At 49.6% G+C, this 230,686-nt stretch carries 164 protein-coding genes, 3 tRNA genes and 2 pseudogenes (2 of these 169 cut by a window edge); 90 read left to right on the top strand and 79 right to left on the bottom strand.

The features are described from left to right. Positions 1-826 carry the 5' portion of a CHRD domain-containing protein gene (locus EL628_RS17335; RefSeq protein WP_126581173.1) on the bottom strand. Its footprint begins 26 nt before the window's first position, so 826 of the gene's 852 nt are visible here — the first part of the coding sequence; its start codon is at positions 824-826; its stop codon lies beyond the left edge, outside the window. Between the two features lie 374 nt (positions 827-1,200). Here EL628_RS17335 and recQ point away from each other — a divergent pair, with 374 nt between their 5' ends. Beyond that, complete coding sequence (recQ, locus tag EL628_RS17330; protein ID WP_245994132.1) at positions 1,201-3,438, top strand: DNA helicase RecQ; 2,238 nt, start codon at positions 1,201-1,203, stop codon at positions 3,436-3,438. A gap of 376 nt (positions 3,439-3,814) precedes the next feature. On the opposite strand, the gene xylA is transcribed toward recQ, so the two are convergent. From xylA to EL628_RS17315, 3 genes are all read right to left on the bottom strand, one after another. Beyond that, on the bottom strand, positions 3,815-5,029 hold the full coding sequence (gene xylA, locus EL628_RS17325; protein WP_126581172.1) for a xylose isomerase: 1,215 nt from the start codon (positions 5,027-5,029) through the stop codon (positions 3,815-3,817). Between the two features lie 112 nt (positions 5,030-5,141). After that, on the bottom strand, positions 5,142-5,375 hold the full coding sequence (locus EL628_RS17320) for a hypothetical protein (RefSeq protein ID WP_126581171.1): 234 nt from the start codon (positions 5,373-5,375) through the stop codon (positions 5,142-5,144). Between the two features lie 325 nt (positions 5,376-5,700). Then, positions 5,701-5,901 carry a hypothetical protein gene (locus tag EL628_RS17315; RefSeq protein WP_126581170.1) on the bottom strand — a complete coding sequence of 67 codons (201 nt, stop codon included), beginning with the start codon at positions 5,899-5,901 and terminating at the stop codon, positions 5,701-5,703. Positions 5,902-6,224: 323 nt separating this feature from the next. Here EL628_RS17315 and EL628_RS17310 point away from each other — a divergent pair, with 323 nt between their 5' ends. The 3 genes from EL628_RS17310 (at position 6,225) to EL628_RS17300 (ending at position 10,496) form a co-directional block, all read left to right on the top strand. After that, positions 6,225-7,193, top strand: a complete 969-nt coding sequence (locus tag EL628_RS17310; RefSeq protein ID WP_161975569.1) for a DUF3558 family protein — start codon at positions 6,225-6,227, stop codon at positions 7,191-7,193. A 195-nt stretch (positions 7,194-7,388) separates the two neighbouring features. Continuing rightward, a complete protein-coding gene (locus EL628_RS17305) occupies positions 7,389-9,620 on the top strand; it encodes an Ig-like domain-containing protein (RefSeq protein ID WP_161975568.1) in 2,232 nt (743 codons plus the stop codon). Between the two features lie 162 nt (positions 9,621-9,782). Further along, positions 9,783-10,496: a DUF4870 domain-containing protein gene (locus EL628_RS17300; RefSeq protein ID WP_126581167.1), complete on the top strand. Its 714-nt coding sequence runs from the start codon at positions 9,783-9,785 to the stop codon at positions 10,494-10,496. Positions 10,497-10,587: 91 nt separating this feature from the next. Here EL628_RS17300 and EL628_RS17295 read toward each other — a convergent pair whose 3' ends face one another. Beyond that, positions 10,588-11,775, bottom strand: coding sequence for a helix-turn-helix domain-containing protein (locus EL628_RS17295; RefSeq protein ID WP_126581166.1), 1,188 nt, complete (start codon positions 11,773-11,775; stop codon positions 10,588-10,590). Positions 11,776-12,358: 583 nt separating this feature from the next. Between EL628_RS17295 and EL628_RS17290 the strand changes: the two genes are divergently transcribed. From EL628_RS17290 to EL628_RS17265, 6 genes are all read left to right on the top strand, one after another. Further along, positions 12,359-12,583, top strand: a complete 225-nt coding sequence (locus EL628_RS17290; protein WP_126581165.1) for a hypothetical protein — start codon at positions 12,359-12,361, stop codon at positions 12,581-12,583. Between the two features lie 414 nt (positions 12,584-12,997). Beyond that, the gene (gene pdhA, locus EL628_RS17285; protein ID WP_126581164.1) at positions 12,998-14,062 is read left to right on the top strand and encodes a pyruvate dehydrogenase (acetyl-transferring) E1 component subunit alpha; all 1,065 of its coding nucleotides are present in this window, start codon (positions 12,998-13,000) and stop codon (positions 14,060-14,062) included. A gap of 2 nt (positions 14,063-14,064) precedes the next feature. Beyond that, the gene (locus EL628_RS17280; protein ID WP_126581163.1) at positions 14,065-15,054 is read left to right on the top strand and encodes an alpha-ketoacid dehydrogenase subunit beta; all 990 of its coding nucleotides are present in this window, start codon (positions 14,065-14,067) and stop codon (positions 15,052-15,054) included. 7 nt (positions 15,055-15,061) lie between these two features. Beyond that, positions 15,062-16,345, top strand: a complete 1,284-nt coding sequence (locus tag EL628_RS17275) for a dihydrolipoamide acetyltransferase family protein (protein ID WP_126581162.1) — start codon at positions 15,062-15,064, stop codon at positions 16,343-16,345. 318 nt (positions 16,346-16,663) lie between these two features. Continuing rightward, on the top strand, positions 16,664-17,908 hold the full coding sequence (locus tag EL628_RS17270) for a hypothetical protein (protein ID WP_126581161.1): 1,245 nt from the start codon (positions 16,664-16,666) through the stop codon (positions 17,906-17,908). A 75-nt stretch (positions 17,909-17,983) separates the two neighbouring features. Continuing rightward, entirely contained in the window at positions 17,984-18,535 is a 552-nt protein-coding gene (locus EL628_RS17265; RefSeq protein WP_126581160.1) for a hypothetical protein, read from the top strand. An 80-nt stretch (positions 18,536-18,615) separates the two neighbouring features. Here the strand turns inward: EL628_RS17265 and EL628_RS17260 are convergent, their stop codons facing one another. Both EL628_RS17260 and EL628_RS17255 read right to left on the bottom strand, forming a co-directional pair. After that, complete coding sequence (locus EL628_RS17260; protein WP_126581159.1) at positions 18,616-20,073, bottom strand: outer membrane protein assembly factor BamB family protein; 1,458 nt, start codon at positions 20,071-20,073, stop codon at positions 18,616-18,618. Between the two features lie 295 nt (positions 20,074-20,368). Continuing rightward, on the bottom strand, positions 20,369-20,716 hold the full coding sequence (locus EL628_RS17255) for a peptide chain release factor family protein (protein WP_126581158.1): 348 nt from the start codon (positions 20,714-20,716) through the stop codon (positions 20,369-20,371). 442 nt (positions 20,717-21,158) lie between these two features. On the opposite strand from EL628_RS17255, the gene EL628_RS29855 reads away from it, so the two are divergent. The 4 genes from EL628_RS29855 to EL628_RS30140 all read left to right on the top strand — a co-directional run bounded on the left by EL628_RS29855 (position 21,159) and on the right by EL628_RS30140 (position 25,464). Further along, complete coding sequence (locus tag EL628_RS29855) at positions 21,159-21,482, top strand: hypothetical protein (protein ID WP_161975567.1); 324 nt, start codon at positions 21,159-21,161, stop codon at positions 21,480-21,482. Positions 21,483-21,764: 282 nt separating this feature from the next. Next, positions 21,765-22,358: a hypothetical protein gene (locus tag EL628_RS17245; protein WP_126581157.1), complete on the top strand. Its 594-nt coding sequence runs from the start codon at positions 21,765-21,767 to the stop codon at positions 22,356-22,358. A 168-nt stretch (positions 22,359-22,526) separates the two neighbouring features. Further along, the gene (locus EL628_RS17240) at positions 22,527-24,674 is read left to right on the top strand and encodes a peptidase domain-containing ABC transporter (RefSeq protein WP_218028941.1); all 2,148 of its coding nucleotides are present in this window, start codon (positions 22,527-22,529) and stop codon (positions 24,672-24,674) included. Between the two features lie 457 nt (positions 24,675-25,131). Continuing rightward, positions 25,132-25,464 carry a hypothetical protein gene (locus EL628_RS30140; RefSeq protein ID WP_126581155.1) on the top strand — a complete coding sequence of 111 codons (333 nt, stop codon included), beginning with the start codon at positions 25,132-25,134 and terminating at the stop codon, positions 25,462-25,464. A 145-nt stretch (positions 25,465-25,609) separates the two neighbouring features. Here EL628_RS30140 and EL628_RS17230 read toward each other — a convergent pair whose 3' ends face one another. Then, positions 25,610-25,906 (bottom strand): GlsB/YeaQ/YmgE family stress response membrane protein, encoded by a 297-nt coding sequence (locus tag EL628_RS17230; RefSeq protein WP_126581154.1) that lies wholly within the window; start codon positions 25,904-25,906, stop codon positions 25,610-25,612. Between the two features lie 306 nt (positions 25,907-26,212). Here EL628_RS17230 and EL628_RS17225 point away from each other — a divergent pair, with 306 nt between their 5' ends. Next, on the top strand, positions 26,213-28,000 hold the full coding sequence (locus tag EL628_RS17225) for a WD40 repeat domain-containing serine/threonine protein kinase (RefSeq protein ID WP_161975566.1): 1,788 nt from the start codon (positions 26,213-26,215) through the stop codon (positions 27,998-28,000). A gap of 9 nt (positions 28,001-28,009) precedes the next feature. Here the strand turns inward: EL628_RS17225 and EL628_RS17220 are convergent, their stop codons facing one another. The 6 genes from EL628_RS17220 to EL628_RS17195 form a co-directional block, all read right to left on the bottom strand. Beyond that, positions 28,010-29,857: a DUF5696 domain-containing protein gene (locus EL628_RS17220; RefSeq protein WP_126581152.1), complete on the bottom strand. Its 1,848-nt coding sequence runs from the start codon at positions 29,855-29,857 to the stop codon at positions 28,010-28,012. Between the two features lie 476 nt (positions 29,858-30,333). After that, positions 30,334-31,707, bottom strand: coding sequence for a S53 family peptidase (locus tag EL628_RS17215; protein ID WP_126581151.1), 1,374 nt, complete (start codon positions 31,705-31,707; stop codon positions 30,334-30,336). A 249-nt stretch (positions 31,708-31,956) separates the two neighbouring features. Next, positions 31,957-32,505, bottom strand: a complete 549-nt coding sequence (locus EL628_RS17210; protein ID WP_126581150.1) for a DUF4870 domain-containing protein — start codon at positions 32,503-32,505, stop codon at positions 31,957-31,959. A gap of 144 nt (positions 32,506-32,649) precedes the next feature. Continuing rightward, positions 32,650-35,919 (bottom strand): S41 family peptidase, encoded by a 3,270-nt coding sequence (locus tag EL628_RS17205; protein ID WP_126581149.1) that lies wholly within the window; start codon positions 35,917-35,919, stop codon positions 32,650-32,652. A gap of 448 nt (positions 35,920-36,367) precedes the next feature. After that, a complete protein-coding gene (locus EL628_RS17200; RefSeq protein ID WP_161975565.1) occupies positions 36,368-36,937 on the bottom strand; it encodes a general stress protein in 570 nt (189 codons plus the stop codon). A gap of 118 nt (positions 36,938-37,055) precedes the next feature. Then, positions 37,056-37,808, bottom strand: coding sequence for a J domain-containing protein (locus tag EL628_RS17195; RefSeq protein ID WP_126581147.1), 753 nt, complete (start codon positions 37,806-37,808; stop codon positions 37,056-37,058). A 250-nt stretch (positions 37,809-38,058) separates the two neighbouring features. On the opposite strand from EL628_RS17195, the gene EL628_RS17190 reads away from it, so the two are divergent. Beyond that, entirely contained in the window at positions 38,059-39,180 is a 1,122-nt protein-coding gene (locus EL628_RS17190; protein WP_126581146.1) for an NADH:flavin oxidoreductase/NADH oxidase, read from the top strand. An 81-nt stretch (positions 39,181-39,261) separates the two neighbouring features. Here the strand turns inward: EL628_RS17190 and EL628_RS17185 are convergent, their stop codons facing one another. The 4 genes from EL628_RS17185 to dhaK form a co-directional block, all read right to left on the bottom strand. Then, the gene (locus tag EL628_RS17185) at positions 39,262-39,561 is read right to left on the bottom strand and encodes a hypothetical protein (RefSeq protein WP_126581145.1); all 300 of its coding nucleotides are present in this window, start codon (positions 39,559-39,561) and stop codon (positions 39,262-39,264) included. Between the two features lie 138 nt (positions 39,562-39,699). Further along, a complete protein-coding gene (locus EL628_RS17180) occupies positions 39,700-40,593 on the bottom strand; it encodes a hypothetical protein (protein WP_126581144.1) in 894 nt (297 codons plus the stop codon). Positions 40,594-40,611: 18 nt separating this feature from the next. Beyond that, positions 40,612-43,104, bottom strand: coding sequence for a BACON domain-containing protein (locus tag EL628_RS17175; protein WP_126581143.1), 2,493 nt, complete (start codon positions 43,102-43,104; stop codon positions 40,612-40,614). A gap of 338 nt (positions 43,105-43,442) precedes the next feature. After that, positions 43,443-44,444 carry a dihydroxyacetone kinase subunit DhaK gene (dhaK, locus tag EL628_RS17170; RefSeq protein WP_126581142.1) on the bottom strand — a complete coding sequence of 334 codons (1,002 nt, stop codon included), beginning with the start codon at positions 44,442-44,444 and terminating at the stop codon, positions 43,443-43,445. A gap of 261 nt (positions 44,445-44,705) precedes the next feature. Here dhaK and EL628_RS17165 point away from each other — a divergent pair, with 261 nt between their 5' ends. Further along, positions 44,706-45,872, top strand: a complete 1,167-nt coding sequence (locus EL628_RS17165) for an aminotransferase class I/II-fold pyridoxal phosphate-dependent enzyme (RefSeq protein ID WP_126581141.1) — start codon at positions 44,706-44,708, stop codon at positions 45,870-45,872. 149 nt (positions 45,873-46,021) lie between these two features. Here the strand turns inward: EL628_RS17165 and EL628_RS17160 are convergent, their stop codons facing one another. Both EL628_RS17160 and EL628_RS17155 read right to left on the bottom strand, forming a co-directional pair. Next, positions 46,022-46,216 (bottom strand): helix-turn-helix domain-containing protein, encoded by a 195-nt coding sequence (locus EL628_RS17160; protein WP_126581140.1) that lies wholly within the window; start codon positions 46,214-46,216, stop codon positions 46,022-46,024. A 413-nt stretch (positions 46,217-46,629) separates the two neighbouring features. After that, positions 46,630-47,991 (bottom strand): HlyD family secretion protein, encoded by a 1,362-nt coding sequence (locus EL628_RS17155; RefSeq protein ID WP_161975564.1) that lies wholly within the window; start codon positions 47,989-47,991, stop codon positions 46,630-46,632. Between the two features lie 454 nt (positions 47,992-48,445). On the opposite strand from EL628_RS17155, the gene EL628_RS17150 reads away from it, so the two are divergent. From EL628_RS17150 to EL628_RS17115, 9 genes are all read left to right on the top strand, one after another. Beyond that, the gene (locus tag EL628_RS17150; protein WP_161975563.1) at positions 48,446-50,650 is read left to right on the top strand and encodes a protein kinase domain-containing protein; all 2,205 of its coding nucleotides are present in this window, start codon (positions 48,446-48,448) and stop codon (positions 50,648-50,650) included. A gap of 35 nt (positions 50,651-50,685) precedes the next feature. Then, complete coding sequence (locus tag EL628_RS17145; RefSeq protein WP_126581137.1) at positions 50,686-51,948, top strand: vWA domain-containing protein; 1,263 nt, start codon at positions 50,686-50,688, stop codon at positions 51,946-51,948. A 73-nt stretch (positions 51,949-52,021) separates the two neighbouring features. Beyond that, entirely contained in the window at positions 52,022-53,704 is a 1,683-nt protein-coding gene (locus EL628_RS17140) for a tetratricopeptide repeat protein (RefSeq protein ID WP_245994129.1), read from the top strand. Positions 53,705-54,783: 1,079 nt separating this feature from the next. Beyond that, positions 54,784-56,661, top strand: a complete 1,878-nt coding sequence (htpG, locus tag EL628_RS17135; protein ID WP_126581136.1) for a molecular chaperone HtpG — start codon at positions 54,784-54,786, stop codon at positions 56,659-56,661. 483 nt (positions 56,662-57,144) lie between these two features. After that, the gene (locus EL628_RS17130) at positions 57,145-58,515 is read left to right on the top strand and encodes an ABC transporter substrate-binding protein (RefSeq protein WP_161975562.1); all 1,371 of its coding nucleotides are present in this window, start codon (positions 57,145-57,147) and stop codon (positions 58,513-58,515) included. A gap of 43 nt (positions 58,516-58,558) precedes the next feature. Next, entirely contained in the window at positions 58,559-58,681 is a 123-nt protein-coding gene (locus EL628_RS30825) for a hypothetical protein (protein WP_281276547.1), read from the top strand. A 15-nt stretch (positions 58,682-58,696) separates the two neighbouring features. Further along, positions 58,697-59,617, top strand: coding sequence for a carbohydrate ABC transporter permease (locus EL628_RS17125; RefSeq protein ID WP_218028940.1), 921 nt, complete (start codon positions 58,697-58,699; stop codon positions 59,615-59,617). Continuing rightward, a complete protein-coding gene (locus EL628_RS17120) occupies positions 59,614-60,540 on the top strand; it encodes a carbohydrate ABC transporter permease (RefSeq protein WP_126581134.1) in 927 nt (308 codons plus the stop codon). The genes EL628_RS17125 and EL628_RS17120 overlap by 4 nt, the downstream gene beginning before the upstream one ends. Positions 60,541-60,586: 46 nt before the next feature. Then, positions 60,587-61,852, top strand: a complete 1,266-nt coding sequence (locus EL628_RS17115) for a Gfo/Idh/MocA family protein (protein WP_126581133.1) — start codon at positions 60,587-60,589, stop codon at positions 61,850-61,852. Positions 61,853-61,905: 53 nt separating this feature from the next. Here EL628_RS17115 and EL628_RS17110 read toward each other — a convergent pair whose 3' ends face one another. From EL628_RS17110 to EL628_RS17100, 3 genes are all read right to left on the bottom strand, one after another. Continuing rightward, on the bottom strand, positions 61,906-62,802 hold the full coding sequence (locus tag EL628_RS17110; protein ID WP_126581132.1) for a DUF2705 family protein: 897 nt from the start codon (positions 62,800-62,802) through the stop codon (positions 61,906-61,908). Beyond that, positions 62,802-63,773, bottom strand: coding sequence for an ABC transporter ATP-binding protein (locus EL628_RS17105; RefSeq protein WP_126581131.1), 972 nt, complete (start codon positions 63,771-63,773; stop codon positions 62,802-62,804). The genes EL628_RS17110 and EL628_RS17105 overlap by 1 nt, the downstream gene beginning before the upstream one ends. Before the next feature lie 86 nt (positions 63,774-63,859). Next, complete coding sequence (locus tag EL628_RS17100) at positions 63,860-64,771, bottom strand: ABC transporter permease (RefSeq protein WP_126581130.1); 912 nt, start codon at positions 64,769-64,771, stop codon at positions 63,860-63,862. A gap of 703 nt (positions 64,772-65,474) precedes the next feature. On the opposite strand from EL628_RS17100, the gene EL628_RS17095 reads away from it, so the two are divergent. After that, positions 65,475-65,726: a hypothetical protein gene (locus EL628_RS17095; RefSeq protein ID WP_126581129.1), complete on the top strand. Its 252-nt coding sequence runs from the start codon at positions 65,475-65,477 to the stop codon at positions 65,724-65,726. A 284-nt stretch (positions 65,727-66,010) separates the two neighbouring features. Next, positions 66,011-67,156 carry a M20/M25/M40 family metallo-hydrolase gene (locus tag EL628_RS17090; RefSeq protein ID WP_126581128.1) on the top strand — a complete coding sequence of 382 codons (1,146 nt, stop codon included), beginning with the start codon at positions 66,011-66,013 and terminating at the stop codon, positions 67,154-67,156. Positions 67,157-67,250: 94 nt separating this feature from the next. Here the strand turns inward: EL628_RS17090 and EL628_RS17085 are convergent, their stop codons facing one another. Next, positions 67,251-68,369, bottom strand: a complete 1,119-nt coding sequence (locus EL628_RS17085) for an ABC transporter ATP-binding protein (RefSeq protein ID WP_126581127.1) — start codon at positions 68,367-68,369, stop codon at positions 67,251-67,253. A gap of 448 nt (positions 68,370-68,817) precedes the next feature. Here EL628_RS17085 and EL628_RS17080 point away from each other — a divergent pair, with 448 nt between their 5' ends. From EL628_RS17080 to EL628_RS17065, 4 genes are all read left to right on the top strand, one after another. After that, entirely contained in the window at positions 68,818-69,189 is a 372-nt protein-coding gene (locus tag EL628_RS17080; protein WP_126581126.1) for a hypothetical protein, read from the top strand. A 155-nt stretch (positions 69,190-69,344) separates the two neighbouring features. Beyond that, positions 69,345-70,556 carry an acyl-CoA dehydrogenase family protein gene (locus EL628_RS17075; protein WP_126581125.1) on the top strand — a complete coding sequence of 404 codons (1,212 nt, stop codon included), beginning with the start codon at positions 69,345-69,347 and terminating at the stop codon, positions 70,554-70,556. Between the two features lie 59 nt (positions 70,557-70,615). Continuing rightward, positions 70,616-71,518 carry a helix-turn-helix transcriptional regulator gene (locus EL628_RS17070; RefSeq protein ID WP_126581124.1) on the top strand — a complete coding sequence of 301 codons (903 nt, stop codon included), beginning with the start codon at positions 70,616-70,618 and terminating at the stop codon, positions 71,516-71,518. A gap of 99 nt (positions 71,519-71,617) precedes the next feature. After that, positions 71,618-72,019: an ankyrin repeat domain-containing protein gene (locus EL628_RS17065; protein ID WP_126581123.1), complete on the top strand. Its 402-nt coding sequence runs from the start codon at positions 71,618-71,620 to the stop codon at positions 72,017-72,019. A gap of 157 nt (positions 72,020-72,176) precedes the next feature. On the opposite strand, the gene ureG is transcribed toward EL628_RS17065, so the two are convergent. The 8 genes from ureG to EL628_RS17025 form a co-directional block, all read right to left on the bottom strand. Further along, complete coding sequence (ureG, locus tag EL628_RS17060) at positions 72,177-72,899, bottom strand: urease accessory protein UreG (RefSeq protein WP_126581122.1); 723 nt, start codon at positions 72,897-72,899, stop codon at positions 72,177-72,179. Between the two features lie 206 nt (positions 72,900-73,105). After that, on the bottom strand, positions 73,106-74,815 hold the full coding sequence (gene ureC, locus EL628_RS17055; RefSeq protein WP_126581121.1) for an urease subunit alpha: 1,710 nt from the start codon (positions 74,813-74,815) through the stop codon (positions 73,106-73,108). A gap of 294 nt (positions 74,816-75,109) precedes the next feature. After that, a complete protein-coding gene (locus tag EL628_RS17050; protein ID WP_161975561.1) occupies positions 75,110-75,655 on the bottom strand; it encodes a GNAT family N-acetyltransferase in 546 nt (181 codons plus the stop codon). A 167-nt stretch (positions 75,656-75,822) separates the two neighbouring features. Further along, complete coding sequence (locus EL628_RS17045; protein ID WP_126581119.1) at positions 75,823-76,137, bottom strand: urease subunit beta; 315 nt, start codon at positions 76,135-76,137, stop codon at positions 75,823-75,825. A 17-nt stretch (positions 76,138-76,154) separates the two neighbouring features. Then, positions 76,155-76,457: an urease subunit gamma gene (locus EL628_RS17040; RefSeq protein WP_126581118.1), complete on the bottom strand. Its 303-nt coding sequence runs from the start codon at positions 76,455-76,457 to the stop codon at positions 76,155-76,157. A 34-nt stretch (positions 76,458-76,491) separates the two neighbouring features. After that, the gene (locus EL628_RS17035; protein WP_126581117.1) at positions 76,492-77,391 is read right to left on the bottom strand and encodes an urease accessory protein UreD; all 900 of its coding nucleotides are present in this window, start codon (positions 77,389-77,391) and stop codon (positions 76,492-76,494) included. Positions 77,392-77,461: 70 nt separating this feature from the next. After that, entirely contained in the window at positions 77,462-78,172 is a 711-nt protein-coding gene (locus EL628_RS17030; RefSeq protein ID WP_126581116.1) for an urease accessory protein UreF, read from the bottom strand. A 180-nt stretch (positions 78,173-78,352) separates the two neighbouring features. Beyond that, entirely contained in the window at positions 78,353-79,366 is a 1,014-nt protein-coding gene (locus EL628_RS17025) for a hypothetical protein (RefSeq protein WP_126581115.1), read from the bottom strand. 482 nt (positions 79,367-79,848) lie between these two features. Here EL628_RS17025 and EL628_RS17020 point away from each other — a divergent pair, with 482 nt between their 5' ends. Next, positions 79,849-82,383, top strand: a complete 2,535-nt coding sequence (locus EL628_RS17020; RefSeq protein WP_126581114.1) for a virginiamycin B lyase family protein — start codon at positions 79,849-79,851, stop codon at positions 82,381-82,383. 124 nt (positions 82,384-82,507) lie between these two features. On the opposite strand, the gene EL628_RS17015 is transcribed toward EL628_RS17020, so the two are convergent. Further along, the gene (locus EL628_RS17015) at positions 82,508-84,607 is read right to left on the bottom strand and encodes a beta-galactosidase (RefSeq protein WP_126581113.1); all 2,100 of its coding nucleotides are present in this window, start codon (positions 84,605-84,607) and stop codon (positions 82,508-82,510) included. A 219-nt stretch (positions 84,608-84,826) separates the two neighbouring features. After that, entirely contained in the window at positions 84,827-87,973 is a 3,147-nt protein-coding gene (locus tag EL628_RS17010; protein ID WP_126581112.1) for an ABC transporter permease, read from the bottom strand. A 240-nt stretch (positions 87,974-88,213) separates the two neighbouring features. On the opposite strand from EL628_RS17010, the gene EL628_RS17005 reads away from it, so the two are divergent. Further along, positions 88,214-88,402 (top strand): hypothetical protein, encoded by a 189-nt coding sequence (locus EL628_RS17005; RefSeq protein ID WP_126581111.1) that lies wholly within the window; start codon positions 88,214-88,216, stop codon positions 88,400-88,402. Between the two features lie 125 nt (positions 88,403-88,527). Further along, positions 88,528-89,442 carry a prephenate dehydratase gene (gene pheA, locus EL628_RS17000; RefSeq protein ID WP_126581110.1) on the top strand — a complete coding sequence of 305 codons (915 nt, stop codon included), beginning with the start codon at positions 88,528-88,530 and terminating at the stop codon, positions 89,440-89,442. Positions 89,443-89,554: 112 nt separating this feature from the next. Here the strand turns inward: pheA and EL628_RS16995 are convergent, their stop codons facing one another. After that, entirely contained in the window at positions 89,555-90,589 is a 1,035-nt protein-coding gene (locus EL628_RS16995) for a P-loop NTPase (RefSeq protein WP_161975560.1), read from the bottom strand. Positions 90,590-90,975: 386 nt separating this feature from the next. Between EL628_RS16995 and EL628_RS16990 the strand changes: the two genes are divergently transcribed. The 4 genes from EL628_RS16990 (at position 90,976) to EL628_RS16975 (ending at position 94,709) form a co-directional block, all read left to right on the top strand. Further along, positions 90,976-91,665 (top strand): Crp/Fnr family transcriptional regulator, encoded by a 690-nt coding sequence (locus tag EL628_RS16990; protein ID WP_161975559.1) that lies wholly within the window; start codon positions 90,976-90,978, stop codon positions 91,663-91,665. A gap of 204 nt (positions 91,666-91,869) precedes the next feature. Then, complete coding sequence (locus EL628_RS16985; RefSeq protein ID WP_126581107.1) at positions 91,870-92,808, top strand: decaprenyl-phosphate phosphoribosyltransferase; 939 nt, start codon at positions 91,870-91,872, stop codon at positions 92,806-92,808. Positions 92,809-92,823: 15 nt separating this feature from the next. Continuing rightward, a complete protein-coding gene (locus EL628_RS16980) occupies positions 92,824-93,855 on the top strand; it encodes a lysylphosphatidylglycerol synthase transmembrane domain-containing protein (RefSeq protein WP_161975558.1) in 1,032 nt (343 codons plus the stop codon). A gap of 80 nt (positions 93,856-93,935) precedes the next feature. Beyond that, positions 93,936-94,709 (top strand): polyprenol monophosphomannose synthase, encoded by a 774-nt coding sequence (locus tag EL628_RS16975; protein WP_126581105.1) that lies wholly within the window; start codon positions 93,936-93,938, stop codon positions 94,707-94,709. A gap of 42 nt (positions 94,710-94,751) precedes the next feature. Here the strand turns inward: EL628_RS16975 and EL628_RS16970 are convergent, their stop codons facing one another. Both EL628_RS16970 and EL628_RS16965 read right to left on the bottom strand, forming a co-directional pair. Beyond that, complete coding sequence (locus tag EL628_RS16970; RefSeq protein WP_126581104.1) at positions 94,752-95,294, bottom strand: NYN domain-containing protein; 543 nt, start codon at positions 95,292-95,294, stop codon at positions 94,752-94,754. Positions 95,295-95,525: 231 nt separating this feature from the next. Continuing rightward, a complete protein-coding gene (locus EL628_RS16965) occupies positions 95,526-96,545 on the bottom strand; it encodes a hypothetical protein (protein WP_126581103.1) in 1,020 nt (339 codons plus the stop codon). A gap of 298 nt (positions 96,546-96,843) precedes the next feature. Between EL628_RS16965 and EL628_RS16960 the strand changes: the two genes are divergently transcribed. After that, positions 96,844-96,916, top strand: a tRNA-Asp gene (locus EL628_RS16960). A 580-nt stretch (positions 96,917-97,496) separates the two neighbouring features. Further along, a tRNA-Asp gene (locus EL628_RS16955) sits at positions 97,497-97,569 on the top strand. Positions 97,570-97,721: 152 nt separating this feature from the next. Here the strand turns inward: EL628_RS16955 and EL628_RS16950 are convergent. The 11 genes from EL628_RS16950 to EL628_RS16900 all read right to left on the bottom strand — a co-directional run bounded on the left by EL628_RS16950 (position 97,722) and on the right by EL628_RS16900 (position 111,448). After that, on the bottom strand, positions 97,722-97,991 hold the full coding sequence (locus EL628_RS16950) for a zinc ribbon domain-containing protein (RefSeq protein WP_126581102.1): 270 nt from the start codon (positions 97,989-97,991) through the stop codon (positions 97,722-97,724). A 65-nt stretch (positions 97,992-98,056) separates the two neighbouring features. Beyond that, a complete protein-coding gene (locus EL628_RS16945; protein ID WP_126581101.1) occupies positions 98,057-98,722 on the bottom strand; it encodes a response regulator in 666 nt (221 codons plus the stop codon). 674 nt (positions 98,723-99,396) lie between these two features. Further along, positions 99,397-100,548 (bottom strand): lysylphosphatidylglycerol synthase transmembrane domain-containing protein, encoded by a 1,152-nt coding sequence (locus EL628_RS16940; protein ID WP_126581100.1) that lies wholly within the window; start codon positions 100,546-100,548, stop codon positions 99,397-99,399. Between the two features lie 123 nt (positions 100,549-100,671). Then, positions 100,672-101,661, bottom strand: coding sequence for an NAD-dependent epimerase/dehydratase family protein (locus tag EL628_RS16935; RefSeq protein ID WP_126581099.1), 990 nt, complete (start codon positions 101,659-101,661; stop codon positions 100,672-100,674). Between the two features lie 86 nt (positions 101,662-101,747). After that, entirely contained in the window at positions 101,748-103,133 is a 1,386-nt protein-coding gene (locus EL628_RS16930; protein ID WP_126581098.1) for a glycosyltransferase family 2 protein, read from the bottom strand. A gap of 38 nt (positions 103,134-103,171) precedes the next feature. Then, positions 103,172-104,356 (bottom strand): radical SAM protein, encoded by a 1,185-nt coding sequence (locus EL628_RS16925; protein ID WP_126581097.1) that lies wholly within the window; start codon positions 104,354-104,356, stop codon positions 103,172-103,174. A 383-nt stretch (positions 104,357-104,739) separates the two neighbouring features. After that, positions 104,740-105,741, bottom strand: a complete 1,002-nt coding sequence (locus EL628_RS16920; protein WP_161975557.1) for an NAD-dependent epimerase/dehydratase family protein — start codon at positions 105,739-105,741, stop codon at positions 104,740-104,742. A gap of 73 nt (positions 105,742-105,814) precedes the next feature. Continuing rightward, complete coding sequence (locus EL628_RS16915) at positions 105,815-106,852, bottom strand: NAD-dependent epimerase/dehydratase family protein (protein WP_126581095.1); 1,038 nt, start codon at positions 106,850-106,852, stop codon at positions 105,815-105,817. 117 nt (positions 106,853-106,969) lie between these two features. Continuing rightward, positions 106,970-108,136, bottom strand: a complete 1,167-nt coding sequence (locus EL628_RS16910) for a DUF362 domain-containing protein (protein WP_126581094.1) — start codon at positions 108,134-108,136, stop codon at positions 106,970-106,972. 229 nt (positions 108,137-108,365) lie between these two features. Beyond that, complete coding sequence (locus EL628_RS16905) at positions 108,366-108,953, bottom strand: DUF4352 domain-containing protein (protein WP_126581093.1); 588 nt, start codon at positions 108,951-108,953, stop codon at positions 108,366-108,368. Positions 108,954-108,976: 23 nt separating this feature from the next. Then, positions 108,977-111,448 (bottom strand): virginiamycin B lyase family protein, encoded by a 2,472-nt coding sequence (locus EL628_RS16900; RefSeq protein WP_126581092.1) that lies wholly within the window; start codon positions 111,446-111,448, stop codon positions 108,977-108,979. Positions 111,449-111,948: 500 nt separating this feature from the next. Between EL628_RS16900 and EL628_RS16895 the strand changes: the two genes are divergently transcribed. From EL628_RS16895 to EL628_RS16840, 12 genes are all read left to right on the top strand, one after another. Next, entirely contained in the window at positions 111,949-116,598 is a 4,650-nt protein-coding gene (locus EL628_RS16895; RefSeq protein ID WP_126581091.1) for a glycosyltransferase, read from the top strand. Between the two features lie 26 nt (positions 116,599-116,624). Further along, positions 116,625-118,214 carry an ArnT family glycosyltransferase gene (locus EL628_RS16890; protein ID WP_126581090.1) on the top strand — a complete coding sequence of 530 codons (1,590 nt, stop codon included), beginning with the start codon at positions 116,625-116,627 and terminating at the stop codon, positions 118,212-118,214. Between the two features lie 541 nt (positions 118,215-118,755). Continuing rightward, a complete protein-coding gene (locus EL628_RS16885; RefSeq protein ID WP_161975556.1) occupies positions 118,756-126,471 on the top strand; it encodes an RHS repeat-associated core domain-containing protein in 7,716 nt (2,571 codons plus the stop codon). 329 nt (positions 126,472-126,800) lie between these two features. Next, a complete protein-coding gene (locus EL628_RS16880; RefSeq protein ID WP_126581088.1) occupies positions 126,801-127,277 on the top strand; it encodes a WapI family immunity protein in 477 nt (158 codons plus the stop codon). Between the two features lie 302 nt (positions 127,278-127,579). Next, the gene (locus EL628_RS16875) at positions 127,580-128,668 is read left to right on the top strand and encodes a WD40 repeat domain-containing protein (RefSeq protein ID WP_126581087.1); all 1,089 of its coding nucleotides are present in this window, start codon (positions 127,580-127,582) and stop codon (positions 128,666-128,668) included. A 94-nt stretch (positions 128,669-128,762) separates the two neighbouring features. After that, positions 128,763-129,527: a hypothetical protein gene (locus EL628_RS16870; protein WP_126581086.1), complete on the top strand. Its 765-nt coding sequence runs from the start codon at positions 128,763-128,765 to the stop codon at positions 129,525-129,527. A 353-nt stretch (positions 129,528-129,880) separates the two neighbouring features. Then, on the top strand, positions 129,881-130,303 hold the full coding sequence (locus EL628_RS16865; protein ID WP_126581085.1) for a DUF6547 family protein: 423 nt from the start codon (positions 129,881-129,883) through the stop codon (positions 130,301-130,303). 621 nt (positions 130,304-130,924) lie between these two features. Next, complete coding sequence (locus tag EL628_RS16860) at positions 130,925-131,830, top strand: SUMF1/EgtB/PvdO family nonheme iron enzyme (RefSeq protein ID WP_126581084.1); 906 nt, start codon at positions 130,925-130,927, stop codon at positions 131,828-131,830. Positions 131,831-131,850: 20 nt separating this feature from the next. Then, complete coding sequence (locus tag EL628_RS16855; RefSeq protein WP_126581083.1) at positions 131,851-132,900, top strand: WD40 repeat domain-containing protein; 1,050 nt, start codon at positions 131,851-131,853, stop codon at positions 132,898-132,900. Positions 132,901-133,123: 223 nt separating this feature from the next. Continuing rightward, entirely contained in the window at positions 133,124-133,621 is a 498-nt protein-coding gene (locus tag EL628_RS16850) for a hypothetical protein (protein ID WP_126581082.1), read from the top strand. A gap of 242 nt (positions 133,622-133,863) precedes the next feature. Next, on the top strand, positions 133,864-134,322 hold the full coding sequence (locus tag EL628_RS16845) for a hypothetical protein (RefSeq protein ID WP_126581081.1): 459 nt from the start codon (positions 133,864-133,866) through the stop codon (positions 134,320-134,322). A gap of 167 nt (positions 134,323-134,489) precedes the next feature. After that, entirely contained in the window at positions 134,490-135,677 is a 1,188-nt protein-coding gene (locus EL628_RS16840) for a DUF3267 domain-containing protein (protein ID WP_161975555.1), read from the top strand. Between the two features lie 153 nt (positions 135,678-135,830). On the opposite strand, the gene EL628_RS16835 is transcribed toward EL628_RS16840, so the two are convergent. Beyond that, a complete protein-coding gene (locus tag EL628_RS16835; protein WP_126581079.1) occupies positions 135,831-136,658 on the bottom strand; it encodes an alpha/beta fold hydrolase in 828 nt (275 codons plus the stop codon). Between the two features lie 480 nt (positions 136,659-137,138). Between EL628_RS16835 and EL628_RS16830 the strand changes: the two genes are divergently transcribed. The 6 genes from EL628_RS16830 to ptsP all read left to right on the top strand — a co-directional run bounded on the left by EL628_RS16830 (position 137,139) and on the right by ptsP (position 142,959). Further along, complete coding sequence (locus tag EL628_RS16830; protein WP_126581078.1) at positions 137,139-138,044, top strand: MerR family transcriptional regulator; 906 nt, start codon at positions 137,139-137,141, stop codon at positions 138,042-138,044. Between the two features lie 273 nt (positions 138,045-138,317). Continuing rightward, on the top strand, positions 138,318-139,793 hold the full coding sequence (locus EL628_RS16825; protein ID WP_371859673.1) for a PTS transporter subunit EIIC: 1,476 nt from the start codon (positions 138,318-138,320) through the stop codon (positions 139,791-139,793). A 32-nt stretch (positions 139,794-139,825) separates the two neighbouring features. Further along, positions 139,826-140,278, top strand: a complete 453-nt coding sequence (locus EL628_RS16820; RefSeq protein ID WP_126581076.1) for a PTS sugar transporter subunit IIA — start codon at positions 139,826-139,828, stop codon at positions 140,276-140,278. 166 nt (positions 140,279-140,444) lie between these two features. Beyond that, positions 140,445-140,843: a PTS sugar transporter subunit IIA gene (locus tag EL628_RS16815; RefSeq protein WP_126581075.1), complete on the top strand. Its 399-nt coding sequence runs from the start codon at positions 140,445-140,447 to the stop codon at positions 140,841-140,843. A 92-nt stretch (positions 140,844-140,935) separates the two neighbouring features. Beyond that, positions 140,936-141,217, top strand: a complete 282-nt coding sequence (locus tag EL628_RS16810) for an HPr family phosphocarrier protein (protein WP_126581074.1) — start codon at positions 140,936-140,938, stop codon at positions 141,215-141,217. Between the two features lie 5 nt (positions 141,218-141,222). Further along, a complete protein-coding gene (ptsP, locus tag EL628_RS16805; protein ID WP_126581073.1) occupies positions 141,223-142,959 on the top strand; it encodes a phosphoenolpyruvate--protein phosphotransferase in 1,737 nt (578 codons plus the stop codon). A 110-nt stretch (positions 142,960-143,069) separates the two neighbouring features. Here the strand turns inward: ptsP and EL628_RS16800 are convergent, their stop codons facing one another. Further along, entirely contained in the window at positions 143,070-143,891 is an 822-nt protein-coding gene (locus EL628_RS16800) for an alpha/beta fold hydrolase (RefSeq protein ID WP_126581072.1), read from the bottom strand. 433 nt (positions 143,892-144,324) lie between these two features. Between EL628_RS16800 and EL628_RS16795 the strand changes: the two genes are divergently transcribed. Beyond that, positions 144,325-145,203 carry a hypothetical protein gene (locus EL628_RS16795; RefSeq protein ID WP_126581071.1) on the top strand — a complete coding sequence of 293 codons (879 nt, stop codon included), beginning with the start codon at positions 144,325-144,327 and terminating at the stop codon, positions 145,201-145,203. Positions 145,204-145,285: 82 nt separating this feature from the next. Here EL628_RS16795 and EL628_RS16790 read toward each other — a convergent pair whose 3' ends face one another. The 6 genes from EL628_RS16790 to EL628_RS16765 all read right to left on the bottom strand — a co-directional run bounded on the left by EL628_RS16790 (position 145,286) and on the right by EL628_RS16765 (position 152,190). Continuing rightward, positions 145,286-145,582, bottom strand: coding sequence for a hypothetical protein (locus tag EL628_RS16790; RefSeq protein WP_126581070.1), 297 nt, complete (start codon positions 145,580-145,582; stop codon positions 145,286-145,288). A 59-nt stretch (positions 145,583-145,641) separates the two neighbouring features. Further along, the gene (locus tag EL628_RS16785; RefSeq protein WP_126581069.1) at positions 145,642-146,502 is read right to left on the bottom strand and encodes an MBL fold metallo-hydrolase; all 861 of its coding nucleotides are present in this window, start codon (positions 146,500-146,502) and stop codon (positions 145,642-145,644) included. Between the two features lie 178 nt (positions 146,503-146,680). Continuing rightward, the gene (locus tag EL628_RS16780; RefSeq protein ID WP_126581068.1) at positions 146,681-146,881 is read right to left on the bottom strand and encodes a hypothetical protein; all 201 of its coding nucleotides are present in this window, start codon (positions 146,879-146,881) and stop codon (positions 146,681-146,683) included. Between the two features lie 117 nt (positions 146,882-146,998). Then, entirely contained in the window at positions 146,999-147,499 is a 501-nt protein-coding gene (locus EL628_RS16775; RefSeq protein WP_126581067.1) for a protein-tyrosine phosphatase family protein, read from the bottom strand. 666 nt (positions 147,500-148,165) lie between these two features. Then, entirely contained in the window at positions 148,166-151,420 is a 3,255-nt protein-coding gene (locus EL628_RS16770; RefSeq protein ID WP_126581066.1) for a bifunctional cytochrome P450/NADPH--P450 reductase, read from the bottom strand. A 176-nt stretch (positions 151,421-151,596) separates the two neighbouring features. Further along, complete coding sequence (locus EL628_RS16765) at positions 151,597-152,190, bottom strand: TetR/AcrR family transcriptional regulator (protein WP_161975554.1); 594 nt, start codon at positions 152,188-152,190, stop codon at positions 151,597-151,599. Positions 152,191-152,393: 203 nt separating this feature from the next. On the opposite strand from EL628_RS16765, the pseudogene EL628_RS31010 reads away from it, so the two are divergent. The 3 genes and pseudogenes from EL628_RS31010 to EL628_RS16755 form a co-directional block, all read left to right on the top strand. Then, a pseudogene (locus EL628_RS31010) lies at positions 152,394-152,804 on the top strand (DUF1634 domain-containing protein); the annotation flags it as partial. A 72-nt stretch (positions 152,805-152,876) separates the two neighbouring features. Then, entirely contained in the window at positions 152,877-153,716 is an 840-nt protein-coding gene (locus EL628_RS31005) for a sulfite exporter TauE/SafE family protein (RefSeq protein WP_371859672.1), read from the top strand. A gap of 642 nt (positions 153,717-154,358) precedes the next feature. Beyond that, positions 154,359-155,372, top strand: a complete 1,014-nt coding sequence (locus EL628_RS16755; protein ID WP_126581063.1) for an alpha/beta hydrolase — start codon at positions 154,359-154,361, stop codon at positions 155,370-155,372. On the opposite strand, the gene EL628_RS16750 is transcribed toward EL628_RS16755, so the two are convergent. Further along, positions 155,369-156,274 carry a ribonuclease Z gene (locus EL628_RS16750; protein WP_126581062.1) on the bottom strand — a complete coding sequence of 302 codons (906 nt, stop codon included), beginning with the start codon at positions 156,272-156,274 and terminating at the stop codon, positions 155,369-155,371. The genes EL628_RS16755 and EL628_RS16750 overlap by 4 nt on opposite strands. Before the next feature lie 235 nt (positions 156,275-156,509). Between EL628_RS16750 and EL628_RS16745 the strand changes: the two genes are divergently transcribed. Further along, the gene (locus EL628_RS16745; protein WP_161975553.1) at positions 156,510-157,484 is read left to right on the top strand and encodes a helix-turn-helix domain-containing protein; all 975 of its coding nucleotides are present in this window, start codon (positions 156,510-156,512) and stop codon (positions 157,482-157,484) included. 125 nt (positions 157,485-157,609) lie between these two features. Here EL628_RS16745 and EL628_RS16740 read toward each other — a convergent pair whose 3' ends face one another. Beyond that, positions 157,610-157,795, bottom strand: coding sequence for a hypothetical protein (locus EL628_RS16740; RefSeq protein ID WP_126581060.1), 186 nt, complete (start codon positions 157,793-157,795; stop codon positions 157,610-157,612). A gap of 361 nt (positions 157,796-158,156) precedes the next feature. On the opposite strand from EL628_RS16740, the gene iscB reads away from it, so the two are divergent. From iscB to mutM, 3 genes are all read left to right on the top strand, one after another. Further along, positions 158,157-159,449, top strand: coding sequence for an RNA-guided endonuclease IscB (iscB, locus tag EL628_RS16735; protein ID WP_126581059.1), 1,293 nt, complete (start codon positions 158,157-158,159; stop codon positions 159,447-159,449). 109 nt (positions 159,450-159,558) lie between these two features. Continuing rightward, positions 159,559-160,194 carry a DUF3267 domain-containing protein gene (locus tag EL628_RS16730; RefSeq protein ID WP_126581058.1) on the top strand — a complete coding sequence of 212 codons (636 nt, stop codon included), beginning with the start codon at positions 159,559-159,561 and terminating at the stop codon, positions 160,192-160,194. Positions 160,195-160,400: 206 nt separating this feature from the next. Then, a complete protein-coding gene (mutM, locus tag EL628_RS16725) occupies positions 160,401-161,348 on the top strand; it encodes a bifunctional DNA-formamidopyrimidine glycosylase/DNA-(apurinic or apyrimidinic site) lyase (protein WP_126581057.1) in 948 nt (315 codons plus the stop codon). 60 nt (positions 161,349-161,408) lie between these two features. On the opposite strand, the gene EL628_RS16720 is transcribed toward mutM, so the two are convergent. Further along, a complete protein-coding gene (locus EL628_RS16720) occupies positions 161,409-161,885 on the bottom strand; it encodes a hypothetical protein (protein ID WP_126581056.1) in 477 nt (158 codons plus the stop codon). A gap of 392 nt (positions 161,886-162,277) precedes the next feature. Between EL628_RS16720 and larB the strand changes: the two genes are divergently transcribed. Beyond that, positions 162,278-163,129 carry a nickel pincer cofactor biosynthesis protein LarB gene (larB, locus tag EL628_RS16715; RefSeq protein ID WP_126581055.1) on the top strand — a complete coding sequence of 284 codons (852 nt, stop codon included), beginning with the start codon at positions 162,278-162,280 and terminating at the stop codon, positions 163,127-163,129. Positions 163,130-163,219: 90 nt separating this feature from the next. Beyond that, positions 163,220-163,498, top strand: coding sequence for a KGG domain-containing protein (locus EL628_RS16710; RefSeq protein WP_126581054.1), 279 nt, complete (start codon positions 163,220-163,222; stop codon positions 163,496-163,498). Positions 163,499-163,694: 196 nt separating this feature from the next. Here the strand turns inward: EL628_RS16710 and ftsZ are convergent, their stop codons facing one another. Next, positions 163,695-165,137 carry a cell division protein FtsZ gene (gene ftsZ, locus EL628_RS16705; protein WP_218028938.1) on the bottom strand — a complete coding sequence of 481 codons (1,443 nt, stop codon included), beginning with the start codon at positions 165,135-165,137 and terminating at the stop codon, positions 163,695-163,697. A 640-nt stretch (positions 165,138-165,777) separates the two neighbouring features. On the opposite strand from ftsZ, the gene EL628_RS16700 reads away from it, so the two are divergent. After that, positions 165,778-167,007 (top strand): ISAs1 family transposase, encoded by a 1,230-nt coding sequence (locus EL628_RS16700; protein ID WP_126581053.1) that lies wholly within the window; start codon positions 165,778-165,780, stop codon positions 167,005-167,007. 131 nt (positions 167,008-167,138) lie between these two features. Here the strand turns inward: EL628_RS16700 and EL628_RS16695 are convergent, their stop codons facing one another. After that, the gene (locus EL628_RS16695; RefSeq protein ID WP_126581052.1) at positions 167,139-167,576 is read right to left on the bottom strand and encodes a response regulator; all 438 of its coding nucleotides are present in this window, start codon (positions 167,574-167,576) and stop codon (positions 167,139-167,141) included. 847 nt (positions 167,577-168,423) lie between these two features. Between EL628_RS16695 and EL628_RS16690 the strand changes: the two genes are divergently transcribed. Both EL628_RS16690 and EL628_RS16685 read left to right on the top strand, forming a co-directional pair. Further along, positions 168,424-169,107 (top strand): HAD family hydrolase, encoded by a 684-nt coding sequence (locus EL628_RS16690; RefSeq protein ID WP_218028937.1) that lies wholly within the window; start codon positions 168,424-168,426, stop codon positions 169,105-169,107. Positions 169,108-169,573: 466 nt separating this feature from the next. Then, positions 169,574-170,371 (top strand): PhzF family phenazine biosynthesis protein, encoded by a 798-nt coding sequence (locus EL628_RS16685; protein ID WP_126581051.1) that lies wholly within the window; start codon positions 169,574-169,576, stop codon positions 170,369-170,371. A 143-nt stretch (positions 170,372-170,514) separates the two neighbouring features. On the opposite strand, the gene EL628_RS16680 is transcribed toward EL628_RS16685, so the two are convergent. Beyond that, on the bottom strand, positions 170,515-172,125 hold the full coding sequence (locus EL628_RS16680; protein WP_126581050.1) for an FAD-binding oxidoreductase: 1,611 nt from the start codon (positions 172,123-172,125) through the stop codon (positions 170,515-170,517). Positions 172,126-172,636: 511 nt separating this feature from the next. Here EL628_RS16680 and EL628_RS16675 point away from each other — a divergent pair. Further along, entirely contained in the window at positions 172,637-173,725 is a 1,089-nt protein-coding gene (locus EL628_RS16675; protein ID WP_126581049.1) for a cellulase family glycosylhydrolase, read from the top strand. A 166-nt stretch (positions 173,726-173,891) separates the two neighbouring features. Here the strand turns inward: EL628_RS16675 and EL628_RS16670 are convergent, their stop codons facing one another. Further along, positions 173,892-174,947 (bottom strand): hypothetical protein, encoded by a 1,056-nt coding sequence (locus EL628_RS16670; protein WP_126581048.1) that lies wholly within the window; start codon positions 174,945-174,947, stop codon positions 173,892-173,894. Between the two features lie 213 nt (positions 174,948-175,160). Between EL628_RS16670 and EL628_RS16665 the strand changes: the two genes are divergently transcribed. The 3 genes from EL628_RS16665 to EL628_RS16655 all read left to right on the top strand — a co-directional run bounded on the left by EL628_RS16665 (position 175,161) and on the right by EL628_RS16655 (position 178,327). After that, positions 175,161-176,513 carry a bifunctional folylpolyglutamate synthase/dihydrofolate synthase gene (locus EL628_RS16665; protein WP_161975552.1) on the top strand — a complete coding sequence of 451 codons (1,353 nt, stop codon included), beginning with the start codon at positions 175,161-175,163 and terminating at the stop codon, positions 176,511-176,513. A gap of 119 nt (positions 176,514-176,632) precedes the next feature. Next, positions 176,633-177,454, top strand: a complete 822-nt coding sequence (locus EL628_RS16660) for a methyltransferase domain-containing protein (RefSeq protein WP_126581046.1) — start codon at positions 176,633-176,635, stop codon at positions 177,452-177,454. A gap of 27 nt (positions 177,455-177,481) precedes the next feature. Next, positions 177,482-178,327 (top strand): MerR family transcriptional regulator, encoded by an 846-nt coding sequence (locus EL628_RS16655; protein ID WP_126581045.1) that lies wholly within the window; start codon positions 177,482-177,484, stop codon positions 178,325-178,327. A gap of 127 nt (positions 178,328-178,454) precedes the next feature. Here the strand turns inward: EL628_RS16655 and EL628_RS16650 are convergent, their stop codons facing one another. Then, positions 178,455-179,279: a hypothetical protein gene (locus EL628_RS16650; protein ID WP_126581044.1), complete on the bottom strand. Its 825-nt coding sequence runs from the start codon at positions 179,277-179,279 to the stop codon at positions 178,455-178,457. A 284-nt stretch (positions 179,280-179,563) separates the two neighbouring features. Here EL628_RS16650 and EL628_RS16645 point away from each other — a divergent pair, with 284 nt between their 5' ends. Then, the gene (locus tag EL628_RS16645) at positions 179,564-180,076 is read left to right on the top strand and encodes a DUF6398 domain-containing protein (RefSeq protein WP_126581043.1); all 513 of its coding nucleotides are present in this window, start codon (positions 179,564-179,566) and stop codon (positions 180,074-180,076) included. A gap of 49 nt (positions 180,077-180,125) precedes the next feature. Here EL628_RS16645 and EL628_RS16640 read toward each other — a convergent pair whose 3' ends face one another. Beyond that, positions 180,126-181,001 carry a class I SAM-dependent methyltransferase gene (locus tag EL628_RS16640; protein ID WP_126581042.1) on the bottom strand — a complete coding sequence of 292 codons (876 nt, stop codon included), beginning with the start codon at positions 180,999-181,001 and terminating at the stop codon, positions 180,126-180,128. A 495-nt stretch (positions 181,002-181,496) separates the two neighbouring features. Here EL628_RS16640 and EL628_RS16635 point away from each other — a divergent pair. Continuing rightward, a pseudogene (locus EL628_RS16635) lies at positions 181,497-181,667 on the top strand (helix-turn-helix domain-containing protein); the annotation flags it as partial. Positions 181,668-181,811: 144 nt separating this feature from the next. Further along, positions 181,812-182,993, top strand: a complete 1,182-nt coding sequence (locus tag EL628_RS16630) for an RNA-guided endonuclease TnpB family protein (protein ID WP_126580503.1) — start codon at positions 181,812-181,814, stop codon at positions 182,991-182,993. Between the two features lie 36 nt (positions 182,994-183,029). On the opposite strand, the gene EL628_RS16625 is transcribed toward EL628_RS16630, so the two are convergent. The 4 genes from EL628_RS16625 to EL628_RS16610 all read right to left on the bottom strand — a co-directional run bounded on the left by EL628_RS16625 (position 183,030) and on the right by EL628_RS16610 (position 195,589). Continuing rightward, entirely contained in the window at positions 183,030-185,534 is a 2,505-nt protein-coding gene (locus tag EL628_RS16625; protein ID WP_126581041.1) for a GH116 family glycosyl hydrolase, read from the bottom strand. A gap of 790 nt (positions 185,535-186,324) precedes the next feature. Then, entirely contained in the window at positions 186,325-187,722 is a 1,398-nt protein-coding gene (locus EL628_RS16620) for an FAD-dependent oxidoreductase (RefSeq protein WP_126581040.1), read from the bottom strand. 210 nt (positions 187,723-187,932) lie between these two features. After that, complete coding sequence (locus tag EL628_RS16615; RefSeq protein ID WP_126581039.1) at positions 187,933-192,096, bottom strand: non-ribosomal peptide synthetase; 4,164 nt, start codon at positions 192,094-192,096, stop codon at positions 187,933-187,935. 4 nt (positions 192,097-192,100) lie between these two features. Beyond that, positions 192,101-195,589 carry a non-ribosomal peptide synthetase gene (locus EL628_RS16610; protein ID WP_126581038.1) on the bottom strand — a complete coding sequence of 1,163 codons (3,489 nt, stop codon included), beginning with the start codon at positions 195,587-195,589 and terminating at the stop codon, positions 192,101-192,103. A gap of 782 nt (positions 195,590-196,371) precedes the next feature. On the opposite strand from EL628_RS16610, the gene EL628_RS16605 reads away from it, so the two are divergent. The 7 genes from EL628_RS16605 (at position 196,372) to EL628_RS16575 (ending at position 210,860) form a co-directional block, all read left to right on the top strand. Continuing rightward, on the top strand, positions 196,372-198,138 hold the full coding sequence (locus EL628_RS16605; RefSeq protein ID WP_126581037.1) for an amino acid adenylation domain-containing protein: 1,767 nt from the start codon (positions 196,372-196,374) through the stop codon (positions 198,136-198,138). A 142-nt stretch (positions 198,139-198,280) separates the two neighbouring features. Next, positions 198,281-199,612: an MFS transporter gene (locus tag EL628_RS16600; protein ID WP_126581036.1), complete on the top strand. Its 1,332-nt coding sequence runs from the start codon at positions 198,281-198,283 to the stop codon at positions 199,610-199,612. 66 nt (positions 199,613-199,678) lie between these two features. After that, entirely contained in the window at positions 199,679-202,069 is a 2,391-nt protein-coding gene (locus EL628_RS16595) for a lantibiotic dehydratase (RefSeq protein WP_126581035.1), read from the top strand. An 18-nt stretch (positions 202,070-202,087) separates the two neighbouring features. Next, positions 202,088-205,369 carry a non-ribosomal peptide synthetase gene (locus tag EL628_RS16590; protein ID WP_126581034.1) on the top strand — a complete coding sequence of 1,094 codons (3,282 nt, stop codon included), beginning with the start codon at positions 202,088-202,090 and terminating at the stop codon, positions 205,367-205,369. Next, complete coding sequence (locus EL628_RS16585) at positions 205,369-207,114, top strand: condensation domain-containing protein (RefSeq protein WP_126581033.1); 1,746 nt, start codon at positions 205,369-205,371, stop codon at positions 207,112-207,114. Before EL628_RS16590 ends, EL628_RS16585 begins: the two co-directional genes overlap by 1 nt. Further along, on the top strand, positions 207,111-210,125 hold the full coding sequence (locus EL628_RS16580; protein ID WP_126581032.1) for a type I polyketide synthase: 3,015 nt from the start codon (positions 207,111-207,113) through the stop codon (positions 210,123-210,125). The genes EL628_RS16585 and EL628_RS16580 overlap by 4 nt, the downstream gene beginning before the upstream one ends. A 48-nt stretch (positions 210,126-210,173) precedes the next feature. After that, the gene (locus EL628_RS16575) at positions 210,174-210,860 is read left to right on the top strand and encodes an MFS transporter (RefSeq protein WP_126581031.1); all 687 of its coding nucleotides are present in this window, start codon (positions 210,174-210,176) and stop codon (positions 210,858-210,860) included. Between the two features lie 167 nt (positions 210,861-211,027). Here the strand turns inward: EL628_RS16575 and EL628_RS16570 are convergent, their stop codons facing one another. The 3 genes from EL628_RS16570 to EL628_RS16560 form a co-directional block, all read right to left on the bottom strand. Next, a complete protein-coding gene (locus tag EL628_RS16570) occupies positions 211,028-211,681 on the bottom strand; it encodes an RNA polymerase sigma factor (RefSeq protein WP_161975551.1) in 654 nt (217 codons plus the stop codon). Between the two features lie 208 nt (positions 211,682-211,889). Further along, positions 211,890-212,732, bottom strand: a complete 843-nt coding sequence (locus EL628_RS16565; protein ID WP_126581029.1) for an alpha/beta hydrolase — start codon at positions 212,730-212,732, stop codon at positions 211,890-211,892. A gap of 258 nt (positions 212,733-212,990) precedes the next feature. Further along, positions 212,991-213,812, bottom strand: coding sequence for an alpha/beta fold hydrolase (locus EL628_RS16560; protein WP_126581028.1), 822 nt, complete (start codon positions 213,810-213,812; stop codon positions 212,991-212,993). A gap of 532 nt (positions 213,813-214,344) precedes the next feature. Between EL628_RS16560 and EL628_RS16555 the strand changes: the two genes are divergently transcribed. The 4 genes from EL628_RS16555 (at position 214,345) to EL628_RS16540 (ending at position 218,393) form a co-directional block, all read left to right on the top strand. Next, positions 214,345-215,283: an ABC transporter ATP-binding protein gene (locus tag EL628_RS16555; protein ID WP_126581027.1), complete on the top strand. Its 939-nt coding sequence runs from the start codon at positions 214,345-214,347 to the stop codon at positions 215,281-215,283. Then, positions 215,276-216,106: an ABC transporter permease gene (locus tag EL628_RS16550; protein ID WP_161975550.1), complete on the top strand. Its 831-nt coding sequence runs from the start codon at positions 215,276-215,278 to the stop codon at positions 216,104-216,106. The genes EL628_RS16555 and EL628_RS16550 overlap by 8 nt, the downstream gene beginning before the upstream one ends. A 96-nt stretch (positions 216,107-216,202) precedes the next feature. Then, positions 216,203-217,333 (top strand): RNA polymerase sigma factor, encoded by a 1,131-nt coding sequence (locus EL628_RS16545; protein ID WP_161975549.1) that lies wholly within the window; start codon positions 216,203-216,205, stop codon positions 217,331-217,333. 127 nt (positions 217,334-217,460) lie between these two features. Next, entirely contained in the window at positions 217,461-218,393 is a 933-nt protein-coding gene (locus EL628_RS16540) for an ornithine carbamoyltransferase (protein WP_126581024.1), read from the top strand. A 156-nt stretch (positions 218,394-218,549) separates the two neighbouring features. On the opposite strand, the gene EL628_RS16535 is transcribed toward EL628_RS16540, so the two are convergent. The 7 genes from EL628_RS16535 to EL628_RS30355 form a co-directional block, all read right to left on the bottom strand. Continuing rightward, a complete protein-coding gene (locus EL628_RS16535) occupies positions 218,550-219,332 on the bottom strand; it encodes a nucleotidyltransferase domain-containing protein (RefSeq protein WP_126581023.1) in 783 nt (260 codons plus the stop codon). 174 nt (positions 219,333-219,506) lie between these two features. Next, a tRNA-Arg gene (locus EL628_RS16530) sits at positions 219,507-219,580 on the bottom strand. A gap of 378 nt (positions 219,581-219,958) precedes the next feature. Then, a complete protein-coding gene (locus EL628_RS16525; RefSeq protein WP_161975548.1) occupies positions 219,959-221,350 on the bottom strand; it encodes a S53 family peptidase in 1,392 nt (463 codons plus the stop codon). 483 nt (positions 221,351-221,833) lie between these two features. After that, positions 221,834-224,398 carry a polynucleotide kinase-phosphatase gene (locus EL628_RS16520; RefSeq protein ID WP_126581021.1) on the bottom strand — a complete coding sequence of 855 codons (2,565 nt, stop codon included), beginning with the start codon at positions 224,396-224,398 and terminating at the stop codon, positions 221,834-221,836. Continuing rightward, positions 224,395-225,882, bottom strand: coding sequence for a 3' terminal RNA ribose 2'-O-methyltransferase Hen1 (locus tag EL628_RS16515; protein WP_126581020.1), 1,488 nt, complete (start codon positions 225,880-225,882; stop codon positions 224,395-224,397). Before EL628_RS16515 ends, EL628_RS16520 begins: the two co-directional genes overlap by 4 nt. Before the next feature lie 782 nt (positions 225,883-226,664). Beyond that, positions 226,665-229,991: a sugar-binding protein gene (locus tag EL628_RS16510; RefSeq protein ID WP_126581019.1), complete on the bottom strand. Its 3,327-nt coding sequence runs from the start codon at positions 229,989-229,991 to the stop codon at positions 226,665-226,667. Between the two features lie 93 nt (positions 229,992-230,084). Further along, positions 230,085-230,686 carry the final stretch of a discoidin domain-containing protein gene (locus tag EL628_RS30355; protein WP_218028936.1) on the bottom strand. Its footprint extends 2,413 nt past the window's final position, so 602 of the gene's 3,015 nt are visible here — the last part of the coding sequence; its start codon lies beyond the right edge, outside the window; its stop codon occupies positions 230,085-230,087.

The raw sequence follows: 230,686 nt of genomic DNA, 5'->3' as shown, positions 1-230,686 counted from the left end.
CGATGACATCATAGCCTGGTTGAGTAGCGAGGTTTGTGCTAAAGTGAAGATTGATGTACCAACCTGTTGCAGGAATCGTTGTTACATTCTGAATCGTTGTCGTTGACGTGGCCGTACCATCGGGGCCAGCTACCAGATTATTAAGCTTATAAAGAATAGTACCTGGTAGCTGGCTTTCGCAACTGCCTGCATGAATATGAAAGGCATGGGCCGTCCCCGGAACCAGATTAGCAACCATTGTGCGAACCGTTAAGGTTGTACCGGTCAATGTCAGGTACGTAGCACCCATCACATTCTGATTGGCTGCTGTAGCAACAGATCCTAACGCTGTTGTGACCGCCTGGGGTTGAGTCGTCAGAGTTTGAGTATTCTTCACGTTGCCGCACGCCACCGGGAGAGCCTCAGCAGGTGTATTCAGAGTGGGGCCGCTATGAACATTGATATGCCAGGCTGTGGCCGGAATCCCATTCGTAACGTTAGTAATCATAGTCTGAGAAGTACCATTGCCAGCAGCATCCGCAACAACATCGTTGAGCTTATAAACGATTGGACCATCCGTAGGACACAGCCCGGAATGGATATGAGCAGGATGATGCGTATTGGCCTGCAATCCCTCAACCTTGATCGTCACAATCAGACCTTTTGTTGTGGGGTTCCAGCGTAAATTGGCTACCCCGGCTGGTGCATGGCGGAGAAGCGCAAGCGCACCAGTGAGAGTTGGGAGCGCTGATCGAGCCTGCACCGATGCGTTTGTCAACGCTGTACTGGTAAGCAAGAGCAGGCTGAGAAAGCCTGTCCAGAGCAGCGTTTTGATGGTATGGGACATGTGTAACTCCTCTAAAGTGGACTGATTGATGAAAAACACCACTACGATGAGAACCTACATGTGTAATTCGAAGTTCAATTTTCTACATTCAACGGCGAATATGCATGATACAATGCTACTCTTGCCTAAACGCGATCATCTGAGATTTGGTTTCTCAAGTATTTGTCGAAGTAGAGATTAAAAATATGGTGCTTTATATCTGGTATCCTATAGAAGATTCGTCTGGAGTAGAGTGTTCCAATATGGCGTAATCTGAAGAGAGCAACTTGTTCTGAAGCCACGCTTCTGATATGCTTAGAAAAGAGCATTCTATGCGTATATATATTAGTGCCTGTTTCTTTGGCGTATAGATCAAAAAGAGGAGATTACCTTAGTTGATTGATGCAGCAGAGATTGATTTAGCAGAGAAACTTAAACAATATTTTGGTTTTACTACGTTTTTGCCGGGGCAACAACAGATAATTGAGCTTGTTTTAGAGGGACGGGATACGCTGGTGTTGATGCCTACTGGCGGTGGTAAATCTCTCACCTATCAGTTTCCGGCGTTATTATTGCCCGGGGTGACGATTGTCGTCTCACCACTGATTGCGTTAATGCAAGATCAGGTCGAACGTCTACAGGCCAATGGGATTGCCGCTACTTTTATTAATAGCAGCCTGAGCCAGTATGAGCGTAATCAGCGGGAGCGTGAGGTGCTCAATGGTCAGATTAAGCTGTTATATGTGGCACCAGAACGTTTATTGGGCGAAAACTTTTTAGCGCTTCTTGATCAGGTAGAGGAGCGCTTTGGCCTTTCATTACTGGCCATAGATGAGGCCCATTGTGTGAGCGAATGGGGACATGATTTTCGTCCCGAGTATCGACAGATTGGACGCCTGCGCCAGCGTTATCCGCAGACGCCACTTCTGGCCTTGACGGCAACGGCGACCGAAGTTGTGCGCCAGGATATCCTCCAGCAGCTTCGCCTTCATTCTCCTCATGTGCATATAGCCAGTTTTAATCGCCCTAATCTCTATTATGAGGTACGCCAGAAGCAGCGTACTTCCTATCAAGAGCTTGTCCGTCTGTTGCGTAAGGCTCAGGGAGAGGCAACGATTATCTACTGTCTCAGTCGAGCCAATGTTGAGAGCCTGAGCAGCGATCTTGTGGCCGATGGCATCCAGGCTCTTCCCTATCATGCGGGTATGGCGGCAGAGGAGCGCAGTGAGAATCAGAGCCGTTTTATTCGTGATGACGTTTCGGTTTTAGTGGCGACCATTGCTTTTGGGATGGGGATTGGGAAGCCAGATGTACGCAATGTCATCCATTATGATCTGCCCAAAAATTTAGAGGGGTATTATCAGGAGTCTGGTCGTGCGGGTCGCGATGGTCTGCCTGCTCAGTGTCTGCTCTTCTTTAATGGTGGGGATCGCTTTAAGATCGAGTTTATGATTGCTCAGAATGGAGACGAGCAGCGTCAGGCCATTGCCTTGCAGCAATTGCAGCAGGTTCAGTCCTACAGCGATAGTCATCTGTGTCGTCGCCAACTGCTCCTCAATTATTTTGGCGAAGTGTGGAACGGCGAACATTGTGGGAATTGCGATAATTGTCTGCGCCCACAGGTTTTAGAGGACCGTAGCATCGATGCGCAAAAATTTCTTTCGTGTGTTGGACGGACTCAGCAGCGTTTTGGTATGCGCCATATTGTTGATGTGCTACGGGGAGCCAATACGCAGAAGATTCGCGACTATCGACATGATCAGCTCTCTACCTATGGCATTGGGAAGGATGTCAGTGTAGATGAGTGGATGCGGTTGGGTCGTACATTATTGCAGCAGGGCTGGGTTGGCGAAAGTGCTGATGGGCACCATGTCTTACGTTTAAATGAACGTTCCCGTGAGATCTTAAAGGGCTATCAGCGCTTTGAGCTCTCAGTTCTCCAGGGCACGCCCAGGTCAGTCGAGACGAAAAAGACCAGTCCAGTGGTTGCTCAGAGTGATCATAGCGAGTTGAGTGAAGGCGAACAGGGATTATTGCAGGCTTTACGCAACCTGCGCAAAGAGCTGGCCAATGAAAAAGGGGTTCCGCCGTATGTGGTCTTTGCTGATACCACCTTGCAGGCGATGGCCCAACGCCGACCACGAAACCAGGCACAATTCGCAGATCTCCCAGGGGTAGGGAGCGTGAAATTACAGACCTATGGTCCTCAGTTCCTCCAGGTTGTGCTGGCCTACTGCCTTGAACATGGCCTTGAGCTGGATCAATCCATACCATCCGAAGAACAGGCTCCTCCAGTCACGAGAAGAGCATCAGGGATTACTGCAACCTATCAGACGACCCTTGCGCTCTATCAAGAAGGATTCACATTACAGGAGATCTGTACGCGCCGACAGTTAAGCCCTGCGACTATCAGTACCCATCTGGCAACATTGGTTGAAGCTGGCGAGATTACTGAGATCGAGAGGCTTGTCCCCCCTGAGAAGTATGGCATTATTCAGGAAGCCATCAATCAGATCGGTGATAGTATCTTGACACCAATTAAAGAGGCTCTTGGTGAGGGATACTCTTATGAGGAGATACGTTTTGTTCGCTCTCACCAGCGTTATCAAAGGAGCCAGGGCGATCATGAATGATGGGGTGCGATAGGGTGTATGAGGGTGGAATGGGTTGCTACGGTCATCATGAAGGTGGAACAGGGAGGAGTGGGCTACGACGGCCATCATGAATGATGGGCCCGACATGCTTATGCGTAAATCGATTTTGGGGTGTATGAGGGTGGAACTGGGGCGGAGTGGGCTACGACGGCCATCATGAATGATGGGCCTTACACGCTTATGCGATACATCGCTGATGGGGTGTATGAGGGTGGAACTGGGGAAGAGTGGGTCATGACGGCCATTATGAATGATGGGCCTTACACGCTTATGCGATACATCGCTTTTGGGGTGTGATGTATCGCATAAGGGGAGGTATTCATGATGGCCTCTTCAGGGCATGTTACATCATTGTTTAGCGTGTGCCAAGGATATGTTCAACGGCAAGTTGATCCAATTTTTCATATTGGTAGCCGCGTTTGCCGAGCGTCTCAACATCGAAATTGGTCTCGCTTAATTGTCTGGCAAGATCTTTGCTGTAGCCCTGGCGGACTTGATCGACAAGTGACTGGTGGGCGCTATCGCCAGTATTGATAGTGTGTAGGAGAGCCTGTACTTCAGGATCGGCGTCAAAACGCTGCGCTTTCGCCTTCAGGATATTATAGGTGCGCATACAGCCAAGCGCAAAATCCCAGACTCCTTGCTCATCTTCTGTGCGGTAGGCATGGGCATCAAAGTGCAGGGGGCCAGTATAACCAGCATTCTCTAGCAGGCGGACAAGGAAGAACATACTTTTGATATTTTCGCTTCCAAAGCGGAGATCCTGGTCATAGCGTGGTCCCTTCTGGTCGTTGAGATCGATGTGGAAGAGCTTCCCAGCCTCCAGTGCCTGACCGATGCCATGAACAAAATTTAGACCAGCCATATGTTCGTGGGCCACCTCAGGATTGAGGCCAACCATCTCTGGATGATCCAATGTATAAATAAAGGCCAGAGCATGACCAATTGTGGGGAAATAGGTATCCGAGCGAGGCTCATTGGGTTTTGGCTCGAGTGCAAAACGCAGATCGTAGCCATTATCAAGCACATACTCGCTCAAGAAATTGATGGCATCGCGCATACGTTTGACGGCTTCCATAGGATTCTTGCTGGCCTCGCTATCGACGCCCTCACGTCCACCCCAGAAGACATAGGTCTTCGCGCCCAGTTCCACACCAAGATCGATGGCACGCATGGTCTTCTGTAAGGCGTAAGCCCGTACACTGGGATCGACGGCAGTAAATGCACCGTCTTTAAAGATAGGGTGGAAGAAGAGATTTGTCGTTGCCATTGGGACAACCATGCCATAATCGTTCAGGGCCTGTTTGAAATCGCGCACAATGCGGTCTTTCTCGGCAGGGCTTGAGCCAAATGGAACGAGATCGTTATCGTGAAAATTAACGCCCCAGGCACCTAATTCTGAGAGTTTTTGGACGCTTCGAACAGGATTGAGAGGTGGACGAACCACATCTCCAAATGGATCGCGACCCTGGTTGGCAACGGTCCAGAGTCCAAATGTAAAGCGATCTTCCTTCTTTGGAGCATATTGATCGCTGGCAAGTTCATTGGCTAACTGAGGTGGGACGGTCATCGGAATCCTCCTGAGTTTTTGTACATAATCAGACATTGATTATGAAGATCCTTGTCAGGGTTTGTATAGCACCTGGTGCGAAAAACCTTGTGCTTACAATGCACCTGTTTCTCTATGTATTCTCGTTTAACTTACACCATTCTTGTTCGCTTTGTCCAGTGCCACCTCTGGTATCGTTGGGCTTTCCTCCGAAAATGTCTTTCCTCTGGTCCATCTCCGCTCTGGTCACCCCTCCATAGCTCAATGAGAAACGGGACATGATGCTATGGGGGGGCTGGCATGGCGGAGCTTGACGATCAGGAAGGAGACGAGCGACCTTCCCTACTGCTTTTTCTGTCTCGCGCATGTATCACCTATCATGTAATGTAAAGTAGGGAAAGCCGCTTGTCTCTTTCCACTGTTCCCACTCCGCTCTGGTCACCTCTCCATAGCTCAATGAGAAATGATGTTTATTGCAACCTGATTATGCTCGTGAAGCCTGGGAGGTTGTGCGCGAACCTCGGGCTGAGATGTCCAGTGCTTCCGGTTCGCGCAAAGGTCTCGTGGCTGGCCTGAAGGGTAAAAGAACGCTGTTCTGCCGTTGTAGGCATGGATGTACAAGAAAAATATCGTATTGGTGCTACCGTGCATAGCAATCAGAGGAAAACCTACAGGAGGAGACTACAGAAGTCTTACGCAACGTAATCAGAGAGTTTACCGCGTTGAAAGAGCCAGCGAATAAATTCGAGATGTCTTTGATCAACAGGAATCTGATCCATCTCTCCAACAAGAAAACGCCTGCGATAACGCGTTAAGCGGTCGATCTGGGCATGAGTGAAACCCGCACGACGTAGCATCTCGTTGGCTTCTTTGTAATCCAGATAATGGTACATATGTGCTCCTCCCAGGTACTCAGAAACGATGGTTGAACGAACAGACTCTCAATGAAATCTCTCTATTCAATACGTTGAAAATTGTCTCCCGGATGTGGCACAGATCCCCTTGTAAGCTCATCCAGGAAGGAGACAAGCTGCTTTTATGGCGTAACTGTAGGCTGCATCTCGCTTCTCATCTGTTTGTCTCTCAATACAGGAAAAGATTTTTTTCATGGCTATAATGTAAATAGGGCCATAGAAAAGAAGAGATGCTTTTCTGTTGTCACGTCGTTTCAATAACATGACGGTTAAGTTGATGATGTATTAAAAAGGAGCTACTGTTGAAGAGTCTGTTCCCAAAAACGAGAAAGTTGCGTTGTGCATCCTGGGGAAGTCTGGTCTGCCTCGCAGGATGTTTAGCATTGAGCGCTTGTAGTGGCAGTGGCGACCAGTCTGCCACCAATAGCCAGCCTACAAAGGCACCTGTACAGACCAGCTCACTGAAAAGCCTCTATGATCCCTGTGTTCTCTTTTCCAAAGATGATGCCAGCCAGTTACTGGGTGGGGCTGCAAAGGTCTTGCCTTCTTTTAGTGGGCCGCTTTGTACGTATCGTAATGCTACCCCCACCGATACTAAAGCTCTCTTTGTCTCCGTTGGTAGCAGCGACGATGCCAGAGGATATTTTGCTATGGATCGTGCTCAGGGAAAGAAAGACGGCTCTGGCCAGGATCTGTCAGGGATTGGGGATGCCGCCTTTACCGTAAAGTTAGAGACCGGCCATTCTATCATTGTCCTAAAGGATCAGACCGTCTATAGCATTACGCTAATTGGCTCTCCGCTGGCTGCTGACGCCCAGCAGAGCGCCTTAACAAAACTGGCGAACACGGCTGCAAAGACTCTTGCCACTACGACACCAACCCTTCCTGTTACGCAGTCTGGAGCCTGCAAGCTGGTGACGGTGCAAGAGGCCAATCAGACCTTCCAGGATACCACCACAAAATGGTTGCAGATGGCAAATAGCGCGGGAGTACAGGAGTGTGATTACGGGACTGGTGCAAGCTCACCCCAGCGCCTTCAACTCTTTCTTACAACCAATGGAGATCTCACCACACAGTATTTCTCCGCGACTAAGAAAAATCTGGAAAAACCGGTGGATCTCAAAGGCATTGGAGATGAAGCCTATAGCGATGGCGGCCAGAATATCTGGGTCCGCAAAGGACAGAGCTACTTCCATCTCAGCGTCCTTGATCCCGATGTTGATGAGAGCCAACTTGAGCAACTGGCCCGTACCGCTGTGACACGTCTCTAAATCCTGTCCCATTTCATCCAGAGGAGAACAACGGAACATATCGTTTCTTCGATTATTTATACTTTTTTTAGAGGCGCTTCATTTGTTAATACTAAAATATGGTAAATAATAGAAGGATGTATGATGGGAATGGATGTGTGGCGGTTGTATATCTCTTGCTGGCACAGCCGATCTCTCTCTCAGAAGAGAGCGGCTGTGTCTCTTTTTGTGCGTATAAGTGCGATTCTGCTTCTGGTACTGTTGCCTCTAACGGCGTTAGAGATGGCGTTTGATGTGCTATCAGCGAAGGCAGATGTGATTACCCAGTCGCATGACGATCTTCGTACAGGCTGGTACTCCTCAACCTCAAAACTAACGCCAGTGGCTATTCAAAGTGGAAAGTTTGGTCAGACCTTCGCTACCTCTGTGGTCGGACAGGTATATGCTCAGCCGTTGGTTGCTGATGGCGTCTTGCTGGTTGTCACTGAAGCCAATAATGTCTATGGCCTTGATCCGAAGAGTGGCAAACAACTATGGATGCGCAACGTTGGTATTCCGTTTGATCCGCAACAGATTAACTGTACAAACATTGTGCCCTCGATTGGCATTACGGGGACCCCGGTGATTGATCCTGTTGCGAGAAGCGCCTATTTTGTTGCCAAGACCTATGTCCATGGCAATTCTGGTCCGGCACAATTGTTTATGCATTCTATTGATATCAAATCAGGAATTGAGCGCAAAGGTTTTCCCGTTCTGATTCAAGGGAAGGCGGCAAACGATCCTTCTCATACGTTTGGTGCAACCCTTGAGCTGCAAAGACCGGGGCTTGTTCTGACCAGAGGCGTTGTCTATGCGGCATTTGGTGGTCACTGTGATGAGGCACCTTATGAGGGCTGGGTTGCGGGAGTCTCCACTTCAGGTCAGTTAAAGACGCTGTGGACCGATGAGGCGGGTCAGCCACAGAGCGATCCTGAGGGGCCTGGAGCGGGAATCTGGACTTCAGGAGTAGGACTGCTCTCCGATGGCCCTGGACAGATCCTTTTTTCAACGGGAAATGGCAAATTTCCTGCACTCAATACCCCTGGCAAAGCCACTACTCCAAAGGCGTTGGGCCAGAGCGTCGTCCGTCTTACGGCCCAGAACGATGGAAGCCTGAAGGCCACGGACTTTTTTGCTCCCTATGATGCCGATCTGCTGGATGATTATGGCTCTGACGTGGGCTCAGGAGCTCCGATGGAGCTGCCGCCTGCTGACTTTGGAACCCATCAATATCCACGTATCGCCATCGAGGTTACCAAACAGGGCTACATTTATCTGCTCGATGCCAATAACCTTGGTGGTCGTGGTGAAGGCATTGGTGGTGGTGATGCTGCGATTCAGCGCTTGAACCTGAGTGGTGGAATGTGGGGACGGCCAGGCGTATGGCCAGGTGATGGCGGCTATGTCTATATGGTCTCGGCCCATCGTGGAGAAGGGAATGGAGTCCTTCAAGCCTATCGTTATCTCCTCAGCAATGGCCGTCCTACTCTGCTTGCCGCTGGAACTGCCCCGGGCCTCTTTGGTTTTGGCTCGACCTCTCCCATCGTGACCTCAGCGGGCGATCGATCTGGCTCTGCGCTGGTCTGGGTGATCTGGACTTCCGGACCGGATGGCAAGGACGCTCAGCTCCGCGCGTACGATCCAGTACCGGTCGATGGCACATTAAAGCTCCGTTATAGTTTCCCAATTGGTACAGCCAGCAAGTTTAACTCTCCCATCGTTTATCGTGATCATGTCTATCTGGGAACGCGCGATGGTCAGGTAATGGGTTTTGGACTTTTTGCGAAGACACCGCAATTTCTGACCGGGGATAACCTTGATCTGGGGAATGTCGCCTACGGGAAAGAAGCAAGTGGTATCCTGACAATTACAGCCGTAAAGAAGCAGACGATTACCAATGTAACGCTGGACAATGATCTGTTCCATGCTGGAAGAACAAGTCCAGCTCTTCCAGCCCGGCTTCTGCCTGGTCAGCAGTTCCAGATTCCCATTACCCTCCGGCCCGGCGCTTCTGCTAACCTGATTGGAATGACAGTAAGCGTCGAGAGCACATCAGGGACAGCTCAATTTGGCGTGGTTGGGTTTGGGCAGCCTGCCGCAGGTCGTCTAACATTCTCATCTGAGATCCTCAGCCTGGGAGGAGCCCCATTGCAAGGGCAACCTCTATCTGCGCAAGCCACTCTGACAAATACCACAGCCACACCTGTCAACATCTTGCAGGAGACATTGCCTGTTGCGCCATTTCACGTAGATGGGCTTATTGGAAGCAACGGAACATTGGCACCGGGCGAAAGCTCTACCTTTACCGTCCGATTTACTCCTGATCAGGCAGGCTACTTTAAAGATAAAATCCTGCTTCAGACGAGCGCTGGACAGGTCACACTTCCCATCTCGGCCAGCGCCGGGTAGAAGTGTTCGCGCCAACGAGAATCTGTGCGTGAAAAGGCCTGGATTGACTTGTAGAATAGCTCAAGGTTCTATTCTGCAAGTCAAATTATATTCAGTAGTGTCTAACCTTTCGAGACTTGCGGCGTACTACATCGTAGATGTCTGTTTCTTAAGGAGGCATAGATGGGCAACAATCCTAATCCAGGTTCACAACCAGATTCTTCAAATACGTATGGCGGTTATACAGGTTCTAGTTATACGCCAAAAAGTCCAGCGGAAGACCCTTATGGGGCTTATAATCCCCAAGCTCAGAGCCAGCGTCCTGGTAATGATCCTAACTATGTGTATGGATCGGGTCAGGCGCAGCAGCAACAGTATCGTCCAGGCGCGGGTCAACAGCAACAGCAGTATAGTAGTGCGGGGAGTTCAGCGGGCAATACCTATGTACCTCCACAGAGTGTTGGGGGACGAGGGCGAAGTAGCGGTCAGAGTAATTCCGGCCCCTATGACTCCACAACCTTTAAATTAAAGGCCACGACGGAGGCCGTCTTAAGCTATCTTTTCATCTGTTTTGGGGGCATTTTCTTTTACTTGTTTGAGCGAAAAAATCGTTTTGTTCGTTATCATGCGGCCCAATCGATAGTCACCTTTGGACCAGCTTTTCTTGTCTACCTTATTCTGCAACTGGCAATTAATTTCTTTGCAGGAGTCTTTTTGCTCGGACCTGTGGTGCATCTGGCCTTTGGGTGCGTCTCAACCGCAATCCTTGTCGTTTTTGGTCTCCTGTGGGTCTTTCTCATCTTTCAGGCCTATCGAGGCGTGAATACGCGGCTACCTTTTGTCAGCAAATATGCGGACCAGCTTGTTAATGGCTTTTCCCGTAAAAAGAGCATCTAACGACAAAGAGTTTTACCTGGTAAGCGAGGGGAGATCATACCATGCTCCCCCTCCCTTCAATCCTCACATCCACGATTGACAGATAGACGAGCTAGTGGGGAGCAACGATTGGCCTGCTCCCAATTGTCTGTGTGATGGCCTTCCCCAGACGATTGACCTCTTTTGACGAGCCGAACGAAGAGTTTTTGAGCCGTTTATACAGCGTCGTAATATATGCGAGATTGGGGGCCGAATTGATCGCAGAAGCCAGCGTAAGAGCCAGAGAGGCATATTGAGTGGCATCTGAGTAGTGGCCCTGACTGGCGAGAACCTGAGCTTGAAGGACTTGAATTGCACATTTGCGGCGGACCAGCGTTGGAGCCGTCTGTTCTTCGGCCATATCTAAAGCCTCAAGTGCATTCTCATACTCCTGAGCCTCATAGAACGCCTTTGCACTGCGCAGATAGCAGAAGCCGGGAGTCAACTTCACAAAGCCCTCATCGGCCTCATTACTATTCTTGCGTGCAATCGCCGTTGCTTTATCGAGAAACTTCATCGTTGTCTTGGGATCATTACGGGCATAGATGCGGCTGGCCTCCAGCAGCACCCCTCCATAGAGTTGTGGAGAGAGATGAGGCTGGCTTAAGGCCTCATCGGCATACTGGCGAGCCCTGGCCAGATCTCCTTTCTCATACATAGCAGCGGCATAGCGTAGCAGAGTAGAGCTGAGAAGTGTGGGATCATTTAAGCGTCGAGCGATAGAAGAAGACCAATTACCAAAGCGCTCCACCGCCTTATAATTCTGTTCTTCTCGTCCGATATCGATCCCCAACTGACCATAATGGCAGAGAATCTCCAGAACCTCTTTATTTTTATGATCGAGCGATTTTGAGATCCCAAAGACTTGTTGGACCGTCGCATCGACCTCATTAAGTCCACCGATCGAGCTACCAGAAAAATAAACCTCGCGATGGAGAACCAGTCCCTTACGCAGCAGAGTTGTATTATAAAGCATCGTAGGCTGAACCTTAGCCAGATCTTCGCGTGAGATCAGGCCCAGCATCATAGGCGCAATGCCCAGGATTTTTGACAGCTGACGACGAGTAGTAATATCATTCAAACCTAAATTTTCATTTTCCATTCTTGCCACCATTGTGCGGGAACAGCCCAGTTCAAGCGCAAGCTGTTCCTGAGACAGCCCCTTTTTAGTCCTTGTCTGTTTAATAAGTTCCCCAGGGGTAGGGAAGCCGTCCTCGCCACAGGAACCAGAATAGCCGATGGTGAACCAAAAATCTTCCATAAGCACCCCTATCGTGTATCGCAGGTTTTCTGAGAACCTTCGTACATTTTGTAAGAGTGTGTCTTAAGAGCCGCCAATGCTGATCGAGATACCCTCGATACTTCATTATTGAAGAGATATTGTCTGACGTCCTATACATGACAAGTGTCTATTTCATTCATCTTTGACAAAAAACCGTCCGTTTCTTCAAGCTGGAAGGGACATCAAACGTGTCCCCAGGCTCTTAAGACATACTCTAACATTATACGGTGTAATATAGAACATTGCAACAGACTATGTGTTACTGATGTTAACAATGTTACTAAAAGTAACAGAAAAATGACAGGAATGGAGCTATAATAGATGATGTGCCGTTGGAGATGGGGATGTAGGTTGAAGACGTGTAGCCTGGAATGACCTGACATCCAGGTTTATTGAGCATCTCTTGTAACCAGTGGGAAGAGGTTCGATCTGGTGCTGAGGAGAGCAGCTATCTTCAACGGACCGACAGGGGTTAAGCCAGGTTGAGTAGGATTGACCTACCAGCCATTGGGAGCGTCCATCCCATGCTTGAGGGCGGGGGTATCCACAATTGGAGATGAGGATGAGTGGTAATCTAAGTGAAGTTGCTCATATTCGGCAACAAATAGACAGCATTTGTCGATCGATGAATCAGGCCCTGACTGGCTATTCTATCACTGCTAAACACACCATTATCAGTAATAAATATAAAACCCTGGACATGTACCACGAGCAACTGAAGGGCATTGTGGGCGAACACGAAGCCATTGAAATTATCTGCACCAGCTACAATCAAGAGGTCCGCTAAAGGCGGGCCTTTTGGTCACCTCAGGTTTCTCTAGAGTGATCTTCATGCCAGATTGCCGATGTCTCCTCACAAAAGTATGCACCATTCGGGCCAGAAAGAGAGTAAATCTCTCCAAATGGGCATCTCTTCATAGAGAGATAGTATTTTATGGCACTATTGATATTGACAACAGTACCCTATCAGGCTGTAGAATGCTAAATGGACAAGCCAACAGCAAATACAATGCTAGGACTAGGTACTTCTAGCTAATGGGATAGGCGTTGGAACGGCCTCAGACGGATAAACTTTCTCACACGTGTTACAATTATGTGGGATATGTCTGCTGAGGCACCGGAAAAATACACTAAAGCCCCAGACGCGTAAGAGTTATCCTAGACAACCATTCTCCCACTAGTAAAAAAATCAGGAGACATCATGAGTACTGAGCAGCAAAAGCGACCGGATGGACGCGATGCCACCTCTACCAATAAGCCTCGTGTCGTCACGCTGCCTGAGGACGAAGATCGAGAGACGTTAGTCCACTACTATCATCAGATGTTACATATTCGTCGCTTTGAAGAGAAAGCAGGCGAAATGTACAACCGCGCGCGTATTGGTGGCTATTGTCATCTTAACCTCGGCGAAGAAGCGACTGTGGTCGGCTTCTGTGCGGGCTTAGAGCCTAAAGATTATGTGTATACCAACTATCGCGAACACGGGTATGCGATTGGTCGTGGTATCCCCAGTTCCGTAGTCATGGCCGAACTATTTGGGAAAGAGACAGGATGTTCCCATGGTCGTGGCGGATCAATGCACATGTTTGATAAAGAGCGCCGGTTTATGGGGGGCTATGGTATTGTTGGTGGTCAGGCTCCACTTGCGACTGGTGCGGCCTTTGCCATCTCGTATCGCGGCGGCGATGAGATTGTCGTCTGCCAGATGGGAGATGGAGCAACGAATGGTGGGCCTTTTTACGAGTCGCTGAATCTGGCTAAGATCTATAATCTTCCCATTGTTTTCTTCATCGTCAACAATGGCTATGGTATGGGCCTTCCTGCTGAGAAAGGGTCTGCTATGGCCGAGCTTTATCGCAAGGCCTACGCCTTTAATATGTATGGCGAGCGGGTTGATGGTAATGATGTCCTGGCTGTTCGCGATGCGATGCGCCGGGCGGCAAAGAAGGCTCGCGAAGAGCATGAGCCCGTTCTCTTAGAGGCCGTAAGCTATCGGTTTCGTGGCCATTCGGTGGTGGACCCAGATCGCTATCGCGATGAAGAGATGGTGAAGAGTTTCCGCTCCAAAGATCCGATCGCCGCTTTTGCTACACGTCTGCTCGATGCCAAGCTGATCAATAAGCAAGGCTTGCAAGCTATTGAAGAACAGGTTGAGCGTGAGATTGAAGAAGCGGTTCGCTTTGCAGAGGAGAGCCCTTTCCCCGCAGTTGAGACCCTCTTTGATCATATCTATGCAACCGAAGATAGTGTGCAGGAGAGTAGATAAGAATGGCTGAGATAACAATGCGACAGGCGCTCAACGAGACGTTGCGCGAGGAGCTGTTGCGCGATGAAGATGTCTTTTTATTAGGCGAAGAGATCGGCGTGTTTGAGGGGTCCTATAAGATTACCGCCGGGCTCTTGAAGGAGTTTGGCCCCAAGCGCGTTGTCGATACGCCAATTGCTGAAAATGGTTTTGTCGGGATGGCAACTGGCGCTGCAATGCTAGGTCTACGGCCTGTGGTTGAGATTATGACCATTAATTTTATTGCTCTTGCAATCGATGAGATTCTCAATCATGCCGCTAAGATCTACTATATGTTTGGTGGGCAGACTCCTGTTCCGCTGGTTATTCGCACTCCAGGTGGTGGCGGACAACAATTATCTGCAACTCATTCTCAGAACCTGGAAGTCTGGTTTGCCCATATTCCGGGCCTGGAGGTTGTTGCGCCCTCTACTCCCGCTGACGCTAAGGGCCTGTTGCGTACGGCGATTCGCAATAATAATCCTGTTATTTTTCTGGAAAATCTGGCCCTCTACAATGTGAAAGGCGAAGTGCCGGAAGGCGAGTATACGATCCCCTTTGGCAAGGCAAAGGTGACAAAAGAAGGAACGGATCTTACGGTCATTAGCTATTCACGTATGGCTTCCGTGGCTCTTGATGTCGCCAATCGGATTGAGCAGGAGAGTGGCCTCAGCGTCGAAGTGGTGGATCTGCGGTCGCTGCGCCCATTAGATACTGAGACGGTTCTCACATCTGTGAAGAAGACGAATCGCGCAATCATTTTTGAAGAGGATTGGCGTACATATGGCATTGGGGCTGAGGTTGCAGCAGTTATACAAGAAGAAGCATTTGACGACCTGGATGCTCCCATTAAGCGTGTCGCCAGTGTTGAGGTTCCGCTGCCATATTCCAAGCCCCTGGAGTTGGCGGCATTGACTGGTGCCAAACAACTAATAGATGCAATCCATGAACTGGCCCCGCGCCGGAGGAGATAGACGAGCCATGGCAGAAGTAAATATGCCCAGACTCAGCGATACCATGCAGGAGGGGACGATCACCCGCTGGCTAAAGAAACCAGGTGATCAGGTGAAGAAGGGGGATGTGGTTGCTGAAGTTGAGACCGATAAGGCCAATATGGAAGTTGAAGCGTACGATAATGGGATTTTAGAGCAGATTCTGGTTCAAGAGGGTGAGACAGTGCCGATTGGCCAGGTGATTGCTCTGATTGGTGATGGCTCGGGTGCTAAGAAAGCTACAGCACCTGCTGCTGCCAGCGCACCTGCTGCCCAGGCTCCTGTGAAGCAGACAACGGCTGCCAGCAATAGTGCTGCGGCCAGTCCTCCTCAGGTGAGTAGTGTGGCAGCAGAACGCAATGGAGCTGGAGCTGGAGCTGTAAAGTCGTCCCCTCTCGCCCGACGTATGGCCGAGGAGCATGGAATCGATCTCTCACAGGTCAAAGGGAGTGGCCCTGGCGGACGTATTGTTCGTGATGATATTGAGGATCTCCTCGATCAGCGCACAACTGCTCCTGCCCCGGTTGCTCAGGCCACAGCAATTCCTGCTCCCGTCGCAGCGGCCCCTGTTGCAGTCGAGTCTGATGATGAGGTGATTAATCTCTCGTCGATGCAGAAGACGATTGCTCGCCGACTGACCGAATCAAAGCAGAGTGTCCCGCATTTCTATATCAGCAATGAGATTGATATGACTGAGGCCCTGGCTATGCGCATTAAGCTAAATGCGGGCCTGGCTGATGAGGGTGTCAAAATCAGTGTGAATGATCTGGTGATTAAGGCCTGTGCTAAAGCACTGGAGAAGTTTCCAGAGGTGAACGGTGCCTATCGAGATGGGCAGTTCATCCTTCACAAACGCGTCAATATTGGCGTTGCTGTAGATGTACCTGCTGGCCTGCTTGTGCCGGTGCTTCGTGATGTGAATACGAAGAGCCTGAGCACTATTGCACGCGAAGCCAAAGCAATCATTGCTAAAGCTCAGTCGGGGAAGATTGCACCCGCTGACCTGGATGGCGGCACCTTCTCGATCTCTAATCTGGGGATGATGGATGTGACACAGTTCGTGGCCGTGATTAATCCTCCTCAGGCTGCTATCCTGGCGGTTGCAGCTACGAAGAAGACGTTTGTCCCCGACAGCAATGGTCAGCCAGTCCTGCGCGATATTATGCATGTTACGCTCTCTGCTGACCATCGCATCCTGTATGGGGCCACGGTTGCTCGCTTTTTGAAAGAGGTTAAGCGACAGTTGGAGAACGTTTATCTACTGATCTCTTAAACGCGATCGCTGCTCTATCCCAGAAATGGGCCGCCCCTGTCTATCCCCTCTCTATCCATATAGAGAGGGGTGGCTCTGTTTGATTGCGCTCCTCTCGCTTCTACTCTACAGGTATTTCCTCTTTTTTCGTGTCCTCGCCAATAAAATCGCAAAAAACATAGCTTAACGCAACACATAAATGTTATTATACAGTCAAGGAAGCCAGAGCAGGCAGTAAATGAATGCTTTTTGGGCCAGGGCATGCCCGGCGTATCATCCGCGAAGCTGGTTTTCTCGCCTAATTTGATAAAAATCATGTTGTTAAGAGGAGAATCCTGTATGGCTCATATAGATGTCCATTCAGTTGCAGTTACAACGTCCCATTCTATACAATCAGCTTCGTCAGCACGTGGTGAGAGGCGGCTCCGTCGTATTAGTGCCTGGCTCTTGCTCTTTTTTCTGATTCAGGGAGAGCTGGGTGCTGTCTGGGATCGTGAGTGGCATGCATTTGTTGGTCGTGATCAGTTTTGGACCCCACCTCATACGATGATCTATTCTTGTGTGGCCGGTGCGGGTCTGATTGCACTTGCAATTGTCTTATGGGAGACACTGCGCTATTTTCGACAGACACCGGGTGTAGATGATGATTCAACGATTCGTATTCTACGCGTGTTTCATGCTCCACTAGGTTTTAGCGTTCTTGGTTTTGGTGCTTTATTGGCTCTGGCTGCGGCTCCATTGGATAATTATTGGCATGAACTTTATGGAATTGATGTGGCACTCTGGGCTCCTTTCCATATGATGGGTGTGACTGGTGGTATGATTGGTATTCTGGGTATGGTCTACATCTTTGCATCGGAAGCTTCAATTGAACGGCAAAGCAAAGCTGCACCACGTCGTATTCTGGGCTTCTCCTGGTTGGAAGTAGGTACAATTCTGGCTCTAGCCAGTTTTATGAATTTTGTCTTTACTGGTTTTTTGCAATTTCCCCTGATAACTATTGGTACCCTGCACATCTCAACCTACCCATTGCCTCTTGTGGCAGGTGGAATGTTGTGTCTCATTGGGGCGACCCGCTTTACCCGCAAAACTGGTTCCGCTTTGCTTTTTCTTTTCTTTCTATTCTTGCATACATGGATTGTTGAAGTATTTGTGCCCTGGGCGATTCGGGTCGCCGTAGAGCAGCAGGATCTTCCTTATCGTGTTGCTGGTTCTATGCCGTATTTTCGTTGGGATTATGCTTTGCTCCCCATTGTCTTTCTGCTGCCAGCTCTGGCGGCTGATCTGCTCATCTGGCGTGCCGGGAAGACTTCACAGTCCACTATGGAGCGGCGGTATCCTACCCTTTATGGAGCGGCCGTGGGAGCCTTGCTCTCTATCCCTGCGTTCCTTCTGGCTCCAATCGTTTTACAAAGCTATTCTGAATTTGCTCCAGTCTTTTTGCCCGAACCCGGGCTTGCTGTTTCGCCAATACTTTTTATTGCTGCGGTGTGTCTATCCAGCCTTGTAGGCCTGCTGGCGGGGGCACTGGGTGGTTTTCTGGGTGCTGATCTGGGCGATATCTGGCGTTGGAATACCCGTTAAGCCTTTATTAGGAGAAAAGTATTCTGGCCTGTTCTATAGATTGAAGTTGAGGTTACTATGGTTAGGGTTCTCAGATTGGGAACACATACTTTGTTCTTGTTCTTTCTTTTTTTCTTTCTGGTTACTGGCTCAACTTTCGCAAGCGGCGGGGCTGCTCGTACTGATACAGTGGCGGCAGGGGCTTATATTATTGCTGTCCAATTTTCACAGGATCCACCGTATGTTGATGCTCCTTTAACGCTGACTATTGTTCCGCGCCAGAGCCAGCAGATCTCTTCCGGTACGCTGATTGCTCAACCTGGTGCTGGTACTGATGCTACGCCTTTGCATGTCGCTCTTGCTCCTGTTGGCGATAATTTGCAGGGGACACTTCATCTTCCCGTGAGAGGAGCATGGCGGATTCAGATTCAATTAGATGGAGTGCAAGGCTCTGGGGCGGCCCATGTTGATGTGGTTGTTGGTGCTCCAGGTGCAATGCCCTCATGGCTTGCCTGGTTGATTGGATCGGCTCCGCTTGTGCTGGTCTCTATCTGGCTGGTGAGCCAGCATCGGTATCGTCGCCAGCTGGTGGAACAGGGTGGTCCGACGGCCATCATAAATGATGGGCCCCACGCGCTTATGCAATAAATTGCAATTTTTATTGCAATTTATTGCAAGAGTGAAAATAGTATTTGTGAGGGGCATGTTGCTTTCAATAATGCCCTTTGTTATAGATTAACGGCGATTACTCCTGTATACGTTGGTATAAAGATGTGTGTTCCGTAGAGTGTAAGTGTGGTAAAGTGAGGTAATGAGAAGGATGATGTGGTGCCAAGAGCGAGTCTGGCTTCAATTTTGCCACTATCCTTTGCCAGAGCATAGAGAGTGCCACCGGGGTCCAGGCTATAGACTGTATCTCCGCCGATAACAGGGGACATAATTGGTGTGGCCTTCCAATTGATTGTCATGTGTTGATGAGCATCGATTGTGATACTACGTAGCCCATCATTACATGGGACAAAGATCTGCGAACCAGCGCTGGCCGTTCCACCCATGGCAACTCCATTGCAGATCTGCAGGCTTGAGAGCTCACCGCCAATTCCTCCAAGCGTCTGAGCATTCAATAGATAGCCTCGACCACTTTTGCCAGCAATAAAAAGGCCACCATTCGCCAGGAGCGTTGGCCCCATCGAGCCCAGATCTGTATCATGACTATTCTCATCCTGCCATCCAGATGGCGCAAAGGCATCCTCTAACTGGAGCGTCGGTGAGAGACGGAGAACTGAATCGCTATGATCCCAGGGATCGCTGGTTGCTTCACCATTTCCTACAGCCAGATAGATCTTGCCACTGGCATCAGTTGAGGGGCCCGAGGGAGCCCAGATACCCCCTTCACGTGTGACAGGAACTTGATAGGAGAGCAATGGGCCCTGCCCATCCGTCTGTACGGCCACGATTGTACCGTGGTAGTCCCCACAATCCCCTGCCAATCCGCCATAAGCGATATAGACTCTCTTTTGCGACAACAAAAGTGCAGCTCTTTGTTGATAAACGCGAGCGTTCATTCCCGGCGTATCAACCGAACGCTGAAAACGGATCTGTCCTGTCTGTATATCTACTGCCACAAGAATATGTTTAGGCCCGTTGACCTCAGCGACAGCGAAAAGCAGCCCGGTTGCATCATCATAGACTGGCGTCCCTGTGATGCCGAGCGGATCAATATCCCCACAGGGGAGTGTGGATTGAGCAACGGGCGCCCCCACAGTAGTTTTCCAGAGCACAGTACCTGTCGTCGAATCAAGAGCATAAAGGCTATTAGATTCTGTTGCGACGAGGAGTTTCCCACTCACTGCTAACGGTTCAGCATAAACGGCTCCATCTAATGTGGCCATCCAATCCTTTGTGAGCCGTTGAGGAGCTGATACACCAGTGACGTAGCCAGTTCGGGTTGGATTTTGATGGTACGTAGGCCAGTCAGAATGAATATCCGTTGCCATCACCGTTCTCATGGGGAGAAGCGTTGGTACCGGCGTTTTCTGTGCAGATGGCTCTCCTGCTCGTCCGCTACAACTACTTATCAGAAGCGCCAGACCCCAGAAGAGGAGCCATTGAATATGGGTATGTGTTCCAAACAGAGAAGAGCGCGTGCCCTGCATATCTCTTCCAACACGGCGTAAATTTTTCATATATTCTCCTAAGTGAGTTAAAAATATGGCGTTTTTATCTACCACTAGATTACTTGAAATACGAGAAAAGTTCTTGTCTGGTTTTTGGTAAAAAATATACAAGGCACTATTGTGTTTGGTTCGGCGAAGGATAGCTGGAGCTGGAGCAAAAAGGGAGTCAGAGGAATAGGCGAGAAGCAGCTACGAGAGAGAAAAAGGTGGGAGCGTTGTCGCTCGGAAGAGGGCGATCAACGCTCCTGATAAGGGTAAAGGCAGATGGTAAAAGCAGGGACGATAGCTACTCATTTGTTCCTCCTTACTCATGAACAGGCGATTGGCGCATCTTTTTTACGTTTGCAGTGCGCTGTTTAGCTACGCGATGACGTTCGCGACTTGCCAGAGTCGGTCGCGTGTTTGTGCGTGGCGTTGGTACATATTGACGAGCGATCAGACGCGTAGCCATACGCTCATAAGCGGCTTCGCGATTGGCATGTTGTGAGCGACGTTCGGTTGCTGTAATCACCTGACCACTGGGGCGGTGGGTCAGACGAACGCCTGTCTCTACTTTATTGCGATGCTGACCGCCCGGGCCGCCCGCAATAAAAAATTCAAGTGTGCAGTCACGCTCTAAAGACTCTCGATCGACTGCATAGAGATCCGTCATACAGTATATCTCCAGCTTGAGGGATAGTGGACAGAAGGAAGCCAACCTTCCTCATCCTCATCATACCTGGAAAACGCTGACGAAACAAGTCTCTAGAAAAAGATGCAAGAGAGGCAACTGATAGGCCAGAGCAGAACCATACCAACCATTTTAGCGATCAATGGAAAGTGGTGAGAAAACCTCCAATGGTGTTCTTTTCTCCATGCATTAGCCGTTTACAGAAGCGCCAGGAGTCCAAGAAAGAAAAAAAGCAGATATTATCACCTACAAAAATAGTGAAAATATTCCATTATTTATAAATGTTGTGCTTGACCGGCGTAAGGTTATTCAGTAAATTATCACTAGCGAGAACGATTCTCGATCTCGTAGCTCGCTGTTTCGGAACAACCGAAACATCAGATGAAAAAAGAACCGTGTGTTATCAAGAAAGGACACTTATCCCATGAGTTTACATACTTTCGAGCTCGCAGAGCTGGCCAGTGTCATTGAGTTAACCGATGACGAACTGATGATCGTTGTTGGTGGTAATTGTAACAACGGAAATAACTACGATAACTTCAATAACTACGATAATTCCGGATATTACGATTACTTCAATAACGGTGGTAACGGCAACGACAATAATAATAATGGTGGTAATGGACATCATCATGGTGGTCATGGTGGACATCATCATGGTGGTCATGGTGGACATCACCACGGTGGTCATGGTGGACATCATCATGGCGGTCATGGCGGTCATGGTGGCCACGGACACGGTCACTAGTGAGTGTACTGTTAGAGCCTCTTGTGCTCTAACAGTAACTGTGCTTGCTTCACCTGTTGTGCTCCTAAAAGAGAGAAGGGTGGAGCAGGCACAGAATCAAGTCTCTTATCGAGAAAACCATTATCCAGATCTTGAGGGCACTTACCACGGGAAAGAACGTAGTTGTTTACTACCTTCATTCTCAGATGAAAGCAGGGAAGCTTTTTCTCTATGTCTCTCCTTCCTTTGAAGGGGTGAGGATGACAAGAGAAAGCCAGCCTCCGTTAGAGAGAGGTGTCAAAGATGCCAGCACAACGTCAGCTTTTTCGTGAACAAGCCTTGAAATACTACATGCAGAAGAAAGAGAGGGATGTATTACCGCGTCTGATTACCCCACCCTTTTTCATCTGCACATGGATCTTATTTGGACTGTGCGTACTGGCCCTTGTGATTGCATGGGAAAGTAAGGTTCCTCAGTATGTGGCTGCAACAGGTCTGATTGAACAATCAACAACGTCAGTGACAGGGGCATCTGAAACATCCAGGGCATCCGAAACAGCAAAATTCCGGCTTTTTGTGCCATCGGCCTATGCTTCGCGTTTGCATCCTGGCGAGCGTGTAGAGATTCAGATTGGAGCAGACAACACTCATATGTTGGCAACAGTGAGAGAGGTGACATCTGAGGTCCTGGGTCCGGTCGAAGCCCAGAAACGCTATCATCTCTCCTCCAATGAGGCTCAGAGCCTCCAACAACCTGTTGTCACGCTTCTAGTGCAGCCGCAGAAGCCTCTTTCAACTCATGCGTATGTGGGGAGCCAGGTCAAGGCGCAGGTCCAGGTTGGTGAACAGAACGTCCTTTCGTTACTCCCTGAAATCAATCAGTTGATTGGAAGATAGACAATGGAAGATTTACAAAAACAATCCAGGCCTACTCCTTCAGATTCCTGCTCAGATTCCTGTGAATCTCCACCGGGGGGTGCGTCGTCAGTCACTCCGCCATCAAGCGGTCATCGTTCAAAGCTCTGGTCTCGATTTTCTCATTGGCCCGGAGGATTTCATCGTCGTGTGCCCCAGGTTTTGCAGATGACGGCCGTTGAATGTGGTGCTGCCTGTCTGGCAATGATTTTGTGCTATTATGGTCGAAAAACGGATATTACTGAGATTCGTAATCATCATACAATTGGGCGTGATGGTCTGACAGCTCGTGCGATTGTGCAAACGGCGCGTCATTACGGACTGCGTGTGCGAGCACTCTCGGTGCAAAATACTGACCTTCGTTTTGCGCCTCTTCCTGCGATTGCGCATTGGGAGTTTAATCACTTTCTTGTTATTGAGCATTGGACTCCGCAGTATGTGGATGTCGTTGATCCAGCTCTTGGTCGGAGACGGTTAAGTCCAGAAGAGTTTAACCAGGGCTTTACTGGCGTGATGCTGCTGTTAGAACCAGGTGAGCACTTTTCCCAGAAAGGGCGACCGCGTGTTCTGACACTTCGATCGTATATCATACAGTACGTCAAGCAAGCTCCCTGGATGTTAGTCCAGATTCTCCTCGCCTCGTTACTCCTACAAGTGCTTGGGTTGACGTTTCCACTCTTTACTAAGATTATTGTTGATCAGATTATCCCTCATCAGATGTATTCGGTTCTCACATTGTTGGGGCTTGGTATGCTGATCGTCCTGGCTGGGGAGACCGTTATTCTCTTTCTACGCTCAACACTCTTAATCTCCTTACAGACGCGGATTGACCTCTCAATGAGCGCAAATTTTTTTGATCATCTGTTAATGTTGCCTCAGCGGTATTTTCAACAGCGTTCCAGTGGAGATATTCTTGCGCGTGTGTCGAGCAATACAGTGATCAGAAATGTTGTCAGTAATCAGTTAGTCTCAACCATTCTGGATGGGAGCCTTGTTGTTTTGTACCTGTTTATCCTGCTCTCGCAGTCCTGGATGTTTGGTACAGCGGTAGTGATTATTGGTTGTTTGCAGGTTATCCTTCTGGTTGTGACAAATGCTCCTATTCGCCATCTGATTAGCCGGGAACTGGAGGCAGGGGGGAAGACGCAGGGGAATGTAGCAGAGATGCTGGCAGGGATAGAGACGCTGAAAGCGGCGGGGGCTGAGCAGCGAGCTTTTCAGCAATGGTCGAATCTCTATGTCGAGCAGTTGAATGTCTCTGTGCGTTTGAGTTTTTTCTCTTCTTCGATTGGAATTATTATCTCAACCCTTCAGGCTCTTGCGCCGCTGGTCTTTTTGTGGATTGGAACGATACAGGTTTTGAATGGGAGTATCGAGCTTGGCACAATGCTCGCCTTAAATGCTCTCGCGGGCTCTTTTCTGGCGCCTCTCAGTTCACTTGTGAGTAGTGGGCAACAGCTTCAGACGGTGCGTTCCCACCTGATCCGTCTTGCTGATGTGATGGAGACTGAGACAGAACAAGATCTTCATGAGGTGGCCGCACCACCTCAATTGAGTGGTCAGATTCAATTGCAAGATGTCGATTTTACCTATGATTCACAGCTTCCTAATGTCCTCTCTAAGATTACATTGACTATTCAGCCTGGTCAGAGGATCGCCCTGGTGGGGCGTACTGGCTCTGGCAAGACAACTCTTGGGAGTTTACTCTTGGGCATTAATTTACCGACAGCAGGTACGATTTTGTATGATGGTATCCCTCTTGCGGGGATGGATTATCAAGCAGTACGCAACCAATTTGGGACGGTGACCCAGAATGCGCACATTTTTAGTGGCTCAGTGCGCCATAATATCGCCTTCAGCAATCCCGATCTCCCTATGGAGGAGGTTATGCACGCAGCCCAATTGGCCGAGCTTCATGAAGATATTCTTCAGATGCCGATGGGCTATGAGACCTATGTCTCCGAGAATGGGAATGCCCTCTCAGGTGGGCAGCGTCAACGGCTGGCAATTGCACGAGCCATTGCCCATAAACCCCGTATCCTCTTGTTGGATGAAGCAACCAGCGCCCTGGATGTCTTAACTGAAAAGACAGTGGAGCAGAACCTTAAACAGCTCCCCTGCACCCAGATTCTCATCGCCCATCGTCTGAGTACGGTTCGCTATGCAGATCATATCATTGTGTTGGATCAAGGTTCTATCATAGAGCAAGGGAGCCATGAAGAACTGCTGGCGATGAATGGGTATTATGCTCAATTGATTTACAGCCAGTTAGAAGAAGGTGAAGCTCGACGGGTGTAATGCTGGTCCATCCTGGACAGTAGCCCTGAAGGCCAGAAATTACCCGCTCAATTGAGCGGGTAATTTTTTGTCTGCGAAAGTTTGCTGGAAAGTGGTGATTCCTCCACTCCAGAGGCTAGAGCTTTGCAGTAGCAGCCTGTTTCAAGTGGCTTCCCGTCTGTCCGGAGCCCTCCGCAAGCTCTTCACTACGCTTAAACACTTTCCAAGACCTTCCTCTGCCGTTTCTCTTCCTGCAAGGTACTCATTTCTCCATGTAGAAGTTGTATAGAAAGTATTTATATTTTGAAAGGTCTTATATGGCGATTATTTTAGCACAATTTATTGTAAATATGTAACATCTTTCAAAAAGAGGAGTTTGACCATAAATTGATATGCGAATATAATCATGCCTATCAGATAGAGTTCTCTATCGATGCGTGTTGTGTTTCGTACACAAAGAAAGGACCGAGATCAACTTATGAGCATTCTTTTTGCCAACATCATCAAAAAAGCGCTCGCTCATAATACTCCCAGTGTCGCATCAGAGACCCTGAAAGACGAATTGGGTCTGATGGAGATTGCGGAGGAGGATCTGGACAAGGTGACGGGAGCCAATGGCGGCTGTGGCTATGGTAATAATTACAGCGATTATTATAATAGTTATAGCAATTACCATCATCATGGTGGACATCACCACGGTGGACATGGCGGCCATCACCATGGTGGACATCATCACGGTGGACATGGTGGACATCACCACGGCGGACATGGTGGGCACCACCACGGTGGACACGGCGGACATCACCATTAAATTATCGCTGATGCACGATTGAATCTCTTATGACAGTCGGAGATTCTCATCCGTCCATCGGGAGTAGACCAACAAAGCACCAGGGACATCTCACATGGGATGTCCCTGGTGCTTTTTGTTTATTTTTTATGGATGCGCAGACGGCTTAGATGCGGCGGCGAGCACTACCAGAGACCATGCGCAGGATAGCAATCAAGACACAGGCACCAATGAATGCAACCACAATCTCAGTCCAGAAACCAGTTGCGCCGAGGCCAATCAGGCTAACCAGGAAACCACCAATCAGTGCACCAATCAGGCCAACCACAATGTCCCCAAGGATACCATAACCACCACCACGCATAACCAGGCTTGCCAGTGCGCCAGCGATCAGGCCTACGAGCAGCCACCAGATGACACCAGTCAGATTAATGTCAGCAAGAATAAAATTTGCAACAGCCATGTCTTTGCTCCTTCTTTTTTCAGTTCTATGTAAGCAAGAAACGTTAATTCCGAAAATGTGATTTATGAATGGAGAACTGTACTTCGTCTCCGTTATATTTACTATACGGATGCCTTTTAAATAAAGGATACACTTTTTGGAGGATCTAAAAATAGACTAAGCATTCTTTAAAGCTCCCTTAAGCTTTCTTATCTTGCGACGAAAAGGCGCTTATCCTATTGACAGTTTTATTGCTACTCACCTACAATCTTTTATAAATGAATGCCCAGGAAAAGAGCCGTTAAGAAGACGCTAGAAAGATACACTATGCCCGACCGCGTTGGCCAACAACTAGGTCATTATCATCTTACCCGTGTCCTGGGACGCGGTGGCTTTGCTGATGTTTATCTAGGCGAGCATATTCACCTGGGAACATTGGCGGCCATCAAGGTTCTTGACACACGCCTTGCACCCGAAGAGGTCGAACAGTTTCGTAATGAGGCCCGCACGATTGCACGTTTAGAGCATCCCCATATCGTCCGTGTTCTGGATTTTGGGGTAAGTGATCATGTTCCATTTTTGGTGATGAGCTACGCTTTACATGGCTCTTTACGTCAACGCTATCCTCGAGGAACGCGCCTGCATCTTCCCATGATTGTCTCGTATGTAAAACAGATCGCATCTGCGCTTCAGTATGCCCACGATGAGCACTATATTCATCGTGATATTAAGCCAGAGAATATGTTGTTGGGAACCCATGAGGAGATTCTGCTGAGCGATTTTGGGCTGGCCGTTATCGCGCAAAGTTCGGCACCCAGTGGGGCTCACGATGTGTCTGGCACTATTATGTATATGGCCCCTGAACAGGCCAGGGGGCGACCTCTGCCCGCCAGCGATCAATATGCTCTAGGTGTGATTGTGTATGAGTGGCTGTGTGGCAAACGACCTTTCCAGGGGACCTTTGAGGAGGTGGCTGTCCAACATGCTCTGACCGAGCCACCACCGCTGCACGATCAGATTCCAACCATTTCGCCCGCTCTGGAAGCGATTGTCTTGCGAGCATTGCAGAAAGATCCTCAGCAGCGTTTTGCGCAGATTCAAGACTTTGCGCGTCTGTTCGAACAGGCATATCTGGCGGATCAGAGACAATCCGAGGCTCCATCTTCGACAACAATTGCCCTCCTTTCACCTTCAGCTCCTGAACAGAGCTTTGTGGCCGAACGGCAGAGTGCAGAGATGATCTATGCGGTCGCGTGGTCTCCTGATCGACGCCGGATTGCTTATGGAGGTCATGATAAGACGGTACAGGTGCGCGGGGCCACTACAGGGGCTAGCACGCTTATATATCGAGGTCATTCAGGCGGTGTGACTATGCTGGCCTGGTCGCCATCTGGTCAACAGATTGCATCGGCAAGCCTCGATCGAACACTTCAGATCTGGAATTCACTGACTGGAGAGCGACTTGCCAGCTATGATCTGCATACAGGGATGGTCTCGGCAGTTGCATGGTCACCGGATGGAAAATTGCTGGCGTCGACCAGTAGTGGCACAAATAACACGATTCATCTCTGGGATGCTACCAGTGGTCGGGAAGAGTTTGTTTATCGTGGACACACCTCCTGGGTCCGCGCTCTTGCGTGGTCTCCTCAGGGGAAATATATCGCCTCAGGCTCGAAAAATGAGGTTCAGGTCTGGGAGGCGCTGACAGGTCGGAAGCTCTTTACCCATCGCCAGCACAATAGCTGGGTACGTGCTTTAGCCTGGTCGCCCGACGGTTCGAAGTTAGCTACTGCTGGTGAAGATCATACTATTCATGTGTGGGAGCCAGGTAATAAAGGGCATCAGGTGATGGTACATCGTGGCCATACTGATTGGATCATGGCTCTGGCCTGGTCGCCAGATGGGAACTGGTTGGCGTCTGGAAGTAAAGACCATATTGTGCATGCCTGGAGAGTCGAGGGATCACCTTCGACCTTGCTCTCTCATCCAGCAGGTGTCAGTAGATCATATCAGGTTCATACTGCCTCAACCTATGCCATTACCTGGCTTTCCGATAATAAGCATATCGTTTCTGCCAATGGTAACGGCATGGTTCAGGTCTGGCAGGTGGATTAGTAGAGGTTCCTAGTGACGTAGCCGATAGCTATGCGCTGGGAGATACTCGCCTTCAATCTCTCGATCGTAGTCTGAGAAATTAACGATGATTGAGTCTCCCGAAGCAAAGGTTGTCTCTTCAACTTCTCCATCAGCGCTTACATAGCGGTGCGAGAGCATTTCCTGGGTCCCTATGCGTTCGAGCCATTGATCAACGTGGCTCATATCCGCAATCTCTGACAGACGCTCATTGCCCTGTTGGGCCTTGGAGAAACCCCAGATCAGGGGATAACCCCAGAGCATATCGGTCAACCAGCGTGGAGCGGAGCTTTGTGCCGATTCTGAATGCTGTGGGGGCGGACCATAGCGTGTACTGAAAGCGGCATCGTGAAAGACCAGTGGCCAGAGTGGAATCGAGACGCCTGCAATACGTCCATGGCGATTCTCAATCCAGTCGACAAATGGGACTCCAAAGTCTGCTCCCTCTTCACTCCCCAGAACCTGTCCTTGATCTTTATAGAATTGCAATAGTTCTTGTTTGAGTGCTTCATCCTGAGCCCGTGTTAGTTCATTGCCCTGTTCATAGGACTCATAGAATTGGACGGCGATGGTTGTATCAATAAACATCGCTCGTGGACGGAGTGTCTTGATCTGTTCCCAGTTGCGTTGTGCATAAGCCAGTCCATCACGGGCATTGAGAATATATGCCTGCCCTCCACTCCATAATCCTCCGGGCATAGGGTCACCAGATCTCGTGCGAATAACGCCCTGAGGCCAGCTTGCCGATTGTTGATAGATATCCTGATAATTATCATGTAGTGCGACTGTAAAGGAATCGTGCAGTTCGAGCGTCTCTTGAAGCTCTTCCTGTGTGCCTACGGCTGGATCTGGTGGCCAGATGTCGGGATGCGTCTCATCGTACCCCCCTTTAATCCAACCACGAAGCACGACCAGGCCCTTCTTCAGGCCTTGCTCAACTGCCGCTGTTATTAATTGTGTCGCCTGTTTATGGGTGATGCCTACCTGGGGGTTCTGTTTCTCCAGTCTGGCTGCCTCTTCTGATGGCTGTAAACTATCCTCTTCGCGCTCTGCCGTAACGGAATTAGCCTGCATAAAGGAAAGGAGACGACCGCCGAGGAAGTTGTTCAAGGCAGGGGTCTGCTGGATCTTCTCTGTCAGAGAGCGATGCAGTCCATGTGCAAGCGCATAAGCTCGATAGGTTTTAGCCAGTGTGACGTAGTCTCCACTCACAAACTGATAAGAGATCGTTCGTTTTCCACGCCATTGGCCCAGTGATTTAAGCCACCCTGGTGTGGCGCGTAATGTATGGGCATGGACTCCTCCATTGACATAGCCATCCTCAACAATCGCAATCCAGCCAGCCTGCCCTCTGAGTCCACCAAACCAGCGCATATTGAGATGGCTGGGATAGAGCCAGAAGCGGCGTTCAGCTAGAGGATTGCGTAGCCATTTGCCAACGCCCATTGGCAGCACAAGGCTCTCTGATTCAATGGCCGGAGGGAACATCAGGCTGGGAATGCTTTCTGCAATCTCCACAATGCTTACGATAAATTTTGGGCCCTGTAATTGGAACTGACAGCTAAACTGTCCAACTTCGCGCCTCTCCCGCCCAAGTAAGGTGAAGCGGATCTCATCACCGCTACGTTCGCCCTGAAATCGTCCTGGATATTCCTCGCACATTGAACGCTCGGTACGAAGCCAGACATGCCCCACATCGATTGGATTATCCTCTTGTAAGACCACATGGCCCATGTGCCAGCGCGTCTGGGTGCCTTTATCCAGGATATCGGCTGAGGCATCTTGATAGAAGGTTACGTCGATGTATTCATTCTCAGCGTGCCAGATAATTTCACTCATAGAATGTTTTCCTTTTCATAGAAGATTGCTGATTGAGTTTGGAAATGTCCTCATTAGCTAAAACACTGGAAAGCTCTTTTTTGTAGTAAATACATTCAGGTTTTTGGTAGAGTCTTAGACTTAGTGGATATATCAGTACTGGCGTGTGCGTAAAAGAAGAAGAACCAGCCAGGACCAGAGGCATTGAGAGCTCCGTAGAGATCATAAGGAGACAAGAGAGCGGAGTGAGTCACCACGGTTATCACAGATAACAGTTTACGAACAAATTACGATATATATCAAGAAAAAGAGCGATTTATCGCCTGAGAAGGTAGGGACCGTTATTTATGATGGCCTCGGACCCCGAGCGAATTAAAATACACATCGAGCAAAAGAGCGATTTATCGCCTGAGAAGGTAGGGCCCATCATTCATGATGGCCTCGGACCCCATAGATGGTTTCTACTTTCTCAGACAATTTTATCGCCAAAAAAGGGATTATGAACGCCAGGCCTTCAGCAGGGCAGAGGCAATGGGTGATCCCAGACCAGTGACGGGGTCCCAACCTATCTCCGCATTATAGCCAGGGATATCGCTCTGGCTGTTATTGCCGTGAATGATATCGTGAAAGGCCAGTCCAGCCTTTCCTGGATGAGACTCGATTTGATAGAGCCGGGTATTAAGAAAACCGAGTGGATGTCCCAGCGCTTGATTTGCATCGGCGACTAATCCCGCCCATAGTGGCGTACTGAGGCTGGTACCACCAAAGATCCAATAGCCTGCATAAGCTTCAGAGAGGAAACTGAAGTAGACTGGTACTCCCGTTGCAGGATCGGCAACACTTGCCACATCAGGGACACCGCGAAAACCATGAAGGAGATTCAATGCTGAAGGGGTCAGATAATGCTTCTGATAGTCAGGTAATAAGAAATGTTGGCTTATGCCACCGCCAGTACTGCCTCCCCCGCTATTCCAGGTCGTTTCGCTTTGATAGGTCCCGTCATTGGCCGCCTCTAGCGTAGTACCACCAACTGCAGTCACCCAGGGGGATGAGGCAGGAAAATTGACGGTTGGGGTGCTATAAAGATTTCCGTTTACATCGACATTTGCAGCCCCTGAATCGCCGGAGGCTGCCAGCACCGTGATCTGCTGCTGTGCGGCCATTTTGTATAGACCATTGAATGCAGTGAGCACACCATATCCAGTAGAGGTAAGCAACGTATTTTCGGTTGTTCCCCAGCTTTGTGAGATGATCTGTCCCAGATGATGTTGGATTGCGTAGTTCTCCAGGGAAAGGAACTGAGGCATCCCCTGAACACCCTGGGTCTCTGAGACTGGACTGGTCAGAAGTGCAATACTAGCTCCAGGAGCCATTGCATGAGCCCATTCTACATCCAGAGAGGTCTCTTCTGCCCAACTTACTTGATCCGCATTATTGGCATCAAAAGGTACAGACCCCAGAGGTGCCAGAATCTGAAAAGAAGGAGGATCCGGCAGGCCATAGTCAGCATCAAATTGTTGTAGATCCTGTTTAATTGTTGGACTGCCAAACGAATTGACAATGACAATGGTCTGTCCACTCCCATTGTTTCCGGCATGGAGAAGCGGCGTTAAGGCATAGGCCTGCTGCAACTGTTGAGGTGTATAACAATTTGTTCCTAATGTTTGTTGACAATCTGCTCCTGTTGGGGCCTGCGTCTGCCTCCAGCGCAGCCCTTTCTGACCATGAGCAATTATAGACATCGCTCCATAAGGTCTACTCGTCATCTGTACAGAGCTGGCAACTACTGAAGTACTACTCCAGACAAATCCCCAGCAGCACAGGCAGAACAATAGATAGTGACGTACTAAGAGACGGAGAGCATAGCGCATGAATGACTTCCCTTTCTACCACACAATCCCAACTCTGTTTTCTGGAGAATAATCAGGCCAGACAAAAACTAGCTGAGAAGAGACCCATTGCAACAGGTTGTGCTTTTTTCTTGTGTCTTTAATCATTGTACCTGTCCTCAGGAAGAGGTCTGGGGATCGTTCTTTTCTCGCTATGCTCACGAAACTGGTCCCATGCGCTGTTTTGGGTATTGAAAACCTATTCGGGCTTACTTTTTGTAGAGGCATGAGCTATTTAACAGTCGCCATGGGGTTCTGCGCCATACGTTGAGCCCGATCGCCAACAAAGGGCAACTTACTCTGTTTCCCTGCAAGTGCACCAATAAAGCCGACAAACCAGCCAATGACGCCAACAATATTGATCAGAACAAACACCAGTCCTGCAGGGAAGCCAATCAAAAACGGTACGTGATTATGGAGCAGAAAAGCAAACACAATATAGTAGATATTGATCGCCCCAAAAAAGAGGGTGGATTGAAGCGCATGGAAACGTACAAATGTGTTCTCACGAACAAACAGTAGCAGCACGAGACCGGTTAACCAGAAGCCTAGATAACTGACCCCGGCCAATAATTTGCTTTCAGCACCAGGACCGCTATTGGGGGATGCGTAAGGATAAGGGATTGCAACGTAGTATGGTTGTTGCGGGGCTGGACCCTGCTGTGAGGCTGCCCCAACGGGCCCGTAGCCTTGCTGCTGTGCATACCACTGTTGCTCGTAAGCTTGATGGTGTTCCCGTGTCTGGTGCTGGCTATGATCATTGCTCTGAAAAGATTGCATGGTGGTTGCTCCTTTTATACACTGTAGAGTTTCTCTAAGAGAGAGTATAAAAGGAGGATGTTGCAAACATATCATGAAAGTGTCACAAAAGTGTCGCGGACTTCATTCTGTATCTGCTATACAGAGGGCGACAACAAGGTCTTTTCACTCTTTGTCTGCTATCGTTCGTTTGCGTCCCAGGTAGGGGCGTTCGCCTGGATTAGGCTCGAGGGCTGGCAGGATCTCGATCTGATGCAGGGCTTCAGCAATGGCTCGATCCAATTGAGGATCGGCCAGATGAGCATAGTCTTGTGGAGCAATATCTACCTCGATATCTGGATCAGTTCCATAGTTTTCGATATTCCAGCCGACATCTTTAAACCAGGAAGAATATTCGGGCTGAGTTGTCACAGTACCATCGACAAGCTGATGACGATAGGTATAGCCAATCACGCCGCCCCATGTGCGCATACCAATCAATGGCCCCAGACCCATAAGCTTAAAGCTATGACAGAAGATGTCCCCATCGGAACCTGCATGCTCATTTGTAAGAGCAACCATTGGACCTCGTGGTGATTGGACAGGGTAGGGTTTTGGATCGTACCAGCGTGGAAAATCATAGCCAATCCGCTTGCGTGCGAGTTTTTCCAGGAGCAGGCTGGAGACATTGCCACCACCATTCCAGCGCACATCAATCAGAAGCGCTGGATAATCATATTCAGAGAGAAAACCGCGATGGAACTCAGCGTAGCCCCGGCTCCCCATATCGGGGATATGAATATACCCCACCTGATGCCCGGAGATCTCATGAACCCTGCGCCGATTACTCTCGACCCATTCGCGATAGCGTGCAGTCATATCATTGCGCAGGGCTTCGACGACAATCACGCGTTTCTCTCCGGTCTGTCCATCTTCAATAGTGAGCTGAACCTCCTGTCCGGCCTGATTCACCAGCAGCTCCTGAGGGGTCCGGCCAGCTACCAGGCGTTGTCCATTGATGGCGAGCACTGCATCTCCGACTTTGACATGAAGACCTGGCATCGTAAAGGGCGATGTTGCGCGGCGATCGGATGGGTCTCCTTTGATAATTCGTGCAATACGATAGCGATTATGCTCGGCATCATAGCTCCAATCTACGCCAAGCGAGCCTTGATAGTAGTATGGACCCCGGCGTAGATCGCCACCATTTTCGTAGGCATGGGATGTGCCAAGTTCGCCCTGGAGCTCACCCAGGAGATCTGATAGCTCTGAGCGAGAGGAGACGCGTTCAACTAATGGTGCATACTGTGCATAGATCCCATCCCAGTCAATCCCGAGCATATCCTCATCCCAGAAATGTTCGCGTTGTAAGCGCCAGGCCTCGGCGAACATCTGTTTCCATTCGAGAGCTGGATGAACGGCAACTTTGACGCGTTGGAGATCGATCCAGCCACTCTCGCGGCCAGGGCGATCGCCATGATCGGAACGGGGCGGCTTCTCACCTGCTTTTAGAACCCTTAACCGCGAATGAGCACGATAGAGCAATGTTTTGGTATCACGAGAGAGCTCGATGGTTGAGACATTCTCTAGAATGTGTTCAACCTTATAATTTTCAAAATCGTAGAGATCAAGATAACCACGAGTATTTGAAGAATATTCAGGAAGCAGGCCACTCACAGGGAAGCCCAGGAAGAGGACCTTCCCTTTGATACCCAGGATTCCATAATACCGCCCTTCAGGGACAGGGAAGGGGAGAATACGCTCTGTAATCCCTTCCAGATCAATTCTCATGGCAGGGCCTCGTGGATCATTCTCTTCAGGTGGCGTTTCTGCGTCTGTTTGAGCGTTCTCGGTTGCCTCTGCTTTGCTCCCTGAGCGGCGCTCCTCTTTGTCTCCGGGGACCTTCATCTCTGGAATAAATGGCGAGCGGAGATCATCTTGAAGCAGAATGAGGTAGGGTTTTTCACCACGTGGGAAGCTCATATCGAAGTGAAGATGATCGCGTACAGGATTATAGACGCGTTTGCCTAAGAAGTAGAGGTATTTTCCTTCAGGATCAAAGGACGGGCTGGTGTCTTGTAGGACAGGATTCGTGATTTGATGGGTCTGGCCACTGTCCAGGTGTGCAAGTTTGATGGCAGTCTTCTGTGGGCTAATGGCAAAGCCATAGGCCAGCCAGCGTCCATCAGGTGACCAGGCTACGCCATCGATGAGTGAGGCCCGGCTCCGATCGATAATGGTCAGGGTTCGTTTCTCAAGATCCACGACCAGGAGCTCGTTGCGATGATTGGTAATCGCGACCTTGTCTTCCAATGGTGAGATGACCAGGCTGACGGCTCGACCAAAGGCCAGCTCTGGATATGTTTTTGCCCCCTCCGCAGTCTGAGGGTGGAACACAATAAGTTCTTCCTGCCCAGGCGCATCATGGACGGCCAGAAGTCTCTTCCCATCATTGAGCCATTCCAGGAAGCGATAACGTACCCCATCAGCCTCGCCATGTTGCAGGACTGGCCCTTCCCAATTGCCCATGGTAAAGGCTTTGCCTCGCGTCGTAAGGGCCAATGCATAGCCCTGTGGATGAAGAGCATAGGTATCTAGATAGCTTGCTGCATGCACAAACTTGCGGCTACGCTGAGTTCGCAGACTTGGCAATTGCAGTGGGAGCTGGCGAGGAGGATCAGCACTCTGTGGGTCATAGAGGTAGAGATCCGCACCAGAGGCATAGACCAGCCGTTTGCCATCGGTAGAGAGGTGGCGGGCATAGAATTCTGTTTGCGAGCTGTGCTGGCGCAGGTCTTCTCCCTCTGCCGTACAGGAATACAGATTGCCGATGCCATCGTGATCTGAGATAAAGTAGATACGTTCATCAATCCAGCAGGGATCAGCGATATTCCCGCTGAGTTGTAAGAGGCGTTTAAATTCCCCATTTCCCTGTGTATCGCACCAGAGATGGCCGGCTGTCCCGCCACGATATCGTTTCCAGTAGGAGATATCGCTTGTATTGCGCCCAATAACTACTTTCCCTTGCTGGCTGTATGAGATGGCATTGGCCATGCCAAAGGGCAGTTGTTGAGGCAAGCCTCCCTGGGCGTTAATGGCATAAATGACCTCAAGGCGGGAAAAGAATTGTCCTGCATTACTTGCATAAAGAATCTCCTCTCCATTCAGCGACCAGCCCAGAACTTGACAATGCCCACCAGCCTGAAAGGTGAGCCGTCTGGCAGGGCCTCCTTGAGAGGGCATACAATAGACCTCTCGCGGGCCCTCTTCAGAGCTCACAAATGCAACTTGTGATCCATCGGGTGAGAATCGTGGAGATGAGACCTCGCCAACGCCTGCCGTCAGACGCTCTGCACGACCCCCTTGACTGGAGACTAACCAGAGATCGTCTTCGGAGACAAAGACGATACGATCTTGCGAGAGAGTGGGAAAACGCACATACCCTTGCGATGCCATAGTTACTCCTTCACCAGCGTACTAGAAGGAAGTGTACGCAGTTCAGTACTGATTGCGCATGGCCGTAGCACCTGATCTTTACGGCGATAAGTTGAAATGTATTGTATCACAGCATTACTCAAAAGCTCCAGGTGCCCTAAACGCACTCCATATCTTACTTGAACCGGAGTGGAGGAAAGGGGGAGATTCTTCTTCTCTACGGCTTCAGGAGAACACAACTACCACATGTTAACAGCCATCTTTTCCAAAAGTATAGCACATTTCCCTGTATGCCTGATGCCTGAGCCTGTATGGTTGGGGCGTTCCTGCTCTCGTAGAAGAGGAAATGAGTTGAGGTGCAAGAGGGCGGAGAGGTCGCCGTGGCCACCGTAAACGAGCGTAGAAAGCATCGGCCCGCTTGATGTTCTATTTCCATAGCCACTATGACGACCACGACCGTAGTGCGATATTATTTCTGAGTATCGGTGGTATTCTGAGCCTTCAGTTTAATGGTTGACTCCGGATCTTCCTCTTCTGCCAACGGTCTAACAGAGCTTGCTTGATTTTGTTCAAAAATGTGATAGATCTCCAGAGGCTGCTTCTCTGCCTGTGCGATAACGACGATATGACCGGCTTTCAGTTCATGTTCATAATATGGAGCATCCTCTTCAGGTACTCCAGCTTTGAGCAATTTACCAAGCAGGCCACCTGCGGTTGCGCCTAATGCAGCCCCACCGGCGGCACTGGTTAAGGCTTTGCCAACCGCCATAGCGGTACTACTGCCACCAGGGATAAGCAATGAAAAGGTTGCGCCGAGGACGCCACCAACGAGCCCGCCTGCTACAGCGCCTGTTTTTGACTTATCGTCCTTTAGCACTGTCTTCTGTGCATCCCCCTGAACCTGTTTGAGATCCTCTTCATTATGGACAAGTACCCCAATCTGATCTTCTTGTAGTCCGAGTATACGCAGTTCCTGGATGACTTTCTCAACCTGGCTGTTATCTGCAAAAACGCCCACAACCACTCTCTTTTCTGACATGATAGGCTCCTTTCGCCTTCGCTGTTCACACGCTCGCTCCCTGCTGTAACACATCTTCTTGTGTCACTCTCCATAGAACCAAATAGTTGCAGGGGGCAGGCCAGCTAGAGCAAAGAGATCATACGAGCCCAAAACGCCGTCGCCATTTAGCGATACGTTCTGCTCGATCACGAATATGCCAGAGGCGTGTCTCTTCAGCTGGACACCACTGGGATTTGCCGCACTGGGGACAGAGTGGAAAGAGCTCATAAGGTGGACAGAGTGCGCCATCTCCGTATTGGAGAGAGCCGATCTCATAGCGAATCTGCTCACTTTCAAAGACGGCATGGCAGTGCTGGCAACGCAGAAGAAGATACTCATTCCAGTCGCGGGCCTGACAATGGGGGCAGAGAGCAGGCTTTGTGGCGCTTTGCCACTGGTGATGACAGCGATGGCAGTAATAGAGATCGGTTGCCGATGGAACTTTAGCGCCACGTAGCATGCCATCCTCTTTGAGACGACGAGCTTCATGGGCAGATAGAAGATACGTAAGCGAACCTAGATCGAGCTGCGCGGGCTGATGGTCTGGTAGGGGCGGGAAGGCATATGGGCGTTCGGGCGCGTGGGAGCCCTGGTCTGTTGCCGTTGATCCATGACTGGTCGTAGTCTGACCCAGACTGCGATCATAGCTGCGTCGTCTCTCAGGATCGCTCAACGTCTGGTATGCAAGCAGGAGCAGACGGGTCTTCTCTTCAGCATCACTCCCTTTATAAACATCGGGATGATATCGTAAGGCCAGGCGTTTAAAGGCCTTTTTAATGACTTCTGTAGAGGCATCTGTCGGAATACCAAGCAAGGTATAATAGTCCTCAATCTCCTTTTTTTTGGGCATGGCGTACTCCTCTCACCAACTCTGTGTTTTGCGATTGCGATAGCGGCCCGCTTTTCCAGGCTTTTTCTTTTTATCACTCTCCACTATACGCGATAGGTGCAAATGTGCAGGTGTCTTAAGGTGGTTGGAATAAATCTTTTCAGGAGAATGTTTGTGTAGATGGTAGCAATGCAGCGAGCTAGATCAGAAATGCACAGGAGCCTTTGTAAAATGCTTAAGCGCACTCGAAAAAATTCAGGAGACTTTTCTAATGCAAACGCATATCGAAACGTATAGTGACCAGAATAAAGTTGCTCAGGAAGAGCAGACAGTAGCGTTATTTCGACCATTGACTTTACGAGGGTTAACGCTGCGCAATCGCATTGCAGTTGCTCCTATGTGTCAGTATTCCTCTGAAGATGGTTTCGCTACTGATTGGCATCTGGTCCATCTGGGGAGCCGGGCAGTGGGGGGGGCCGGGATTGTGATGACTGAGGCCGCAGCAGTCGAGGCTCGTGGACGGATCTCGCCTCAGGATCTTGGTATTTATCATGATGAACATATCGAGGCACTCTCGCGTATTACAGCCTTCATTCGCGCCAATGGAGCTAGTCCGGCGATCCAGCTTGCGCATGCAGGCAGAAAAGCTTCTACGTACAGGCCATGGAGTGGAAGCGGTGAAGTGCCAGCTTCAGAGGGTGGATGGATCACCATTGGACCCAGTGCAGAGCGTTTTGCTCCTCATTATCCTCTGCCAACAGAACTCACCCCAGAAGAGATTGCTGAGGTCGTCCAGAGCTTTAAGCGTGCCACTGAGCGCTCTTTAGCAGCCGGTTTTGAGATTGTCGAGATCCATGCTGCCCACGGCTATCTGCTCCATCAATTCCTCTCACCACTGTCGAATCACCGTCAGGATAGCTATGGAGGTTCTCTCTCAAACCGTATGCGCTTCCTGCTCGAGGTCACAGATGCAGTACGAGCTGCCTGGCCACAAGAGTTGCCAGTGTTTGTTCGGCTCTCAGCGAGCGATTGGACCGAAGGAGGTCTGACGATTGCTGATACAGTAGAGATCTCGCGTGCACTGAAAGAGCATGGGGCTGATCTGGTTGATACCTCATCGGGTGGAAATGTGGCTACCGCGACCATTCCTCTCGCCCCGAACTATCAGGTTCCGTTTGCAGATGCTATTCGTGAGGAATCGCAGATTGCTACTGGCGCTGTTGGCCTGATTACAGAGCCTGAACAGGCCAACGCAATCCTGGAGCGCGGCGAGGCAGATCTGATCTTCCTGGCCCGCGAGTTGTTGCGCGATCCTTACTGGCCACTCCATGCAGCCAGAGCCCTCAACTATAATTTTGCCTGGCCTCGTCAGTACGAACGCGCCAAGCGTTAGGCCACCATCGCTCATCAGCCCGAGCGCAAAAAAGTGCTCCTGTCTCTCAGAGGCAGGGGCACTTTTCTCTGTAGTCCTACATTACTGTCTGGCTTCTCTCAAGAGTGCCAGAGGTTTGATCAGGAAACCAACACAGGCTCCATATTCATGGAGGATCGTGACCGTCTCATGTGTCATGAAATATTTTCCGTTCCCCACCACACATTCATTCATGACCAGTAGCACACTAAAACTGGTCTCAGCAGGCATCATATTCAGGACCTCAATCAACTCTTGTTGGTTCGCGACATCGATCCTTTGTGGCGAAACAATGGTATCGTGGGATGAGACTTTCTCTGGATAAATATAGAGCTCAGCATGGCCAATAGACAGTGTATTCATAATTTCCCTCTCTTTTTAGCAGTGGATGCGTTTGCTCCTCTCTGTATAATAAGCTTCAGCCCTCGATCTGGTTTCACCTTCGCAGTTTCATATAGCACTTCTTTGTGTGATAAATTGGTCGTATGGATAGAAAAAAGACTAGGTATAGAACAGAGTGGATGAGGCCTTTTCATAGTCTGCCAGGATAATTGAGAGATCGTAGAGAAGACGTTTCATGGTATGAAGGCGGTGGATAACTTCCTCCCTGGTTGATGTTTTCTTCTCTAGCTGTTCTTTAAGAAATTCTATAAAGACGGTTGCATCGCTGATACGTGCGGCCATGTGGCCGCGCTGTTCATTGATTAATTGATGTGCACGATAGGCTCCGAAGAGTGGCATGAGCTCTTTTTTCTCTTGTTTAGGGGATGGCGCTTGCTGCTTTTGTGTTTCATCAGAAAAGAACGCGAGTTTTTCTGTTTCAAGCTGAACATGATGGTGTTGGAGGACATCGGAGAGACCACGAAGAAACTCCATAAAGATATAGTAGAGGTCAGCCACAAAGACGCTCACCATCTTTAACTGCTCATCGATTGGTTCATGTGCGGAATGGGCTGAATAGCCACGGTAGTGTTGTTCCATGGTATATTGAACGTTGGTAATAGTTGACATAATACCATTAAAGCGCTCTATAAAGGTATTGATATTTGTCGACTGGTTCGTATCGAGAAAAATGTAATACATACGATAGAGCGACTGTAGTGTGTGATGTGCTTGCATCGATTCGTCTATCTGGTCGTCAGGAACTCTCATAGCCGCATTGACTGATGTTGCGGCATGAGCCGTTTTTTTGCTGGTGGCAGGTTTGCTACCTGCCTCGGGAATGATATGTGTGCGCAGGATATCGAGAGAAATATCGATCTCATCCAAAAGTTCTTTTTTCTGGTCTTCGCTCAAGCTCAAATTATATTTGACCACGCTGCGGCAAGTGAAAACGGTGCTGACAATCTGTTCGTATTGCTGCATAGCGTGCTGCTGCTCAGTATCTTTGGGCATCGGGCCTTCCCTTTCTTTCTAGCCAATAACGGTTAAGGTTACGGTAACGATCTGACTACTTGCTTGGCCATTCCTATCTGTCGCTGTGAGAGTCATCTGCCCCTTATAAGTACCCAATACCATGCCAGAGGTCTTGACATGGACTGTCAGACTGGCCCCCATCCCTGTATCGCTACCAGTAGTGGCAGAAGGAACCAGCCAGGCCTGACTGGCACTATCCTGACTAAGACTCCATGTAATTGGCCGTCCACAATCACCCGTCTCTGTCAGCGTTAGCTTCTTGTCTGCTGGATTGGGTTGCAAGAGAGAGGCATTAAAGGCGAGACTTGTTGGCGTTACCTGCAGACTACAGGGAGTAAGAAGCTGAAGCGTCACTGTAATTGTCTGGTTGGTGATAGTGGCACCAGTTTCGTCCAGGGCAGCAAATGTAATCTGTCCTGTATAGCTTCCAGTCTCCAGCCCGGACGCCGTAATTCCAACCGAGAGTGTCTGTGATGTTTGAAGATCCCCCGTATTCGTAGCCAGGGTTATCCAGGAGGCACGAGTGGACGCCTGCCAATGGATGCTCCCACCACCATCATTGTTCAGGAGAAGCAATTGAGGCTCAGGATTGGATTGGCCCTGATCCATATGAAACGACAGAGCGGTTGGTGCTATCTCGAAGACTGCCTGGTTAGTCGTCGCCGTATTGTTGACTGTTGGCTGAGCTGTACCGTCAGGCGGTCCTCCTCCATCTGGCTGCTCTCTAGCGACTGGTGTAGGCTGACGAGCAGATGTGTCTGGTGTTCCAGAACCTGTCAAAGGTGGAGTGATAGTGAGTTGCACCTCGAGCGTCTGTGAGCGATGATTGGTTAAGAAGACGATGGAGGCATGATATACCCCGGTTGCTAGCGTTCCACTATTGATATTGACAAAGGTCTGCACGTTTTGAGTAGGGGTGAGGATGCCATCTGCTGGTGCCAGAGAGAGCCAGTCTACCGGGACAAAGGCCTGCCATGCACTGGCGCTCTGACAGGCCAGACCTGGTTGAAGGGTTATTGACTTGCTGGCGGGTTGCTTTTGTCCTGCATTCATCACAAATGAGAGCGTACCTGTCTCAGGGGTAAGCCCACAGCGTGGCTGAAGATTGAGCGAGATTGCAACGGCCTCTGGCTTCAGCGTTAGCTTCTGGTCTCCGCTGAAGATGATAGTTCCACTGTAGAGAGCCGGGAGGAGAAGGTGGCTGTGTACCTGTATATGAATAGCCACACTGGCTCCTGGTGCAAGCGTGCCTGAGTCTGGCTGGAGATCGAGCCAATGAGTTGAAGCAAAAATATTGAATTGAAGATCCGTCGTCACAGTAGGAGCACTGCTGCTGGCGGACCAGTGTAAGGATTGCAAACCAGGATTTTTTATAGTCACCGTCTGAGATAGGGGATCGGCCTCGCCATCGTTGGCCGTAAAAGCCCTGACCGGAGGAGTTACGGCGAGAAAGCCATTGAGAGGCTGGCTATGCGGCTGTACCTGCATGATCACCTGTATACCTAGCTTCACCCCGGTACTCGCAATAAGCGTAATTTGACCATGGTAGCTGCCAGCGACAAGACCAGTTCGACTGGTAGCAATAGTTATCTCCTGCTGTTGGCTAAATAGCCCCTGTTGAGGCGTACATTGAAGCCAGCTCTGATCGCTTACGGAGCTCCAACTGATGGTTCCACCACCGCTATTTTGTAAGGTGAGCGCTTGAAAAGAGTTGCTATCCACTTCATCAGAGCCCATATTGATGCTATTTTTGCTGACCTGAAGCTGCGGTGGAAGTGCGGGCCCCGATCCGATAATCTGCACCGCCGCGCTGGCAGTATAATGTGTCTGGAGATCTTCTGCCTGGAGAAAGTGCATACCAGCTCCCCAATCATCTCCGATTAAGACATGAACATCGGCTGCTCCATCCTTCCCAACGCTCACCACTGGCGTTACCTGATCGAGCCGTACCTGCTGCTCAATATCGCGATTGACGAAGACATGCGAGGAAGGCTGAAAATGACTGAAGTGGATGAGTGCTAATTGCCCTGCCACTGCCTGTGCTGGCTGAAGGCTAAGTACTGGTTGATCGGCTGGTAGAACCCTTGTGCTCTGATGATGAGTAAACCCCAGGAGTATCAAGAGACCATCTATGCCAAGACCCAGAATAGCCAGCAGTACCAGAGCGCCAAAATACCAGCGCCAGCGCCGTTTTGATAGTTTAAAGCGCCAACCTCTCTGGTATGCTGACTGTGTTGTTGCTTCAACACCATCCTGCTTCGCGGATCTGTGGCGAGGCTGCATCACTGATGAAGGAGCCTCTATACCCTCTGATAGCTCTTCCAGGCGCTCCTGTAAGGCCGATAGTGCTGTTCCAGAAGAGTTGGTGACAGCGGGCAGGGTATCATATGTATTTTTTTGTTGTAAAGAAGATTGATATAATTCAACCTGGCACATATCACAAAAGACAGTATCGCTTGTCTCCTCACCACAACGTAGACATATTCTCATGCTGCTCAAATCTCCACCCCAATGTAAAAGAACCAGTAGTATCCTCCAGGCCTACCTCTTCTTTTCTGTTTCTGTTGCTAGAGACTACTACAACATAGATCAAATATGCTAGTCAATTAAAATAGTATTAAATATTATGATGGATTTTTTTACGTAGTATGTGGGATTATTGAGAATAATCTTTCTTGAAGTGTAGCTACTATAGATTTGTTATACAGCAAAAAGAAATAGACGGTATTGTCTATTTCTTGTGTTAACCGATAAATCTCTTTAAGAGGAGTACGGGCAAGTTCAATCAACTCAACAGGTTCTGTGAATGAACTGCCCGTACGGGTGGATTAGATGCCCCAGCGTAGCCCCGGGGTCAGAACTGGCGCATCCCAATAGCGCAGCATCTCATCATCCATGCGAAGAAGTGTAATTGAGCAGCCGGCCATTTCAAGCGATGTGATATAGTTTCCCACCAGAGAGCGTACAATCTTGATCTGTTTGCCAGTGAGGATTCTGTTAAGCTCGTTGGCGACGATATAGAGCTCGATCAGTGGCGTTCCACCCATACCATTGACAAAGGCCAGCACCTGTTCTCCAGCCTTAAGGTGGAGATCCTCAATAATCGGATTGGCGAGGAGCTCAGTAATCTGAGCAGCCGGAGCAAGTTTCATGCGTTTGCGACCGGGCTCGCCATGGATGCCGATACCGATCTCCATCTCATCATCCCCTAACACAAAGGTCGGTTTTCCGGCTGTAGGGACCGTACAGGAGGTTAAAGCCATCCCCATGCTGCGTCCCTGGGCATTGACCTTGCGAGCGAGTGCAGCTACAGCTGAGAGCGGGGCTTTGCTGTCAGCCAGGCCGCCAACGATCTTTTCAAGCAGAACGGTGACACCAACGCCACGTCGTCCAGCGGTATAGAGGCTATCCTGGACTGCGACATCATCGTTGGTGGTGACGCTTTCAACCTGTATACCTTCGGTTGCTGCTAGCTCTGCGGCCATCTCAAAGTTCAGTATATCGCCAGTATAATTTTTAATGATATAGAGGACCCCTGTGCCTCCATTGATGGCATGGGTTGCTGTTAACATCTGATAAGGTGCAGGGGAAGCAAAAATTGCCCCCGCACAGGCCGCATCCAGCATTCCGCGTCCAACAAAGCTGCCATGCATTGGTTCGTGTCCACTTCCTCCACCTGAGAGGATTCCTACTTTTCCCTGAATGGGCGCATCAGCGCGTACAATAATCTGATTTTCGAGATCTACTTTAAGGAGATCGGAGTGGAGCGCCTGTACCCCGCGTAAGGAGTCGAGAACGACATCATCTGGTTGATTGATAAGCTTCTTCATATCTCTACCCTTCTGCCAGGAGAATCCCTACTAGCATTGGTCGAATCACTTGTTTACACCAGCTATAATCTAGCAAATGGCGCTATGACAATAGCTCTTCAGCTACGAATAAAGCTGCTTACTGTACAGAAACGTTCTTTTCCAGCGCGAATGGTATGCTATGATTATTAGCATAGCACATGGGGCGTTCGCCCTGTTCGCAGCCCAGAAAAGAAGATCGCCTGCGAGTGGCGATGACCAACGGAATGGAGAAGTTGCGCGATGTCACGATCTGCTCACCGTGTCGAGACGTTTGGGACGACTATTTTTACCGAGATTAATGCTCTGGCTCAGGAGCATCAGGCGCTCAATCTGGGTCAGGGGAAGCCTGATTTTGATACTCCACCAGCGATCCTGGCCGTCTTTGCACAGGCATTACAGGCTGGTAACCTCAATCAATATGCCCCGGGGCCTGGAACCGTCTCACTTCGCCAGGCAGTGGCAGACCATGCCGCCCGTTTTTATCAGCTTTCAATCGACCCTGCCCGAGGCGTGATTGTGACCTCAGGAGCTACCGAAGGGATTTTTGCTGCGATTCTGGGCCTTGTTGATCCGGGCGATGAAGTTATTGTCATTGAGCCATTCTACGATTCCTATGTTCCCAATATTTTGATGGCCAATGCCACTCCTGTCTTTGTGCCACTCCATCCTCCCACCTGGACCTTCGATCCTGCTGAACTGCGAGCGGCTTTTAGCTCCAGGACCAGGCTCTTGATCCTCAATACTCCCCACAATCCAACTGGTCGCGTCTTTTCGCCGCAGGAGTTGAGCCTGATTGCCGATCTCTGTCAAGAACACGATGTGATCGTCCTCGCCGATGAAGTCTATGAGCACCTGACGTTTGGTCAGACCCGATATACACCGATTGCCACCTTGCCAGGGATGTTTGAGCGAACGATTACGGTTAGCAGTGCAGGGAAGGTCTTTAGCGCTACGGGCTGGAAGATCGGTTGGGTGTATGGTCCGCCTGATCTCGTTGATGCAGCTGGACGGGCACATCAGTTTATTACCTTTGCAGTGCACCACCCAACACAAGAGGCTGTTGCGTATGCGCTGAATCAGCCAGATAGCTTTTATCAGGAATTTAAGGCCATGTATGAGCGCAAATTGGATCTTTTAAGCGCTGCCCTGGAGGGGACGGGGTTACAGTATCAGCGGCCAGAGGGAACATATTTTATTATGGCTGATTTTTCGGCGCTCTCCAATCAAACGCCGATGGAATTTACACGCCATCTCATCAGTAAGATTGGAGTGGCTTGTATCCCTCCTGAGACCTTTTATAGTGCACAGCACGCCCATATTGGAGCGAAATATGTGCGTTTCTCGTTCTGTAAACACGATGAGACACTGTTGCAGGTCAAAGAACGCCTGAGCCAGTTACAACGCTAGCACTAAAAAAGGAGCTCCCCACTGGCTATTATCCAGTTGAATACCGCTTTCAACTGAACGCATGCCAGTGGGGAGCTCCTTCAATCCCGGGTGTTTCGCTTCATGTTTCTCGCCACTATATTGAAATTTTTCGATATAGTGGCGAATGATTAAGCTTTGGTCGGGTTGATAGAATCGCTAAGGACACGATTAAGGGTCTCGCGTTTGATGCGATACGCTTGTCGCTCATTGACATGGGGGAGGATGACCGCATCTAATGCTCCCTGTTTGACCCAACGACGAACAGTGGTATCATCGACACGCAAAATTTCGGCAACTTCTGCCACGGTTAAAAGTTCACTCACGACTAGACTCCTTTTTTTTTATGTCTTTTACTGGCGAACAGCTTCGATCGAACCGCGTATGTATGATAGAAGCTATGCCCGCCCCTCTTACAGAAAAAGTGTAAGAAAACATTGTGGTAGCATTGTACTACAATGTCTAATGCGAGTAAAGTAGTAGTTATTTTTTACTACGTTAACTCTGTCAGAGTATGCAGAATGCAACACTTATATTACGCAGATGAAAGCTTTCTGACATTTCCTAGCAGTACACAAAGAAGCAAGGCACATAGAGGGAGTTGTGAATTGAATAATTCTGTTTAGCTAGCTTCAAACTTGAAAATGCAAAAAAAGTGGAAAGTTTTGTAAATACAAGCTGAAGAATATTGTATGCTGAGAAAAGTTGTAAAACGGGCAAGGAAATATGAGCTTTCTTGTTATGGTTCAACAATGATTGTTGCCGTGACGCTCATATCTGGTAACAAAGTTATCCTTTGTGTACTATGTGGATCAATACTGATGATTACTGGATAGGTAATTGCAGGAGGATTGGTCTCATTGTCATATAGGGCTTTAGGAGAGATAGCGGCAACTGTTCCATGAAATAGATGTGCTCCATAGGTTTTCAGGGTAAACTGAACTGCCTGTCCAATCTTCACTTTCGTGATATCCGTCTCATTCACATGGAGCTGGAGCTGGTGGATCGTGGTGAGATCAACAAGCTGAATAAAGACCCCCAGAGTGGCGGTACTGCCAGTAATAAGGTTCGTCTGGACGCCTGGAGGACCGCCAACTGTTCCATTGATGGCCGTCACAGTGCCGTTATGGGGCGCAATGAGCGTCGCATGTGCAAGATTTTCTCTGGCGATCTCAAGTTCAGTTAAAGCGATCTCTACCTGCCCCTGAGCAGCCACTACCTGAGCAAACACGCCGCTACGATCGGTATTGGTGGCAGCAACGACCTGGATATACTCGGCATTTTTAAGCTGTTCTTCAACTCCTGTATTATTCGCATTCCCGTTCGCAATAGTTGCATTGAGAAATTGCTGATCTTTTTGTACCTGAGCCTGTGCTGTCGTTAAGGTGGCCCGAGTGACCGCGATTGCATGTTGATAGGTTGCTCTGGCCAGTTGTAGACATGTGGCCAGTCCAGGCGATGGCGGGGATGAAGCGGTTGCTGTTGAGGTGGGTTGGACGGTCACATGAATGCTTGCTGCTGACGTTGTCTGACAGACCTGAATGTCGCGTTGAAGTTGAGCTGTGGCACGTGCTATCTCTGTCTCTGTACTTTTTTTGACTGCCTGAAGAATCATCTGGTCGCTATCAAGAATTACTCTGGCGGTGAGAATGTTGGCCTCCGAAGATGTAAAGGTGGCGTTGACATGTTTCTGGGTAGCTCGAACGAGCGCCTGAGCTGCTGCTACACGAGCCTGGATGGCCGCTATCGTATCGCTCTGATGAAGCAGATTGGCTGAGAGAGTCGCCTGTGCTGCGTCAGCAGTTGTCTGTGCGATAGCGACGGCCTGCTCGAGCGAGACAGGGTCGATACGTGCCAGCACCTGCCCTTTGTGGACTGTTTCACCCTGTGTAACATCAATCTCCTGAATATTCCCCGTCACGTTTTCAAAGGCAAGGTTATAGATATCGCTCTGAACCCAGCCTATGGCCTGAACTGTATTCGCTGGTTTGTTAGGGTGATTGGCCCATGCTAATGGGTGCAGAAGCCAGATGCCCCCTGTGATGAAGAGGCAGGGAAGGATGATAAGGATGATAAGAACCCGGCGGTGCGCTGTCAGCAAGATAGGCGCGTGTTTCTCTTTTCTGTTCCATCCATCGCTCAATGATCCTGAAAAGTTCTTCAATAGAAGCCAGGGCATGGTGTAAATACTTTCTTTTAGATACATAGAGAAGCGGCACATTACATACATGCCTGGATCTATAAAAGGGCATATCGTTAGTAGGGCGTCTATTCTAAGTATAAATAAGGAGGTAAGAAGGTTCGAGGTAGGGACTGGAGAGGCTCTGGATTGAGGATGATTAATCAATGGATAGGTGAGAATGTCGCCGGATTTGATAGTAGTTCAACTTTTGCGTTTAATGAGAGTGTTTCGTCCATTGCCCGCAAACAAAAACGGGCTTCTCATCATTCATTGAGAAAATATTGAGCAAAACCTATTGCATCTTTATCAGCTTAACAGTAGTGTTAGGTTGATCGAAACAAATTGTTTCATGTGTCCTGGATGGAGAAAACACATGTCTAAGTGCCCAAATTGTCAGCAGCCGGTTGGGCCCGCTGACGATATCTGTGAAAATTGCGGTGCTGTTCTGTCAACTGTGAGCACGCCAACCTTTGTGGCGGCCTCATCCTCGTTATCTTTCCCGCCTCTGACGCTACCAACGGCCTCTTCAGGTTCTCGACCGGGCCATTGTCCCAACTGCCAACATCCGCTGACACCAGATGAAGATATCTGTGAGCAATGTGGAATGGTCGTTGATGCCGTCTCTGCTGCCTCATCGGTTCCATTGGTAGCTTCTGCCAATGTTACTCAGGCAGGTCTGGACCAATGTCCTCAATGTAAGGGACCGCGCGTAGCTGGCGTCAAGTTCTGTGGACGGTGTGGCTTTAGCTATGTTGGCATAACTGGACCCACCTCCGGCGGGTCCGCTGGAGCAGCTGCATCCGATCCACCTGCTATCAAACTTAAGCCAGGAAATATCCTTCATAATAAGTATCGCGTCTTGAAAGAGATTGGGGCTGGTGGGATGGGAGCAGTCTATCTGGCCGAGGATCAGGTCTTAAAGCGCCAGGTAGTCATTAAAGCGCTCTTAAGCGACGACGATCCTGATATGGTCGAGCAGAGCGTCAAAGAGCGCGAGTTTCTAGCCGCGATCAAGCATGCGAATATTGTCTCAATCTATGATTTTGTGACGATAGGCGTGCAGGGCTATATTGTGATGGAATATGTCCATGGCAAAACACTTGATCAGTTGCTGGAAGAGCGCGGTCGACCGTTTGAGGTTGTCGAAGCCATTAACTATATCCTGGGTATTCTTCCAGCGTTTACCTATCTTGCCAAATTAGAGCTTGTCTACTGCGATTTTAAGCCCCAGAACGTCATGGTTGAAACTCTGAAGGATGGCACTCAGGTTGTCAAGCTTATTGATCTGGGAACCGTCATTAAGTACACACCGCATCCAGGGGCCGTCTATGGAACACATGGCTTCTATGCTCCTGAAGCAGTCAAAAACCCTTCGCCCGAGACCGATCTATATACCATCTGTCGTACGCTGGCCTATCTGGTCACGCAGATGGATCTGGCCAGCCCGATCTTTGGCATGCCCTCCTCGGAATATTACAAGGCATTTCGCGATTATCCAGCGCTATACCGTTTGTTGACCAAAGGGACGAGCAGCCGACCATCGCAGCGATTTCACAGTGCTGAAGAGCTCAGTGATCAGCTAGCGGGCGTGCTTCGTCAGATCGTTGGTGGTTCGCTCAGTGTGCCCATCGCCTCACGCCTGTTTGTGCCGGGTATTTTGACCACTACTGGCAAGCTTGGACTGCGCGGAGAGGCCGTTCTTGATGAAAAAGACAAGGCCATTGACACCCTGCGCTTTGGTGATCAGGCGCTCCGTGGTGGCAATTATGTGAATGCCGAAAATTTCTACAAACAAGCTCTGAAGATAAACCCCAGGAGCCTGGATGCTCACTTACGACTGGCAGAGGTCTATATTGATCAGGGCGAGTATACGCAGGCTCTGGCCGAGGTGACAACGGTGCAGCGAATGGCACCGGGCAACTGGAAGATCGCCTGGTACACGGGTCGTCTGCTTGAGGCGCAGGGAAAGGCCGCTGCGGCAGCTGACCAGTATCGTGAGCTGATGGCCGATCTGCCGGGCGAACTGCCGCCGCAGCAGGCCCTGGCCCGTGTGAGCGCGCGTCTGGGTGATGATGGAACTGCGGTAGAACTCTATGTCAAAGTTTTGAAGGCTGATCCTGGCAACACAGAAGCGATTCTGGGCGTCACCATGTCTCTGCTCAATCTCCAGCGCTGGGATGAGGCGGCCCGTGTGCTGAGCAGTGTGAACGAGGCGGCAGCCAAGTATATTGATGCTCGTCTGCTCCTCTGTGAGCTCTATCTCAGCCGCATGACCCCATTGACGCCCCAGAATGTAGAGAGTGCAGCGCAGGCAGTGCATGGGTTGGAGGGACGGACAGAAGATCCACGCTATTATCTGGCGCGAGCCGATGTCTATCAAGCTGCCTGGAAGCTGGCTCGACGCCAGCAACTACCAGCGGCTGTACAGATTGCAGGGGTTGCGAATAATCAGGTGCGCACATTAGGAATAGCAGCCGAGGAGAGCTATCAAGAATATCTGCGACGCGCGAAACAACCAAAAGATCGTGAGAGCGTCGTGCGGCGGAAGAATCGGGTTGCTCCCTGGCGCTGGCTGTAAGAATCCGTTCAGCAATAGAGAAAGAAGAAGAAGCGATGTTTACCGTAAAAGCGTACCATAATCCATACCTGCGCCTGGGGCAGACGACTATGCAGGCGGTCCTCTCGATGAAAGTAGATGAGACCGTGGCTGTTGCCCCCGCACCTCTCTCTTTAGCCATTGCGCTCGATCGATCCGGTTCGATGGATGGAACGAAGATGCGTGCGGCTCGCGATGGAGCCATCAAGGTTGTCCAGGCGCTTGATGATAGTATGATCTTTCTCGTCGTTACCTTTAACGACAATGCTCGCGTGCTCTTCGGACCAGCTGTAGGGAATGCAGAGAATAAGAAGCGGGCCATTGCGGCGCTTCAGAGTGTATCTGCCTCTAGTGGAACACGAATGAGTACCGCCTTGAATACGATTGTCGATAAACTGAGTGCGGATAGCTCGCGGGCCGTGAAGATCCTCTTTCTGACGGATGGTAAGAACGAAGGAGAGCAGAGACAGGCGCTGGATCGGGCTGTCGCTCGCTGTAGTACAGCCAATATGAGTATCAACGCCTGGGGAGTTGGAACCGACTGGGATGCAGCCGAACTGCTGCATATGGCCGGTGCGACGCGTGGGTCCGCTGATATAATTCCCACACCAAATCAGATTGAGTCTGCCTTTAGTACCTCATTTAGCGAGATGCGTAAGACCGCCATCGCCAATACACGGCTCTCACTCTGGACGCCTGTTGGTGTGCGTATAGCAGCTATTCAGCAGGTCTATCCAAGCATCGTGCCATTGGGGATAGAGCCTGACCCTGCCAGTCCTCGCCAGCAGGTCCTGGCCCTTGGCTCGTTTGCACCCGGAGACCAGCGTGATTATCTGCTGGATCTGGATCTGACGGCCAATGCTCCGGGGCAGCAGTTTATGGTGGTGCGACCGAGCTTCAAATACACGGTTAGTGGAAACAAGGAATTAGAAGAGAAGAGCGATCGCACTGGCTGGGTCTTTGTTCAATGGACAGAAGATATGGCGCTGGCAGCTCAGATTGAAGAGCATATTGCTCACTATACCAATCAAGAAGAGCTCTCTCGTCATATCAAAGAGGGTCAGGATGCTCTGGCAGCAGGCGATAAAGAGAAGGCCACACGTTTGTTAGGACGTGCCCTGGAGATAAGTGAGCGGACCGGCAATGCTCGTGTCACAAAGCTCCTGACCGATATCGTCTCGCGGGACGCCAAAGGAACTATTCGCCTGAATACTCAGGCTGATGCCGTCGCTCGTAAAACCCTGGCGATCAATATGAGCAAAACATCAAAATTAAAATAAGGTATATCAGAACGTTTTTTATACAACATGACAGCGATAGCAGCCGCTGCTATGATGAAAGAAGATAAAAGCTATGGCTGGACGACAGGGGTCAGTGGCAACCCCAACTCCAAAGCAAGCGCCGAATAGTACTCCTACGATCCATACCACGTCATACTATACTCCTTCCAGTGCAGCTCCATCCGGGAGTGGCGTACAGAAGCAGCAGAGCCCGTCTGCCACGCAGAATGGGGCGCTAAAGGCTGCTGCCTCTCGTGTCTGGCTGGCAGCTCGTAAGACGCTCAGGGGGCAATTTATCAGCCTGGCCGCGTTGACCCTTCTTCTGTCGCTCTTGTTGGCTCTCTATAGCTGGCAGTCGCTTACCCGCGCCTCTAACGATCTGGAGACCATTGCCAGTGGTAGTGTGCCCAGCGTTGATGCCGCTCAGACTATGGGCCAGTATATCAATGATATTGATGCGAAAGTTGCTGATTTCCTGGCAACCGGTTCTTTAACCACGCAGGAGCCATGCTCGCTTGTTACGGCGCATGGAAGTACTGTGATTGGGCAACTGACGGTCCATGATTGTGATCAACACAATATCGATGCAGAGATTGTTATGACCAATCAGCAACTATTTAATGCGATCCATAATGCCTCGTATCCGGGCGAGCGTACTGCGACAGAAAGAATTACCGTCGGCCTGGAAGAATATGTAGGCGATTGGACGGTTATACAGCAGGAGTATGCGGCGGCGGCGAGTAAGAATGATCCAAACGATCCACATCTGAGCAAGGCATACGCGACCTATCTGCATGCCAATGCTATTCTCCAGACAAAGATTCATCATACGCCACAGTTTGTCGAAGACTTTGCGAGCCTTCCGTCCTGCTCAATCGGTGCCGATCAGCATCTGGCTGATCCCAAAGAATGGGCTTTTGGGGGTATTGAAAGTAATGTTGAATGTTTAAGCTCGATCAATAATGAGCATCTTCAGCAGGCCTATGGGGATAGCCAGAATTTTTTAACGATGACCTTCTGGGTAAGCCTCCTCTTCTGTCTGACCTTTGGGACATTGCTCTTGTTCGTGGTTCTGCGTCTGATGTTTATGAATCATCGGGTGCTGAATCCCGGGCTAACGCCTGCCCTGCTTATCTGTGTAGTGATCAGTCTCCTGCTCCTGGCCACCATGGGAAATTTGATGGGCCAGCCAGCTTCAGCCGATGCACTGCAACATGGGGCCTATCAGCAGCTTGTTCAGGATGATTATGCCAGCGTGTATGCTGCTACTCGCCTGAAGCGAATCGGCACCCAGGCCAATGCCGATGAGTCTCGCTGGCTTATTGCTCTGGCATTTAAGGATCAGGAGCAGATCAATAAGTGGGATGCTGATTGGCAGGCAAACGTCAAGCAGATAGAGACATTGAAGCAAGCTGCACACAATAATCGAACCTGGAACGAGGAGGATCAGCCTTTAAGCGCGATGGATCAGCAGTGGCAGGCGTATAAAAGCATTGATGTCAGGATACGTGCGGTCGCTGGTGGTGGAGATTTGAATGGTGCAGAAACCTTAAGTACAGGTGAGTCAAATACCGATTTTTCTGGCTTCTCAGACGCAGTCTCGGCCTTAAGTAAGGCCAATTATGATCATTATAATCAGACGCTCGCTGATACCCGTAGCGCGATCAACCTCTACCTGTGGTTAACTGTCCTGCTCTTTCCTTTGACCGGTCTGTTGACGGTCTGGGGCGTGTTACAGCGACTGAAGGATTTTTAAACGGCCATTTACTTTCGGCTTGAATGAAAGCCCTCGATTTGAATTGTGGGGGGTCATGACCTGTTCAATGCTTCAGCATTCCAATGTTGCAGATAGTTATCATGCATCCAGGGGACTGTATCAGAGACATTAAGTTGAGCTGCATAACTTGTATTATGATCTTCCGCAACAAAAACACATTCTGCATATATAGTAGGGAAAGTAGCTTGTCTCTTTCCACGGTTCCCATTCCGCTGTGTGAGCCCCACTATGGCTTACGTGGGGAGTGGGAAATGAGGTTATGGAGGGGCTGGCATGGTGGAGCTTCACGTTGCGGAAGGAGACAAGCGACCTTCCCTACTTGTATTGTGATCTTCCACAGCAAAAACGTATCATGCACTGTAAAGTAGGGAAAGTTGCTTGTCTCTTTCCACGGTTCCCATTCCGCTGTGTGAGCCCCACCATGGCTTCATTGGAAACGGGAAATGATGCTATGGTGGGGCGACCATGGTGGAGCTTCACGTTGTGGAAGGAGACAAGCGACCTTCCCTACTTGTATTGTGATATTTCACAGCAAAAACGTATCATGCACTGTAAAGTAGGGAAAGTTGCTTGTCTCTTTCCGCGGTTCCCATTCCGCTGTGTGAGCCCCACCATGGCTTCATTGGAAACGGGAAATGATGCTATGGAGGGGCGACCATGGTGGAGCTTCACGTTGTGGAAGGAGACAAGCGACCTTTCCTACTTTTTTTCTTGTCTCGTACATGATAAATAATATCATACAATGTAAAGTAGGGAAAGTAGCTTGTCTCTTTCCACTGGTCCCATTCCGCTGTGTGAGCCCCACCATGGCTTCATTGGAAACGGAAACGATGTTATAGAGGGGCTGGCTGGTATGGTGAAAGAGTAGGCAAAGGAAGGGGGCAGGTGACTATAATAGGTGAGATGGCTGTAGACCTAGAAAGCTCTAGCATTGCACAGAGCAAGAGTTGAAAAAAAGTGTTATTTTTGGTACAGTACAGGGTGGTGCCACGTACATGGTCCAAAATATTTACTGTCGATACTTCTATCGATAAAGTGTTGTAAGAGAGGTATAAGTTATGGCGACAGATACTCATAAGGAGACATTAGGTTTTCAGGCTGAAGTAAAACAGCTTTTGGATCTGATGATTCACTCGCTGTACAGCAATAAGGAGATCTTTTTACGCGAGCTTATCTCCAATGCTTCTGATGCGATCGACCGTTTGCGGTTTGATGCACTGTCCAACTCGGCCCTATATGAACATGATTCAAATTTTAAGATTCGCGTCACCTATGATAAGGATGCTCGAACAATTACTGTATCTGATAATGGTATTGGTATGACGCGAGAGGACGTGATCCAGCATCTTGGCACCATTGCCAAATCTGGAACGCGTGAGTTCTTCCAATCTTTGACGGGTGATCAACAGAAGGATGCCAATATCATTGGTCAGTTTGGTGTTGGTTTCTACTCATCTTTTGTTGTGGCCGATAAAGTCACTGTGCTGACCCGTCGCGCTGGCGCTGCTGTCGAAGAGGGCGTGCAGTGGGAATCCAATGGCCAGGGTGAATATACGCTGGAGACCATCGAGAAAGAGGGTCGAGGAACCGATGTCATCCTCCATCTGCGCGAGGATGAGGACGAGTTCCTTAGCGGCTATCAACTCCGCACCATCGTCCGCAAATACTCTGACCATATTATGCTGCCAATCGAGATGAAGGTCGAGGCTGAGGATAAGGACGAATACGAGGTCGTCAATAGTGCCTCCGCCCTCTGGACTCGATCGAAGAGCGAGATCACTGAAGAGGAATACAACGAATTCTACAAGCATGTGGCGCATGACTTCAATACCCCTCTGGCGTATGTTCATAGCCGGATGGAAGGTGTACAGGAATACACGATCCTGCTGTATGTCCCTGGTCAGGCTCCATTTGACCTCTTCTCACGCGAATATCACCATGGCGTCAAGCTGTATGTGCGCCGTGTCTTCATCATGGACGATGCTGAGAAGCTTATGCCCCGCTATCTCCGTTTCATTCGTGGTGTCATCGACTCGAATGACCTGCCATTGAACGTCTCACGTGAGCTCTTACAGCAGAATAAGATGATCGACGCCATTCGCTCGAACTCGGTCAAGAAAGTTCTGGGACTCTTCTCTGATATTGCTAACAACGATAAAGAGAAGTATGCCACTTTCTGGCGTGAGTTTGGTCGCGTCCTTAAAGAAGGTCTTCTGGAAGATTTCGCCAATCGTGAGACCCTGGGCAAACTGCTGCGCTTCTCCACAACTGCCTCATCTGGAGAGACACAGGATGTCTCCCTGGAAGAGTATGTAGGACGCATGAAAGAGGGCCAGGACAAGATCTACTATATTGTTGCAGATAGCCATGCGGCTGCCAATGATAGTCCCTTGCTGGAGATCTTCAAGAAGAAAGGGCTCGAAGTTCTCTTGCTCTCCGATCCTGTTGATCATATTGCGATTCCTGAGCTCCGCGAATTCCAGGGCACGCAGCTCCAATCCGTCTCCAAAGGCGAGGTTGACCTCTCGAAATTTGAGGACGAACAGGAGAAAGAGGAGCAGCAGAAGAGCGCCGATGAGGCCAAAGACCTGCTGGATCGACTCAAAGTGGTGCTGGGCGACAAAGTCAAAGATGTTCGCACGACCACGCGCCTGATCTCCTCTCCGGCCTGTCTGGTGGTTGATGAGTATGGACTTGATCCAAGCCTGAAGCGGCTTTTACAATCTGCCGGCCAGAACGTCCCTGAGGATAAACCCATTCTAGAGATTAATCCGCAGCATCCAATTGTGCTAAAGATCAAACAGGAGCACAATGAAGGGCGTTTTAGCGATTGGGCAAACGTGCTCTTCGACCAGTCTGTCTTGAGCAGCGGCGAGCAGTTAGAGAATCCCGTGACCTTTGTCAATCGTCTCAACAGCCTGTTAACCTTGCTGTAAGATTTATATCCGAGCCACATCCAGAGCAGGCTCTCCTTCTTTCTTTCTAAAGACAAGAAGGAGAGCCTGCCTTTTTTCTCACTATGAAGGAATGAAGAAAAGTTGAGAAATAGTGAGGAAAGATTGAATGCTTAAAAATAAGTATAAAAGATATTCTAATGATAGAACTGCCAATGGCAAGCGCTTATGAATCTATTCCCCTTAAACTTGAGTATAGATAAGAGTAGCTTGTGCCTCTGAGAGCGAAGGCAAACATTGCTTGTCAGATAGTGCACCTATTTGCAGTCTTTGTAGAGAGGATAGTGAGAAGGTTATCTTATTGCGAATAGGGAAGTGGGCCCAATGATGTGATTACGAGTTTTCAACAAAGAAGATGGTTTGAGCGTAAAGATTGACGGCTTTCAAAACGTTTTCTCTTTGTCAATCATTTTTTGATCTGTTTGATCTGATTATACATGTGTAGAATGCATGAGGAGGAATTCAATGCAGATTTTTGACCGCCGCAAACGCCAGAAGTTAGATCAACTCGTTGATGAGTATGCGGCCAGTCCAAGTATGCCGCGCCGTGAATTTTTACAGCGTGCTGCTGCGACTGGTCTGAGCCTGAGTGCAGCCTCAGCTCTATTGGCTGCCTGTGGTGGGAGTGCCAATGTAGATAAGGTTGGCGTTTTAACGCAGTGGAGTGGAGAGGAGCTTGCATCGTTTCGAGCCATCTGTGATGCCTTCAAAGCCAAGAACAATATTAGCATTGATATTGAGTCGACGCGAGACGTGAATGCTGTTCTTTCTACCCGTGTCAAAGGCAATAACGCGCCTGATATCAGCGGTATGCCTGGCATCCCGGCCTTCCAGGATTTTGCCGCGAAGGGAAAACTGGTCCAGCTGGACAAATTCTTTGATATGAACAAGATCAAGCAGAACTATACGGCTGACTGGATCAAACTGGCCTCGCATAATGGCAATCTCTATGGAGTTCTCCCAAAATCGAATACAAAAGCAACAATCTGGTACAATCCGACACAATTCCAGGCAGTTGGTGGAACGGTGCCGCAGACCTGGGATGAGCTGATTGCCGTCTCTGATAAGATTGCAGGACAGGGAAAATACCCCTGGTCAATGGGTGTTGAGAGCTCAGCCTCCAGTGGCTGGCCTGCGACCGACTGGATTGCTGAGATCTATATCAATAAAAACGGACCCGATATGTATGACAAATGGGTGGCCCATAAGATACCCTGGACCGATAGTAGCATCAAAGAGTCGTTCAAGTTGTTTGGACAGATCGTCACTGGAAATCACTATATCAACGGTGCGCCACAATCAATCCTGGCGACCAACTTCCAGGATGCTTCGTATCAGCCCTTTACCAACCCGGCGCAGTCGTATATGTACTATCTAGGTGACTTTACAGCGGGCTTTATCACCAGTCAGTACAAAGACCTCAAGCCAGGCAGCGACTTTAACTTCTTCCCTTTCCCATCGATCAATCCAGCCTATAAAGGTGCAGTTACGGGTGGGGCAGACATTATGGCCGCCTTTAAAGACAACGATGCCACGCGTAAATTTATGGAATACCTGTCCTCGGCTGAGGCCCAGACCATCTGGGTAAAGCGCGGTGGTGCGACCTCAGTCAACAAAGAGGTGAAGCTAGACGATTATCCTAACGATGTCCTGCGCCAGTCGGCTCAGCAGATGGTGAATGCCTCTTCGGTTCGTGTAGGTGCAGGAGACCTTGTGCCAGCCTCTTTGCAGACGGCTTATTGGAAAGCCATGCTCGCCTATATCGGCGACACGAAGCAACTGGATAGCATCCTGGCCTCCCTGGAGACCACAGCTGGGCAGGCTTACGAGTCCTAGTACCAGTGTCGTCGACTGAGAGGGCGCTGAGGTGCTTGTGCGTTTGAGCATTTCGGAGCAGATGAGCGGGCTCCATTGGAAAGGGCCTGACGTTCCTTCCAATGGAGCCCGCTTCCTTCAAACCAGCCTGGTAGGTCGATGGCATCTAGCAGCGATTGTGATGTGAAACAGGGAGGCAGTGATGATTGAAACGGCGAAAGAACCCCCAACGCTTCCGGCTCCTATCAGGAGAAAGCCGCATACCTATGCCTGGCAAGCCTGGATCTGGCTCATGCCAGCCCTGATCCTGGTCTTAACATTTTTCATCTATCCATTGTTGAACACCATCTGGATCAGCTTTTATAATAAAGACTCGACAACCTTTGTTGGGCTACGCAATTATCAGCGCATCTTCACCAATCCAGAACTTCTGGAGATTTTGCGCAACAACGTGCTCTGGTTAGTCCTGGCGACCCTGCTGACCGTTGGATTGGGACTGGTCCTGGCCGTGTTAGTGGATCGCATTAAAGTTGAGAGTATTGTGAAGTCGGCCTTATTTGTGCCGATGGCCATCTCGTTTGTGGCGGCAGGTGTCATCTGGCGTTTTGTCTATGCCTATGCGCCCCCGAATCGAACTCAGATTGGCCTCTTGAATGGGATTCTGGCGGTGTTTCATATTCCGCCTCAGGTCTGGCTGATCAATACCACTATTAACAATTTTGCCTTGATCGCCGTGTATACCTGGATGTGGACAGGCTTCTGTGTGGTGATTCTCTCAGCGGCCTTAAAAGGCATTCCAGATGATATTCTCGAGGCTGCTCGGATCGATGGTGCGGGCCGTTTTAGCCTGTTCTGGCGTATTATGGTCCCGATGATTCAGCCTACCATCGCCGTCGTCCTTACGACCATGGTTATCAGCATTCTTAAGATCTTTGACGTAGTCTATGTGATGACAGGTGGGGATTACCACACCAATGTCATTGCCCTTGATTTCTATCAAGAGCTGTTTAACAATAATAATTATGGCCTGGCCAGTGCACTGGCAGTCGTTCTCTTAGTCACCATTATTCCAGTGATGTACATTAATGTTCGGCGGGCTCGTGCAGAGGAGGCATTGCAATGACTATAACAGATCAAGCATCTCAGGAGCAGCAATCTGAACAGAGTGCGGTGCGAAAGCCTCAGACAATGCGGAAGGGCCGTTTTATTATCCGGACATTGAGCAATAGTGTGGTGACCGGACTCGCCCTGTTTATTGGACTGCTCTGGTCTGTGCCCACGCTGGGGTTGTTTATCAGTTCATTCCGACCGGCCTCGTTGATCTCCAGTACTGGCTGGTGGACAGGCCTGGTGCCACCCTGGAACTTTACGTTGGAGAACTATCAGCAGGTGCTTCAAGCGCAGGGGTTTGGACAGGTTTTTATCAATAGCATTATCATCTCTGTCCCTGGAACGTTTTTCCCGATGATCGTGGGGGCACTGGCAGCCTATGCCTTTGCCTGGATGAAATTTCCGGGGCGTGACCTGTTCTTTCTAGGGATCGTAGCTCTCATGATCATCCCTTTACAGATCGCGATGGTGCCCATTCTGAGCCTGTTTACCGCGATTGGTCTGACAGGGCAGTATGCTGCTGTCTGGCTGGCGCATACTGCCTTTGGACTGCCCTTCTCCATCTACCTGTTGCGTAACTTCTTTGCGTCATTGCCCAGCGACCTGATGGAATCGGCACATATCGATGGTGCCTCGCACGTGCGAATCTTCTGGAGTATCATTCTCCCACTGTCGGTGCCAGCCCTGGCTTCACTGGGCATCTTTCAATTTATGTGGGTCTGGAATGATCTCTTGATTGCCCTCATCTTTCTGGGGGGGAATCCACAGAGTGCGCCTTTGACGCTCACTATTGCCAATCTCGTCAACACCTACGGTTCAAATTATCAGGTCCTGACGGCAGCGGCCTTCATCTCGATGGCCCTGCCTCTGGTCGTTTTTTTCTCGCTTCAACGGTACTTTGTACGCGGTATTCTAGCAGGTTCCGTGAAGGGCTAACAGGTCATACCCTCACGGTAGCCTGCACCATGGAGAAAGGCTCACAATGCAGAAAGTCAAGTTAGCTTTGATTGGAGCAGGTCAGCGTGGTCAGGGGTATGCCAATTATGCCTTAAAGCATCCTTATGAAGCACAGATAGTCGCCGTCGCGGAGCCAGATCCGCGGCGGCGTGCTAAATTCCAGGCTCAGCACGCCTTACCCGATGACGTTTGTTATCCAGATTGGCAAGAGCTCTTACAGCAGCCGCATCTGGCCGATGCAGTATTGATCTGTACGCAGGATCGGCAGCATTTTGCACCCGCGATGGCGGCCCTGGATGCGGGTTATCACGTCCTTTTGGAGAAACCAATGTCGCCCGATCCCCTCGAGTGCCTCCAGATGGGCCAGCGAGCCAGCCAGGTAGGACGTATGTTTACTATCTGTCATGTGCTTAGATATACGCCCTTCTTCTCCGAACTCAAAACAATGCTTGACGATGGGGCCATTGGCCGTCTCATCTCCATCCAACATAATGAGAACGTCGCCTATTGGCACTATGCGCATAGCTTTGTGCGTGGGAACTGGCGCAATGCACGTGAATCGAGCCCGATGATTCTGGCTAAATCATGCCATGATATGGATATTTTACTCTGGTTGGCAGGGGCGGATTGTACGGCTGTCTCATCCTTTGGCTCACTATCTTATTTTAAGGCTGAAAATGCCCCTGCGGGAGCACCACAGCGCTGTCTGGATGGCTGTCCTGTAGCGCAGAGCTGCCCCTATTACGCACCCCGTTTTTATGTCAATCGAGGCGACGGCTGGCCTACCTCTGTCATTAGTGTTGAGACTGGCCAGGAGGCAGTGCTGAAAGCCCTGGAAGAGGGGCCCTATGGGCGCTGCGTCTATCATTGTGACAATGATGTGGTGGATCATCAGGTCGTTAATCTCGAGTTTGCGAATGAGGTTACGGCTGTCTTTACCATGTGTGCATTTACCAATGATATCAGCCGAACCATTAAATTGATGGGGACAAAAGGCGAGCTCTGGGGGACCGTTGATCACGAACAGAAGCGCATTGAGCTCAGCGAGTTTGCCACTGGAACACGGAAGATCATCCATGTGCAGAGTGAGGATGGTGCACAGGGACATGGGGGAGGAGATGACGGCCTGATGCGTGATTTTCTCAGCCTGATCCGCGAGGATCGGCACGAGAGCCGCACTTCTGCCAGCCTGTCGGTCCAGAGCCATCTCATGGCCTTTGCAGCCGAAGAGGCACGTATCAGCCGACGAGTTGTGGAGCTCTCTTCATTTGTCGAACAGTTGCAACGGTAGGAGCACTGAGTTCAGGGCGATGATCCTCTCCCTGAACTCAGTTGTAAGATCAGCTACTCTTTGACGTCGCGTTTCCAGGTTAAGAGAATTGCCAGAGTGGCAAAGATCAGAGCATAGACGAGAGCCACGAGAAGCGTATGCGTGCCATCGACAGGTACAGCTGGATTAAAGCCATTTGACTCAAGGCTGTTCACTATCGCATGTGGCATGACATTAAGATTTGGCCCCAGGAAGTAGGCAGTCGCATTATTCCAGAAATCATTGTGCGTCAGACGAAAGCCGAGCGACATAAAGATCGTTCCGATGTTATCAGCCGGGAAGAACGCCAGCGATGCACTTAGACCAAAGGCCAGCGAACGACCGAGAGAGGTCATGGCCACCGTCAGCAGAATAGTGACCCCCATGCTGATCAGAATAGTTAAGAGATAGATCTGAGTCGTGTGCCAGAATGTGCCATCCAGCTTCTGAAAGCTATCGGCATTGCCTGCCAGCGCCAGGACCTGGATATATTGCAGAACCGCATCGAGGAGTAGCCCCAGAACGAAGACTGCCAGGGCAATCAGCACAACTGTAAGCAATTTTGCGAATAAGAGCTGGACACGACCAATCCCTCTTGCGAGCAGAATACGAATCGTTCCTAATTGATACTCACGACCAAACACATTCGCGGTCAGGACAATCAGAAAAAAGCCAATGAACACACGCAAGACAAACAGATTTAATGGGATTGAGTCATTAAAGAAAATGAGCGGCGCATGTTTTAGCTCGGTCCCACGACTGGGTGTGGAGGCCGTAATTAAGTAGGGCAGACAGATCACGCCGATCAGCATCACGAGTGTCAACCAGGTTGACCACATGCGGCTGACGCGAAAGAGTTCACTGCGGATCATGCCACCAAAGCTTGGTCTGTCGGCTGGAATAGTTGCATGAGCAACGGTAACACTACTCATTATCTGACATCTCCTGCTTGCGAACCGGTGAGCTGGAGGAAGACCTGCTCAAGATCAAGGGTGGCAGGTGCAAGGCTCTCTGGCACAAAGCCAGCGTTCACAAGGAACAGATTGAGATCCCGGCCACGTTGCAGAGGGGCCTGCGTTAAGATCGTCCCCTTCTCGCTGATCTTCGCCTGCTGTCCCCAGGGCTGTTGGCGCAGAAGAGCCAGTGCCTGTTCAGGCTGTTCGAGCCGGATCTCAAATTCTCCCTGACCTCTGGTAAGATCACTGACCGTTGTCTCAGTGACGAGCTTACCACGATTGATAATCGCAACACGAGAGCAGATCTGTTGAACTTCGCTCAGTAAGTGGCTGGAGATCAGAACAGTCTTGCCAGCCTCTGAGAGACGATGCATCAGATCGCGCATCTCCACGATACCAGCCGGGTCCAGACCATTGGCAGGTTCGTCCAGAATTAAGACTTCCGGGTCTTGCAGCAGAGCAATGGCCAGACCCAGGCGCTGCTTCATGCCCAGCGAATAGGTGCGCACGCGATCCTTTTCGCGACCAGTCAGGCCCACCAGTTCCAGAACTGTCTGATAGCGCTCTTTGGGAACGCCACCGAGCGTGGCAGCTACAGCGCGGAGATTGTCAATGCCAGACATATAGAGGTAGAGGGCAGGTGTCTCAATCAGCGCACCAACACGAGGCAGAACATGCGAACGATGATGAGCCAGATCCTGTCCCAACATCTCAATCTTGCCAGAGGTTGGCGTAATCAGGCCAAAGATCATACGGATCGTCGTCGTTTTGCCTGCTCCATTGGGTCCTAAAAAACCAAAGATATCGCCGCGATGAACATCTAAGCTCAGATCATTGACGGCCAGACGCTGGCCATATTGCTTTGTGAGATGTTGGATGCTTAAGACCACCTCGTCAGAGCGGATCTTCTGACCAGGAGATTGGAGCGTCGTAAGTGTATCAGCCATGGAATAGGTATCCTTTCATGTGAGAAAATGTTTTATACGTCGTATATGTTTGTAGGTGCTGCTTCTAGATTGAATGGACATAAGATCTATTCTTTGACATCGCGTTTCCAGGTGAGAATAATGGACACCACTGCAAAAACCACGGCATACCCCAGTGCCACGAGGAGCGTATGAGTGCCATCTACCGTTACAAGGGGGCCTGAAGCGGGATTTGAAAAGTACTGGGGCGCGATTGAGGCGGCCATGGCATTGAGATTGGGCCCCAGGAAGTAGGCAGTCGCATTATTCCAGAAATCATTATGCGTCAGACGAAAGCCCAGCCGCATAAAGACGATCCCGATGTTATCAGCCGGGAAGAATGCCAGAGCAGCGCTTAAGCCAAAGCTCAAAGAGCGGCCAATTGCGCTGGTTGCCACCGTCAGCAGAACAGTGATGGCCATACTGATAAGAACTGTTCCCAGATACATCCAGATGTTATTCCAGAAGGTACCATCCAGCTTACTGAGCCCATCTGTATTGCCAGCTAAGACCAGCATCTGAATAAACTGAAGCAGAACGTTGAGGATGAGCATCCCTACAAAGACCAGTAGCGCTAAGATAACCACAGCCAGCAGTTTGGCAAAGAAGAGCTGCAAGCGGCCAATGCCACGTCCAAGCAGAATACGGATCGTTCCCGCTTGATACTCACGTCCAAAGACATTGGCTGTAAGCATAATCAAAAAGAAGCCGATGAAGACGCGCAAGACAAACAGATTGGTCTCAGCTGAGTTGTAGAAGAAGTGAAGCGGAGTATTTTTTAGTGCAGTCGCCTGCGAAGAGAGCGACATAATAATAATATATGGAAAACAGGCTATGCCGATTAAGAGGACCAATGCGATCCAGAAGACCCACATGCGGCTGACCTTAAAGATCTCGCCACGTATAATTCCCAGAAAACTGGGCGAACTGACTGCGATAGAGCTGGCTGGTGTAACAGCCCTTGCGATAGTATTCTCCAATGTTACCCCCTTTGATAGTCCTGTTTAGCATTCATCTTTTGTTGCATGCTAGAGTAATCTTCCATTAAATGGCCGGAATTGTTACAGAGAGTAGTGAAAAAGGACCATTGTCTTTCTTGTCCCCGTCAGTAACAGGGTCGTTCATGTTTTCAAGCATAAGCATACCTGTTTGATGTCTAAGATATGTTATAAAGCTGTCGCAAAACTGTCGCAGTCTGAAGGATCTTTCTGTTATTGCCCGGTGCCATGCTAGAAAGGCAATTTTGGAAAGAAGCAGCTAAACCATGGATCAAAGATCAGTCATGGGCCCGTTTGCCTTCTCAATAAAAGAGCACACTTTGGTAAGCACACTTTGTCAAAAAGAACATTCTGACAAAATGTACAAAATTATGTAGAGATTTCTTTGTGCAATATGCACAAAGAAATCTCTAAAAACGACGTCCCGGCAAACATCGCTAGAGATAACTGATCCATTAAATGGAGAGAAAATGCAGGGTGCCTAAAGATTTATGAGAAGAGGTAAGGTGGGGCTGAAAAGGGTATCATTCTCTAAAAAACTAGTGTAGTATATCAATTGTAAGGAATAGCGAACACGAGTAAAAAAACTGCGTAGCATATTTAGTCTACGCTGACGGTACGCTACCAGTAGTATAGAATAGAATGTCAAGATAGGTATTAATAGTTACCTCAAAGGGGAGTAAACATGAACACACCACAAAACACACACAAGCAAGATCATATGAAGATTGGCCGTTACCAGTCCTGGATGGAAGATGGTAAATTGAAGCTCTACTACCATGAGTTTGGCAACCCCAATGGCATCTATTGCACCATGAACGCACAAGAGGCAAAGGGCCTGTTAGAGATGCTCAGCAACCATAGTGATGATATCAACCAGGCGCTCTATACTGATGAGAAAGAAAAGGCCAATTACCAGCGTATTGGTCGCGCCTAATCCTCCTTCGCTTCACTAGTTTTACTTGAGCGTAGAGGATGCGCGTAGACAAGAACGTCTGGGGTAACAAAAAATAATTCCTGCGACCGTCAAGAATTACGACGGTCGCAGGAATTATTTTTGTTATGTGGCCTCAATGTGTTACATTGTGAGAGCAGAGAGGCTTCAGTCAGTCCGATATGGGAAACGATAAAGAACTATCAAGAGCAATGAGTGAAGAAAATCTGTAACCTGAGATCAACCATTGTCAAGCAGAGATAGCACAGGCGAGGATATGAGGTCATATGTCAGCAGTAGATTTAGAGCGATTAAAGACCCTGGCGAAGGAACGGATTGAGGATGCGGTTGAACTGGCCCAAAGAATCTGTCTGGTACCAGCTCCAACAGGAGATGAGGCTGCACGCGCAGAATTTGTCGCATCGTTATGGCGAGAACGAGGCTATACTCCTGAGATTGATGCCATCCATAATGTGTATGTACGACGTAAACGGCGCGATCAGGCGAAGAAAGGGAAAACGGTAATGTTATTGGCTCATATCGACACCGTTTTCCCCGCTACCACACCGCTCCAGATCAAGCGTGTGGGCGATATACTTAGCGGCCCTGGCATTGGAGATAACAGCTTAAGTGTGGCCTCATTACTTATCTTGTTTGATATGCTCGACGAGTTGCACGTGGAGACAGAGACCGACCTGTTAGCTGTAGCAGATGTGGGTGAAGAAGGACTGGGAAATCTCCGAGGCGCAAGAGCCGCCGTTGAACGGTATCATGATCAATTGGGGGCAGTCCTGGTTGTCGATGGAGATCTGGGGAGTATCGTGAACGAAGCAGTTGGTTCGCAACGCTGGCGTATTATTGTCAGGGGAGATGGCGGACATTCCTTTGGCTCTTTTGGGACTCCCAGCGCTATCCATGGGCTGGGTCGCATTATTGCAGCATTATCTACCATGAGCGTGCCCATCATGCCCAAAACAACCTTTAATGTGGGAGTAATCGAAGGGGGCACTTCAGTCAACACTATTGCTGCTCAGGCCAGTGCCTTACTGGATCTGCGTTCAACCAACGCCCAATCCCTTCAGAGGCTAGCTGAGCAGGCACGTGAACATATCCTTAACAGCGCTGGCCCGGGTCTGAAAGTTGAGATTGAGCTGCTTGGTGAGAGGCCAGCAGGCCAGAGGAGCCGACAAGATGCTCTTGTGCAACTTGCAGCCCAGACGCTTCATTGGATTGATCTGGAGCCAGGATATAGCGCCTCCAGTACTGATGCAAACATCCCTATGAGCCTGAACCTTCCCACCGTCTGCATTGGTATTACCAGAGGTGAGAAAGCACACACCATCGATGAGTTTATCCATATTGCGCCGATTGGCAAAGGACTGGCTCAACTACTTCGGCTTAGCATTGAATCCAGCGCTTTCGTGAGCCAGTAGGATGCGAACCTCCCATGAATACAGTACGTACTAGAATGACGACCTTTCCAACCTACGTGATCTTCTCCTGTTCAGATAGACAATCTGGCACCGATTAATTTAAGAGCTCCCCAGATGTGGGGTGAAAGAGCAAAAACTCTTCCATTTTGATCCCAATGATAAGCATGGCTCCAATGTAAAGTGCCTGTGGATGATCGTCGTCAAACTCAGCAGTCAGGAGTGTATGGAACCCTAGTTTAAGCTGAACCAGAACACGACCAATCATCGGTTCAACCGCCATGACCTGAGTCTGCGCACGTACATGAGGGACCCCTTCAAGCGTTGGAAGGTCCCATTGTGGAATCAGGCCGGTTGGGCGGAGCCCAAGCGATATTTTAGACTGTGGTCCTAAACGTGCCAGGCCATTCGTCCAGCGTGTGGGCAGGATCAATTGAAGGCCATCAGTCGTCATGTGATAACGGACATCATGATATTGAAGATAGCTTTCAAGAAGATTAATTGGAGGATCGGAGAGAAATTTGGCGACAAAGAGAGTTTTTGGTCGATTGCGTACCTCTTCAGGTGTCCCAATCTGTTGGATTTTTCCATCAGAGATGACGGCTATGCGATCCGCCATCGCAAAGGCTTCATTCTGGTCATGAGTAATATAGAGCGTCGGTTTTCGTTTTAAATGATGGATCATCATAATCTCTTGCCGAATGCGGTAACGTGCCTTCTGATCCAATTGGGAGAGTGGTTCATCAAAGAGATAGAGATCGGCATCTTTCACCAGCACCTTTGCCAGCGCAACGCGTTGGACCTCGCCTCCAGATAGATCAGTAAGGGCCCGTTTTAGCAGAGATTTAAGCTCTAATACCTCAGAGGCCATCAGAATGCGCATTTCAATCTCTTTGCGCGGCATATGCTGATTCTGTAAACTATAGGCAATATTATCAAAGACGTTCATTGATTCAAAGAGCCCGTAGTCTTGAAAGACGACAGCCAGATTGCGGTGATGATTAAGCTGATTTGTAATCTCCTGTCCATTAAGAATGATCTGCCCCGCATCGGGAGTCTCAAAACCACAGAGCAAGCGAATAAGCGTAGATTTACCGCTCCCCGAGGGCCCCAGGAGAACAAAAAATTCACCATCGGCAATATGGAAACTGACATGATCGATGATCAACTGTTCCTGGCTCTGTTTGACTAAGTTGAGCACTTCTAATTCACTCATTATGGTAGATTCTCCGTTGAATTATGCGATCTCCAACTAAATGATTGGTCTGGGCATTGGCCGCGATGATAGATCAATCAACGCTGCAAATGCCTGCTAAAATACGTCATAGTAGATAAAAACCGTTCTCTAACGAGAAAAATACGTGCAACCCTGCACTGGTAAGAGGGGTTATAGGTGCTTCTAAAGAAAGAATCGGGTATGGCGAGAGAGGGTAATGCGTTACAGGAATGATCCTCTGTTTGTATAACGGTTGAGTTGTATAAAAAATATCATCATTTTTTTATTGATTTACGAATGCGATTTGACTTGCACGCTAAATAGAAATGCTGGAGAATTGGGAGTGGATGAGTATCTATTGCTGATCGTCGGACGTACCGGTTAGAAGTGGAGAATGCTGTCATCTCTACAGACAGAGGCAGTTTCATTGATGAGAGGAGCGATGCAGATGTCAGAACAATTTGATAGCTTCAACGAGCCAGAGCGTGATCAGCGGGATCAATATAACCAATCTGCCGGCTTTGGAGATGAAGTTGAGGATGACGAGCAGTGGGATACAGGCTTCCATGTTGATCAAGATGGTAATGTTATGAGTCCGGAGCAGTATCAAGGTCAGCAGCAGGGGCCAGTGAAGCAGAATCCTGTGCCACCTAATCAGAGCGAGAGTGAGCAATATGAGACCTCTGTAGACCCGAAGCAGCAACAGAGTAGACAAGGTCAAACGCAGCAGCAAGGAAAGCGTCAACCGCAACAGAATTGGGACCCTTATGATGATGTGGGCCCAACCGATCCATATAATGAAGGTGGATTAGAGCTTTAACGCTTCTCTGCCTCCCCATATCGACAGGGTTGGTATAGGGAGGCATTTTTGTGAGGAGTTGATTGGTATGACCGGGTGGATTTTTTTTGCCTGCCTTGTTCTCAAAAATGGTGATATGATAGAGGGAAAGGTAAACAATAATCGAAGGAGTTGGCATGAGTTTTCTCTCGTATCCTGAAACTGAGCAGCAAAAAAAATGGATTGCGATTGCAGGTGAGCTGGCCGATCTATTTGCTGAGCGCGCCGCTAAATATGATTGGGAAGGACGGTTCCCGCTGGAGAATTTTGAGGACCTGCGCCGTTCAGGGTATACGACCCTGACCGTTCCTCAGAGCCTGGGTGGTCAGGGGGCCTCACTATTGGATGTCCTTCTGGCTCATTTTCGGCTGTCACAAGGCGATGGTTCAACTGGTCTGGTGACATGTATGCATCTTATTCATGTGGCGCGTCTTTTTGAAGCTCGGACCGAATATCCCCCCTTATTGAGGAAGATTGCTCAGGATGTTGTAGAGAATGGTGCTCTGATCAACAGCGCGGTGAGTGAGCCTGCAACGGGGAGTCCAAGCCGTGGAGGGAAGCCCCAGACGACGGCATATCGGCAGCCGGATGGTTCCTGGCGTGTCCAGGGACGTAAATCCTTTACAACCGGGAGCCATGCTCTCCAATATTTTATCGTTGGATGTAGCATTGAGGATCAAGCAGATGGTGCCTCAGGCCTGGAGCCGCTCAAAGCCGACAAAGGCAATTTCTTGATTGCCCATGATGCGCCAGGGGTGAGCATTGAAGATACGTGGGACACGCTGGGGATGCGCGGTACAGGCAGCAATGACCTGATTCTAGATAATGTCTGCCTGGAGGCCGATGCATATGTTGATGAGCAGATTCCACCCATGGCTGATGCTCAGGGACGGTTGCCTGCCTGGACCCTTCTGATATCGGTCGTCTATCTTGGGATTGCCCAGGCTGCCCGCGATGAGGCGATCCGCTTTGCGACACAGCGCAGACCGAACTCACTGAAAGCACCAATCTCCAGTGTGCCTCATATTCAAGAGAAAGTAGCCAGGATGGATCTGGCCCTCTTACAGAGCAAAGCCTTTCTTTTCAGCCTGGCAGAACAATTTCAGGCTGATCCCGATAGCGTCCAACCAGCACTGTATGGTGCTGCCAAATATCTTGTAACCAATCATGCAGTTGAGATTGTTGATCTTGCCATGCGTGTTGTGGGTGCAGCGAGCCTGGCCCTTAAATCTCCACTTCAGCGGTATTATCGCGATGTACGAGCAGGCCTGCATAACCCGCCGATGGATGATGCTGCGTTGTCTCAACTGGCTAAATTAGCGCTGGAGGCTCCTCAGACCAGGTCATAAGGAGAGAGGGATGGCTTTTTCCTCTTGAGCGGAACCCTGGGGGAAAGATTTTTTTTAAAATGATTATTCGGCCTCGTCCACAATCCTTACCACAGATGAGTGTGTTATCTAAACAGAGCTCTCATTCTACCTATATTTTGCATGAGAAAGCCCCTTTTTATTATTGGGAGGGGCAGTCATCCCTCTCGATCAAGACCTTTTTTTCGGGTCGGGCACTGTATACTCTGGGCAAAGGATATTATGCGGTCGATGATTGTTCTTATCTTATTCTCAATCATCAGCAGCCCTATACCATTGCCATCGAGGCACTTGAGCCAATTGAATCCTTCTGTATCTTTTTTGAGCCGGGCTTTGCCGAAGAGATCTATCGGAGCCATATACTGTCAGCTGCTTCGTTGCTGGATCGGCCCGGTGCTGACGCGAGTTCTCTGCTGCACTTCTTTGAACGGACCTATCCTCACGATCATCTTGTCTCACCGGTTCTTTTTCAATTACGGGCGGCTGTTCAGAGCGAAACTTTCACTTCATTGTGGCTCTCTGAGCAGCTTCATCGCCTGATGCAGGGGCTTCTACACGTTCATTTATCCCTCTATCGGGAGCTTGAGCAGCTTCCAGCTATCCGAATTGCCACGCGAGAAGAGCTCTACCGTCGGCTCTATCGAGCGCATGATTTTATTGAAGCTCTGTATACAACGTCCATTACCCTTGATGAAATAGCAGCCGTTGCCGAGCTCTCTCCCAACCATTTTTTGCGGATGTTTAAACAGCTCTTTCATGTGACTCCCCATCAATATATCTTGCGCAAGCGACTGGAGTGTGCGCAGCAGCTCTTGCGAGACACAGAGCAATCCGTGACTGAGATCTGCTTTAGCCTGGGGTTCGAGAGCCTGAGCTCATTTAGCTGGTATTTTCAACAGAAGACGGGCGCTTCTCCCAGGATGTATCGAACACAAAAAAAGTGATTTTTGAGAAGTCTGTGCTCTGGTTTCTCGCTATACTGGTGCCAATGGCAGATAATGGCCGTTTTGGTAAGAAGATCAAGAATGTGAAGGAGCCAGTGAATGGAGAATAAAATTGCCCTCTCTCCAGAATTAGTGCATGAATTTGTTGGTAATGCCCATGGTGGCCTTGAGCGTGTCCTCGAGCTACTCGATCAAGAGCCAGCCCTCATTAACGCAGCCTGGGATTGGGGCGGAGGTGATTGGGAGACGGCCCTTGGAGCTGCTTCACATATGGGTCGGAAAGATATTGCGCATGAACTGCTCATAAGAGGGGCTCGCCTGGATATTTTTGCGGCTGCAATGCTGGGAAAATTAGCGATTGTCCAATCCATTATCCAGACATTTCCAGAAGCTCGCGCTTGGCGTGGTCCACATGGAATCTCTCTCTTGAGCCATGCCCAGGCCGGAGGCGATGAAGCCATTCATGTGGTTGAATGGTTGCAGGGGCAGAGCCAGCTTTAATCGTTTGCATCCCTCGAAGAGCTCAAGCAAGATCCTCACCCTGGTGAGCCGTCCAAAGGGCTGAGGCAAGACAGCATATCTGTCTTGCCTTTTTTTTGCTTTTTTGGCGACATCGACCAGCAGGGCAGTATGTTGTGACGGGGAGATTTCGAGTGATCTAATGGTGATGATGCCCTGTCTGGCTATGTTCGTGGCTATGAGGGTGTCCTACATAGGGAGCATGTGCATCGATCAGCGTGCGGCGTTTCGTTTCGGGGGCCTGGAGATAGCCCTCTAACCAGCTAATAACCTGATCGAGGCCGGACTCATTTTTCAGATTCGTAAAGAGAAAGGGCCGTTCACCACGCTGTGAGCGGGCATCGCGCTCCATTACCTCTAACGAGGCTCCCACATAAGGGGCCAGATCGATTTTATTAATCAGAAGCAGATCGGAGCGAATAATGCCAGGCCCGCCTTTGCGAGGAATCTTATCTCCCCCTGAGACATCAATTACATAGATCGAGACATCCACCAGTTCAGGGCTAAAGGCCGCCGCTAAATTATCCCCACCACTCTCCACAAAGATTAACTGCAGATCGGGCAGACTGTCCTCTAGATCTGCAATTGCTTCAAGATTCATAGAGGCATCTTCACGAATCGCGGCATGTGGACAGCCACCAGTCTCCACTCCCCGTACACGTTCCTGGGGAAGCGTTCCCTGCCGCAAAAGAAACTCAGCATCTTCAGTGGTATAGATATCATTGGTCACCACCGCCAGATTATAGCGGGGATAAAGCCGTTTGCTGAGACGATCAACCAGAGCCGTCTTGCCACTCCCTACGGGGCCAGCGATCCCAACGCGGAAAGCCCGCGTTACCGTATTCACCGTATTTTCAACCATACATCAATCCCTTCCAATAAAGTGTTGAACGTAGATACAATCCTTGAGCACGCTTCAATCCATCGAACATCAGACACATGGTTATAGTATATCTTTCTTCACTGCGAAAGGGCAGGATCTTTTCGATAGGATCTGACGTTTTTCATGTCTCCAGAGGGAGAACAGAAGCGTAGCTCTTGTCCTCCCAGGTTTTCCTGTGCATCTCTTTAAAAGAGAAAATATTTCTGAGCCATGGGGAGGACCGTTGCAGGTTCGCAGGTCAAGAGCTCACCATCTGCACGCACCTCATAGGTCTCGGGATCGACCTCAATGTTGGGGGTAGCAGAATTGTGGATCATCTGAGCCTTGCCAATCGAACGACAGGCCTGTACAGCGACCGCCTGCTTCTGGAGTCCCAACTGAGCAGGCACCTCAGCCTCGAGCGAGGCCTGAGAGACAAAGGTCACGCTGGTAGCAGCGGTTGCACGACCAAAGGAGCCAAACATCGGACGATAAAGGATTGGTTGAGGAGTTGGAATGGAGGCATTGGCATCGCCCATCGCGCTCCAGGAGATCAAGCCTCCCTTGACAATCATCTCTGGTTTGGTGCCAAAGAAAGCGGGCCGCCAGAGCACGAGATCCGCCAGTTTGCCGGGCTCGATGGAGCCGACATGTTCTGCGATCCCATGGGTAATGGCAGGATTGATCGTATATTTGGCTATATAGCGTCTGGCACGAAGATTATCATTGCGGGTTGAATCCTCGGCGAGAGGACCGCGCTGGACCTTCATCTTATGGGCCGTCTGCCACGTTCGCGTGACGACCTCGCCAACGCGTCCCATCGCCTGGGAATCACTAGAGATCATGCTAAAGACGCCAAGATCGTGCAAAATATCCTCGGCTGCAATCGTCTCTGGTCGGATTCGGCTCTCTGCAAAAGCGACATCTTCAGGTACCTGGGAATTCAGATGGTGGCAGACCATCAACATATCCAGGTGCTCCGCAATGGTATTCACGGTATAGGGGCGTGTTGGATTTGTCGAAGACGGAAGAATATTGGGGAACGAGGCGATCCTGATGATATCGGGCGCATGGCCACCACCAGCCCCTTCGGTATGATAGGTATGGATGGTGCGACCAGCGATCGCCGCGATCGTATCTTCCACAAAGCCTGCTTCATTGATTGTATCGGTATGGATGGCAACCTGCACATCATACTCATCTGCGGCCTTGAGGCAGATATCGATTGCGGCGGGTGTGGTTCCCCAGTCCTCGTGTAATTTGAGGCCACAGGCACCAGCGCGAATCTGCTCGGCCAGCGGCTCACGAGTAGAGGCATTTCCTTTGCCCAGGAAGCCAAAGTTCACTGGCCATGCCTCGGCGGATTGTAGCATGCGCGCCATATTCCAGACTCCTGGCGTACAGGTCGTCGCATTGGTGCCCGTCGCTGGCCCCGTCCCACCTCCGATCATCGTCGTGATTCCATTTGACATCGCCTCATAGATCTGTTGTGGTGCAATAAAGTGAATATGGCTATCAATGCCGCCAGCGGTCACAATGAGATTTTCGCCAGCAATAACCTCAGTGCTTGCCCCCACAATCAGAGCGGGATCGACCCCTTCCATCGTATCGGGATTGCCAGCTTTGCCAACCTTGACAATGCGACCATGTTTGATCCCAATATCGCCTTTGACAATCCCCCAATGATCCAGGATCAGAGCGTTGGTAATCACCAGATCGAGCGCAGAAGTAGAGCGGCTACTCTGTCCCATACCATCACGGATCACCTTGCCGCCACCAAAAGTAATCTCATCGCCGTAAATAGTAAAGTCCTTCTCAACCTCAATAATTAATTCGGTATCGGCCAGACGGACGCGATCACCTGTTGTCGGTCCATAGAGATCGGCATACGTCTGGCGGGGGATAGATAAACTCATACGTGTTGCCCTCTTTAGTGATAATGGTAGGATTGACAGAGCCTTGCGATCATCAGAAACGCATTGTCAGACAGAGGATGTCCAATCTCACCGCTATTTCGTTTTGTGGTGGGAATCTCTCTCTAGTATACTGTGAAACGAGCCTGCCCTGTAGGAGTCGGCGAGATCACATGGTTGTTTTGACTATGAAAACAGATATCTGGCCAGACCAAGGAAAGGGCTGACACATTGCCCCCCCGGAGATACTATCAGTTCAGCTGGTAGTATCTCCGGGGGGCTGTTTCTCATCGAGGGTCAGAGTGTTTCAATTCTGAGCCTCCATTCCTGTTCCAGGATGGAATAGTAGAGGCTATCTTTCCATGCTCCTTTGTTCCATTTATGCTCGCGAAAGTGTCCCTCCTTCTGCATTCCCAGCTTTTGTAAGACATGCTCTGATCCCTGGTTGCGCGGATCGCAGGTAGCAAAGATGCGATGCATGTTGAGCGTTGTAAACCCCTCAGCGATCATCGCCTGTGCAGCCTCGGTTGCATACCCATGTTGCCAGAAAGAAGGATGGATACCATAGCCGAGCTCAGCCTCTCGAGCATCTTGCTGCATAATTTTTAGCCCACACCAACCAATGAGCCGCTCCGATAAGACAATGGCCAGATGATAAAATATCCGTCCCGGCTCGTGTTGATGGGTCACATGAAAAGCGAGATCTTCATGGCATTCCTCCAGCGTCCAGGGCCCATAGCTGAGGTAACGGGCAAACTCCGGCTGCGATTCATAGTGATAGATAGCGGATAGATCGGCCATCGTAAACTCGCGTACGATAAGACGCCTGGTTTGTAGATGCAAGCGAGAGCCTCCTTTTAGCATGAGCTGGCTAAGGCAAGCGCTGTATGATCCAGCGATTGAACATGATGTATGGAATCATTCTATGGAATCATTCTATGGAATCATTCAATATAGGCTTCTCCAGGAGAGGTGTCTTAAACCTCAGCCTGTCAAAGGGTTGAGACCAGCTATTTGAGCTCTCCATTGACCTTTCCCTGATGTCCATAGATGATGCGCGCGCCAGCAAAGGGAACCAGCGTCACTTCTTTTTCTTCACCTGGCTCAAAGCGGACTGCTGTACCCGCAGCAATATTTAGACGTTTTCCATATGCTTGCTGCCGTTCGAAGCTCAAGGCAGTATTGACCTCAAAGAAGTGATAGTGGCTCCCGACCTGAACCGGGCGGTCGCCGGTATGTTTTACTAAGAGCGTCGTTGTTGGGCGTCCAGCATTAGCGATAATTGGGCCAGCCGCAGCATCAAGGAGATATTCGCCTGGTTTCATAAGCAGTGCCCTCCTTCTTATTGAATGGGATCATGAACGGTAACCAGTTTTGTTCCATCGGGAAAAGTCGCTTCGACTTGCACCTCGTGAATCATCTCCGCAATCCCTTCCATTACATCAGCTCGTGTCAGAATCGTCGTGCCGAAGCTCATGATATCGGCGACACTTTTGCCATCGCGAGCCGCCTCCATGATCTCGGCGGTTAAAATAGCGATGGCTTCGGGGTAATTGAGCTGAAGTCCACGAGCCTGTCGCTTACGAGCCAGTTCGGCAGCGACAAAGATCAGCAATTTTTCTTGTTCGCGTGCTGTCAAATACATAGGGAAACCTCCTGCATCGTAGCTAAATAGTGTACTAATAAACCTTGCGGGGCAGAATCGCCTCCTCTCCATAGAGCTCTAATTTTGCTTCTTGCCAGAAACGTAAAAGGCCAGGAGCCAGATCACGGCCTTTATTGCTCAGGCCTCGCACAACCAGCCCGTGAGACACAAGCGTGCTGACACCCCAGAGACTTTCTGCTGGTTGGCTCAGTTCTTGAGCAAGCCTCCCCAGTGAGCGCTCTAAGGCAAGCCAGCGCTGAGGCTCAAGTCCAACGCGGCAGAGGTAGAAGCTACAACTGTAGGTATAGGGGCCAAGTCTGGCGGAAGAGCCCATACGTTGTCTGGCTGGTTGTAGCTGAAAATGTTCGCTGGCGATGGGTCGATTGAGGGCAGAGATGGTAAAGTGATTGGTCAGCTCCTCATAGGCGAAGAGCTCGCCATGAGCGGTCCGACCAGGAGCAATAATCTCCCACCAGAAGAGGCCAGCATTCTGCTCTAACTGAATCGTTGTATATTGCTGATAGCGCGATCCCGCAAAAGGAATCAGCATATCGGGCAGATACTCTAGCCGGCCACCCTCCCGAACCACTATCTGAGTGCGTTGAATAGCCGGAGGCATGGCGGGCCGGCTGCGATAGATGCGTGTCGCGCTCGTCGTCGTCACTTGAACGTCAGCTCGAGGCTGTACTTCAAGCGAGAGCTCCAGGAGATCACCTCCTAAGACTCCACCTGAAAGATTATGGAGATGGAGGAGCACACCTCCCAACGGGAGGGGAAAGGCACGTACGACTTTGAGTGGTGGCTGCTGTTCGGTGCGTATGAGCTGTGTTCGTTGTGTATCAGGCTCCTGGCGGAAGCTAAGAACTAAGCGCCCGAGCACCTGTGGTTGAGACGCCTCTGCGAGAGCCGGAATTGTCGTGATGGTCTGCTTCAATACTCGCTACCTTTACGGGTTATCGTACGGGTTATCGTTGTGGATTTCCTGCCTGCGGTAAGGGCAGAGTCTAACTGATAAAGAGTCGCGTGGTCAGTTGGGGATGGCGCATACTGGCTGTATCAATGAGCGGAGTGAATACAACGCTCTTTTCAGCATACTGCTCACTTCTTTCGCTTACCTCAAGAAGAACGGGTTTGAGACGCCAGAGTATGGCACTGGCCTGGCTTTGTCCCAGAGGAAGCAGCCGTTGGCAGGCTGATACCTGAGCGAGTAGAGATTGATGGAGGAAAGCGAGCACAGTTGTTGCGGCATCTACTCCCAGTATACCACCAACAAGCCCAAAAACGATACTATAATGGAGCTCAGCTCTTTGTTCTTTTGCGGCCTGCTGTGCCATCGCTAAAAGTGGATCATCTTCCAGCGTGCGCACCAGTTGAAGGAAGCGCCGGCCCAGCGTTGCGCTGGCGGTTCGGCTCTCGCGAGCTGTCTTGAGGGCACTCATGCGATCATTCAGGACAACCCACTGTGTGCTAAAGTTTGCTGACTGCTCGTGGTCGCTCAAATGATGGGACTGGCGACAGAAGCAGCTTTCAAGCAGGCCAGCCTCTAAGAGCGATTCTTGTAGAAATGCCTCGAGCGTCTCTACAGTGAGATAGCCTTCAGCCACCAGCGATTCCAGGCCAAAGGAGTGCGCCGTTGAGCCAATGGGAAGGGCGCTATCCGCCAACTGAGCAAGGCGCAGGAAGGCGAGATAATCAAGCTGGAGAGAACCTTGCATGAGCTTTGTTCCTTCTTCTCGGGCAATAATTGATGGCGTACATGCAGCTTACCATAAGCCGAGAAAAAAGACAAATAGAGGATGGCCGTCATGCTCTCGGCCATCATCATTTGGTCTGACGGTCTCAACTGTTTGTAGGATTGTCTTCGCGGAGACAGGACAGCTTCTTCTTCTGTCTGGTTAGAGAAGAAGATCCGCATGAATGCCCAGCCGGGCCAGAGGATTTAATTGAATATTATCTGCTGGAGGCAAAGGATAGAGTTGCAATTCTGAACGCTGTTGATCATAGCAGAGGATCTGATCACCCTGATTACTGGTAAAGCCTCCGGCCAGAATCGTTCGCCAATCGTGATGTAAGCCGGTCACATTTGCAAGTAGAGTGAGCCTGCCATTATGTTCAACTGCATAATGCCTGAGCTCGCCAGCCTTCTGACTATAACAGAGCAGGCTCTGTTTTGTACTTGCCCCAAATGCACCGCTGAGCAGGAGATCCCATTGTGTATCGAAGGGGTAGTCGTGCTTCAATGAGAGATAGCCGCTCTCATCCATACTGTAGAAGCGAGCCAGACTTTGAGCGCGGCTATAAAAGAGAAGTCCCGCTGAATCAGTCTCCATTGCTAGAATCTGATCCCATCCCGTTCCTAGCTGATAGCCTTTTTGAAGCTTTACCTGAAGATCGCTCGTAATCTGATGGAGTTCAGCATAGCCATAACTGCGATCGTAACTCAGGATACACTGCTTATTATTATGGCCTGGAAAGACAGGGAGAAAGATATCCCAGGTTTTTGCCCAACCCGCATCATTTCTGATCGCATTGAGCTTTCCCTCGGCAGTAAGTTGATAGAGCGCAATCACCCCATGAGTACGATCATAGAACAGCACCCCCTCTTCTCCTGTCTTCTGATTAAGTTGGAGGCGAACGGCTTGATCCCAACTGGTACTCCAGCCATGGTAGGAGGCAGTGCGCACAAACGGGCCATGAGCGAGCCTGGCGCTAGAGGCAATAGTGTAGACGGTCGCCTCTCCATATTGCCGTTGATAGAGCACAAGCGTGTGATACTGTTCAATTGATAACGGTACAGCATTCGTCTGGCGATGGGCCAGAGTAGCAGTTAGCGGTTCTGTCGCAAGCAAGGCCTCCGCCATGCTTGCAGCCCCAGCAATCTTTAAGAAAAGTCTGCGATTAACGGTCATCCTTTTGTCCCTTTGTGGTTGATTTGCTATGAAAATTTATCCAAAAACACTTTTTAGATGTCTGGCAGATGTTTTTTCTGTATGGGAGATATCCTGTTCTATATTGTAGCAATTTACATATAAAAAACCATTCGTAGAAAGAAGTAGAAATTTCTTAGCAGAATATGTCATAAATAAAAGCATATTATTCATCGTTTTTACGTGATTTCAATGTTTTAAAGCACAAATATTTATAAAAATATAGATATATGTCATAACAATGGGTTACATATACTTACTTTGGTAAAGAAGGTAGGGATTGCGAAGATGTTGTGACCGATCATCTTCAGAAGAACCAGATTCTTCACAATACTATCTGTTGGCATGGCTAGCAGTGGCCATCTATCACTTGAAGCCTTCTTTATTCATAAAGAAAGAGCGGAGCAAAATGCAAACTCTTTATTGTTTTGCCGTGTGAAGTAGCATGAAGTGTAGAGGTGCGTATGAAATATAGGGTTATCTGGCGTGTAAGTTTAGTGTTTGCCATGTTATTAAGCGTTTTTTTGTCTCTCTTTGGGAGCCTTCAAGCGCTTCAGGCCAGCCCTTCTCGAGACGATGTAGCGTCAGCTAGCTTACCACTGAGCCAAAAATTTGTGCTCAAAGCTGCTGCAACTGCGAAAGTTCCTCTCATTATAGTCAATCCTGGTCAGACTATCGAGAGTACCAGCGGGCAATTTGTGACCACTCTTTATGGACAGGGCCTTCTGCCTTATACTTTGTATCAACTAAAAGACACGAATCATACGTGTAAAGACTCCATCAATAGTGCACGAACGCGTGTCCGTACGGATATCCTGGGGAATTTTGCGTATAGCATTACTGGTGGAGATGGCGTAACCCCTTGTCTACCGGGTACTATTGTTGTGACGGCAAGTGCTGGACATACATCTTACCAGACAAACTTTACAGTACTGAAACCTGCACGCAGTAAGGAGCCAAAATTGCAGATCAGGCCTGCTGTCGTGACTAACAGTGCAACCGGGAGTTTTGTGAGCACTATTACCCTGCAAGGGCTATCTGCTTATAGCAGCTATGTTCTTAAGGATGATTTTACTTGCCAGACAAGTATTAATAGGAGCGAAAGTCAAGTAACTCTTACAACTGATGGTGTGGGAAATGCGGCTTTTATCTGGGGTGGGGGCTCAAATTATGTACAAGCTTCGACTCCATGTATACCAGGTACGTATCATGTGACGCTTAATGCGTTTCCAACGGCAACGGCAACGGCAACGGCAACAGCTACGGCAACGCCAAGTCCAACGGCAACGGCAACGGAGATCCCAAGTCCGACAGCAACGGCAACAGAGACCCCAAGTCCAACAGCAACGGCAACGGAGATCCCAAGTCCGACAGCAACAGCAACGGAGATTCCCAGTCCAACAGCAACCGCGACGGAGACCCCAAGTCCAACGGCAACGGCAACAGAGATTCCCAGCCCAACAGCAACAGCAACAGAGATTCCCAGTCCAACAGCAACAGCAACGCCAAGTCCAACAGCAACAGCGACGGAGACCCCAAGTCCAACGGCAACAGCTACGACGATCCCGACTCCAATTCCCAGTCCATCTGTGACGCCACCACCTGCCTTTGATCTGGCGATTAGTAATAGTAACGCGGGAGGAGCCAGTGCTGTGGTGGGAGATAGCATAAGCTACACCCTGACGGTCCTCAATGTGAGCGGATTGGTGCCAGCAAACAATGCTATTATCGTGACGGATAGTATTCCTGTTGGTTTAACAGATGTGAATGTCAGTTCTACAACGAGCGATTGGGTCGTGACAGTCAATGCTTCTACCAGCCCTTCGTTTGTGGTTGCTACCTATCTTGGAACCACGCCTATCAGAGCAGGTACGATTCTGCCAGGGATTACTATTGTTGGAACCGTAACTGTGGATGCTATTCCCATATTGACTGATACAGCATCAGTAGCCAGTATTGGCGATCGCAACCCGGTGAATAATATTGTTACTACTACGATCTCTGTTTCGGCGGCTCCAACACCGACAGCGACTCCCAGCCCAACTCCCAGCCCAATGGCGACAGCGACTCCTAGTCCAACCCCTGGCCCGACGCCACCACCCACCTTGCATGAATATCAGCTTCCTAAGGGGAGCGGGCGTTTATCTGGAATCGCGTATGGTTCTGATGGTGGAATATGGTACCTGGATCCTCTCTCAAACAGGTTGGGGCGTGTAAATCCAGATGACGGTTCTATCAAGACATATGCCATTCCGACTGGTGGTAGTCTGCCCGATTCTCTGGTAGCAGGCCTGCATGGGGATCTGTGGTTTACTGAGAGGGGGGCCAGTCAGATTGGACATTTTGTCATTGCCACCACCACCTTGACTGAGCTTTCAATTCCAACAGCTAGAAGCGCTCCCGAAGGCATTGCGATGGATTCAAATGGTCAGGTCTGGTTTGTTGAACATGATGCGAATCAGATTGGAGTTGTGACCATTTCGGGTGTTATTCAAGAGTATCCTATTCCCACGCCGAATAGTGGGGCCCAGAAGATCGTTGTCGATGTACATCATAATGTCTGGTTTAGCGAGCATCGGCTGGGGAACATTGGTCGTCTTGCCTCCGATGGCACATTTACGACCTATCCTCTGGCAAGTACTACTGCCCAACCATCGGGAATTGCAGTGAGTGCTGATGGGAGCCAGGTCTGGTTTGTTGAGCAGGGCCCTAATCAGGTTGGGCGTTTAGATGTTCAGACCGGAACTATAAGCGGATCTGCGATTCCATCGTCTAAAGGCCGTCCTGGAAGTCTGATCCTTACACCATCTGGACGTTTCTGGTTTGTACTGCCAGCGACGAATCAGATTGCAAGCTTTGATCCAACCCAACCAGAAAGTATCACTGAGTATACAGCACCAACGGCTAATAGCCGTCCTCAGGATCTGACCGTGGATGGGAATGGAGCCATCTGGTTTACTGAGAACTATACACATAAAGTTGGAAAAATTCAGCCTTAGAAGCCCTTATCAGGTACCTGGCATGCCAGCGCGGCATTGAACGAGAGTGCGCACTATTTGGAGATAGATCTCAGAATAGTGCGCATTCTCCGTTTACGGTAAATTGTGGTGGTCGCTGTAGAGCCTATTTGTACTCGATTGAATTAATGGTTACAGATGCAGGATTTCCTCCAAGTTCTTCAAAGAGCACCAGTGTATTCTGTTCCTGGAGCCACTCGGCTGGCAGGTGATAATAGCGCTGACTGGGCTCCTCCGAGCTTTCGGTCAGAATGATGTTTTTGTGCCACAGGTTGGCAGGTGCATTACCAGCAACCAGCCAGTAGCGACCAATGCAGCGACCATTCAGCCAGGCGAGACCTTTGCGCATTCCTGTGAGATCCACTACCAGTGCGCCCTCTGTGGTAGGTCTTGTGAAGGCAATCTTCCACCAGTAGAGTGGGCTTGCAATAGCTTTCGGGCCAGCATCTTCCCATGTGGCTAACGTTGCGCCAGCTCCAAAGAGAGCTGTTTGCTCGCCAGCCAGACCAGGCTGAATGCTCCAGGGTCCTTCTAGCGTCCGACCATTCCAGCGAGCATTGCCCCAGAGACCTTTGCGTTCCTCGACCATATTGGCATCGATCATCCAATCTCCTTTAATTAAGCCGAGAGAGCAGCACAGGAGCTCAAGTTTATGGTGTCCAGGCTCCAACGTAAAGGTAAAGGTCTGTGTAAAATGAGGGCCATCCAGAGCTCCCCGATCTTCAGTCAGAGGTGTTTGTGTCGTTGCCTGGAGCTCACCGTTGACGAAAACATGCACCACATCCGCAACCCCGGTCAGTGTGAGCGTGCCAGGGCCGGTCTGATCGACAGAGACAAAGAGGTCCGTTGTATACCAGCAATAATCTGTTTGATCATGCGTGTAGGTGAGCTGTTCTATGGGCGTTGTGCTTACCAGTGGCTGCTGTAACGTTTCAGGCCAATGTTGAGGTCGTGGCTCTGCGCACCAGCTGATATGTGAAATGGCTTGAGGTTCAATGTTAAATGTCTGTTCGACCCGATCTTCAGCCTTGATCTCAGCGCTGTGGAAGATCTGCTGGCCTTTTGAGAGTATCAACACAGAACGTGGGGGAAGCGTATAGGTTGTCTGTGCCCATGCTACAGGTGCCTCTTCAAAGTTATCATTACAGAGGAATACCAATGCATCTGCATTCTCTCCATACACATAGGCGCGTTGAAGCTCTCCTAATGTGTATTGGGCAGGCTGTTCTTCTGTAAGAAGTAGGGAACTATAGCTGTAAAGAAGTTCATGCAGGCGTCCGAGGTGCCGACTTTTGGTTGTATGATCGCCAAACTCGTTGAGTGGAGCTGTAAAGTCGTAGCTCGTAGTCTGGAGATACATACTTTCGCGGCCAAAGTTCGTCCCTCCATGCCACATATAGTAGTTGACACCAGTGCCTCCAGCAGCGATAAAGCGAGCGACCCCATAGGCGACATCTTCTGGTGTGCGAACGTGATGGGGATGACTGAAGGTATCATACCAGCCAGGCCAGTTCTCCGTCCATATAGCCGGCTGATCAGGATGTTTGGCAAAATGATCTTCAATCTGATCATGACTATAGAAGCCGTTCATGGTTTCAATGGCTCCCTGAGCAGCCCCGACACACATAATGAGCGGTACTCCAAGTTGCAGATCAGCGCCCAGATCAGAGACCCATTGGAGGTAGCGTTTGCCTTCATCTCCATAGCGAGCCCCAATCAGATTATATTCATTTTCTAACTGAGCAAGAATAATCGGGCCACCTTGATCGGCAAAGAGAGGGCGTACATAATTGACCAGAAAGCGTACCCAGCGTTCCATCGCTTGCATAAAAGGCTGATTGTATGTACGCATCTGAATCTCGGGCACCTCGCGTAACCAGGCAGGGAAGCCGCCATAGTTGGTCTCTGCACAGATATACGGTCCAATACGGAGAATAACATGCAGGCCATGTTCCTGTGCCAATTCGCAGAAGTGATACAGGTTCAGCCGATCCGAGAAATCGAACTGTCCTTCCTGGACTTCATGGAGGTTCCAGAAGACATATGTCTCAATTGTATTTAAGCCAGCCTCTTTGCTGCGTTTCATCAATTCTGGCCACATAGTTGGAGTGCTGCGGGGATAATGAATGGCCCCGCTGAGGAGGAGAGTTCTTTCGCCATGAATAAGAATAGCGCGTGAGTCATAGCTAATAGGAGATATCGCCATAGATATATAATCCTCAATTCTGGCTATTTTAAATGCAATGATTGAAGTTCTCATCGTTGCAGGAAACGGAGCTCATCGTAGATGAATTCTCTTTCTTAACCATACCATAAAGAAGGGGTATTTTGCTATGAGCGAATGAGCATTTTTGGGGATGGAGAGGGGAGAGCCCCTGATGGGACGCTTGTCTCTGTCTCATCAGGGGTGATATCGTACAAGATATTAATCAGCATTTAAGCGTAGGGTCTGACTGAGCGACGGATGGGTTGCTAAGCGGACCATCAAGACCAGTGCGGTAAAACAGATCAGAATGAGCCCCCCGATCACAAAAAAGAGCGAGGCAGGAAAAATGATCTGGAGTTGAGGGAGAGGAATATGTTGTGCCAGTCCATTGCTTGTTCCTCCATTTTCGCCATTCACGATAATACTCGTCTGAATGAGCGAAGGGAGAACCATAAGAGAGAGTAAGAAACCGGCAATAATCCCCAACACTAACATGAACGTGTAGATGACCCCTTGTTCCCAGGAGATCATCCCGGCCAATTGACGGGGGCTTGTTCCCAGGGCTCGCAAGAGAGAGAAACCGAGAAGACGATTGCGGGCATTGAGCCATGAAATGAGCAAACTCCCCAGTAAAGAGAGGAATAGAGGAGCCACCGTCCCAATTGTCATTGCCCCCACCAGATTGAGGATCACAGGATCTTGTTGCTGAGAGGCAATAAAAACTCTCCGATCCAGAATAAGGGAGCGAGGGAGCATAAGTTGAGTAAGGGCGGCGCGGATAAGATTCTGATTGGCTTCTGGAGAAGAGCGAATCCAGACGTAATTGGGAGCAATGGGTTGATCTGGCGTACTTAAAAGCGCCGCATAGGTCTGATAGTCAACCAGAATACCGCCACCGGTAAACCGAGTTGTCCCTGAGGTAATATTTGTGGTAGGGATCGCCTGAACGATAGTGAGTACCTGGCAAGGGATAGTATTCTGATTAATAGTGATAGAGACTCGTGAGCCAGCAGAGACACGCAATGCCTGAGCGGTATCGGCTGCAACAATCACAGGTAAGACATGATCTTTTTGTGCTTGAGCGCGCTGACTGGAGAGCTGGCTCATCAGACTGGGCAGAGACTGTTGCGAATAGCGAGGAGACCAGATCGCCGTTTGAGCAAATTGCGCTGTATCGACCGCTTTGATCTGGAAAGTGGCCCCTAGAAACTGTGCATTATCTAGTAGACCAATTGATGAATGTTGGACACCAGGAATATGCTGAAAGCGAAGATTGATATCAGAGGCCAGACCCATGTTATCGTCTGGTAGCCATCCACTAAAATCAGCTCCGACCTGATAATTTACAACATCATAAATGCGTTGATTTTGTGAAGCTGAAAAAATCAATGTAAAGATAGTGAGAGCAGTAGTCAGAGTAAGCAGGAGGATAATGCGTTGTGCCTGTCGTGGGGTACGGGCAATATTTGCCAGAGCAAGCATTCCAGAGATCCCACTGCGGCGAGCGGCCAGATGAGCACCACCTTGTGCCAGACGCGGAATAACGCGAAGGAAGAGCAAGAGAAGAGCCAGTAAAACGAGCATGGAAGAGATAAGAACGAGAGGCGACAACAGCTCTATAGTTGCGGAATCATTCAGCGTCCCTGTATTAAGTATATAAAGGGTATATCCATAGCCGGCCAGCGCCAGCAGGCCCAGCAAAGCATCGAGATAGAAGCGCTGCCAGAGTGAAGGGCGGCTCTGGCGTCCAGTCTCTCTGCGTAATGCCAGCACATCCAGTCGTGTTGATTGGTAGAGTGTAAAGAGAGTCACTCCCAGGCTGGCTCCCAGGGCGCCCAGTGCATACCAGCGAATACCCCAGACAGTCTGGAAGGGATCAGAAGTAATGAGAGAGAGCGCTCCCATATCGGAATGCAGAAACAGGAAGTGAATCAGTATTATCGTCAATGGAATGGCCAGGAGGGGTCCCAGGAACAGAACACAGAGCGCGATGAGAAGACTCTGGAGCGTAAAAACGCTGAAGATCTGCCAGCGACTGGCCCCTCGGCTACGCAGAATGGCAATAACATCCGTCTGTCGCTCTACAAGGAGCTCCGTAGCAATAGCAATAAAGAGGAGAGCCATTCCGGCAATGAGAATAAGGAGCAGTCCAACAGGGATCTGGGCGAGAGCCAGCCGTGTTTGAAAGGTCGAGAGGATATCAGCAGGAGTATTGACACTATCATAATGAATAGTATTAACTGGATTGTTCGTTGCATCCGTTGTAAACGTATTCAGATTGGTCAGAAGTGAATCAAGATTATCAGTTGTAATAGTGTTAAGATTGAAGTGAAAATCGCCAAAAACATCTGTACTGGCTAGATAAGCTGGAGCAGGTAGAGGCGTAGGAGGAAGCTGACTGGTGCCGCTATTCGTAGATTTAGCGGCTGGCTGAGGGGCATCAATAGTGGAAATGAGACTTTCAGTTGCCACCAGAGCACTGGAGAGATTAGGGAGCTGTGGACTTCTTTGAGGATCGATAGCATTCTGGTCAAAAGATGCTCCATGCCAATAGTCCTCGTGAGGATTGATTGGTTGAAAGAGACCAACGAGCCGGACTTTCCAACGATTCGTAGGATTGGGTGAATTGTTGAGCGCCGTCTGCTGATCGGGTGTTAAGAAGCGGCTATTGGCTTTATCAAAAGGCGCAAAAAGAGTAAGTTCATCGCCAATTTTCAATGCAGGCGCACATTGAGGCGCAGGACTGATAAAGCCAGAGTGGAAAGGGGTCTTATAGAGACATTGAGCAGCCTGTGGAGTCAGAGCGATCTCAATAGCATCTGTCGCCTGAGCGGGCAAGCGTCCAGCAAGTAATTTCACATGAGAAGAGAGATGTTTCTGTGGGAAGCCCAGCAATTGCATTTGTGGCCTGGGGCTATTTAAAAAAGGAGTAAGTTGAGAGAAAGTTTGCACTTCCTGCATATCAGGTAATATGAGAGAGAGGCCTGGTGACGTAGTGCCATACCCATGGATCTGGATTGAGAGAGGATCAGGTATGGTATAAATTTGAGAGCCAAGATCGCTTTCAGCAACATCTGATAATTGGTTCAGTACAGGGCCAATGCCAGTAGCCTGAACTTTCCCATGAACATTAATCGTAGCATTAGCAGAATCTGACTGCAACAATGTGCGTAACCCTGCATTTAAAGCGACCTCAGAATAGAGAGGAACGGCGCAGACCAGAAGCACCGCCGCCATCATTCCTAATGCCGTAACAATCAACAAACGCCAGGTCTGACGGATCTGCCATCCAGCAAGTGTAACGATAGAGAGAAAAGACGATATGTTGTCCCTTCTCTGTGGGTGTTGGCTTTGTGAAGCTGTCATGATCTTCTTCCAATCTCTGTCATATTAGGATCGTTTGAGGTATCTCTTCTATAACACAAAAGTGAAGAGAGAAGATGTATGGATGAATGGAGAGAAAGAAACTTTGCTAGAGATTGTCTCGTGAGATTAGCTATGTTATACTAAGGAACAAAATGTGAACCTTATGTGTTCATAGAAGTAGAAGCCACAGCGTGGATTTCTTATCAGACACAACCTTAGGCGAAAGGGGAAAGATAGACAATGCCAAAGAAGGGTGAACTTTCAAAGACAGCTCGTGCCTCACTTGCGAATCGCGAAGAGGTCAATCACATCACAGATAAAGTCTGCGTCAAATGTGGAGAGCCAATCTGGTTGAAAGATCTACAGCCGGTAAAAGTCATGGGCAAGGGAATGTCCTTCTACCATAAAGAACATTATCAGGGCCAGTAAGCTGCTGCCTTGTCAGAGCCCAAAGCAAGCCCCCATCTTCTGGGGCTTGTTTTTTTTGTCCACTTGACAATCCCTCTTCAAACTGTCACAATCGGCGCAAATAGTCATTGGAGGAGAGAAGCGGGATGACATCATCGCTACAGCAGTCAAATCAAGTATCTTCAGTTGGTGGAAGTGATCTCCTGGTGGCCTTTCAAGGCGAGCGAGGAGCATTTGGTGACGAGGCTGTCCAGGCCTATTTCCACTCGTATCTGCAGAGTTCAGATTCGACACCTTCGCAGTCATACTATGAGCAGATCCTTCCTATTCCCTGTCGCAGCTTTGCAGATGTCTTCCGAGCGGTAGCAACGGGAGAAGTTGAATATGGCCTTGTGCCAGTCGAAAATTCCCAGGCTGGTAGTATCAATGATGTGTATGATCTCCTGCGCCAGCATGATCTCTTTGTCATTGGAGAGATCGCTCATCCTGTCAATCATTGTCTGTTAAGCTTACCTGGTCAGAAGATGAGCGATATCAAGCGTGTCATCTCTCATCCCCAGGCTCTGGCCCAGAGCGATGCCTTTCTGCGTGAGATTGGAGTAGAGATCGTCGCCACCTATGACACCGCAGGCAGCGCCAAAATGGTGCGGGAAGAGCAGCTTCAGGGAGTAGCCGCTGTAGCAAGTGCAAGTGCAGCGGATCTTTATCAATTGGATATTCTTGCGCGTGGGATTCAGACAATCAAAGATAACTACACGCGCTTTATCGCCCTCAGCCGGGTGCCTGCTCTGCTTAAAGAGGGGAAATCAAAGACCATGCTCGTAATGGCCACCTCCCACCAGCCAGGCTCCCTTTATGCCTGTCTGGGCTATCTGGCGGCGAATCAGATTAACCTCTTGAAGCTTGAATCGCGCCCCTCGCGACAACAGGCCTGGGAATATGTCTTTTATCTTGACCTTGAGGGTCACCGTGATGATTCAGGAGTGCGGAGTGCGCTGGCAGATCTGGCAGGGCATACAACATTCTGTAAGGTGCTAGGCTCGTTTCCACGCACTATCTAGATCCTGCCATCTCCCTGGAGAAGTATGGAAGAAAACAAAGGAGACGGTGCAGCGGCTCTTTACAGAGCTTTATGCACCGTCTCCTTTGTTTTCTTCCAGAGCAGAATCAGTTTTAGCGCTTAATTTTTAGCGTGCTGACAAAATTCTGTGCCAGCACTTCATATGGTTCGGCATAGTATTCTTCAACGCGACCTGCATCGCAGAGAGCCGCCAATGCTGGATCAATAGGCATCGTGCCAAGCAGAGGTGCACCAGTCATGCCAACGAGATCGGTTCCATTGCTGGGTCCAAAGATCTCATACCGCTCGCCGGAAGGTGTCTGGAAATAGGACATATTCTCAACGACACCAACAATCTCACCTTTTAACTGTTGTACCATATTGATACACTTCATAACAATCATCGTTGCCAACATTTGAGGTGAAGAGACAATCACCACACCATCCAGTGGGAGAGACTGCATGACCGTCATGGGAGCATCGGAAGTCCCTGGAGGCAGATCGACCAGAAGATAATCGAGATTACCCCAATCGACATCATTATAGAACTGCTTAATGGCGCTTGACACCATCGGACCACGCCAGACCACAGGATCACTCTCCTGTTCCAGGAACATATTCATCGACATCACTTTGATGCCCCCTTTGCTGCGCAGAGGCTCAATCCCATCATTGGCAGACTTAGAGGGCTGTCCTTTTGTGCCAAACATACGAGCGATGCTAGGACCAGTGATATCGCCATCCAGGATGCCGACCTGGAGTCCCTGGCGGCGGAGCGAGACTGCGAGCAGGCCCGTGACCAGTGATTTGCCGACGCCACCTTTTCCACTCATAATAGCAATAACATTTTTAATCTTGCGATTGGGCTCGCTTGAAGCCATAGTTAAAGGCACCCCGCGCCCAACAGGAGCTTTTTTGGGGGCCACAGAGATTGGTTCACCGTTGACTGCAGCATTGAGATCCTGTACCAGAAGATCAAGTTTCTCAGGTGTGAACCGATGAGTGCGTGCGCCACCGGCGACGCTTTCACGGGCACCAACGGCACAGGCCGTACAGGGGAGGCCATGGCCATGAAAAACCTTCACCGTCGCAGGGAATTTGGTGACGACATCATGAATGACCATATCGGCAGTAATCGTATCCGCCATGTTTCGTATCCTCATATGCGGCAGAGCTCAGATAGCCAGCCGCTCTTCTTAAAGTAATAGCAATGGTTGACAAGATGAGATAAAAAAGCTAATTCCGACCGTTCTACTCTGAAATAATTATAGCACAAGCCAGGGAAGTCTGACTATAGAAAGTTTGGTAGCCCTTTCACCCCATAGGGAACAGAAAGAGAGCATTTGAGGGAAGGTAGAGAAACACGTCTTATTGTACGAGAATCAGTTTTCTCGACGCAACCATTGGAGCGGAAGATGAACGAAGTCATCGGATGCCAGAGCAATTGCGTGGGGAGAGATGAGTATGTTATCATGATCTGCAAGAGCACGAGGATAGTTTGAGGGACGCGATGACGGAACATAGGAGAGACGGTATGGAGGCAGAGACCGAGGCAAATTACCTGAAACAAGTAGATTTTTTCCAGGGTTTGAATGATGAAGATATAACTATCCTCATGTCTGTCGCCAAGAGACGCACGTTTCGTGCGGGCGAAGTTATTTTTCATCGCGACGATCCAGGTCAGGCTCTCTACGTTATCAAAGAAGGAAAAGTAAAGATCTGTTTGATCAGCCCTGATGGACAGGAGATCTCCCTGGTGGTCTTTGGCAAAGGGGAATGTTTTGGTGAATTAGCGCTCCTGGACGGGCTCCCACGCTCTGCTGACGCAATTGCCCTTGAAAAAGTTGAATGCTATACCCTGCAACGTACAGATTTCCACAACACCATTATCAAAGTGCCACAGATAGCCATTCAGATCCTTGAAGTTTTGAGCAAACGGCTACGTATGACGGATCAGAAAGTCGAAGATCTCATCTTTTTAGATGTCTATGGTCGTGTTGCCAAAAAGTTATTGGAGTTGGCCGAGAGTCATGGTATTCAAGGTCCTGAGGGAGTGCGTATTGATATGCGCCTGACCCAGCAAGAACTGGCCTCAATGGTTGGAGCCTCACGTGAGAGTGTTAATAAAGTGCTTGGCTACTTTATGGATCGCCAGTACCTTAGTACCGACCGTCACCGGATCACCCTGCATCGTATTGCAGACTTGAAGCGGCGCATATACTAGCAGTAGTACAAGACGAGTCTGGAATGGTTGTGACCTCAGGTAGAGGTAAGACGTCCCAAAGGAGTCGTGTACCTGTTTTTGTGTCAACTCAGTACGTGTTGAAGGGACTGCGAACTCTTGGAGAAACCTATTTCGACGAAACAACCCCCAGTGCAACCGAATGAGAAAGGAGCTCCCTCTCTTGTCGCAGAGAAAGAAGCTCCTTTGAATAGAAGCACTGCAACGCGGCTACGAGCGCTCCTCTCGATCTTGCGCCCACGCCAATGGACAAAGAACTTTGCTGTTTTCATCGGCCTGGTATTTGCACAGAAGCTGAGCAACATACCCTCTTTAGAGAGAACACTGCTGGCGTTTGTGATCTTCTGTCTTGCTTCTAGCTGTATCTATATTTTGAATGACCTGCTGGACCTGGAGCAGGATCGACAGCATCCCATCAAGCGCTCACGTGCCTTGCCTTCTGGTCGTTTGCCGATAAGTTGGGCTATCGGCGAAATGGTAGGGATTGCACTTCTCTGTGGAGTACTGACAATCACCCTCTTTGGAGTACCATTTTCGACCCATGATGTTTATCGTCAATTTGGGGGAACCAACCTTCTTTTTGCCCTGATCGTAGCAGGTTATCTGCTGATGATGATCTTTTACAGCTTTCGGCTCAAGCATGTGGTGCTCATTGATGTCTTTTGTATTGCGGCAGGCTTTGTGCTCCGTATTCTGGCGGGTGCAGTTGCCGTCCCTGTAGTGATCTCGCCGTGGCTCTATCTCGTCACCTGTTTTCTCTCCCTGTTTCTGGCCTTTAGTAAGAGACGACATGAACTGGTCTTATTACAGGGGCAGGCAAGCAGTCATCGACAGATCCTGAAAGAGTACAGCATTCCGATGCTTGACCAGATGATCACAATTACCGTTGTTGGGACATTGATGGCATATAGCTTATACTCCTTCCAGAGCCCAACGGGAGATCGTCACCCTATTTTTGTGACGATTCCATTTGTCTTTTATGGAATTTTTCGGTACTTGTATCTCGTCTATATGCGTATGGAGGGCGGAAGTCCCGAAGAAGTCCTACTACGTGACCGGCATATGCTGGTAACCGTTGTACTCTGTACAGTCTTAATCGTTTCCGTACTGTATCTACTACCATAGTACTGGAGTATATGTTTGTTTACTCCGAAGATTCGTACTGGTATAGTGTTATCACTGGTACTTGCTTTTGCGGTAACCATTGCACTGACGTTGTATGGGGATCTACCAAGAATGGTGGTGGCCTTATCGCGTTTTCAGTGGTGGTTTTTGCCACTCATTTTGGGATGCGCATCTGGCAATTGGCTTGGGCGTTTTCTGAAATGGCAGTATTATTTACGACTTCTCGAGATCTCCATCCCCTGGGAGAAAAGTGTCCTCATTTTTCTCTCCAGTCTGTCGATGGCCGTGACACCTGGAAAAGTTGGCGAGCTATTAAAATGCTATCAGGTCAGGCACGTATCTGGGGTTCCAATCAGCCAGACGACACCAATTCTGGTTGCGGAACGTCTTACTGATGGTATGGCAATGATGCTACTAGCAACTGTCGGGTTAGGCTTTTATCGCTCTGGTTGGGGTTGGCTTATAGTGTTTGCTCTCTGTGAGGTTGTAGGAGTAGCCTTGCTCCAGAATAAACGAGTGGGTCTTTTCCTGCTAAAGAAAGCTGATAGGAATGCTTTTTTGAAGAGATGGACACATTTGTTACAGGTTTTTCATGAGAATGTTGCGGTGTTGTTTCAATGGCGACCATTGTTGATCGCGATTGGTTTCGGCCTGTTTGCCTGGTTTGCAGAGGCGGTTGCCTTTTATTACATTTGTGTTGGGCTAGGGATTGCTGGTGGTAGCGATCTTTTGCTGCGCTCAGTGTTTATTACGGCTATTGCTGCGGTTGTAGGTGCGATCTCCGGGCTGCCAGGTGGCCTGGGGACTTCTGACGGAAGTATTGTTGGATTGACACGAGTTCTGATCTCGTCGTCCAATACATTGGGAGGGGCTGCTGCATTGTTGATGCGCCTCTGTACTTTCTGGTTTGGGCTGCTGGTTGGCCTTGTGGCCCTGCTTAAAGCACGCTCATTACCCAGGCAAGATCCTCCAGAACAACGAGAAGATGGTTGGGAGCGAGGGGTGAGAAACAAGAAAGAGACCATAGCGTTTTTGCAGAAACATTGAGCGCAGTGGATCACTGCATAATGGTTGTGGGTTTGTACACAGCGCCCATATTTGTCTTAGCGAGTACAGGAGAAAGTTGTATGAAAGCACTCATTATTATACCTACCTATAATGAATACGAGAACTTACCTTTGCTATTAGATGGAATCTTCTCGTATGTACAAGATACTGATACTGATGTTTTAATTGTTGATGATAATTCTCCTGATGGCACTGGCCAGTTGGCAGATCAGCTTCATGAGCAGAACCCTCGCGTGAGTGTGATGCATCGTACTGGTAAACTGGGACTGGGCACCGCCTATATAGCAGGATTTAAGTATGCTATCAGCCATGGTTATGATGCGGCCTTTGAAATGGATGCCGATTTCTCACATGATCCTAAATATCTGCCTGATTTCTTGCGCGAGATTCAGCACGCTGATCTGGTGATTGGTTCTCGCTATATTCCTGGTGGTGATACCCCTAATTGGTCGTTGTCGCGCCGCATTATTAGCGGTGGTGGCAATATCTATACCCGAGCAATGTTGGGCCTGCCAATTCACGATTGTACAGCTGGTTATCGTTGCTATCGCCGTGAGGTATTGGAGAACCTGGATCTGGATACCGTGCAGGCTCAGGGGTATGCCTTTCAGGTAGAGATGACCAATCGCGTGGTCAAGTTGGGGTATAAAATTGTTGAGACCCCGATTGTTTTCATGGATCGTCGCGTAGGAAAATCTAAAATGTCGCGCAAAATTTTTATTGAGGGCTTTACGTATGTTGCGAAAGCGCGCTTTAATAAGCAGACCTATACGCGAAAGCCAGTAGCGGTGACGGTTACACAGCCTGAAGAGGTTACCTCCTCAAGCAAGTAAGGAGAGATGGTTCGGCGGAACGTCTTTTATATAATTATATTTCTATCTATGACGTTTCGCCGCTCTGTGTTTTCTTTTGCCTTTTTGTGGTTGATAAGAGGCCTCGATGGCCTCTTCATCTTTGTAGGCAGGATCAATTCCATAGATACGGCGCATGGCCTGGCGGTGGTGGGAGCGGGTGGCAACATCGCTGGGGGCAGCATTCAAGTGGGTGGTGAGCTGGTGGGTGGTTTTAGCATTTCCTCCTTGATCTTTTACGCTCTCTTTGACTTCTCCATCGTCACTATAGAGGGTAGTGGTATGTCCCGCCTGTCGAGCCTCTCGAGCGATGCGGGCGATAACGCTGTCGGCGGTCTCACCATACCGTGAAAAAATGATGCGAATATGGTCATCATGGCTGATCTGTTCCTTTTTATCATTGCCATCAAACACGACGATAATATGGTAAGGGGTATGACGATACCGATTTTTAAGTTGTGTGAGCAGAATTGTGCGTGCATTGGCAATATTTTTGCTCTCAACTGCCTGATACATTGCATTGTTTTTGATGACATTATAGCCATCAATTAAGATCTGATGAGCCATGGAAACCTCTCATTTTTTTCCTTCTCTCCAACGTTATGCCATCAGCCTTGCATGATCGGGCGCTGATGGGTAACGCTTTACACTCCTTTTGTTGACAATGCTTCTTTTTCAACATAAAAACAAGCGGTAGCGTTGGAATATCTGTATTGTACCGTACTTTGACTGGAATGACATCCTATCTATGACTATTGCCATAAGGCAACATGGTGATCATTCCTATTGAAGGGAAAGTTATAGATGTAGGAGCCTGAGAAGGTGCCAGAGGTAGGCGAGCTCCCCACGAATATCGAGATGTAAGAGCTGAATAATGGCTGCGTTCACATCTGGAGAGGCGACTGCGGAGGTTATTAAAATGATGAGGAGTCCACTGAATCCTAGCAGAAGTGCGCTGGCAATGCGTTCTAACTGAGTATAGAATCTGGCAGCCTCTTGATGGGCCTGCATGGCTTTACTCCTTGTATGGGCTGGAAGACGTGCTGAGCTTTCTCGTCCCGGTCGTGTGGCAAGTTCATATTCTCTTTGTCTCTTGTCTGAACGAGGCTCTTGCTGAGCAAGGGGGGCGTGTACTGAGTGTGTTGGAAGTTCTGGCTTATCTGGATGGTGTAACTGCTGTTCAGGTCGTTGAAGAGATTGAGTAGTATGCCTGGTTTTGCCCCTGGTGGGTATGTGAGAGCGTTCTGGGCGCGTAGGAAGCCTGACCTGTTCTGGATGAGGATCTGGACGTGTAGGGCGTTCAGCCTGTTCTAAATGAGGATCTGGACGTGTTGTAATTTGGTCGATATCTGTTCTGTTTGGAGAGGGATTGCGTCTGGTGGCACGTTGTCGAGCCAGTGCGCGAAGAGGAATGGTGGTTACGCGTTCAGAGGGAACGATATCATCCTGTAGCCGCCCGGGCTGAATACATTGCAAACGAGGAGCAGTTTTGAGATTGAGCTCTGCCGAGATTGAGCGATAGCGTGGTGAGCCAGGGAGTGGTGGATCAAACGAGCGAAAGGCAAGCCCTGCTTCAAGCGTACAGAGGCCACAGAGGCCATGAATGTTATCCCAGCAGCTGGGACAGGCAGGCCTGCGGCAGCGAAAGCAGAAGTGGCACATACTCATAAAGGCCGATTCCAGAGCAAAAGAAGAGGTCTGGAGGAGATGGAGATAGGCTGGTGCAGGAGTATACACTGCCTGACAGATAGGACAGGAGATCTGTAACGGGTCATTCTCGAGAGCTGCGACAGGTTGTCCATTCTGATTAGTGGTCATGGCATTGCCTCCCTTATGCTCGATCTAACTATCCTCTGCTGTCAACCTATGAACTATGTAGCGTCCTCTACAATCAATCTGCTATATATCTGCTATATATAAAGAACGGATGGAAATCCTTGTACAATTATAGCATCATAACTCATGTGGATGTATGAAATTTGTGCATCGAGAAAGAATGATTTTTCTCTGGTAGAGAGAGATTGGCAGAGAAAGGTATTGACAGGTTGAGCATTGTCTGGTAATATAGTGTCTGTGAGCGGCGAGGTGGAACAAACCGAGCAGCAAGCGCACAAGAGGAGCCGTGGTGTAGTGGTCAACATGTCTGCCTGTCACGCAGAAGATCGCGGGTTCAAGTCCCGTCGGTTCCGTTGAAACTCCCCAGTGGTACACACTGGACAAGCCGACACTTACAAGTGTCGGTATTTTTGTTTTTGGTCCAACTTAACTGGGTTGTTACTTGGAAGAACACGGATCCGAATATGATTGGTTCCGTCAAAACTTGAGGAAATGCGGGACGCGTTAAAAAGCCCAGGAAGAGCAATGGGTGATTGGCTGGGCTGATGAAACGTCGTTTGCCTTGCTAACTCTGTTTGTATGTACTATGTGCCAGCGCGTCAGACTCCGATCTTATCCATCCCGCTGACGTATGATCATTTGGCGGTCTTCGGAGCTTTGACAGCAGAAGGCCACATGGCCATGCATATCCAGCAGCGGTCTTATTGCGGTCCTGATGTGGTGCAGTTTTTGTGGGTATTGGTACTGCTCTTATTGCGTCAAAGAGCTCTTGAACCGGTCTGCTAGAGATTGTTTTCTTTCGGTTCTCTCCCAATTTCCGTTCTCTCCTAATACGGAATGAGTGGAGAAAGGTGTTGACAGGTTGAGCATTGTCTGGTAATATAGTGTCTGTGAGCGGCGAGGTGGAACAAACCGAGCAGCAAGCGCACAAGAGGAGCCGTGGTGTAGTGGTCAACATGTCTGCCTGTCACGCAGAAGATCGCGGGTTCAAGTCCCGTCGGTTCCGCCGAAACTCTCCCAGTGAGACACACTGGACAAGCCAACACATACAAGTGTTGGCGTTTTTGTTTTTTTGTCAACCAGATAAGAAACAAAAAAAGGACGGACATGCGAATCGCATATCCGTCAAGTATAAGCAGGAGATCGGAGCAATGAAGATTAGATAGTGGAGACCTTCTTGCCGGCATCCTTGAAGCCAAACTTCTTGATCGTATTGTGGAGCCAGCCAGCGGTTGGACCCTTATCGACCTTCTGGCTTGTCTCAACCAGGAACGTGGGGCTGGCGGGTGCAATCGTTAATTCATTGGCTTTGCGGATGGCTGCAAGCTCATCAAAATGTTGGAAGGCCCAGTACATATTGATGCGGCACTTGCTACAATTTTTTACATCATCCTCATTATTTGTTCCGCATTGTGGACATTCAGTCATGACAAATTCCTTTCAATTTCCATAAAAAATAAAGAAGTGAGCAATAATAATAGAAGAAATCTTAGTTATATCAGGCCCTGGCGCATAGCTTCTGCGACTGCCTGAGCGCGATCGGTAACCTGGAGCTTACGATAGATCTCTTGCATTTTGCGTTTTACTTGCACCTCGCTCCAGAAGTGTTGTTTGCCAATCTCTTTATTGGTATACCCTTTAGATGCCAGTTGGACCAGCTCAATCTCAGTCGTACTGAGGCCTCGGCTAAGGCGAGTCTGTTCCGTCACCAGGCGATGAAATTCGACCAGGACCTGAGTAACAGCCTGAGATTGTCCGAGCACGCGTTCGCCTCTTTGAACTGCTCGAAGTGCTTCACGAAGTTCATTAATTGAGAGAGTTTTATGTAAATATCCATGAACACCGATGCGAAGAGCCTCAAAAAGCAACTTTTCATCGTTGGAGCCAGCAAAGAGAACAATACGGGTATTAGGGGCGCTTCGTAGGAGTTGGTGGGCGATATCTAGCCCGTTTGTGGCCTCCAGAGAAGTATCGATCAAGACAATATCAGGTTCTAGTTCGCTGGCCAGGCGAATCGCAGCTTTCCCACTTCCAGCCTCGCCTACGATATCGAAGTCATTTTCCGCAGTAAGCATAGCCTGGATACCCTGGCGCAAAATGACATGATCGGCAACTACTAATATGCGAATCGTAGCATTAATTATTTTTTGTGTTTCCATATATTCATTGTCTACCTTAACTCTGGTGCTCCAGTATTACTACCTACAACTTGTTTCAATGATTTTTCGACGAAACACTGTCAAAGGTAAGGGAAGCCCAGGGAACGAAATGTGGTATCCAACGCGGTGCATTTCGTTGCCAGCCTTATCCTATTTTTATTGGGTATGCCGATGAGGTTCCGGGTACAATGACGCGCATGGTCTGCAAAAAGGAGAGAATAGATCACCTTGCTTGAGTATGCGCCTGTACGAACTGTTGAGAGACTGTGTTTTCCCTTTAATCAAAACTATTGTGATGCCATAGTATGACTAAAAAACGCTACGATAGCCTCATCCATTAAAATTGTGATGATACCCTTGCCTGTAAGCATAGAGAAGAAACACGCTTCTTCTCTACATATCTACGTTGGAATTGCACATCTTTGGTGGATGGACTTTACATTGTCCATATTTTATATGAGTTTGCAATGTGTTGGGATGGGAGAGTGAGGCTTTCCTCAAACCTCAAGGATTATTATACCAGATCATTTTCAAATTATCTATATTATTAGGATATATGGAGGACGTTAGGATCGATTGAATGCCACATAAAGTAAACTGATAGTCAGCAACCATCAGTTTACTTTGATTAAGTTATAGATAGAGAAATTGATTTATAAGGGATAAAAGTCTTTTTAAACTGGCGTACTCCTCAAGCGAACGGCAGTAAGCTTTTCTGTAATATCTGGATCATCATCAATAATTTCAATATAATTGGCTTTGAGGGGAATATCGAGCGGCAGAGCAAGCGGTTCCTCGACCGGGCTTTCTTGTGGCTCCATCTTTAGCGTCATTGTTAAGGTGAGGCCCAATGTTTTCATGCTGATCAGGCCCGCAGTGGACATGAGAAGGGCGGCCCAGGGATGGGAGACGACAAACATTGCGGTGACTTTGGCCGCTGGTAAATGGAGCAGGCCTGTAAAGATCAGCAGACCAACGGCTTCATTGCTCCCTAATTGTCCTGGTGGGGTGGGAAGAATGGTATACATGTTAAAGACCGTATAGCCGAAGATCGCCATGCGGAAAGAGATGGGGAGCCCAATGGCCCAGAAGATAAACATTGCAAAGAGTCCATCGCAGAGGAGTGCCAGGCAGGTGAGAACGATTGCTGGAAGGAAGGCTTTGGGATGGCTGGCGGCAACGATTAATGAGTCAACCAGATTGGTCGCGAAATCTTCAATTTTTTTGCCCAGTTTTTTCGGAAACAGACTGCTGATCTTATGCAGGACCATGATCGCCACTGTACGTTTCCAGACGGTGAGGCCAATAAAACAGATCAGTCCGCACAACAGACCGACCACCAGTGCAAGCACAATCCAGATCTTGAAGTCGAGCTGCAAGCCAAGGAATGGTACAATTGCGATGATTCCAAGGGCTGGTAGGAGATCTAATGAGCGATCCATTGCAATGGTTGGTAATGATCGACTTATAGGAATATTAGCGGTCCGTTTCAGGATAAGCGCTCGTGCAATCTCTCCGCTGCCTGTAACAAGCAGGAAGTTGAGAAAGATGCTGATAAACGCAATACGAATGGCTGTAATTACTCTGATCGAACCAACTGCATTGAGAAAGAGTCTCCAGCGGACTCCTCGGATGGCAAATGCTGTGAGAAAAGAGCACCCTCCAAGCAGTGCAAAGAGGATCCCTCGAGGAGTCAACAGATGTTGCTGGATGACGCTCAAGCTGTCTGCAAAGTTCACAAAGCGAGAGATAAGTAATAATAAGCCAACACCCAATAAAAGTCCTAAGATGATTTTTACAGCAGGATTGCTCAAGGTACGTTTCATAAGCTATTTCCTCCTCATAGCCTGAGCATAGTGGTATCCTTGAGTCAATAACAACTGTTCTTTTGTATCCATACGCACCTATCTCCAGATTCCCTGCAGAATGCTCATCAGCTATCAGCTTGATTAGTTTTCTAATAGATGGTTTTTTTGATACCAGGCGGCTGTCAGTTGCAGGCCCTGGTCTAGCTTGACTTTGGGTTCGTAGCCCAGTTCAGTACGAGCGCGGCTGATATCATACACGCGGCTATGCGTGAGGAAAGCAACACGGCTTCGAGTCAAGGGCGCGTTTTCACCTTTTATGCCTGGAATAAGATTAAAGATATCCGAGGCCAGATTGGCTAACCAGAGCGGAATACTTCCACCAGGAAGTTTGCGGTGAAGTGAGGCAGCGATGGCCGTTGACAATTGGCGGATCGAGACAATCTGGTCTCCTGCTATATTATAGGTACGACCGAGAGCCTGCTCTCTTTCAGCGCTCAGTAAAAAGGCTGCAACCATATCATCGATATAGACGGGATGAAGACAGGCTTTTCCACCAGCAATGACGCGGAACAGGCCTTTCTGTATGGACTTGAAAAATCCTAGGAGATGGAGATCTCCCGGGCCATAGACGAGTCCTGGCCGTACCACGCTGACTGGTAAGCCCTGTTCTTGATAGGCCTTGAGGGCGAGCTGCTCTCCGGCTAATTTGGTCTTTTCATAAGGATTGGTTGGCGCAAACGGTGCATCTTCGGCAGCTGGTGTCATTCCAGTGATTCCATGAACACCTGTTGTGCTGACATGAATAATCCGCTGTAGTTGTGGCTGATTCTGACAGGCCTGTAGTAAGGTTCGTGTCCCTTCTACATGGGTCTGGTAGTAAAGCTCTTCTGGTGTTGCAGGATGATAGAGTCGTCCGGCGAGATGATAGATGGTCTCTACTCCGGCTACGGCCTGCTGGACCTGTGCTGCATTGGTAATATCCCCAACAACAATGGTGACCGCTTCACCGAATTGCTTGCGAGCCGCCTGCTCATCGCGCACAAGAATACGGACGGTCTGCTGACGTTTGACCAGTTCTGTGACGAGGGCGCTCCCTAAGAAGCCAGTTGCTCCTGTAACCAAGATTGTCATTACCGGCTCCTTACCATTGATGTGATCGCTGTGTGATGAATAGTGATAGAGAAAAGAATAGGATATGCTATCTTCATGTAAGTCCTCTATAAGGCAGTTTCGCTTGATAAGCTGGAAGAGATGACTGCATCCTGCACCTGGGCCTGTGAATTAGTAATGGACAGAGCCTTTTTCTCGCTTTTAAAGGTCAGGGAGCTATGGGCGACGGTCATTTTTACCTCGCGTCCGCGCATCCCAATCCGTACAGGAGTAGACTGTACGATCTTTTGAATCTGTTGCGACAGCAGTTCTGCTTCATGCTGTTCTGCGCGAAGAACGACCGTAAGAATACCCGGTCCACTGATGGAGAGAGAGAGATTGCCCTCTTTTCGCAGCTGCGTGCGTAGTATGGGTAAGAGCTTGCGCATGGCTTCACCGGCATCCCGGTCTTCGCTTTCATGCGTCAGGAGATCGCCTTCGGGATCTTCGAGGATCAGGCGGAAGATGATAACGCTGAGTGTATTGCTCAGGCGGCGTCTCGCCTGGGTTCCTAATTCGAGATCCTTTGTCGATTCCACCATTTGCCAGATATGGTGTTCGCGTTTGCGCAGATAGTCGTAGTAGCCCTGGAAACGAGCGAGCGCCTCGAGAATGATCGTTCCTAGCGTCCAGATTGCCTGTTGGGGGGTACGCATGGTAAAGTCGCGATGGCTGAGCAATTGTTGCAGAATAAGCCCTGAGTTCATCGTCGAAGCTTCGTACTTTTGTTGTTTACGGACCTGTAAATGTCCGGCATAAATGCGCCGACGCTGCTTCAAGAAATCGCGGACGGTCAAAGGGCCTTTATTATAGACGATACATTCTGGCTCATAGATCGTCTGGTAGCCCAACTGAGAGATAAGGGCCTGAATAGACATTTCGTCGACCGCACTACCTGTTGGTATACCTGAAATCACGTTGCGGAATGCAATAACCTCGCCCAATTTCGCATTCACCCGCGCCAGCCGGTCGTGGAGGCGCCAGAGGAGATGGACTGCATGACCCATAAATGTGTTTGGATCGTTGACCGGGACAGGGCGGCCTCCAACCATCCCCACTTTTGGATCTTTCAGCGGAAGACAAAGCGACTCCAATGCTGATTCAGCGGGAATCACATCTGCCCCGATCAGGACAACAATAGGGCTCTGCGCCTGTTTTAAGAACAGATTAATGGCAGAGGCTTTCCCTTCACGTTTTTCTTGTATACATAAGCGAACGCGGGGTTCCTGATGGGCAATGTCTGTAACAATAGCGACTGTACGATCCGTACAGCCACTTGCAACAACAATGACCTCTTCAATAGAGAGTGCTGAACTTCCTTGTTCAAGCACGAGATTGACCGTATGAGCGATATTCGCCTCTTCGTTATAGGCCATAATACCCACACTACAGCCAGGGGCTTCATTGCCCGACGGTAGCTGTTGCTCTTCCTGGATGGGTTGAACCTCTTGCATGGTTGAACCTCACGATCATATTTTCAGAGAACTGCTTTTTAGGCCTGGAGTGTCGAGTTGGTGTTTTCTGCTCCTGTTGTGTTGATGACGGTCAGATTACGGCGTTTGTCTGCACGGCCCTGACTAAAAGGGGAGGTAACGATCTCTTTGCCGACCTGAGTGGCAACACTGGCCAGCGTTGGGGTGTGGCAGACCATATTTGTATAGGAGGCATTGGCCAGGGGGCAGTGGCACTCACCAGCTTTGATGCTGCGGCGTAGCTCATCCGCTTTAACGGTCTTCCAGGCTGAACGGAAGTCATATCCATGGTCGCGGAGATTTCCGACGGATTCGGCGCGGATGCAGCAGGTCCATACATCGCCGTTGGGCGCGATCTGAGCGGAGGCAACTCCAGCCATGCAAGGGATGATCTGGCGCTGCTCAACGAGGGTGCGTTTGACAATATCATAGTAGCGGTCGCGGAAGGCCTGGGTCACTTTAGAGACGCCGCTAAATTCTGCATTGCGGATACCCTGTTGGAGGCGTTCGATCACTGGCTGATACTTCTGGATTGGAGGAGTGATACCCATGCCGACGGTATCCAGCTCAACGCGCTCTTCAGCAATCTCGCTGATGAAGGAATCAGGCTTCAATTCATCGCGAACAAACGAATAGATAGAGTCAAATTCGTGGACATTGAAATTGGAGATAACGGTATGGACACCCAGAGAGAAATTTTTATAGCGGCCCTTTAAGGCTTTCAGGCCAGCATATGTGCGCATAGCACGAGCAAAATTGCCTTTGACGCCACGGATGATATCGTGTTTTTCGCCGATCCCATCGAGTGAGAGATTGATAATGACATCGCTCTTTGGAGCAGCTTTCAGGACTTGTTCGATGCGGCCAGGGATAATATTGTCTTGAATGCCATTGGTAGGGATATTGATGATGCCAGGGCGACAGTTGCGATAGGCTGATTCAACCATATCGGGGAGATCTTTGCGTAGGGTTGGTTCGCCACCGCTAAAGGTAAACCAGTAGGCATCTCGGCCAATTGAGGCAAAGGTCTTTTCATATTCTTCCATGGTAAAATCATCATTGGGGCGTTGCCAGACATTGCAGGTTTTACAGCGAGAATTGCAGCGATAGCTTACACTGATCGTATAATTCATAGGAAGTGCAAAGGTCTTGCCAAGAGCATATGAGGCTTGCATTTTCGCGATTTTTGGTAATACTTCGAGCATGTGTGTGTACTCCCATTAGGTCAATTAGATCATAAAGATTGCTCAAAATGAAAAAGATAAAGCATAATGAGATGAGCCAGGTAGAATGATAAGTCGAGCAAGATAACCCATCCTGTAACCTGATCTCTCCCGGATAGCACCTTGTAGAAGATTGATCTGGTCTACAAGGTGTTATAAGAAAGAATTGCAAATTTGCCTTTTGTCGTATCTGGTTTATAGAAACACAATGAGATTTAGATAGTGTTTCCATTAAGTATAGTTGAGTCTATCCCAAAAGGCTCGGCCAAAAGGATCATAGAAGGTGTACTATCGTATCTTGCATTCTCTCGCTGAGTGAGGTGATCTTGCGAGAAAGCGATGGTACAGGCTGTAAAACACTTTTTTTAGCGACGCTCTTTCAGGTACCACTCTACTCCCAGTGCTACTCCACGCTTCAGATCAAACTCAGGGGCATATCCCAATTCCTGCCGGGCGCGATCGATCGAGAAGCGCTGATCTCTCCCCAGCAGGGTTACACCATAGGTCGTGACTGGTGGAGGTGCCCCTTGTTGGCGAGAATCTTTGAGTCGCCAGACAGCCTCAGCCACCTGACCTGCCAGGAATATCGCTGTAAAAGGATAGCTACGTGAGATATGTGGGACTTGAAGAGCATCTGCAATACTGTTTAGATACTCGGCCTGGGTGACACGTTGATCGTTCGCGATGGTATAGGCCCGACCGACGGCCTCATTGCCAGCATCGCCAGCTTTGATCAGACCCTGTGCTACATCGCGCACATAGACAATGGGCACAATGTTCTTTCCACTCCCCAGAAGAAAGCCTTTGCCTGATTGAACAAGGCTGACGAAGCGAGCAAAGCTGGCCGTATCGCGTGGCCCATAGATCCAGCCGGGGCGTATCACCACAACTGGTGCCCCTTTCTCTTTGACCAGCTTAAAGATAAGATTCTCGCTACTGATCTTGGTTCGGCTGTAAGGATTATTCTCGGCATGATAGGGATAATCTTCGGCCACCAGACCACGCAGATGATGTCCATAGACCGTGATTGAGCTTGTGTGAACAATTCGCTCTACGCCAGCCTCCTGAGCCGCTGCGATCAGATCGAGGACTCCCTGAACGTTTGTGGCTTGATAGATCTCTTCGGGGCCCCATGGGCCCGTCTTAGCGGCGATATGGTAGACCCGTTGTATCCCTTGAACGGCCTTTTTAAGGGATGCTGCATCGGTAAGGTCGCCCTCTATCACCTCAACACCAGGCAGGCTCTGCAATAGTGTTCTATCCTGACCTGGTTGGATGAAAGCGCGGACTTCATCTCCACGCTCTACTAACATTTCTACAAGATGACCGCCTAAAAAACCTGCTGCCCCTGTGACAAGTGCTTTCACGCTGCTGGTCCTGCCTTCCTTGAAAGTGGCGTATTGAACGTATGGGATGGGATGGGATGGTCTCAGTACAGACCTAGCTTTTTGCGCCACCCAGAGGGGCATACTGGCTGGCCTGAGTGACCAGTGGCTGGTCCATTCCACCTGCATTGAACCAGGCTGCGGCAAGTTTGAGTCCATCACGTAGCTCGACTGCTGGCTCATACCCCAGTTCACGGCGGGCTTTGTCCACGCTATGTTTGTTATCGGTTCCAAACATCATGGCACCAAGGGGAGTAACCAGGGGCTTGGTATGAGTCAGATCGGCCAGAGCCTTGGCCACAAATGCGCCGTAAAAGATAGGATAATATGGCAGGTGTAGTGTTGGCCGTTTGCCCTGGACATCATCGGCGATGGCGTTAAAGATCTCTTGCTGCGTCAGTGGGCGATCATTGGTAATATTGTAGACATTGCCAGGAGCATTCTCGTGGTAAGCAGCCAGGAGGAAGCCCTGAACAATATCGGTCACATAGCAGAAGGGAAGAGCATTCTTGCCGCGCCCAATGAGCAGTCCTTTGCCAGCCTTTACACGCTGAGCCATGCGGCCATAGTGCAGGCGATCGCCAGGTCCAAAGAACGTGCCAGGGCGGAGGATAACGGTCTCGACCTTACTGTCTTGCATGAGACGGCGCAGCAGGATGTCGCCTTCGGTTTTGGTAATACTATAAGGATCGTTATCGGGGCGCAACTCATCCTCTTCTTTTAAGAAGCGGCCATGCCCAAGCCCATAGACCGTATGTGAGCTGGTATGAACGAAGCGGCGTACACCAGCTTCCTGTGCTGCGCGATAGAGGTTCTCCGTTCCAGTGACATTGACCAGGCGATAGTCCGCCAGGGGGCGATCAACGCCCATCATACCGGCAAGGTGGATCGTGAGTTCAATATCTTTCAGTGCTGGAGCCAGGGTACTGGCGTCAGTCACGTCGCCGCGGACAATTTCAACCCCCTGTGCTTCGAGCTTGCTGGCATTTTCGACGGGTAAGACCAGCGCTCGAACATGCTCTCCACGCTGCTGTAAAGCCTGTAATAAATGACTTCCTAATAGGCCAGTGGCGCCAGTAAGTAGAACTTTCATTAGAAATCCTCCTCATAATGGATCGATTGTGAAATAACATTTCATATAAAAGGTATTCATCGCTGTTATTCGTGCATAGAAAGTTTGCGAGTATGAGCATAAAACAAGAGAGAAAACTTACGCCTGTCGTAGACCTGAATATCCTTTGACGCTGATTGCATTCTCTGGGCAGGCTTCAAAGCACAGCAGACAGCGCTGACATGTCTTATAGTTCACCTTTAACGTCTGGAGATTAATGACATTGGGAAGTGGGCAGGCTTCGACGCATTTTCCACAATGGGTGCAATTCGCCTCTTTAATTTGTGGTCGGTTGCCAACCAGACCGGTGCCATAGAGAGTAGTACAGAAGTGTTTGCCGCGTTCAACAAGCATTGTATAGGGATAATCGAGTGGATACATGAGCCAGAAGATAAAGCGATAGAGTTTTTTCTGTTCAGGGAGCCGAAACTGTTTGATCAGACCGGGATTCTCACCCACAACGTTCCAGGCAGGTTCTCCCAATTGTTCAAGAGCCAGTTTAAGATGGGGAATATCGCGTGGCTTAATACCAACTAAGTCACAGCAGGCAAGATCGACAGCGAGACTGTTGTGTCCTGCGATTAAGACTTCGAGATCGGCCTTATCGCCATAGAGAGGTCCCTCGCCATCCTGGCCCACGCTGCCATCGACGATAATGAGGTCTGGTTTGATGCCCAGGTTCATATCAACGATCGACTGATCGATGCCAAAGGTATGCATAGAACGACGGTCGGGACGGGGTAAGATGCCCATTGTATTCTTCATACTCAGGGTCATTGCCGAGACGACATGGGTTTTGAGGACCGGGAGATTGATGTAGCAGGCATCTTGCATAAATTTGGGTTTATGAAAGGTGCGCAAGCGTTTCGCGCCGGACGGCTTTAGTTCTAGCCAATCCTGCTCACCGCCCTCGGGATCAACACGGGCAATTCGGATGCCATTCTCTTCGCAGAACTTCTCCACACCCAGAATCGTGTAGGTTGCTTCGCGATCAAACTCAGTCCCGGGCGTTTCGCAGAGTACTGGTTCTGCACCACAGGCGCGGACCTCTTCAGCAACGGCTTTGAGCAGGGCAAAGCTTGTCGTCGAGCCTGTCTCTGCTGAGCGTCCAGCCACAAAATTTGGTTTAAGAACGGCGATCCGAGCATCTTTCACGACGGATGCCATTCCACCGGCCTGGGCAATGACGCGATGGGCTGCGGCCTCAATGCCGTCAAAGGTGCGGGTAATGGCGATGGTATCAGTAAGGGGTTGCGTTGCTACCATAGTCACAATTTCTCTTTCTCGGTTTCTGCTGAGCTATTGCAAGGGCCTCGTCTTCTGATCACAAGTGGATTGTGTCTCTAACAGAGCAAGGTGGAGCAATCGAAATAGCTGTGCTTAAACTAGATTATCTAAGCTATAAGGTAGCAAAAGGATGCTCCTCTGCTCAATGAGCTATAGTATCAGGATGAGGTACGATCGTATCATCGCCCCCATCCTGATTGTGGATAGATCAGGAGAGTTTTAACTGGATAATCGTCGTCTCTTTCGCATCTTCAGGGCGATAGAGCAGACTAATGGTCTTCACTGCACCAGTCGGGACCTGGAAATCAATCTGTCCTCTCTGGGTTGCATGTGCAGCAATCGTGCCATAAAAATCATCAGTACTATTGTACTGGTAGGAGAATGTGTCGCCTTCAGCACCAAGGAGTTGAAAAAATGTTGCTTGATTTTTGATGGCTTGCTCGCTCGTATTCTGGATAGCAAGATCCAGATTGATGAGCGTGGCATTCTCGCTACTACTTTTTTGTTTGTTCGCACTATAAATGATGAGCGTTCGATCGCCCAGGACGATCTGCTGAGTGGTAGTTGATCCATCAGGAACCAGCGTTGGTGTTGCTACCTGTATTGGTCCCTGCCCTTGCGTCAGCGAGCCGCTGACGCTTGTAGGGTGAACCTGGTGGAGCGTTGCTGTTGCCTGGACAGGTCCAGTATGGGTTGTGCTGCTGTTCCCTGGCGCATCGCAGGCAGCTATGCATACCATCAGAAGCAGTAGGATGCTACTGAACAGAAGCTGCCGCCGGATCGTTTGAGCAACCATGAATGTGTTCCTTTCGTTGTTCCTCACGCCTGCTTTGCCAGGAAAGAAGTCACTGTAAACGTACCAGCTTGCGTGAGGATGCGCAGACCACAATAGCCTGAGGTCAGGCTACTATCAGTTGCTGTTGTCATCCAGCCGCCGGGTTCAGTGCCCGAAGAAGCCCAGACATTTGCGCTAAGCGTCGAACCTGAGACGCGGAAATGAAGACTATAGGTGCCTCCATCAGTGGTCGCAAAAGGGACACTACTGAGCACAGTAGCGGTGCCGCCTACTTTTTTCTGAATAATCAAGTTTGAACCGTCGATATAGGCTTTATACCAGTTATTGCCATCGGTCCAGCGTAAGACCGCACCGAAGTTGCTGCTGGCAAAGGCACTTAATGAGCCAGTCAGATAGACTTCTGCATTGGTTGAGTTTGCTCCCAGGACAGCGCTATAAGAGGCGCTACCCGCATTGGAGACGAGGCCTGTGTTGTTCGTAATCGAGAAGAAATTCTGCGTGTTAGCATCGCCACCCCAGGTCTGACCATCGGAGGCAGTGCCCCAATAGGCTTGATTGGCGCGTTGGAAGGTATCGGTTGCGATGGTGGCACCAGATGTTGGGGTCGAAGTGACTGTAGGGCTGGCTACAGAGGTTGCGGTTGCAGTTGGACTGGCTACTGTAGTTGCAGTCGGACTGGCCACCGGGGTTGCAGTTGCGGTTGCGGTTCCACTTCCTGGTATATTGGCGGTAAATGACGAGACTGTCAGAGTATTACCCTGAGTCAGAACGCGCAAGCCAGCATAGCCAGAGCTTAGACTCGAATCGTTCGCACTGACCATCCATCCAGAGGGTTCGCTGCTGGACGAGGGCCAGACATTGGCGCTGAGGGTTGAGCCAGTGGCGCGGAAATGGATGCTGTACGAGGTTCCTCCTGTCGCTGTGAATGGTGTGCTCCCAAGAATGGTTGTGATGCCACCAACTTTTTTCTGGATGATCAGGCTTGAACCGTCGATATAGGCTTTATACCAGTTATTGCCATCGGTCCAACGCAAGACCGCACCGAAGTTGCCACCAGTAAAGGCGCTTAAGGAGCCAGTGAGCGTAACATCGGTATCCGTGGCGCTTGCGCCAAGTACTGCGCTGTAGGAGGTGCTTCCTGTATTCGATACCAGGCCAGTATTCCCAGCAATAGAGAAGAACGTCTGACTATTGGCGTCGCCGCCCCAGCTATGACCGTCGGAGGCTGTGCCCCATAGCGCCTGGTTTGCGCGCTGGAAGGTATCGCTGGCCAGCGGACTCCAGGATGTGGGTGTGCCCACTGGGGTTGGGGTTGGCGTACTGGTTGCGCTAGACGTAGCAGTTGGTGTAACGGGAACGGTCGGGCTTGGAGTGGGGATCGTGATGCCCGAGGGAATAGCCAGAGCCAGTGCATTGGCAAACTCTTCGTTAAACCAGACACGATTCTGAGCATCAACATTCATACCATCGTGAGGGTGGCTGCCAGGATTGGCGTAATAGAGCGAGAATGAGCCTCCAATTGCTGGAATATAGCCATATTGATTGGTGATGGAATCATCGATCCAGACCAGGCCTTGCTGATCGGTACTAATACCAGAAGTATGCGATGAGCAGCCTCCACAAGGAGTATAGAAGTATTCATGGACCCCCGTATTTGTACCAGGGACAGCCGTCGCAGGATCGAGTGTTCCAATTCCGCTTACCCAGCCTTCTGACCACCAGATCTTGCCATCGGGAGCAACCGTAATCTGGTGTGGAGTTAATCCGGTCCCTCCCGTAGGCGTATTCCGAATCTTGAACTCTTTTAATGTCCCCTGGCTTGTATATTCACCAATTAAAGCAACGGAAGAGGTGTTTTCAGCGAACCAGACATTATTTGAGCCATCAACAGTGATGCCGTAGGGATTGCTATTCGTGGCGGGGGTAGCAATCTCATGGAATGTCTGGCTACTGGGATCAAAAGAACCAATCTGATTCCCATAATGTTCGGCAAACCAGATTTTTCCATGGCCATCATGTGCAATTCCCCATGGGCCTGAACTGGCGGTTGGAATGGCCCATTGCGCAACGTTTGTGCTGACTGGATCATACATACCAATGGCATTGGTCACCGGCATTGTGAACCAGACTTTCCCATTCTGATCAACTGTAACAAACAATGGCTGACCATAGCCAGCCGGGAGTGAGACGACCGTTACCCAGGTATGTGAGGAGGGATCAAAAAGTGCCAGTTTGCCAGGAGGGGTCGAACTGGGACAACTGGGATTTGGATCGCAGCCTGGAAGAGTTACCCAGACGCGCCCAGTACTATCAAATGCAGTTCCCCAGGGATCCATACTCCCACCAGGAACCGAATAGGTCGTGAAACTGCTGATGCCAGCCGCCTGGGCATGGGCATCGATAGCAGATTTGATCACGACAAGCAGGCTGGTAACTAATAGTACCAGAACTACTCCCATGGCCAGAATCTTTTTTTTGGTAAATTTCTTCTTCATGCAATTACATCTCTTCTTTGAATAGTAATTAATAATCAGGACATGCCAGTACCACCATACCAATAAGGATAATGCCCGAAATGGCTAGGAGGAATAGATACAGGAATAAAGGACTATTGGCTAGTGAAAAAGTCATATTGTACAGGTAATGGTACTGATTTGCTACGAAAAATGCAAATTTTACAGCGCTACCTTGTCTTGTGCGACAATAAACAAAAACGGCCATACCATGAGAGCTAGTAAATGCGTAAACCGGCTTCTCAGGCCGATTCATGTTCTCAAATAGCATGTAAATGCTTCTCATTGGTGGCGAATCGAGCAATGGAGGGGAAAATTGAAGATACCATAGTGCTATTTTGCGATACTTTAGCGACTAGTCGCTGTATCCTATCTCCACTAAACTACAACAATGGAGAACTTATGAAAGACTCCTTGCCAATGTTGCCGCCTTTTTTTCTTCCTAATATTTCCCAAACTATTGCAAGAAGTAGGAATACTACATGACAATTGAAAGCAGCAAAAATCCACTAATTCGTGAAGATTTTTTAGACGCAACAGAGCACAATGTCAATAATATGCATAGTAGAGTATTACAATTGGAGTCACAAACGAGTAGTGCTGAAGAAACGAATAGTTCATCTGGCCGTGAAGTAACGGTTATTCTCCCAGCGATTGGCCTTCATGCACCTGGAGAAAGTTCCATTCAATCTATTCATGCGAATCGATCTGACATTAATGTTCTTGTTGAAGAATTACCTAGAAATCTCATATATGATCTCAGTATAGTTATTCCAACTCATAATGAAGCTACCACAATCTCCAGGCTCTTACAGACAATAAGTACGAGCTTTGTAGGCGTGCACACTGAGATTATCTGTGTTGATAATAGCCAGGATGAGACCTCAGCCAGGCTTCAGGAGGTTGCACAGAAGCTCAATCAATCAGCCTTTTCAGTACAGGTAGAGCGAGGAACGGTGGGATTGGCCACGGCTCTTCAGCGTGTTTTGCGGACCGCTCGAGGACGCTATCTTCTTGTACTTGATGGTGAAGTAGAGCCTGTGCCTGCGCAGTTGCGCCTCCTCTATGACGAGATTATCGCACAGGATGCTGACCTCTTAATTGCCAGTCGCTACCTGAAAGGTGGAAGCCAGACAGGAATTGCTTCTGGACGTCGTCTTGGTCTGAGCTTGCTCAAAAATGACGCTCGCCTTCTGTTTCCTAAGCAACTGGCGCGTGTCTCTGATCCTCTTAGTGGACTATTTGTCTTCAGGCATTCATTGATACAGGATGTTGAACTGCACCCTACCAGTTCAAAACTTCTGTTAGAGATTCTCTTGCGCTGTCCATGGCAAGAGATCGTTGAGATCCCCGCTCAGATTCAGTTTCGTACAGGCGCAAAGCTGACACCTGGTTTGACGATCGTGCGACATATGGCTCGCCTCTTTCGTGAAGTACCGACAGCTGGACGCCGTTGGAAGATCATTGGCCTCCTTCTCTTAAATGTTGCTGCTTTTGCAGCGCTTTTTTTCCTCTACCCTTTTACAATGACTATCTGGCAGCCGTTATTGTTGGCAGCATTTGTCCTACTCGGGGTATGTAACTTTGTCTTGCTCAATCGTTCAATCTTTCCTTTTGCCCGTAAAGAGAACGAACCTTCCTCTGACCTTGTGGCAATCGACGAGGCTCTTACCTCTTTTACACCAGCTCTTGCCACTGGTTTCTCCAATACGCAGAAGCTTAAAGCCATTAAGATGACCAAAACTCAGGAGCTGAAGGCGATTGAGATAGCAAAGACGCAGCGAATGGAAGTGGTTAAAACACCCCAGACTGTAGAGGAGCTATCAGAGGCCAGAACACAGCATCTGGAAGCGCCAAAACCCACAGAACAGAAGGCACCTGATGAGGTGACAGAGTCTCAGACCCGGCAGCTCGAGGCTCAGGAAAAGACGCACGAACTGGTTGCTGATGCAGAAGTTCAACCAGCGGAAGAAGAAGAGGAGTCACCAACTCAGAAGCGTAGAGCGATTGCTGCGACAGCCACCCGAAAAGTAGAAGCAGTCGCACCAGAGAACGCTCAAGAGCCGTTGGTGAGCGGACCAGCACCGGCTGAAGGGTCCACCACAACCCAGAAGCTGAAGGAGATTGCTGCACTCGAGACAAAACATCATATAGAGGTGATTGTTCCAGCGAAAGCGAAAGCGCCAGAACTGAAAAGCGCTGCCGCAGTAGCAACCTTATCACCCGAGGCAAGCGAGGCCGTACCAACACAGAACCTGGCGGCTATTACCGTAGCAAAAACGCAGCAATTAGCGGTCCAGAAGTCGGACAAGAAGAGCCGTTTTACCGTCATTAGCACCGCCAATGCCCGGGGCGCGACTCAGAAGCCACGGAAAGCAATCTGGCATATCAGACAAGAGAAGCTGTTTATGTGGATTGCCGTGTTTTTAGTGCTGGCAATGATGGTCACAGTTGGGTATATGGCGCTGGACCTGACGACCTACACTATTCCGAATGCCTGGGTTATTCTCGCTACAGTACTCTTCGGAGTTGGCATCACCCTTGCAGGTTCGCGTAAGAAGGGGGATCGACACCGTATCATCACCATGCTTCTGGCCGTCTCCATGGGTATCACCTTTGTGGACTATATTAGCTGGCGTGTTGAGGTGATTAACTGGGCTGGCTGGTGGATCGCGTTGCCATTGCTGTTTGCCGAGTTTTTAGGTGCCATCCACACCATGGGCTTACAATTCACCCTCTGGCCACGGCAGCAGCCTCGCCTGAAGCGAAGCGTAAACCCGACCCATAATCCGATCTATATCTTTATCCCGACCGTAAATGAGGGTGTCTCCATTCTAGAACCGACCATCCAGGGAGCTCTGGCCGCACGTGAGCGGTATCTGGAGCAGTATCCGTGGGGAAAGGTCGAGATCGTCATCTGCAATGATGGTTATGTTGCAAAAGCTGCGGAATGGCAGAGTATTGACGACCTGGCTGCTCGGATGGGTGTTACCTGTGTGACGCGTAAGACTCCAGGGGGAGCCAAGGCAGGCAATATTGAGAATGCCCGCCAGCTGTTGGGAGCTACTGGAGATGCACTGATCGTCATCTTTGATGCGGATCAGGTAGCGAAGCCAGAGTTTCTCTTAAAGACAGTACCAAACATGGCAGATCCGCACGTCGGGTGGGTACAGACCGGTCAGTATTATCGCAACCTGGATAACCCGGTCTCCCGTTGGGCTGATGATCAGCAGTCCATGTTCTATAATCTGCTCTGTCCAGGAAAAGCTGCCTGGAACTCAGCCTTCATCTGCGGAACAAACGTCCTGCTGCGTGCACGTGCATTGGATGAGATTGGCGGCCTGCCCCAGGATTCCGTAACAGAAGATTTTGCCGCCTCGATTAACCTGCATACTCGCTGGCAGAGCGTCTATGTCACCGATATCCTTGCCACTGGTCTTGGACCAATGGATGTTGAGGCCTACTTAAAGCAGCAGCGCCGTTGGGCGATTGGAACGCTGGGTGTTCTGCGAACGCACTGGCGCGACATCTTCCTGCCCAAGAAAAACGGGCTGAATATTGGTCAGCGCTTACAATACTTCCTGGCCTGTACGCACTACCTGTGCGGCTTGCGCGACCTGCTCTACCTGCTCTGTCCAATTCTGTTCATCTTTACCGGGACCCCTGCGGTTCAGGGCTCGACACTGGGCTCCTTCCTCTGGCACTTTATCCCCTACTTCCTGGTAAGCTCTGCAACGATCTGGTATGCAGGACGTGGAATTACCGGTCTCTATGGCATCATAATGGGCTTTGGTAGCTTCCCCGTCTTGATTGAGAGCCTGATCACCGTCATTCTCCAGCGTAAGGTTGGTTTTGCCGTCACTTCGAAGAAGCGAGGAGCGAAAAAAGCGCAGGGCCACATGTGGGTCTACATCTTTTTCGTCGTCCTCTGTTTAGTGGCCTTACTGTATTCTTCGCGTGCTCAGGCCAAGGTCTTCTCCGCTCTGGCAATTAGCCTGCTGTGGGTTGGATATACACTCGTCATGTTAGGGAGCTTCCTCTGGCTTTATGTGCTGGATTGGCGCACACAGCGTGCGGATCATCGTGCATTAGCGAAAGCCGAGGTCCAGACGGAGAGTTATCACTATCCAGCGCATCTGCCTCAGCGCGAGAGAGGATTGCGTTCAGCCAGCAATCTGGCCCTCTCATTGGTGTTGGCCGCCACGATCTTTATTACTGGTAGCTTCCATTGGTATGGTCCAGTGGCCCCTGCCTACTCATTGGCATTGGCTCAAAACAGTATGCCCTATGTAGGTGTTGATCTGCCGGCTTCCATTTTGAAGCAGCGGCCAGCGGAATTAGAGCATCTCTTAGGCTCAAACCTTGCCATTGTAGGTCGGACGCAGACCACAACCGACGCATTCGATGTTGCCTGGGCCAATGATCTGGCCGCCCATAATGCTCGTCCGTGGATCACATTACAATTTGGCACCTTTGAGTCCAACGGAAAGCCAGACAATCAGGCAAGTCTTCTCTCAATTACGCATGGATTGCACGACGCAGAACTGACTCGTTGGGCGCAAGCCATTCGTGCTTATCATAAGCAGGTCTTTATTAACATCCTGCTGCATGTGGATCGTAACTGGGCGCTTACATCGGCAGTTACCAATAATGGTATTCCACAGGACGTATCGCCCGCCTGGCAGCACGTTCAATCCATCTTTAAACAAGTGGGAGCCAATAATATCACCATGCTCTGGGAGCCAGCTGACCCTATCAATGATCAACCCTATGCACCACCTATGAACACCATCGATGGAGTCGTATTGGACCTGATTAGCTATCCTGGCACTCAGTGGGGCGATCCTGATCTCCTTATTCAAAAACTGATGCAGCGCTATCCTGATAAACCAATCATTATTAAAGCCAGTGCCGATGGTCCAGCGGATGAAAAAGCGGCCTGGATTGCTCAGGTAGGTGAGGCTGCCATGACGCATCATGCGGTCTATGCTCTTCTGTATCACGATGCCTCGCCAGAACTAAAAACCAATGTAAAACTGGATAAACAATGGTCAATCACATCAGACGCGCAGTCGCTTGCGGCTATGAGCCAGATTGCCTCTCATCTCCAGCAACGTTTTGAAGATAGATAGGACAGGCGATTAGGAGTTCTCACTTTATGTTAACAACATCTTCTCTTCCTAAATATACCGTCAATCGAATTGTTAGAAAGCAAGCAAGAGCCATTGTATGGCCATCCTACTGGCCGCTGGTATTGATTCTGGCGATGCAAGCGATTATCTCGCTCGTCACCTTGCGGAACACGGCTTTCCAGGACGAGGCACTGTATCTCTATGCAGGCCGCCAGCTGTTCCACTATTGGCTGGGAGGCCCTGCCCCACTTGATCGTTATGCCTTTTACTTCTCGGGCTATCCAGGTCTCTACCCAGTTATTGCTGGCGTCCTGGATATGATTGGTGGTCTGGAACTGGCGCGTGCCTATAGCCTGTTGTGTATGATGGGGATCAACATTACCATCTACTATCTGGCGCAAAAGTTTTTTCAGCGACCATCGGCCATCTTTGCTTCAGCGCTCTATGGCTCGTTAGGGACCGTCCTCTATGTTGGTCGTCTGGCAACCTTTGACGCCATGTGTTTCTGTCTGGTGGCAGTTGCGGCTCTGCTGGCCTTTCAGGTCAGCACCAGCCGCCGGCCCTGGCTGGCCTTGCTGATTGGCCCGTTATTAGTGCTGGCTGTCTTGACAAAGTATGCGGCGATGCTCTATGTGCCAGCGGTTCTGGGAATCCTCATTTTTTGCAGCCTGGCCTATATAGGGTGGTGGCGGATGCTGATCCGCCTGGCGCTTGCCCTGCTCACATTGGCTGCTAGCCTGTATATTGCTTATCAAGTGGTTGATAAATCGATGTTTCATGCCATTGCTGGCACAACCACTGATCGAACGGCATTTATTCAGAAGTCCCGCTTAGAGCTCTTTACCCATGTGATGCAGATGGCTGGAATTGTGTATCTGGCAGCGCTGGTAGGAGTGATCCTTGTCTACATCTATCATCGTCGTTTGACCCTGGTTGCTCTTGTCATGTATGGTTCATCATGGCTTGTTCCTGCTTACCACATCTATAAGATGGAGGCGGTCTCGCTCGATAAGCACTTCTCACTGGGTCTGCTCTTTTGTGCGGCTCTGGCGGGGTATGCGCTCGCCTGGATCTCGGGCTTTATGCAGCGAACCATTGCCAACGCGAATGGACGCTACTGGCTCAGTGGCCTGTGCGTCGTTCTGCTGGTCTTTGTCCTGGGGACGCAGCAATCCCAGACCATTTTTTCCGGTTGGGCGAATACGACAGATCTGAGCTATGCCTTGCATACACAACTGCGTCATGCCAGTGGACGTATTCTGGTGGAAGATATTGAGGTTGCTCGCTATGATTCGGAGGATATTACCGAAGAGTGGCAATGGAATGGCGTCTACTACTTCTACTATTCTCGCCCCAACCAGCCTGCTCTGCTTGGCGACCCTGCGATCATCCAGGCGCTCAAGGATCGTTATTTCACGACCGTTGAGTTAAGCTTTAACTACCAGCCTGCCGAGGCACAGTTTATTGCTCGTCAGATGATTGCCAGCAAAAATTACGATCTGGTGGCGACAGTTCCTTTTGTCAACTCCTATGGGACAGGCCACTTTTATATCTGGCGTAGCGCTCTCGAGCCCGGCCATGGGAATTTCAAGAGCATGTCACAGGTCGTAGTGTAGACTTTTCCCTCCGGACGAGATGGTCCGCTGACATGATGAATGATGGGCCCGACACGCTCATGTGATAAATCGCTCCTTACGCTCGATTTGTCACATGAATGATGTCGGGCCCATCATTTATGATGGCCGTTGGAGTGCCCCTCCCCCATGGTTGCACCTTCACAACCATCATGATGTCCTATGGCGAGCCTCTCCCCGTTTTTCCACTCTTACAACTACGAAGCAGATTTTCGGAGCAAAGAACAGGAATCCGTTTATTCCTCCCCAAAATTTCCTGAATAACCTCTTGTCTTTTTTTTTGTAGCTATGATATATTCTATATGTGCGTTTATCTCTTATTTACTGATACAAAGACGCATAGATTGTTGTTCTTCTATGAACGACAATGCTTCGTAAGATGAAAATATTTCAGCTAGAAAGGAATCTGCGTTTCCCCCCTGTTCCTATTCCTGCCCTCTGCAAGGGTTTATTAGTGTTGCTTTATTTATAGAGAGGTACATGGATGTCTCTTTCCCCCCATTCTTTGAGCAGAGCATCATTTTTGCGGAGATCTGCTCGTGTCTGGAAAAAGCTACGTAGCGCTGGTCTTGCCTTTTTCCTGGTTTTACTGGTCTTCTTCGGACCTGAAAGTCCTCTGGTCTTTGGAGCCGGTCAGGCACCAGCTACGCAGAATCAAGTCTCCTCTACTCAGGCGAAGAAACCCAATATTTATGATCCCACAGCGGGTTCAAAATCTCATGTCCAGACGTACAAACCTGCCCCAAAGGGAACTGAGAAGACGGGTGCGCCCCAAATTATTCAACATGCTGCTCCCATGCCTATGTCCGCAGGTTCGGTTGAGTTAACGGCAGGTCAGGCAGCTCAATTCCTTGGCGATGATGGCCGCCTGGAAGTGGATATTCCAGCGGGTGCTATCACCGCAGATGATGTTGCGAAGGCTGGTGGTAAGCTCTTCTTACAAGTCTCGCAGATTGCCCCGGCATCTGGATCGAATGCTGGTGGCAGTGGGCATCTTTCGCTAGGAACCTATCTTTTTCAGGTGGTGGATGCTAAAGGGGTGCTGCTCAATCACGGTCTGAGAAAAGCACTCACGACGAAATACCACTACAAAAAAGAGGAGGCGCTCCTCAATTTTGATCATGCCTATGTGGTTCAGAACGGAACTCATCCCAGTAAGGGAATGAAGACGGCTGCCACTGCAAATAATGTCTCGACAGAGAGCACCTTTGGAGCACTTTCCACTCAATCGATCAAGGTAGATGCTGCGCAAAAGACATTGCTGGCAACTCCCTCGATCAGCACACCCAGTTCATCAATGAGCTGGCAGAGCGATGTCTCCATTGGAACCTTTGGTAAACCTGATCCCTTTAATGTGGATCTTAATGCTGGTAGCTTAACAGCTGGTCTCTCCATCGATGTGCCTGCGGGCCCTGGTGGTCTCACGCCGCCAGTCAATCTCAACTACAGTAGCGAAAGCGTCAATGGTCAGCATAATCTGACTGGTGCGGCTGGCTGGGTTGGAGAAGGATGGGATCTCAGTCTGGGTTCCATCACCTGGTCCGAACATAATGTCTATGCAGGCTGTAACACCACGGCCTGTGGCGGGGGTGTCAACTGGGAGAATGTCTGGCAGTTGAGCGATCCCTTTGGAACGAGCTCCGAGCTTATTCCCCCCAATTTGAACGTCTCAACCTTCTATGATGATACCAGCGGTCAATATTGTGCGGCTGGTGGACCAAATTCTTATCCCTGCCCCATTCAGTGGCATACAGCGACCGAATCTCATGCCAAGATCTATGCGTACGTTGGACCTGTGGATATCGGTATGCCTGTGCATCCGCCCTGTTTCCGCGTCTGGCTGGCGAATGGCATTATGGAGGAGTTTGGGTGCACGCCTGACTCACTTCAGCATTATTATCAGGCCAGTGTAGGAGCGCACGTCGTCTCAGGCTGGCTACTGGATATGATCACCGATCCCAAGGGAAATCAGATCCATCTGACCTACCAACAGGATAATTCCACGATCATGGATCAAGGGCTAAGTCATCAAGTGGTGCGTGATGCTGTCCTCAGCACTATTGAGTATGACTCTCCCAATTGTCATGATGCCCAGACGATGTGTACAGGCAGCAATTGGAATCCATTAGTACGGGTTTCATTCCAGGCCTCGCATACTCCTGCTCGCCCCACCAATGGCTTCTTTAGCGGGTGTAATACTGGAACGAATCTGCGCTGTGATGATCCTTTTGATCTCTCCGGAAGCGGTGGCGTAGCAGCCCCTGCCGTAGAGAGCACGTTTGTTCTTAACGCGATTGATGTACAGATTCGCCCCAGCAGTTCATCCGGCTGGAACACACTGCGCGAATATCAGCTCAGTTATGAACAGTCCGCTCCATTTACCATGACTGATCCTAGCTCTGGCAAACAGGAGTCAGTAGCAGGGACACTGGACCTGACCCGTGAGCAAGAGGTAGGAACCACAGGGTCGAATGCGATCCTATATTCGGGATCAGACAACAATTCCACACGCTCTTTTGCGTATATGAAGGCGTTTGACCTCAGTAGTCAGAATATTGTGGTTGGTCCCAATACAAACCTCAGCTATTGGATCTTCCCTCAGAGTGGCAATACCACAACATTGCCCGGCGGGAGCAATAGTACCTGTGTTGCTGTTGATATGGTTTTTACCGATAATTCAACTCTGCGCGATTCAGGTGCGGTAGATCAGAACGGGAACAGGGTCCATCCTGCCTACCAATGTGGCCATCTTGTGATGGATCAATGGAATCTGGTCAGCAGTAATATTGGCTCTGTCTTAAACGGCAAGACCATCAATCGTATCCTGATTGGGTATGACCAGCCAGCGAACACTGGTGGCTATCGTGGATTTATTGATGATATTGCACTCACAAATCCCAATAGCGCCACCCCCTTGTTTTCCACCACATTAGAGGGTTCTGATCCTCAATTGACATGGAATAACTCGGTAGATGTCACGAATATCGCCAATGTTGGTGGAGTCTGTTGTGGACTGAGTGGTCCAGAGCTGTTCGTTACACATGAGTTTACTCATGCTGATAGCGCAACTCTTCCAGTTCGCACCTTCAGCTATGGGTCGTTTGATACGGCCTATGTGGATGGTGGTTTCCATCCTAATCCCTCCAATAATTGTGGTCCTTCCTGGAATACTGGGAATGGAAGTGGCTGTATCCTCTGGTCTAAGAATGGGCCTCCAAATGACCGGTATATGACCTCAGCCAGCAATGGCATGGGAATGTCTCAGAGCTTTAGTTGGGGCCAGGCTCATAACAATACCCATGGCGTGCCAGGTGGCGGACAGAACAACGCCGATCCCTTCTATTGTAATAGTCAGCCCAGCGGCAGCTATCCCTGTAACGAGACCGATGATCAGTCATGGAGCCGCGAAGTCCTGACCCAGAACAGTGACACCACGGTTCGTTTGACCCAGAATGGGCAGGGTGGAGCACAGACCAGCACCCCTGTTACATCGACAACGAGCTATCAATACAAGCTGCCCTATCCGCTGGTCTCCCAGCAGTGTAGCGACTGTGTGGCCGGAGCGTACTGGGGGAACCAGAACGATACCGACTATCTGAGCTATTACAATAACAAATTTATGGGCTATGCTCAGACCACCGTCTTCTTGCCCGATGGTGCTCGTGAGGTCCATAATTTCTACTCTACCGAAGGCGTTGGTATCTACGACACCAACGAAGTCGTCTGCTATTCGGGCTCACCCTGTCATGCCTCACCATGGTGGCATCTAGCCAACGCAGCCCATGGGCATGAATACGAAGCCTTCTACTACGATACCGATGGCTCAACGCTGCTCAAGCATACAACCAACACCTATCAAGCCATCTGCCCTCCCTCAGGTGTTGCCGCGACGCCAACCCAGACATCGCAGGGCCGAACCTATACCTGGGATGGTCAGCTTGTCAGCGAACTGGACCATAATAATCCAGTCGCAGTCTGTGATATCCAGCAGACACAGGGCACAAGCGAGACCAGAGATGGTACTGGCAATAGCGTCACCACCACCAATGCCTCAGTCTACGATTCCTATGGTCGTGTGACCCAGGCGACCACCACAACCAATGGTGGCACGCCAACCCAGACGATCAACAAGACCTCCTATATCTGGAATGATGCGGTTACCGCAACGCAGAATAGCGCCAACGGCACCTATATCCTGGATACGCCGTCCTTCAGCTCGACTGAAGACAGCTCTGGGAATCGCTATACCTGTTCGTATACGAGCTACGATGGTGGAAGCTATGCAACAGGAGCACAAAGTAGCCTGACCGCAGGACTGGCTACGATTAGCGATGCCTATAGCAATTGTGGCACCTCAGCGAATGGATATAGCGTCACTGGACAGGTTCGAACGACCAAAAGCTATGACCAGTACGGCAACGATATCTCCTCGGACGATCCCGATGCCAACGCTGGTATTGCCGGTCACCAGGGCTGTACGATCAACGGAGGACAGCATAGCGATTGTTCCTACTACGATAGTACCTATGCCACATTGATGACCTCGTCTGGTAACGCTCTCAATCAGACGGCGAGCACCAGCTACTCCAGTAGCGCACTGGGCGGCTTTGGCATCTGGCCAATGTCGACCAAAGACTTCAACAATCAGGTTTCGACCTATAGCTATGATGCCATGGGCCGTATGACGGGTCAGACCCTGCCAGGCGAGACCAGCAATGGTGCCACCAAGAGCTGGACCTTCACCACCTGGTGTTCAGGAACCGCCGCGCAGGCACCCTGTGTTGAAGTTGATCAGCTTGATCGGCTGGATAACAACACAACAGTAGTGAGCCGAGCCTTCTATGATGGACAGGGCCGTCTGGTAGAGACGCGCGATCCCGGACCGAATGGACAGGACGTCGTGGCCTATGCCTATCACGATGCAGCCGGCCATATGGTCTTTGAGAGCAACTCCTACTTTGTCTCCTCGTATAGTGGACCAGCAGGACCAGCCGCCTTCTCTCCGCCTGATAGTACCAAAGTCGGAACCAGCACCACCTATGATGGTCTGGAGCGGACGAAGAATGTCTCAGACCCTAATTCACAATCCACTCAGACCAGCTATACCGTCCAATGTGGAGGCATCACAGGCTTCGCCAGCGACAATGGCTGCTATGAGAAGACCACGATCCTGGATGCCAATAATCATCAGCGCGCGACCTATACCGATGGCTTTGGCCGTGTCAGCTATGATCAGCGTTTCACAGGGAATAGTAGTGGCAACTATGCGCTCTATGTCACGACCGCCTATACTCACGATTATAAAGGGAATCTAACCTCCATCATTCATCCTGGGAATACCGCCACGACCAGCTCGACCTTTGATGGTCTGGGCCGTAAGACCAGCATGAGCGATCCTGATCGAGGCAACGAAACCTATAGCTACGATCCCAGTGGCAACCAGATCCAGACAGTGGATGCTCGAGGCAGCTCTGGTACCGTCTATGCTGGCTATGATGGCCTCAACCGTCTCCTCTGGCGCAATACCACCAATAGCTCCACCGGAGCTGAAGTTAGCTATAGCTACGACAGCACCGCCAATGGCAACTATGGAGTGGGACGTAAGACCAGCGAGAGCTTTACCGGTCCTAACGGCCTGACTGGCTCCTATAGCTACACCTATGACCAGCGTGGTCAGCAGATCGGTATGACCACAACGGTTAACGGCAATAGCTATAGCGTGCAAAAAAGTTATAATGATGCTGGTCATCCAATTAGCCAGACTTATCCGACTGGTGAGGTCGTACAGACCAACATGTCGGCGCAGGGCTGGTTAAATCAGGTGACTACTACGCTGGGTGGTACCACTACGACACTTGCGGGTGCGATCAGCTATACTGGTCCTGGTGGAGCGGCAAGCAATATCACTGGAATGTTGTTGGGCAATGGTATCTACACCTATGCTGCCAGCTATGATCCAGTGCGCCGTCTGGCCTCAGCTTCTATTACTCGAAGTAGTGATAGCACACTCCTCTACAAGACGCAGCCAACTTACGATGCAGTCAGCAATGTCACTACTGTTGCAACAACGTTGACAGCAGGAACTGATAATCAGCAATTTTGCTATGATGAGCAGAACCGACTGACCTGGGCTGGAGCTAGCGGAACACCACCTTGTGGCAGCCTGACCGCAGGCAGTCTGACCGGAGCTCAGTATCAGCAGAGCTTTGGCTACGACAGCAATGGTCGTCTCACGGCAGGACCCCAGGGCAGTTACACCTACGGCAGCACGCCACTGCATGGAGTGACCTCTACCAGCAGTGGATATAGCGCCGCCTATGATGCAGCGGGCAACATGACCTGTCGAGCCACGACAAGTGCCACAACCTGTTCGGGTACCCAGACTGGTCAGCAGCTGAGTTATGATGCTGAAGGAAGACTCTCTACCTGGCAGAACCAGCCCACTCCGACCAGTACCGTCTCTTACCTCTACGATGGAGAGGGGACCCGCGTCGCCCAGCAGGTTGGCAATGGTGGAGGAACCCCAACCACCACCGTCTACGTTGGCGATGTCGAAGAAGTCGTTACGGGTGCCTCACCCACGACCACGACGACGTTCTACTTCGCAGGCTCACAACGTATTGCTGAGGCAATTAACGGCGTCTTCTCCTACTTTGCCAGTGATCGTCTGGGCAGTCCCGTCGTGACGCTCTCGGCGGGTGGAGCACCCATAGCTACCCAACTCTACGCACCCTACGGAGCCAGCCGCTATACCAACGGCACAATGCCGAGCGACATTGGCTTCACTGGTCAGAAGGCCGATAGCGCCACCGGGTTGGACTACTACGTCTCGCGCTATTACGATCCCAGTTTAGGGCAGTTCATCAGCCCTGACAGCGAGTTACCGCAGAGTGGTTACAATCCCTGGGGTCTCTCGCGCTATGCCTATGTGCAGGGTAATCCCGAGACGGCTACCGATCCGGATGGTCACTGCTGGCCCGTCTGTACGATGATTGCAGGGGCGATCATTGGAGCGGCAATGGGTGCAGGCGTGAGTATTGCGACACAGGCCGCCTCTGGACATGGGATTAACTGGCATGATGTGGGACGTGAGGCTGCGGTGGGTGCGGTCTCTGGTGCTGTCAGTGGTCTGGCGGGGCCTGAAGCGGGTCTGGCCGTTCATGCGGCAGTGGGTGCTGCATCTGGTGCTGCCGGGCAATTGATCAGTAATGCGATTGACCATAAACCGCTGGGTGATGGTGTGTTGGAAGCGACCGTCGTCGGTGGTATGACAGGGGTTGCAACTGCTGGGGCTGGAAAATTGCTGCAAAAGTATGCTGGCAAAGTTGCGAAAAGCGCGCTCCCTGAGGTGTGTGGACTGTCCTTTGCTGCGGAAACGCCTGTCGCTACTCCTGATGGTGAACAGCGAATTGATACATTGAAGCCAGGTGATAAGGTTACCGCTTATGATCCTGCGACGAAGCAGCCTTCAACACAGAAAGTGCAGCAGGTCTTTCTCAATCACGACAATGACTTGATCGATGTCACGCTTTCAGCAACAGATCAAGCACCAAATGCAAAGGAGACGGAGCCCAATACCAAGCAGCAGGATGCTGAGGTCAAGAGTCACGGTAGTCTTGCTCCACCCAGTGCTGCAGCTGAAACAGTTCATACGACGCAGAAGCATCCCTGGTTCACAGCAAGAGGCTGGGTCAATGCTGGAGACTTGAAGGTTGGGGATCAGGTTCAACAACTGGATGGTCGTACGGCGACGATTACTGAACTGCACACTGTGGCTGGTGAACAGGATATGTATGACCTCTCGGTCAGCACTATCCATACGTTTGCGGTTGGTGAACTGCAGTTAGTTGTTCATAATTGTAATGAAATTCCATTTGGAAAAACGGGCAGAGAGTTTTTTGGGGGCGTAAAATTCCGTGGAATCAATCGTAACAGGGCCTTAGGTGAGCTTACAGATTCAAAACTTTCTGGAGCTTTTAAGGGAGTATTCAAAAAAATGAATATTAAAACTAACTCGCATGTTTTTGAAGAGCTAAGAAGGGAGGAAGCTTCTGGATTCGGTATGAGAACCCTCCGTGACGTGGAGAGAGTACTCAATAAAGGGCATATTGTAGGTGATCCTAGAGGAGAAGTTGATTTTCTCATACACTACACCGTAAGCGATACAAAGCACATTAATGTTGGTTTCCAAGGTGGAAGAATGAGATTTTTTACTATGGCAAGAGGGCGGTTTTACTAACGTAAATCGGATAAAGATTGAGCTTGGTTTCGACTAAAACTTTCCTGGAAAGAGGACTTTTAAATGTAAGGGCTTTGTCACGGTTTTAAGCCTAAATTTAACATTTCTCTATTCAGTCTTGCCACTAATACATTGTAAAATCTCATGCAGGATACGTGCACTGTTAAATATTAATCAGAAATTGATACTTAACAGTGTATTAGTGTATTGTTTATTGTTGTTTTTAGAGTGTGCCTGAGATAAAGTAAATAGATGTAACCAAGTTGGAGTAAGCTGCGCTTGCAAAGAAGTGGCAGTGCTATACTGCGCCCTTATGAAAGGACAAGAACATGCTTTTCAAAAGTACTGATAATTCAGAAGTGGAGATACGTATAGCTGGTTTTCGTCGAAAAAACCATGTACGAGGCGAGTGGGATGACTCCGATTGGCTGAAGGTACACATTCGAGTGCTCGCTCCCTTTGGTTCAACCAGCTATGCTTTTCGATGTCTTCTTAATTGGGAAGCAGAACAACTTGCAGAATGGCTGATGCAAATTGCAAAAAAACAGGATGTGGAACGAGAAATATTCTTTTCCGAGGGAGAATTACGTTTTAAAATAGTGGAGATTTCGAATGTTGATCTAACTATTAGATTTTATACAATGCGCGCTATCGGTAAATGGACGATGAGCGAAGAGTACAAAGATACTAAGGATTTATTTGATGACGACTTTCCATACGTTGATTTGAATATGAGTTTTAATCAGTTACAGTATGTCGCTGCTCAATTTCAAACCGAAATCGCAGGACTACCTTTAAGAAAATGAGTCACCAGGAAGAAGACCTGGGGTGTTAAGAAAGTTAGTTCACCCTGGTGAACAAGCGTATTGACAGTACAAAGGAGCACTGCCAATACTCTATCTTCTGATTGCTTGTTTGCAGATATTTGAAGAGTGAGGGAAAAATTGGTCCAGGAGCAAATCAAACAAGTTGGATGGGGTAATTTAGAGTCAAATCTTGAAGACTCATCGGTATTGGAGGAAATGTTTCTACAATTGTTTAACTATGATCAGATTGATCAGGAAATATTGTTAAAAGACATTTTATTGATTATTGAGTAAGGATGTATATGGAGTTTAACAAAGGCAAGGTTAATGTGTCTTATAATATTTTTGCAAGATTTGGTAGATTACCATTAGTAGTGGATAGAGTTCACATCTCTAGAGATGAAAAACTTATAGCTATCGCCACTCCTGATTCAGGTATTAGTATATGGGATATACAGCTTTGTCAACAAGTCAGTGAGTTAGAAGTTGATGTGGAATTGTTTAAAGCTCCTGCTACATCTCTTTATGAAAGGGAGCTAGGGCCATTTGCTGTAAGAGATTTGGCTTTTTCTGCGGATAATTTGTTTTTAGCTGTAGCACTTAATAATGATGAGGTTCATATTTGGATACGAGAAGGAACGCTGGTTGAAGTTATCAAACGTCCTGCTGTTGCTCTTACTTTTATGCCATCTCATAATATTGTAGCATTATGTTTTCATGATGGACATATTGAGTTTTGGGAATTCCTTCCAGCACGTTTTGTATCATCTTGTCCTTCTCTGCCTGACGCGGCAGACCCATTGTGCGGTGAAAGAAAAGTGTTTCGTAGTTTTTTTACTGTTTCCGAGGATGGTAAAGAATTAGCTGTTTTACTCCAATTTGCTCGCCCTTCTTCGTCTTCATTACTTCAAATTTATGATTGTATTGAGACGGAAAAAGCTTTACAGGTTTTAAAGAGCAAAACAATGCGTGTGCCTCACAATTATTTCCAGTTTATCTCTTATTTTCAGAAGAGGTGGGTGTTTTTTGGAGGTGATCGATATAGTATTTTTTGTATAAATACACAAAGTGGAGACAAAAAAATTTTAGATGACATAAAATGTGCTTTTGACAATGCACATTCGCTTTCTCCAGATGGACAGTACTTTGTAGTATCTCGGGTCGATGGAACACTAATGATATTGGATAGCGAAGAGGGAAAGGCTTTACTGGATTTCAAAGCACATCAATTAGTGAATGACGATAAGGCTATAAGCGCGGTATTCTGGTTGAGAGATGGCGGCATTTTAACGGTAGGAACCGATAATTTAAAACAGAAAAACTCTTTATATGAAAATACTACTGCCCAAAAGTGGACAACCATAAAAATCTGGAAATGCCACTTTAATTGAAAGCGTGGTTAGCTAACTGATACCACTGTTTGGAGGTATATGAAAAGTGGTAGGCTCATACACCTCTTTTCATCAAGACTAAGAAAGATAAAAAATGGGCAAATTTTTTGAGCGTTACGAAAAAGGATACTATCAGGAGGTCTATGAAGAACTACTACAGCTTCAAGATCACATAGTAAATCCGGAAATTCAAGAAGATGCATTATTAGTCGCGCATGAAATAATGAGACGGGTGCGCTATAATCTGGAAGTATTAATTATTCCAAAATTGAAAAAAATGGGTTATCGTTTTGGTGCTGGTTCCTGGGATCATGCAGATGATCTAAGCATAAAAGAATTAGCTCTTGTTCAAAAAGAGGAACCTATTTTCCGTAAACCAACAGCACGCAATAGTATTTATATTTCTAAATTAGAGCAATTAGTTGGATCGTTACCTTTATCAATAAAATGTTGGTATTTAGATGTTGGCGATGTTAGCTTAATTGGAGCATTTCATTCTCCAATTCCAGGTGCCAATTATAAAAGTGGTTATGGCCTTGATCCACTTCATACTCAACCACTGAAAGATGTTTTCGAAGAGTTACGCGATTTTGCTGATGAGGATGATACTGATTCAATTATGCTGCCTATTTCGCCAGATGGAGACTTAAAATACGGCTATAGCGGAGGTGGAGATTATGAAATTGCAGTTCCATGTAAAAATTTTGATGCAGAATTATGTGGAGAAGAGCATCATCTCACGTTTATAAATTATTTACGCCTCTGTTTCCAGTGGGGAGGCTTTCCTGGATTAGAGAAGGAGATGAAGATTACGCAAGAGGAATTAGACTTTCTTACGCGGGATCTCCTTGATTTTTGACTCTGATTTCTGACTTCCAGAAGATGAATCTAATCTGTTGCGCGATGAAGAAGCGATCTACTTAAATCCAGTTTTGCCCTGGCCAATGGTATAGATGAAGAACTCAAATTATTGCGCGTAGTAGGCAGAAACAGATGTTTTGCAATCTTACTGTCCATTAATATAAATAAGACCATTATCAGCTCAGGCTACCTTGAATTGATGCCTACATTCAAGAGCTCCTGGCCAAAATATTTCCATCTATTCGTTTCAGTCTGACAGCTATCAGCATATCACTTTTTGAGGAAACAATCGTCTCCTCTTCTCCATGTCGCCGTAAAGGAACAAGGATCAAGTTTTTAGAAAGAAAAGCCATGGAAGATAGCATTTTAAGAGACGCTTTGAAGGAGCAGTTGATAGACGATCGCCATCCACAGGACCTGTTCAGTGATGATGGAATGGATGAGCGTGAGCTCAAAAGTCCTCTGCAGGAGTATAAAACCTTTATCGATGAATTGGTTGTGCTCGTCAATACCCTTTCTCGAACAGCTGGCCAGATTAAGCGGGGAGCAACTATTTATCGTGGGCAAACTACTGCTGAGCAGGATAGACAGGATAAAGCCATGGCGTCCTTATCAGCGGTCCAGAGAGAAGTTATTTTTGATTTTTTAATGAATGAACCTGTAGATGTTGTTGGCCAAGTGCTTTCGCATTTTTCATGGAAAGACTATCGTATCAGTCGTGGCGATGCGCCCCTGGCCGTCCAGCCATTTTGCGCGAACCTATCTGGATGCTGAGATCTATAAACAGAGAGAAGCGGCCCTCTTTTATCTGCAACGCTATTCCACCGCTGATCAAGAGCTTGATGGGCTCCTACATTCAGCTGGGAAATACTATGATGAGTTAGTCATCGGAGCTCTTGAAAGCGCATCCCCTACCCTGGCTTTAGAGCCCGTCAAGCAATTACGACAGGCTTTTGTCGAGAAATATCCCACCCGACCCGATTTGCTCACTATTGGGATTTCTCAAATGCGATTGAGGCGCTCGAAGAGAAGAGAGGGTTCGTCCCTCTTCATGATCAAGCTCTCGAGCAAGCAGTGGAAGAGATTGTGCATATCGCAGCGCGATATTACGAGGAGTCGAAGAACGAAGCGATCAGCGAGGGATCTCCTGAATTGGCCTTAGAGCTCGTCTTCAGATTACAAAAGGCTTTTGAGGACAGGTACCCTGATTTCACCAGGTATGCCCTCTATTGGCGTTTATCAAAAGCTCTTTATGACGTGGAAGGAGCGGTCCCAAGAAGCTCTAAAGCATAGCGAATCAGACGAACGACCTGTCTGACAGTCATTTCTGGTGGCATGAAAACGCTACCCTGGGTATTGCATGAATAGAAAAGAGCATATGAGGTGGAAAACAGCATGAAAACGCTTCTTCCGGCATGGGAAGCATGGGACCATTTCTCTACGGTCGAATGCGAACGGGTTGCAGAAGTTATTCTCAACAAAGTCCCTCCCTCCTTTCAGTATGAGCAGCTTACAACGTTTGCTTTAGGTGATCAGCGGCACCGTATCTTGGTCTTTACCTGGACACCGCCCGCTTCTCGTGAAGAACAGGGACCACTCCGCTTTGCCTTTCTCCCTGGAGGTCAAGCCACGTTAGGCTATGACCGAACGCATCCATTTATCCCGACGGCAGCTCAAGCGGAGAGTTGGCAGAAAGAAACGATCGAGAGAGGCTATACAAACGACTCCCTTGACGTTTTTTTAGACCGTATTCTGACGCCCTTTCGGCAGGTGGAGATTCCTCCACTTCTGATGCAGATGAGCCCCAGTGATGGAGATGCTCCCCCTATCCTTGTCAATGGACGCTTGACCCCTCAAAGATCAGTGAGCCTTCAACGGGTTCGCGAGACTGTATTGGCAGATGGTTTTCGTTTACCCACGTCGGATGAATGGGAGTATGCCTGTGGGGCTGGAACGCGTGCACTTTTCCGTTGGGGGGATATCACTCCAAACCACCGCCCAGTGCGTTTTCGGCCCTTCTCTCAAAGCTGGGAAGAATTTCTATCTGGGCTTCCATGGCGTGACTACGTGCAGCCAAATGCTTTTGGCCTTCAGTTTAGCCAAAATGGCTATCAATGGGAAATGTGCCAAGAAATAGATATGATGCGTGCAGGTGATGGTGGGATCGCAACTCACTTAGGTGCGGGTATTTTGGCGGAATGGTTGCCATTAGCCACTTCTTTTGTAACAAAATTATCTGATTTTGAGTTAAGGAGACAAATGTTTTCTGAAGGATATTTCCGAAGAGTGTATCCTTTATGAGATGATAGGTGGATTTTGAGATGAAAAGCATTTATAGCAAGATGGTTGCACAACTAGGCTTGTTTGAATCAGATATTATGTGTATTGCAAGTACGCTTGATGGAGCAATGATTGCTATTGCTCCCGAAAAAGGTGATATAGAATTATGGGATGTTGCCACTGGTACTCATATAGTTCAAATAGCTATACCTACTGTGGAAAGAGATAGTCAGTTCAACACAAAAGAAAACTTTCAAGAAGTGAATTCTCCTTATTCACTTGCCCTTTCAGATGATGGTCTGTTTGTGGCTGCCTCGTTTCGACAAACAGGAAATATTTATATCTGGACATTTGAAGGAGAACTTCTCGGTTACTTTCAGGGAGAAAAAGGATTTATGAGGGACGTTCGTTTCCTTCCTGGTACTTCGCTCCTTCTTATCGTCTTACGTGATACGCGCATACAACTCTGGGACGCTAGTACACAGAAGATTCATACCGTTTTACTGGGCGTAAATAGTCAGCAGAGTCGCTTACTTGCCAAAGCCGGATATGTTTATAACATAGCTTGCTCTCCGTATTCCCCATATATTGCACTTGATTTTACAGACAAACATACTTGCATTTCGCTTTTAGAAATAGGCATGGAGAGGGAGAAAATTGTATGTAATAAGCAGCGCAGCTTTTTTTGGAACGAGGCAAGACATTGGAATCAACTACAATATAGGCAAAATACTCAACAGATTTATCATTTATCTCAAAAAGCTATTGAGGGATATGATATACACCAGCAAAAATCCGTTGGTCCAATACAATATGCTGGTATTCAACCGATGAGTTTTTGTTTTTCGCCCCAGGGAGATATTCTAGCTTTTGCAGACTATGATGGGTTGGTTTACCTGTGGGATCTGGAAAAACACACACTTCTCTCTCAATTTGATGCTCTTGAGCATGTGATACCAGAATATCTCCATTATGATAGGAGTATACAGTGGATGAATTGGTTGCCTCAAAGTCATCTGTTAGCTACTGCGGGGATTAAAATGACTGATGGTTCAGGGATGACAACTATAAAATTGTGGCAAATAGTATAAACGTATTGATATTTTTATGCTATTTTAGATAAATATGGCATGAATGGATATATAGGTATTAGGGGGGGAGTCGTATGCTGGTCTACGGTAAACATATGTAAAGCCAATGCGTACTCACCTCTTAGAAAGGACGAGAGCATGCTTTCCAATAGCACTGATAACGGCGAAAATTGCAAAAAAACAGGATACTTTTTTCATCAGAACAAAGATTGCGGAGAATGTCATGAAGAAGAAGAAAAAGCTTCAAGAGAATGATTGGCTGTATGCCTGTCCTCATACGATGGCAACCAGGAAAATAGCAGAGATCCTGTCATTCCAAGAAACCTCTATCCTTGAGCTTTCTGCGAAGAATTGGGATGAATTATGGCAAGTTGGAAATAGTATCGTCGATCTTTACGTTCCTGAAGAAAAAATTCATTACAAGCAAAAAGATTTTGTCTCCTGGGATCAATTAGTAGATTGGATAGATGGTGTACAAGGAAAAGATTCTCAGTATCAAGGTAATCTGATTATTATTCGTGAGTGTCGAGATGAAGTAATAAAAAACCTTGCAAAATTTATAGAAGTAATATACAAACAATCTATACTTGTATTAAATCAGAAGAGGCATCTTTTTCCGCAAGCTCGTTTTGCAATAGTTCTAGCTGGCTGGGAATATCCTTATTTCCGAGCGAGAGCGTCCTCTTCAATGGCATTTGATGTACATATTTTGTCTGAGTAAGATCCCAGCTACCTTTTGTAGATCTAGAACCAGCATCACTTCGTTCTACTAATTTAGAAAACTTTGTCTTCGTTAAAGATCATCTAAAAGATGCAAATCTTCGTTGTGCCCATTGGCACAATACCCGCTCAAATTACGCTGATTTGAGGGGCATAAGTCCGAACCCTGGCGCATAAGAGTCCGGCCTCGATTGTTTGTGCCTTTCATCAATCCATTGAAAATGCGAAAGGGAACGACAGTTCGTGCCCAAAAAAGATAGAGGCTTGAAGGTGCCAAGCAAAAAAAGATCAGGAAGAGTCACATCTTTTGAAGACATAGATTTAAGGTATTGGACCTGGGGTTTACAAAGAAAGCGTAGTGCTTTGGCTATTCCTGGGTTTTTCTTAATACTTACTTTTGGATACCTGGCTTTTGAAAGTCTATTTCTAGCTGATACTACAGGCACTCTCAATGTGAGAGGTTTATCTCTTTTTACTTTCTGGTTGGGACTGTTTAGCTATTTCTGCTGGAAAGCCTATGAGCTTTTTGTCTGGCGATATCGCATAGAGAAGAGAGAGGTTGGGAGTGGAATGAGCTCCTTTCTACTAGAGGTTGCGTTATTTTTTGGGGGGCTTATTCATTCAAGAAATGTGAAGGTTTTATTTTTCTTTGGAATTGCGTATACCTTCTTATTGAATGTGTTATGGATACTCCATAAATAGATTCTTTTAAAACTATTCCCGGGCTGTCTGAACTGATTCTGAATGAGGCAAATCTCTCGCTGACCTTTCTCCATCTCTCGACAGTTCATTTCTCTTGGCTGAATGGTATTCATCAAATAGTGATAAGACAGGTATGTACTATGTATCTTCTGAAGGATGATGTTCCCTTGTCTCAGATACCGGAGGGGTATCAGCTGGTGTCTCATGTGCGTCTCTCGCAGAGAGGTATAACTTACGCTATCTTTCTGTTTGTCTGTTTCTATCTTATCTGGTTGGAGCTGAGCTATTGGAGTCACACTGGCACGATCATTTTTCAAGGATTTTCTGCCACTGTCATAGGTCTTATGATGGGAGTGGCAACGTTGCTTCTCTTTGCTCCAGTTCTCGTGGTCCACACTCTTTTGCAAAGGCGGATAAGTTCTGTACTTGGCTATAAAGTCTCTTACGGTCTTCCAGCTTTTTTTCAATCAACACCCTATTTTGCCGATCCAGGGCAGTTGCAGAGCCGGAAGGATGCGCTCCTGATTGCACTGGCTCCTTTCGGTCTTTCTCTGCTGATTCTCTTCGTATCCTTCTTTTTTCCGTTTATTGGGTTGGGGAGTGCGCTACTTGTCGTCGGAATTGCCACTGCTGGAGGGTCACTCAATAGTCTTCCCATTGCCTGGAAGCTTCTTCGTGTACCTGATACAACCCTTCTCTATATTGAGGGTCAGGCCACTCTTTCTCTTTTAGAACCTCTCGATGGTCAGGCATCATCTCATCTCTTGCTTGCCGAGCAGAAACAGAAGCAGTTGAGAAATACGTTCAGCGGTGAGGCATCGTCCGCTTCTCAGTGGAGACCAACGTATCGCAAAAAAGATCCTGTCCATGGACTCATTTCGCCTGAGGATGTGGAGAGTGTGATGCAGGAATTTAGCAGAATACAGCCAACAAAATTGAATGTGCAGATCACACGTTGGCGTGCCAATGATGTTTTCGATCTTGCTTCCACAATTCAGCAAGATATGACCTCTCTCACTGACACGGTGTTAGCAAAGGTGGATGAAGAAGGAAAATGTCTGGATCTGAAATTTTCACCTGATGCCACACAGGCAGTAACCAGCCAGGGAGCCGTTGAGGATGAAGAGCGAGATGGGAAGATCGTGGCGAACGCACAGTGGTGTGAGATCAAGGCCATTATCGGCTCTGGCTACCTTGAATTAACGCCGACCCTGATCCGCGTACGTTTGCAGAGATTGCCCGGACGGCAGACGCAGATTGAGATTCGTGGCCTGACCAAAAAGCTCTGGTTTGGACAGCGGACGGCAAAGAAGGCCGCTTATACGGTGGCTCAATGGTGTGAGCTGGCAAGTTGAACATGAAGTATTCAAATTCTGCTCGCCTGATATAAAAACGAGAAAATAAAGCTAAGATGGCTGAAATGGTCAGAGCAGAAGCCATCTGTCCAACCGGGCCAGAGTGTATTCCAGGCCCGGTTGGACAGATGGTTGCAGCCATCATATGCCGCTCTATTTTTCAGTCTGTGTGTGTAAGAACTCTAAAGCAGTATTAGTGAAGACTTCTGGCAGCTCCATATTGATCATGTGAGCGGCGCCAGGCACAATAATAGAGTGAGCTTCGTTAATGCGCTTTGTGAGCTCTTGAGCCGTAACGAGCTTTTGCGGAACATCGTAATCACCAACAAGCACAAGTGTTGGTGCGTGAATCTCTTCCAGACGCTCAATCGCTGGTGGGTTGAGCGCTATCACCTCAGCACCTTCAGGAACAGAAGTCATAAATGCTTGATATTGCATGTCATGTACGCGCTGACGAACAAGCGGGTCAATCTGTTCTGGTGTACGGCGGGGGCCATCAACCCACATTCGCAGGTTCAGTTCCGTCGCTCCTTCTTTATCACCGCGCTCAAGCAACGCTTCCTCTTCCTCACCAAAGCGTCGGATGTCGTCCGATGGAGGATAACCGCTAATATCAGGAGCAACCAGAAGCAGTGATTCCACCATTGTAGGATGTGTCAGTGCGAAATCAAGGGCAATCTTCCCTCCAAACGAGGCTCCAATTACATGTGCCTTCTTTATTCCAAGGTGTTGGAGGAGTGCCGCTGGATCTTCATAGAAGGCGAACGGCCCGGCGGGGAGCTGCGACTCACCAAATGAGCGCAGATCGTAACGAATAGTCTGATACTGCTGAGCAAAAGTAGCAAATTGCTGATCCCACATCCGGTGATCTGCGATGCCTGCATGGATCAAAAGAACTGCTGGCCCCTGACCGGCAACTTCATAATAGAAGGGCGCTCCCTGCACATCCAGGAAGCCAGTCTGTGTGGTAGATTTTATCACGAATGTCTCTTTCTCTTAAATGACATGATTCATACTATTGTCATGGGGGAATGAAAGAGGCTATTTGATACCAATCATAGGTATACTGTGCGGATTGCTGTCAGCGACAACAAGATGCACAGAAAAGCCTCGCGCAAGAGCGAATTATTTTCACCATATCTGTGCACCTCCATTTCTTTTTATAATAGGATGCTATCCTAGCTTATGACAAAGATATTGTCAAGATGCCCACTTTGTCACCTGGTCATCTGAAAAAGGAGGTTTTCCCGAATGAGAGAGGCAGAAAAGCGTATCTGCGATCTCATTGGCGAGTGCTAATGGATGCGGAGGAGGAGAGGAGTTCAGGAGAACATAGGTGAATTTTGAAAATGACTGGAAAAGCTCTTGACTTTCACGTAACGTGAAAGTGTAAACTATGGCTATCCTTTTCAACAGGCATCCTGGAGTTCCAGTAGTTATTGATAGGTAGGCAAAGGCTCGATGTTCAAAATTAGCGACTTCTCAAAGTTGAGTCAGGTGTCGATGCGAACACTGCGCTATTATGACGAGATTGGCTTGCTAAAACCGGGGCAGGTCGATACTTTAACGGGGTACCGGTATTATTCAATGGATCAGTTGTCCCAACTGAACCGGATTCTGGCCTTTAAAGATCTCGGTTTTGAACTGGCTCAGATCTTTCAGTTGATGGATGAAGAACTGCCCGTTGAGCAGATTCGTGGCATGCTTCGCCTGAAGCAAGCCGAGTTGGTACAACGTGTTCAGGTGGAGCAGGAGCGCCTTGCCCGTGTTGAGGCTCGCCTGCAACAGATTGAGATGGAGGCCCCCAGCTTACGTCATGAGGTAACTATTAAGAAGGTCAAAACTCAGATCGTTGCCGTCAGTCGGAAACTGGTCACTCAATCGAGCCAGAAAAAGCAATTTGCCGATGAGACGTTGGCGTTTCTCAGACAGCATGGTGTCAAACTGGCGGGTTCTTATCTGTTTATTGATCATGAGTCCAGCTACTCTGATCAGGAAGCCGTACTGGTTGAGATTGCTATTCCCGTTCAGAGCTCCTCCGTTGGCAATATTGTGGAGCGTAGCGGTGGGCGTATCACTATCCGCGAACTCCCAGCCGTCAATACTATGGCAACCTTGCTCTATCGTGGGAACCCATATACCCTGATGGATGCCTATCAATCCCTGGGGCGCTGGCTGCAAGAGAATGATTACATTATCATGGGCCAGAGCCGTAAAGTCTGCTTGCATCACGAAGGGGAGCTTTCCTCCTATGTTACTGAATTACAGTTTCCCGTGGAGAAAAATGATAACCCCGGTGTGAAACCTGCTTTTACCTCTTCACGCGAAAAATTTGAGCGACTTGTTACAACCCATCAGTTGAACTGAGGCCTTATTTTCAAACAACGGCTTTTTTCACATTTTTTTGCGTAGTGTGATGGTCTATACATCTAGATGTGTAGATGTAAAACCTGAGGAGGACTGTGTATCTGGTATTGTGCCAGTGCATACGGTTTTAGAAGAGTAATCTATCTCTCGATGGAGAGAGATACATGAAAACTGTCACTAGTGTCTGCAAAGACGTTATGAAAGCGTCCATTAGTTACAGCAAGACAGGAGAAAATGACAATGAGTGTTTTTCAAACATCCTCGTCTGAGACGATGCCTGCGAGCCCTAAAGGTTCCTGGGGGGATAAGGCATTAGGTGGTTTACAGAGTATGGGGCGAGCGCTGATGCTCCCGATTGCCGTTCTCCCTGCTGCCGCTCTCTTGCTTCGCCTGGGTCAGCCTGATATCTTTAATTGGACCTGGATGGCAGCAGCTGGCGATGCGGTCTTCTCAAATCTCTCGCTTATTTTTGCGCTTGGTATTGCCCTGGGCATGGCCGGTGGAGAGGGGGCAGCCGCTCTTGCTGGTGTGGTTGGCTTCCTGGTCTTTACTGCCGTTTTCAATACGATTATCCCTCAGGTTGCTGGCAAGCCCGATCCTTCGATTTCCATGGGGGTCTTGTCTGGTATTCTGATGGGCCTGACGGCGGCTGGTCTCTATCGCCGCTTCCATGATATTCGTCTGCCCAATTATCTGGCCTTCTTTGGTGGTCGGCGTTTCGTCCCGATCATCACAGCCGTGGCAGCCGTGATTCTGGGGGTCATCTTTGGTTTGATCTGGCCTCCGATTAATGTTGGCGTCAATACTGTTGGTTCCGCTATTGTTTCATTGGGGCCTCTGGGAACAGGTATCTATGGCTTTTTGAATCGTTTGCTGATTCCTCTGGGACTTCACCACGTCTTGAACTCGTATGTCTGGTTCGAGCTGGGGAGCTATCATGGCAAGACTGGTGACCTGAATCGCTATTTTGCCGGGGACCCATCGGCGGGAAATTTCATGGCTGGCTTCTTCCCCATGATGATGTTTGGCCTGCCTGCTGCCTGTTTTGCGATGATTCGGCATGCAAAGTTCCCGAAGGTTGCCGCTGGCATCTTATTATCTGCCGCCTTTGCCTCATTCCTGACCGGTGTGACTGAGCCAATTGAATTTGCTTTCATTTTTGTCGCCCCGGTTCTCTTCCTCATTCATGCGGTCTTGACTGGAACCGCCCTGGCCGTCTGTACCTTGTTGAATGTTAAGATTGGCTTTGGCTTCTCGGCTGGCTTCATCGATTATGTGCTCAATTTCAATAAAGCCAATACAACCAATCCATTACTGATCATTGTCATTGGTCTGGTGTATGCGGTTCTGTACTACTTCATCTTTAGCTTCTGTATTACGCGCTTCAACCTGGCGACTCCTGGCCGCGATGCTTCCGTTGCTGAACAGGTTGTTGATGGTATGGCAATGGAACAGGAGCATGAGGTGAGCTCGGCGGATGTAAAGTCTGAGGACCCTGATACCGTACTGGCTTATAATGTTCTGGCAGCTCTGGGCGGCAATAGCAATGTTGAGAGCGTTGAGGGCTGTATCACGCGCTTACGTCTGACCGTAGGCAACGCTGATAAGATCGATGAGAGTCGTCTGAAAAGCCTGGGTGCTTCTGGCGTGATCAAGCGCGGTAAGATTGCTCAGGTGGTTATGGGGACACAATCTGATCGTATTGCTTTGCGGATGAATCGCATTCTCAAGGACGAACTGGTCAAATAACTCTGAAAAGACAAAGATAGGTAGGCACTGAAATGGCTGAGATTGCTGTGTATGCGCCAGTTGATGGCACAGTTGTTGCGTTAGAAACAGTTCCAGATGAAGTTTTTGCTCAGAAGCTCGCTGGCGATGGAGTGGCACTTGATCCAACGGGCGTGGTCGTTGTTGCTCCAATTGCTGGCGATCTGATCAAGCTCTTTCCAGGGGGACATGCCTTTGGGATTGCAACGCCGGAAGGAGTGGAACTGATCGTTCATCTGGGACTGGATACAGTTGAGCTGAAGGGGACAGGCTTTGAGAATATCGCTGTTGAAGGTCAACATGTCGAGGTGGGAACACCGATTGTTCGCTTCAATCGCGCTGTTATCGAGCAGGCAGGAAAAGTTATGCTGAGCCCGGTCGTCTCTTCTGGTGCAGGCATAGTCTCTCGTCAGGCCAGTGGCCAGGTTCAGGCTGGATGCGATGTTCTCTTTGTACTGAACGTCTAAGCTTTCCTCGATTGAGAACGGGCTTTTGCCTTTAATCCTTTCAGTGAGGCCTTGAAAGAAGGAATTGAGAAGGGCTCATTAGGACTAAGGAAGGGGTGCAAGATCCCGTTCTCCTATAGAGAGATCACAGATTGTTGATACGTTTCTCTTGAAAGAGGTGGAGGAAGTGATTGGAATTGTTCTGGTTGCCCATGGCTTACTGGCGGATGGTTTAAAACATGCTGTAGAGATGATCGTTGGACCGCAGGAGCGGCTGGTGGCGATTGGGATGGAGCCAGGATCAGATGGAGAACGTTTGCGCAGGCGGATTGAGGATGTAGTGGGACAAATGTTGCCTGCTGGTGAGGTCCTGGTGCTGACAGATCTCCTGGGAGGGAGTCCAGCAAATGCCAGTTTTGCGCTCATGAATAATGGCACTCCCGTCCTCTGCGGCGTTAATCTACCTATGCTGTTAGAAATTCTTACGCAACGCGCGCATACACCCCTTCCAGAGTTAACGCGTCTCGCTGTACAGGCCGCGAAAGAAGGAATTATTCATCTTCGCCCACTTGAGAAGCTCGAATGATGATGTGGGTGAATGTCCGTTTGCTCTGTTGCGCGCAACCCGCTTAAAAAAAGATACAAGGGTGTTTTTAGGGATCAGGAAAGGAAAAAAAGGTGTCAGCTACCCATGAATTAGTGATTCACCATCCATCTGGTTTACATGCTCGTCCGGCAGCTCTCTTTGTGAAGGCTGCGGCTGGTTTCTCTTGCGCTATTTCGATTGAGAATCTGAGTAAAGGTTTAGAACCTGTCAATGGTAAGAGCGTGCTGCGTCTACTGACTGCGGCTGTTCAGCCAAACGATCGAGTGCGGATCATTGCCGAGGGTGAGGATGAGCAGGTGGCAGTGGAGGCATTAGCACATTTAATTGCAAGCAACTTTGGAGAGGCAGTGTAATTTCCATGGCAACCAGAGCAATGCGCGGCATCGCGGCATCGGCAGGGATCGCGAATGGCCCCGTCTTCCGTTATGCGCTCCCGACCCTCACGGTTGAACTTCGTCAGATGGAAGAGAGTACGCAAGAATGGGCGCGTCTCAACACTGCCTTAGAGCAGGCTCGCACAGAGGTGCACATGCTCTTTAAGCAGGCACGTCAGAGCGTTGGTGCAGCTGAAGCAGCTATTTTTGAGGCTCATGAGCTCTTTCTTGATGATCCTGAGCTCCTGGAAATGGTCCAGACCAGTATCGAGCAGAAGCATTACAGTGCAGATTATGCCTGGCAGAATGCAACGCAGAGCTATGCAGCGCAGTTGAGAGCTATTCCAGACGAGTATTTAGCGGCGCGCGCCGTTGATCTTGAGGATATTGCGCAGCGTGTGTTACGCCGTCTACAAGGACAGAGCGAGCACGATCTCTTATTGACTGAGCCAGTTATTCTTGTAGCCACAGATCTTACGCCGTCTGAGACGGTTCGTCTGGATACAAAGAATGTGCGCGCCTTCTGTACAGGGGTTGGTAGTGCTACCTCTCATGTGGCGATTCTGGCACGGGCGCTGGGTATCCCGGCTGTGACCGGACTGGGGAAGGATCTTGAGCAGCTCCAGGATGGTATGCAGGTTCTGGTCGACGGAGCGGCTGGTGAAGTGGTGCTCGAGCCAGACCAGCAGGTATTGGACAGGTATCTCCTTCAGGCTCAGAAGCTAGCGAAGCAGCGGGAGATTGCACTGGCTCATGCCCTGGAACCAGCGCAGACGCTTGATGGTCTCCAGGTTGAACTGGTTGCTAATATTGGTTCACCTGAGCAGGCAGTTGAAGCATTGACCTATGGTGCCGAAGGGATTGGCTTGCTGCGCACTGAATTTCTCTTTTTAGAGCGAGCAACTCCTCCAACTGAAGAGGAACAGTCTGCTCTCTATCGGCAGGTTCTACAGACGATGGAGCAGCGACCAGTTGTTGTCAGGACGTTTGATATTGGGGGGGATAAGCCCGCTGCCTATCTGCCGATGCCTGATGAGATGAATCCTTTTCTGGGAGTAAGAGGCGTGCGTTTAGCACTGCAACAGAGAGAAGTCTTTCAGACGCAGCTCTGTGCTTTGTTGCGGGCAGGGGTTGGTCATCACTTAAAAATAATGGTTCCGATGGTTGCCAGTATTGAAGAACTGTTGGCAGTGCGAGAGCAGGTACAACAGGCACAGGCAGATCTTGTGGCGAGAAACCTTCCATATGCAGAGAACTATGAGCTAGGGATCATGATTGAAGTGCCAGCAGCTGCCTTAATGGCAGATCTACTGGCAGAACATGTGGACTTCTTTAGCATTGGGACAAACGATCTGGCACAGTATACATTGGCGGCAGATAGAACCAATGCGTCGCTCGCTCATCTCTCAGATGCTCTTCACCCCGCCGTGTTACGTCTCATCAGGATGGTAATTGATGCGGCCCATGAGCATGGTAAATGGGTGGGTCTGTGTGGAGAACTGGCCAGTGAGCCACTGGCGGCCCCTCTTCTGTTGGGTCTGGGTCTTGATGAATGGAGTATGACGGCCAGTGCCATTCCATTGATTAAGCAGACCATTCGCAATTATCATAGCGCTCAAGCACATGAGATCACGCAACACGTGTTAGCCTCCTGTCGAAACGCGGCAGAAGTACGAGCATATATACGCGCGATGAGCGAGGCCGTTCACGTTCAGCCCTGACTGCTAAACTGTTGGGATGCTGACCAGCAGAATAGTAAACCATAGACCCTTCACAGTCTGAGCTCTATCGTGAAGGGTCTATGGTTTGCAGTGTTATGGTCGTGTTTACATTAGCGCATAGCTTCTTCGACACGATCCAGCCATTCTCCCATGAGGGCCGTAAAGAGCTGGCTCTGCTCAATCTGAGCGTTGTGACCGGCACGATCGAGAACGGCAAACGTGCCTCTGGAATAATTCTCCAGAACGTTCCAGGCATCACGATAGCCTACAATAGAATCCTGTCTCCCTGTAAACAGTATGACTGGTCGAGGAAAGGGCTGCTCTAACTGATCAACGTTGAAGGAAAACCCTCCCTGTTTCTGCAGCTTATCGAGAAACGCATAATTGGCGATATGCACACCAGTGAGAATCTCGTCGCGGAACCGTTCCCAATTATAGGTGTCCTGCACAACGACCATAGGACCAAATTCTGCTGCATTGGTCGGACTGAGTGAGGCCAGCAGCTGTGGATCTTCGACAATGGTGGTATGTGGAGGCAGGTCTCGCTGTTGATAATCCGCCGTAATGACAGGGCAGATGAGTGCCATGCCTACAAGCTGCTGAAACCTGCGTTGAAGCACACCCCGGCTAATTAATCCTCCATATGATTCACCGGCAAGAGCAAACGGTTGATTGGGAATGACAGCATCGATAAAATCGAGAACCAGCTCAAGAACATCCTCCGAACTGTTTATCTGCTCTGTCCCGGGCGTTTTGCCCATCCCTGGCAGGTCCAGATAGATCCGTTGCCAACCTGTTCGCTGCACAAATAGAGGTTCCATACATCCTGTCATCAAGTGATGATCAACGAAATATCCATGAAGTGACAACAGAGGAATTCCGTTTCCATAGGTCTCATAATAGACAGGAGTATCTCGAACGATGCATTCCATTTGTAGCACAATCCTTTACATGAAGTCTACGCTCTCGTTGAACAACATAGTCTACACCAAAATTCGTTTGTTCTCCTCCCAAAAGGGGTTATATCTCCATTAGAGCATACCTTGTTTTAATTATGAATTCAAGTTCGTATTACCACAAAGATGCAATTCTTTTCACTTTTCCGTTTGCATTGTCTGGTTGTTTCGTTTCTCGACCAGAATAAGGGACCAAAAATGAGTGAGAGAATGGTGAATATTCGCTGACTCGAAAATGCATGATGGAAGGACTGGCATCGTATAACTGAAAACTCAGCAAAAGATAAGCAAAAGTGAATGGAAGAGGTTACGTGTTACATTTTTGCGCATTCCATCGTATCAACTATGATAATGTTTTTATCTGAGGCCAGGCTTTTTTGTACATGTGTATCAAGAAAGGGGTATATAGATGGGAAAATTCTTAAATGGTCTGTTACTGGGGGTGGGCCTGGGACTATTAGTTGCACCGAAACGAGGGGAAGAGATGCGTGGCCTCTTAGGCGAGCGTCTGGGCCAGGCAAAGAGAAGCCTGCCAGATGGCGGTCAGGGCCTGCTGCGTAATCGTCCTTCCTTCCTTGGTCCTGATCGTAAGATCGTTAAGGACGTCGAGGAATATTATATTCCACCAACAAAGAAAGCTGAGCCTGCCTCATCATCTGCCTCGAATGTTGGTGGCACAAGACCAGCCAGTACAGCTCCTGGCGTAGAACGATCGTCAAATTATGCTTCACCAACGACGACAACTGCAACCACCAGTTCGACATTCTCGTCGTCTACACCATCTTCCAATCCACTTCCTAAGAATACGTCAGCCTCATCAGGCATCGACGCTAAAAATACCTCGACTGGCGGAGATTACAAAGGGACAAACAGCCCCAGAAACGATATGGGCCCAACGAATCCAGCGCCACTTACAACCTCTACCAGCGATCTTGCTGGAGATATTACCCGCACTGGAAGCCCGGTTACTGAGAACTTACGAGCTGGCACACAGGCTGCTGATCCTACGAAGACCGGGCCAACGTTGTCCGAGAATCCGCGTCAGGGAATACCAGAGCATGAGCGGCCTGCAAATTCTGGTACTACACAGGGTACACCGCGTCCAACGACGACGAACGCGATACCCCCACGTCCAACTCAGCCAGCACCAGATCCCTCGCGTGCTCATCCAACTTACGAGGCCAACCGACCTTTTACCAACGATCCTGCTAAACCAGCAGAGCGACCTCCACTGGAGAATCCTAAACAACCGCCTAAGCCTGAGAAACGTGATCCTAATCGTCCCTGATCTGGGGCTAATAGAAGGAGGCATGCATATCTTATGCACGCCTCCTTTTTGCTACAGAGAAAGTGTAAGTATGATTGAATTTTTACCTGTCCTGTTCAGAAAGTGAGCGCTCGGGATAAAAGAACTCTGATTTGCCAGTTGTCTGGTCATAGTCCAGTTCGACCATCTGCTCGCTCCGAATTGAATTAACCGGCATTTCTCCAGGTGGGGGGGCGTAGAAATTGGGGCCGGGTTGAGAGGTGGGCCATTGAGGGAAATCTGGCGTCAGATCACTATATCCAGTCGCTAGATTTTCTGGTTGCCCCTCTTGTCGTGCTCGCAACTGATCCTGAGTGATTGACTGTTGAACAGGTTGTTCTGACTGCGAATTGTATGCCATAATCTGGTATCCTTTTTCATGGAACAACTAATTGGAAGGACCAATTGAAAGTAAGAACTTCAGCGTCGACTCCCAGGGACCTCGAATGTGTAGCTCTCTCCTCGTCCAAGGTAAAGCACCTGACGCTCGAGCCCCGCAGCAATCACCTCGCGCTTAAAATCTTCCAAAGATGAGGTAAAGGCCGTATAGTCGTTATAGTGAATGGGAAGCGCCAGGCGTGGATTAATCAATTTGAGTGCCTCTACCCCCTGTTTCGCGTCCATCGTGACCAAGAGACCAAAGATCTTCGTTCCACCTAAATGAAAGAGCCCGAGATCGATCTCTGGATAACGTTTAGGGATCTCTTTTAACTGTTTATAGACAAGCGTATCACCGCTGATATACATTCTGAAGCCAGACTTCTTCTCAGAGGGGACAAACTCCAATAGACTGCCCATGACTGGTGGCAGCAATTTGGCGGCTAGCCCCGGACCATGGCGTCCTGGAAGTGCCGTAATATGTAAGTGCACTTCATTTTTGACCAGGGAAAGCGTCTGCCAGGTCTCCAGGGGATAGGTGCGGGAAAAGCCCTTTTTTTGTAATGCCTCAGCCGCTTTGGGCGTAGTTGCAATTGGCGTCAATTTGTTGAGCTTGTGAGCAACCATGCGGTCAAAATGATCCTCGTGGAGATGAGAGAGGATCACCATATCGAGTGCTGGTAGCTGATCAAGATGGATTGCGGGATTGAGTAAGCGTGTAGATTTCACGCCATAGCCTAAATGGACATGTTCACCCATATGAAGGAAATTTGGATCGGTCAGCAGTGTAAAGCCAGCGTAACGCAGGAGAACGGTGGCATTCCCAATAAAGAAAAGAGAGCCTTGTTCTAAAGATACCTGTTCTCGGGTGGTTGGTAGCACAACCGTATGCATGTAGTCCATCTTAACCACTTTCAGGGAGGTACGGCAGAAGCCTTATCTATCCTACACTTATCATACCTCCTGTTAACACGTTTTGTGGAACAAAAAGTAACCTCTCTTTTGATGGGCTTTTCCAGAGTATCTACCGCTTTTTTTATAAAGTGCGTTACTATTAGCTCATGTCGATCAAGACTTCAGGCTAATATTCATATTTATAGGCCTCGTGGATTTTGAGCAGGCCAAAGGAGATGGCTCCGATTCCTGTAATGATAGTAAAGGCTGTGGTAAGATATGAAAAGATAGGAATAAAGCCGGGCTGAAGATAGCAGAAGAGGAAGGTGCAGATGAGGGCTGCCATCGTAACCAAAAAGAACACGGTGTAAAGTCGCTGTCGGTTCATAATAAGCTTCCTTTCCTATCATAGAGGGTTTATCTATAACACGATGCCGCAGGGCTCTTCGCTTCACTATTCTGGTCGCCGTCATGGCGTTTGCATAAATTCGCTTTTCTCGCTCTATCAGCCTGATCTCTGATGTTGAGAGAATGCTACAACCCATGCTCGTTGCTCCTCGGTCTCTGGCACAACATATCCTCTCGCCCGGCTCAACAGATCAAACGCTTGCTCTGGGGCCAAACCGGTGAGCACGAGCACACTCGCTGCCATGAGAACTGCTCGCCCAAGCCCCTGGCGGCAATGAAATGTGAGGTGTTTTCCTTCGGCGAGAGACCCTTTCAGTTGCTTCAGGAAGACGAATGTTGGCTCAGAGAAAGGAGGCACACAGCGATCAGGGATCGCCAGGGAGAGATATGTGATTCCTTGCTGGTGACAGAACGCAGCTTCTTCTGCAAGGTCGAACTCACGCTCTTCTGCTGGGGTCAGCAGAGATATCAGGATATCAACGCCAGAGGCGCGCAGAGCTTTGGCTTCATCGAGGAGCCAATCTCCTCCTCGTGGACGTGCCATGATGCTTACTTTGCCGGTAGAAACTCCTTGAACAGTGTATAGTGGCGCTCGCACGGGCAGATCTCCTTCTCCCAATGTTTTGGGATAGACGGTTGTCTGATTGAGGCACTGGCGAGAGACGCCTGCGCACCTCGTCTTGCTTGAACAGAACTGGAATGGACGACGTTTTTCTCTCGATGTGTGAGATTGATGGGCGTTGCCAGGAGTGCAAGGGCAAGGGGGCTTTTGAGGGGAATACATGGGGGGAATGGCTTGAGTATATGTCATTCTCTCATCATTTACAAGAGTGCAACAAGGAGGAGTGGGTCACAACGGCCATCATAAATGATGGGCCCGACGCCTTCATGCAATAAATTGCCCCTTTACGAGCGATTTATCGCATAAATAAGGTAGGGCCCATCATTTATGATGGCCGTAAAAAGGTCACCATTATCCCCCTGGTGCCACCGAAGGAGGAGGCTGACCATCACATATCATTCATGATATCCGTAAAAAGGTCACCATTATCCCCCTGGTGCCACCGAAGGAGTTGGTCACGAAATGATGGGCCCGACGCCTTCATGCAATAAATTGCCCCTTTACGAGCGATTTATCGCATAAATGGTGTGGGGCCCATCATTTATGATGGCCGTAAAAGGTCACCATTATCCCCCTGGTGCCACCGAAGGAGTTGGCCATCACAATCTCATTCATGATGGCCGCAGAAAGTTGCCTTAGAGATTAATTCGAGGCCCAGACATCGACGAGGTAGCGTTGTTGGGCAGTGAGCTCGGTGAGCCACTGCTCGGCGGCCTCAGCTGAGGAGCCTGTCTGCTCGCGATAGATCTCAGCCAGTGTCTGACGTACAGCCGGGGCCATTGCGCCAGCGTCACCACAGATGTAGAAGACGCCTCCATTCTCTAACAACTGCCAGACCTGATCTTTGTGCTGGCGGAGATTGTCCTGTACATACGTCTTGCCACAGCCATCCCAGCGGGAGAAGGCCGTAACCACAGTCGTAATCCCCTGCTGCTCAAAATCTTTGAGCTCACCCTCATAGAGGTAGTCATGTTGAGGATGACGGCACCCAAAGAAGAGAAGCGAAGGGCCAACCTCTTTGCCCGCAGCCTTTAGCGTTGCGCGCTCCTGTAAGAAGCCCCGGAATGGAGCCAGACCGGTGCCAGGTCCCACCATAATCAATGGCGTACGAGCATCCTCAACCAGACGGAAAGACGAGCCAGTATCGCGTACATAGCCATAGATGACCGAGCCTTCTCCTTGCTGAGCCAGATAGGTTGAGCAGAGACCCTCAAAGGTGCCATGGCCCGAACGAGCAGGACTATTCACTACCGCCACCGTAATACTACATGTATCAGCCCCCCTCATGGGCGAGGACGAGATCGAATAGTAGCGTGGGCGAATAGGCGAGAGCAACTGCAAGTAGACATTGAATGGTAACTCACAGGCTGGTAGCTCCTCCAGCAGATCGATCAAGGACTTCCGTTTGCCCATAATCTCTTCACGATAGCGAGCGATACCTGGCTCATCATCGCTACAGAGGGCCAGGAGTTTGCGCTTATCGGGTGGGCACTCTGTATGATCGGCCAGAACCTTAATCTGTGAGCGCGTGGCCACATCTTGTAGCTCAACGTAATCGGTAAGCAGATCAAAGACCAGAATAGGCTGATCGATGGGGAGATGTGTCTTGCGTGTACCACTCTGCGTCAGGCGGATCTTACTCTCGGCATCAAAGTTAAAGCGGGCCGCCACACGCTTGACGAGTGCCTGACTGTTACTCCCAATGATTCCCAGATGATCGCCAGCGCGGTAGCTAACACCTTCTGGCAGGGCCACAACGATATGTCGCGTTGAGCGTCCGGATTCATCGGTCTGCTGGAGCTCGCGGTTCTCCACGACCTTCATCGCCTGAGCCCCAAATGAGGCAACAAATGGATTCAAGGGCTTTTCGCCAGTCAACAACTCTACTTCATACTGCGGCGTCTGCACAGAGGTCTCACCCAGATCAATCTCTAATCTCTCAGCAACCGTCTGCCAGAGCGGCTGATACCAGTTCTGGAAATCGCTATCAAAATCGTCGCTGGCATCGCCCTCACCGCGCTGATAGATGCGCTCGGCTCCATGCTGCTCCAATTGTGAATCAATCAAGCGTGGAATGGCCTGAAAGGTCGAAGCCCACTCGCGATTGCCACAGCCAAAGACTGCGAATTTCACGCCCTTGAAGGCATCGGGAGCAAGATCGGGGCTTTTCACCCATGTGCAGAACTGCTCAGCATTATCCGGTGGAGTACCATTGTACGAAGCGGTTACGACGACAACAGCCCCATCAGTAGGCAGCTTGTTTGTATATTCGTCCAGGGGAGCAACGGTAGCGGCAAAGCCATACGCCTCACCATCTTCGGCAATTGTATGTGCAATATCTTCAGCCGAACCGAGGTTGGAGCCAAAGAGAACCAGCAACGGAGTATTGTGCTGATTGACGCTGGTTGGACGCTCAGCTCTGGGTGCCTGTTCGGTACCAGTGACGATTTTAGGGACAAACGAGCTCAGATTGCGATCAGCATCGGTACGCGGGGCCACACGAATGAAAAAGTTCTCAGGCTTCAGCGTCAGCGTCTCTTTGATTTTCAACTGGTAGTTCGTGTGATCGATCAGCTTAAAGCGCTGGAGCATCATGCCCAGGACCAGCGTTGCTTCTTGCATAGCAAACTGGCGACCGATGCAGGCGCGCTGTCCATTGCCAAAGGGTTTATAGGCATTGGCTGGTCGATTCTGTTCGGCCTCAACCGTAAAGTGATCGGGGTTGAAACGTTCGGAATCCTCGCCCCAGATGCTCTTATCGCGATGCAGCATTGGAATAAGAACTGCCCAGTCTCGCGCCGCATCCACAGTATAGGTATCGGCTATAGTCGTTGGCTCATAAGGATAGACCGAGAACATAGGAGCAGTGGGCCAGAGGCGCAGCGTCTCTTTTAAGATCTGAGAGATATATTTTAATCGATTGACCTGCGCAAATGTTGGGGCAACGGTTGGATCTGGTCCCAGCACGCGATCTACCTCTTCATAGGCCTTCGCCAGCACAGCGGGATTATTCAGCAGGAAGTAGGTGGCAAACGAAAGCAGACCGCTGGTCGTCTCATGCCCGGCAATCAAGAACGTAATCATCTGATAGCGAATATTGACATCATCCAGCTTCTCACCGGTCTCTTTATCCACTCCAGTCAGCATATAGCTGAGTAGATCTTTTTTACCAGCCGAGCTTTGATTGCTTTTCTTTCGTTCCTGAATAATCTGGTCCGCAATAGTATTCATATATTCAATATCATAGTGAAGCTGGCGCTGCTTGTGGACCATTAATTTGTTCTGAATGGGGAGACGCTCGCCACTCTCCATCACCTCGCCCAGGGCATTGACCATGCTATTGACAAAGGGATGAGCATTCTCGCGGTAGAAAGAATTGAAGCGATAATCAAAGCCACAGAGGCCGATGGTATCGAGGGTAAGACGGGTCATATTGTCGGGAACATCGATCTCTTCTTCAGGATTGAGTCGCTCCCATTTGCCGAGCATCTGTTCAGCAATATCCAGCATCATGGGGAAGTAGCCCTGCATAGCCTTCAAACTGAAGTTGGGCAGCAGAATATTATGTGCTTTACGCCAGTTTGTCTCCTTCGTCTCTGCTGTGAAGAGTCCATCGCCCGCAAAGCTGCGGATATTGCGCAGAGGAGTCCAGACTTTTTTATCGAAACGGGTCTCGTCGCTTAATTCATCAACCAGATCAAAGCCCGAGACCACTACGAGCTGACGGCCAGGGAGATCTAATTGATAGATGGGACCATATTCACGAGCCAATTTCATAAAATTCTGGACATGGTCGCCACTCACGTCAAACAGATTGCCCACCAGGAATTTGGCGGGAGGCTGTGGAAGAGCACGCTTAGTGCGATTAGTGTGATCAGATACCGAATGTGTAGCCATACGTGTGAAAACCTCCTCGAAAGGGTCCATCGAGAGCTGGGTACTATAAAGACGCCGCCTGTCAGCCATAGAGTAGGCCTCTATGGTTGGGTTATGCAGGTAAAAAGAGAAGGATGCCTCAGGTCTGAGAAGAGCTCCAGTGCCCATTCTGCGCGTTATCACCAGGGCTGTCCAGACTAGTAAGGGGTTTGTTCATTTTCTATAAACAGGGCTGCTGGCAGCCCTTGTGAAAGGAGCAACAATGTCTGTTCAGTCATCCCTTTGGGATCAGGTTCCTCCTGATCGAACCACCAGATCACTCCCTGGATAATGACGCCCGTGATAAAATCGGCCAGCAAAGAGATGTCCGTATAGGCATTGAGCAGGCCACGTTGCGCCATTCTTTCAAGGGTTGGAAGCAGGCCCTCTGCAATCAGGTCCTGCACGTGGAAGGTGCGAGCAAACAGACCACCACCAGTTAGCGCGATACGGAATAGATCGCGCTGATCGTATGCATGATAAAAGATCGCACGAATAATGGTTGGAAGAGAGGGCTCTCCCTGTTGATAGACGTCAGCCGTCACCTGTTGCCGCAGACTATTCAGCACTTCCTGAACCAGGTTCTCAAAGATCTCATCTTTATCGCGAAAGTGAAGATAAAAGGTTCCTACACCAACATCCGCAGCTTCAGTAATGTCAAGGATGCTTGTATCGTGAAACCCCTTACGAGAAAAGACGTTGCGGGCCGCAGTAAGCAGGTCGGCGCGTGTTCGTTCACGCTTCTTCGACATGCGGGGCTGCTTTGTATTCTTATCGGGATTTGAATTATCATTCATAACTGAATTATAATTCAGTTTTTTGGGAGTGTCAAGGGATGATGACCCATTCTTCCAGGGTATCATTTCGATAATATATATGTATTGGAATTATGAAGAGAAATGAACTACACTATGTGTGAAAAGAAGAATAGTTTCCGGCGTTTGGAGAAGAAGAAATGCAAGAACAGCGTATTTCAAAGAAAGCGACACAGGCCATTGGGGTTCCACCGCTCTCCCTACTGAATGGAGAGCGTGGGCCACGTCCGTCTTTGTCTGGTACGGAGATGATTAGTTGGATTCTTCAAGGGGGGGTGCTGATCAGTGCGGTCCTGATCCTATCAGGAATGTTTCTCCTTCCGACCCGTCCTGGTGGACTCTCCACGCAGCGGCTCCTGAATTTTCCGCAGACACTTTCAGATGTTCTGGCCGGACTTCTGATTATGCGACCGCAAGCCATTATTTCGCTTGGTTTATTCTGTCTTATTGCCACACCGGTTATGCGCGTAGCCGCCTCAATTTTTACCTTTGCGCGCGAGAGAGATCACATCTATGTCCTGATTACTGCTCTCGTACTGGCCATTCTGCTCTGTAGTATCTTCATTCTGGGGGCAACTGTCACCCCGCATCTGCCTGCGGGCGCGCACGAGATTCATTACTCATTGCTCATCGTCGTCTGCATTTTTTTAGGCTCGATTGGTGCTGGAATGCTGGGCTCACTTGTTGGATTGGGGGGGGGCATTCTGATTGTGCCCCTGTTAACCATTGTCTTTCGTCTACCAATTGATTTCGCAATTGGTGCGAGCATTATCTCAGTGATTGCTACCTCCAGTGGAGCGGCAGCGGCCTATGTACGAGATCATCTAACGAATCTGCGCGTAGGAATGTTTTTGGAGCTTGCGACCACCATAGGAGCCGTCAGCGGAGCATTTTTAGCAGGTCTGTTAGCACCGGGCCTTCTGGGCGTCATCTTTGGGATTATTCTGTTGATCTCGATTGCCCCTGTGGTCGTAAAATTGGGCGAAGATCTTCCTCATGGCGTCAAGAATGATCGGCTGGCCAGCTGGTTACGTCTGAATGGTGCCTATCCAGATCGTCATGCGCGAACAGTGGTCACATATGAGGTAACGCGCACTCCCTGGGGATTGGCCCTGATGTATGTAGCGGGCCTGATCTCTGGCTTATTAGGAATTGGGAGTGGAACCTTTAAAGTCGTTGCCATGGACACCATCATGAGGCTCCCGGTGAAGGTCTCGTCAACTACCAGTAACTTGATGATTGGTGTAACGGCTGCGGCCAGTGCAGGAATCTATTTCTCTCGTGGCGAGATTCTCCCACTGGTGGCGGCACCAGTGGCTTTAGGCATTCTTTTGGGAGCATTCTTTGGAGCACGTCTCTTGCCTGGCATGAGCAATAAAGCCTTGCGCCTGATCTTTATCCCAGTCATTGTCCTCTCAGCACTGGAGATGGTGTTGCATGGCCTGGGGATTGGCCCTTTCTAACGTATGAAAATGAGCTACAAGGCATCAAAAGTGCGTCCCTCGACGGCGAAAAAGCGTATAGATAGATAGAAATCTCTGCTCTTACCTTAAGTAGGAGCAGAGAAAAACCGAGTGGGCATAAAATCTGGTTTATTGGAGTTATACTTGTAAGTAGTGCTAATCAGGTGTGAACTACCGCTGAGCTGAAGACTCAGCGGCTTCTTCGGAAGCCGTTGGATCGACGGTTTGGTCGCTTCTTCGGAAGCTCAAGTTCACCAGACTCAGCCCCAGAAATGGGAGCTTCGTTCAATTGGTCATGACACCTGCGGTTGACGCATCAGACCGCTGCTCTGTCGTTTGGAGTTAAGAAGATTTGAGGAAAGGATCGGTGCTCCAAGCACAACAAGCCTTTTGAACCTTGTCGAGATGAGGTCGGATTCTCCTGGTGGTCACAGCCAGTAGATACGCATCACCCGGCTCTGCCGGAGTTTTTTGAGTCCATGGGTGTGCTGGTTTCTTTTGAAGGGATCTGCACATCCGGCGATTCATCCACGAAGCTGAAGACTTCGTGGTTTTCTCGCCAAAGGCCATTATAAAACATATGTCTGTCTGTATAAGTGCAAAGAACATAACTCTGTTTTGCTAGAAAGGTTGCGGGTTTCTATGAAAAAGGTAGAGAACCTACGACTTTCCCGATCGTCGTTGAAGAGGATACTCCTGGGTGGTCTGGGTGGCGGCTTCAGCATCCTGGGCATCATTCTGGGTATCGGTCTGTATATTGTAGAAACAATTATTCATCCAAAGCGTCTGGCCACTTTTGCCTTGTATACCTTCTCACCTTTTGAGCTTGGCCTGCCAGCAGAGGAGGTTACCTTCACGCCTTTGCAGGGAGACCATGAGGTGAATGGTTGGTATGTTCCATATCCAGAAGCCACAACAACGATTATTCTTTCACCGGGGTATCGGGGGAGCCGTTCAGATGTGTTAGGCTTGTGTGCTCTTCTCTGGAAAGAAGGCCACAATATTCTGGTTTTCGAGTACTTTGGCCATGGGACAGTCGTGGGGAAACCACTCACGCTGGGGTATCGAGAGATTAATGACTTCTTGGGTGCTGTTGCGTATGCGAAGCAGCGAGCCCCTCATGCGCGTCTGGGAGCGGTTGGCTATTCAATGGGGGCAGCCGTTTCTATTATGGGGTCAGCTCGAACGGCAGAGATCGAAGCACTGGTCGCTGATAGTGCTTTTGCAACGCATAAGAGCGCGATTGAGTATGCTGTGCATCGCACATTGCATCTCCCTTTCTACATTTTTGATTGGATTACGGATATCCTGCTCTGGCTCCGAGCGGGCTATCATTTTCGGCAAGTTGAGCCATTGAGAGATATTGGACGGATCGCGCCAAGACCGATTCTCATCATCCATGGGATGAAAGACTCCGTTGTCGATCCGCGAGATTCGGATCTGCTCTATCGAGCAGCTGGTGAGCCGAAGGAGCTCTGGCAGCTACCAGGGGTCGAGCATTGTGGAGCGTACTTTGCTGATCGTGCTGTCTACATGCAGCGCGTCATCCACTTTTTTGATGAGTATCTCAGAAAACTGCCTCCCCTTCAGGAGCAGCGGCCTGTTAGTTACGTTGAGCGAGAGTCTGAGCAGCAACATCTCTCTGAGGCAGGTTAAGAGAAATCCAATGTTACGACAAGACCATCTCTTGCGGCACGAGTATTAGGAAAGATACGGCGTGCCGCTTTTTCTGCCTGCGAGGGATCAGTAATTTTTGGGCTAAAGTGTGTTAAGACCAGCGCATGAGCCTGGGCAGCTTTCGCAATTCCAGCCGATTCTTCGGAGATCATATGTCCGTTGGCATGAGCCATAGGAAGATCATCTCGCGTATCGTACATACTTTCGCAGATCAGCAGATCGACATCAGACGCAAGCTTCGAGAGAGCAGGCGTTGGCCGCGTATCAGTGATATAGGCGAGTGAGAGGCCGCGCCGTGGTTCCCCCAGAACCTGTTCCGGGGTAAAGACCTTCCCATCATATTCAAGCGTCTCGCCATGTTGTAGACGTTTCCAGAGTTGAACTGGCAGGCCAAGCGCTCGTGCTTTATCTGCTTGAAACTCGGGTCGACGCGCGAGATCGACGCGATAGGCCAGACAGGGGATGCCGTGGTTCGCCTGGGTGCAGGTTGCTTCTAAGCCGCCAGGCAGCGTAAATGTTTCGCCCCCCTTGAGTTCATGGATGTGAATAGGGAAAGGAAGATCGGGCGCAATCCGGCGCAGCCCTTCGATGACATAAGCGGTCCCGGCGGGCCCATAGATCGCCAGCGGCTCGGTACGCCCAGCATGTGCGACCATAAACAGGACGCCAGGTAAACCTGCGACATGATCTGCATGCATATGCGAGAGACAGATAGCCCCCAACTGACGGAAGCCCCAGCCCAACGTCTTCCAGGGGACCTGCGTCCCTTCCCCGCAGTCAAACAAGACAAGAGAAGAGCCATTGCGCACAAGAGCGCAAGAAAGCCAACGATTGGGAAGAGGCATCATGCCACAGGTTCCCAGTAGACAGATATCGAGCATACAAAAATCCTTCAGCAAGAGAGATGTGTATTCCTCATCATATCATGGAAAGAAAGGTTGGGGAAGATGATCTTGCAGCTATTCTATGGCATCAGAGCCGCTTTTGCAAAGCAAATCCCTTCCTGAATGTTGTTGCAATGTTTGACATTTAACACAGCTTCTGCTATCATTGAGTGGCAATGGAACCCAACAATCGTCATCGTACAGGGAAACCAGAAAGAAAGAGGTCCACCCATTGGACTGGCGCGAGCTTCTCAATTCGATCATCACCAACTCAACCGAGCGTGATCGCATTGCCGCAGAGATAGGGGTGCATCCAGTGACCTTAACACGGTGGGCGAGCGGGGAGTCCTCGCCAAGGCCGCACAATCTGCGTCAATTATTGCGTGCATTGCCCAAAGGGCCACGCAGCCAGCTCCTGACCCTGTTAGAAAAGGTCTCTCCTGATGTCGTGGATTTTGAGATCGATACCACGTCACATGAGATTCCCTATAAATTTATCATCGAGGTTCTGGAGGCGCGGGCCAGTATCCCCGATCTGCTCCGTTTCTGGTCGATCACGCGCCTTGTCTTGCAGCAAGCCTTGCGCCAGCTTGATCCTGAGCGCGTGGGCATGGCTATTACTGTCGTGCGCTGCATGCCTGCACGCTATGGGAAGATCCGGAGTCTTCGTGAGACCGTTGGTCTGGGGACGGCTCCCTGGGGCGGCGATCTCGAAGAAAAGGCACTTCTCCTGGGCGCTGAATCGCTGGCTGGACATGTCACCGTCTCCTGCCGCTTAGAGCATATTGGCGATCTTCGTACTAATAAGACGTTTTTGCCAGCGTATCAAGTTGAGCATGAGGTCAGTGCTGTTGCCTGCCCCATTATGTATGCCTGCCGGGTTGCAGGTTGCCTGCTGATCTCCAGTACGCAGCCAGATTATTTTGCCCCTGAAGCACGCCTGGCTCTGGTTCGCGGGTATGCAAACCTGTTGGCACTGGCCTTTAATCCAGAAGATTTCTATGATCCAGACGTTTTTGCACTCCATATTATGCCACCCTCTCACATTCAGCAGGCGCATTTTACGGGTTTTCGGCAGCGTGTCCTGAAACTGATGCAGGATTCCGTGAGGCAAGAGCGTCGCCTTGCCAGCAATGAAGCCGAGCAGCTTGTCTGGCAGGATATCGAAGAAGTTTTATTAAATGTTCCTCATCAGGAGTATAAGTAGGCTTTCCTGAAAGAGATTCACCATCTGGCATGAACGCTCTCTGTCAGAAGAGTTATGGTGGGGGGACATCATGAGGAGAGCTCTCTTTTTCTTCATGAAATACCCACCATAAAGATGGTTTTCTTTTAGAGGTTATTCTGATAGGCCCAGGCCAGCACTATGACCAGGATCGAAAGGATGGCGATGGTGGTTAGTGCCATGCTAATAATCAGGAAAGGGAAGCCATTGAAAATCAGAATACCTGCAAACAGGAGCCAGAAGCCCCCAAAGACGCCAATCAAGATCCGCCAGGCCTGAATATTCTGTGCCATAAGCTTTGACCTTTCTGCTCTTTTGCGTACTGATGCGCGGTTGAACGGTTTTCTGTCGGCCCTCTGAGTATATCATTTTGGTGGCTGGTTACTCCGGGCTTCTGCTATAATGTACTGAGAAGTCAGGAACCCCATAGCTGAAGCTAGGGGCTTGTCTTTCGAAGCAGGCCCACCTGACCAGTCTTGGTCTTGAAATAGAGACTCCGTTCGGCAAGAAATTAGGTACCAGGGGGTGCATGCCAGCCCCCTGCTCTACGGTCGGCGATTAAACAGGCCTACAAGGGTTAAGCCAGTGTTGCCGACGCCAAACCTTGCCGAACATTGACGAGGCACCCATTACCCTGGAAACAGGAGGCTCATTATGAGCAACGTTTTTGTCATGGACACGATGTATCAGCCCTTGAATCCGATCCATCCGGGGCGGGCTCGCCTCCTCTTGAAAGAGGGCAAGGCTGCCGTTTATCGCAGGTACCCATTCACTTTGATCTTGAAAACAGAGGTAGACCATCCTGAAATCATCCCATTGCGCATCAAACTTGATCCCGGCAGCAAAACGACGGGCCTTGCCATCGTAGATGACAAAAGTGGCGACATTGTCTTTGCTGCGGAACTCTTCCATCGAGGAGATGCAGTCAAGCGTGCTCTTGATGATCGCCGCAGCCTCCGCAGAAGCAGGCGACAGCGCAAAACGCGCTACCGCGAGCCACGCTACACGAATCGTAAAAACAAAAAGAAAGGATGGCTCCCACCATCCTTAGAGAGCAGGATTGCCAATATTCTCACGTGGGTCCAGCGGCTTTCTCGCTCTTGCCCGATTGAGGCGATCAGCATGGAGTTGGTCAAATTTGACCTGCAACAGATGGAGAATCCAGAAATTTCGGGCATTGAGTACCAGCAGGGGATACTTCAGGGGTATGAGGTGCGTGAGTATTTGCTGGAAAAATGGAACCGGAAATGTGCCTACTGTGGAGCAAGAGAGCTTCCCTTGCAAGTGGAGCATATCCATCCCCGAGCGAAGGGCGGCACCAATCGCATCAGTAATTTGGCTCTCTCGTGCGAGAAGTGCAACATTGCGAAGGGGACTCAGGATATTGCCGTCTTCCTCAAGAAGAAACCGGACGTGCTCAAGCGCATTCAGGCACAAGCCAAAACTCCCCTTAAGGATGCAACCGCTGTGAATGCAACGCGCTGGGCTCTCTTTGAACAATTAAAAGCCACGCACTTGCCCATTGAATGTGGATCGGGAGGAGCAACAAAGTGGAACCGAATCACCCGTGGCCTGGAAAAAACTCATTGGTTAGATGCCTGCTGTGTTGGCCGCTCAACCCCTGCGATCTTGCACTACCAACAGATCAAACCATTACTGATCACCGCGACTGGACATGGCAATCGTCAGATGTGCCGTCCTGACAAATATGGTTTTCCTCGAACCTCTGCCAAGGGGACCAGACGTATGAAGGGCTTTCAGACAGGAGATGTTGTTAAAGCGGTCGTTCCCCATGGAAAAAAGAGGGGGATTTTTGTTGGACGAGTTGCCGTGCGTAGTTCAGGTTTTTTCAATATCACGACCAAAGATGGAACCATTCAAGGGATATCGTATCGCTATTGCCAGTTGCTTCAGCGCTGCGATGGCTATCGGTACCACATTGGGTAGGGGCACTCCCTATCCACCCAAAAAGGAGGACCTGTTTCCTCCCCATAGCTAAAGCTAGGGGTATCTGCAGGTCGAAATTTGATGATGAGAGTACCAATTGAGGAGTTCTATGGCATTCGTTGTACACGATCGCTTTCATCCCCGGCTGCAGCAGGCATTGCAGGCCAGAATCGAGGCAGGCGAACTGAGAAAGCAAGATGAGTTAGCATTGCTTGATGATCCAGTACAATTACGCCTGCTGGCGCGTGGGAGTTTTTTTCTGTTGCTGGGTGCAGGGGTCTTTTTTGGTGGCTTAGATCTGTGGTCGCTGGCCTGGCATGGATATCCATTGGCAGGAAGTTTGAACATCCTCGGTTTTCTCCTCTGGTTTGTCCTCAATATTGTCAGCTACCTCCTCATTCTTCCCTTTCATGAACTTGTCCACGGCGGAGTCTTCCTTCTCTGGGGAGGCAGACCGTACTTTGGGGCAAAGCTTCCACTGGCCCTCTATTGTGGAGCGAAAGAGCAGCTTTTTCGGCGCAACCACTATCTAGTTGTCGGTCTGGCTCCTCTGATCGTCATCAGTAGTCTTGCTATCCTCATCACGTTGCTGGCTCCTTTGCTTTCAGCCTACCTCTTATTGGCCTGGATTGGGAATGCTTCGGGCGCGGTTGGCGATCTTCTCGTGGCGCAACGTTTGCGAAAATGCTCACCAGAGACTCTGATTGAAGATACAGAGACAGGGTACCGAGCCTGGACCTTCTGATAGCGCAGATTGAACTGCTGAGATGAGCGCCAGAGGGCGCCAGAGGACTGCCAGATGGTACTGGAGACTGGCCTGGAATGCGCGTGTACGCTATCTTGTTATCAACAAAAGAATCCGATCGAATCGTCAGTTTGTTATGCCCTTTCCTTCTTCAGCGAGAGCGCTCTAACTCTCAAAAAGAGGTGTTAGCTGGATAGAGAAGAGATATGCCAGAACTACCAGAAGTTGAATATACGGCTCGCCAGTTGCGGGCCAGCGTCGTAGGAGCCACCATTCGTGAGGCAGAGGTTTTTTGGGAGAGAACCATTAAACATCCTGCCCTGCCAGACTTCCTGGCTCAGATTGCAGGCCGTACGATAGAGAATGTGCGGAGGCGTGGAAAATTTCTCATCATAGATCTTAGCGGAGAGCTCTTTCTCTCCGTTCATCGTCGGATGACCGGGAACTTTCTTCTGCTTCAGCCTGGTTGGACCGTTGATACCAGCCTGCAAGAACGCGATCAGGCAGCCTGGAATACAAAGGGTCCAACCTATCACGCGAGCAGCGAGGCCATTGAAGGGCACGAGACAAAGTATTGCCGTGTCAGTCTCCTCTTCGAGGATGGGCGCTGTCTTCTCTTTACCGATCCACGTAAGTTTGGCACAATTGGCCTCTGGGCTCAGTCGCAGGAGACTGAAGCCTTTCGTGGATTGGGCCCAGAACCACTGGGGGCAGATTTTACGGCAGAGGGTCTGCAATGCTCACTTGTTGGACGGCGTACAGCAATCAAGCAATTATTATTGGACCAGACAATTGTGGCGGGTGTCGGGAACATCTATGCAGACGAAGCCCTTTTTTATGCCAGCCTGCATCCATTGCGGCGAGCGGATAGTTTGAGTGCCAGTGAGATCGCCCTGCTGCATGAAGGGATTGTCACCGTCCTGACGCGTGGTATCGAGCATGGAGGAACCTCATTTAATTCCTATCGAGACCTATGGGGTGAGGCAGGAGAGAACTTTAACCATGTGCAGGTCTACCAGCAGGATGGCAAGCCCTGTGTGCGTTGTGGGACGCTCATAGAAAGAATCGTCATCGCGCAGCGCAGCGCTCATTTCTGTCCAGGCTGTCAACCGAAGACGCTTGCAGAAGCGATCCTGGCCGCGAGCGAGCTGTAGTTCTGGTTGATAAGGCAGTTGGGGCCAGTGGGCTTCAACTGCCTTGATGAGTAGCATGGTCTAGCGTGGGGTAAAGAATGCGTGCGAGCATTGGACCTTCGTATTGGCGTCAATGGCAAAGAAGACATCGACCGTAGCAGGATTCATGCGAGGCTGGCGGCCCTGGAGTGGGAGCGTGAATGTCACATAGCCTCCCGCGTCACTTACAGGATGTTGATCCAGCGTCACATCCCCACTTCTGAAATGGACTGTAGCCGTAGCATTGATACCACTGACCCCAGCGAGATCTTTTGACAGCTTGGCAATAATCGAGATCGTGCTATACGTACTACTGGGAGTATTATCCGAAGCCCAGGCTCCACAGGTATAAGTAGGAGGCGCAGGTGGAGTAGCGGGCGGGGCCTGGAAAGACTTATTAATGGTCACCGTTTGTTGCGGCTCGACTGAATTGACTGTTGGCCCGCAAGAGCTTACCATACAGAGTAAGAGCAAGCTGAAGGCGAGAAACGCTATCTGTTTAAGTGGAACATTCAACAAGAACGTAGCAACCCCTCTCCATAAAACAACACAACAGACCTGAATGGGCCCTCCCGAGAAAGCTCTTCAGGAAGGAAACATCTCTGATCTATAGGATACACCCTATAGAGTATAGGATACAACACTGTGTTGCGTCATGGACAGAAGAAGAGAGTGGATGCGCAGGCGGCAGCAGAGTGTTCAACGCAGATGAACGGAAATGACTGTGCAAATTCATTTGCCTGCAAGAGGCATCATTACCCCTCATGTAGGAAAAATGACCAATAGTTACTTCTAAGTAAGAAAGAGCTACCGTTGGCTTGCTGAATAAGATAGACTGTGTTACACTGTGACTGGTTGTAAATGCAAATGAGCAATCAGTAGGCAGTGAAGGACTAAAGGTGTGAAATTCCGTGAATCATAAAAGCGATGAACAAATCGAACTCATCAGCCAGTTGCTCGGTGAGGGGCCATTCGGGCAGAAACAACAACACGAACAAGCTGAGCGGGTCGGCGGGTCGGAGCGTTTCATTAGCAGTGCACTGCCAGAACTGCAAACAGAGAGCTCATTTGTCATTGAGACTCGGCCAGATACGGGACGCGAGGAGAGGAAAGGGGCCCCGGAGATCATCTATGGGGCTGGTAAAGAGACGGCTCAAGTGATTGCAATGGCCAACAGCCTGCTGGCTGCCACTGGTCGAGCGATCATCAGCCGGGTCCGTCCTGAGGCGATTGAACCGCTTCGGGAAGCGTTTCAAGGAAACACTGTTCGTATCCGTGAAGCGTCTCGCGCCATTGTCATCACCAAACCCGACTATGTACGAAAGAGAACAGAGGGGCAGGTCGGGGTGATTAGTGCTGGTACATCGGATATTCCAGCGGCAGACGAGGCGGCGCTCATCGCAGAAGAGATGGGCTGCCGTGTCAGTTGTATCTATGATGTTGGGGTAGCAGGGCTTCATCGGCTTTTCAAGCCGCTACAGGCCATGTTACACGAGGGAGTAGATGTCATCATTGTTGCAGCGGGCATGGATGGAGCCCTGCCATCGGTGATAGCGGGGTTAGTACCGGTTCCTGTTATCGGGTTACCAACGTCGATCGGCTATGGATTTGGCGGTAATGGGGTTGCCGCACTACTATCGATGTTGCAAACGTGTGCGCCAGGACTTGCTGTTGTCAACATCGACAATGGTGTAGGCGCAGGAATCACGGCGGCGCTGATTGCCAACCGTGTGGCGCAGGCGCGTGAACATCAGTCGCAGTAGGGAAGCAGCGAGATGTTCTGAGTATAGAATGTCTCACCGCGAAAAGTTGGGAAAAAGTGGGTACGAAGTTTAAGAGAGGCGGGACTTTCTATGGCAAATAACAAGCGTGGGCCCGAGCCGGGGTCCCAGAAGGCCAAACATGGTGGCCAGGCTGTACGTGAGAAGTATGGTCCAGAATTTTACTCAAAGATCGGTAAAAAAGGGGGCGAGACCGTCAAGGAGAAGCGAGGCCCCCAATTCTATGCCGAGATTGGGAAGAAGGGCGGCGAGTCAACGAAACGGCAGCAGGGATCGGAGTTCTACTCGCGGATTGGGAAAAAAGGGGGCGAGCGTGGTCGTGTGACCCCCGATAACGAGAACAAAGAATAACGCTTTCGCTTGCTATTCATCTGGGCCTCTTCTTGTCTGTTCATTCCCTTCTCCGGGTTCGCCAGACGTGAGGAGGCCCAGCAATGATTTTATTTGCTTCTGATTGCATCGTCATTGCAATAAATAGTGCAAAAAAAGAGTATATATCATAGCGATACAAGAGGTATATTATCTGTATAAGAGCGCGAAAAGAAGCTTAGCGCTCTTTTCGCCAGCGTAAGAAGGCTGGTGTCTCCGGTTGCTTTTCTGCTTGTTGGCTACGCTCTTTGCCTGCTTCGCTGTTCTGTGAACGTTCAGGAGAACGTGGATAGCTATTCGGGAGGGAAGGGGGCATCTGAGTTGGTGGTGGGGCCACCGGGGCTGGCCTGGGTGGTGGGACTGGCTGTCGCCCTTTTGCCGTTGGTGAGTCGAAGGAGAACGATTGTGAGATACGCATGGGCGATTGGAGTTGATCTGGACGTACTGCCTCGATACGTGAGGCATGAAGCTCTTCCATTCCCGCTGCAATGAGCGTGACCCGAATGGTGTCCTGTAATGCAGGATCGATGACTGCCCCAAAGATAATATCCGCAGCCTCATCAATGGCTGAGCCGATCCGCTCTGCCACTTCATTGATCTCATAGAGGGTCATATCTTCGCCACCGCTGATATTGAAGAGCACCCGTTTGGCTCCGCGAATCGTTACATTTAAGAAGCCGCCAGCGATTGCTGATTCTGCGGCCTGCTGGGCACGATTGCGACCTTCACCCTGTCCAATGCTCATCAGTGCAGTACCGGCTTCGCGTAGCACGCTGCGTACATCGGCGAAATCGACGTTGACCATGCCAGGAACATTAATCACCTCTGCGATTCCCTGGACGCCCTGTTTGAGGACATCATCGGCCACTTTGAAGGCCTCCGTAAGTTTCTGATCACGTGCAAAGGTGGAAAGAAGACGGTCGTTAGGGACCGTAATGAGGGCGTCGATCTCTGAGCTCAGATCTGCCAGACCCTGCTGTGCAATTCTGCGGCGGCGCGTTCCTTCAAAGGTAAATGGAAGTGTCACGATGCCAACGGTGAGGGCTCCAATTTTGCGGGCAATCGAGGCGACGACTGGAGCCGCTCCGGTCCCCGTTCCACCACCCATTCCAGCGGCGATAAAGACCAGATCAGCATTCCCTAGAGCGGCGCGAATCTCATTGGCACTTTCGGTCGCTGCCCGCATGCCAACGGCTGCATTGCCACCTGCTCCCAGTCCCTTGGTATGTTGTTGTCCAAGGCAGATACGATCAGGAGCCTGGGTTAAGGCCAGTACCTGAGCATCAGTATTCATAGCGACAAAGCGAACTCCACGCACATGAGCATCCATCATACGGTTAATGGCGTTCATTCCGCCGCCGCCAACTCCAACGACGACAATATCCACGTGATGTTCGGTTGGAAATGGATCGGTAAATGAGGGGACTGAGAGGGGATTGGCATCAGTCTGGCGTTGCGTCTGTGGTGCGTGAGTGTTGGGCTTCTCATTATTGACGACAGACTGAAGTTCAGCGTGTGGGTTCATTGGTTCAGCATGAACATCAGGTTTGATTCGTGCGGCCTTGCCCTGTCGATCTGCGCCTCGATCGTGTTTTAATGCGTCATGCGAAAAAGGTTGCATGCACACCCCCATTTCCTCTCGTCGGAACATATGTCACGGACAGCCGCACCGACTTTGTCTTGTCCTATTGCCAGGGCCGGTCAGGTTCAGGCCCACAGTGTGCGAGCCCCCGCCCTTCAGCGTGGGGTACCTGACGTACGAAAAGCATTCCACCTGCATTGTAACAAGAATGTCAAGTACGTTCACTTGCCTGGATAGGGGATCAGGAAATAGAGGTAGAGAGTCGAAAAAGAGAAAAAATAGAGCAAGATTTAGTGTGCTCTGGTGGCTCAAACCAATTTATGAGCGGGCCACCAGAGGAAAACAGAGTTTTCAATAGCTATTAGGCAAGAGTCTTGCCAGCAGATTTGGCTGCCTTTTTCTCTTTTTGTGCTTCTTTTTTCTGCTTATTTGATTTTGGTGCCGCTTTTTGCACTTTTTTCTGTTCTTTATTTGCCACGACGAGTACCTCCTGACGTCAAGATAGAGGGCCAAGATGCCCTGATCTGGGTAGATAGTGATATTGTATCAAATTCTGTCACAGATGAGTAGTCTTCTATTTTTCATACACAGGGCTTTCCAATTCTAAAAATGGAGATGAAAAAGAAGAGTTTTCCTTGTAGAATAGAAAAACCAATCACACTCTCAAGGAAAACTCTGCATGGACTATACCACATTTTCCCTTCCCGAGAGGAAGGCAGAAATCAACAACCCAGCACTCTTTCTCTCTTTGTATCATCTCTTTCAACACCTTCCCGATCCCCGAAGAGGTCAGGGACAACGCTATGAACTGGCTTTCGTGCTCACGTTGGTCGTCGTCGCCAAGATCTGTGGAGAAAAAACCCTCAAAGGAGTCACTCAATGGGCACGCTATCGCAGGATGCTCATTGCGCAGCACTTTGGGCTCACGCGAAAGACGATGCCTTGCCAAACCACCTACAGCAATCACCTGGCCATGGTCGATCCTGCACAGTTGAGTCAACTGCTGGCTGATTTCTTTGTGCGATGGGAAGCGCAAGGTCGTTGCCAGGATGAACCGAGTCGTTTACGAACACCCGCAGGTGCCTACGAGCATGCCCATCTGGCCCTGGATGGCAAGACCGTTCGGGCAACGACCTCAGAAGAGACCCCGGTCCATCAATTGAGCTTGTATGAAGTCAACACAGGGATCATGCTGGCCCAGTGCAATGTGAGAGACAAGCAAAATGAGATCAGTGCGGCCAAGACGCTCTTCAACCCGGCAGTACTTAGAGGACGCATTGTCAGCGCTGATGCGATGCATACCCAACGGCACTTTTGTTCCCTGATTCATCACGCTGGTGGGTTTTACGTCTTGATAGCCAAAGGCAATCAACCATCCTTGCGAGAAGATATTGCCGATTTTTTTGAAGATCCCTCCCCTGATCGTCGACGGTGGAAGCAAGCCCAGACGTGTGAGAAAGGTCATGGGCGCGTGGAGAGGCGGGAGATCGTCTGTAGCCCCGACCTCAATGACTGGTTTGCCGCCACCTGGTGTGGCATTGAGCAAGTCTTTCGCCTCACCCGTGACACGGTGATCAGCAAAACAGGACAGCGCAGACAAGAAGTGGTCTATGGATTCACCAATGTGCCCATGCGACACGCGTCAGCGGATCGTCTGTTGGACGTAGTGAGAAAGCATTGGGCGATCGAAAATCGACTGCACTGGCGTCGAGATGTGACCTTGGGGGAAGATGGTTGTCAGTCACGGACCCAAAGCGTTCCCCATGTGTTAACCCTTTTGAACACCTGTGTGCTGAGCCTCATGGATCGCTTGGGGGTCAAAAATGTTCCCGACCAAATCCGTTGGTTTCAGCAGGACCCTACCCAGGCTTTTCTTCTGGTTCAGAAGGGAACATGCCATGTCGTTTAGAATTGGAACGCCCTGTTTTCATACAAGTCTTACTTGCATCGTCATCCTTCATAGTGCGTATGTCTTTCTCTGTTCGCCTGTTTAAGGTGAATAGTCCTGGACTGTCACGCAAGATGAAGGCTGACGAACCACTATGGGTGATTGTACTGTTCTTGTAGACTTCTTTCCTCATAAGATGCGAGAGCATGGGTAATCATACGTAGAACACTGCCAATATCCATAGGTTTGCGGATCTGGTAGATGCCGCGTTGTTCTAACTCCTTGACCGGCAGGGTCGCGCTCATCATAATAGCCGGGACCCCGCGCGTCTCTTCAGCCTGTTGCAGGCGATCATAGAGCTCGAGGCCATTGACTTTAGGCAAGCGATAATCCAGGAGCAGAAGGCAAGGACGAATGCGTGGCGCTTCATCCAGAGCTGTCTGACCATTATCAATCACAGTTGTATGATAAGGGGTCTCTTCTTCGATCAGTTGTTGCAGAAATTGTGCGATGTCTGCATCATCTTCGACAATCAGAATTGTCGTATTCCGTGGACTACGGGCCGCGGGCGGAATAACCTCTCGTGGCATGATGAACTCCTTTTCCGCATGCGATTGCAGGATGAATAAGTTAATCTATACCTTACTGTAACGGATGTCAGCCGAAAATGGTGACGGGCGAAAGATGCATTGTGAACGAAATTTCTTGCCTCTATCAGATTCTAAGCTTTCGTTGTGACTCTCCCTCTCTGATGGAAAAATGTAGGACCCGGACGAGGAGAGAAGAATGCAAGGTACATTCATTATCGAAAGAATCGATCGATCTAGAGAATGAAACTCCTATGTATTTCACCCTTGTGTCTGGCCATTATGATACCTGACACACCGCCTTCTTGCCACCTGCTTGCTGCTGCATAAATGTAAGGAAGAACGCATCGAGGATCTATCTGCGATGATTTTTTTGTATTAGCTACGGGAACGCTCTACAGACGTTGAGAGAGGGATGGCTGCGATGTCATCCATTAAGAACTGCTGAATTACATGGCACCTGATATTCCTTTCATATCGACTACCTACCGTCATCGTACATAGTTTGAAGTGCCGTTATGAGCGCCCGAATATTTTTTCAGGGAGCCAGAACGGAAAAAGAACCGTTTAGCACAGGGATAGTTTGAGTATAAGTTGCACATTCTAGCATGTCAAGATGAAGGATGAGACAATGATATAACAAGGTAGAAACATAGCGTACAAATGTTTTTTTGTTTCGCATAGAAAATGTGAAAAGTAAGAAGAGGGGATATTCTTGCATCTGATCTATCCTGTTTCGGGCAAGATGTTGCCTGTTTGTAATCTCATCTTATGAGGTACAATAGAAGAGCAGTATATATGTATGGATAAATTATCTAATTTTGATGAATAGTGAGACAGAAAGAGGGATATGATGATCCGTGGACTTATCTTTGACTTTGATGGCTTGATCCTCGATACAGAAGCTTCGGAGTTCCAATCATGGCAAGAGGTCTATAGGGAATATGGACATGAGTTGCCACAAGATCAGTGGGTACAGTGTATTGGTGGTGAACAGGAGATCCATTTTGAGCCCTATTCTTATCTTGAGTCGCTGACTGGTAGCGCTTTACCTAAAGAAGAACTGCGAGTCAGGCGTCGGCAGCGCCACCTGGATCTCATTGAGCTCTGTTCAGCCTTACCAGGCGTGGAGCAATATCTACTGGATGCTCAGCGCCTGGGTCTGAAGCTAGCGGTCGCCTCCAATTCATCGCGCGACTGGGTTACCGGACATCTTAGCCGTTTGAAACTGCTGGACTATTTTGAGCTTCTCGCCTGTGGCAATGAGGTTGCTCAGCGCAAACCACAACCCGATGTCTATCTAGCTGCCTTGAATGGATTGGGGATTGAGTCTGCTGAAGGGATCGCCTTTGAAGATTCACCCCACGGAATTACCGCCGCCAGGAGCGCTGGCCTCTTCTGCGTGACGATCCCTAATCCATTGACAGCAACCCTAAAGTTAGATCATGCCAATCTCCGTCTGAGCTCGCTAGAAGAACTTGCTCTTGCAGAATTGCTTCCTCAGGTCGAGGCCTTTCATCAGGCTATTTATTAAGGATCGGTCTGTGCCGATTAAAGCCCTCATGATGCCGTGTACCCATTGAACAAGGCACATATGTTACCCTCTTCGGGGCGATTTCTCGGCCATTATCATAATCGCCCCATGCATAAATTACGCCCCAGGAGCGATTTATCGCCTGAGAAGGTAGGGCCCATCATTCATGATGGCCTCGGACCATGTCGGATTATATCATCGGGCCCATCATGAACGGATGGTCCCATCATTCATGATGGCCTCGGACCATGTCGGATTATATCACCGGGCCTACCATGAACGAATAACTCCCCACAAGCGATTTATTGCATAAGATCGTCGGGCCCATCATTTATGATGGCCGAAGACCCTCACCTGAAAGAATGGCTGGTGTGATGAACAGTGCAATGGCTGTTGACGAGAGCGTGGGTGGGGCGGCTACAATGAAGAATAGATACTGCTTTAATCAACAGAAAAGGGAACATACATGGGATCGAGAATAGTCCAGGTCGATGCTTTCACCAACACGCCGTTTGGGGGAAATCCTGCGGCAGTCTGTCTGCTGGACAATCTCCGAGATGATCGGTGGATGCAGCATATTGCGCAAGAGATGAATCTTTCGGAGACTGCATTTCTCCTGAGAGAAGGCAAATCCTTTCGGTTACGCTGGTTTACGCCAGCCGTCGAGGTGAAGCTGTGTGGTCATGCTACGCTCGCCAGTGCGCATGTCTTATGGGAAGAGGAGTATGTGCAGCCGAATCAGACAATCTATTTTGAGACGCAGAGTGGTCAACTTACGGCCCAGCGTCATGGTGAGTGGATTGAGCTGAACTTCCCCGCCACACCCGAAACGGCAGCTGAAGCTCCAGCAGGCCTGTTAGAAGCCTTAGGCGTTTCTGCCCTCTATGTGGGGAAGACCACCTTTGACTATCTGGTCGAAGTAGAATCTGAAGATATTGTGCGCGCCATGCAGCCGAATTTTTCTGCATTGATCAAAGTGCCAGCGCGAGGAGTCATCGTCACCAGTCGTGCCAGACCGGGCTCAGACTATGATTTCGTCTCGCGTTTCTTTGGTCCTCAAGTCGGTGTGAACGAAGATCCAGTAACAGGTTCAGCGCATTGCTGCTTGGCTCCCTATTGGAGTGCCAGACTGGGCCGTACCGAACTGACTGGCTATCAAGCCTCAGCCCGTGGGGGGATCGTTCGCGTGCGCCTGGATGGTGATCGCGTCCATCTTGGTGGTCAGGCGGTTACCATCATGCGCGGCGAATTAGCAGGACGTTAACCGTCCAATGATGGGTAATGTTTTCAGAGTACAGAGGAGAGGCACAATGCCCTCTTCGAGTAATATGGATACACTCATGTGTAAAGTCTTCTCTGTCACAACATTACCCATGGTTAGATGCTCGCTGATAAGAGATAGCGGACTCAGGCAGGTGGAATGCTTTGTGCAAAATGGAAGAGATTGCCTGGATCATATGTCTTCTTCACCTGTCGTAAGTGTGAGAGATTCTCACCGTAGTAGGCCTGCTGCCAGTCCTTGAGATCAGGATCAATATAGTTCTGATAAGAGGTTCCAGTAGCATAGGGGCGCATGGCCTGCCAGAGATTATTGAGCCAGGAACGATTGGCAGTCACCAGATCGTCCGCATCCCCAGGATTCCAGGTAGCAGTATATTGAGCCGAGAAGAGAGCATTGCGATGGACAAAGGCCGTAGCGTTTCGGGCAACCTGATTAATTGCTCCGCCATAGGCATCGATACCGATGCCTCCGCCAGTAAAGCCTGAGATCTGCTGTCGAGTGGTAATGGCATCCACGAGAGCCTGGATAGCCTGGCGAGGGAGCGTTTGAGCAAAGTAATCGGCCTTTGCTAGATCGATTTCGCGCTGGAGCTGGCCTTGAGGGTCCATACTGGGAAGGCGGCACTCTGCTAAGCTCTTATTACTACAGCCCGCCTCATAGAGCATCGCATCGAGCACCTCAGATTGCCAGACATAACGGCTCGTGGGAGCGCTTCCGATGCGATCAATGAGCTGTTGTAACTGAGCATTTGTGGTCGCCTCATCTCCGACATAGACTCCATTGACGCGTACAAGCGGCCCATTCTGTTGATTTGCCAGCAACAGGCAATTGGACCAGAGCTCATCAGGAGCCTGTGGAGCCCATTGTTGCCAGGCATCAAACACATCCACCGCTTTGTTCCAGGACCAGCCAAGCGTAAAGAGCGTCACAGACGAGAGGGGATGGGTGGAAAACGTGAAAGAGGTCACCACACCAAAGTTTCCCCCGCCGCCGCCCCGTAAGGCCCAGAAGAGATCAGGATCATGATCCTTATCACAGGTTACAGTGCGACCATCAGCCAGAACCACCTGAGCCGAAAGCAGATTATCGCAGGTAAGACCAAACTTTCGACCTAGAACACCAACACCCCCTCCCGACGTAAGGCCTGCAATCCCGACCGTGGGACAGGAGCCAGCTGGTAGAATTACCCCTTGCTTTGTCAGTGCTGCATAGACATCGATAAGCCGCGCCCCTCCACCAATCGTAGCGGTTCCAGCCTGTGTATCGACCGAGATAGCATTTATGCGCGTCATATCAATGACCAACCCCGTGGTGGTTGAGTAGCCAGCGTAAGAATGCCCACCTGAACGAACTGTGAATGGGAGCTGAAAACGCTGGCTAAAGGCCAGACATGCCTGGACATCTTCAGGCGAAGTACAGTATGCAATACCGTCTGGTTTGATCGCATCAAAACGTGGATTAAAAAGCTGAAGAGCGGTTGCATAGTTGGCATTATCGGCTCTCACCACCTCACCTTTTACCTGTTGTGCGAGATTGGACCAATCATGAGCAGTCAGAGTGGGTGGTGGGGTTGGATCTAAGTGTGGGATAGCCGTAGCTGTTCTTGAGGGAGCAGGCCCTGCGTTTACACTCTGGCAGCCCGTCGCGAGAGTGGTCAGGCCACTGGCTGCAAGAACCATAAAGCGTCGGCGGTCGATCAAGGGCGATAGCTTATGGGACGGCGAAGAATCGGTCATAGTCAAGAGTATCCTTATTTTTCTGCATGGTGGAACCGGTACAGGCATCGCAAGTGGTCTGAATAGCACTGCTTGTTAATAGTAACGTATATGAGCCCAAGAATATCGCGCATGGGAAGAGAGAATAGCCCTTGTAGAATGGAGCATGTTCAATGGAACCAACGTCCATGCTATCTGTACACAAAAATAACCGGTTTTTTTTGAATATTTTTGATTTGTAGTGCCGTTAAATCCAATCATAAACCGGTTATAAACCTGTCTATTGAAATTATAATAAGATCGAAGATTCGCTCTTAGAGGCTTGACAACCAACGTATTTATCATTATCCTTAGAAATAGGTAGAGATACCGGTCATATTTGCGATTATGTCTGGATATAATCATAAAAATAACCGGTATTTTTCGGAAAATTTAGTGACAATGGCCGTTACTTAACTATCCGTCTTGTAAAAGCCTTTGCAAGGACAAAGCTCTTTCAGAGATGAGAAGTAGCTGAACAAGGAGTGTTCACATGAAGAATTGGTCAATTTCGCATTACCTCTTCGCCGTAGCTCTTATTGCGAGTATTTTCTCCGCCGGGTTTACAGCCCAACCTGTACATGCAGCCCCTCACCTGTCAACCATCTATGGCTTACATGTCTCTGGCAACCAGCTTCAGAACGGAAATGGTGAAAACGTGCGTCTATTAGGCGTCAATCGTTCTGGTACAGAGTACAAATGTATTAACAACGCAGGAATTTTTGATGGACCCAGCGACGCCGCCTCTGTGGATGCAATGGCGAGCTGGCATATCAATGCAGTACGTGTCCCATTGAACGAAGACTGCTGGCTGTGGATTAATGGAGCGCAGAATGCCTATACCGGTAATGCCTATGTACAGGCGATCAAGGATTATGTCAATCTGCTCAATTCCAGAGGCCTGATTGCCATTCTTGATCTGCACTGGAACGCTCCTGGCACGACCCCTGCCACAGGTCAACAGCCGATGCCTGATGCTGACCATGCCTCAGATTTCTGGTGGTCAGTTGCCAGCACATTTAAAGATAATTCTGCGGTCATCTTCAATCTGTACAACGAGCCTCATGCCGATAGTGATGGCGGGAATTGTTGGAGATATGGAAGCTCGGCTGCTTATGCTGCTCCATGTTCTTCCGTTGGTTTTGCCGTCGCAGGAATGGAGACACTGGTAGGCAAGGTGCGTGGAGCTGGTGCAAACAATGTGATCATGCTGGATGGCTGGGGCTATGCCAACTATATTGGTGGAGTTCTCTCTAGTCTGCCATATGATCCTCAGAACAACCTCATGATCTCAGCACATATCTATGACAATTCTGGCTGTACCACCACGAGCTGTTTCGACCAGCAGGTTGCACCAGTTGCCCAGCAACTTCCGGTCATCTTCGGTGAGATCGGTGAAAGTGATTGTCAGCATGGCTTTATCGATTCAGTGATGAACTGGGCCGATCAGAACAACGTTGGCTATCTCGGATGGGCATGGGATACCTACGACTGCGGCTCATTCCCCTCTCTGATCTCTGACTATAATGGAACTCCTACACAATTTGGGCAAGGCTTAAGAGATCATCTGGCCTCGATTTAACGGTAGTTGAAAAGTAGATAGAATTGAACTCACTCATCAGGAGCGAATGACACGAGACTACCAGGTACGGCCAGAGTAGCGGACAGCCATCATTCAAAAGGTGAATGATGGCTGTCATTCATTATCTGCGACATAGTCTGATAGCCCACCAGGAGAATAATGACTGTTATTGATTGTCTGCAAAAATGGCCTGATAGAGTGCTCGTACGCGTGTGGCCTGCTCTCTGCCAATAGCGGCATAGTTTGCCAGACCGGGTGTGGCATTGATTTCGATAATACTGTAGTGAGCATCCGCCTGTTCTGCCTGTTCAATGTTGGAGCAAGCCAGATCAACTCCACAGAGGGTCAGGCCCATTTCGGCTGTGAGCTGGATGCATAGTTTCGACCAATAGTCGCAGATCCGATCAGTAAAATCCTCTACCGCGCCGCCTGCGGAAAGATTCGAGATATCTTGTAGAGAGCAGACCGTGAACTCTGGCAGCACCGTCTCCCAGGTAAGATTCCGGCGCAGAAGCTGACGGATGATGCGTGGATCATGAACATCAATCAGTACCGATCTTCCAGAGGCATTGAAATGCTCATATGTTTGTTGTAACAGCTCCCTGATCGTTGCTTTCCCATCGCCAGTAACGGATAAAGGAATACGCTGATAGCAGGCGATGATTGTATCGTGAAAGACGACAACGCGATAATCGGGCCATGGAATAGCTTCTTCAACCAGAAGGGTCTGGATATGTTCTTCTTGATAGTGAGCAAGGGTTGCTTCAACATCGTCTTTATTGAGGCATTTTGTGACGCCTTTTCCCTGTGCACCTTCATTGGGTTTGAGGAAGCACGGGTAACCTACCGTAGAGGTAATATAGGTATCGATCTGATCTATCCGCGAATAATCTTGAAATGCATGTTTAGAAAGGACCTTTTCCAGCGTCTGCACATACTGTGGGAGCAAAAATACCTTCCCCTCTGGAACACGGTAGCCTGAAAGCTTCAAGAAGTATTTGGCGTAGCCCTTATCTGTGGCTATCTGCATGGCACTGGAGCGATTGACTCCCATATCAGATCCCTTAAACATGCGAACAGACTGATTGTGATAGATAATGCGTCCGGCATATCCATAGTCTGGTTCAATGGAGAGCGTGCGAATAGCTGGTAATTCTCCTGCATTAAACAGATCAATGAGGATTTTCGTTACAAATGCATAATGAGGCCTGGCTTTAATCATTTCTATTGTCTCCTGTGGGCCGCTCGACTTTCAAGCAGATACCATACTAATCAGCCTGTGGGGGGTTGTCAATAACAAGAGCTGAGACCATTTTTACTTCTGACCACAATTGAAACAGAGGAAATTGCTTTTAGAGAAGAGGGCATGATACAATGCTTGCGCCCAACTGACAGTCGTGAAGCTCTAAACTAGTTATACTGTATGGAATGGTGTATGCATCAATCACAATTGCCCACATTTATTCAAGAACTTGTCTATGGATCATATCTTAAAGTAGCTGATCGTCTGCATGGACCTGATGCATTGACACGTGACCTTTCCTTTGCGCAAGATCTGTTTACCGCCCTCGCTATTGACTGGAGACGCTGGCCTCGCGTCACAATTACTGGAAGCAAGGGCAAAGGATCGACATCGGCCCTCCTTGCCAGTATTCTCCAGGCAAGTGGAGAGCGTGTTGGATTGGTAAGTAGCCCCGAAATGCGCAGCTTTAACGAGCGCATCCGTATCGATGGCCGCTGCGTCTCCTTCGAGCTATTAGAAGAAGTGGCGCAAGAGATCTTTCCAGCCGTCCACTCCATCACCTCACAGATTGAGCCCCCGAACTACTTAGGACCAGGAGGAGTCATTCTTGCGCTTGCAGCAAAAATATTTGCCAGATCAAACGTCTCTGCGCTGGTCGTCGAGGCCGGTAGGGGAGGCGAATATGATGAGGCAAGGCTCCTGCAAGCTCCAGTCTCCATTCTGACTCCAATCATGTTAGAACATCAAGATAAACTGGGGGCAACCGTTCAAGAGATTGCCAGAACGAAGGCATATATCAGCGCACCCGGCAGTTCCATCATCATGTCGCCACAGACCGAGAGTGTTCAATCCGTCGTCAGGGAGGTTGCGACACAAGTAGGGGCGACCATTCTGGCAGTGAACAAAGATATATGGGTAGAAGAAGCGCAGAGTAATCCTGATGGAGTTGTTTGTACAATCCGTTCGGACGAAAGAAGCTATCGAGATCTGCACATCCCTCTTGCAGGTCTGCATCAGGCCGAGAATGCAGCCACCGCGCTGTTAGCGGCTAAAACGCTTCAACAAGCGGGCGCAAATTATACAGAGGAAGGCGTCTATGAAGGATTGAGCCGTGTACGCTGGCCTGGGCGAGCGCAAGTGCTCCAGCAAAGTCCATGGGTGCTGGTTGATGGTGCCATCAATCGAGAGTCGGCCCAACAGATCTGCGAACTTGTTCGTCACTATCCTGCAAAGCGCATCACAGCCGTGATAAGTGTCCCTAAGCCCAAAGATCTGGCGGGCGTCTGCGAAGAGATCGCCAGAATTGCAGATCGAATCATCCTGACCGAACTTCCCGTCCCGACCCTTACCTGGTATGAAGATGCAGTTCATATCGCCTCACTCTCTAGCCCTGACGTGCATTCCATCATCCCCGCTGAGAATGCATTTCGCTTCGTCATGGATGAAGTTCAAGCCGATGAAGGCATTCTCCTGCTTGGCACACAGTCCTTTGTTGGAAGTGCGCTAGACTTCTGGAATATCGACACCTGCACCCTGTGGAAATAAGAGTGCTCTATTCAAGTAATTGTCTCTTGACTCTCATCCTACAAGAGAGTGTAAACTCTCATTTCAGTACAGGTTTTTACTATTCCCTGTAACAGTCGAAGGAGGAGCAAGCAGATTTTATGATGAAAAAGCCTATAAACGATGTCACACAGTTTCACTCCGTTGATCAAGCACCAGATCCTGAGTTCTATACTCAATTTATGAATGCGTCCCATGCGCAGCCAAATGCTCATCATTATAAGCAAGAGATGATAGATTTTCTTGCACTGACAGCTGGTGCAACCGTCCTTGATGTTGGTTGTGGCACTGGTCAGAATACACTGGATCTGGCACATGCTGTCGGACCACAGGGTCATGTGGTTGGTATTGATAATAGCGAAACAATGCTGCAAGCCGCTCGTGCTCGAACTGCCGAGAGCCAGTTCTCTGTGGAATATAGACACGCGGATGCCGCACAGATGCCCTTTGCTGCTGCTAGCTTTGACGCTTGCCAGGCTTCACGTGTGTTTGGGCATCTGCCTGATCCCATCAAAGTGCTGGCTGAAATGGTACGGGTGACACGCCCTGGAGGACATATCGTGGTTGCTGATGGTGATCTAGATCTGACAGTCGTTGATATTCCTGATCGTGCTCTCGCTCGCAAGATGATCCATGCCGCTTGTGACCAGATGGTGCAGGTAGGGATTGGACGACAATTACCTCGCCTCTTTCAACAGGCTGGTCTGAGTAATATTATCATTAGTGGGCGTCTGATGCTTCTAAATTACAATTTTTTTCGTATGGCCTTTGAGGGGAACCTGCAACGCGCCCAGGCAGCTGGTGTCATCTCTTTAGAGGAACTCTCACGGTTCTGGGAGGCATTGGAGCAAGCAGAACAAAATCAGCTCTTTTTCGCTGGCGTCGGTGGTTTTATTATTAAAGGACAAAAAGCATTTGATTAAAATGAGAAGCCTTACCTGGAATGAACCATGAATGAAAGGCAAAAATTGCAAAATGTGCTCAAAATTGGCGAATTTGCTCAGGTAAGTCAGGTCTCGATTGCCACCCTTCGCCATTATGAGAAGCTGGGATTGTTCAAGCCAGCAGTACTCGATCCAGATACTGGCTATCGCTACTATGCACTTGATCAAATGTCCTATCTCAACCGAATCCTGGTCTTGAAAGAACTGGGCTTCTCCCTGGAGCAGATTGCGTATCTCATTAAAGAAGGCATCTCTCTGGAGCGAATGCGAGGAATGTTTCAGCTCAGACAGGCCCAGATACAACAGATGATAGAGACTGAACAGGCTCGCCTGACACGTATTGCGGCACATCTTTATCACATTGAGCAGGAGGGAAAAATGCCAACCTATGAAATAGTACCCAAAAACGTTGATCAGCTCTTTGTTGCTTCGCTACGCGCCACTGTTCCAGTTGTCGGAGGCATTGATCATTCATTTCGAAAGATTGAGGCATATCTGCGTTCTCATACCATTTTCCCTGCATCACCTTCTCTGCTTCTGCTCTATTCGAGATCTGTGGAACGCGAGGAAGGCCTCTATATTGATGTGGAGGCTGCTATCCCTATCTCCAACTCTCCCCCAGATAACGAACAGATTACCGTTCGAACCTTAGCAGGTGGATTGATGGCCTCCACTATTCATACTGGCCAGGATCTATTTCTAGGCATGGCCCATGCCTCTCTCTATCGTTGGATCAATGACAACGGATATCGTATTGTTGCTCCTCCTCGTCAGATTCGTCTGAGGCATGAGGAAGGCCTTGATCCAGCTGAATATATTACCGAAGTCCAATTTCCTATTGCGGGCAAATAGGGCGATTCATCTGCTATCAGCATGTTCCAGCAGCATACTGATAGCAAGAACCTTCAATTGATAGTGATGTCGGAACGCTTAATTATTTCTTTTTGTATTTCAATAGTTCCACTAAGAGACGATTCCTTTAGATCCAGGTGACCCTGATCTGAGCTGTTGCCATTCCTTCCGCTTGAAGAGATCGAAACTGAGTGCCCGCCCAGATGACATGTGGAGTAAGCGCCTGGGTGAGCGTGAGTGAACCATCGCCAGATGGGAATGCGCTCGTATCCAGCGTAGCCTGTCCAATATCAGGTGTGTCCATCTGATTTGTCAGTGTTTTGGCACCTGATCCTAGTGCTACAAGACCAGATAGTTGACCACTTTGTGGATCGTATTGGTAGTTGACGACAGTGTGTGTGCTACGCGAGACAGATGTGCCGTTCTGAGGGGAACGAATCGCTGGCATCCGTGGCACGATCAGCGAGAATGATGTTGTACTATTCGCCACGTGATAGGTGCAAGCGATTGACTTCCCCTGGAGTGATTGAGGCGCGTCATTGGCAAGCTGAAAGAACGCGTAAGGCTGGTGAACCGACATCGCCTGGCCATTACACAGTAATTGAACATCTCCAAGCAACTGGACAGGATTTCCATGAGATAGAAAGCTTAAGCCAATGATTACGTTCCCATTATCAGCCCCATTTTGCGGCATATTTACATTAAAGAGAACCTCTAGCTCACCGGGAGCGGCGTCGTGTAAGACGATAGGGGACACAGCGTGATCGCTTATACCCTGTGAAGATTGAGAGATGCCAGTAGACTGTATTTGTTGTGGAGTTCGAGTAGGCTGTGCCTGTGGTGGTGTTCCAGGGAGACGATTTTGCTGGGTGCCACAGGATGCTAATGGCAACCAGCAGAACAGCATAAGAGTAGTAGAGAGGAAGAAGTAAAAAGATCGCTGAATACGCATTGTTATGCTCCTTTTAGGATAGGGTTTTTTTATATCCTTATTGTTGAGAGAAGCTGCTTATCACAAAAATACAAGTGTATGTGCTAGCAGCGGCCTAATAGAAGAGACGTATATACTTCAAATTAGTTCCCATTATATTGATATGTTTATTATTATGAATTATTATAGTATAGTTGTACGGGCTTGAAGATTCCTTAGCAAAAGATTGTTGAGCATGGCAAAACGGAGCAGCAAGAGACAAAGGATTCTATTGATTAAATTTTTAATGACAAGAGGAAGAAATTATGGCCAGACGGAGTTCATCGCAACAGGTTCCAAAAGAGATGCAAAAGCGCTTCGAGGAGATCGTTCAGCTTACAGATGCGTTCAGTCAGGCCTACTTAAATGACGAGTATCTCCAACTATGCCGTGAGTTGACAGCGACCTTGTGCCGGAAACTTCCCTCGCCGCTGGCACAAGGAAAGGTTCCTACCTGGACATGTGGGATTATTCATGCGTTAGGTATGGTCAATTTTCTCTTTGATTCTTCACAGACCCCTCACATTGTAGTAAGTCAGATCTGGCAGTATTTCGCCCTCAGTTCGAGTACGATGCAGGCGAAATCTAAACAGATCCGCGACCTTTTGGGTATGTATCCAATGGACCCAGATTGGTCGCTCCCTTCGATGATTGACAAGAATCTTCTAGCCTGGATGGTTAATATCAATGGCATCATCATTGATGTACGCCAGGCACCCAGAGAGATCCAGGAGATTGCGTTCCGCAAAGGATTGATCCCTTATGTTCCTGATGCCTGAGCGTTGAACTCTCACGTTAAGGAGATTCCTGTTCATCTGAGAGGGGTCTCTATACGGGCTTCTGGGCATAGCTAATCGTGAATTGAAGTGAGCTGTGATATTCTTCAAACTCGTTGTAGACTTTGGCAAGCAATTGATCGTATTCTTCTTCCGCGATGCCAGCCGAGGAGCAGATCAATGGTTTCATACCTGTCAATGCTGATTGTGTATTGGTAAGAGCCATTTGCCCGAGGCGTCCTCCCCATCGTCCGACAGGCAGCGAGATACCCTGTACCTGTATGTTTTCAAGGTGCATATTTTGCAAAATAGTCGGAATATTCTGTACCTGGGACGGATCAATCCCACGAGGCTTCAGCGCGCTCCGTCCCCATTCGTTGAGCTGAGCCGTCGCTGTTCCGGGGCCTCCAACATTCGTAAACATGCCATCGGACTCGACCAGTTCGATCCATCCTCCAGGCTTCGTCACACGAACCAGCTCGCTGATATTAAAAGACCAGTAGGTGAAAGGAAGGGCAAGTACCAACAGCCGCTGATGAACATAATCAAACTGGTGATCAGGAAAAGAAAGGCCCTCTAACACATTTTGTTGCTGAAACATACAGTTTGCGGGAAAGATCAGACCTGTATTCGCCGGTTTGACATGATCAACGCCAATAATCACGCTCAAGGGAAATTGTTGTGCCATTTCAGACATCCAGCGTCCGGTTCCACAACCAACATCAAGCATTGTTTTGACAAGTTCTGGTTTGAGGGGGGCCAGATAATTTGCCTCTAGCGCAGAGCGGAGCATGTAGTGCTGAAAATCCAGCCGATGAACCTCCTGGAGATTGTTGGGTAGAGCATAAGGCATCTGTGAAGCAGCAGGAATATCTCGCGAGGGGGAGATAGCTCTGGGCCTCTTCGTAAACCAACGGAGAATGGACATACAATTATTCCTCACTCATTCTAATGGTCAGGTAGAAAGAACTTTTACTAATAAATAACTATCCTTATACCTCTGCATTGTGTTGCCGTAAGTATACACTTTTCTTATACCCACCTGTCAAATATATGATGAATCAGTTCTAAGAAGAGAAGATATAAAGATGCTATTAAAAATAGTACCGTCGTAGCTGTAAATATGAAAGGCCTTTTTATGAGTACACAGGCTGTCGAAATCTCTGACACATTTCGATAGTAATTCTACTGGTAGAGCTCCGAAACGTTAGTGAATCGTGACGATGTCAGGAAGGGCCGTTGGTTTCGGGTTTGTATGGAGAATGAGGCCCTATTCTCTTCTTGCCTTTTTCTCTTGCTCTATTTGGAATAACTGTGAAGAGAATAAACCCGCTTGCGAAGTATATCTTTGGAGGCCGAGAACTGCTCTGCAAGATTGCCTCAAAGAATTGTCTGATCGTCTTAAAAGGGGAGAAATATATGGATGTACAGAGCAGCCCGTTTGCTCAAAAACAATGTAGAGATGGAAAAGATCGCAGAACTGGTTGGCTACGAGTCAGAAGTGGCCTTTCGCAAGGCCTTTAAGCGGGAGGTTGGCATACCTCCCGCCAGGTATCAGAAGCTTGAGGCTTCATCTCTCCCCATCACGTTGTAAAAGGCTCCCCCGTCTCTCCAGGAACGATTCAGAGCACTCTTTATAGAACCGGCGCGGGAAAACCCCTGCATTCATGCGGGGGATGAAAGCGCCGTTCCTTTTTTGGGGTTGACTTTTTACACGATATGCGATACGATGTAAAGTATGGAACAGAAGAAAGCATACAAGTACAGAGTCTATCCAACCAACGAGCAAAAACAGATACTTGCTCGTACGTTTGGGTGCGCACGTTTTGTCTCCAATTGGGCATTGCGATGTAAAACCGACGCCTTTTACCAGGAGCAGAAACGTCTGTACTACAAAGATTTGAGTGAGATGCTCACAGCCCTCAAAAAACAAGGTGAGTATGTGTGGCTCAATGACGTCTCTTCTGTTCCCCTGCAACAAGCTTTGCGCCATCTCGATAAAGCGTTTGTCAATTTCTTTGAGGGACGTGCCGCCTATCCTCGTTTCAAGCACAAACGTCAGAAACAAGCAGCCACCTACACCAGCAATGCTTTTACCTGGCGAGATGGGCAGTTGACGCTTGCCAAAATGAAAGAACCTCTCAGCATTGTGTGGTCCCGTCCGCTGCCCAAGGATGCCGTCCCTTCTCGCGTCACCGTCTCCAAGGATAGTACCGATCGCTATTTTGTGAGCATCCTGGTGGAGGAAAACATTGCCCCGTTGCCTGTCACCCCCAAAACCGTGGGTGCGGATCTCGGATTGAAATCCTACGTGATCCTCTCCACAGGGGAAACCATCGGCAATCCCAAGTTCTTTCACACCGATGAAAAGAAGCTTGCCAAAGCCCAGAGACGGCATGCGAAAAAGAAAAAGGGCTCCAAGAACAAAGAGAAAGCTCGTTTGAAGGTTGCCAAAATTCATGCCCGCATCGCTGATCGTCGCCGTGATTTCCAGCACAAGCTTTCGACCCGCCTGATCCGTGAAAACCAAACGATCTGTGTGGAGAGCCTGGCGGTGAAAAACATGGTCAAAAACCAGAGTCTCAGGAAAGCCATCAGCGATGTGGGTTGGTCGGAATTCGTGTCCCAGTTGGAATACAAGGCAACGTGGTATGGACGCACCCTCGTCAAAATTGACAAGTGGTACCCGTCCTCCAAACGCTGCTTTGACTGTGGACATATTCTCGACTCCTTAGCGTTAGAGGTACGGCACTGGACCTGTCCCAAATGTGGGGTCCATCACGATCGTGACCTCAACGCCTCAAAAAACATTCATGCCGCCGGACTGACGGTACGTGAAGCCTGTGGAGAGGCCGTAAGACCTGGTGCGGTGAAAACCAAGCCTGGCACGTCTCAGCGAAGCAGGAAACCCCGATCGTGAGGTCGGGAATCCCCCGGCTTTAGTCGGGGGAGGATGTCAATCAAACCACAGGCGGAACTCTTGCGACTCCGCTAACGTGAACGCTTTTGTGAGCACAAAGGTACGTGTTTGCGCGTCGTAATGATAGTCCTCAGAGGCAACTACTTCACCGCCAAGACTACAATGAAGCTGAGCATCAAGCGGCAGAGAGGTCTCGAGCTGTAAAACGGAACACGAGAAATGCCCACTTAACACGCGAATAGCAACCAGCTGTTTTTCCTCATCATGAATATAGTGAGCAGTACCAGAGGGGAAGCTAAAAAACAATTTAAACGTGGGAAGCGTCAAGCGCGGCGAAAAACGGTATGTCCCTGCACAGATCGAGAGTCCAAGCACAGCATTTGGTAATGCCCAGGCCGATAGAGGACGGAAATAATGTCCCCCCCATTCTTGATGGTTAAAATAGCGCCCGGCCTTCAAGTAGCGTTGATTGACAGTCTCTACTAATTCAAAACCTGCTGCGACCTCTCCCTCCCAGATAAGAAAGGAAGCAAAGGCTAATTCTACTCCACTCCAGAATGTATTCGCCTGGTCAAACCAACAATCGTCGGGGACAGCATGGAGATAGGTATCTTCTGGCCAGCTACAATTGCGGAGACCAAAGCCTTTTTCATAGTTTCGGGAGAGAATGGAGAGCACAGCCTCCTTGCTATTGGGAGCGTCTACGATACTCTCCAGGCCACACCAGTAATTGCACCATTGCCCAATCAATTGATCAGTGAGACAGCCCTCATCGATGATCAACTGCTCGTCTCTGGCTTCAACACTGAGCCGATAATAGTGACCATTCCATAATTTCGCTTGAAAAACGCTTTTCGCTTTCTGGTAGACTTCACGATAGATCGCGAACGTTTCTTCATCCCCCAACACCTGTGCCGCCGTACAACAATATGTTAAGGCTGAGAGCCAGAGAGAACCTACATAGGAAGTAAGACCAAACATCGCAAAATTGTCATAGGATGTGGTCAGTGCTCCATTGACATCCGGTATGAAATCTCCGTTCGCATCCCTTTCTCTCAGAACATAGGCGAGCGTTTTTTTGATCGAGGGCCAGATCTCTTTGAGAAACGCTTGATCGTTTGTCCATAATGCATAGCGAACTGCTTGAATAACATACTGAGCGGGCAGGTCCACGCGTCCGGTAGCGGGATCATCGAGGTCAAAGTGGCTAAAGTCTCGAATAATTGAGTGGCTCATCTGGCCGTTTGGGGATTGTAGATCGCGATGATTAAGCCAGACTTCCCGCTCTAATTCAGGAAACAGAGTGGCAATAGCATGTCCACCATATAATGCGACATCAATGGTGTTCAGACCGGCCCAGGGCTGAGCTGGTGTTAACCCCTCACCAACACCAAACTGTTTCTGTTTTGTGAGCCAGCTACTGCTAATAAACGTATTTAGCTGAGAATTTAGTTGATCCAGAACAGGTAAAGGGAGTGTTGAGGCATAAAAATCATCATGAAATTGCCGTGTTCTCTGCTCAAGATCACTAAGATGGGATTGAATATACTGTGCGACCTCGGCTGCATTCGCAAAGAAGTTGGAATAATAATTCCCCTCCAGTCGTGCCTGCTGAGGTATCGATTCAGAATTTTTCTGCGCATAAAAGTTAGGAAAATGCCAACTCATGACCATAGTTGTTGTCGAGCATTCTCCAGATTGAAGTACTGAATCCACGCTCAACGTACTTAACATACATTCATCGGCATATAATGTGCCATTGGCAGAGGGTCGTGAGTTGCGCGAAGGGGTATCGTCACGATTGGGCAATTGAGTGTTCCGAAGAACAACTTCATAAAATGGATGGCGATGACCCCAACCCAGATAATAGGAGGGAGTCTGTTCTCCAAGAATCCCAAGTGCCTGCGTTCCCCATGAAGATTCCTTCTGATCCATCTGATCAACCCCCATCTGGAGGAGATGCAGGCCATCATGGTTCTGCCATTCAGCCGTATATATTTTCTCCTGTACGTCGTAGCCGCAGAGATTCCGCATTGTGCCCATTAACGACACCGAGACAGGTTTTTGTGCATGTGATTGAACTTTAAAGGAAAAGACAACAGCTGGGAGAGAAGAATTTTTGACGTCATGAGGAATAAAGGGGCTAAAAGCCTCCATTGTCACTGTGAGGGGCATATCGCTATCTTCATAGCGTAACTGTGTAAAGGGAAATGAGGCGGTATAATCTATCTGCTCGATGCCTGTCATCCAGGGGAATTCATAGATATGGTTATTGATGTTGGCGACATAATCACCATCATCGATCTGAAGCAGTTTAAGGCGTGGGGGTTTATCCTGTTCTTGATAACGGAGCAGAAAAAACAACTGTGTATTTTCTGGAAAATTGAGTTTGCTACCGGTTCCAAATGGGAAATTATTTGCAATCTGCCAATTATAAAAAACGCCATCCTGCCGGAGCTCGACTCCACCAGTTCCTAACCCTCCCAGGGTCTGCCCACTGCGGGCTTTGTCTGTATAGCGTAATCTGGTTGTATATGGCATGTTCTTGTACCTTTCTTACCCCGTGCTTCCAAATAGACCGGGATAGAGACAAGCGAAAAGGATCTGTAAAACAGATGGAGTATTCTTCGATGTATTTTTCTTTTTAAGGTATAATGTAACGTTGAATAACGCATCTAGAATAGTCTGATAATAGCGTACTATTGCTGTCAATATAGGATCTTCGCCCCTTCGGCGGAGTGGGTCACAGCGGCCATCATAAATGATGGGCCCGACATGTTTATGCGATAAATCGCAGGTAAAGGTGCAATTTATTGCACGAGAAGGGAGGGCCCATCATTTATGATGGCCGAAAAATGTCCCCCATCATACCTTGTCACCCCAACACGTTCATGCGATAAATCGCTTATGTGGTGCAATTTATTGCACGAGAAGGTGGGACATGGTGGAATGGGTCACAGCGGCCATCATAAATGATGGGCCCGACATGTTTATGCGATAAATCGCTTATGTGGTGCAATTTATTGCACGAGAAGGGAGGGCCCATCATTTATGATGGCCGAAAAATGTCCCCCATCATACCTTGTCACCCCAACACGTTCATGCAATAAATCGCTTATGCAGTGCAATTTATTGCACGAGAAGGGAGGGCCCATCATTCATGATGGCCGAAAAATGTCCCCCATCATACCTTGTTACCCCTAACACGTTCACGCAATAAATATAGCCTGATAATCAATTCATGGCATAATGTGGTAGGAGTTCATCATTCATGATGGCAAAGTTCAGGTCTGTCCACAAAACCTGTTAAAGTGAGAGAGGGATCTTTTTATTAAGGCCTGAATCGAGCGGATTTGCGCCACGAGAATGTCCAGAAGCGTTGTGTTTTCTCGCCCAGGCGTACAGCGATTAAGCACATTGCGATAAAGAAAATGATGAGATCGATCCCCAACCACCTTGCAGCACGATTCTGTTTTTGACAGCGTTCTAGTGCATCAGCATAGGGCATAGTAGTGTGAGTCATCATCGTATAGAGGGGAATCCAGGTACGTGGAAAGAGCCGATTGAGTGCGGCAATCGTCTTCTTCTGAGCAACCAGCCAGGGTGATCGTACCTTATCCCGTAATTCATCGAAGTTCTCCTTAGAGAGTTGTGCCAGGACGTTGGTATTGCGTAAGCGTTTTTGTTGATAACTGGCAAAAGCAGCCTCCCAATTGCCCGGGTGGTTTTTGATGCATTCACTGAGAACGAAACAATCTTCAAAGGCTGCATTCATGCCCTGACCATAGAAAGGATAGACTGCATGGCAGGCATCACCCAACAGCACAATGGCATCTTTATAGTACCAGGGATCTGTTGAGACAGTAATAAAGTCATTGATTTGATTATGAAGAAACTGGTTAGCCAATCCGGGGATATAGGGAACCACGTCGGCAAATTGATTTTTAAAGAATGCAGCCACTGCTGACTCTGTGTTTAGCGTATCAAAACTGACTTCACCTTTGAATGGCAGAACACAGGTGCAGGTGAAGCAGCCATCATAGTTGGGGATAGCGAGCATCATGACATCGCCTCGTGGCCAATCATGGAGGGTATCCTCACGGAGCAGAAATGATCCATCGGGGCCAGGAGGAATAGTGAGTTGCTTATAGCCCCAATCGAGATATTCTTGTTTATAGTGCGTTTTCTGCATACGCATCAATTGTTGACGTACAGTTGAGTACGCTCCATCGGCACCAATAATGATATCGGCTGTGACGGATACTGTTTCATTGGAAAGTTCATCAAGCAGGTGAAGTGTTTTTGTCTCTTTATCCAGGCTTACACATCGTTTGTGAAAGAAGACTTTAACATTGGGGAAAGAGTCAACGTGATTGAGCAGGGCGATATTGAGATCTTTGCGTTGAATTGAATAGATGACCTCGTGCTCGTCTTTTCCATAGGGCTGAAACTTCTGGGTGCCATCAAGGCCATGAATAGTGCGTCCCTTTAAAGGCATTGTGATAGACAAAACACTGTGGAGGAGCCCCACCTTCTCTAAGGCATGAAGACCACGAACAGCTAATGTCAGGTTAATCGATCGTCCTTGCTCGACCGCTTCCAGGCGCATATCACCTCGGCGCTCATAGACTTCTACCGTAAAGCCTTGTTTTGCCAGGTAGATGGCCATAAGGGTACCACCAGGACCAGCCCCCACAATGGCTATCTTCGTCGTGTGTGTGGTCATCATTTTCCTCCCAGGAGCATGCAGGTGCTTGAAGCCTTCGTTAGTGGTGAAGAGTAGAGTGAGGTTGGCACGTTTGCCACAACGTGTATAGATCTATCCAGTGTCTGTGGAAGGGCGCGAAGCATAACAAAACAACACAAAAAATCGTGTAACATACGTACTTCCTTGTAAAAAAACTGCTTGGTATTAGCTGCCTTCTTAGATGTCTGGGCCCTATTGGTCGCGATGAACATCTTGAATAGGATCGAGACAGGCACGTAATTGAGCTGCTAATAGCTGGACATGCGGTTCCTTGAGCATTCCAAAGTGGTCGCCAGGCGAAATAAAGAGATCCAGACCGCCCGTTGCAATTATGCGCCAGGCTGCAAGGGTATCCTGTCCGGTCTGAACGCTCTGTTCAGACTGAAAATAGCTTATGCGATCTGGGTAGACACGTGGATGATAATCCAGCGTGGCTCGCACATCTGCCTTATAGACTTGTATCAATCTGCTGATGAGAGAGCAATCAGCGTCTGCTGGCACTACATGAGCAGATTTTGCCTGTTCCAGGATATAAAGCAACTGTTCTTCAGGCGTGCGTTGAGATAAATCTGTATAGGTTGCGGAAAGGTCCAGACCGCTCTTCGTGCCCAATTGAGAGACGAATCTGGCCAGGATGACCGCATCCTGGTTGATTGTCTCCGGGCTATCCTGACTGTTCTGTTCCCTGGTAAAGAGAGCAGGCGTGTCTAGTAATGCCAGGAGCGCTACCTGTTGTCCCTGTTCACGAAGTTGAGAGGCCACTTCCACTGCAATCAGGCCGCCACTCGACCAGCCACCCAGGAGGTATGGACCCTCAGGTTGCTGGCTACGTATCGCTTTGATGTAGACGGTCGCCATCTCTTCAATACTGCTAAGAGGCGCTTCCTCCGGGTTTAATCCCTGGGCTTGCAATCCATAGAGAGGTTGATCCTTTCCTAAATGTTGTGCTAAGCCTGCATAACAGAGAACATTTCCTCCTGTCGGGTGCATCAAGAAGAGTGGCCGTTTCGGTCCCTCTGTCTGTATACCTATAAGAACTGAGACTACATTTGACTGATTGCGCAGTGTGCTTGCCAATTGCTCGATGGTTGCCCCTTGAAATAACGCCGATAAAGGAAGCGCACGTGCAAAGTGTTTCTGGATCTGTGACAGCAAGCGTACTGCAAGAAGTGAGTGACCTCCAATCTCAAAAAAGTTCTCTGTAACCCCAATCGGATGTCTGTGAAGGCATTCCTCCCAGATCTGCACGAGCTGGTATTCCAGGGGGTCGCGTGGCCCAACCAGGAGCTCTTGCGTATGGAGCGAGGAGAGGTTGGCCGGTGGCGGTAGAGCGCGGCGATCCACCTTTCCATTGGGCATGAGTGGTAGCTTTTCAAGAACGAGAAAGAAAGCGGGAAGCATATGTTGTGGAAGCGATCCCTTCAGGGAAGCTTGTAGCTCATAGATGGTTGAGAGCTGCGCATCTTTCCAGACAACGTATGCTACCAGCTGTTTTTCGCCGGGCCGCTCCTCATAGACACAGACGACGGTATCATAGACGTTTGGGAAGAGCCGGATGGCCGTTTCGATCTCTCCAGGCTCTACGCGGAAACCACGCAGTTTCACCTGATTATCAAGACGTCCTCCAAACTCAATGGTGCCATCTGACAGAAAACGAGCTCGATCGCCACTTTGGTAGACGCGTGTGCGATTGCCAAAAGGATTGGGGCGAAACTTTTCTGCGGTGAGTGCCGGGTAGCCAGGGTATCCACGAGCTAGGCCCGCTCCACCAATGATGAGCTCACCCCAGACTCCAATTGGGACCGGTTGCTGGAAGCGATCCAGAATGGCAACCTGGACGTTTGTGAGCGCTCGTCCAATAGAGGTGTTGTGTTCAGGTGGTTGGGTTGCATCAACTACTTGCAGTGTTGCTATAACCGTTGTCTCGGTTGGGCCATACGTATTGACGAGCTGGATAGATGCTGGTACGTGCTGTTGCCAGAGCGATAACTTTTCTGTCTGGACCTGCTCGCCACCAATGATAACAAGACGAAGCCTTGTCAGCAGACTCGGTTCAATTGTTCCAGAATGGGCGGCCATTTCATGCCAGAATGCTGTTGGGAGATCCAGGATCGTGATGCCCCACTGATGACAGACATCAAGAAAGAACGGAATACTACTCAGCATTGCATCGTTGCGCAGGACAAGGGTTGCCCCACTGGTCAGCGTGGCATAGATCTCCTCAACGCTGATATCAAAGTTGATGGATGCGAACTGTAACGTTCGATCGCCTATAGTCATAGTGTAGACGGTCCTGGCGGATTCGATGAAGTTCACAACTGAGTGATGCTGAATGGCGACGCCTTTAGGTCTTCCTGTAGAGCCCGACGTGTACATCGTATATGCCAGATTCAGAGCTGTGACCGTCGTATCCGTCAGGTTTATGGCTGTGGCGGCGTTCTCTAGATCAGGCGAGCTTTTATCACCGATGATCGCCCAATCTGCATCAAGATCAATGACCGTACCAGCATAGCGTGGGAAATTTGCTTTAAGCGCTGTCTGGGTCAGGAGAATATGAATGTGGGCATCCTGCACCATCAATGCGAGACGATCCTGTGGATAGGTCGGATCGAGCGGAACGTATGCTCCGCCAGCTTTGAGAATGCTCAGCAGCCCGACGATCAGCGCAGTGCATCGAGGGAGGCAGATCCCTACGTTCACCTCTGGACCAACGCCTACAGTGCGCAGATAGATGGCTAATTGATTGGCGCGTTGATTTAAAGTTGCGTAAGTGAGCTGTTCCTGCTCATAGACAAGGGCGATTGTGTCCGGAGTATGAAGCACCTGCTCCTCAAATAGATGATGGAGACAGCGTCTCTGTGAAGCCGTTTGATTGTCGTTTTGCCATGGCGACAGATAGTGCTGTTGTTCGATATCCGTCAGTATAGGAAGCGTGGAGAGCTGCTGTTGTGGATGAGCAACGATGCCTTGCAGAAGGATCGAAAGATGATCAAGCATCCGTCGGATGGTCTGGGCATCGAACAGATCAGTGTTATATTGCAGGCTCATCTGCAAATGATCTCTAGACTCCGTCACCCAGAGCGAGAGATCAAAGTTTGCTCTGGTATTGCCTACTCCAGTCTCACGGAGCGTGAGATCAGCCAGGGCCGGGATTGGCTCAGGCATATTTTGTAAGATGAGCATAACTTGAAAAAGGGGTGTGATGCTGAGATCATGATTTCGTCCCAGATCCTGGAGGATTTTTTCGAAAGGGATCTCTTGATGGGCATACGCACCCAGGGTTACCTCACGGACACGCCTCAGGAGCTCCTGGAAGGTTGGATTTCCTGATAGATCGGTTCGGAGCACAAGATTGTTGATAAAAAAACCGATCAGTCCCTCCGTCTCAGCGTGAGTGCGACCAGCGATAAATGTTCCAACACATATATCGTCCTGATCGGTATAGCGCCAGAGCAACGTCTGCCAGGCTGCAAGCAGTGTCATAAATAAGGTAACCTCTTCACGCTGGCTCAACGTCCTGAGTGCCATGGTAAGCTGCGTGTTGAGCATGAGAGACTCGACACTACCTGAGAATGTTTGGATGGCTGGTCGTGGTCGATCAGTTGGAAGATTCAGAATGGCCGGTGCATTTTTGAGGTGTTGACGCCAATAATTGAGAGCTTCCTGGGCATCACTTTCGAGCCAGTTGCGCTGCCAGACAGCGAAATCACTGTATTGAATCGGCAGTGGAGGGAGAGATGGGGCAATTCCAGAGGAAAAAGCCTCATAGAGCGCGGCTAATTCTCGATAGAATATACTCATCGACCATCCGTCAGAGACAACATGATGCATGGTCAACAGGAGGAGGAATTCCTGCCCATCCAATTGGAGTAAGCTTGTGCGCAACAGGGGACCATGTGCCATATCAAAAGGTAACCGGGCTTCTTGCGTAGCCAGGTACGTAGTGGTTCTGGCTTTGACATCTGTTGGAAGCGTGCTCAGATCGATCAGCCGTGGCGTTATCTGAAGGGTCGCTTCCACGATTTGTACGGGCTGGCCATCCTGCAAATCGAACCTGGTGCGAAGGACTTCATGGCGACGGACAATTTCGTTCAGGCTCTGACTGAGGGCCGGGATATGTAATGCGCCGTTGATGCGTAGGCCCACAGGGATAGTATAGGCCGAGAGATTGGGCATAAGTTGATCGAGAAACCAGAGCCGTTCCTGCGCAAATGAGAGTGGCGCGGGTCCCTGCTCCTGGCGTGGCCTGATCGTCTGTACCACGGCTGTGTCAAAACCATCTTCAGCTAGAAGCAGCGCCAGCAACGCCTCTCTCTCTTCATCCTCGTCCTCGGTGAGCGCATCCAGATCGTTCATCGGATTATCCTTTCCTTTGTTTTTCTTGAAGGCGAGCACGAATCTCAGCGGGCGACATACTATCGAGCTGCTTGCGGCGTCTGGCAATGGCGAGAAGCTGGCCGGGCTGCGTCTCAAAGGTAGTCAGTGCTTCGGCAAAGTCAGCAACGGTAGGTGCATTAAAAAGTGTGTGGAGCGGGACCTCTATTTTAAACATCCGGCGGACCTGAGAGATGACCTGTGTTGCCAGAAGTGAATGTCCACCATGTTCAAAAAAACTATCATGAATGCCAGCCTGTGTGCCTCCGAGAAGCTGTGTCCAGATTTTCAAGAGCAGCTCTTCAACAGCAGTTCGCGGGGCCACATAGGTGTCGGTAGAATTCGTCTGTACTTCAGGATGGGGGAGGGCTCGCTGATCCACCTTGCTATTTGGCGTGAGTGGGAATCTATCCAGGAAGACGAATGCAGTTGGGAGCATATAATTGGGAAGACGTTCTTTGAGGAAGCGGCGCAGCAATGGAAGCAGATATCGCTGGAGCTCTTCGAGCGATAGCTCTGTTGCTCCATCAAGACCTTCAAGCGACGGCTCTTTCTCCCGAAGCTGTTTGATCATCTCCTGATCATGGGCTTTCGGGACAATATAAGCGATGAGGCGCGTCTCTCCCTGCGTCTCCTTACGTGCCAGGACGATAGCTTCTTGTACAGTCCAGTGCTGACGCAGGATCGCCTCAATCTCGCCGAGCTCAATGCGGAAGCCACGAATTTTCACCTGATGGTCGCGCCGTCCCTGAAATTCGATTGTACCATCCGGTAGATAGCGTGCCAGATCGCCCGTTTTATAGAGGCGTGCCCCTGGCTCAGTGCTGAAGGGATGAGGCACAAACTGTTCAGCAGTCAGCGCAGGATGATGGAGATAGCCACGTGCCAGACCTGCCCCACCGATAAAGATCTCCCCGATCACCCCGACTGGAACTGGGTGCATGGAGTCATTGAGAAGATAGATCTGGACATTGGCGATAGGACGACCAAGTGGAACAACCAGCCTGTGTGCCAGCTCCTCCCCAGCGTTTGTCGTGGTAAAGATCGTTGCTGTGATGGTCGCCTCCGTTGGACCATACGAACTGATAAAGGTTGCCGGGCGTCTGGTAGCCTGTGCCCAGGTCTGTACTTTATCAATCGCAGCCATCTCTCCCCCTGTCATGAAGACGCGCAAAGAAGAGGGCAGCGAGAGGTTGCTCGTTGTGATATCTTCGATCCATTGATGCCAGAAGGCAGTTGGCACATCCAGGACACTCACCTGTTGCTCCTGGCAGAGGCGCCAGAGTTCATAGTTAGATAATTCATTGGGCGCTCGATGCAAGACCAGCGTTGCTCCGCTAATCAGCGTTGGAAAGAGCTGTACCGCCGAAGCATCAAAGCTGATGGAGGCAAATTGCAGGAAACGCTCTGCTGGTGCAAGCTCGATTGCCTGGACCATCGCAAGCGCATGATTGACGAGTGCTCCATGTCGTACCACGATCCCTTTGGGGAGACCAGTGGACCCTGATGTAAAGATGACATACACCGCATTATCTGGCCCGGTCCGGGTTGGTGGATTGTCGATACATTCGGTCGCAAAGCGCTCCTCGTGTGGGTCTAAGCGAATCACATTCACATTGTATTCAGAGAGCCATGGAAGCACCTGTGGTTGCGTCAGCAGAAGAGAGAGCTGGCTCTCCTGAATGAGGAAAGCCAGCCGTTCTTGAGGGTAGAGGGGATCTAGCGGTAGATAGGCTGCTCCAGCCTTCAGGATGCCAAACAGCCCCACAAGCAGCTCGAGCGATCGTTCCATTGCCAGCCCGACCAGATCTTCTGGTCCAATCCCCAGCCTGATCAAAAAATGCGCCAGCTGATTGGCTTTCTGATTGAGCTCTTGATAGGTGAGAGAGCGATGTTCAAACGTTGCAGCCACCGCTGTCGGTGTGCGCTCGACCTGCCGCTCAAATAATGTGTGGAGACAGTGTTCTGATGATTGTTCAGAGCCGGGCCAGGGGAGAGTTGATGGAGGAGTGGGCTCCGTGTTCCACGCCACGAGCAATTGATAGCGCTCTTCTGCAGTCAAGAAGGGTAGTGCAGTAAGGCGATGGTCAGGGTTGTCAACAACGCTCTGAAGGAGCCCTTCAAAGTGCGTTGCCAGGCGTGTGATAGTGGAGGAATCGAACAGATCGGTATTATATTGGAAACGGCAGAGATCGTTAGAAACAGCCAGCGTCAGGTCAAACTGAGCCCCATTCTCTTCAACGCCTTCGACCTCAATCAGGAGCTCTCCCGCCTGGATAGGCAACTGGACAATGTTCTGGAAGAGGAACATGACCTGAAATAAAGGCGAGTAACTGGGGTCACGGGTTGGCTGTACCCGCTCGACCACCTTGTCGAATGGTGCATCGGCATGCGCGAATGATTGTAGCGCCATCTCACGAATGCGCCCAAGGAAGGTGCGAAAGGAAGGATCACCTGAAAGATCCGCCCGCAAGACCAGCGTATTCGCCACAAAACCAATAATCTGTTCAAGACCGGATCGATTGCGCTGAGCAATAGGAGTTCCGATGAAGAGCGTTTTTTCATTGCTATACCGTGACAGAAGGACTGCATAGACCGCTAAAAAGAGCATATAGGGAGTAATGCGCTCTTTTTGAGCCAGTTTCTTTAAGGAATCAAGCAGAGATGCAGGCAGACGGCGGGTGATCCAGGCGCTTTTATACCCCTGTACCGCTGGTCTGGCGCGATCAAAAGGCAATTGAAGCACCGTAGGAGGCGGGGTCAACTGCTCTTGCCAGTATGCGAGATGTTGCTCTTGTTCGCTTGCTGTATCTTGCAGCCAGGAGACATAATCGCCCAATTGGAAAGGGGGTTCAGTGAATGGGGAGGTCTTGCCAGCGTTATATGCCTGATAAAGAGTACTGAGCTCCTGAATCAAAACGCGTAACGACCAGGCATCAGCAATAATATGGTGTAACACAAGAAAGAGCTGATGCTCTCTCTCTCCCACCGTAAAGAGCGTCGCATGGATGAGTGGCAATTGTTCAAGATTGAAAGGGCGCAGGAGCTCTTGCTCCAGACAGGTGCGAAGCGTAGGGATGCGCTCTGGTTCAGGGAGCGTTGATACATCACGTCTGGCCAGGGAAAGGACAAGTTCGGGGACAATAACCTGCGCTGGTCGTCCGTCAGCACGCAAAAGAAAATGAGTTCGGAGAGCCTCGTGACGCTGGACAACCTCTTGCAGTGCCCGCTCGAGAGCATCTTCATTTAGCGGTCCGGTAAGGCGTAAAAGCAGAGGCAAATGATAGGCAGTAGACTGTGGTACCAGCTGGTCTAAAAACCAGAGACGTTCCTGCGAAGGTGCGAGAGCAACCTCTTGTCGTGGTGCATGTTTGACAATCTCTGTACGTGGGGAGCGCTGTGACCGCTGCTCAGTCTGATCCAGCTTAAGCAGCGAGAGGCGTTGACGAAGTTGTGAGGGATCGAGTTGATCCATAAAAATCCTTTCAGAGGACCCATATCCCTTCAGGTTATGGGAGGAATGAAAGGCACCCGCAGGTGCACATAACTATAGCCGTCTGCACGATGTCCCCGACGCAGATACTTTAGGTGCAGATCCACCTTGCTCGAACGGAGCCAGTGTTTCAAGATTGAGACTGGTCAGGTGTGGACCTGCTATTTATGCAAGCCCCCCTGACTTAACTCCTTTCGCAACAGCGGATCTTCTCTCGCGAACTTTTCTTATCTTTGTATACTTTAACTGCTTGCTTAATAGTACTATCGCACTCATAAACTATAACATAGTAATATACTTATTTACAATGGCTGTAATTGACGAATAGTCTTGTACCAATTAACCATAATTTATGGTCCTACTACTATCAAGACTGTCCTGATCTTTGTGTTTTTTTCAGAATTACATAACAATTTCATTCAGAATTGGTACTATCATAACCTTTCAAAGCTCTCCTATCACTTTTAATTCTTTCTGACGTGCAAAAGTATTTCTACAATAGCGCTTCAATTATCTTGACAAAAAGAGAATAATGTAGCTATACTATCTGCGAATGAAGCTTACGAAGAGAGCATTCACAATTAAGAAGAAAATAGTCATTGGGAATTTCTTATTTTCTACGGTCTCAAATTTCAGTAAAGAGAGATAGCATTTTTTTACATAAAAAGTCTTTGAACGGGCAACGTTCAGAGCCGTAACAAGGTGTAGCTCTTGTCAGAGTCACCCTTGGAAGAACAGTGTGGGATCAGTAAAGGAGTACGATCTTGGACTTTCAGCCTGATGGAGCAGCCCATACACAGGCGAATGAGCAATACCTGGCAACTGGTGATGATCCCCTATCTATGGCCCCATCCTTATCCCAGGAACAGGATCAATCAAGACACCTTTCGACACAAATCTTGCCTTCAGATGAACAACAACGACTGTTTGCTTCATGGTTCGCGACCCGGCGCCCCTATGCCATTATTCCTCCTTTCCATTCTTTGTTTGAGGAGCAGGTTATTCAACGCCCTGATGCCATCGCCTTAGTCTTTGGGGAGCACTCGTTGACCTATGCAGCTTTGAATGAGCGGGCGACCCATCTGGCCTATCTATTGCAGGCTGTTGGGGTTCGTCCAGAGGTATGTGTTGCACTTTATCTGGAGCGCTCACTGGAGACGGTCATCGCCATACTGGCAGTGCTTAAGGCAGGCGGCGCATATGTGCCGCTCGATCCGACGGCTCCACAGGCGCGACTGGCATTTATGCTCAGTGATTGTACAGCTTCTATTCTGATTACCCGATCCCATTTGCAGGCCAGACTTCCCAGCGATTATGCAGGACGGCTTCTCGTATTTGAAGAGTTATCTGAAGAGCTTGCCCATCCGCTATCGCTCCGTTCCTGGCAGAGAGACTCCTTGCAGGCAGTCAATCTTCTCTATACTTCCGGGTCAACTGGCCAACCGAAAGGCGTGATTAATACGCACCAGGGGCTGTATAATCGCCTCTTCTGGATGCAGGATCGTTATCGCTTGCGACCTGATGACCGGGTACTTCAGAAGACGCCATATAGTTTTGATGTCTCAGTCTGGGAGATGTTCTGGCCCTTACATAATGGGGCAACATTAGTTCTGGCACATCCAGAGGGGCATCGAGATAGTGCCTATCTCGCATCTTTGATTCAAGAGCAAGAGATTACCGTTGCACACTTTGTGCCCTCCATGTTGCATATCTTTTTAGAGGAACCAGATCTGACACAATGCACCTCCCTTCGCTATCTCTTTTGCAGCGGAGAGGCGCTCTCAGTAGGATTGCAGCAGCGCTGTTTGGAGCGCCTGGAAGTTGAGCTCTTTAATCTCTACGGTCCAACCGAAGCTGCGATTGAGGTTACGGCCTGGACCTGTCTTCGTGACAGTGCCTTGAGTACCGTCCCCATTGGTCACCCTATCTCGAATACAGCAATTGTCCTGCTTGATGAACATGGATGCCCTGTTCCTGCTGGCACTCCAGGAGAGCTGGGTATTGGCGGTATGGCTCTGGCACGAGGCTATCATCGGCGACCGGACCTGACGGCTGAGCGGTTTCGACCTCATCCTTGCAGTCCAGAGCCAGGAGCTCGTCTCTACCTGACAGGGGATCTTGCCCGAGAGTTGCCAGACGGCAGCTTTGAATTTTTAGGCCGGCTCGACTATCAGGTGAAGCTTCGAGGTCAGCGTATTGAATTGGGTGAGATCGAGTTCGCTCTTGAACAGCATCCAGACCTTCGTGCCTGCCTTGTGCAGGTCCAGACCTTCAACGTGAATGATCAACGCCTCGTTGCCTATCTGATCGCAACAACAGAGCAGAGGCCCGCGCCGAAAGAACTGCGAGCGTTTTTGAGCTTGAAGCTTCCCGAGTATATGATTCCATCCCTCTTTATCTATCTTGAGGCCTGGCCATTGCTCTCAAATGGGAAGATCGATCGACGTGCACTCCCAGTTGCCCCTATCGGCAAGCGACCAGTACCTCAACCGGCGACTGTACATCAGACCAGTCATGAGACGACATCATGAAGATGTGGTTGCAGATGGGAGTACCCTGATCAGTCACAGCGGGCCCGGACAGAGTATGCATTATTTATTCAAATAGTACTTATTTATCCAATGTTCATCTTGCACAAAGATTGAACAGTACTACCCCCTGAGGAGATATTTTGTGGAGCAGACCGAAAATACATACCGCCCGGCTGTCTTTGTGACAATCTGGGTTGGGCAGATGATCTCGTTACTAGGATCTGGGATGAGTGGGTTTGCATTGGGTGTTTATCTCTATGAACAGACGCACTCAGTAACACAATTTGCACTACTCTATTTGTTTGTGTTTCTCCCGCAGATTGTGATTACTCCTCTCTCAGGGGTGATAGCAGATCGTTACAACCGGCGTAACATTATGATTGCAAGCAATATTGGGGGCGTGCTGACAACGGGCCTGCTTATCCTGCTGGTCCAGACCAATGCTCTCCAGGTCTGGCTGATCTATCTCATCTCGATCCTCTTTGCTATCTGCAACGCCACCCTGTTTCCACCCTATGCCGCCTCTGTTCCGATGCTGGTGCCTAAAGAGCAGTTAGGGCGTGCCAATGGCATGGTACAGTTTGCGAACTCCATCTCCCAGACCCTCGCCCCACTCTTAGCAGGTGTGCTTGTCGTAACGATTCATTTATCGGGTATTGCTCTGATTGATGGCATTACCTTTCTGGTGGCGGTCGGAACGCTCCTGTTCATTGCTATTCCTCAGCCGGAGGCTACGGGCAAAAAGCGTCAGCCGATTGTAAAGGATGCCATGGCTGGTCTCAGTTACATCACTGCGAAGCCAGGTCTACTGGGTTTGCTTGCCTTCTTTGGGGTTGCCAACATTAGCGTCTCATATTGCAGCGCGTTGATTACCCCTATCGTTCTCAGCTTTGCCGATACGCAGGCGCTCGGGCTGGTCTCGGCTGTCGGTGGGGCAGGTTTGCTCGGTGGATCGATTCTCATGACCATCTGGGGAGGTCCGAAGCCACGCATTCATGGTGTGCTGGCCTTTGGTATTCTCTTTGGCATCTTTGTCTCTCTGGTAGGTATCCATGCCTCTGTGATTACTATCGCAATTGCAAATTTCCTGCTCTGTTTCTGTATTCCGATTGTGAATGGGTCCAATATGACGATCTGGCAGACGAAAGTGCCAGGAGAGCTCCAGGGGCGAGCCTTCTCTTCACTGCGGCTCCTTGGGTGGTCAACTGTTCCACTGGCCTATCTTACCGCTGGTCCACTGGCTGATCACGTCTTCGAGCCACTGCTGAGCGCGCATGGAGCCCTTGCTGACAGCCTTGGGAGCGTGATTGGTGTTGGATCTGGACGTGGTATGGCCTTCATTTTGCTCCTCATCGGCCTGTTGCCCATTATTGGTGGCATCGTCGGCTACCTTAGCCCACGTGTGCGCAACCTGGAACAAGATATCCCTGCTCCAGGCGTAGAGCAAGAGCTGCCAGCTGCGACCAAAGCCTGATCGGATTGGTGCTGTGCTCAGAGAAGTGGGAGATGAAGACAAGAGAGCAGAGAAAGAATAAATACGATGCAAGATGGCAATAGACAGACAGATGCCAGGGATCTCGCTGCGCTACCGCCGCACTTGATGCTCCTGGATGGTGGTGAATGGGCTATCTGGCGCTGGGTTGCACTGCGTAGTGCTGGTTTCTCACATGCTATTCTTCGTCCGCTTGTAGCTTCAACCTGTGTGGAAGCGGCAGAGGAATATCTTTCCTTAGAGCGTCAGCCGCAGATCACAGCAGATGAACTGGCGGCCAGCCGGACAACGTTTGAGAAGGTTCATCAAGAGGCAAGGATGCAGACTCTTCGGGCCTTACATGACATTGGTCGCGCTCCGGCTTTTCGGGAAGCGCTCATCTGGCAGAATCGTCAGGTATTGCACTCAGGAGTCGATGTTCTGCTGGCTGTGCCACCGGAGCAGATGGCGCGCTCGGGAAAGTATCGGAAGAAAGAGGCCTTAGTTACACGCTATATCCAGCGTTACTGTACAAAAAACGATACCATTAGCTTCTTTGGTCCAGCGGGCTGGGCGCGTTGCATGGATGATGGCCCTGCGCTGACAGTGCAGCCAGGGCCCACATTGCTGGCGAAACGCACGACGTATTTTGAGGGCTGGTGTATTGATGCTCTGGCAGAACACCTGGCCAGGGATCAAGCGTTTGAGCCCTGGCTGGTCCCGCGGCTCTTTCCGCATTTATGGCTTGTCGGGACGAAGCTGCATCGAGCTCTGGCGTCAGCAATCGAATTGGAGCCCGCGCAGGCAGTAGTCCTGGCTGCCTGTGATGGTGTGAGCTCAGCTCAGCAGATTGCTCAGAATATCGTGCATCGGGCCGTTCCAGGAGCGATGAGTGAGGCCGATGTCTATGCCATCTTACGTCATCTTCGGAGCAAGCATTATATCGCCTGGACCCTGGAAATTTCAGTTGAGGGTCTGCATCCAGAGCAGCGTTTGCGCTCGCGGCTGGCGTCGATTGGAGAGAGCAGTCTACGTACGTCAGCCCTCGAGGCGTTGGACGAGTTAGAGAAAAAGAGAGATGAGCTGGTAGAGGCCAGAGGTGATGTTGAGCGTCTCGACCGGGCAATGACCAATCTTGAGGAGACCTTTAGCCGTCTGACTGGTCGGGATGCGACACGGCTTGCAGGCTCGATGTATGCTGGTCGCACGCTGGTCTACGAAGATTGCCAACGAGACGTGGACGTAAAGCTGGGCCCGGAACTTGCCAGTACGTTAGGAGCACCGCTCTCTCTCCTTCTCACCTCAGCTCGCTGGTTTACGTATGAGGCTTCGACTCTTTATCAGGATGCCTTTCAAACGATCTATGAGGAGCTCACTACCCAGAAGCAGTCTACCCGGATCGCATTTGGTGATTTCTGGCCCTATGCCAACGCACTTTTATTTGATCGCAAGCATCCGCTCCTCAAAACATTGTGTCACCGCTTTCAACAGCGCTGGCAGGAACTGCTGAAACCCTCATTGGAGCAGCGTCATATGAGCTACCAGGTGGCGGAACTGCGGCAGTCTGTCTTAGAGACCTTTGCCGCTCCCGGACCAGGCTGGCGTGCGGCCCAGTACCATAGCCCTGACATTATGATTGCTGCTCCCTCTCTTGAACGATTGCGTCAGGGAGAGTATTCCTATATCCTGGGCGAGCTTCATCCAGCCGGGAATACTCAGCGTATTGCGACATTGATTGAGCAGCATCCGGCAGCCGATGAGCTCTATCGTGCCATCGAAGTGGACTGTCCTCAGTCGCTGGTTTTGCCCATCTTCTCAAGAGAGGCGAGAGGCATCAGCGCGCGGATGGGGAATGGCTTTGTGCGCTCTAAGGATTGGCGGCTGATCTTTGCTGGGGATTCATGCGAGGTTCCAGTGGAGCAGGCCTTACCTATTGGTCTCCTGGAGATTGAACGGTCGGATACTGGTCTTGTCGTGTACACGCGTGATCGTGCGCACCATTGGACGCTCATTGAGCTCTTAGGTGACTTGATTATGCTACAGATATTGCAGCATTTCTCTCTGTTACCGCAGGCCATGCATACACCGCGGATCAGCTTTGATCGCCTTGTGGTCCTGCGTGAAACCTGGTGTTTTGCAGCTGAGGAGATCGCGTTCGCGGCCCTCTCTTCTGAATCTGAGCGTTTTCTGGCCGCTCGCCGCTGGCTGCACACTCATCAGCTCCCACGTCATCTCTTTTTGAAGACCCCTGGCGAAACCAAGCCATTCTATGTTGATTTTGAGAGCCTTGTCTCTGTCGATATCTTTGCCCATGCAGTGCGCCGGGCCGCCGATAGCAAGGAGACCATTACAGTCAGTGAGATGCTCCCAGATCTGCATGAAACCTGGTTGATAGATCAACAACAACAACCATACACGAGCGAACTGCGTTTTGTAGCGGTCGATCAACACGTCTGTTGAGAAAGGTAGCAGACATTCATGCAGAAGACAGCAACCTATCTGAGCACCCCTTTACAGAATGGCCTGCTCTTTAATAGCCTTGTTTCTCATGAGCCAGGTGTGGATGTGATCCAGGTGATCTGTGACCTCCCAGAAGCTATACAGGCGCAGCACTTCCTGCACGCCTGGCAGTTGATTAGTGCCAGACATGAGACGTTGCGAACCGCCTTTCGTTGGGAAGAGACGGCTCAACCGATGCAAGAGATCTTTCCGGATGTGACCGTTTCGTTTACTGAAGAAGATTGGTCGGATGGTACTGATGCAGAGTGTCAGGAGCGCCTGGAAGGCTACCTGCGCCAGGATCGTCAGCGTGCATTCATCCCCTGGACTCCTCCGCTATGGAGGGTGGCCCTGATCAAACGTGCTGCTCAGCTTTACTGGTGCATCTTGACCTTCCATCATGCCATCCTGGATGGGCGCTCTCTGCCGATTGTGCTAGACGAGGTCTTTACGTCCTATCGCGCAGCCGTGACCGGCGTTGTAAGCACTCTGCCGCCAGCTATCCCCTATCACGACTACGCCTCCTGGTGGCAGCAGCAGGATCAGGCTGCCGATAACGTGTTCTGGCAAAAATGGCTTGCAGGCTTTGAGGCATCTGTTCCCCTGCCGGAAGACGGCAGGCATGGGGCTGGCCAACCGTATGACGTGGCAGCTGGCATGAGCCATGTCGAGCACGATCTGATCCTTTCACCGGAGCTGAGTCAGGCGCTCCGTCAGTTTGCGCTCACACATGAGTTAACCCTGAATGCTCTTTTTCAGGGAGCCTGGGCTGTACTGTTACAGCGTTATAGTGGTCGAGAAGATATTCTGTTCGGAGAGATACGCTCGTGCAGACATAATACCGTCGCAGGAGCAGAGGAGATGGTTGGCTTCTTTTTAAATACGCTGCCGATGCGTATCGATGTTCAACCCTCAGCCTCAGTGCTCCCCTGGCTTCAGACAATTCGCGCCTCTCATCGCTCTTTACGCCAGCATCAATTTGCTCCACTGATGGAGGTACACCAATGGAGTCAGGTTCCACCAGGAACGCCATTGTTTACCAGTCTGTTTGTCTTTGAGCATCGCACCTTACAGAGCGTCTTAAGTGCCCGGGACGAAGATTGGCTCTCGCGCCGTGTGACGATACTCCGCAAGCCCAGTTATCCTCTGACGCTCTATAGTTTTGCTGAGCCAGAGATTCTCACCAAGCTGGTCTATGATCCACGCGTTTTTTCTGCACCAATGATAGAACGTCTGCTCAGGCATTTCAGTCATCTGCTGACACAGATGGTTGCCAATCCAGACGCGCTCCTGGCTGATCTCTCCTTACTGACCTCAGAGGAGCGGCAGCAGATGGTGGTTGAGTGGAATGCTACCGCATCCCCTTATGATGCGGAGACCTGTATTCATCAGCGGATCGAGGCGATTGCTGCTCAGACTCCCGAGGCCCTTGCAATCGAGATGGGAGCATACCGGCTTACCTATGCCCAACTGAATCGCAAGGCTAACCAGCTGGCTCATCTCCTTGGTTCACGAGGAGTGGGACCAGAGGCTCGTGTAGGTCTGTGTATGGAGCGCTCTTGTGAACTGATCGTTGGGCAGTTGGGGGTGCTGAAGGCCGGAGGAGCCTTTGTTCCTCTTGATCCTCACGCTCCCGAAGAGCGGCTCACCTCTTTATTACAGGATGCTCAGGTTACGATCCTTCTCACGTCGAGCAAGCTCTTACCTCTCTTTTCAGGTCAGACTTTTCAGACGATTGCGTTGGACCTTACCACTGATCTGCTGGGGGCATGGTCTGAGCAGAATCCCGCTGTTCGGCTGGATTCTGCCAATCTGGCCTACGTGATCTATACATCAGGCTCTACCGGTCGCCCAAAGGGAGTCGCTATTCAGCACGCCAGCCTGGCCAATCTGGTCGCCTGGCATCAGCGCACATATGCCTTACAGGCGAGTGACTGCACAACGCATCTCGCCTCGCCTGCTTTTGATGCCTCCGTCTGGGAGATCTGGCCGACACTGGCGGCAGGGGCGAGCCTTCATCTGCCTGATCAGGAGACCGTACTGAATCCGCGTGCGCTGGTTGCATGGTATAGTGCTCACTCTATCACCCTGACCTTTCTCCCAACGCCGTTGGGGGAGGCTGTGCTGCAAGAGCCATGGCTGCAGAAGAGCAGTCTGCGTGCCGTTATGGTGGGTGGAGATCGCTTAACAAGGACACCTCAGGCAGGCGCTCCCTTCGATCTATACAACCATTATGGTCTGACAGAGACGACGGTTGTTGCGACCTGGACGCAGATCTTCCCTGATCCCTTGCCCGATCCGGCCCTGCCGATTGGCCGCCCGATTGATAATACAGAGACCTATCTGTTGGATGACTCTGGTCAACCAGTGCCCATCGGGGCTGTGGGGGAGCTCTTCATAGGTGGAGTGAGTCTGGCGCGGGGGTATCTGTTCCGTCCAGACCTGACCGCCGAACGGTTTGTGCCGCATCCGTGGAGCACACAACCAGGAGCACGTCTCTATCGCAGCGGAGACCTGGGCCGCTATCGATCCGATGGGCAGATTGAATTTTTAGGGCGACGGGATCAGCAGATCAAGCTGCGTGGCCAACGTATCGAGTTGGGAGAGATTGAGGCGACCTTGATGCAGCATCCAGACGTAGCAACCGCCCTGGCGCTTTTGTATGAGGTCAACGCTGCTCCTGAGGCCACGGGCTCCTCGAGCGTTCCTGGCGGACAGGGTGCCATACTGGTGGCTTATGTTGTGGCGGCTCCAGCGAAAACGCTCACTTCTGAAGAGCTACGACGCTTCCTCGGCCAGAAGTTGCCTGCTTCGATGGTGCCTACAAGTCTGATGGTGCTTGAAGCTTTGCCTCTCACACTGAATGGCAAGGTGGATCGTCGAGCGCTTCCTCCACCGATGGTTTTTTCATCCGTTGCTGAAGGGCAGGCACCTCGTACACCGATCGAACTGGCATTGGTGGAGATCTGGCTGCATATCCTTGGGCGGGCTCGCCCGGCTGGTCACACGGCGCTAAATATCCATGAATCTTTCTTTACTCTGGGTGGACACTCATTGCTTGCGGCTCAGGCTATCGTGAGCATGAATGAAAAATTTCAGGTCCATCTGCCCATTCGCAGTCTTTTTGATGCTCCAACTATTGCCCAGATGGCTGCTTTGATTACAGAGCACAGACAGACCCACTCAGGGGAGGAAAGGGAGACTATTCAACCCCTGAATCGCAGTCGCTATCGTACACAGAAAAAGGATGAAAGACGCTGATGACTGAAGATACTCTCTCTTTTCCACTTTCCCTCTCTCAAGAAGGGATGTGGTTAGCGATTCAGATAACTCCAGAATCTGCCGCATATAACATACCGTATCTGCTCAGCCTGACCGGCCCTGTGAATAAAGAGATCTTTGCTCGTACCCTGGGCGACATCATTGAGCGCCACGAGAGCTTACGAACCACCTTTGTGTTCCAGGATGGAGAGGTAGCTCAGATTGTATCTGAGTCCCTGCCTTTGCCGTATGGGGAGCATGACTTCAGAGAGACACCTGATCCTCTGGCTGCGGCGCACCAGTTTGCCCTTCAGGAGGCCCGGCGGCTCTTTGACCTTGCTACAGGCCCATTGCTCCGCGTCTGGCTCTTGCAGCTTGCTGATGAGAAGTATCAATTACTCTGTGTCTTTCATCACCTGATCTCCGATGGCTGGTCCATGGACGTGTTTCTCCGCGAACTATCAGAGATCTACACAGCCTACCATCAAGGGCAGCCTCAGACTCTTCAACCGTTACCGATCCACTATGCTGATTTCGCCGTCTGGCAGAGGGAGCGTCTGCAGGGGCCCATTCGTCAGAAGCTTCTCGATCACTGGCAGCAAGCACTGGCTGATGCTCCACCACTTCTCGCACTGGCTTCGGATCACCCTCGCCCATCGATACCATCGCTGAACGGAGCTACTCATATCCTGGAACTGCCGCATCTTCTGGCAGAACGTCTGATCGCCGTAGCGCAATCTGAGCAATGCACACTATTTATGGCGCTTCTGGCAGTATTTCAGGCGACCCTTTTCCGATCTACTGAGCAGACCGATCTGATTGTTGGAAGCCCACTGGCCAATCGTACTCTAGCGGAGGTGCAGGGTCAGATTGGGCTCTTCACAAATATGCTGCCGTTGCGTACGAAGATCGAGCCTGAGCTCTCCTGGCGTCAACTATTGAAGCAGGTACGGGATACGACCCTGGAGACATATGCGCATCAAGAGCTTCCCTTTGAAGAACTGGTCAAGGCCATCCACCCTATTCGCATTCCTGGTGCCTCTCCCTGTTTCCAGATTGCGTTCTCGCTCCAGCAGAGTGATCAAGAGACCCTTCGTTTGCCGGGGTTGCTCATAAAAACGCTGGATCTGCATAATAATACATCGAAGTTTGACCTGACGATGAACATGAAGCTCACGCCAGAGCACTTTAGCGCGACCTTTATCTATAGTACAGATCTATTTGAGGCACCAACTATTCAGCGTCTGGCCGACCATATGCAGTTGGTGTTAGAACAGATTCTGGCTCAGCCCGACGTTCAACTTGCCGCATTGCCTGCTCTTGTCCAGATATCCTCAAGCGTACAACCCGAGCCCCCTATCGAGCGTACAGAGCAGCCAGAGGAGAATGGAGTCCCTCTCGCATTGCAACGGACCCTTGAGCAGATGCTGGTCGAGATCTGGCAACAGGTGCTGGGGGTCTCTGAGTTGGAGGTTCAAGATAATTTCTTTGATCTGGGTGGCTATTCACTCTTGATGATCCAGGTTCAGCGACAACTTCAGGATCTCTTACATGTGCAGATTGCCTTGACCGACCTGTTCCGCTCTCCTACCGTTCAGACAATGGCCCACTTTCTGATTCATGGATTTCCGGAGGTGCCCGCCTTATTACAGCAGCGCGAACGAGGGCGAGCACGAGATGAAGCGTTAAGCCAGCAGCGAGCCCGCCGTCAGGCCCAACGTGCCCAGCGAGGAGCTCGTTCATGACAGAGTACACCAATACAGAGCACAACGCATCTCGTTCAGATATTGCAATCATTGGCATGTCCGGTCGGTTTCCTGATGCACCTGATCTTGACCAGTTCTGGCAGAACATTCGCGATGGGATTGAGAGCATTCGAGATCTTACAGATGCAGATCTCCTTGCCAGCGGGGTCAGTCCAACTGTATTTCACAAAGCAAATTATGTCAGGCGGCGTGCCGTTCTGGACAATACTGATCTCTTTGCGGCCAATTTCTTTGGCTATACGCCTCGTGAAGCGGCCATGACTGATCCACAGCAGCGCTTCTTTCTTGAGTGTGCCTGGCACGCGTTGGAGGATGCTGGCTATGACCCTGAGCGTATGACTGGCTTAGTCGGAGTCTATGGCGGGTCCAGTATGAACACCTATCTCTGGCAGGCTGCCCAGGACCCGGAAGTTGCGGCAAGCATTGGTACCCTCTCTTCTGATATGGGCAATGCGCCAGATTTTCTCTCGTTGCGGGTCTCCTATAAGCTGAATCTGCGCGGCCCCAGTGTCGTTGTGCAAAGCGCCTGTTCAACCTCTCTGGTCGCAGTTCATATGGCCTGTCAGAGCCTCTTAAATGGAGAATGTGATATGGCCCTTGCTGGTGGGGTCTCGATCCAGTTTCCTCAAGCAGGGTATCCCTACCGCGAGGGCGGTATTGCAGCCCCCGATGGACATTGCCGCGCCTTTGATAGTGCAGCCCAGGGGACGGTTCCAGGCAGCGGCGTCGGCATCGTAGTACTTAAACGTCTGACAGATGCAGTAGCAGATAGGGATAGTATCCGCGCAGTCATCAAGGGTTCGGCCATGAATAATGATGGTGCCCGTAAGGTCGGTTTCACCGCTCCCAGTAGCGAGGGGCAGGCAGCCGTTATTGCAGAGAGCCAGGCCCTTGCAGATATAGAGCCTGATAGCATCAGCTATATCGAAGCGCATGGAACAGGGACACCTGTGGGCGATCCCATCGAGGTCCAGGCACTTACACACGCCTTTCGTTCAGGTGGAAGCGTCGCAAAAGGCTTTTGTGCGCTGGGCTCACTCAAGACCAATATTGGTCATCTTGATGCCGCCGCAGGCATTGCTGGACTGATCAAAACGGTGCTTTCTCTTCAACACCGTCAACTACCTCCCAGCCTGCACTTTGTGCAGCCAAATCCTGCCTGTCAGCTAGAGACTGGCCCATTCTATGTCAATACACAGCTGCGTCCCTGGTCAGTTGATCGCTCAAGTAGCGTCAGACGGGCAGGGGTAAGTGCTTTTGGCATTGGCGGGACCAATGCGCATGTCATTCTGGAGGAGTCTCCAGCGCTGCCGCCTCGTCCATCTTCTCAGCCAGCCTCCCAACTACTGCTTCTCTCAGCGAAATCAGCCACTGAGCTGGAGCAGATGACAACGAACCTGATGAGCCATCTTGTTGCTCGGCCTGATCAAGAGCTGGCTGATATTGCGGCTACTTTGCAACTGGGAAGGCGCGAGTTGGCACATCGCCGTTTTCTGGTTGCTCAAAATCGACAGCAGCTTTTTGAGGGGGGAGAGCGTTGGATCAGCGGCGAGCAACATCGCCAGAATCAAGGGGTTGTCTTTCTCTTTCCAGGCCAGGGAAATCTCTCCGTCGGCTTGAGTGCTGGACTCTATCGGACAGAGCTGATCTTTCGGCAGACAGTTGATACCTGTGCCGACCTGCTACGCCCTTATCTGAAGCTTGATATTCGTACGCTCCTCTATCCAGAACCAGGGCAAGAGCAGCAGGCAGAGGCATCTCTTCAGGAAACGGCCTTTGCTCAACCAGTGCAGTTTGTACTGAGTTATGCCCTTGCCCAACTCTGGCAATCCTGGGGCATCCAACCTCAGGCCATGCTGGGGCATAGCCTGGGCGAATACGTTGCAGCCTGTCTGGCAGGTGTCTTTACCTGTGAAGAGGCTTTACAGATAATCGCCTATCGTGGAGCACTGATGCAAAAGATGCCCATCGGGTCCATGATCAGTGTCGCTCTGTCCGAGGAAGCTGTGCGGGCCAGGCTTGTACCAGGGGTAGAGATCGCCGCCTTGAATGGAGCAGAACTTACCGTCGTAACCGGTCCCCGTGAACTGGTAAGCGCATGGCAGGAGCAGCTAAGTGCAGATGGTATCACCTATCGTCCATTGCGCGTCACGCGAGCCTTCCACTCTGCTCTGCTGGACCCGATTATTCCAGAGTTTGTAGCGGCCTTGCGAGGAATAGCCTTGCGTGCGCCACAGATCCCCTATCTTTCAAATGTCAGTGGCACCTGGATTACCGCAAGTCAGGCTACCGATCCAGCCTATTGGGGGGCCCAGTTACGACAACCTGTCCAGTTTATACAGGGTCTGCATGTCTTACAATCACTTCCATCGGGGGCCTGGCTTGAAGTTGGGCCTGGGGCCAGCCTCAGTGGTCTGGCGCGTCGTTACCAGCAGACGGCAAAGCAGGATCAGACTTTCACAGTAGTGGCAAGTATGCCGCATCCAAAAGATAGACGTTCGGAAGATCTGGTACTGCTCGAGGCCGTAGGGCACCTCTGGCTTGCTGGCGTCTTACTCAACTGGGATGCACTTGTTGATCCCCATTGGCGAAAAGTGCCTCTTCCTACCTACCCATTTGAGCGCAGTTCATTCTGGTATGGTCCAAAAGGTCACCCGTCAGCAGAGCCTCCTGAGTCTCTGCCAGAACCTGCCAGCACGCCGTCACCTCAATTAGTAGAGAGGGCTGAAGATCTGGCCTCCTCTCGGATCAGCGTCATCGAAGAGATCATCATTGCAACCTGGAGTGAGTTAATTGGAGCCTTGCAGATCGAGCGGGAGACTGACTTTTTTCTCCTGGGAGGCGATTCTCTGGTTGCGAGCCTTGTGATAGCTCGCTTTACCGAGATTCTGGACGTCGAGGTCCCGCTGCGTTTCATCTTTGAGCATCCAATAGTCTCAGAGTTAGCCATCGCCATCGAGGAACTGCTGAGTGAAGAAGGAAAAGATTGATCTCTCTCCAGTCTGGTGTTGAAGTTAACGAGAAAAAGGAGATTCAACATGCTGCGTATCATTTCTCAACGAAATATCGCATACTATTGGACCGGGCAGTTCATCTCTTCGTTGGGAGACTGGATCTTTATCGTGGCATTCCCTTTTTATGTCTATCAACTGACGGGCTCTGTCTTCCAATCTGGTATCACATTTATCATAGAGATGCTTCCACAAATCCTCCTTGGTCCTATTGTCGGGGTCTTTGTTGACCGTTGGGATCGCCGCAAAATCTTGATTATCTGCGTACTGGTCGAAGCCCTGCTTTTATATGGACTCTTGTTTGTTCATAGTGTGAAAGATCTCTGGCTGTTGTATAGTATCGCGATCCTGCTCAATATCGCCACCGTTCTATCGACACCAGCTACGCGTGCTTTTGTGCCTTTAATCGCTAGAGAAAATGAATTACTGGCCGTGAATTCTCTGCTTTCATTGAGCGATTCGGTTTCCCGCCTGGTTGGACCATTGCTTGGTGGTATCCTGTTTGCTCTGGCTGGCATGGGAAGTATTGTCATCGTTGATAGCCTCACCTTTATCATAGCTGCAATCTGTCTATTCATGGTTGTACTTCCACAAGGTACCCAGACCCAGGATGATGACATATCATCTGTGGAACTCAGAGAGGAGCTCACATTCTGGTTATATTGGCTTCTTTCATATTCATCAGGACCAGAGCGTCTTTGTGCGCAACGCTGACTGTAAATGGTCTCAGTCAGGTGAGGAGCAGCTCAGCGTCTTTTTAGTAAGGCAAGGTTTTGCACAAAATCCTGCCTTATTTCTTTCTTTAGGATCATAAAATGACAAAGGAAGACAGAAAAAGAGCATCATGGCTCAATCGTTCTGTCTCCCTGTTGATGGGAACGTCAGGCGGCACCTCCAAAATCTGGAGAAGCAGAGGAAAGAATAGACCGCAATCTGGTGCATCCTCGATAGAAGTATGTTTTAACAGTACTGGTTGGCATACGCAAACGCAGGCCAATTTCGGCATAGCTGAGCGCTTCAGCATAACGCAACCAGATAATAGTACCGTACTTTTCTGGTAATCTACACAGAGCGCGATAAATATAGTGTTGCTGATCTCTTAATTCTGCATATTCTTCTGGTCGTAGTGCAGAATCCTCAAGCCTCGAAAGAATAGAGATATCCTCATCATCAGAGATGAGCTCTAAATCTGAGAAAAAATAGACACGCCGTCTTTTCTTTTTGCGTATCTCATCAATGCAACGATTGGCCGCAACGCGGAACAACCAGGATTTGAGAGAGTCGGGGAGGCTCTTTTTCTCAGCCGATTGCTTTTCTTGTAGACGTGGCAGAGAGCGATAGCACTGAAGCCAGACAAATTGCAGAACGTCATCAATATCTTCTATTCCTTTATAGGTACTTACATACCGATAGAGAGAATGCTGATAGCGGTCAACCAGACGATGAAAAGCAAGCATATCGCCCTCGTTTGCCTGTTGTATCAACAGATAGTCAATATATTCTGGTGATGAGATATAGTCAACGTGTTTTTTCATATGTTTTCCCTTTGTATGTACTGAAGGCATACTGATAGCGATCATCGTGCCTTCTCACACTTGCAATACCTTCTGAGAAAAGCATACTTCCTGAGATTGGCTCCGTGTAGATCGCCATCCATCGCTTAGCCATCGTTTCAAGTGATGTCAAAAGGCTACGCGATGGAAGTGCGACTTCTTGTTTTGACCTTGTTGGGAGAGGATTGAGCTAGCGAGCGTGACGAGCTGCTAGCAGAATGATGCTGGCGACTTCGTAGGGATGAGAGACTGGAGAGGCATGACTGGATGCGATTTCACGGGTGGTCGCCCCAATACGTTGAGCCATAAAACGCTCGGCATCAGGTTGAATGGTGCGATCATTGCTGGAGACCAGATACCAGGAGGGAATGTGTTTCCAGGCAGGATCACCAGAAACTGGCTCAAAGCAGGCAAGAGAGGTGGGTTTCTGAGTGACGGCCAGAGCCCTGGCCTCACGCCGTGAGATATCCTGGACAAAGGTGTCCGGAAAGAAAGAAGGATCGATCCAGACGAAACCATTTTGGTAGGCAGGACCAAAATGAGCGGCCGCGGGCGAAGCAGGGAATTGAGCATTGAGAGCCCCAACGCTTTCCCCCACCTCCGGAGCATAGGCTGCAATATATACCAGGCCAGCGACGTTGGAGTTCTGGGTGTTGATATTGGTAATGACACTGCCACCATAAGAATGGCCAACCAGGATCGTAGGTCCGGAGAGGGAGGCAAGTGCCTGACTGGTCGCATTAATATCATCCTGAAGCGAGGTCAAAGGATTCTGGACTGCGAGCACGTTCAGGCCATAGTCTTGAAGCAAGGGAATGACCTTGTTCCAGGAGGAAGCATCCACAAAGGCTCCATGAACTAACAAGACATTAATACCTGTGCCAGATGGGTGGTTGCTGTCCAACTGCGTTTTTGAACTGCTTGCTGCGTACGTAGAGAGGGTATTTGAACTCAGAAACGTCGTTGCAGCTGCTGCCGCACTGATAGCTTGAACGAAACTTCGACGAGTTGAGCGTTCATTTTTTTTGAACATTTGCTTCTCCATAAATCGAGAATAGATATGCATTAATGTATCTTTACTGTGTCGGGTAAAAAACACCATTATTGGGAGCATGCAAGATTCTCCATAAGCAATCTTCTATGCGTCCTGGTAATGGGTCGGGAGGGGCCGTCATCTCTTTGCACAGTTCTACAGGAGTGAGTGCAAAGGATAAAACTTGTCGAAAATCTATCCATGCTTACTGCTCACCCTTTGCAAAAATCTGACGGATCCCTGATATGTTGAGATCTGCTAGGCTTTTAAGAAGCTGAGCAGGTCAGCATTGAATTGTTCCTTGTGAGTAGTGGTGAGACCATGGCTCGCACCTGGATAGACTTTGAGCGTAGCATTCTTCACAATCTTTGAAGAAAGCATGGCAGAGTCAGCGATAGGCACAATCTGATCATCATCCCCATGAATAATCAGGGTCGGCACATCGATCTTTTTAAGATCCTCTGTCAGATCCGTCTCGGAGAACGCCTTGATGCAGTCGTACGCTGGTTTGAGACCAACCTGCATCGACCAGAGCCAGAACATATCCAATACACCTTGCGAGACCCTGGCGTCTGGACGGTTCGCCCCATAGAAGGAAGTACTGAGGTCTTTGTAGAACTGTGAGCGGTCAGCGACGACACCAGCGCGAATCTGATCGAATGCCTCAATGGGGAGACCACCTGGATTGGCCTCGGTCTTGACCATCAGGGGTGGAACTGCGCCAACCAGCACAACTTTGGCGACCCGTGAAGTACCATGACGACCAACGTAGTGGGTAATTTCACCACCACCAGTGGAGTGGCCAACCAGCACAATATCCCTGAGATCGAGCTTCTCAATGAGCTCAGCCAGATCATCGGCGTAGGTATCCATTTCATTGCCATCCCAGGTCTGGCTTGATCGGCCATGACCACGACGATCATGTGCAATAGCGCGATAACCATGTGAAGCGACGAAGAGTAGCTGATCGTCCCATGCGTCAGCATTCAGGGGCCAACCATGGCTAAAGACAACAGGCTGACCGGTTCCCCAATCCTTATAGAAAATATTTGTGCCCTTTGTGGTGGTAATTGTACTCATACTGTGATTTCTCCTCTATTCTCTCTCAAAAACATGCGCGATGTATCCATTCACAGGCAGATCATCCAACGCTCTTTGTTTTTACAATGATGAGCATACCTGATTACGAAGCCTTTTTGTCCATCGTTATCCATCTTTTACCTATCGTCTAGACTACGTTTGGGAATCAGGAAGAACAAGCGGCTGAGAAGAAGCGCTCTTCACTTCTGTTGGCAATTATCCACTGGCAAATTTCACGATAATCTTCTGCACCCGGACACACTTACCTTCCACAAACGATACCTGAACGATAGATAATGATCTCCTGCACATCCTTAGAGCACAGGTATGATTGGCGTGAAGGAAAGAAATTCTAAGCATGAGATAGCTAACTTCTCTCGGTGATTATGTCTTGAGCGAATTGATATTCAGACGAAAAAAGTGTCCCGATTTGCCGTAATCCTACGATATATAGATGCTTATAACTCTGGAAGCGTTGCTGGCCTCTCAGGTAGAGCAGAGCAACATATGCTTTTAAGAAAGGGAAATCTTTATGTCGATTGTCTATCGGGTTGAGCACCTGAATAAAATCTATAAAAAGGATAGCAAGAAAGCGAACGATGACTTAACGTTAGATATCCATGAGGGAGAAATTTTTGGCTTATTGGGCCCCAATGGAGCTGGTAAGTCAACCCTGGTCAATCAGATAGCAGGCCTGCTTAAACCAACATCTGGAGCAGTGACATTGTTTGGTTTTGATGTTCTAAAGAAGCCGATGCTGATTCCGCATTATGTTGCCATTCAGCAGCAGTATCCAGCGGCGCTACAGAATCTCTATCCAGAGGAAGCCTTACTGACAACAGCGCGGTTACGTGGCGCATCTGCTCAGGAGGGGCGAAAAGCAACCCAGAATATTATGGATGAGCTAAAAATCAACGACCTGCGCAAAAAGAAGATTCGCTTTCTTTCTGGTGGTCAGAGACAGCTTGTGAGCGTCGCGCTGGCCTTTATTGGAGATCGTCCAGTCCAGATTTTTGATGAGCCAACCAACAATTTAGATCCAGAAATTCGTAAACATGTCTGGGATAGATTGCTGGCCCGAAACCGGCAGGGAATCACAATTCTTTTAATCACGCACAACGTCCTTGAAGCAGAAAAAGTCATTCAGCGAGTTGGCATTATCAACCATGGACGTTTATTAGAAGTTGGGACACCTGGCGATCTGAAGGCCCGTGTTGATCAACGTGTTCGGTTAGAATTGCTGATCAAGTCTGAGGCACTTGAAAAGGCCAGCGCCTTAGATACCATGCCAGAAACAACCATTTTGAGTTCACAGCATCGGATCATCTTGTGTCAAAGAGATGATATGCAAGAAAAGATAGACTATATTATTCAGCATATGGGATTAGATGCGTTGGATGATTTTCGTATTCTTACTCCATCGCTTGAAGATGTCTATCTCCAATTGGGAGGAGGACGGAAACTTGACTAAGCAGATAGGAATGACCCGGAGCCAGGAGACAGCTGTTGCCAGGCTGCTACCCCCACCTTATAATCCACCAATGTCTACCCTGCGTGTGCTAGCAGTACAATACAAGTTAGTATTACAGGCCCTTATTGCAGATTATCGAGCCGAGTGGGTGCCACAAATTATCCTGGGTCTGATCATGCCAATTGCCTTTGCATTTTTTGCGAAAGCGATTGGCGGGGCCGCAACCCATGAGCAGGCTATCTTTGTCTTAGGTGGGAATATGACTATGTCCGTCGCTCTAGGGCCAACTGCATTCCTCTTGTTCAAGATTGGAATTGCCAGGCAAGGGAAGGAGTTTGACTTTTGGATCACGCTTCCGCTACAAAAAATCATCCTGGTCTTAGGATTAATCTCACTTGGAGTGCTTTTCTCTTTACCAGGCCTGGTAGGAACGTATGTGTGTGAAACCTGGCTGTTAAACCTGTCTTTTTCAGGTACCTGGTTGTTGCTCTTACTGGTGCCTTTGGGCGTCCTACCTCTTGCCAGTTTAGGAGCTCTATTAGGAAGTTATGCACCGAGCCCGCAAATTGCAGGTCTTATTGATAACATCCTCATAGCCTTTGTGAGTTTCCTCTCACCCATGATGATCCCTTATAATGCTCTGCCCTTCCCATTACGAATCTTATCCTGGTTTGTACCGACTACTTACACTGCTGATGCATTTAGAGCAGCAATCGGAGGTACTATTGGTCAAAACGTACTGATTGATATAGTTGTGCTAAGTGGTTTTTCAATTGTTTTTCTTGTACTAGTTCATACAAAATTGGATTGGAGAAGTGTATAAGGTAAAGTATACCCGGTGAAAAAGGTAGAATGGTAATGTGATAAAAGGTATAATGGAAGTGCGAGAAGAAAGAATAATAGGATGATGGATGCAGTTATGCAAGATAACAGCGTGTTGCAAAGTGAAAGAGAAAGGCTTTTAACGTACTTCCTTACTAAGACTGGTCAGCGCGACGTGGCAGAAGATCTTTCACAAGAGACACTGTTGGAAGTATGGAGAAATCGTCAGAAATTGTATGACCCAACTGGCCTGTCAGCCTGGATCTTTCGTATCGCACAGAATGTCTACTTGCGTTGGGTGCGTGAGCAATATAAGCGGTGCTCGCCTCTTCCAATCGAGAGCGCTTCTATGTTGTCATTTTGCTCTGGATCAAATGCAGACCAGTTTAATCCAGAGCAAGAACTAGAGAGGAAAGAACTGTTAGAGTTATTAGATCAAGCATTATTCCTTCTTCCCCAGGAGACACGAAGCATTTTGATGGATTATTATGTAGAAGATTTTTCTATCCAGAAAATTGCGAAGCAAAGAAGCCTGACCGTTAGTGCTGCAAGCAAACGGATTCAGCGAGGGAAACTAGCGTTTCGGCATATTTTGCTGACGGACCTACAAAGCAAACTATTTCCATACATGATCGTGCCAATAGCGTCACAATGGGAGAAAACCTCCCTCTGGTGTCCTCTCTGTGGCCAGTCACGCATGCACGGACAGTATGATTCAAGACGTGATAATCTTTTACTGACCTGTCCCAATTGTGCACCAGATCCGGATCTACCATTGATTCAGACCTCTTTAAGTCAATGTGCAAAAGGAATAAAAGGGTACGGGCGAGCTTTCATGGAATTGGGAGCCTGGATTCACCAAACATATACACCCCATCTCGCCACCAGCATGATTCCTTGTTCAGAATGTGGCAACTCTATCTTACTTGAAAAGTATAGCTCTGCTCCTATGAATAGAAAAGAGATTCAAGGGACTGGCTACGGATTACGCTTTACCTGTTCTATATGTGGTACAACGAGTACGCAAGAACTGGAAGGAATAGTGCTAGCACTACCAGAAGGGAGGCGTTTTTACCAGGAACAAAAGCGAATTCATTTAAGAGTGGTTGAAAGAGTAGAGACCTATGGAAGAGAAGCCATGAAGATCTGTTTTGAGAATAACAGTTGTACCGCCTCTTTCACCGCGATCTGTGATATAGAAACCTTTGCTATCCTGGCTGTCTACTGAGGAATAACATGAGCATCTGTAGACACGAAACCAGAACTGGTTAGACCAATTTGCATCCGTATAAGGGATACTAATTCCTGTAGGATCTTGAAGTTGTATCGTATTTTTCACTAATGGATGGACGAACATGGAGAAAAAAAGCCTCTTCTCAATTGTAGATCTCAGCAGATCTGAATTGGAGCAACTCATAAATCGTACTTTATCTATGAAAGAAGGACGATGGGAAGGAAAACAGACATTAAAAGATAAAATAGTAGGCATCTATTTTCGAAAAACATCGACACGGACACGAACGGCATTTACCGTAGGTGCCTCTAAACTGGGGGCATCTGTGATCGCTTATGGCCCAAATGATCTGCAAATAAATACAGGTGAAACTATCGAGGATACGGCCCGGGTTTTAGCGGGTTATCTTGATGCCCTTGTCCTCAGAACGGCTGAATCTATAGATGAGATGAAGATTTTTGCAGCTTACAACAATATAGCAGTGATCAATGCTATGAGTGATAAAGAACATCCAACACAGGCCATTGCAGATCTAGCGACCCTGAAAAACCAGTTTGGTACATTGAATGGCCTGGATATTTTGTATCTTGGAGAAGGCAACAGTACGGCAGCAGCCCTTGCTCTGGCCATAAGTAAGCTTGAAGGGATGAGATTGACGCTGCTCACTCCAGAAGGATATGGATTGCCAGCGGAGATTTTAGATCAGGCGCAGGTTTTTGCGCATCAACGTCATACCTCCATTGAACAGTACCACCATATAGATGCCGTTCCATCGGCGGTTGATGTTGTCTATACAGCGCGTTGGCAAACGACCGGGAGTTCTAAAGAAGATCCCAACTGGAGAGAGTATTTTAAACCCTTTCGCGTTACGCCAGCTCTGATGAAACGTATATCAAAGCCTTATAGAACAGTATTTATGCATGATCTGCCTGCCATACGTGGTGAAGATGTGATGAGCGAAGTCCTTGATGGTCAGCAAAGCATTGCCTTCGAGCAAGCCCACAATAAACTGTTTGGCGCTATGGCAGTGCTGGAATGGTGTTTGCTGGGCTAAGAAGGATTGCTGGTCTTACCAGAAGTACTCAACGACGTGCCAGACAGCCAATGCGAGCTACACAGCACAAGAGAGAGGGGGGCTTCTCCTATTGGGAAAGAGTCCCTCTCTTTATGTGTCTATGCGTTGATTGCTCCTTTTCTGAAGAAGGAATCATCATGGAAGAAGGAGTTCGTTGCGTACGAAGGTGATGATTTCTGTAAGAGCCCCACGATGATTAGATGAAAGGGTCTTTTGCTCCTCAGAAAGCATTGCCTCTAGCAGTTGCACAAAGAGTCTATCCATCGCTTGCTCGTTGGTGGGATAGAGGTAGTGTTGGAGCAAGTTGTTATCTGGCAGTTGATCGAGGAGTTGATAGACAGCAAGATCTATCTGTGTTTTGGCGTTGTGCGTCTCTTTCTCATATCGTTTGAGGAAAAAAGCATCACATTGTGCTCGGTAGAACTTGAAAGCGCTCAAAGCTTTCCCACGCTTGCGATATTTGGCATAGCGAATGGCTCCAATACCGTATCCATAGAGCTTTTGGAGCGGTGCATCCAGTTGAGGTGCCTGATAGGTTGATGGCTGAGAAAGAGGCGGCCTGGGATTCGTATAAATGCAGGTGCCTTGCGCGACAATTGGTGGGGTGACCAGATCAAGGAGCGTAATATCGAGTCGATGGTAGAGTGGATAGTCGCGGAAAAGAATAGCATATCCCGTATTGCCTGGCTGAGGATGAAACGGATACCAGACAAATGGCGCTCCGATACTGTTTATGATGGAAGGCAGATCTTGCATTGTGGTATCAAAATCGCTTGAAACGACATGCAGATCCATATCGGAATACGCATCATGCTGATTGTGTTCCAGGGAACCAAAGAGACAGATCTGTTGTACTTCAGGGCGCCGGGTAAAGGCGGAAAGTGTTGCTGTCTGCAATTCTTGAAGCGACTTCTGCATGCATCTCTTCTCTTTTTCTTATAAAAAATTGAATGTGTTTTTTGGTGCGTAGTAATTGTATTGGAGTATCATTCAGAAGGTGATGAGAGCGACCATCAATTGAGAGAGTGGGGACAATCAGGTGTGTGAATTTACGCACAAAAAGGTAGCTCTTTCGAGCTCCACCACTATGAACGCGCCCGGAGGGATTCGAACCCCCGACACTCGGTTCCGAAGACCGATGCTCTAATCCGCTGAGCTACGGGCGCAACACTGCTATAATAACAAATCCCTCCATCATTGTCAATAAAAATTTGAGCATTTTCCCGGAGCAATTGTATCTCAATTACTCCATCAAGAACGCTTAAAAGAAAGTGGTTGCCCCAGCCATCTTTCAAGTGCCTGGCATGGATGTACGTCCATACGAGACAACTTTTTCTGGCGCAACAAATGAATCATCCTTTCAAACTTTTATTTCATTCATCCTAAGGATCTTCCTCAGTTCCAGTGAAATAGGTGCAAAAAATTAGATGATATGTAGGATTGCTCAAAGGCCGAGGAAGAAGGAGAGAGATTGATGAGAACAAATCTTCTCATCAATCTCTCTCTGTGATAGGCAATAGGGTTACGTTCAGCCCGGGTTGAGATTAGAAACGCCAGAAAGCAAGTGCGTCGAAGAGCTGTTGCGCAATGGGGGTGCCCCAACCGGTACTGGCATCCCAACCTGGAGTGGCGTCGTAGCCAGGAATTGGGTCTTGCGCATTATTTCCGACCGTAATATCGTGATAGACTTTGGCAGCAGCGTCTTTGTCAGCGCCCAGCAAGTAGAGCTGTGTATTCAGGAAGCCCAGTGGACGATGAGCATATTGATTGGCATCAGCAATTAAACCTGCCCACTGAGGTGCACCTTCGCTGGTTCCACCAAACAGGTAGTATCCCTGGCGATTAGCCCCCGGCAGAAAACCGAGATAAACAGGGACACTGGTCGCAGGATCAGCATTGTAAGAGATATCAGGAATGGCACGATGTCCCTTCAGAATAGCTTGATCGGAGCCAGGCAGAAGATATTGGTAGAATGGTTCGCTAAAGTACTGGCTAACACCACCGCCGGTAGCATCTCCAAAACCACCGTTCCAGACATTTTCAGATTGGTAGTTCCCATCGAGATCGGCGTAGAGACTGGTACCACCAACGGCTGTTACCCATGGAGATGATGCGGGATAGCCAACAGTTGGGAATGGATAGGTGTTTCCATCAACATCTGGATTGGCGGTTCCAGAGTCTCCAGAAGAGGCAAGCACAGTTACACCCTCCAGGGCAGCTCGGCGATAGAATGCCTCAAACTGTGCCAGGACTTTGCGGCCCTCGGGCGTAAAGAGCGTATTCTCTGTCGTGCCCCAACTCTGGGTAATGATTTTTCCAAGATGGTTGTTTAGAGCGTACTGCTCAAGCTTCAGGAACTCTGGCAGACCCTGAACTCCCTGCGTCTCAGAAACAGGGCTGGTGAGAACGATAATGCCAGCATCGGGAGCAATCGCATGAGCCCATTGGACATCCAGTGAGGTCTCCTCTGCCCAGCCTAACTGATCGTCGTTGGTGGGATCAAAGGGAACACTCCCAATGGGGGCAAGTTGCTGGAAGGATGGGGGATCAGGAAGGCCATAGTCTGCATCAAACTGTTTCAGATCGCTGAGGGCTGTTGGACTGCCATACGAGTCAATGATAACGATTGTTTGACCCTTGCCAGTATAGCCTGCATTGAGCACCGGCGTGAGGTTATAGGCCTGACGGATCTGCTGAGGGCTGTAGCAAGGATGATGTCTACGGGCCAGACAGAGTGCATCGGTAGGAGCACTACTGGTATCCCATTGTGAGATATGATTGCCACTACCACCAACAGCTAACGCTCCAATATGGTGGCTCGCTCCTTGAGCTAGAGCTGCTGAACCGTTAAAAACGAAGAAGGCGCTACAGAGTAAGAATGCAAAGACTGAGGATGGCAGGTGTTGACGAGCAGAGAACCTACTCGATTGACGCATAATAAGAATCCTTTCCATTATACAGATCAATAGAAAAATAACCACGCCAGATAGAGCATACATAGTATGGTATAGAACAGTAAACAGCGTGAAGTTCTTCAGAATGTGCCTGAAAAGCGCAGAAAATTACCTTTATATGAACTGGCTTCAGACATATTCTTAGAATAATGGGATTTTGATCTTCATTCTGGCACAAGAAGATCTATAAAATTACAGTAGCATAAAACTCACTCATATGTCAATGTATTTAGTGATTTGTACAAACAATAGATCTATCAGTCTATTTATTTGTATGCTATATATAATTGTGCAACTAAAGATGCTGTGTGTAGCGTTCCCTCTCTGGTCCTGATACGTTTATAGAAGCTTTTGACAACGATATATAGAGTGAATTTTGGAGATATGAATCAGCTATAGATGGATCTACAAAAGATACACTAGAGCTGGAAGGATAGCTCTAGTGTATTTATCTGGTAAAAGGAGCTACAGGCGAGGATCGACTGGTTCGCTTTCCAGTGCGAGGACGCCAAAGACGCATTCATGAACTTTCCGTAAGGGCTCGCCACGGACGAAGCGTTCTAAGGACTCCATGCTGAGAGAAAATTCGCGTAATGCCAGCGAGCGTTTGGCCCCCAGACGTCGTGCGCGTAGACGGTTGAGATTGGCAGGCACATCATATTCCATGCCATAAATGATCCGCAGATATTCAGGGCCACGGCATTTGATTGCTGGTTGTAAGATACCACGCGTCCCTGTGGTAATGAAATCAAATGGTTTGACGACCATCCCTTCGCCACCTTGGGATGTCAAATGTTGCCACCACTGTATTCCTTGTTCAATACTGGCTGCGTTATTGAGATTGATAACCAGGTAGGGGGTCGCTAATAAGATCTGTTCATCGGCCTGACAGATCTCGGCCAGAGTCTGCATATGCCAGACATGATCTTTTGTGTTATGAACATTCTCTTCAGTTGCGAGAATATGGAATGGAGCTAATTTGAGATCATTGATTGAGTTAACTGGCCAGCAGTAATGACGGTAGGCATTGATATAGCGTTGCGCCAGCGCCTGGTGATGTTGATAGGTAGGTAAGATTGTACTGGTGTCAATACCACGCTGTTGAGCCTGCTTTAATGCTGTGAGTGTCTGTTGGAGGGCTGCTTGTGAGGCTGCTCCTACGGCCGCATACTGTTTAAGGACCAGCGATTGAGCTTTGACAGACCAGGGGAGTAATTCGCAATCCAGGCAGACCCAATCTGTCTCGAATTTCTCCCAGAAATGAGTGGCTTCTAAGGCTTGTTGAACGCGTTGCAATAATTCAGCTTCCAGTTGAGCATCATCAAAGAAACGGCGACCGGTACGAGTATAGCAGATACCAATACCTTCTTTGATAACCCCAAAACGTCGTTGTGCCGCTTCCTCGTTGCGACAGACAATGACGACTGCTCTCGATCCCATGTGTTTTTCTTCACAGACGACCTGCTCGATGCCTTCCTTACGATAAAAGGCAAAGGCTTCAGCAGGATGTTCAAGGTACCCCTCTTCCTTGCTGGTCTCGCTGGGTGACATTGTGGGTGGCAGATAGATCAACCATTTGGGATTGGCGGCGAAGCGGCTCATGACCTCAAGTGCGGCAATGGCGTTCTCTTCTCTTATGGTCATTTTTGGCTGTAAGCGTGTTTCAATGAGACGTTTGCCAAGCACGTCATCGATCTCTAGAATATCATCATGATGTTGTTGGACCGTAAGTCCGGTGTGATGATTGAGTGGAGTAAGTGGGCGAATGGGCTCACAATAGATGCGCTGCGCATGAACCGAGACCAGTTCTTTTTCTGGATAACGTAGTGCAGTTAGCTTTCCGCCAAAGACGCAGCCGGTATCAATATTAAGCGTAGCATTGAGCCAGGCGGGTTCAGGAACGGGTGTGTGACCATAGACAACGAGAGCTTTGCCACGATAATCCTCTGCCCAATTATAGCGAATGGGCAGGCCAAATTCATCGGTCTCGCCTGTTGTCTCGCCATAGAGCGCAAATTCGCGCACCGCTCGTGAGCCACGACCCTGCATCTCTTGTTTAAGGCCGGCGTGGGCTACCACGAGTTTTCCATCGTCCAGAAGATAATGGCTGATCAGACCTTCAAGAAAGGTAAGCACTCGTTGTTTGAAGCTCGGAGACTCCTGCTTCAATTGCTCCAATGTCTCAACAATCCCGTGTTTTAGTGAGACATCTTTGCCCTGGAGATGGCGCATCAACTTGACGTCATGGTTGCCTGGAACACAGAGAGCCGTCCCTTCAGCTGTCATATCCATAGCTAGCCGCAAAACCTGAGGTGTTGCTGGACCACGATCCACAAGGTCACCCAGGAAGATAACTTTGCGACCCTCAGGATGGCTTACCTGAAAACGCATCTCTTCATTTGTGCTTCTGTTTATCGTATAGCCGAGCTTTATCAGGAGTTGTTCCGTCTCTTCGAAGCAGCCATGGATGTCGCCGATGATATCAAAGGGGCCATGTTCGTGTTGACGATTATTCCATAATGGCTGGCGTTCAATTTCGACACTCGTTACCTGTTCCGGTGAGGTCAGTGTAAAAATGTGGTTGAAGCCTTCTGTTTTGAGGTGACGCAACGATCTGCGCAATTGACCGACCTGATTGCGTACGACATGCAGACCAAATTGGCGGTCGGGCCGAGCCTGGTTTCGCTCCTGGCAGAGCTTCTCTGGCATGTTAAAGACAATCGCAACCGGTAGGCAGTGATATTTTCGGGCCAATTCGACCAGTACTTTGCGGGACTCTGGTTGAACGCTCGTTGCATCAATAACCGTCAATTTTCCAGCGGCTAAGCGTTTGGAGGCTACGAAGTGCAGAACTTCAAAGGCTTCTTTTGTGGCAGACTGATCGTTTTCATCGTCAGAGACAAGGCCGCGACAGAAGTCGGAGGAGATAACCTCAGTAGATTTGAAGTGGGTACGCCCAAAGGTTGATTTACCCGAACCTGAGGGCCCTATCAATACAACAAGTGAGAGCTCTGGTATGGTAATTTTCATCCGTGTTCGTTCCCCTGATCGCTTGTGAGTACAAAGATCCCCATCTGTGAAGGGGCACCTACTTTTTCGTCTTCTGGCCCCACTGGTGCGATGGTCACCGTATATCCAAAGCGTTCAGCCAATTGCTGGGACCACTGCTGAAATTGTGTACGTGTCCATTCAAACCGATGATCATGATGGCGAAATTTACCCGCAGCTAACGTCTCGTATTTGACGTTGTATTCAGCATTGGGTGTTGTGATCACGATTGTTGCGGGATGGGCAAATTCGAACAGAACGCGCTCAAAGGCACTGAGGCGCGACTGATCAAGATGTTCAATAACTTCAACGACTGCCGCTGCATCATAGCCTTCGATACGACGATCGCGATAGGTGAGCGAACCATGAAGAAGCGTCAGGCGCTCTCGTTGGCGAGAAGGCAGACGATCGAGATGGAGACGTCTTTTGGCAAGCTCAAGAGCCTTGTAGGAGACATCCAATCCTAAGATCTGTTCAAAGTTTTTCTCTTTTAAGAGCTTTTTGATAAGCCGACCTTCTCCACAACCCAGATCGAGGACACGCTTTGCCCCACTTTGCTTGAGGACTTCTACGGCTGCAAGCAGGCGTTGTTCATGCAGACTGGTGCGTTTCTCTTTGATCGCTGGTGTTTCTTCTTCGTGTTGCTTTACCGTCTCTTCGGTTGTCTGGTTAGTCTGATCATTTGAGGCTTCATCTGTTGCAATAGCTTCATCGCCTGAAATTTCGACGACCTCTGTGACGTTCTCTTCTTCTGCAATGAGCCGAGTGAGGGCATCGCGGGTCAGATCTGCCCGCTGTTTGAGATAATTGTAGGTGATTTTTTTTCGCTCGGGATGTTTTTCGAGCCAGCCCTGGCCGCGTTGGAGTAGCTTGTCTACTTCATCGTCGCCGATCCAGTAATGTTTACGATTATCAAGGACTGGAATGAGGACATAAAGATGTGTGAGCAGATCACTGAGCTTGCAGTTTGCGTTGATGGTGACTGTGAAGTAGGGGCTGAGACCCCAGGTGGGATGCAGTTCATCGAGTTCGTGTTGAATGATCTCCACAGTATAGCCCAGTGGTTCAAAGAGGCGGCGGAGCCAATCTTCGCCACCATGACAGAGAATCATCGCCAGGCATGCCTGCAATGGGATGGCTGTCTGCACAAGTTCGGGTCGTGGCACACATCGACCATTGATGGCAGAGCGAAAGACTTCTGCCAGAGCGACGCTCATAAATGAAGAGGCTACATAAGGGCGATCATTGACATACTGATCAAATGCCAATCCCTTGTTGCGTACCAGTTCAATGGTATCGATCTCCAGGAGGAGCGCGGCTGTACAGCGTTCGTTGGTTGCTTCGGGATAAAAGACATGGGCCTGCCCAAATTTAAGATTGAACGTCTGTAAGTGTGCCGGATTTTTGTGCAGCAGATACCCCAGATCAGTGGCTGGCTGATGCGTTGTTGAGATAGTCAATAGCATGATTATTCTGCCTGTTTCTATATCATTTGGCGTTTAGACTAAATTCTAGCGAAGCCAGACGGGAAGAGGCTTGAACACTTTCTTTGCTAAATGGTCGCGGGCTGCTCTGCAAGCCACTTCACACGGAATTAGTCTAAACATCCATTTGTGAGGAAAGTGTTGCGCATGTATCATCACCTCTTATTTCTGAGCAGATAGTTTGCTCCAGAACCACGAACAGAGGCCACGAGCATCACGCTCATGGCCTCTGTTCATGCGATAAAAAAGACCAACCTTCACGAGGTGGCCTATCAGTTTCTGGTCTTATTGTTGGCTGGCTTAGAATAGCAGCCAGCAGAGTTGGCCCTCTCGGAGACGTGATGCAGTTGATACGACATGATTTCTTTGCGCATCATGGCACGCTCCTTTCAAAATTTGAGCCAATTGAGCTCTGGGCGTGGGCCTTAACTAACCTATAAGCACAATTATAGCAGATTTTGATAAGCTCTGTCAAGTATGATGTAGAGCTATTTCATGCTTTCTTATCCTGTGAAGCTGTAATCATTGAGGACTCCTCACTACCTGGTGTGGCTCACGGGGTCAAGGGGTAGGCGGATTGGACACAGGCCAACTCGCTTACCCCTTGACCTATCTTCTATCTGACAGGTGTAACCGCTGAGCGACTGCTACCAGGACGCAGTTCATCTCGAACAAGAATCGGTCATCCTTGAAACAGATTGTCGTACGGTTGTTTTTTTAGCTATTCCTCCTTTGAGATGCGAAGCTATACGTGAGATGTGAAGCTACACACCAAAGACCTGGAATTCATAGAGCGAGTAGCCCCAGGAGGTGCCTCGCTGTGTAGCATAGATGCGCACATAGCGGCCAGATCCAGTCAGGCCAGTGAGGTCCTCATTGCCACCTGATCCGTTGCTCTGGGTAGAGATGGTCGTCCAGTTACTGCCATCATTGGAGACCTGGATCTGGTAGGCTTTGCCGTAGGCGGTCTCCCAGAACAATTTGACCTCGCGGATCTGGTGTGTGGCTCCCAGGTCGACTTGCAACCATTGTGGATCACTATACAGGCTGGACCACCGGGTGCTTTGATTCCCATCGACAGCATAGCCCGGTCCCACACCGCTGTTCTCGATTGAGGAGGCGGTGGTGGGCTTGTTCTGTGAGAGGTTGCTGGGAGTGCCACTTCCTGAACCCGTGACACTGACCTGGCTAAAGGTGGTGGTGTTGAGCACACTGTTGTTGTGTGCCGTCACTGCCAGACCCACATACACATTGGTCGCCATGCTGATGGTATCGCTTCCTACGACCGTCCAGTTGCTGCCATCGCTGGAGAGAGCGCCGGTAAAGGTGTTGCCTGCACGCTGCAATTTGACCCAGGAGGGGGCCGTCGCGGTCGCACCCGCTGTGCTACTGCTGCCGCCTCCGGTACTGGTACGGCGCTGGAAGACGGTCCCATTGCCTGGGGTAAGCGCCATGAGGGCATGGGTCGAAGTCGCGCTCAGGCTCTCACGAATCATCACCCCTGCTTTGGCCCAGCCATCGGTGTTCTGCTGACTATCGATCCTGGCGACAATTGTCCCATCGCCATTGAGGGGCTGATAGGCATACTGGAAGGCATCTGCGGTATCCCAGATATCATTGCCGGAACCTTTGACGGTAAAGCTCCCATTATTGGCCGTGGCTGAACCAGCCAGCCCAACTGACCCGATATCCTGGTTCTGCCAGGGGGAGGGGAGTGAGCCTCCAGGAGTGGGTGTTGGTGTTGGCGTAGAAGAACCACCCGATTGGAGCGTGCCAGCTCCAAACAAGCTGGGATTGGTCCAGTCATTATCAATGGTTGAGCACCAGAACAGCTTGTTCTTGCTGGTGGTATCTTGTTGCACGTCCAGGTCCATGCTGATCACCTTACCAGCCGAGGGAGTGGTATGCAGTGTTGTCCAGGGGATTTTGATTTCGACCTGGTAGCCGCCTGAAACAGTGGCATTGGCGAAGGTAATACCCGTCGTATTGCTGCCCTGTGTGCCGCCACTCCACTGCAAGACAGTTGAGGAGTTTGAAGCAAACTGGTACTGCATATCCAGACCATCATACGTGGAACCGCGATCATTGGTGGGATCGATGTAGACCTCAACCATATCGTTGTGGGAGGAGAAGGTCGCGTCATTGACCTTGACCAGATAGTACAGGTTTGTGCTATCCCACGCTGACTGGTAAGAGGCCGAGAAACCCGATGGAGATCCGATAGCATTGTTAAGTGAGTAACTGGTGGCACTCCCCCAGACTGCGTCGTTGGCGTTGCCATCAATTGTTGGCGTGCTACTGGCCTGGGTAATTGTGGCCTGCTGACCCGGTGCGGGTGTTGGGGTTGGGGAGGTAATCGGTGTTGGCGTAAAGGTGACGCCACTTTGATTCATCTGGTCTATCGCCTGGAGCTTGGGTGTGGAATCCAGCACGGTTGGCTGGGCCAGGCCATAGTTTGTACTTGATGAGTCAAAGTACATTAATAGTTCGCCGCCAGATTGGGTAAAGGTTGTTTGTGCCTGTACCTCCATATTTTGCGCGCGCGGATCGAGGTTTGCCTGCTTCTGGAGGGTGCTAAGATTATCGCCGCCAATCTGGAAACCGCCCTCGTAGGCCACATCGTGCAGGCCATACTGACTTGCCCATTGGACATCCTGAACAACGGTTCCACCGACGACGCCTGTATCCAGGCCTGAGTTATACATGTCGTCAATCGTGGTAGCACTTGCATTCTTGACACCACTATACGCAGCACCACCACCGCCATAGAGGAAGTAGTTGACCGGATGTGGATTTGAGACATGCTGTGTGCCATCTCCATTATTGTAGTAGGCATCCAGGAAGGAGAGCTCAGTATGCGCAGTATCCTGGGCATTGCCATACTGCCATTCCAGCAGCGGGCGAATCTGGGCATTGCCCGTTGAAGGCATGGCACCATCACCGAAGACCGAGCGGAAGATCACACTGATATCGTGAATGCGCTTGCCGATACGGCGCCAGGCCCAGGTCCAATCACCGGTTGCGCCATCGTAGTTCAGCGGAGAACCACCAGCATTGACCTCAGCGACAGCCGAGTCATGGTTATCATGCATCTGCTGGAACATGCCATTCCACAGCTCATTGCTAAACTCGATGTAGAGGTGCAAATTGGAGTTGAGCGGTGGATGGGCAGGATTGGCCTGTGCGCTGGTATAGACGTTCCCACTGGCATCGCTGCCATATTTGAAGAGGTTGGCCAGGTTGGTGATGTAAGCATCTGTCGCCCGTTCCGGCACATTGATATAGGCATCTTTGCCGGTCTCGTTGCAGAACTGGATGGCATACTCCCAGGAGGCTTTCCCCTCCTGACTGCGCTGTGGAAGGGCGCGGTCTGACCAATTGGTCTCAGTATTCCCATTGGCAGCGGTTGTATCCATAAAACGGATGGCAACGAAGCGGTTGACAAAATTCTTGACGGCACTGGTAAAGGTGGTATTGAAGCTATAGCTTGTCGAGGCCCCCGGCGAGGTTGGAAGCATCAATTGCACATTGGTGATGCCGGTATTCGTCGCGCTATTGCTATCACGCTGTGTATTGGTAAAGGTGATGTTGGCGGAACTTTCCTGGGTGATGTTGATCGTAGCAGTGGTCGTGTTTGATGCAGCATCATAGGCTTGATTGGTAATGGTGCTGCTCACCAGTCCCACACTGATATTCGCTTTGCCATTGAAGCGCAGCGCATAGGTTCCAGTTGTGTGGGTCAAAAAGCTACCATCCCAGAGGAAGGCTGTAAAGTCTCCCTGCAGCCACCCATTGGCATCCACGGATGGAGGGTTACTCTGTCCAGGCGCGGCCTGTAGGCGATATGTCTTCATGGCATCGGCGAAGAGAAAATCGCCATCAGAATCGCCTGCCCAGGCCAGGTTGACACCCATGGCAGGGGTCACGGTCTGTGCGAAAGCGGGTTGATGATTGGTCAGTACCCATGCGCCCAGACTAAAGACAAGGAGTAATAGCGAGGAGAGTGCGACCATCGCATGTATGGATTTTTTTCCAGCTGTGGCTTGCTTCAATGCAGGAACTGAGTTTGGCCAGTGATTGCGACTTTGCATTGTTCACTTCCTTTCGAATAAAAAGAGTTGGTCGTCCTTGAAACAGATTGTCGTACCGTTTTTTTAAGCTATCACCTCCTTTGAGATGTGAAGCTATACACCAAAGACCTGGAATTCATAGAGTGAGTAGCCCCAGGAGGTGCCTCGCTGTGTAGCATAGATGCGCACATAGCGGCCAGATCCAGTCAGGCCAGTGAGGTCCTCATTGCCACCTGATCCGTTGCTCTGGGTAGAGATGGTCGTCCAGGTACTGCCATCATTGGAGACCTGGATCTGGTAGGCTTTGCCGTAGGCGGTCTCCCAGAACAATTTGACCTCGCGGATCTGGTGTGTGGCTCCCAGGTCGACTTGCAACCATTGTGGATCACTATACAGGCTGGACCACCGGGTGCTTTGATTCCCATCAACAGCATAGCCTGGTCCCACACCGCTGTTCTCGATTGAGGAGGCGGTGGTGGGCTTGTTCTGTGAGAGGTTGCTGGGAGTGCCACTTCCTGAACCCGTGACACTGACCTGGCTAAAGGTGGTGGTGTTGAGCACACTGTTGTTGTGTGCCGTCACTGCCAGACCCACGTACACATTGGTCGCCATGCTGATGGTATCGCTTCCTACGACCGTCCAGTTGCTGCCATCGCTGGAGAGAGAGCCGGTAAAGGTGCTGCCTGCACGCTGCAATTTGACCCAGGAGGGGGCCG

The organism is Tengunoibacter tsumagoiensis, assembly GCF_003967535.1.
Taxonomy (GTDB): domain Bacteria; phylum Chloroflexota; class Ktedonobacteria; order Ktedonobacterales; family Ktedonobacteraceae; genus Tengunoibacter; species Tengunoibacter tsumagoiensis.
The sequence above is the reverse complement of the archived record's forward strand: the minus strand, read 5'-3'. Positions and strand labels throughout refer to the sequence as shown.

What these genes read in the sequence shown, in the direction of transcription:
- xylA (WP_126581172.1), bottom strand. Translation starts at nt 5,029, where the DNA reads ATGACCGTCCCACCTCAGTTAGCCAATGAACTTGCCAGCGATCAATAT.
- EL628_RS17320 (WP_126581171.1), bottom strand. Translation starts at nt 5,375, where the DNA reads ATGCGCGAGACAGAAAAAGCAGTAGGGAAGGTCGCTCGTCTCCTTCCT.
- EL628_RS17315 (WP_126581170.1), bottom strand. Translation starts at nt 5,901, where the DNA reads ATGTACCATTATCTGGATTACAAAGAAGCCAACGAGATGCTACGTCGT.
- EL628_RS17300 (WP_126581167.1), top strand. Translation starts at nt 9,783, where the DNA reads ATGGGCAACAATCCTAATCCAGGTTCACAACCAGATTCTTCAAATACG.
- EL628_RS17295 (WP_126581166.1), bottom strand. Translation starts at nt 11,775, where the DNA reads ATGGAAGATTTTTGGTTCACCATCGGCTATTCTGGTTCCTGTGGCGAG.
- EL628_RS17290 (WP_126581165.1), top strand. Translation starts at nt 12,359, where the DNA reads ATGAGTGGTAATCTAAGTGAAGTTGCTCATATTCGGCAACAAATAGAC.
- pdhA (WP_126581164.1), top strand. Translation starts at nt 12,998, where the DNA reads ATGAGTACTGAGCAGCAAAAGCGACCGGATGGACGCGATGCCACCTCT.
- EL628_RS17280 (WP_126581163.1), top strand. Translation starts at nt 14,065, where the DNA reads ATGGCTGAGATAACAATGCGACAGGCGCTCAACGAGACGTTGCGCGAG.
- EL628_RS17275 (WP_126581162.1), top strand. Translation starts at nt 15,062, where the DNA reads ATGGCAGAAGTAAATATGCCCAGACTCAGCGATACCATGCAGGAGGGG.
- EL628_RS17270 (WP_126581161.1), top strand. Translation starts at nt 16,664, where the DNA reads ATGGCTCATATAGATGTCCATTCAGTTGCAGTTACAACGTCCCATTCT.
- EL628_RS17260 (WP_126581159.1), bottom strand. Translation starts at nt 20,073, where the DNA reads ATGAAAAATTTACGCCGTGTTGGAAGAGATATGCAGGGCACGCGCTCT.
- EL628_RS17255 (WP_126581158.1), bottom strand. Translation starts at nt 20,716, where the DNA reads ATGACGGATCTCTATGCAGTCGATCGAGAGTCTTTAGAGCGTGACTGC.
- EL628_RS29855 (WP_161975567.1), top strand. Translation starts at nt 21,159, where the DNA reads ATGAGTTTACATACTTTCGAGCTCGCAGAGCTGGCCAGTGTCATTGAG.
- EL628_RS17245 (WP_126581157.1), top strand. Translation starts at nt 21,765, where the DNA reads ATGCCAGCACAACGTCAGCTTTTTCGTGAACAAGCCTTGAAATACTAC.
- EL628_RS30140 (WP_126581155.1), top strand. Translation starts at nt 25,132, where the DNA reads ATGAGCATTCTTTTTGCCAACATCATCAAAAAAGCGCTCGCTCATAAT.
- EL628_RS17230 (WP_126581154.1), bottom strand. Translation starts at nt 25,906, where the DNA reads ATGGCTGTTGCAAATTTTATTCTTGCTGACATTAATCTGACTGGTGTC.
- EL628_RS17225 (WP_161975566.1), top strand. Translation starts at nt 26,213, where the DNA reads ATGCCCGACCGCGTTGGCCAACAACTAGGTCATTATCATCTTACCCGT.
- EL628_RS17220 (WP_126581152.1), bottom strand. Translation starts at nt 29,857, where the DNA reads ATGAGTGAAATTATCTGGCACGCTGAGAATGAATACATCGACGTAACC.
- EL628_RS17215 (WP_126581151.1), bottom strand. Translation starts at nt 31,707, where the DNA reads ATGCGCTATGCTCTCCGTCTCTTAGTACGTCACTATCTATTGTTCTGC.
- EL628_RS17210 (WP_126581150.1), bottom strand. Translation starts at nt 32,505, where the DNA reads ATGCAATCTTTTCAGAGCAATGATCATAGCCAGCACCAGACACGGGAA.
- EL628_RS17205 (WP_126581149.1), bottom strand. Translation starts at nt 35,919, where the DNA reads ATGGCATCGCAAGGGTATGTGCGTTTTCCCACTCTCTCGCAAGATCGT.
- EL628_RS17200 (WP_161975565.1), bottom strand. Translation starts at nt 36,937, where the DNA reads ATGTCAGAAAAGAGAGTGGTTGTGGGCGTTTTTGCAGATAACAGCCAG.
- EL628_RS17195 (WP_126581147.1), bottom strand. Translation starts at nt 37,808, where the DNA reads ATGCCCAAAAAAAAGGAGATTGAGGACTATTATACCTTGCTTGGTATT.
- EL628_RS17190 (WP_126581146.1), top strand. Translation starts at nt 38,059, where the DNA reads ATGCAAACGCATATCGAAACGTATAGTGACCAGAATAAAGTTGCTCAG.
- EL628_RS17185 (WP_126581145.1), bottom strand. Translation starts at nt 39,561, where the DNA reads ATGAATACACTGTCTATTGGCCATGCTGAGCTCTATATTTATCCAGAG.
- EL628_RS17180 (WP_126581144.1), bottom strand. Translation starts at nt 40,593, where the DNA reads ATGCCCAAAGATACTGAGCAGCAGCACGCTATGCAGCAATACGAACAG.
- EL628_RS17175 (WP_126581143.1), bottom strand. Translation starts at nt 43,104, where the DNA reads ATGAGAATATGTCTACGTTGTGGTGAGGAGACAAGCGATACTGTCTTT.
- dhaK (WP_126581142.1), bottom strand. Translation starts at nt 44,444, where the DNA reads ATGAAGAAGCTTATCAATCAACCAGATGATGTCGTTCTCGACTCCTTA.
- EL628_RS17165 (WP_126581141.1), top strand. Translation starts at nt 44,706, where the DNA reads ATGTCACGATCTGCTCACCGTGTCGAGACGTTTGGGACGACTATTTTT.
- EL628_RS17150 (WP_161975563.1), top strand. Translation starts at nt 48,446, where the DNA reads ATGTCTAAGTGCCCAAATTGTCAGCAGCCGGTTGGGCCCGCTGACGAT.
- EL628_RS17145 (WP_126581137.1), top strand. Translation starts at nt 50,686, where the DNA reads ATGTTTACCGTAAAAGCGTACCATAATCCATACCTGCGCCTGGGGCAG.
- EL628_RS17140 (WP_245994129.1), top strand. Translation starts at nt 52,022, where the DNA reads ATGGCTGGACGACAGGGGTCAGTGGCAACCCCAACTCCAAAGCAAGCG.
- htpG (WP_126581136.1), top strand. Translation starts at nt 54,784, where the DNA reads ATGGCGACAGATACTCATAAGGAGACATTAGGTTTTCAGGCTGAAGTA.
- EL628_RS17130 (WP_161975562.1), top strand. Translation starts at nt 57,145, where the DNA reads ATGCAGATTTTTGACCGCCGCAAACGCCAGAAGTTAGATCAACTCGTT.
- EL628_RS17125 (WP_218028940.1), top strand. Translation starts at nt 58,697, where the DNA reads ATGATTGAAACGGCGAAAGAACCCCCAACGCTTCCGGCTCCTATCAGG.
- EL628_RS17120 (WP_126581134.1), top strand. Translation starts at nt 59,614, where the DNA reads ATGACTATAACAGATCAAGCATCTCAGGAGCAGCAATCTGAACAGAGT.
- EL628_RS17115 (WP_126581133.1), top strand. Translation starts at nt 60,587, where the DNA reads ATGCAGAAAGTCAAGTTAGCTTTGATTGGAGCAGGTCAGCGTGGTCAG.
- EL628_RS17110 (WP_126581132.1), bottom strand. Translation starts at nt 62,802, where the DNA reads ATGAGTAGTGTTACCGTTGCTCATGCAACTATTCCAGCCGACAGACCA.
- EL628_RS17105 (WP_126581131.1), bottom strand. Translation starts at nt 63,773, where the DNA reads ATGGCTGATACACTTACGACGCTCCAATCTCCTGGTCAGAAGATCCGC.
- EL628_RS17095 (WP_126581129.1), top strand. Translation starts at nt 65,475, where the DNA reads ATGAACACACCACAAAACACACACAAGCAAGATCATATGAAGATTGGC.
- EL628_RS17090 (WP_126581128.1), top strand. Translation starts at nt 66,011, where the DNA reads ATGTCAGCAGTAGATTTAGAGCGATTAAAGACCCTGGCGAAGGAACGG.
- EL628_RS17085 (WP_126581127.1), bottom strand. Translation starts at nt 68,369, where the DNA reads ATGAGTGAATTAGAAGTGCTCAACTTAGTCAAACAGAGCCAGGAACAG.
- EL628_RS17080 (WP_126581126.1), top strand. Translation starts at nt 68,818, where the DNA reads ATGTCAGAACAATTTGATAGCTTCAACGAGCCAGAGCGTGATCAGCGG.
- EL628_RS17075 (WP_126581125.1), top strand. Translation starts at nt 69,345, where the DNA reads ATGAGTTTTCTCTCGTATCCTGAAACTGAGCAGCAAAAAAAATGGATT.
- EL628_RS17070 (WP_126581124.1), top strand. Translation starts at nt 70,616, where the DNA reads ATGATTATTCGGCCTCGTCCACAATCCTTACCACAGATGAGTGTGTTA.
- EL628_RS17065 (WP_126581123.1), top strand. Translation starts at nt 71,618, where the DNA reads ATGGAGAATAAAATTGCCCTCTCTCCAGAATTAGTGCATGAATTTGTT.
- ureG (WP_126581122.1), bottom strand. Translation starts at nt 72,899, where the DNA reads ATGGTTGAAAATACGGTGAATACGGTAACGCGGGCTTTCCGCGTTGGG.
- ureC (WP_126581121.1), bottom strand. Translation starts at nt 74,815, where the DNA reads ATGAGTTTATCTATCCCCCGCCAGACGTATGCCGATCTCTATGGACCG.
- EL628_RS17045 (WP_126581119.1), bottom strand. Translation starts at nt 76,137, where the DNA reads ATGAAACCAGGCGAATATCTCCTTGATGCTGCGGCTGGCCCAATTATC.
- EL628_RS17040 (WP_126581118.1), bottom strand. Translation starts at nt 76,457, where the DNA reads ATGTATTTGACAGCACGCGAACAAGAAAAATTGCTGATCTTTGTCGCT.
- EL628_RS17030 (WP_126581116.1), bottom strand. Translation starts at nt 78,172, where the DNA reads ATGCAAGGTTCTCTCCAGCTTGATTATCTCGCCTTCCTGCGCCTTGCT.
- EL628_RS17025 (WP_126581115.1), bottom strand. Translation starts at nt 79,366, where the DNA reads ATGACCGTTAATCGCAGACTTTTCTTAAAGATTGCTGGGGCTGCAAGC.
- EL628_RS17020 (WP_126581114.1), top strand. Translation starts at nt 79,849, where the DNA reads ATGAAATATAGGGTTATCTGGCGTGTAAGTTTAGTGTTTGCCATGTTA.
- EL628_RS17015 (WP_126581113.1), bottom strand. Translation starts at nt 84,607, where the DNA reads ATGGCGATATCTCCTATTAGCTATGACTCACGCGCTATTCTTATTCAT.
- EL628_RS17010 (WP_126581112.1), bottom strand. Translation starts at nt 87,973, where the DNA reads ATGACAGCTTCACAAAGCCAACACCCACAGAGAAGGGACAACATATCG.
- EL628_RS17005 (WP_126581111.1), top strand. Translation starts at nt 88,214, where the DNA reads ATGCCAAAGAAGGGTGAACTTTCAAAGACAGCTCGTGCCTCACTTGCG.
- pheA (WP_126581110.1), top strand. Translation starts at nt 88,528, where the DNA reads ATGACATCATCGCTACAGCAGTCAAATCAAGTATCTTCAGTTGGTGGA.
- EL628_RS16995 (WP_161975560.1), bottom strand. Translation starts at nt 90,589, where the DNA reads ATGGCGGATACGATTACTGCCGATATGGTCATTCATGATGTCGTCACC.
- EL628_RS16990 (WP_161975559.1), top strand. Translation starts at nt 90,976, where the DNA reads ATGGAGGCAGAGACCGAGGCAAATTACCTGAAACAAGTAGATTTTTTC.
- EL628_RS16975 (WP_126581105.1), top strand. Translation starts at nt 93,936, where the DNA reads ATGAAAGCACTCATTATTATACCTACCTATAATGAATACGAGAACTTA.
- EL628_RS16970 (WP_126581104.1), bottom strand. Translation starts at nt 95,294, where the DNA reads ATGGCTCATCAGATCTTAATTGATGGCTATAATGTCATCAAAAACAAT.
- EL628_RS16965 (WP_126581103.1), bottom strand. Translation starts at nt 96,545, where the DNA reads ATGACCACTAATCAGAATGGACAACCTGTCGCAGCTCTCGAGAATGAC.
- EL628_RS16950 (WP_126581102.1), bottom strand. Translation starts at nt 97,991, where the DNA reads ATGACTGAATGTCCACAATGCGGAACAAATAATGAGGATGATGTAAAA.
- EL628_RS16945 (WP_126581101.1), bottom strand. Translation starts at nt 98,722, where the DNA reads ATGGAAACACAAAAAATAATTAATGCTACGATTCGCATATTAGTAGTT.
- EL628_RS16940 (WP_126581100.1), bottom strand. Translation starts at nt 100,548, where the DNA reads ATGAAACGTACCTTGAGCAATCCTGCTGTAAAAATCATCTTAGGACTT.
- EL628_RS16935 (WP_126581099.1), bottom strand. Translation starts at nt 101,661, where the DNA reads ATGACAATCTTGGTTACAGGAGCAACTGGCTTCTTAGGGAGCGCCCTC.
- EL628_RS16930 (WP_126581098.1), bottom strand. Translation starts at nt 103,133, where the DNA reads ATGCAAGAGGTTCAACCCATCCAGGAAGAGCAACAGCTACCGTCGGGC.
- EL628_RS16925 (WP_126581097.1), bottom strand. Translation starts at nt 104,356, where the DNA reads ATGCTCGAAGTATTACCAAAAATCGCGAAAATGCAAGCCTCATATGCT.
- EL628_RS16915 (WP_126581095.1), bottom strand. Translation starts at nt 106,852, where the DNA reads ATGAAAGTTCTACTTACTGGCGCCACTGGCCTATTAGGAAGTCATTTA.
- EL628_RS16910 (WP_126581094.1), bottom strand. Translation starts at nt 108,136, where the DNA reads ATGGTAGCAACGCAACCCCTTACTGATACCATCGCCATTACCCGCACC.
- EL628_RS16905 (WP_126581093.1), bottom strand. Translation starts at nt 108,953, where the DNA reads ATGGTTGCTCAAACGATCCGGCGGCAGCTTCTGTTCAGTAGCATCCTA.
- EL628_RS16900 (WP_126581092.1), bottom strand. Translation starts at nt 111,448, where the DNA reads ATGAAGAAGAAATTTACCAAAAAAAAGATTCTGGCCATGGGAGTAGTT.
- EL628_RS16895 (WP_126581091.1), top strand. Translation starts at nt 111,949, where the DNA reads ATGACAATTGAAAGCAGCAAAAATCCACTAATTCGTGAAGATTTTTTA.
- EL628_RS16890 (WP_126581090.1), top strand. Translation starts at nt 116,625, where the DNA reads ATGTTAACAACATCTTCTCTTCCTAAATATACCGTCAATCGAATTGTT.
- EL628_RS16880 (WP_126581088.1), top strand. Translation starts at nt 126,801, where the DNA reads ATGCTTTTCAAAAGTACTGATAATTCAGAAGTGGAGATACGTATAGCT.
- EL628_RS16875 (WP_126581087.1), top strand. Translation starts at nt 127,580, where the DNA reads ATGGAGTTTAACAAAGGCAAGGTTAATGTGTCTTATAATATTTTTGCA.
- EL628_RS16870 (WP_126581086.1), top strand. Translation starts at nt 128,763, where the DNA reads ATGGGCAAATTTTTTGAGCGTTACGAAAAAGGATACTATCAGGAGGTC.
- EL628_RS16865 (WP_126581085.1), top strand. Translation starts at nt 129,881, where the DNA reads ATGGAAGATAGCATTTTAAGAGACGCTTTGAAGGAGCAGTTGATAGAC.
- EL628_RS16860 (WP_126581084.1), top strand. Translation starts at nt 130,925, where the DNA reads ATGAAAACGCTTCTTCCGGCATGGGAAGCATGGGACCATTTCTCTACG.
- EL628_RS16855 (WP_126581083.1), top strand. Translation starts at nt 131,851, where the DNA reads ATGAAAAGCATTTATAGCAAGATGGTTGCACAACTAGGCTTGTTTGAA.
- EL628_RS16850 (WP_126581082.1), top strand. Translation starts at nt 133,124, where the DNA reads ATGAAGAAGAAGAAAAAGCTTCAAGAGAATGATTGGCTGTATGCCTGT.
- EL628_RS16830 (WP_126581078.1), top strand. Translation starts at nt 137,139, where the DNA reads ATGTTCAAAATTAGCGACTTCTCAAAGTTGAGTCAGGTGTCGATGCGA.
- EL628_RS16825 (WP_371859673.1), top strand. Translation starts at nt 138,318, where the DNA reads ATGCCTGCGAGCCCTAAAGGTTCCTGGGGGGATAAGGCATTAGGTGGT.
- EL628_RS16820 (WP_126581076.1), top strand. Translation starts at nt 139,826, where the DNA reads ATGGCTGAGATTGCTGTGTATGCGCCAGTTGATGGCACAGTTGTTGCG.
- ptsP (WP_126581073.1), top strand. Translation starts at nt 141,223, where the DNA reads ATGGCAACCAGAGCAATGCGCGGCATCGCGGCATCGGCAGGGATCGCG.
- EL628_RS16800 (WP_126581072.1), bottom strand. Translation starts at nt 143,891, where the DNA reads ATGGAATGCATCGTTCGAGATACTCCTGTCTATTATGAGACCTATGGA.
- EL628_RS16795 (WP_126581071.1), top strand. Translation starts at nt 144,325, where the DNA reads ATGGGAAAATTCTTAAATGGTCTGTTACTGGGGGTGGGCCTGGGACTA.
- EL628_RS16790 (WP_126581070.1), bottom strand. Translation starts at nt 145,582, where the DNA reads ATGGCATACAATTCGCAGTCAGAACAACCTGTTCAACAGTCAATCACT.
- EL628_RS16785 (WP_126581069.1), bottom strand. Translation starts at nt 146,502, where the DNA reads ATGGACTACATGCATACGGTTGTGCTACCAACCACCCGAGAACAGGTA.
- EL628_RS16780 (WP_126581068.1), bottom strand. Translation starts at nt 146,881, where the DNA reads ATGAACCGACAGCGACTTTACACCGTGTTCTTTTTGGTTACGATGGCA.
- EL628_RS16770 (WP_126581066.1), bottom strand. Translation starts at nt 151,420, where the DNA reads ATGGCTACACATTCGGTATCTGATCACACTAATCGCACTAAGCGTGCT.
- EL628_RS16765 (WP_161975554.1), bottom strand. Translation starts at nt 152,190, where the DNA reads ATGTCGAAGAAGCGTGAACGAACACGCGCCGACCTGCTTACTGCGGCC.
- EL628_RS16755 (WP_126581063.1), top strand. Translation starts at nt 154,359, where the DNA reads ATGAAAAAGGTAGAGAACCTACGACTTTCCCGATCGTCGTTGAAGAGG.
- EL628_RS16750 (WP_126581062.1), bottom strand. Translation starts at nt 156,274, where the DNA reads ATGCTCGATATCTGTCTACTGGGAACCTGTGGCATGATGCCTCTTCCC.
- EL628_RS16740 (WP_126581060.1), bottom strand. Translation starts at nt 157,795, where the DNA reads ATGGCACAGAATATTCAGGCCTGGCGGATCTTGATTGGCGTCTTTGGG.
- iscB (WP_126581059.1), top strand. Translation starts at nt 158,157, where the DNA reads ATGAGCAACGTTTTTGTCATGGACACGATGTATCAGCCCTTGAATCCG.
- EL628_RS16730 (WP_126581058.1), top strand. Translation starts at nt 159,559, where the DNA reads ATGGCATTCGTTGTACACGATCGCTTTCATCCCCGGCTGCAGCAGGCA.
- mutM (WP_126581057.1), top strand. Translation starts at nt 160,401, where the DNA reads ATGCCAGAACTACCAGAAGTTGAATATACGGCTCGCCAGTTGCGGGCC.
- EL628_RS16710 (WP_126581054.1), top strand. Translation starts at nt 163,220, where the DNA reads ATGGCAAATAACAAGCGTGGGCCCGAGCCGGGGTCCCAGAAGGCCAAA.
- ftsZ (WP_218028938.1), bottom strand. Translation starts at nt 165,137, where the DNA reads ATGCAACCTTTTTCGCATGACGCATTAAAACACGATCGAGGCGCAGAT.
- EL628_RS16700 (WP_126581053.1), top strand. Translation starts at nt 165,778, where the DNA reads ATGGACTATACCACATTTTCCCTTCCCGAGAGGAAGGCAGAAATCAAC.
- EL628_RS16695 (WP_126581052.1), bottom strand. Translation starts at nt 167,576, where the DNA reads ATGCCACGAGAGGTTATTCCGCCCGCGGCCCGTAGTCCACGGAATACG.
- EL628_RS16690 (WP_218028937.1), top strand. Translation starts at nt 168,424, where the DNA reads ATGATGATCCGTGGACTTATCTTTGACTTTGATGGCTTGATCCTCGAT.
- EL628_RS16685 (WP_126581051.1), top strand. Translation starts at nt 169,574, where the DNA reads ATGGGATCGAGAATAGTCCAGGTCGATGCTTTCACCAACACGCCGTTT.
- EL628_RS16680 (WP_126581050.1), bottom strand. Translation starts at nt 172,125, where the DNA reads ATGACCGATTCTTCGCCGTCCCATAAGCTATCGCCCTTGATCGACCGC.
- EL628_RS16675 (WP_126581049.1), top strand. Translation starts at nt 172,637, where the DNA reads ATGAAGAATTGGTCAATTTCGCATTACCTCTTCGCCGTAGCTCTTATT.
- EL628_RS16670 (WP_126581048.1), bottom strand. Translation starts at nt 174,947, where the DNA reads ATGATTAAAGCCAGGCCTCATTATGCATTTGTAACGAAAATCCTCATT.
- EL628_RS16665 (WP_161975552.1), top strand. Translation starts at nt 175,161, where the DNA reads ATGCATCAATCACAATTGCCCACATTTATTCAAGAACTTGTCTATGGA.
- EL628_RS16660 (WP_126581046.1), top strand. Translation starts at nt 176,633, where the DNA reads ATGATGAAAAAGCCTATAAACGATGTCACACAGTTTCACTCCGTTGAT.
- EL628_RS16655 (WP_126581045.1), top strand. Translation starts at nt 177,482, where the DNA reads ATGAATGAAAGGCAAAAATTGCAAAATGTGCTCAAAATTGGCGAATTT.
- EL628_RS16650 (WP_126581044.1), bottom strand. Translation starts at nt 179,279, where the DNA reads ATGCGTATTCAGCGATCTTTTTACTTCTTCCTCTCTACTACTCTTATG.
- EL628_RS16645 (WP_126581043.1), top strand. Translation starts at nt 179,564, where the DNA reads ATGGCCAGACGGAGTTCATCGCAACAGGTTCCAAAAGAGATGCAAAAG.
- EL628_RS16640 (WP_126581042.1), bottom strand. Translation starts at nt 181,001, where the DNA reads ATGTCCATTCTCCGTTGGTTTACGAAGAGGCCCAGAGCTATCTCCCCC.
- EL628_RS16630 (WP_126580503.1), top strand. Translation starts at nt 181,812, where the DNA reads ATGGAACAGAAGAAAGCATACAAGTACAGAGTCTATCCAACCAACGAG.
- EL628_RS16625 (WP_126581041.1), bottom strand. Translation starts at nt 185,534, where the DNA reads ATGCCATATACAACCAGATTACGCTATACAGACAAAGCCCGCAGTGGG.
- EL628_RS16620 (WP_126581040.1), bottom strand. Translation starts at nt 187,722, where the DNA reads ATGATGACCACACACACGACGAAGATAGCCATTGTGGGGGCTGGTCCT.
- EL628_RS16615 (WP_126581039.1), bottom strand. Translation starts at nt 192,096, where the DNA reads ATGAACGATCTGGATGCGCTCACCGAGGACGAGGATGAAGAGAGAGAG.
- EL628_RS16610 (WP_126581038.1), bottom strand. Translation starts at nt 195,589, where the DNA reads ATGGATCAACTCGATCCCTCACAACTTCGTCAACGCCTCTCGCTGCTT.
- EL628_RS16595 (WP_126581035.1), top strand. Translation starts at nt 199,679, where the DNA reads ATGCAAGATGGCAATAGACAGACAGATGCCAGGGATCTCGCTGCGCTA.
- EL628_RS16590 (WP_126581034.1), top strand. Translation starts at nt 202,088, where the DNA reads ATGCAGAAGACAGCAACCTATCTGAGCACCCCTTTACAGAATGGCCTG.
- EL628_RS16585 (WP_126581033.1), top strand. Translation starts at nt 205,369, where the DNA reads ATGACTGAAGATACTCTCTCTTTTCCACTTTCCCTCTCTCAAGAAGGG.
- EL628_RS16580 (WP_126581032.1), top strand. Translation starts at nt 207,111, where the DNA reads ATGACAGAGTACACCAATACAGAGCACAACGCATCTCGTTCAGATATT.
- EL628_RS16575 (WP_126581031.1), top strand. Translation starts at nt 210,174, where the DNA reads ATGCTGCGTATCATTTCTCAACGAAATATCGCATACTATTGGACCGGG.
- EL628_RS16570 (WP_161975551.1), bottom strand. Translation starts at nt 211,681, where the DNA reads ATGAAAAAACACGTTGACTATATCTCATCACCAGAATATATTGACTAT.
- EL628_RS16565 (WP_126581029.1), bottom strand. Translation starts at nt 212,732, where the DNA reads ATGTTCAAAAAAAATGAACGCTCAACTCGTCGAAGTTTCGTTCAAGCT.
- EL628_RS16560 (WP_126581028.1), bottom strand. Translation starts at nt 213,812, where the DNA reads ATGAGTACAATTACCACCACAAAGGGCACAAATATTTTCTATAAGGAT.
- EL628_RS16555 (WP_126581027.1), top strand. Translation starts at nt 214,345, where the DNA reads ATGTCGATTGTCTATCGGGTTGAGCACCTGAATAAAATCTATAAAAAG.
- EL628_RS16545 (WP_161975549.1), top strand. Translation starts at nt 216,203, where the DNA reads ATGCAAGATAACAGCGTGTTGCAAAGTGAAAGAGAAAGGCTTTTAACG.
- EL628_RS16540 (WP_126581024.1), top strand. Translation starts at nt 217,461, where the DNA reads ATGGAGAAAAAAAGCCTCTTCTCAATTGTAGATCTCAGCAGATCTGAA.
- EL628_RS16535 (WP_126581023.1), bottom strand. Translation starts at nt 219,332, where the DNA reads ATGCAGAAGTCGCTTCAAGAATTGCAGACAGCAACACTTTCCGCCTTT.
- EL628_RS16525 (WP_161975548.1), bottom strand. Translation starts at nt 221,350, where the DNA reads ATGCGTCAATCGAGTAGGTTCTCTGCTCGTCAACACCTGCCATCCTCA.
- EL628_RS16520 (WP_126581021.1), bottom strand. Translation starts at nt 224,398, where the DNA reads ATGAAAATTACCATACCAGAGCTCTCACTTGTTGTATTGATAGGGCCC.
- EL628_RS16515 (WP_126581020.1), bottom strand. Translation starts at nt 225,882, where the DNA reads ATGCTATTGACTATCTCAACAACGCATCAGCCAGCCACTGATCTGGGG.
- EL628_RS16510 (WP_126581019.1), bottom strand. Translation starts at nt 229,991, where the DNA reads ATGCAAAGTCGCAATCACTGGCCAAACTCAGTTCCTGCATTGAAGCAA.